This is a genomic window from Bradyrhizobium amphicarpaeae, assembly GCF_002266435.3.
Lineage (GTDB): Bacteria > Pseudomonadota > Alphaproteobacteria > Rhizobiales > Xanthobacteraceae > Bradyrhizobium > Bradyrhizobium amphicarpaeae.
On record NZ_CP029426.2, the window covers coordinates 2,088,498 to 2,318,571 of the forward strand.

The 230,074-nt window shown below is 64.5% G+C and carries 202 protein-coding genes and 1 pseudogene (2 of these 203 only partly in view); 127 read left to right on the forward strand and 76 right to left on the reverse strand.

The genetic code is table 11. The features are described from left to right. From CIT40_RS09730 to CIT40_RS09745, 4 genes are all read left to right on the forward strand, one after another. Positions 1-28, forward strand: the end of a protein-coding gene (locus CIT40_RS09730; RefSeq protein WP_094892234.1) for an FAD-dependent oxidoreductase. Its footprint begins 1,610 nt before the window's first position; only the last 28 of its 1,638 coding nucleotides appear in the window; its start codon lies off the left edge, out of view; the stop codon is at positions 26-28. Further along, positions 25-219: a DUF2783 domain-containing protein gene (locus CIT40_RS09735; protein WP_094892235.1), complete on the forward strand. Its 195-nt coding sequence runs from the start codon at positions 25-27 to the stop codon at positions 217-219. Before CIT40_RS09730 ends, CIT40_RS09735 begins: the two co-directional genes overlap by 4 nt. Positions 220-361: 142 nt before the next feature. Further along, complete coding sequence (locus CIT40_RS09740; RefSeq protein ID WP_094892236.1) at positions 362-2,647, forward strand: heavy metal translocating P-type ATPase; 2,286 nt, start codon at positions 362-364, stop codon at positions 2,645-2,647. 78 nt (positions 2,648-2,725) lie between these two features. Continuing rightward, positions 2,726-3,913: a CaiB/BaiF CoA transferase family protein gene (locus tag CIT40_RS09745; protein WP_094892237.1), complete on the forward strand. Its 1,188-nt coding sequence runs from the start codon at positions 2,726-2,728 to the stop codon at positions 3,911-3,913. Here CIT40_RS09745 and CIT40_RS09750 read toward each other — a convergent pair. The 4 genes from CIT40_RS09750 to CIT40_RS09765 form a co-directional block, all read right to left on the reverse strand. Beyond that, positions 3,910-5,058 (reverse strand): amidohydrolase, encoded by a 1,149-nt coding sequence (locus tag CIT40_RS09750; protein WP_094892396.1) that lies wholly within the window; start codon positions 5,056-5,058, stop codon positions 3,910-3,912. The two genes, CIT40_RS09745 and CIT40_RS09750, sit on opposite strands and share 4 nt — an antisense overlap. A gap of 194 nt (positions 5,059-5,252) precedes the next feature. Continuing rightward, a complete protein-coding gene (locus CIT40_RS09755) occupies positions 5,253-6,341 on the reverse strand; it encodes a mandelate racemase/muconate lactonizing enzyme family protein (RefSeq protein WP_094892238.1) in 1,089 nt (362 codons plus the stop codon). Between the two features lie 173 nt (positions 6,342-6,514). Continuing rightward, entirely contained in the window at positions 6,515-7,720 is a 1,206-nt protein-coding gene (locus CIT40_RS09760; RefSeq protein WP_094892239.1) for a M20/M25/M40 family metallo-hydrolase, read from the reverse strand. A gap of 141 nt (positions 7,721-7,861) precedes the next feature. After that, complete coding sequence (locus CIT40_RS09765) at positions 7,862-8,575, reverse strand: Crp/Fnr family transcriptional regulator (protein ID WP_094892397.1); 714 nt, start codon at positions 8,573-8,575, stop codon at positions 7,862-7,864. Positions 8,576-8,902: 327 nt separating this feature from the next. Between CIT40_RS09765 and CIT40_RS09770 the strand changes: the two genes are divergently transcribed. Next, complete coding sequence (locus CIT40_RS09770; protein ID WP_094892240.1) at positions 8,903-9,316, forward strand: response regulator; 414 nt, start codon at positions 8,903-8,905, stop codon at positions 9,314-9,316. A 127-nt stretch (positions 9,317-9,443) separates the two neighbouring features. Continuing rightward, positions 9,444-11,756 (forward strand): PAS domain S-box protein, encoded by a 2,313-nt coding sequence (locus tag CIT40_RS09775; protein WP_094892241.1) that lies wholly within the window; start codon positions 9,444-9,446, stop codon positions 11,754-11,756. Between the two features lie 64 nt (positions 11,757-11,820). Here the strand turns inward: CIT40_RS09775 and CIT40_RS09780 are convergent, their stop codons facing one another. The 3 genes from CIT40_RS09780 to CIT40_RS09790 all read right to left on the reverse strand — a co-directional run bounded on the left by CIT40_RS09780 (position 11,821) and on the right by CIT40_RS09790 (position 14,223). After that, complete coding sequence (locus tag CIT40_RS09780; protein WP_094892242.1) at positions 11,821-13,068, reverse strand: MFS transporter; 1,248 nt, start codon at positions 13,066-13,068, stop codon at positions 11,821-11,823. 265 nt (positions 13,069-13,333) lie between these two features. After that, positions 13,334-13,612 carry an HGGxSTG domain-containing protein gene (locus CIT40_RS09785; protein ID WP_094892243.1) on the reverse strand — a complete coding sequence of 93 codons (279 nt, stop codon included), beginning with the start codon at positions 13,610-13,612 and terminating at the stop codon, positions 13,334-13,336. Further along, complete coding sequence (locus CIT40_RS09790; RefSeq protein WP_094892244.1) at positions 13,609-14,223, reverse strand: hypothetical protein; 615 nt, start codon at positions 14,221-14,223, stop codon at positions 13,609-13,611. The genes CIT40_RS09785 and CIT40_RS09790 overlap by 4 nt, the downstream gene beginning before the upstream one ends. Before the next feature lie 454 nt (positions 14,224-14,677). On the opposite strand from CIT40_RS09790, the gene CIT40_RS09795 reads away from it, so the two are divergent. Next, positions 14,678-15,661, forward strand: a complete 984-nt coding sequence (locus CIT40_RS09795; protein WP_094892245.1) for a Bug family tripartite tricarboxylate transporter substrate binding protein — start codon at positions 14,678-14,680, stop codon at positions 15,659-15,661. 39 nt (positions 15,662-15,700) lie between these two features. Here the strand turns inward: CIT40_RS09795 and CIT40_RS09800 are convergent, their stop codons facing one another. The 4 genes from CIT40_RS09800 to CIT40_RS09815 form a co-directional block, all read right to left on the reverse strand. Next, on the reverse strand, positions 15,701-16,660 hold the full coding sequence (locus CIT40_RS09800; RefSeq protein WP_094892246.1) for a lytic transglycosylase domain-containing protein: 960 nt from the start codon (positions 16,658-16,660) through the stop codon (positions 15,701-15,703). A gap of 187 nt (positions 16,661-16,847) precedes the next feature. Further along, positions 16,848-17,123, reverse strand: a complete 276-nt coding sequence (locus CIT40_RS09805) for a hypothetical protein (RefSeq protein ID WP_094892247.1) — start codon at positions 17,121-17,123, stop codon at positions 16,848-16,850. Positions 17,124-17,200: 77 nt separating this feature from the next. Further along, on the reverse strand, positions 17,201-18,058 hold the full coding sequence (locus tag CIT40_RS09810; protein ID WP_094892248.1) for a VOC family protein: 858 nt from the start codon (positions 18,056-18,058) through the stop codon (positions 17,201-17,203). A 144-nt stretch (positions 18,059-18,202) separates the two neighbouring features. Continuing rightward, positions 18,203-19,393: a urate hydroxylase PuuD gene (locus CIT40_RS09815; protein WP_094892398.1), complete on the reverse strand. Its 1,191-nt coding sequence runs from the start codon at positions 19,391-19,393 to the stop codon at positions 18,203-18,205. A 177-nt stretch (positions 19,394-19,570) separates the two neighbouring features. On the opposite strand from CIT40_RS09815, the gene CIT40_RS09820 reads away from it, so the two are divergent. Next, positions 19,571-20,905 carry a PQQ-dependent sugar dehydrogenase gene (locus tag CIT40_RS09820; RefSeq protein WP_094892399.1) on the forward strand — a complete coding sequence of 445 codons (1,335 nt, stop codon included), beginning with the start codon at positions 19,571-19,573 and terminating at the stop codon, positions 20,903-20,905. Positions 20,906-20,976: 71 nt separating this feature from the next. Here the strand turns inward: CIT40_RS09820 and CIT40_RS09825 are convergent, their stop codons facing one another. The 3 genes from CIT40_RS09825 to CIT40_RS09835 are packed head-to-tail and all read right to left on the reverse strand — an operon-like array spanning position 20,977 to position 23,158. Then, positions 20,977-21,777, reverse strand: coding sequence for an SDR family NAD(P)-dependent oxidoreductase (locus tag CIT40_RS09825; protein ID WP_094892249.1), 801 nt, complete (start codon positions 21,775-21,777; stop codon positions 20,977-20,979). Between the two features lies 1 nt (position 21,778). Then, entirely contained in the window at positions 21,779-22,333 is a 555-nt protein-coding gene (locus CIT40_RS09830; protein ID WP_094892250.1) for a carboxymuconolactone decarboxylase family protein, read from the reverse strand. A 12-nt stretch (positions 22,334-22,345) separates the two neighbouring features. Then, positions 22,346-23,158, reverse strand: a complete 813-nt coding sequence (locus tag CIT40_RS09835) for an SDR family NAD(P)-dependent oxidoreductase (RefSeq protein ID WP_094892251.1) — start codon at positions 23,156-23,158, stop codon at positions 22,346-22,348. A 234-nt stretch (positions 23,159-23,392) separates the two neighbouring features. Here CIT40_RS09835 and CIT40_RS09840 point away from each other — a divergent pair, with 234 nt between their 5' ends. Genes CIT40_RS09840 through cyoD form a run of 4 tightly spaced genes read left to right on the forward strand, consistent with a single transcriptional unit; the run spans position 23,393 to position 27,240 of the window. Continuing rightward, entirely contained in the window at positions 23,393-24,226 is an 834-nt protein-coding gene (locus tag CIT40_RS09840) for a cytochrome ubiquinol oxidase subunit II family protein (RefSeq protein WP_094892252.1), read from the forward strand. Next, complete coding sequence (gene cyoB / locus CIT40_RS09845; protein ID WP_094892400.1) at positions 24,216-26,219, forward strand: cytochrome o ubiquinol oxidase subunit I; 2,004 nt, start codon at positions 24,216-24,218, stop codon at positions 26,217-26,219. Before CIT40_RS09840 ends, cyoB begins: the two co-directional genes overlap by 11 nt. Beyond that, positions 26,216-26,857, forward strand: a complete 642-nt coding sequence (locus CIT40_RS09850; protein WP_094892253.1) for a cytochrome (ubi)quinol oxidase subunit III — start codon at positions 26,216-26,218, stop codon at positions 26,855-26,857. The genes cyoB and CIT40_RS09850 overlap by 4 nt, the downstream gene beginning before the upstream one ends. Beyond that, positions 26,854-27,240 (forward strand): cytochrome o ubiquinol oxidase subunit IV, encoded by a 387-nt coding sequence (cyoD, locus tag CIT40_RS09855; RefSeq protein ID WP_094892254.1) that lies wholly within the window; start codon positions 26,854-26,856, stop codon positions 27,238-27,240. Before CIT40_RS09850 ends, cyoD begins: the two co-directional genes overlap by 4 nt. A 219-nt stretch (positions 27,241-27,459) precedes the next feature. Here cyoD and CIT40_RS09860 read toward each other — a convergent pair whose 3' ends face one another. After that, the gene (locus CIT40_RS09860) at positions 27,460-28,248 is read right to left on the reverse strand and encodes a thermonuclease family protein (RefSeq protein ID WP_094892255.1); all 789 of its coding nucleotides are present in this window, start codon (positions 28,246-28,248) and stop codon (positions 27,460-27,462) included. Between the two features lie 201 nt (positions 28,249-28,449). On the opposite strand from CIT40_RS09860, the gene CIT40_RS09865 reads away from it, so the two are divergent. The 4 genes from CIT40_RS09865 (at position 28,450) to CIT40_RS09880 (ending at position 33,584) form a co-directional block, all read left to right on the forward strand. Then, on the forward strand, positions 28,450-30,048 hold the full coding sequence (locus tag CIT40_RS09865; RefSeq protein WP_094892256.1) for a GMC family oxidoreductase: 1,599 nt from the start codon (positions 28,450-28,452) through the stop codon (positions 30,046-30,048). Positions 30,049-30,240: 192 nt separating this feature from the next. Beyond that, on the forward strand, positions 30,241-30,690 hold the full coding sequence (locus CIT40_RS09870) for a gluconate 2-dehydrogenase subunit 3 family protein (RefSeq protein ID WP_094892257.1): 450 nt from the start codon (positions 30,241-30,243) through the stop codon (positions 30,688-30,690). A gap of 93 nt (positions 30,691-30,783) precedes the next feature. Beyond that, a complete protein-coding gene (locus tag CIT40_RS09875) occupies positions 30,784-31,803 on the forward strand; it encodes a S1C family serine protease (RefSeq protein ID WP_094892258.1) in 1,020 nt (339 codons plus the stop codon). A gap of 59 nt (positions 31,804-31,862) precedes the next feature. Beyond that, positions 31,863-33,584 (forward strand): FAD-dependent oxidoreductase, encoded by a 1,722-nt coding sequence (locus CIT40_RS09880; RefSeq protein WP_094892259.1) that lies wholly within the window; start codon positions 31,863-31,865, stop codon positions 33,582-33,584. 81 nt (positions 33,585-33,665) lie between these two features. Here CIT40_RS09880 and CIT40_RS09885 read toward each other — a convergent pair whose 3' ends face one another. Beyond that, a complete protein-coding gene (locus CIT40_RS09885; protein ID WP_094892260.1) occupies positions 33,666-37,142 on the reverse strand; it encodes an indolepyruvate ferredoxin oxidoreductase family protein in 3,477 nt (1,158 codons plus the stop codon). Positions 37,143-37,308: 166 nt separating this feature from the next. On the opposite strand from CIT40_RS09885, the gene CIT40_RS09890 reads away from it, so the two are divergent. The 5 genes from CIT40_RS09890 (at position 37,309) to CIT40_RS09910 (ending at position 44,506) form a co-directional block, all read left to right on the forward strand. Beyond that, on the forward strand, positions 37,309-38,253 hold the full coding sequence (locus CIT40_RS09890; protein ID WP_094892261.1) for a hypothetical protein: 945 nt from the start codon (positions 37,309-37,311) through the stop codon (positions 38,251-38,253). Between the two features lie 104 nt (positions 38,254-38,357). Next, complete coding sequence (locus CIT40_RS09895) at positions 38,358-40,538, forward strand: CHAT domain-containing protein (RefSeq protein WP_094892262.1); 2,181 nt, start codon at positions 38,358-38,360, stop codon at positions 40,536-40,538. A 177-nt stretch (positions 40,539-40,715) separates the two neighbouring features. After that, positions 40,716-41,864, forward strand: coding sequence for a metallophosphoesterase family protein (locus tag CIT40_RS09900; RefSeq protein ID WP_148667189.1), 1,149 nt, complete (start codon positions 40,716-40,718; stop codon positions 41,862-41,864). Between the two features lie 265 nt (positions 41,865-42,129). Further along, positions 42,130-42,828 carry a cysteine hydrolase family protein gene (locus CIT40_RS09905; RefSeq protein WP_094892264.1) on the forward strand — a complete coding sequence of 233 codons (699 nt, stop codon included), beginning with the start codon at positions 42,130-42,132 and terminating at the stop codon, positions 42,826-42,828. Between the two features lie 10 nt (positions 42,829-42,838). Beyond that, the gene (locus CIT40_RS09910) at positions 42,839-44,506 is read left to right on the forward strand and encodes a regulator (protein WP_094892265.1); all 1,668 of its coding nucleotides are present in this window, start codon (positions 42,839-42,841) and stop codon (positions 44,504-44,506) included. A 52-nt stretch (positions 44,507-44,558) separates the two neighbouring features. Here CIT40_RS09910 and soxA read toward each other — a convergent pair whose 3' ends face one another. The 7 genes from soxA to CIT40_RS09945 all read right to left on the reverse strand — a co-directional run bounded on the left by soxA (position 44,559) and on the right by CIT40_RS09945 (position 50,739). Beyond that, positions 44,559-45,338, reverse strand: a complete 780-nt coding sequence (gene soxA / locus CIT40_RS09915; protein ID WP_094892266.1) for a sulfur oxidation c-type cytochrome SoxA — start codon at positions 45,336-45,338, stop codon at positions 44,559-44,561. After that, on the reverse strand, positions 45,335-45,652 hold the full coding sequence (gene soxZ, locus CIT40_RS09920) for a thiosulfate oxidation carrier complex protein SoxZ (RefSeq protein WP_094892267.1): 318 nt from the start codon (positions 45,650-45,652) through the stop codon (positions 45,335-45,337). Before soxZ ends, soxA begins: the two co-directional genes overlap by 4 nt. Further along, positions 45,652-46,119 (reverse strand): SoxY-related AACIE arm protein, encoded by a 468-nt coding sequence (locus tag CIT40_RS09925; RefSeq protein ID WP_094892268.1) that lies wholly within the window; start codon positions 46,117-46,119, stop codon positions 45,652-45,654. The genes soxZ and CIT40_RS09925 overlap by 1 nt, the downstream gene beginning before the upstream one ends. Before the next feature lie 8 nt (positions 46,120-46,127). Continuing rightward, the gene (gene soxX / locus CIT40_RS09930; RefSeq protein ID WP_094892401.1) at positions 46,128-46,568 is read right to left on the reverse strand and encodes a sulfur oxidation c-type cytochrome SoxX; all 441 of its coding nucleotides are present in this window, start codon (positions 46,566-46,568) and stop codon (positions 46,128-46,130) included. Between the two features lie 195 nt (positions 46,569-46,763). Then, on the reverse strand, positions 46,764-48,047 hold the full coding sequence (locus CIT40_RS09935) for an NAD(P)/FAD-dependent oxidoreductase (RefSeq protein ID WP_162307428.1): 1,284 nt from the start codon (positions 48,045-48,047) through the stop codon (positions 46,764-46,766). A gap of 44 nt (positions 48,048-48,091) precedes the next feature. Next, positions 48,092-50,278 carry a xanthine dehydrogenase family protein molybdopterin-binding subunit gene (locus CIT40_RS09940; RefSeq protein WP_094892269.1) on the reverse strand — a complete coding sequence of 729 codons (2,187 nt, stop codon included), beginning with the start codon at positions 50,276-50,278 and terminating at the stop codon, positions 48,092-48,094. 11 nt (positions 50,279-50,289) lie between these two features. Continuing rightward, positions 50,290-50,739 carry a (2Fe-2S)-binding protein gene (locus CIT40_RS09945; RefSeq protein ID WP_162307429.1) on the reverse strand — a complete coding sequence of 150 codons (450 nt, stop codon included), beginning with the start codon at positions 50,737-50,739 and terminating at the stop codon, positions 50,290-50,292. A gap of 330 nt (positions 50,740-51,069) precedes the next feature. Here CIT40_RS09945 and CIT40_RS09950 point away from each other — a divergent pair, with 330 nt between their 5' ends. Next, positions 51,070-52,686, forward strand: a complete 1,617-nt coding sequence (locus CIT40_RS09950; protein ID WP_094892271.1) for a B12-binding domain-containing radical SAM protein — start codon at positions 51,070-51,072, stop codon at positions 52,684-52,686. 261 nt (positions 52,687-52,947) lie between these two features. Beyond that, entirely contained in the window at positions 52,948-55,143 is a 2,196-nt protein-coding gene (locus CIT40_RS09955) for a hypothetical protein (protein ID WP_094892272.1), read from the forward strand. Between the two features lie 38 nt (positions 55,144-55,181). Here CIT40_RS09955 and CIT40_RS09960 read toward each other — a convergent pair whose 3' ends face one another. After that, entirely contained in the window at positions 55,182-56,570 is a 1,389-nt protein-coding gene (locus CIT40_RS09960; RefSeq protein WP_094892273.1) for an MFS transporter, read from the reverse strand. A 185-nt stretch (positions 56,571-56,755) separates the two neighbouring features. Between CIT40_RS09960 and CIT40_RS09965 the strand changes: the two genes are divergently transcribed. Continuing rightward, entirely contained in the window at positions 56,756-57,817 is a 1,062-nt protein-coding gene (locus CIT40_RS09965) for an isocitrate/isopropylmalate dehydrogenase family protein (protein WP_094892274.1), read from the forward strand. Positions 57,818-58,040: 223 nt separating this feature from the next. Here the strand turns inward: CIT40_RS09965 and CIT40_RS09970 are convergent, their stop codons facing one another. The 5 genes from CIT40_RS09970 to CIT40_RS09990 form a co-directional block, all read right to left on the reverse strand. Beyond that, positions 58,041-58,787, reverse strand: a complete 747-nt coding sequence (locus tag CIT40_RS09970) for an SDR family NAD(P)-dependent oxidoreductase (RefSeq protein ID WP_094892275.1) — start codon at positions 58,785-58,787, stop codon at positions 58,041-58,043. 157 nt (positions 58,788-58,944) lie between these two features. Beyond that, a complete protein-coding gene (locus tag CIT40_RS09975; RefSeq protein WP_094892276.1) occupies positions 58,945-59,856 on the reverse strand; it encodes an MBL fold metallo-hydrolase in 912 nt (303 codons plus the stop codon). Between the two features lie 33 nt (positions 59,857-59,889). Next, on the reverse strand, positions 59,890-61,095 hold the full coding sequence (locus CIT40_RS09980) for an NAD(P)/FAD-dependent oxidoreductase (protein ID WP_094892277.1): 1,206 nt from the start codon (positions 61,093-61,095) through the stop codon (positions 59,890-59,892). Between the two features lie 42 nt (positions 61,096-61,137). After that, entirely contained in the window at positions 61,138-62,127 is a 990-nt protein-coding gene (locus CIT40_RS09985; protein WP_094892403.1) for an alpha/beta fold hydrolase, read from the reverse strand. 98 nt (positions 62,128-62,225) lie between these two features. After that, the gene (locus tag CIT40_RS09990; protein ID WP_094892278.1) at positions 62,226-63,170 is read right to left on the reverse strand and encodes a helix-turn-helix transcriptional regulator; all 945 of its coding nucleotides are present in this window, start codon (positions 63,168-63,170) and stop codon (positions 62,226-62,228) included. Positions 63,171-63,665: 495 nt separating this feature from the next. On the opposite strand from CIT40_RS09990, the gene CIT40_RS09995 reads away from it, so the two are divergent. Continuing rightward, positions 63,666-64,595, forward strand: a complete 930-nt coding sequence (locus CIT40_RS09995) for a helix-turn-helix domain-containing protein (RefSeq protein WP_094892279.1) — start codon at positions 63,666-63,668, stop codon at positions 64,593-64,595. 18 nt (positions 64,596-64,613) lie between these two features. Here CIT40_RS09995 and CIT40_RS10000 read toward each other — a convergent pair whose 3' ends face one another. From CIT40_RS10000 to CIT40_RS10010, 3 genes are all read right to left on the reverse strand, one after another. Further along, positions 64,614-64,895, reverse strand: coding sequence for a hypothetical protein (locus CIT40_RS10000; protein WP_334265246.1), 282 nt, complete (start codon positions 64,893-64,895; stop codon positions 64,614-64,616). 7 nt (positions 64,896-64,902) lie between these two features. After that, positions 64,903-65,334 carry a pyridoxamine 5'-phosphate oxidase family protein gene (locus CIT40_RS10005; protein WP_094892280.1) on the reverse strand — a complete coding sequence of 144 codons (432 nt, stop codon included), beginning with the start codon at positions 65,332-65,334 and terminating at the stop codon, positions 64,903-64,905. Positions 65,335-65,460: 126 nt separating this feature from the next. Further along, positions 65,461-65,637, reverse strand: coding sequence for a hypothetical protein (locus CIT40_RS10010; protein WP_167443336.1), 177 nt, complete (start codon positions 65,635-65,637; stop codon positions 65,461-65,463). Positions 65,638-66,029: 392 nt separating this feature from the next. On the opposite strand from CIT40_RS10010, the gene CIT40_RS10015 reads away from it, so the two are divergent. Next, the gene (locus tag CIT40_RS10015) at positions 66,030-67,886 is read left to right on the forward strand and encodes a caspase family protein (RefSeq protein WP_094892281.1); all 1,857 of its coding nucleotides are present in this window, start codon (positions 66,030-66,032) and stop codon (positions 67,884-67,886) included. A gap of 22 nt (positions 67,887-67,908) precedes the next feature. On the opposite strand, the gene CIT40_RS10020 is transcribed toward CIT40_RS10015, so the two are convergent. Further along, positions 67,909-68,652 carry an SDR family NAD(P)-dependent oxidoreductase gene (locus CIT40_RS10020; protein WP_094892282.1) on the reverse strand — a complete coding sequence of 248 codons (744 nt, stop codon included), beginning with the start codon at positions 68,650-68,652 and terminating at the stop codon, positions 67,909-67,911. 145 nt (positions 68,653-68,797) lie between these two features. Here CIT40_RS10020 and CIT40_RS10025 point away from each other — a divergent pair, with 145 nt between their 5' ends. The 6 genes and pseudogenes from CIT40_RS10025 to CIT40_RS10050 all read left to right on the forward strand — a co-directional run bounded on the left by CIT40_RS10025 (position 68,798) and on the right by CIT40_RS10050 (position 76,236). Continuing rightward, positions 68,798-69,568 carry a methyltransferase domain-containing protein gene (locus tag CIT40_RS10025; protein ID WP_094892283.1) on the forward strand — a complete coding sequence of 257 codons (771 nt, stop codon included), beginning with the start codon at positions 68,798-68,800 and terminating at the stop codon, positions 69,566-69,568. Positions 69,569-69,764: 196 nt separating this feature from the next. After that, complete coding sequence (locus CIT40_RS10030; protein WP_094892284.1) at positions 69,765-70,766, forward strand: DctP family TRAP transporter solute-binding subunit; 1,002 nt, start codon at positions 69,765-69,767, stop codon at positions 70,764-70,766. A 274-nt stretch (positions 70,767-71,040) separates the two neighbouring features. Next, positions 71,041-71,352 (forward strand): annotated as a pseudogene (locus CIT40_RS10035) (TRAP transporter small permease); the annotation flags it as partial. 303 nt (positions 71,353-71,655) lie between these two features. Next, positions 71,656-72,897 (forward strand): TRAP transporter large permease, encoded by a 1,242-nt coding sequence (locus CIT40_RS10040; RefSeq protein WP_414645423.1) that lies wholly within the window; start codon positions 71,656-71,658, stop codon positions 72,895-72,897. Positions 72,898-73,019: 122 nt separating this feature from the next. After that, entirely contained in the window at positions 73,020-74,183 is a 1,164-nt protein-coding gene (locus CIT40_RS10045) for a GGDEF domain-containing protein (RefSeq protein WP_094892286.1), read from the forward strand. A 124-nt stretch (positions 74,184-74,307) separates the two neighbouring features. Continuing rightward, positions 74,308-76,236, forward strand: a complete 1,929-nt coding sequence (locus tag CIT40_RS10050; protein WP_094892287.1) for an alkyl/aryl-sulfatase — start codon at positions 74,308-74,310, stop codon at positions 76,234-76,236. 187 nt (positions 76,237-76,423) lie between these two features. Here CIT40_RS10050 and CIT40_RS10055 read toward each other — a convergent pair whose 3' ends face one another. Then, positions 76,424-77,494, reverse strand: coding sequence for a glycosyltransferase family 4 protein (locus tag CIT40_RS10055; protein ID WP_094892288.1), 1,071 nt, complete (start codon positions 77,492-77,494; stop codon positions 76,424-76,426). A gap of 268 nt (positions 77,495-77,762) precedes the next feature. Between CIT40_RS10055 and CIT40_RS10060 the strand changes: the two genes are divergently transcribed. Genes CIT40_RS10060 through CIT40_RS10075 form a run of 4 tightly spaced genes read left to right on the forward strand, consistent with a single transcriptional unit; the run spans position 77,763 to position 83,638 of the window. Then, a complete protein-coding gene (locus CIT40_RS10060) occupies positions 77,763-79,526 on the forward strand; it encodes an ABC transporter ATP-binding protein (protein WP_094892289.1) in 1,764 nt (587 codons plus the stop codon). Positions 79,527-79,584: 58 nt separating this feature from the next. Beyond that, positions 79,585-81,789, forward strand: a complete 2,205-nt coding sequence (locus CIT40_RS10065; RefSeq protein ID WP_094892290.1) for an amylo-alpha-1,6-glucosidase — start codon at positions 79,585-79,587, stop codon at positions 81,787-81,789. Positions 81,790-81,809: 20 nt separating this feature from the next. Continuing rightward, entirely contained in the window at positions 81,810-82,328 is a 519-nt protein-coding gene (locus CIT40_RS10070; protein ID WP_162307430.1) for a PRC-barrel domain-containing protein, read from the forward strand. 23 nt (positions 82,329-82,351) lie between these two features. Further along, positions 82,352-83,638, forward strand: a complete 1,287-nt coding sequence (locus CIT40_RS10075; RefSeq protein ID WP_094892291.1) for an MFS transporter — start codon at positions 82,352-82,354, stop codon at positions 83,636-83,638. A 77-nt stretch (positions 83,639-83,715) separates the two neighbouring features. Here the strand turns inward: CIT40_RS10075 and CIT40_RS10080 are convergent, their stop codons facing one another. The 4 genes from CIT40_RS10080 to fixL form a co-directional block, all read right to left on the reverse strand. Continuing rightward, positions 83,716-84,414, reverse strand: a complete 699-nt coding sequence (locus tag CIT40_RS10080; RefSeq protein ID WP_162307431.1) for a helix-turn-helix domain-containing protein — start codon at positions 84,412-84,414, stop codon at positions 83,716-83,718. Between the two features lie 103 nt (positions 84,415-84,517). After that, positions 84,518-84,934 (reverse strand): response regulator transcription factor, encoded by a 417-nt coding sequence (locus CIT40_RS10085; RefSeq protein ID WP_094892293.1) that lies wholly within the window; start codon positions 84,932-84,934, stop codon positions 84,518-84,520. Positions 84,935-84,977: 43 nt separating this feature from the next. Continuing rightward, positions 84,978-85,595 (reverse strand): response regulator FixJ, encoded by a 618-nt coding sequence (gene fixJ / locus CIT40_RS10090; protein WP_094892294.1) that lies wholly within the window; start codon positions 85,593-85,595, stop codon positions 84,978-84,980. Then, positions 85,592-87,115 (reverse strand): sensor protein FixL, encoded by a 1,524-nt coding sequence (fixL, locus tag CIT40_RS10095; RefSeq protein WP_094892295.1) that lies wholly within the window; start codon positions 87,113-87,115, stop codon positions 85,592-85,594. Before fixL ends, fixJ begins: the two co-directional genes overlap by 4 nt. 199 nt (positions 87,116-87,314) lie before the next feature. On the opposite strand from fixL, the gene CIT40_RS10100 reads away from it, so the two are divergent. The 10 genes from CIT40_RS10100 (at position 87,315) to ccoS (ending at position 96,723) form a co-directional block, all read left to right on the forward strand. Then, the gene (locus CIT40_RS10100) at positions 87,315-88,148 is read left to right on the forward strand and encodes a universal stress protein (RefSeq protein ID WP_094892296.1); all 834 of its coding nucleotides are present in this window, start codon (positions 87,315-87,317) and stop codon (positions 88,146-88,148) included. 34 nt (positions 88,149-88,182) lie between these two features. After that, positions 88,183-88,608, forward strand: a complete 426-nt coding sequence (locus CIT40_RS10105; RefSeq protein WP_094892297.1) for a CBS domain-containing protein — start codon at positions 88,183-88,185, stop codon at positions 88,606-88,608. Between the two features lie 208 nt (positions 88,609-88,816). Next, positions 88,817-90,466 (forward strand): cytochrome-c oxidase, cbb3-type subunit I, encoded by a 1,650-nt coding sequence (ccoN, locus tag CIT40_RS10110; RefSeq protein ID WP_094892298.1) that lies wholly within the window; start codon positions 88,817-88,819, stop codon positions 90,464-90,466. 10 nt (positions 90,467-90,476) lie between these two features. Beyond that, positions 90,477-91,211 (forward strand): cytochrome-c oxidase, cbb3-type subunit II, encoded by a 735-nt coding sequence (ccoO, locus tag CIT40_RS10115; protein ID WP_094892299.1) that lies wholly within the window; start codon positions 90,477-90,479, stop codon positions 91,209-91,211. A gap of 13 nt (positions 91,212-91,224) precedes the next feature. Then, entirely contained in the window at positions 91,225-91,389 is a 165-nt protein-coding gene (locus CIT40_RS10120; RefSeq protein WP_063196356.1) for a CcoQ/FixQ family Cbb3-type cytochrome c oxidase assembly chaperone, read from the forward strand. Positions 91,390-91,395: 6 nt separating this feature from the next. After that, positions 91,396-92,271 (forward strand): cytochrome-c oxidase, cbb3-type subunit III, encoded by an 876-nt coding sequence (gene ccoP, locus CIT40_RS10125; protein ID WP_094892300.1) that lies wholly within the window; start codon positions 91,396-91,398, stop codon positions 92,269-92,271. Positions 92,272-92,393: 122 nt separating this feature from the next. Then, on the forward strand, positions 92,394-93,857 hold the full coding sequence (gene ccoG / locus CIT40_RS10130) for a cytochrome c oxidase accessory protein CcoG (RefSeq protein WP_094892301.1): 1,464 nt from the start codon (positions 92,394-92,396) through the stop codon (positions 93,855-93,857). 15 nt (positions 93,858-93,872) lie between these two features. Beyond that, positions 93,873-94,358 (forward strand): FixH family protein, encoded by a 486-nt coding sequence (locus CIT40_RS10135; RefSeq protein ID WP_094892302.1) that lies wholly within the window; start codon positions 93,873-93,875, stop codon positions 94,356-94,358. 11 nt (positions 94,359-94,369) lie between these two features. Further along, entirely contained in the window at positions 94,370-96,556 is a 2,187-nt protein-coding gene (locus tag CIT40_RS10140) for a cation-translocating P-type ATPase (protein ID WP_094892303.1), read from the forward strand. Then, a complete protein-coding gene (gene ccoS, locus CIT40_RS10145; protein WP_008138466.1) occupies positions 96,556-96,723 on the forward strand; it encodes a cbb3-type cytochrome oxidase assembly protein CcoS in 168 nt (55 codons plus the stop codon). The genes CIT40_RS10140 and ccoS overlap by 1 nt, the downstream gene beginning before the upstream one ends. Here the strand turns inward: ccoS and CIT40_RS10150 are convergent. Next, a complete protein-coding gene (locus CIT40_RS10150) occupies positions 96,720-97,922 on the reverse strand; it encodes an MFS transporter (RefSeq protein ID WP_094892304.1) in 1,203 nt (400 codons plus the stop codon). The two genes, ccoS and CIT40_RS10150, sit on opposite strands and share 4 nt — an antisense overlap. Positions 97,923-98,009: 87 nt before the next feature. Next, entirely contained in the window at positions 98,010-98,516 is a 507-nt protein-coding gene (locus tag CIT40_RS10155; protein ID WP_094892406.1) for a cupin domain-containing protein, read from the reverse strand. A gap of 236 nt (positions 98,517-98,752) precedes the next feature. On the opposite strand from CIT40_RS10155, the gene CIT40_RS10160 reads away from it, so the two are divergent. Both CIT40_RS10160 and CIT40_RS10165 read left to right on the forward strand, forming a co-directional pair. Further along, positions 98,753-99,037 (forward strand): hypothetical protein, encoded by a 285-nt coding sequence (locus CIT40_RS10160; RefSeq protein WP_094892407.1) that lies wholly within the window; start codon positions 98,753-98,755, stop codon positions 99,035-99,037. A gap of 82 nt (positions 99,038-99,119) precedes the next feature. Next, positions 99,120-99,836 carry a peroxiredoxin-like family protein gene (locus CIT40_RS10165; protein WP_094892305.1) on the forward strand — a complete coding sequence of 239 codons (717 nt, stop codon included), beginning with the start codon at positions 99,120-99,122 and terminating at the stop codon, positions 99,834-99,836. Positions 99,837-100,061: 225 nt separating this feature from the next. Here the strand turns inward: CIT40_RS10165 and CIT40_RS10170 are convergent, their stop codons facing one another. Then, entirely contained in the window at positions 100,062-100,943 is an 882-nt protein-coding gene (locus CIT40_RS10170) for a LysR family transcriptional regulator (RefSeq protein WP_094892306.1), read from the reverse strand. Between the two features lie 176 nt (positions 100,944-101,119). Between CIT40_RS10170 and CIT40_RS10175 the strand changes: the two genes are divergently transcribed. The 3 genes from CIT40_RS10175 (at position 101,120) to CIT40_RS10185 (ending at position 105,657) form a co-directional block, all read left to right on the forward strand. Beyond that, the gene (locus CIT40_RS10175; protein ID WP_094892307.1) at positions 101,120-101,944 is read left to right on the forward strand and encodes a 3-hydroxybutyrate dehydrogenase; all 825 of its coding nucleotides are present in this window, start codon (positions 101,120-101,122) and stop codon (positions 101,942-101,944) included. Positions 101,945-102,014: 70 nt separating this feature from the next. Then, the gene (locus tag CIT40_RS10180; RefSeq protein WP_094892308.1) at positions 102,015-103,163 is read left to right on the forward strand and encodes a patatin-like phospholipase family protein; all 1,149 of its coding nucleotides are present in this window, start codon (positions 102,015-102,017) and stop codon (positions 103,161-103,163) included. 328 nt (positions 103,164-103,491) lie between these two features. Then, the gene (locus tag CIT40_RS10185; RefSeq protein ID WP_094892309.1) at positions 103,492-105,657 is read left to right on the forward strand and encodes a KAP family P-loop NTPase fold protein; all 2,166 of its coding nucleotides are present in this window, start codon (positions 103,492-103,494) and stop codon (positions 105,655-105,657) included. A 136-nt stretch (positions 105,658-105,793) separates the two neighbouring features. Here CIT40_RS10185 and glgA read toward each other — a convergent pair whose 3' ends face one another. Then, positions 105,794-107,209 carry a glycogen synthase GlgA gene (glgA, locus tag CIT40_RS10190; protein WP_094892310.1) on the reverse strand — a complete coding sequence of 472 codons (1,416 nt, stop codon included), beginning with the start codon at positions 107,207-107,209 and terminating at the stop codon, positions 105,794-105,796. Between the two features lie 195 nt (positions 107,210-107,404). On the opposite strand from glgA, the gene CIT40_RS10195 reads away from it, so the two are divergent. From CIT40_RS10195 to CIT40_RS10230, 8 genes are all read left to right on the forward strand, one after another. Beyond that, on the forward strand, positions 107,405-108,601 hold the full coding sequence (locus CIT40_RS10195) for a CaiB/BaiF CoA transferase family protein (protein WP_094892311.1): 1,197 nt from the start codon (positions 107,405-107,407) through the stop codon (positions 108,599-108,601). Between the two features lie 131 nt (positions 108,602-108,732). After that, positions 108,733-110,277: an ABC transporter substrate-binding protein gene (locus CIT40_RS10200; protein ID WP_094892312.1), complete on the forward strand. Its 1,545-nt coding sequence runs from the start codon at positions 108,733-108,735 to the stop codon at positions 110,275-110,277. A gap of 7 nt (positions 110,278-110,284) precedes the next feature. Then, positions 110,285-111,235: an ABC transporter permease gene (locus CIT40_RS10205; protein WP_094892313.1), complete on the forward strand. Its 951-nt coding sequence runs from the start codon at positions 110,285-110,287 to the stop codon at positions 111,233-111,235. Beyond that, positions 111,222-112,094 carry an ABC transporter permease gene (locus tag CIT40_RS10210; RefSeq protein ID WP_094892314.1) on the forward strand — a complete coding sequence of 291 codons (873 nt, stop codon included), beginning with the start codon at positions 111,222-111,224 and terminating at the stop codon, positions 112,092-112,094. The genes CIT40_RS10205 and CIT40_RS10210 overlap by 14 nt, the downstream gene beginning before the upstream one ends. Next, positions 112,091-113,083 carry an ABC transporter ATP-binding protein gene (locus CIT40_RS10215; protein WP_094892315.1) on the forward strand — a complete coding sequence of 331 codons (993 nt, stop codon included), beginning with the start codon at positions 112,091-112,093 and terminating at the stop codon, positions 113,081-113,083. Before CIT40_RS10210 ends, CIT40_RS10215 begins: the two co-directional genes overlap by 4 nt. Further along, positions 113,080-114,051, forward strand: coding sequence for an ABC transporter ATP-binding protein (locus CIT40_RS10220; protein WP_094892316.1), 972 nt, complete (start codon positions 113,080-113,082; stop codon positions 114,049-114,051). The genes CIT40_RS10215 and CIT40_RS10220 overlap by 4 nt, the downstream gene beginning before the upstream one ends. A gap of 76 nt (positions 114,052-114,127) precedes the next feature. Beyond that, complete coding sequence (locus CIT40_RS10225; protein ID WP_094892408.1) at positions 114,128-115,195, forward strand: alcohol dehydrogenase; 1,068 nt, start codon at positions 114,128-114,130, stop codon at positions 115,193-115,195. A 134-nt stretch (positions 115,196-115,329) separates the two neighbouring features. Continuing rightward, positions 115,330-116,409 carry an isocitrate/isopropylmalate dehydrogenase family protein gene (locus CIT40_RS10230; protein WP_094892317.1) on the forward strand — a complete coding sequence of 360 codons (1,080 nt, stop codon included), beginning with the start codon at positions 115,330-115,332 and terminating at the stop codon, positions 116,407-116,409. 66 nt (positions 116,410-116,475) lie between these two features. Here the strand turns inward: CIT40_RS10230 and CIT40_RS10235 are convergent, their stop codons facing one another. The 4 genes from CIT40_RS10235 to CIT40_RS10250 form a co-directional block, all read right to left on the reverse strand. Continuing rightward, positions 116,476-116,763, reverse strand: a complete 288-nt coding sequence (locus CIT40_RS10235; protein WP_094892318.1) for a hypothetical protein — start codon at positions 116,761-116,763, stop codon at positions 116,476-116,478. Positions 116,764-116,866: 103 nt separating this feature from the next. Further along, entirely contained in the window at positions 116,867-117,688 is an 822-nt protein-coding gene (locus CIT40_RS10240) for an enoyl-CoA hydratase (RefSeq protein ID WP_094892409.1), read from the reverse strand. Between the two features lie 267 nt (positions 117,689-117,955). Next, complete coding sequence (locus CIT40_RS10245) at positions 117,956-118,327, reverse strand: helix-turn-helix domain-containing protein (protein WP_014497036.1); 372 nt, start codon at positions 118,325-118,327, stop codon at positions 117,956-117,958. A 29-nt stretch (positions 118,328-118,356) separates the two neighbouring features. Beyond that, complete coding sequence (locus tag CIT40_RS10250; protein WP_094892320.1) at positions 118,357-119,406, reverse strand: LysR family transcriptional regulator; 1,050 nt, start codon at positions 119,404-119,406, stop codon at positions 118,357-118,359. A 485-nt stretch (positions 119,407-119,891) separates the two neighbouring features. Here CIT40_RS10250 and CIT40_RS10255 point away from each other — a divergent pair, with 485 nt between their 5' ends. Together CIT40_RS10255 and CIT40_RS10260 are read left to right on the forward strand one after the other, a co-directional pair. Next, positions 119,892-120,158 (forward strand): hypothetical protein, encoded by a 267-nt coding sequence (locus CIT40_RS10255; protein ID WP_094892321.1) that lies wholly within the window; start codon positions 119,892-119,894, stop codon positions 120,156-120,158. Between the two features lie 206 nt (positions 120,159-120,364). Continuing rightward, positions 120,365-121,096 carry a cytochrome c biogenesis CcdA family protein gene (locus tag CIT40_RS10260; RefSeq protein WP_094892322.1) on the forward strand — a complete coding sequence of 244 codons (732 nt, stop codon included), beginning with the start codon at positions 120,365-120,367 and terminating at the stop codon, positions 121,094-121,096. A 12-nt stretch (positions 121,097-121,108) separates the two neighbouring features. Here the strand turns inward: CIT40_RS10260 and CIT40_RS10265 are convergent, their stop codons facing one another. Next, entirely contained in the window at positions 121,109-122,566 is a 1,458-nt protein-coding gene (locus CIT40_RS10265) for a sensor histidine kinase (RefSeq protein WP_094892410.1), read from the reverse strand. Positions 122,567-122,901: 335 nt separating this feature from the next. Here CIT40_RS10265 and CIT40_RS10270 point away from each other — a divergent pair, with 335 nt between their 5' ends. From CIT40_RS10270 to CIT40_RS10280, 3 genes are all read left to right on the forward strand, one after another. Continuing rightward, on the forward strand, positions 122,902-123,900 hold the full coding sequence (locus CIT40_RS10270; RefSeq protein WP_094892323.1) for a TRAP transporter substrate-binding protein: 999 nt from the start codon (positions 122,902-122,904) through the stop codon (positions 123,898-123,900). A gap of 85 nt (positions 123,901-123,985) precedes the next feature. Then, the gene (locus tag CIT40_RS10275) at positions 123,986-124,501 is read left to right on the forward strand and encodes a TRAP transporter small permease (RefSeq protein WP_094892324.1); all 516 of its coding nucleotides are present in this window, start codon (positions 123,986-123,988) and stop codon (positions 124,499-124,501) included. Continuing rightward, on the forward strand, positions 124,498-125,817 hold the full coding sequence (locus CIT40_RS10280; protein WP_094892325.1) for a TRAP transporter large permease: 1,320 nt from the start codon (positions 124,498-124,500) through the stop codon (positions 125,815-125,817). The genes CIT40_RS10275 and CIT40_RS10280 overlap by 4 nt, the downstream gene beginning before the upstream one ends. Before the next feature lie 51 nt (positions 125,818-125,868). Here the strand turns inward: CIT40_RS10280 and CIT40_RS10285 are convergent, their stop codons facing one another. Further along, complete coding sequence (locus CIT40_RS10285; protein WP_094892326.1) at positions 125,869-127,143, reverse strand: serine hydrolase domain-containing protein; 1,275 nt, start codon at positions 127,141-127,143, stop codon at positions 125,869-125,871. Between the two features lie 172 nt (positions 127,144-127,315). Here CIT40_RS10285 and CIT40_RS10290 point away from each other — a divergent pair, with 172 nt between their 5' ends. Continuing rightward, positions 127,316-128,233, forward strand: coding sequence for an intradiol ring-cleavage dioxygenase (locus CIT40_RS10290; RefSeq protein ID WP_094892327.1), 918 nt, complete (start codon positions 127,316-127,318; stop codon positions 128,231-128,233). A gap of 10 nt (positions 128,234-128,243) precedes the next feature. Here the strand turns inward: CIT40_RS10290 and CIT40_RS10295 are convergent, their stop codons facing one another. After that, on the reverse strand, positions 128,244-129,137 hold the full coding sequence (locus CIT40_RS10295; protein WP_094892328.1) for a LysR family transcriptional regulator: 894 nt from the start codon (positions 129,135-129,137) through the stop codon (positions 128,244-128,246). Positions 129,138-129,239: 102 nt separating this feature from the next. Here CIT40_RS10295 and CIT40_RS10300 point away from each other — a divergent pair, with 102 nt between their 5' ends. Next, entirely contained in the window at positions 129,240-130,109 is an 870-nt protein-coding gene (locus CIT40_RS10300; protein WP_094892329.1) for an SDR family oxidoreductase, read from the forward strand. Between the two features lie 62 nt (positions 130,110-130,171). Here the strand turns inward: CIT40_RS10300 and CIT40_RS10305 are convergent, their stop codons facing one another. Further along, positions 130,172-131,908 (reverse strand): bifunctional protein-serine/threonine kinase/phosphatase, encoded by a 1,737-nt coding sequence (locus CIT40_RS10305; RefSeq protein ID WP_162307432.1) that lies wholly within the window; start codon positions 131,906-131,908, stop codon positions 130,172-130,174. Between the two features lie 61 nt (positions 131,909-131,969). After that, positions 131,970-132,809: a formate/nitrite transporter family protein gene (locus tag CIT40_RS10310; protein WP_094892331.1), complete on the reverse strand. Its 840-nt coding sequence runs from the start codon at positions 132,807-132,809 to the stop codon at positions 131,970-131,972. Positions 132,810-133,487: 678 nt separating this feature from the next. Here CIT40_RS10310 and CIT40_RS10315 point away from each other — a divergent pair. From CIT40_RS10315 to CIT40_RS10365, 11 genes are all read left to right on the forward strand, one after another. Further along, positions 133,488-134,804, forward strand: a complete 1,317-nt coding sequence (locus CIT40_RS10315) for a CmpA/NrtA family ABC transporter substrate-binding protein (protein ID WP_094892332.1) — start codon at positions 133,488-133,490, stop codon at positions 134,802-134,804. Between the two features lie 60 nt (positions 134,805-134,864). After that, positions 134,865-135,761: a nitrate ABC transporter permease gene (gene ntrB / locus CIT40_RS10320; RefSeq protein ID WP_094892333.1), complete on the forward strand. Its 897-nt coding sequence runs from the start codon at positions 134,865-134,867 to the stop codon at positions 135,759-135,761. A 12-nt stretch (positions 135,762-135,773) separates the two neighbouring features. Next, entirely contained in the window at positions 135,774-136,568 is a 795-nt protein-coding gene (locus CIT40_RS10325; RefSeq protein ID WP_094892411.1) for an ABC transporter ATP-binding protein, read from the forward strand. A 330-nt stretch (positions 136,569-136,898) separates the two neighbouring features. Next, on the forward strand, positions 136,899-138,278 hold the full coding sequence (locus tag CIT40_RS10330) for an MFS transporter (RefSeq protein WP_094892334.1): 1,380 nt from the start codon (positions 136,899-136,901) through the stop codon (positions 138,276-138,278). 122 nt (positions 138,279-138,400) lie between these two features. After that, complete coding sequence (locus CIT40_RS10335) at positions 138,401-138,829, forward strand: globin family protein (protein WP_094892412.1); 429 nt, start codon at positions 138,401-138,403, stop codon at positions 138,827-138,829. Between the two features lie 9 nt (positions 138,830-138,838). Then, positions 138,839-140,056 (forward strand): NAD(P)/FAD-dependent oxidoreductase, encoded by a 1,218-nt coding sequence (locus tag CIT40_RS10340; protein ID WP_094892335.1) that lies wholly within the window; start codon positions 138,839-138,841, stop codon positions 140,054-140,056. A 1-nt stretch (position 140,057) separates the two neighbouring features. Then, complete coding sequence (locus CIT40_RS10345; protein WP_094892336.1) at positions 140,058-142,754, forward strand: nitrate reductase; 2,697 nt, start codon at positions 140,058-140,060, stop codon at positions 142,752-142,754. A gap of 189 nt (positions 142,755-142,943) precedes the next feature. Next, positions 142,944-143,840 (forward strand): SMP-30/gluconolactonase/LRE family protein, encoded by an 897-nt coding sequence (locus CIT40_RS10350; RefSeq protein WP_094892337.1) that lies wholly within the window; start codon positions 142,944-142,946, stop codon positions 143,838-143,840. A gap of 8 nt (positions 143,841-143,848) precedes the next feature. Continuing rightward, on the forward strand, positions 143,849-144,688 hold the full coding sequence (locus tag CIT40_RS10355; protein ID WP_094892338.1) for an aldo/keto reductase: 840 nt from the start codon (positions 143,849-143,851) through the stop codon (positions 144,686-144,688). 188 nt (positions 144,689-144,876) lie between these two features. Beyond that, positions 144,877-145,818, forward strand: a complete 942-nt coding sequence (locus tag CIT40_RS10360) for a DMT family transporter (RefSeq protein ID WP_162307839.1) — start codon at positions 144,877-144,879, stop codon at positions 145,816-145,818. Between the two features lie 60 nt (positions 145,819-145,878). Then, entirely contained in the window at positions 145,879-146,958 is a 1,080-nt protein-coding gene (locus CIT40_RS10365; RefSeq protein ID WP_094892339.1) for a zinc-binding dehydrogenase, read from the forward strand. A gap of 128 nt (positions 146,959-147,086) precedes the next feature. Here the strand turns inward: CIT40_RS10365 and ppk2 are convergent, their stop codons facing one another. Next, a complete protein-coding gene (ppk2, locus tag CIT40_RS10370; protein ID WP_162307433.1) occupies positions 147,087-148,007 on the reverse strand; it encodes a polyphosphate kinase 2 in 921 nt (306 codons plus the stop codon). A gap of 107 nt (positions 148,008-148,114) precedes the next feature. Then, positions 148,115-148,576 (reverse strand): Lrp/AsnC family transcriptional regulator, encoded by a 462-nt coding sequence (locus CIT40_RS10375; RefSeq protein WP_028177825.1) that lies wholly within the window; start codon positions 148,574-148,576, stop codon positions 148,115-148,117. Between the two features lie 135 nt (positions 148,577-148,711). On the opposite strand from CIT40_RS10375, the gene CIT40_RS10380 reads away from it, so the two are divergent. Together CIT40_RS10380 and CIT40_RS10385 are read left to right on the forward strand one after the other, a co-directional pair. Next, complete coding sequence (locus CIT40_RS10380; protein WP_094892340.1) at positions 148,712-151,075, forward strand: transketolase; 2,364 nt, start codon at positions 148,712-148,714, stop codon at positions 151,073-151,075. Between the two features lie 303 nt (positions 151,076-151,378). Continuing rightward, a complete protein-coding gene (locus tag CIT40_RS10385; RefSeq protein ID WP_094892341.1) occupies positions 151,379-152,809 on the forward strand; it encodes an aldehyde dehydrogenase family protein in 1,431 nt (476 codons plus the stop codon). 187 nt (positions 152,810-152,996) lie between these two features. Here the strand turns inward: CIT40_RS10385 and CIT40_RS10390 are convergent, their stop codons facing one another. Then, the gene (locus CIT40_RS10390; RefSeq protein ID WP_094892342.1) at positions 152,997-153,974 is read right to left on the reverse strand and encodes an SMP-30/gluconolactonase/LRE family protein; all 978 of its coding nucleotides are present in this window, start codon (positions 153,972-153,974) and stop codon (positions 152,997-152,999) included. 89 nt (positions 153,975-154,063) lie between these two features. Between CIT40_RS10390 and CIT40_RS10395 the strand changes: the two genes are divergently transcribed. Then, the gene (locus CIT40_RS10395; protein ID WP_094892343.1) at positions 154,064-154,888 is read left to right on the forward strand and encodes an NAD-dependent epimerase/dehydratase family protein; all 825 of its coding nucleotides are present in this window, start codon (positions 154,064-154,066) and stop codon (positions 154,886-154,888) included. Positions 154,889-155,027: 139 nt separating this feature from the next. Here CIT40_RS10395 and CIT40_RS10400 read toward each other — a convergent pair whose 3' ends face one another. From CIT40_RS10400 to CIT40_RS10410, 3 genes are all read right to left on the reverse strand, one after another. Beyond that, positions 155,028-155,726, reverse strand: a complete 699-nt coding sequence (locus tag CIT40_RS10400; protein WP_094892344.1) for a nitroreductase — start codon at positions 155,724-155,726, stop codon at positions 155,028-155,030. Positions 155,727-155,842: 116 nt separating this feature from the next. Continuing rightward, the gene (locus CIT40_RS10405; RefSeq protein WP_094892345.1) at positions 155,843-156,769 is read right to left on the reverse strand and encodes a transporter; all 927 of its coding nucleotides are present in this window, start codon (positions 156,767-156,769) and stop codon (positions 155,843-155,845) included. 490 nt (positions 156,770-157,259) lie between these two features. Beyond that, positions 157,260-158,177, reverse strand: a complete 918-nt coding sequence (locus CIT40_RS10410) for a LysR family transcriptional regulator (protein ID WP_094892346.1) — start codon at positions 158,175-158,177, stop codon at positions 157,260-157,262. Positions 158,178-158,310: 133 nt separating this feature from the next. Here CIT40_RS10410 and CIT40_RS10415 point away from each other — a divergent pair, with 133 nt between their 5' ends. Genes CIT40_RS10415 through CIT40_RS10430 form a run of 4 tightly spaced genes read left to right on the forward strand, consistent with a single transcriptional unit; the run spans position 158,311 to position 161,948 of the window. After that, positions 158,311-159,294, forward strand: coding sequence for an aldo/keto reductase (locus CIT40_RS10415; protein WP_094892415.1), 984 nt, complete (start codon positions 158,311-158,313; stop codon positions 159,292-159,294). A 23-nt stretch (positions 159,295-159,317) separates the two neighbouring features. Then, positions 159,318-160,175 (forward strand): aldo/keto reductase, encoded by an 858-nt coding sequence (locus tag CIT40_RS10420; RefSeq protein WP_094892347.1) that lies wholly within the window; start codon positions 159,318-159,320, stop codon positions 160,173-160,175. Positions 160,176-160,221: 46 nt separating this feature from the next. Then, positions 160,222-161,367 (forward strand): aldo/keto reductase, encoded by a 1,146-nt coding sequence (locus CIT40_RS10425; protein WP_094892416.1) that lies wholly within the window; start codon positions 160,222-160,224, stop codon positions 161,365-161,367. After that, positions 161,364-161,948, forward strand: a complete 585-nt coding sequence (locus tag CIT40_RS10430; protein WP_244611949.1) for a flavodoxin — start codon at positions 161,364-161,366, stop codon at positions 161,946-161,948. Before CIT40_RS10425 ends, CIT40_RS10430 begins: the two co-directional genes overlap by 4 nt. A 172-nt stretch (positions 161,949-162,120) precedes the next feature. Here CIT40_RS10430 and CIT40_RS10435 read toward each other — a convergent pair whose 3' ends face one another. After that, on the reverse strand, positions 162,121-162,813 hold the full coding sequence (locus tag CIT40_RS10435) for a GntR family transcriptional regulator (protein WP_094892349.1): 693 nt from the start codon (positions 162,811-162,813) through the stop codon (positions 162,121-162,123). 172 nt (positions 162,814-162,985) lie between these two features. Here CIT40_RS10435 and CIT40_RS10440 point away from each other — a divergent pair, with 172 nt between their 5' ends. From CIT40_RS10440 to CIT40_RS10455, 4 genes are all read left to right on the forward strand, one after another. Then, positions 162,986-164,701: an IlvD/Edd family dehydratase gene (locus tag CIT40_RS10440; RefSeq protein WP_162307840.1), complete on the forward strand. Its 1,716-nt coding sequence runs from the start codon at positions 162,986-162,988 to the stop codon at positions 164,699-164,701. A gap of 56 nt (positions 164,702-164,757) precedes the next feature. Further along, entirely contained in the window at positions 164,758-165,753 is a 996-nt protein-coding gene (locus CIT40_RS10445; protein ID WP_094892351.1) for a TRAP transporter substrate-binding protein, read from the forward strand. 198 nt (positions 165,754-165,951) lie between these two features. Beyond that, positions 165,952-166,530 (forward strand): TRAP transporter small permease, encoded by a 579-nt coding sequence (locus CIT40_RS10450; protein WP_094892352.1) that lies wholly within the window; start codon positions 165,952-165,954, stop codon positions 166,528-166,530. Further along, positions 166,527-167,867, forward strand: coding sequence for a TRAP transporter large permease (locus CIT40_RS10455; RefSeq protein ID WP_094892353.1), 1,341 nt, complete (start codon positions 166,527-166,529; stop codon positions 167,865-167,867). Before CIT40_RS10450 ends, CIT40_RS10455 begins: the two co-directional genes overlap by 4 nt. Here the strand turns inward: CIT40_RS10455 and CIT40_RS10460 are convergent. After that, positions 167,860-168,432 (reverse strand): histidine phosphatase family protein, encoded by a 573-nt coding sequence (locus CIT40_RS10460; protein ID WP_094892354.1) that lies wholly within the window; start codon positions 168,430-168,432, stop codon positions 167,860-167,862. The genes CIT40_RS10455 and CIT40_RS10460 overlap by 8 nt on opposite strands. Continuing rightward, positions 168,429-169,223: an enoyl-CoA hydratase/isomerase family protein gene (locus CIT40_RS10465; protein WP_094892355.1), complete on the reverse strand. Its 795-nt coding sequence runs from the start codon at positions 169,221-169,223 to the stop codon at positions 168,429-168,431. The genes CIT40_RS10460 and CIT40_RS10465 overlap by 4 nt, the downstream gene beginning before the upstream one ends. 226 nt (positions 169,224-169,449) lie before the next feature. Between CIT40_RS10465 and CIT40_RS10470 the strand changes: the two genes are divergently transcribed. Then, positions 169,450-170,670: an NAD(P)/FAD-dependent oxidoreductase gene (locus CIT40_RS10470; RefSeq protein WP_094892356.1), complete on the forward strand. Its 1,221-nt coding sequence runs from the start codon at positions 169,450-169,452 to the stop codon at positions 170,668-170,670. 5 nt (positions 170,671-170,675) lie between these two features. On the opposite strand, the gene rbsK is transcribed toward CIT40_RS10470, so the two are convergent. Together rbsK and CIT40_RS10480 are read right to left on the reverse strand one after the other, a co-directional pair. Then, positions 170,676-171,581: a ribokinase gene (rbsK, locus tag CIT40_RS10475; RefSeq protein WP_094892357.1), complete on the reverse strand. Its 906-nt coding sequence runs from the start codon at positions 171,579-171,581 to the stop codon at positions 170,676-170,678. Positions 171,582-171,599: 18 nt separating this feature from the next. Then, positions 171,600-172,493 carry a sugar kinase gene (locus tag CIT40_RS10480; protein WP_094892358.1) on the reverse strand — a complete coding sequence of 298 codons (894 nt, stop codon included), beginning with the start codon at positions 172,491-172,493 and terminating at the stop codon, positions 171,600-171,602. A 237-nt stretch (positions 172,494-172,730) separates the two neighbouring features. Between CIT40_RS10480 and CIT40_RS10485 the strand changes: the two genes are divergently transcribed. The 9 genes from CIT40_RS10485 to CIT40_RS10525 all read left to right on the forward strand — a co-directional run bounded on the left by CIT40_RS10485 (position 172,731) and on the right by CIT40_RS10525 (position 182,431). After that, on the forward strand, positions 172,731-173,579 hold the full coding sequence (locus CIT40_RS10485; RefSeq protein ID WP_094892359.1) for a VOC family protein: 849 nt from the start codon (positions 172,731-172,733) through the stop codon (positions 173,577-173,579). Positions 173,580-173,850: 271 nt separating this feature from the next. Further along, positions 173,851-174,510: a TetR/AcrR family transcriptional regulator gene (locus tag CIT40_RS10490; protein ID WP_094892360.1), complete on the forward strand. Its 660-nt coding sequence runs from the start codon at positions 173,851-173,853 to the stop codon at positions 174,508-174,510. Between the two features lie 276 nt (positions 174,511-174,786). Continuing rightward, positions 174,787-175,596, forward strand: a complete 810-nt coding sequence (locus CIT40_RS10495) for an ABC transporter permease (RefSeq protein WP_094892361.1) — start codon at positions 174,787-174,789, stop codon at positions 175,594-175,596. Positions 175,597-175,654: 58 nt separating this feature from the next. Further along, complete coding sequence (locus tag CIT40_RS10500) at positions 175,655-176,647, forward strand: ABC transporter substrate-binding protein (protein ID WP_162307841.1); 993 nt, start codon at positions 175,655-175,657, stop codon at positions 176,645-176,647. Between the two features lie 14 nt (positions 176,648-176,661). Beyond that, positions 176,662-177,492 carry an ABC transporter ATP-binding protein gene (locus CIT40_RS10505; protein ID WP_162307842.1) on the forward strand — a complete coding sequence of 277 codons (831 nt, stop codon included), beginning with the start codon at positions 176,662-176,664 and terminating at the stop codon, positions 177,490-177,492. A gap of 203 nt (positions 177,493-177,695) precedes the next feature. Beyond that, entirely contained in the window at positions 177,696-179,093 is a 1,398-nt protein-coding gene (locus CIT40_RS10510; protein WP_094892364.1) for an enolase-like domain-containing protein, read from the forward strand. Beyond that, positions 179,090-180,241: a Gfo/Idh/MocA family protein gene (locus CIT40_RS10515; protein ID WP_094892365.1), complete on the forward strand. Its 1,152-nt coding sequence runs from the start codon at positions 179,090-179,092 to the stop codon at positions 180,239-180,241. The genes CIT40_RS10510 and CIT40_RS10515 overlap by 4 nt, the downstream gene beginning before the upstream one ends. 136 nt (positions 180,242-180,377) lie before the next feature. After that, complete coding sequence (locus CIT40_RS10520; RefSeq protein ID WP_094892366.1) at positions 180,378-181,568, forward strand: dihydrodipicolinate synthase family protein; 1,191 nt, start codon at positions 180,378-180,380, stop codon at positions 181,566-181,568. Next, a complete protein-coding gene (locus tag CIT40_RS10525; RefSeq protein WP_094892367.1) occupies positions 181,568-182,431 on the forward strand; it encodes a sugar phosphate isomerase/epimerase family protein in 864 nt (287 codons plus the stop codon). Before CIT40_RS10520 ends, CIT40_RS10525 begins: the two co-directional genes overlap by 1 nt. Positions 182,432-182,539: 108 nt before the next feature. Here CIT40_RS10525 and CIT40_RS10530 read toward each other — a convergent pair whose 3' ends face one another. Next, entirely contained in the window at positions 182,540-183,760 is a 1,221-nt protein-coding gene (locus tag CIT40_RS10530; RefSeq protein ID WP_094892368.1) for a cytochrome P450, read from the reverse strand. A gap of 120 nt (positions 183,761-183,880) precedes the next feature. On the opposite strand from CIT40_RS10530, the gene CIT40_RS10535 reads away from it, so the two are divergent. The 9 genes from CIT40_RS10535 (at position 183,881) to cnbZ (ending at position 195,349) form a co-directional block, all read left to right on the forward strand. Further along, positions 183,881-184,423, forward strand: a complete 543-nt coding sequence (locus CIT40_RS10535; protein ID WP_094892369.1) for a phosphonopyruvate decarboxylase — start codon at positions 183,881-183,883, stop codon at positions 184,421-184,423. Next, the gene (locus CIT40_RS10540; protein WP_094892370.1) at positions 184,420-185,010 is read left to right on the forward strand and encodes a thiamine pyrophosphate-dependent enzyme; all 591 of its coding nucleotides are present in this window, start codon (positions 184,420-184,422) and stop codon (positions 185,008-185,010) included. The genes CIT40_RS10535 and CIT40_RS10540 overlap by 4 nt, the downstream gene beginning before the upstream one ends. A 146-nt stretch (positions 185,011-185,156) precedes the next feature. Next, positions 185,157-185,858 carry a TetR/AcrR family transcriptional regulator gene (locus CIT40_RS10545; RefSeq protein ID WP_094892371.1) on the forward strand — a complete coding sequence of 234 codons (702 nt, stop codon included), beginning with the start codon at positions 185,157-185,159 and terminating at the stop codon, positions 185,856-185,858. A gap of 1 nt (position 185,859) precedes the next feature. Continuing rightward, positions 185,860-187,053, forward strand: coding sequence for an efflux RND transporter periplasmic adaptor subunit (locus CIT40_RS10550; protein ID WP_162307434.1), 1,194 nt, complete (start codon positions 185,860-185,862; stop codon positions 187,051-187,053). Between the two features lie 75 nt (positions 187,054-187,128). Continuing rightward, positions 187,129-190,224 (forward strand): MexW/MexI family multidrug efflux RND transporter permease subunit, encoded by a 3,096-nt coding sequence (locus tag CIT40_RS10555; RefSeq protein WP_094892417.1) that lies wholly within the window; start codon positions 187,129-187,131, stop codon positions 190,222-190,224. Between the two features lie 153 nt (positions 190,225-190,377). Continuing rightward, the gene (locus tag CIT40_RS10560; protein ID WP_094892373.1) at positions 190,378-192,960 is read left to right on the forward strand and encodes a sensor histidine kinase; all 2,583 of its coding nucleotides are present in this window, start codon (positions 190,378-190,380) and stop codon (positions 192,958-192,960) included. Beyond that, positions 192,957-193,346 carry a response regulator gene (locus tag CIT40_RS10565; protein WP_018315558.1) on the forward strand — a complete coding sequence of 130 codons (390 nt, stop codon included), beginning with the start codon at positions 192,957-192,959 and terminating at the stop codon, positions 193,344-193,346. The genes CIT40_RS10560 and CIT40_RS10565 overlap by 4 nt, the downstream gene beginning before the upstream one ends. After that, positions 193,343-194,593 carry an adenylate/guanylate cyclase domain-containing protein gene (locus CIT40_RS10570; RefSeq protein WP_094892374.1) on the forward strand — a complete coding sequence of 417 codons (1,251 nt, stop codon included), beginning with the start codon at positions 193,343-193,345 and terminating at the stop codon, positions 194,591-194,593. The genes CIT40_RS10565 and CIT40_RS10570 overlap by 4 nt, the downstream gene beginning before the upstream one ends. A gap of 9 nt (positions 194,594-194,602) precedes the next feature. Then, entirely contained in the window at positions 194,603-195,349 is a 747-nt protein-coding gene (cnbZ, locus tag CIT40_RS10575) for a 2-amino-5-chloromuconate deaminase CnbZ (protein WP_094892375.1), read from the forward strand. Here cnbZ and CIT40_RS10580 read toward each other — a convergent pair. From CIT40_RS10580 to CIT40_RS10635, 12 genes are all read right to left on the reverse strand, one after another. Further along, the gene (locus CIT40_RS10580) at positions 195,346-196,233 is read right to left on the reverse strand and encodes an ABC transporter permease (protein ID WP_094892376.1); all 888 of its coding nucleotides are present in this window, start codon (positions 196,231-196,233) and stop codon (positions 195,346-195,348) included. The genes cnbZ and CIT40_RS10580 overlap by 4 nt on opposite strands. A 3-nt stretch (positions 196,234-196,236) precedes the next feature. Further along, entirely contained in the window at positions 196,237-197,178 is a 942-nt protein-coding gene (locus tag CIT40_RS10585) for an ABC transporter permease (RefSeq protein WP_094892418.1), read from the reverse strand. Between the two features lie 157 nt (positions 197,179-197,335). Then, the gene (locus CIT40_RS10590) at positions 197,336-198,853 is read right to left on the reverse strand and encodes an ABC transporter substrate-binding protein (RefSeq protein ID WP_094892377.1); all 1,518 of its coding nucleotides are present in this window, start codon (positions 198,851-198,853) and stop codon (positions 197,336-197,338) included. Between the two features lie 48 nt (positions 198,854-198,901). Further along, the gene (locus tag CIT40_RS10595) at positions 198,902-199,978 is read right to left on the reverse strand and encodes an ABC transporter ATP-binding protein (RefSeq protein WP_162307435.1); all 1,077 of its coding nucleotides are present in this window, start codon (positions 199,976-199,978) and stop codon (positions 198,902-198,904) included. Next, a complete protein-coding gene (locus CIT40_RS10600; RefSeq protein ID WP_109862218.1) occupies positions 199,978-200,967 on the reverse strand; it encodes an ABC transporter ATP-binding protein in 990 nt (329 codons plus the stop codon). The genes CIT40_RS10595 and CIT40_RS10600 overlap by 1 nt, the downstream gene beginning before the upstream one ends. Then, positions 200,964-201,674 carry a DUF1028 domain-containing protein gene (locus CIT40_RS10605; RefSeq protein WP_094892419.1) on the reverse strand — a complete coding sequence of 237 codons (711 nt, stop codon included), beginning with the start codon at positions 201,672-201,674 and terminating at the stop codon, positions 200,964-200,966. The genes CIT40_RS10600 and CIT40_RS10605 overlap by 4 nt, the downstream gene beginning before the upstream one ends. A gap of 9 nt (positions 201,675-201,683) precedes the next feature. After that, on the reverse strand, positions 201,684-203,486 hold the full coding sequence (locus CIT40_RS10610) for a gamma-glutamyltransferase family protein (RefSeq protein ID WP_094892420.1): 1,803 nt from the start codon (positions 203,484-203,486) through the stop codon (positions 201,684-201,686). An 84-nt stretch (positions 203,487-203,570) separates the two neighbouring features. After that, positions 203,571-204,560 carry an ABC transporter ATP-binding protein gene (locus CIT40_RS10615; protein ID WP_094892421.1) on the reverse strand — a complete coding sequence of 330 codons (990 nt, stop codon included), beginning with the start codon at positions 204,558-204,560 and terminating at the stop codon, positions 203,571-203,573. Further along, the gene (locus CIT40_RS10620) at positions 204,557-205,543 is read right to left on the reverse strand and encodes an ABC transporter ATP-binding protein (RefSeq protein ID WP_094892422.1); all 987 of its coding nucleotides are present in this window, start codon (positions 205,541-205,543) and stop codon (positions 204,557-204,559) included. Before CIT40_RS10620 ends, CIT40_RS10615 begins: the two co-directional genes overlap by 4 nt. 13 nt (positions 205,544-205,556) lie before the next feature. Further along, positions 205,557-206,516, reverse strand: a complete 960-nt coding sequence (locus CIT40_RS10625; protein ID WP_094892423.1) for an ABC transporter permease — start codon at positions 206,514-206,516, stop codon at positions 205,557-205,559. Between the two features lies 1 nt (position 206,517). Beyond that, a complete protein-coding gene (locus tag CIT40_RS10630) occupies positions 206,518-207,498 on the reverse strand; it encodes an ABC transporter permease (protein WP_094892424.1) in 981 nt (326 codons plus the stop codon). A 130-nt stretch (positions 207,499-207,628) separates the two neighbouring features. Continuing rightward, on the reverse strand, positions 207,629-209,227 hold the full coding sequence (locus CIT40_RS10635) for an ABC transporter substrate-binding protein (protein ID WP_094892425.1): 1,599 nt from the start codon (positions 209,225-209,227) through the stop codon (positions 207,629-207,631). A 378-nt stretch (positions 209,228-209,605) separates the two neighbouring features. Here CIT40_RS10635 and CIT40_RS10640 point away from each other — a divergent pair, with 378 nt between their 5' ends. From CIT40_RS10640 to CIT40_RS10665, 6 genes are all read left to right on the forward strand, one after another. After that, on the forward strand, positions 209,606-209,863 hold the full coding sequence (locus CIT40_RS10640; RefSeq protein ID WP_094892426.1) for a DUF6489 family protein: 258 nt from the start codon (positions 209,606-209,608) through the stop codon (positions 209,861-209,863). After that, positions 209,863-210,663 (forward strand): esterase/lipase family protein, encoded by an 801-nt coding sequence (locus tag CIT40_RS10645; protein ID WP_094892427.1) that lies wholly within the window; start codon positions 209,863-209,865, stop codon positions 210,661-210,663. Before CIT40_RS10640 ends, CIT40_RS10645 begins: the two co-directional genes overlap by 1 nt. Positions 210,664-210,710: 47 nt before the next feature. Continuing rightward, positions 210,711-212,261 carry a wax ester/triacylglycerol synthase family O-acyltransferase gene (locus tag CIT40_RS10650; protein WP_094892428.1) on the forward strand — a complete coding sequence of 517 codons (1,551 nt, stop codon included), beginning with the start codon at positions 210,711-210,713 and terminating at the stop codon, positions 212,259-212,261. 10 nt (positions 212,262-212,271) lie between these two features. Then, the gene (locus CIT40_RS10655) at positions 212,272-213,267 is read left to right on the forward strand and encodes an alpha/beta fold hydrolase (protein WP_094892429.1); all 996 of its coding nucleotides are present in this window, start codon (positions 212,272-212,274) and stop codon (positions 213,265-213,267) included. A gap of 132 nt (positions 213,268-213,399) precedes the next feature. Continuing rightward, entirely contained in the window at positions 213,400-216,636 is a 3,237-nt protein-coding gene (locus tag CIT40_RS10660) for a bifunctional cytochrome P450/NADPH--P450 reductase (RefSeq protein ID WP_094892430.1), read from the forward strand. Between the two features lie 121 nt (positions 216,637-216,757). Then, the gene (locus CIT40_RS10665) at positions 216,758-217,432 is read left to right on the forward strand and encodes a spermidine synthase (protein ID WP_094892431.1); all 675 of its coding nucleotides are present in this window, start codon (positions 216,758-216,760) and stop codon (positions 217,430-217,432) included. A gap of 9 nt (positions 217,433-217,441) precedes the next feature. On the opposite strand, the gene CIT40_RS10670 is transcribed toward CIT40_RS10665, so the two are convergent. After that, positions 217,442-218,356, reverse strand: a complete 915-nt coding sequence (locus CIT40_RS10670; RefSeq protein WP_094892432.1) for an alpha/beta fold hydrolase — start codon at positions 218,354-218,356, stop codon at positions 217,442-217,444. Positions 218,357-218,516: 160 nt separating this feature from the next. On the opposite strand from CIT40_RS10670, the gene CIT40_RS10675 reads away from it, so the two are divergent. The 14 genes from CIT40_RS10675 to paaK all read left to right on the forward strand — a co-directional run. Continuing rightward, positions 218,517-218,900 (forward strand): hypothetical protein, encoded by a 384-nt coding sequence (locus CIT40_RS10675; RefSeq protein WP_094892433.1) that lies wholly within the window; start codon positions 218,517-218,519, stop codon positions 218,898-218,900. Further along, positions 218,897-219,979, forward strand: a complete 1,083-nt coding sequence (locus CIT40_RS10680) for a PHA/PHB synthase family protein (protein ID WP_094892434.1) — start codon at positions 218,897-218,899, stop codon at positions 219,977-219,979. Before CIT40_RS10675 ends, CIT40_RS10680 begins: the two co-directional genes overlap by 4 nt. Continuing rightward, positions 219,976-220,569 (forward strand): GNAT family N-acetyltransferase, encoded by a 594-nt coding sequence (locus CIT40_RS10685; RefSeq protein WP_162307436.1) that lies wholly within the window; start codon positions 219,976-219,978, stop codon positions 220,567-220,569. The genes CIT40_RS10680 and CIT40_RS10685 overlap by 4 nt, the downstream gene beginning before the upstream one ends. 225 nt (positions 220,570-220,794) lie before the next feature. Continuing rightward, positions 220,795-221,250: a phasin gene (locus CIT40_RS10690; RefSeq protein WP_094892436.1), complete on the forward strand. Its 456-nt coding sequence runs from the start codon at positions 220,795-220,797 to the stop codon at positions 221,248-221,250. 232 nt (positions 221,251-221,482) lie between these two features. Further along, positions 221,483-222,769, forward strand: coding sequence for a DUF445 domain-containing protein (locus tag CIT40_RS10695; protein ID WP_094892437.1), 1,287 nt, complete (start codon positions 221,483-221,485; stop codon positions 222,767-222,769). Positions 222,770-222,957: 188 nt separating this feature from the next. Then, positions 222,958-223,728, forward strand: coding sequence for an esterase/lipase family protein (locus CIT40_RS10700; protein ID WP_162307437.1), 771 nt, complete (start codon positions 222,958-222,960; stop codon positions 223,726-223,728). Positions 223,729-223,927: 199 nt separating this feature from the next. Then, positions 223,928-224,794: a phenylacetic acid degradation operon negative regulatory protein PaaX gene (gene paaX / locus CIT40_RS10705; protein WP_094892439.1), complete on the forward strand. Its 867-nt coding sequence runs from the start codon at positions 223,928-223,930 to the stop codon at positions 224,792-224,794. A gap of 75 nt (positions 224,795-224,869) precedes the next feature. Continuing rightward, a complete protein-coding gene (gene paaA, locus CIT40_RS10710) occupies positions 224,870-225,862 on the forward strand; it encodes a 1,2-phenylacetyl-CoA epoxidase subunit PaaA (RefSeq protein ID WP_094892440.1) in 993 nt (330 codons plus the stop codon). A 9-nt stretch (positions 225,863-225,871) separates the two neighbouring features. Then, positions 225,872-226,159, forward strand: a complete 288-nt coding sequence (paaB, locus tag CIT40_RS10715; protein ID WP_015687593.1) for a 1,2-phenylacetyl-CoA epoxidase subunit PaaB — start codon at positions 225,872-225,874, stop codon at positions 226,157-226,159. After that, entirely contained in the window at positions 226,159-226,935 is a 777-nt protein-coding gene (gene paaC, locus CIT40_RS10720) for a 1,2-phenylacetyl-CoA epoxidase subunit PaaC (protein WP_162307438.1), read from the forward strand. The genes paaB and paaC overlap by 1 nt, the downstream gene beginning before the upstream one ends. Continuing rightward, positions 226,929-227,432, forward strand: coding sequence for a 1,2-phenylacetyl-CoA epoxidase subunit PaaD (gene paaD, locus CIT40_RS10725; RefSeq protein ID WP_094892442.1), 504 nt, complete (start codon positions 226,929-226,931; stop codon positions 227,430-227,432). Before paaC ends, paaD begins: the two co-directional genes overlap by 7 nt. 138 nt (positions 227,433-227,570) lie before the next feature. After that, complete coding sequence (paaE, locus tag CIT40_RS10730; protein ID WP_094892443.1) at positions 227,571-228,653, forward strand: 1,2-phenylacetyl-CoA epoxidase subunit PaaE; 1,083 nt, start codon at positions 227,571-227,573, stop codon at positions 228,651-228,653. Between the two features lie 101 nt (positions 228,654-228,754). Further along, entirely contained in the window at positions 228,755-229,204 is a 450-nt protein-coding gene (gene paaI / locus CIT40_RS10735) for a hydroxyphenylacetyl-CoA thioesterase PaaI (protein ID WP_094892444.1), read from the forward strand. Positions 229,205-229,243: 39 nt separating this feature from the next. Further along, positions 229,244-230,074, forward strand: the 5' portion of a protein-coding gene (gene paaK / locus CIT40_RS10740) for a phenylacetate--CoA ligase PaaK (RefSeq protein WP_094892445.1). The gene runs 501 nt beyond the window's last position; 831 of the gene's 1,332 nt are visible here — the first part of the coding sequence; it begins with the start codon at positions 229,244-229,246; its stop codon lies beyond the right edge, outside the window.

The window sequence follows — 230,074 nt, forward strand, 5'->3', positions numbered from 1 at the left end:
CGCCGGACAAAAGGAGCTGGCGGCATGACGCTCAATTTGTCCCCCAACATCGCCGATCCCGACGATTTCTATGCCGAGCTGATCAACAGCCAGCGTGACCTCGACGAGGAGCAGGCGCTGCGCATGAACGCGCGGCTGATCCTGCTGCTCGCCAATCACATCGGCGACCGCAAGGTGCTCACGGAAGCGATCGGCTGCGCCCGTACCGGCGGCGGCTAGGTCGCGGCCGAGCGCGCCGGGTTGTTTCCCCCGGGCCGGCGTGCCGCGCGACGGCCATGTTGATACAGCTCAACTGGCAAAGCAGGTTTCGGCGCAGGATCATTCGCATCCAGCCGTGGAAACCGAACTATGTTTGCAAGCCATGTCGTTTGATCGGGTCCTGCGATGGGCTCTGGTTGCGATCGCAATCGCAGGATTGACTGCGGGTGCTCTCGCGCGAGCCGCGGGCCGGCCTGATCTCGCCGACCTCGCGTGGGCGCTCGGCACGGCGCCCGTGATTGCGGGATTGGCGGTCTCGATCGTCAGGGATCTCTTGAGCGGCCGCGTCGGCGTGGACGCGATCGCGCTGCTGTCGATGAGTGCGGCCCTGGCGCTCGGACAGCCGCTCGCCGGCGCCGTGGTCGCGCTGATGTACTCCGGCGGCAACGTGCTGGAGGAGATCGCGGTCGCACGGGCGGAGCATGATCTGCGCTCGCTGGTTGATCGGGCGCCGCGGCAAGTGCATCGCAAATCCGGCGAGCGGATCGAGGATGCTCCGGTCGAGGACGTCGCGGTCGGTGAAGAGCTTTTGGTCAAGGCCGGCGAAATCGTACCGGTCGACGGTGTCGTTGCGTCGGCCTCTGCCACCATCGACGAATCTACGGTGACCGGCGAACCGATTCCGGTGGAGAAGACGCGCGGAACCGCCGTTCTTTCCGGTTCTCTGAACGCGGGCGAGACCTTCCAATTGACCGTGACGGCGGTGGCCAGCGAGAGTACTTACGCCGGCATCGTGCGCATGGTGACTGCGGCGCAGACTGCGAAAGCCCCCTTCGTGCGGATGGCCGACCGCTATGCGCTGATATTTCTGCCGCTGACACTCGTCATCGCCTTCGTGGCATGGCGCATCTCCGGCGACTTGACCCGCAGCCTTGCCGTGCTGGTGGCGGCGACGCCTTGCCCCCTGATTCTGGCCGCACCCGTCGCCTTCATCGCCGGGGTGGCGCAGGCGGCCCGCCGCGGCATCCTGGCCAAGGGCGGGAGCGCGCTGGAGTCGCTGGCCCGTGCGCACACCGTGCTGTTCGACAAGACCGGGACCCTGACGGTGGGCGGAGCACGGTTGCTGTCCGTCGAAGTCGCGCCGGGCGAGGATCCGGATGAGGTCCTCAGGCTCGGAGCGTCGCTCGAGCAAGCGTCGCATCACGTGCTTGCGAAGGCCGTCGTTGCCGCGGCCCTCGATCGCGGGCTCAAGCTGGAGCCCCCCGAACAAGTCAAGGAGATCATGGGGTCCGGCCTCGGCGGCCAGATCGGCGGACGCCACGTCGTGGCGGGCTCGCGAGAGATGCTTCTCTCGCATGCCGAGCTGTCGCCATGGGAGTTGCGGGCGATAAGACGTGCCTCGTGGCGCTCGGCGCTGATCGTCTTCGTCGCGGTGGACGGCCGCCTGATCGGTGCACTGCTGCTGGCCGACGAGTTGCGGGCCGACACGCCACGCGCGATCCGGCTGCTGCGCGACGCCGGCATCGCGCGGATGGTGATGGTCACCGGTGATCGCGCCGCAGCGGCGCAGGCCATCGGAGCGGCGCTCGATCTCGATGCCGTGCTGGCTGACCGCGTCCCTGCGGACAAGGTCGAAGCGGTGCGGAGCGAGCAGCGGCTGCATCCGACCATCATGGTCGGCGACGGCATCAATGACGCCCCGGCGCTGGCCATGGCTGATACCGGAATCGCGCTCGGCGCGCGTGGTGCAAGCGCCTCCTCCGAGGCGGCAGATGTGGTGATTCTCACGGACCGGCTGGATCGGGTCGGCGAAGCGATCATCATCGCGCAGCGGACGCGGCGCATTGCCCTGCAGAGCATCTTCGCCGGGATGGGATTGTCGTTGGTCGCCATGGTCGCGGCGGCCTTTGGCTGGCTCGATCCCGTGCCCGCCGCGATTGTCCAGGAGGTGATCGATGTCGCCGTCATCCTGAACGCGCTGCGGGCGCTCAAGCCGCCCCTCGTCTGGAGTGGTCCGCGCCTCACCGCAGAGCAGGGACTTACGTTGCATCATGATCATCAGGCCTTGCTCAGGGATCTCGACCGCTTGCGCCAGATCGTCGATGCGCTCGACGACGCGGTGCCCGAATCCGTCGCTGCCTTGATCGGCGAGGCCGACCGGCTGGTCCAGAGCAGCGTCGTGATGCACGAACGCGAGGATGAAGACAGCGTCTATCCGAAGCTCACGGAGGTGCTGCGCGACCGCCACGGGCTCTCCGCCATGAGCCGCGCGCATCGCGAGATCCTGCATCTCGCGCGGTTGCTCGCCCGGATCGCGGAGGACCTGCCGTCCGAGAAGATCGATCGCTACCTCGTTCGCGACGCCCAGCGGGTGATCGAGGCGATCGAAACGCTGGTGCGCATGCACACGGCCCAGGAGGAAGATATCTACGAGGCCGTCGCCGCATAGGCGACAACCGCTGGCGCTTCCCAACTTGCCCCGGCGGCCAGTCCCTGTAATCTGCACCAAACGACAGGGAAGGATTCTATGGGAGGAGTCTTGGAGGGGGTGCGGGTGCTCGATTTCGGGCGCTATATCGCAGGGCCCTATTGCGCGACCTTGCTGGCCGAATTCGGCGCCGAGGTCATTCGCGTCGAGAAGCGCGAGGGCAGCGAGGATCGCTTCGTCGCGCCGGTCGGCGAAGGCGGCGAGGGCGCGCTGTTCCTCCAAATCAACCGCAACAAGAAGTGCGTCACGCTCGATCCGATGAAGCCGGAGGGCCAGGAGGTGATGCGCCGCCTGGTCGCGACCGCGGATGTCGTCGTCGCCAATTTGCCGCCGCAGACCTTGCGTGCGATGAAGCTCGACTACGAGTCCTTGAAGGCGATCAAGCCCGACATCATCCTGACGACGGCGACTGCGTTCGGCGGTCCGGGGCCGTGGTCCGACCGGGTCGGTTTCGACGGCGTCGGGCAGGTCATGTCGGGATCGGTGTACATGACCGGCGCCGGCGACCCGCCGTATCGCGCCGCGGTGAACTGGGTCGATTTCGGCACCGCGCTGCACTGCGCATTCGGCACGCTCGCAGCGCTGATCGAGCGCGGCAAATCCGGGCGTGGGCAGGTCGTCGAGGGCGCGCTGCTCGCAACCGCGCTGTCCTTCACCAATGCGACGCTGATCGAGCAGGCGGTGATCAACGTCAATCGCGTGCCGACGGGGAATCTCGGCCAGACCGCGGCGCCCGCCGACATCTACCGCACGCGGGACGGCTGGGTGCTGTGCCAGGTCACGGGACATCCGCTGTTCAAGCGCTGGGCGAGGTTGATGGGCGAGGAGGAATTTTGGCTGAACGATCCGCGCTTCGCCGACGACATCAGCCGCGGCAACAACGGCCCTGTCATCAGCGAGCGGATGGCGCGCTGGTGTGCCGAGCGCACCACGCAGGAAGCCGTCGACGCGCTGGGACGTGCGATGATCCCGACCGGGCCCGTGCTCTCACCGCAACAGGCGCTGGATCATCCGCACATCCGCGCCGCCGGCTTCATGCAGGACGTCGATTATCCCGGTCTGCCGAAGCCCGCCCCGGTGACGCGTGCTGCGGTCCGGCTGTCGGAAACGCCGGGTGAGATTGCGAGCCGACCGCCGACGCTCGGGGAACATACCGATCTGGTTCTCGCCGAGCTCGGTTACGGCAAGGCGGAGATCGCGGCGCTGCGGCAAGGCGGTGCCATCTAGTTCGACGCCAGCGCAGTCTTGGCCACTTCCGCCATCCAGCCGGAGGCGACCGGCAGGATCGCGTCGTTGAAATCGTAGCGCGGGCCGTGCAGTTCGGCGCCGTCACGCAATTCACCATTGCCGATCCAGACGAAGGCGCCCGGCCGCTGCTGGAGATAGTGGGCAAAATCCTCGCCGGCCATGCTGGGCGCGAGGTCGCGCCGCAGCTCGGCCTGCACCTTCTCGGCGGCGATCCGCGCAAGGTCCGCCTCATCAGGCGTGTTGACCACGACGCCGACGCCCATCACGATCTCGGGCGTCACCTTGACGCCCAAGCTCGTCGCAATCCCGGCGCAGGTCCGCTCGATGCCGTCGAGGATGACGTCCTTGACCGCCTCGCGATGGAACCGCAGCGTGCCGCGGATGGTGACGCGTCCCGCGATCTGGTTCGGCGCGGTGCCGCCTTCGATGGTGCAGAGCGAGAGCACGGCGGTATCGAGCGGATCGACGCTGCGCGAGGTGATCGACTGCAGCGCCACGATCAGATGGCCGGCCGCCACCACCGGATCGCGCGTCAGATGCGGCATGCCGGCATGGCCGGCATGACCCTCGATGACGATGGTGATGCGCCCGCCGGAAGCCATGACGACGCCGTCGTGCACGGCGATGGTGCCGGCGGCAAGGCCCGGCCAGTTGTGGAAGCCGAACACGCGCTCCATCGGAAAGCGGTCGAACAGCCCGGCCGCGACCATCGCGCGCGAGCCGCCAAAGCCTTCCTCGGCCGGCTGGAAGATGAAATCGACCGTGCCGCTCCAGCTGCTGTCGGCAGCGAGCAGCGCGGCGGCACCGAGCAGCGAGGCGGTGTGCCCGTCATGGCCGCAGGCATGCATCACGCCTGATGTCCTGGAAGCGTAGGCAAGCCCGGTGTCCTCGGTGATCGGCAGCGCATCCATGTCGGCGCGCAGGCCGACCCGCCTTTGCGCATGTCCGCGCGTCAGGGTCGCGACGACGCCATGGCCGCCGATGCCGGCCTCGAAGGGAATGCCGAGCTCGGTGAGCTTCTCCTGTACGAAGGCAGCGGTCTCCTTCTCCTGGAGCGACAGCTCCGGGTGCGCATGAAGGTGCCGGCGCCATTCAGTCAGTTTCTGGTGCAGTTCGGGTGTCAAGGGAGGCGTCTCTCGCAGGGTCTCGGTTGCCGTCACCATAGCGGATTATCCGCGGCATGCATCACGCGTTAGGGAATGGCTCGCGTGCGGCAAGAGTCCGCTGGTGGTCGGTTCCAATGAACGGAGCCGCGAGGTCCCCTTCACCTCTCCCGCAAGCGGGAGAGGGGGCGCATCTCGCTCGTCGTCGCTCGATCCTAAGCCCTCAGCTTCGCCAGCCCTTCCCAATCGAAGCTGATGCCGTGCCCGGGGCGGTCCGGCGCCAGCGCCTTGCCGTCCTGAAGCACCAGCGGGTGCTCGATGTAGGTGTCCAGCCCGAAGCCGTGCGCCTCCAGATAGGAGCGGTTCGGGCAGGCCGCGAGCAGATGCACGGTGATGTCGTGCGCGCCGTGGCTGGTGACGGGCAGGTTGAACGCTTCCGCCAGCCGCGCGATCTTCATGAAGGCGCTGACGCCGCCGCAATTGGTGACGTCAGGCTCCGGATACGACACCGCGCCCGCCGCGATGTAGTTCTTGAACTCCCACAGCGAGCGCAAATTCTCGCCGGCCGCGATCGGAACGCCACCTTCCTGCATGATGCGCGCGTGGCCGGCGACGTCGTCGGGAATGATCGGTTCCTCGAGCCAGGTGAGGTCGTAGGGAACGAAGGCGCGCGCGGCGCGGATGGCCTCTTCGACCGTCCATTTCATGTTGGCGTCCACCATCAGCGGAAAGCCGTCGCCGAGATGCTGCCGCATCGCGGCGACCTTGGCGAGGTCGGATTTCAGGTCGGGCCGGCCGACCTTCATCTTGATGGCGCGGAAGCCTTTGGCGAGATTGCCGTCGGTCTGCTTGATCAGTTCGTCCGCGGAGAGATCGAGGTCGATGCCGCCGGCATAGCACGGCACGCGCGCATCGAACCCGCCGAGCAATTGGTACAGCGGCAGCTTGGCGCGCCGCGCCTTCAGATCCCACAGCGCGATGTCGAGCGCGGACAGCGCCAGCACCACCGGCCCGCCGCGTCCGCCATAGTGTTGCGCCCACCAGACGTGATGCCAGATCGCTTCGGTATAGTCAGCCTCGCGTCCCTCGACCAGCGGGCTGATTTCGCGCCTGAGGATGTCCGCGACCGCGCCGCCGTTGCGGCCCACGGTGTAGGTGTAGCCCACGCCCTCGGCGCCATCGGCATCGCGGATGCGGCAGGTGATCAGCTCGAACGCGGTGATCTCGCCATGCGTGGAGTCGGAGAGTGTGACGGGGAGGGGGATCCGATAGAGGGCGGATTCGATGTTTGCGATAAGCGGCATGGTGCCTCCCTGCTTCTTCTTTTCTGGTAGGGTGGGTTAGCTGAGCAGATGCGCGTAGCGTATCTGCTCGGCGTAACCCACCACTTCTGTTTCCACGGTGAAAAAGTTGGTGGGTTACGCCGTCGACTGCGCTTCGCGCATCCGCCGTCTAACCCACCCTACGCACCGCAAATTCATCGCATCGTTGCAATCTGCACCGCCAGCGCGCAGGCGCGGTCATATTCGTCGAGATTGATCCACTCGTCGATCGTGTGGGCCTCGTTCTGGCCGGCACCGAAGGTCACGGTCGGAATGCCGTGACGTACCATCCAGTTGGCATCGAGGCCGCCATTGGCAGTGCGCACGTTCGGAGTGCCGCCGACCGCGGACACCGCCTCGACCGCGCGCTTGATCACAGGCTGGCTGTCCTTCATGCGGAACGGAAAATAGTCGGTCTCGGCCTTGAACTTGACCTTGCCGGACTTGCCTTGCGCATTGGTCACCTTCTTGGCCGCCTTCTCGAACGCGGCCTTGTAGGCCTTGGTGATCTCCTTGAAGAACTTGCCGTCGTGGCTGCGGCTTTCGCCGCGCACATGCACGTAATCGGTGACGACATTGGTGGCATCGCCCGCCGGGCGGCCTTCGCCGCCGGTGACGGGGCCGACATTGCTGGTGCCCATCCGCGCGCTCGCGCCCTTGCCTTTGACGACCTTGCCGAACCAGCCGCCAGCCTTCACCTCGGCAAGCGCCAGCGCCATGATCATGGTCGAGGAGATGCCGCGCTCCGGCGCGACGCCGGCATGCGAGGCGCGGCCAAAAATCTCGACGCTCCAGCGGTCGGCGCCGACCGCGCCGATGACGACATTGGAAGCCGAGCCGCCGTCATAGTTGAACGCCATCACCGGCGAGCCCAGTTCGTCCAGCTTGACGTGGCGCGCGCCGTAGAGCCCGCTCTCCTCGCGGACGCAGAACAACAGCGTGATCGGCGGATGGTCGAGCTTGTGCTTCTCGAGTTCGGCCGCCAGCGTCACCAGCACGCCGCAGCCGCAGCGGTTGTCGCCGCCGAGCGCGGTCCTGGCTTCGTTGACGATCTTGCGGCCGGACTTCTTCGGTTTGGCGCCGGCGCAGAGCGGCACGGTGTCCATATGGGTCATGAACATGATACGCGGCTGGTTATGCAGCGCGCCGCGGCCGGGCAGGTCGACGATGAGGTTACCGGTCTCGGTCGGAACCGGAATGCGCGTGTTGGCATCGTCGAGCCGGATCGCCTTCGCCGGCACGCCGCTTTCCTTCAGCGCGGCGCTGAGCTCACGCCCGATCGCCGCCTCCTGCCCGGTCACGCCCTCGACGGCGAGGAAGCGCATGAGGCGGTCGGTGGCGGCTTTGGTGTCGACAGGCATGAGGGTCTTTCCTTTGGATGCGGTTCCCCAGCATCCTTTGGAGCGGCCTGTTTCGCAAGCCGACCTCAACGCATGAACGAGGGCGCTGCGTTGCTGTCCGTGCATGGTGCCAGAGCCGGCCTCGCCGCCGCGGCACGCACCTCAAGTGAGCGGGTTGCGCTTCAGTTGGCTCAGCTCATTCTTCACCGTGCCGTAGCACTCGCAAGCTATGGCTTCCAGTTTTATGGCATCCGTGATCAGGATCCGACCTCGGTTGAAGCGTATCGCGCCCTTTTTCTGGAGTTCGGCGGCCACGTAAGACACGGCATTCCGTCTCACGCCCAGCATTTGTCCGAGAAATTCCTGGGTGAAGTCCAGTTCGTCGCAACCGCCGGCGTCCTTGGCGCGCAGCAGCCACCGTGCAAGCCGGGCCATGGCGGGATGAGATGCGATGCATCCGGCCGACTGCTGCGCCTGCACGAATATCGCCTGCTCATGTCTTATGAGGATCGCACGCAGCGTTGGACTTTGGTCCGCCGCCTCCTTGAGACGCCTTATTGGCATCGCAGAACAGGTGCCCGGCGATTGTATGACGGCGGTGGTCAGAGCCGTGGGGCCTGCAAGCGCGGCTGACGCTCCGAACACGCTGTCCCTGCCGATCATTGCGATCTCGGTGGCCTCGCCTCCGGTCAGGCGCACGACCAGCGAAATGACCCCGCTATGGGGAAAATAGGCATCGACCAGATCGTCTCCCGCAGCCACAAGCTCCGCTGCGTGAACAAGCTGGGTGGTTCTGAGATGGCCGCCGACCAGGTCAAAATCGTCGCGGCTCAAATGCGCCAGCAATCGATTGGGTGAACGCTGGACAAACTCCATGGCGGCCTCCGGCCTAAAGGCGGGAGCGCTATTGGTCTCTCTGTCGTCGACGCCCAATATTCGCAGTCAACAATACAACGAATATGGGTGCTGTTGCTGAAAGAAGCAAGCTCCCGGGAGCGCGGGCCTTATATCGGCACGGTTCCATACGCACCCATGCGTGCAGAAACGACAGCCCGTAGCGGGGCACCACCCCGCCGGTTGCGGAGTTTATTCCGTGCACGGTCTGGTGCAGACGCAAAATAGCCTTTGTCTCAGAATCGCAATGATTCGTTTTGCAAGAGGCTGAATTGCCCGCAGGTCATTTGAAATGCAGGGGGAACATGGATGTCGCGCATTCTCGTGGTCGACGACGACTGGCTGGTATGTTCGGCGATCAAGGCGGTGCTCAAAACGGCAGGCCATAAAGTCGTCATCGCTGATGGCGCCACGTCCGGACTGAAGGCGCTGAAGGAAACTCCCTTCGATCTGATGGTTGTCGATATTTTCATGCCGCACATGCACGGCCTTGAATCCATAAGCCTGTTTCACAAGAGCGCGCCGAGCGTCCCGCTTGTCGCGATATCCGACTACGTGTTTGCCGAGCCGCGAACACAGGCGCCGGAATTTCTGCTGATGGCTCTCAAGCTCGGCGCGTCCCATTGTTTGAAGAAGCCCTTCACGACCAGCGCGCTGCTGTACATCGTCGGGGAGTGCCTGGAGACAGCCGTCGCCTCTGAACTTGTGGCACAGGGCACCTGAATGCCCGCAGCCTGCTGTTCGCGAAAACGAAAGTTCGAGAGCAGCACGACTTCGGCAACCAGAACAAGCCGTCGTTGCTTCGGCATCGTCAGGACCGAGAAGACGCGAACGCAGTCCGAAGGAATTCATGCGCATTCTTGTTATTGACGACGAACTGGCCGTTCGTGCCACCATTTCGATGGCTCTGCGCTTCAAGGGATTTGAGGCGGTGGCAGTTGAAAGTCTGGCTGCCGGTCTGCGCGAGTTGAACGGTTCGAACTTCGACCTGGCGATCGTCGACATGTTCGTGCGGGGCGTCATGACTGGCGTCGCTGCAATACGCGCGTTGCGCGAACGCGCGCCGGGCGTGTCGATCATAGCGATATCGGGAGTGACGGCGATGGAGCTCGACGCGCAGGATCCGGACATGAACGATGTGAAATTCCTGTCCAAGCCGTTCCGCCCCAACGAATTGGTGCGCGCGATTGACGAAGCAGTTCGCGCCCGTCCGAGTGTTGCCACGGAGCGTGGTCCATCGGAAGAAAACCGCGAACAGCTTTTTGTCGCAGCGGTCGAATCTTCGGACGACGCGATCATTACGAAGAGTCTCGATGGAATCATCACCGGATGGAATCACGCTGCACAGATCTTGTTCGGGTTCGCCCCATCGGAAGCCATTGGCCAGAGCATCGACATCATCGTGCCGGAGGAATTGCGCTCCGAGGTTCGAACAATCCTGGCAAAAATCAGGAACGGCGAGAAAATCAGTCATCACGATACGGTCCGGATGACAAAGGACGGGCGGCGAATCGGCGTCTCTCTCAGTGTTTCGGCCGTGAAATCCCGTTCGGGCGCCATCATCGGAGCCGCCAAGGTCGCCCGCGACAACACCGCGAAATTGCGCGAACACAAGGCCCTGCTCGAGAGCGAGCAGTTGGCGCAAGCCATCATCGAATCATCACTCGATGCCTTCGTCCAGCTCGACCATGCCGGTACGATTCTGCGCTGGTCTCCGAACGCCGAGTCCATGTTGGGCTGGTCTCGAGGTGAAGCTGTCGGACGCCATCTGCGCGATCTGATCATGCCGGAGGACCGGCGCGCGGCGGATATGCAAAGATTGAACGAGTTTCTGCAGGAGTTCGAAAAGGGCCTGCCTGGGTGGCGCTACGAGTCTCCATCGTTGCGGCGCGACGGCACCGAAATCTTGACGGAGGTCTCGTTGACTGCGCTCCGTCGCGATCAGGGCTACATCATCAATGGTTTCGTGAGAGACATAACCGAAAGGCGCGCTGCGGAGGAGCAACTCACACAGGCCCAGAAGATGGAGTCGGTCGGCCAGTTGACTGGCGGCATCGCCCACGATTTCAACAATATGCTCGCGGTTATCACGGGGACGGTCGACATATTGGCAACGGGAGTCGCCGATCGAACCGATCTTGCGGGAATCGTGAAATTGATCAGCGATGCTGCGGACCGTGGCGCGGAGCTGACCTCGCGGCTGCTGGCCTTTTCCCGTCAGCAGCCCTTGCAGCCGCGTGCGGTGGACGTCAACCATCTGGTGGCGGACGTCGCTAGGTTTTTGCGTCCCACTTTGGGCGAAGAGATCGAAATCAGCATGACCTCGACGGCGGAAGCCTGCGCGGCGCTGGTCGATCCGAACCAGCTCAGTGCAGCCATTGTAAATCTGGCCATCAATGCGCGCGACGCCATGCCGCAAGGCGGCAAACTCGAAATCCAGACGAGCAACATCGTGTTTGACCCGGGTGAGGTCAAGTCGGACGACGACGTTCCGTCGGGCGACTACGTGCTCATCGCAATTAGCGATACCGGTATCGGTATTCCGCCGGCACTGCTGACTAAGGTGTTCGAGCCGTTCTTCACGACGAAGGAGGCCGGCGCGGGAACGGGTTTGGGATTGAGCATGGTCTACGGCTTCGTCAAACAATCCGGGGGGCAAATCCGGATTTACAGCGAGGAAGGATGCGGCACGACATTCAAGATCTTTCTGCCAAGGGCAGGCCGGACGGCGGATCTGGCTTCCGACCAGTTGCAGGAGATATTCGAGGGCGGATCGGAAACAATTCTTGCGGTGGAGGACAATGACGCCGTCCGTAGGTCGGTGATCGCTCAACTTCGATTGCTCGGTTACAGGACTCTGCTCGCCGCCAACGCAACAGAGGCCCTCGCAATCGTGGATGAGGGCGCGGCCTTCGATCTCTTGTTCACGGACGTGATCATGCCCGGACCAATGAACGGCACCCAATTGGCTCTGGAGGTTGCCCGGCGTCGGCCCTCGGTCAAGGTGCTGTTCACATCGGGCTATCCGCAAGACGCGCTGAGCCATCAGGGGCGAATTGACCCGGGCGTGTTGCTGCTCTCCAAGCCCTATCGGCGGGCAGACCTCGCACGAATGCTCCGTTTGGCGATAGAGAACAAGGCCGAATTGGTTGCCGTCGGATGATGGTGCAGAGATTGCTTCAGGCGCGACGAAATCGCTGAAGACATTCGCAGGTAGCTCGTCTATCTCAAGAACGCGGCGACGTCGTGTAAGTCAGAAACAACAGCACGCCGACAGCGAGCATCGCCGCCATGAATAGGAGCACCGCCGGCAGCCCGGCGAGCGCCGCCACCGCTCCCGTCAGCGACTGCATCAAGGCCGCACCGAGAAAGAAGGCGAGGTTCACGGCCGCCAGCGCCTTGCCCGCCATCTGCGCGTCGACCAGCTGCCGCGACATGCCGAACAGCAGCGGCTGGGCGGATGTCGCAAGGCCGATCAGCACGAACAGCACGAGGTCGTATTGCGACGGCATCACGGTCATGCCTGACAGCACGGACACCGCGTAATGCGGCGCCCCGAGCGCCATCAGCGCCAGCAGCAACGCCCCGACCATGTGCGAGCCTGCCACCAGCGCGCGGCGGCGGCCGAGCCTGCGGTCGATCATGCCGATGCACAATGGCCCCGCGATCATCGCCAGCGTGAATGCGCCGAGCTGATTGCCGGCTTCGACCCGCGACAAGCCCTTCACGTCCATCAGCCACGGGCCGCCCCACAGGCCGCGCAGCACCAATGATGTCGCCAGCGACACCAGCGCGAGCGCGATCAACCCGCGCAGGGGGCGCGAAAGGCCGAGCCTGAGCACCTCGATCATCTGCGACAAGGGCGAGGACTCGTCCTTGTGCTCGGCCGGCTGCTGCGGCACCAGCGCGAACACCGCGAGCGCCACTGCAACGCCGCCGAGAGCGGATATCCAGTATCCCGCGCGCCAGCCGCAAGCGTCGATCACGAAGGCTAGCGGGCTCGACGACAACAGCATGCCGATATTGCCGATCGAGAGGATCGCGCCGGACCACAGCCCGAACCGGGCCGCCGACAATTGCTTGGCCGCCAGCGTCATCGGGCACATCAGCATGCCCGAGGTGGCGACCCCCAGCATGAACTGCCCGACAGCAAAGCTCGCGGCCCCCGTGGCAAATCCCGACGCCACCGCGCCGAGCACGGTTCCCGCGAGCAGGCTTAGCGACACCGGCCGCACGCCGAACCGATCCATCGCAGCCCCGACCGGGATCTGCGCTGCGGCGAACGCGAACGGATAGATCGAGGTGAGGCTCGCCAGCGCCTGCGGCTCGATGTGGAAATCCGCCGCCATCAGGTCGAGGCTCACCGCGGGAATGGTGCGCAGCAAGGTGGAGAGCATGTGACCGCAGGCGAGCGCGAGCAGCGCGAAGATCAGCGCGCGGGTGGCCGTGCCCGCGTCGTCGGCAGCAGTCTCCATGAGTGTCTCGTCCCGGCTGGTTTTAGGTGGGATTACAGGATTGGGGCGGAGGGCTCAACCCATCCTACGAGCTACTCCTGCATGAAGCGTCGAGCAGGAAGCGGACATGTTGCGACAGAATGTTTGTTGCATTGGCAAACCGTCCCTGATCGCCGACAACCAGGTCGTAGGCCGGAAGGAACTGCGTAATGAATTGCTCTTAAGAGCACTTATTGCTGGTTTATGTTCTCTCAAGAGCGTTTTTGCGCAGTTTTCTCCTCGCGGCCTACCGGAATTTCGCCGTCTCCGTCAGCAGCTTCCCTGCCTCGTCGAGCAGCTCCCGGATCGCCCGTCGCTCCGCGATCTGCTCGCGCGTGAAGGCGCCATGCTTTTGCGCATTGCGGTTTGCCCTCGGCGCGCCCGATCCGGGCGCGCCGCCGTGCATGCGGCAGCGGAGCCTGCCGCGCATCGCGGGCGCGCGGCAGGCGTGGCCTTCGCGGGTGCCGGCGCCGCAGCGCGGGCTCGCCGCCATCGCGCGCGTGTTGCGGGTGTGACCGGCGATCACGCGGTGGCGCCTTGTATGGCTGCGGTCGGTCCCGCGTCCGTCGCGGTGCCCGGCTCGGCAGCGATCAGATTCGCCTGTTGCGTGACATTCCCCACGATCGCGCTGCCGCCATCCTGCACCGACAGGTTCTGCACCGTGATCTGACGATCGCCGTTGCCGCGGTGACGATTGAGGGCTTCCATCTGGGCGGTGAAGGAGCGGGCCAGCCGGGTCAAGATGCGGGAGATGCCCTCTTGCTCCGGAAGCGCTTCGGCGAAGGCGAGGCGGCAGGTAAAGCGCATGGTCGCGACGTGGACGGACACCATCTGCGCCGTCAGCATGGCCTCGAGCGAATCCCGAGGCGCGATGCTCTTCATCATCGAGATCATGAAGGCCAGATTGTCCTCATCCGGCTTCCGCAGGATCACGCTGGCCTTCATCAATTGCTTGAGGATGCCGTGCAGGGCGTCCTGGTCGACCGCACCGAGCGCCTCGGCCAACAGGCGCTCTCCGGTCTCTACGTCCGGATGCTGAATTGCGATCCGCTGTTCACTGAGCTTGACCCGCGGAGTAGGCCTGCTGGCGTATCTGGCGATTGGTGTCGTGCTGTTGCGTGTCATGGCTGTCGTCATGTCGATGTCTCCCTTGGGCCCACGGCACACGCGAGAGGGCTCCGCCAATGCGAAACCGGCACGCGTATTCACCGTGCGGCGGTGGCGTTTCAGATGTCGATGCTGGGCTTGTGCGCGACCGAAATGAGTCCCACATGGCCGTGGAGGCCGGGTGCTGACGCGTATCGCGATGATGGCATTATGCCCCTGTTTTGCCCGACGAGTCAAAATTGATTTCGTAACATCCGAAGCTTGTGGCCTGGCGTAAGTCGTTGTTTCGACAAGGGCCGTCTACTGTGCATGGGGTTGTTTTCGCATTTTTTGCTTGCAGGCGGCCCGCACCTGCCGTGCGGCGGAATGCCGGCGCCCCAGCGCGATTGCGAAATCCGGCGTGACCGCTATTCATGATCTTCGAACGCGTCGCGCCAACAAGCCTGCACAAGCGGCGCTGCCGAAGTCCGGGGAGAGAGAACCAATGCAACGAACCATCCGCCTGCTGGTCGTCATCGCCGGACTATGCGCCGCTGCGCTGACGACGGAGGCATCGGCGCAGAAATATCCGGTGCGGCCGGTCAAGGTCATGGTCGGCTTCAGCGCCGGCGGGCCGGTCGATGTCGTCGCGCGCATCGTCGGCGATCGCCTGGGCAACAAGCTCGGGCAGCCCTTCGTGGTCGAGAACCGCGCCGGCGCCAACGGCATGATCGCCGCAGAGGGCGTCGCACGTGCGGACGGCGACGGCTACACCATGCTCGCCTGCAACTCGTCCACCATCACGCTCAACAAGACGCTGTTCAGGGATATCCGCTACGATCCGCAAAAGGACTTCGCGCCGCTCACCACCGTCGTCTCGGCGCCGCTCGTGCTCGTGGTCAATCCGGAGAATCCCAAGACGGCCGACATCAAGACAGTGGCCGATCTCGTCGCGGCGGCGAAGGCTGCACCCGGTGCGTTGGCTTACGGCTCGGGCGGCAACGGCAACCTTGCCCATCTCGCCATGGAGCTGCTGAGCCAGAAGGCCGGCATCAAGCTGATCCACGTGCCCTATCGCGGCGGCGCGGCTTCCGAGGTCGGCATCCTCGCCCAGGAGGTGCTGGCCGTGTTCGATCCGCTCTCCGCGGTGCCGCTGGTCAAGGCCGGCAAGCTGCGTGCGCTGGCGGTGTCGTCCGCCGAACGGCTGCCGGCGCTGCCTGATGTCCCGACTGTGGCGGAAGCCGGTTATCCCGGCTTCGACATCTCGTTCTGGGTCGGCTTCTTCATGCCGAAGTCAACGCCGGCGCCGATCCTTGAGACGCTGCACCGGGAGATCGTTGCGGCGGCGAGAGATCCGGCGGTCGCTGACAAGCTGGGCTCGCAGGGCGTCGTCAGCGTGCTGACACCGGCCGAGTATGCCGCGAAGATCACCAAGGAGACCAAGGAGCTTGCCGAGGTCGTCGTGGCCGCGGATATCAAGGCGGAGTAGGGACGCGGTCGCGTCGAAGGCGCGGGTGAGGTCGGCGCCTCAGCTCGCCGGGCGCTCGCGCTCCGCGACGCGGATGGCGCGGGCCTTGGTGCCCTTCGCCGCACGGACGGCGATCATGCTCCTGGCCTTGCCGCGAGCCGGGGCGTTCTTGTGGAGCAGGGAGACGAACCGTTTGCGCGCCCGGTTCGTTCTCAGGCGCGCGGCGAGCTGTTCGGCCTTGCGAATGAAAGCAGTCGCGGACGGCGTCAAGTTGACTGGAACCCAGGCGACGTGCCGGGCCTTGGAGAGACTGCCGATGCCCTCGCATGGCGCTTCGCGTGGCAGGTCGATACGGATCGCGAGCGCCTCGGACCGCTCGGTCCAGTCTTCGGCGTTGGTGCCGGTGACGATGCGGACATAGTCGCGGGTCTCTCGCGGCAGCTCGCTCTCCTTGGCGAGCCACTTCTGAACCCGGCCGGGACCGGCATTATAGGCTGCCGCCGCGAGGCCGAGATTGCCGAAATCATCGCGCAGCTTGCGCAGGAACCTGGCCGATGCGGGCAGCGCCTTGATGGGATCGAAGGGGTCGTCGAGCCCGACTTCGGCGGCCGTCTCCGGCATGAATTGAGCGACGCCCTGTGCGCCGGCCTGGCTGACTTCGTCGGACTTGAAGCGGCTCTCCTGCCAGAGCAGGCGGGCAAAGAACGGCACGGGAATGCCGCTGGCCTCGGCGGCCTGTCGAAGCGCATGGCAGAATCGTTCGGTCGATGAAACCGGCGCCTGTGCGGCAGCTTCGACGGCTGGCGGCGGCTCGATCGCTTGCTCAAAGGCAGCGCGCGCATTGGCAAGTTCGATGGCCTGCACGCTCGCGAGGAACAGCTCGACGACCGGAACGAGCGGGGATGCCTGAGTGTCTTGAAGGCGGGCGCTGTCGAAAGTCGATACCTGCCGCGACGCCGCGAGGTCGAAGTCGCACATCAGGATGAAAAGCGCGGCACAAGCCGCGACGACAAATCGCATCTCTGTGGAAGTCCTCGAACCGTGGGGAACGCGCGGCGACGCGCCGGTGACAAGGACTTGTTAACCGCAATTGCGGCGAAGCTGCGATTCCGCAAAGCGACCGGTGTTAGTACGGTGTTCCACTACGGGAAGCCATCGTCGTGTTCCCCGGAGCGTCCGGAGCTGCGACGAATGCCGGATGTATCGGTTATTCCTTCGGGAAATCCTTTCGCATCGCGATCTCGGCGGCATCGCCGGGCGACAGCACGGTCTGGTCGAAGGCCGCTTGCGGCGTCGTCATGATGTCGTAGAGCGAGATGCCTTTGATCGGCTTGCCCATCAGCTCGCGGACGCAGTCGGCCAGCGTGCCGTTGTAGACGAGATAGGGCGGACCCCGGTCCTTCTGCCGCTCACCCCTCAGCGACGGCCACTTCTTCAGTTCGGCCGGCGCCTCATAGGCGATCGGCGATCCCTCTTTGAACATGCGCTTCGCCCCGGTGGCTTGGATCGCGAGAGATCCTAGAGCCGCCGGGTAAACGCGCGTTAAAGAATTGGTTCAAATCAACCGGCAACGAAGGCGAGCAGGGTGCCGTTGGCCTTGGCCGGCGGCACACAGATCGCGGGCCCGCTGCGCACGGCTGCCGAACCCAGCGCCTTCTCGGTCGCCGCCAGATCGCCGCTGACGAGCACCAGCGCCGCGCCGCCGCGCTCGGACAGACCTGTGAGCGGCACGCCGGGATAGCGCTTTCCGAGCTGCTCCAGCGACAGATAGACGAAGTCGGCACGATCGCCGCCGGAGCGCACCGTGACCGCGCCATCGGCCTCGGCGAACGGCTCGCGGTCGATCAGCCGGCCAAGATGCGCGGCCTCCTTCGCGGGCTCGGGTGTTGCGATCAGCGCCTGCCTGATCCGCTTCGCCGCATTGGCGTGCTTCATCAGTTGGGGAATCCAGACCGTCTCGCGGGTCTTGTGCTGGCAGGCGAAGATGCGCACGCCCCCGGGCGCTTCCGCGGTCGGCCACATGAAGGTGCGGAATTTTGCCGCCGAGACCGTGCCGTCAGGCAAGGTCACCGGACGCTCGAAATCGGTCGGGCCGACAGGCGTGAAGCCGCGTGCGCGAATCTCTTCGGCGCCGGCAGTGGAATCGACCGCCGTGAAGGCGATGCGCTCGATGCCTTCGCCGCGCTTGTCGAGGAAGGCGCGCGCCGGCGCGTTGTGCTCGGTCGCGGCGAGCACGCCGAGCAGCTCCATATAATCGGGGTCGAACATGATGGTGTAATTGCCGGTGCCCATATGCGCGCTGTGGGTGCCGCGCGGCGACACGGTGAAGCCGAGCTGCCGATAATTCTCGGCGGCCTTGTCGAGGTCCTTCACCATGACCACGGCGTGGTCGATACCGATGACGTTCTTGAGGGCCACTTTTCTTATCCCCGAATGCAAGCTGACTTTGCGCCGCGGCGGCGGCTGGTCCTGTCTACGCCGGATAGGCGGCCAAGTCATTTTCAATTCGATGCGGATTACGGAATTTCGTTCCGCGAAATGCTTCGCCGACGCGCGGCAGCATCAGCGGGCTTGCTCGAGATAGGCAGCAAGGATCGCGCGCTCCTCGCTGGTCATTTCGGTGATGTTGCCCGGCGGCATCGCATTGGACCAGGCCGCGACGCGGCCGATCAGGCGGATGTTGCGGTGGATGTGCTCGGGCGCATCGAGCAGGATGCCCTTCGGCGCGGTGACGATGCCGACCCAGACCGGCTCGGCGGCGTGGCACATGCTGCAACGGGACGTCACGATCTCCTCGACGGCGGCGAGGGTCGGCTGCGCTGCCAGCGCGCCTGTCTTCACCTCGCGCGGGCCGGCTGCGGAAAGCAAGAGGATCGCAATCACGCCGATTGCAGCGACGCCCCACACCCACCATGGCGATTTGCGCCCGGCGTGGCGCTCGTTGAAGAAATGGCGGATCACGGGTCCCAGCGCCAGGATGATGGCGACGATGATCCAGTTGAAACGCGTGGCGTAGAGCAGGGGATAGTGGTTGCTGATCATCAGCACGACCACGGGCAGGGTCAGGTAGTTGTTGTGGACCGAGCGCTCCTTGCTGGCCTTGCCGAGCTTCGGATCTGGCGCCTGTCCCGCGATCAGGCTGGCCACGATCTTCTTCTGGTTCGGGATGATCAGCGCAAAGACATTGGCCACCATGATGGTGCCGATGATCGCGCCGATCTGGTTGAAGGCGCCACGGCCGCTCAGCACATGGGTGAAGGCGTAGGTCAGCGCGACCAGGAACAGGTAGCCGCCGATTGCAAAGGGCAATTCGCGCTGCGCAAGACCGGAACGGCAGGCGGCTTCATAGAGCAGCCACGCCAACGCGAGGCTGCAGAAGCTGAACAGCCCGGCCTGGAATGGCGTGAGGTCGAGGATCGACTTGTCGACCAGGAACAAATCGGCCTCGAGATAATAGACCACCACCATCAGCGCGAAGCCGGACAGCCAGGTGGTGTAAGCTTCCCATTTGAACCAGGTCAGCTCGTCCGGCATCTGAGAGGGTGCGACCAGATATTTCATGATCCGGTAGAAGCCGCCGCCATGGACCTGCCAGGCCTCGCCCTGCACGCCGTCGGGCAGGTCACTTCTGGATTTGAGGCTGAGGTCGAGGGCGATGAAATAGAAGGAACTGCCGATCCATGCGATCGCCGCCACCACGTGGAGCCAGCGCAGCAGCAGGCTCGCCCATTCCGATATGATGGATCCCCACATGATCATCCCGTCAAAAGCGACAGCGATGCCGCAGCTATGATGACCGCAACCTCCGCCCTACCAATGTGTCGCACCTATCCGCGACGTTTTCCAGTACGATGGGTTGGAGCCGATGCACATCGTGCGGGCATCGATTGACGTGGGATGCGGCAGGGCATTGTTGACCGGGAGGACGACTTGAAGAGCAGGATTTTGTCTGTCGCGATATTCGCGGGGCTGCTGGTTGCGACCGGTGCGCAGGCCGAGCCGGTGTTGCAGGGCAAGGACGCCTATGGCGACTGGCAGGCCGACAAGCCGGGCACAATCCGGCTGATCCGCCCGCAGGATCTGGTCAAGCCCGGTGCGACGCGGTCGGTGGCGAGCTCGTCGCGCGTGGTGCCGCGTCCGCCGGAGGCTGGGCTCCAGGTGCCGGCGGGATTCAAGGTCGAGCTGTTTGCCGAAGGTCTGCGCGCGCCGCGCATCATCAGGGTGGCGCCGAACGGCGATGTCTTCGTCGCGGAGACGCGGGCCGGCACCATCCGCGTGCTGGGCGCCGGGGAGGGCAACAAGCTCGCGACCAATGAAGTGTTCGCCAGCGGTCTGAAGCAGCCATTCGGCATCGCCTTCTTCCCGAGCGGTGACAATCCGCAATGGGTCTATGTCGCCAACACCGACAGCGTCGTTCGCTTTCCCTATCAGGCCGGCGATCTCAAGGCGCGCGGCAAGGCCGAGACGATCGTGGCAAGCCTGCCGCATGACGGCGGCCATTCCACCCGCGACATCGTCTTCACGCCCGACAACAAGCGCATGCTCGTCTCCGTCGGCTCGCTCAGCAATGTCGCGGAAGGTTTGGGCACGCCGCCGGGCGGAATGGAGGCGTGGTCGAAAGCGCAGCCACTCGGCGCGGCATGGGCCAGCGAGACCGAACGCGCCGCGGTGCTGGCTTTCAATCCTGATGGCAAGGAGCGGAAGATCTACGCCACCGGCATCCGCAATTGCGTCGGCCTCGCGATCCAGCCGCAGACGGGGCTGCCCTGGTGCTCGACCAACGAGCGCGACGGTCTCGGCGACGATCTCGTGCCCGATTACGTCACCAGCGTGAAGGAAGGCGCGTTCTACGGCTGGCCGTGGTTCTATATCGGCGGCAACGAAGACCCGCGCCATGCCGGCGCGCGACCCGATATCAAGGACAGAGTGACGGTGCCCGATGTGCTGGTGCAGCCGCATTCGGCCTCGCTCGGCATGGCCTTCTACCAGGGCACGCAGTTTCCGTCCGAGTACCAGGGCGACGCCTTCGCCGCCGAGCACGGCTCGTGGAACCGGTCGAAGCGCACCGGCTACAAGGTCATCCGCATCCGCATGAAGGACGGCAAGCCGACGGGCGAGTACGAGGATTTCGTCACGGGCTTTGTCGTCAGCGACACGGACGTTTGGGGGCGGCCGGTCGGCGTTGCCGTCGCAAAGGATGGATCGCTGCTGGTGTCGGAGGATGGCAACGGCACGATCTGGCGGGTGAGCCGACAGCCACAGTGACGGTGTACCCTCTTCCCTTGAGGGAGAGGGTGGCTTCGCGATAGCGAAGCCGGCACTGAGTTCGCTTCGACCTACCCCCGCCTCACGCTGGCCCCGCCATCTACCGGCAGCGTCACGCCGGTGATGAAGTTCGCCTCGTCCGACGCCAGGAACAGCGCGGCGTTGGCGACGTCCCAGCCGGTGCCCATTTTCTTGCGTAGCGGTACCTTGCTGTCGCGTTCGGCTTCGACCTCGGCGCGGGTCTTGTGCCATTCGCGGGCGCGGGTGTCGACGGCCATCGGGGTGTTCATCAGGCCGGGCAGGATGACGTTGGCGCGGATGCCGTATTCGGCATTCTGGTAGGCGAGCTGTTCGGTGAAGGCGATCATCGCCGACTTCGTCGCCTTGTAGGCGACGTAGGGATAATTCGTGATCGCCGCCATCGAAGAGATGTTGATGATGGCGCCGCTGCCTTGCGTACGCATGATCGGGATCACTTCTTTCGCCGCGAGAATGCAGCTCTTCAGGTTGATGGCGACGACACGGTCGAACGCTTCCTCGGTCAGTTGCAGCAGCTCGGCATCGCCGCCGGACAGGCTGACGCCGACATTGTTATGCAGCACGTCGATCCGGCCCCAGCGCGACTGTGCGTCCTTCACCATCGCCTTGATGTCGGCGGACTTCGTGACGTCGGCCCTGAAGGCCGCGGCGGAGCCATGTTTCGCGGTGATCATCGCCACCGTCTCCTGCGCAGATTCCAGATGATGATCGACGCACAGGACCATTGCGCCCTCGCGCGCGAAGGTCAGGGCGGTGGCGCGGCCATTGCCCATGCCTTCGCCGGGGCTCTGGCCGGCGCCGACGACGATTGCAACCTTGTCTTTCAGGCGCATCTCAGTTCACTCCCGGGATCGGGTACTGCTGGAGTACCTCTTTGTAATAGGGCTCGTTGTCGATCTTCATGGTGGCGAGCACGCGCACCACGCCGCAATAAAAGCCGATGGTCAGGACGAGATCGACCATGTGCTCGTCGGAGAGGTGCCGCTTGATCTCGGCGAAGGTGACGTCCGTCATTGCAAGCTGCCGAACCATCTCGCGGGCGCCTTTCAGGATCGCCCTGGCCAGCGGCTCGAGCTTCGAGGGCTTACCCTCGGTCTCCGCCATCAGGCCGGCGATGTCCTCGTCGGTGACGCCGAACTCCTTACCAATCTTCACATGATGGGTGAACTCGTATTCCGATTTTTCCATCCAGCCGACCTGGAGGATCGCGAGCTCGCGCAGACGCGGGTCGAGCTGGCTCTTGAAGCGGATATAGCCGCCGATGCCGTTGAAGGCGCGCGCCATCTCCGGCGAGTTGACCAGCAGCTTGTGCAGATTCGTGTTGCGCTTGAGCATGTCGCGATATTCGGGCGCGACCTGGTCGGCCTCGAGATAGGGCAGGCGGGCCATCGTGTGTTTCCTCTAATGTTCTTGTGACTCGCGTTCGGGGGCTTGCAGCGTGACGCCGCCGTCCACCACCAGCACCTGGCCGGTGATGTAGCGGGAAAAGTTGCTGAGCAGGAACTTGACGGCGTGGCCGACGTCCCAGCCGGTGCCTTCGGTCTTGAGCACGGAGGCTTCGGCGCGCTGGGCGCGGGCCTGCTCGCTCATGCCGCGGGCATAGACCATCGGTGTGTACATCGGGCCCGGGCAGATGCAGTTGACGCGGATCTTGTCGCGGCCGTGATCGACCGCCATCGCGCGCGTCAGGCCGATGATGGCGGCCTTCGACGTCGTGTAGGTCGTGAGCCCGCGCGGCCGCAGCGCCGAGATCGAGGAGATGTTGACGATCGCGCCGCCCTTGGCGGTCTTGATCATGGCGGGGATCGCGTGCTTGGAGAGCAGGAACATGGTCTCGACATTGACCTGCATGACGCGGCGATATTGTTCGGGCGCCTCGTCGACCACGCTGCCGCGGCTGCCGATGCCGACATTGTTGTCGAGGAAATCGAGCCGGCTCCAGCGATCGAGCGCAGCTTCGACCAGCAGCCGGCAATCGGTCTCGCTGGTGACATCGCCGCCATGGACCGCGGCCGTGCCGCCCTCGGCCGCGATCATCTCCACAGTGCGTTCGGCGAGCTTGAGGTCGCGATCGGCGACAAGCACCTTGGCGCCGGCACGGGCCAGCAAGATTGCTGCAGCGCGGCCGTTGCCGACGCCGTCGCCCGCGGCGCCGCCGCCGCTGATCAGCGCAACCTTGCCGGCGAGACCGGCATCGTCCTCAGGGCCCTGCATGTCGTTTCATCCCAATTATTTTCGTGCAGATTAGCAATCGCCCTGACAGGAGAGAAGGCCGGCAGTCCCGCGCAGATGCCATTGACATCGCATGGAATTGCATGCCGCCGGGCGGCACGGCAGGTGATTGAGCCGGGCATATGGCGGAACCGTTGTCACGCGCTTGCGTTTGTTGCGGAGCCTTTCCCGCGCTAGGCTGTGTCCAGGGGCTTCCCAACCGCCAGTGGCTTGCCGATGAATCTGCTTGACCCACAAGGGCCTGTGGCCGCGGCCAACAGCACCATTCTGGTCGATTCCGTCTTCATCATGCTCGTGATCGTGGTGCCGACCATTTTCGCGATTCTCGGCTTTGCATTCTGGTTTCGCGCCTCGAATTCAAAAGCGCGCTACCGGCCTGACTTCGTCTACTCCGGCCGCGTCGAGATGGTGGTGTGGGCAATCCCCGCGCTCACCGTCATTCTGCTCGGCGGCGTCGCCTGGATCGGCTCGCACCAGCTCGATCCCGCAGCACCAGTGCCGGGGACCGGAAGCCCCGTGCGGATCCAGGCGGTCTCGCTCGACTGGAAATGGCTGTTCATCTATCCGGACCAGCGCATCGCCACCGTCAACACGTTGACCGTGCCGGCCGGGGCCGAGCTGAACTTTCAGCTGACCTCGTCGAGCGTGATGAACACGTTCTTCATTCCGCAGCTCGGCAGCATGATCTACACCATGAACGGCATGGTGACGAAGCTGAACCTGCGCGCCGACAATGAAGGCAAGCTCAAGGGATTGTCGGCGCATTTTTCCGGCGACGGTTTTCCGGACATGATGTTCGACGTCAACGTGGTCTCGCCGCTCGCCTTTCCGGATTGGGTGGCGGCGACGGCGAAGTCCGACGCCGTGCTGAACGAGGACAGCTACAGGAAGCTGATGCAACAGGGCATCGAGAAGGGCAGGCCGACCTACCGTCTCGAAGACCCCAGGCTGTTCGACCTGATCGCAAACCAGCACATTCCGCCGGGGCCGGGGCCGGAGCTGATCTCCGATGCGGGACGTCCGCACAGTGGAGGGCACGATGCTCGGTAAGCTCGATTGGTCGGCCATTCCGTTCGATCAGCCAATACCGCTCATCGCCGGCGCGATTGTGCTGGTCGCGATCCTGGGCGTGCTGACCTGGGTCGTGGTGAAGGGGCACCTGCCTTATCTCTGGAGCGAATGGATCACCAGCGTCGATCACAAGCGCATCGGGGTCATGTACATCCTGCTGGCCTCCGTGATGCTGCTGCGCGGCGGCAGCGATGCCATCATGATGCGGATCCAGCAGGCGGTCGCCTACCAGTCGCAGGGCTATCTGCCGCCGGAGCACTACAACCAGATCTTCTCGGCGCACGGCACCATCATGATCTTCTTCGTGGCGATGCCGTTCGTGATCGGGCTGATGAACCTCGTCGTGCCGCTCCAGCTCGGCGTGCGCGACGTCGCGTTCCCGACGCTCAATTCGGTCGGGTTCTGGCTGACCGCGACCGGCGCGCTGCTGGTCAATCTCTCGCTCGTGGTCGGGGAGTTCGCGCGTACCGGCTGGCTCGCCTTTCCGCCGCTGTCGGAGCTGTCCTATTCGCCGGGCGTCGGCGTCGATTATTACGCTTGGTCGCTCCAGATCTCCGGCGTCGGTACGCTGGTGGCCGGCATCAATCTCGTCACCACGGTGCTGAAGCTGCGCACCAAGGGCATGAATTACCTGCGCATGCCGATGTTCTGCTGGACCACGCTGGCTTCCAACCTCCTCATCGTCGCGGCGTTCCCGATCCTCACCGCCACGCTCGCGATGCTGCTGCTCGACCGTTACCTCGGCTTCCATTTCTTCACCAACGAGGCCGGCGGCAACATCATGATGTTCATGAACCTGATCTGGGCCTGGGGACATCCGGAGGTCTATATCCTGGTGCTGCCGGCGTTCGGCATCTTCTCCGAGGTGGTGTCGACCTTCTCCGGCAAGGCGCTGTTCGGCTATCGCTCCATGGTGCTGGCGACCATGGCGATCTGCGTCATCTCCTTCATGGTCTGGCTGCATCATTTCTTCACGATGGGGGCGGGCCCCGACGTCAACGCCATCTTCGGCATCGCCAGCATGATCATCGCGGTGCCGACGGGCGTGAAGATCTACAATTGGCTGTTCACGATGTATGGCGGGCGCATCCGCTTCGCGACGCCGATGCTGTGGGCGGTCGGTTTCATGGTCACCTTCATCGTCGGCGGATTGACCGGTGTCTTGCTCGCGGTGCCGCCGGCCGACTTCATGCTCCATAACAGCATGTTCCTGGTGGCGCATTTCCACAACGTCATCATCGGCGGCGTGCTGTTCGGTGCCTTCGCCGGCTTCGAATACTGGTTTCCCAAGGCGTTTGGCTTCCGCCTCGACGAACGCTGGGGCAAGCTGGCGTTCTGGTTCACCTTCCTCGGCTTCTTCATCACCTTCGTCCCGCTCTACATTGCCGGCATGCTCGGCATGACCCGCCGCATGCAGCACTACGACGTCGCGGCGTGGCGGCCCTGGATGATCGTTGCAGCCATTGGCATGGCCGTGCTGACGATCGGCGTGATCTGCCAGATCGTGCAGATCGTGGTCAGCATCCGCAATCGCGAGGCGCTGCGCGACCGCACCGGCGATCCCTGGGACGGCCGATCGCTGGAATGGGCAACCTCGTCGCCGCCGCCGGTGTTCAACTTCGCCTTCAATCCCGACGTACGCGGCGAGGACGCCTATTGGGACATGAAGGCCCGCGCCCAGCAGCAATCGCTCGAACGCGACAGGCCGGACTATCAGGACATCGAGATGCCCCGGAATTCCCCGACCGGCTTCGTCTGCGCGTTCTTCGCCACCATCATGGGCTTTGCGCTGATCTGGCACATCTGGTGGATGGTGATTTTGGGTGGTCTCGGCGCGTGGGCGACGTTCGTGGTGTTCGCCTGGCGTGACCATGACGAATACGTCATTCCGGCCGAGGAAGTCGCATCGATCGACCGCGTCAATATCGAGGAGCGGCGCAACCTCGTCAGCATGGCGGGGGCAGCCCGATGACGATGACCGCGACCGCCGGCCACGCGCAGGCCGATCCCCATCACGTCGGGCTCGTCATCGAGCATCCCGGACCCGCGCCAAAACGGATCGTGACCGCCTACGGCTTCTGGATATTCCTGCTTTCCGACATCGTGATGTTCTCCTGCTTCTTCGCGGCCTATGCGGTGCTGTCTGGCCAGACCGCCGGCGGCCCGAGGGGCTCGGAGATCTTCGAGCAGAGAAACGTCGCGATCGAGACGGTCTGCCTGCTGTTGTCGAGCTTCACCTGTGGCATGGCCAGCATTGCTGCCGATGTGCGCAACCGGTTCTGGTTCTATCTCGGCATGACCGTGACTTGTCTGTTGGGACTCATATTCCTCGTGATCGAGTTCCGCGAATTCGCCGACCTCGTCGCGCGCGGCTATGGCCCTTCCCGCAGTGCCTTCCTGACCGCGTTCTTCTCGCTGGTCGGCTGCCACGGCCTGCATGTTTCGGCCGGCGTGCTCTGGCTGCTCACCATGATGGCGCAAGTGTTCGCGAAGGGCTTTCGCGCCGACGTCCTGCGCCGGATGATGTGCTTCGCGCTGTTCTGGCACGCGCTCGACATCGTCTGGGTCGGGGTGTTCTCCGTCGTCTATTTGCTTGGGAGCGCCGCATGAGCGATCAGAGCCACGTGCGAATCGACCATGACCTCGCACCGGGCGAGGAAGAACAACACAGTGTCGGCGCCCGGATCCTTGGCTACGTCGTCGGGCTCGCGCTCGCGCTGGTGCTGACGGCGACGTCGTTCTTCATCGCGGGCACCGATCTGGTCTGGCAGCCTTCCATTCCGGTGGCGCTGATCGTGCTGGCGATCGCGCAGATGGGGGTGCACCTGGTGTTCTTCCTGCACATCACGACCGGCCCCGACAACACCAACAACGTGCTGGCGCTGGCCTTCGGACTGCTGGTGGTCTTCCTGGTCGTGGGTGGCACCGTCTGGATCATGGCGCATCTCAACGCGAACATGCCGCCGATGGACCACATCATGCGGATGCAGTGACGGAGCCGCCCAAAAAGAAGAGCCGCTTGTTTTGACAAGCGGCCCAAGTCTAGGGAGGAAACGCCCAAGCAAGACAATCGGGCCGGAGCCGGATTGCTGCCAAGGAAACGCCCGCGCAAGCGCTTGCGTACACATACAAATGCAGCAACTCCCGATGAAGTTCAATTCCGGATCAATACGGTCCCGGACCACCACTCCTGGCTGCGTGAGCGACTTTGCTCACTTTGGCCGGCGGCAATTGTAGGCCTTGCGGAATCCGGCCGCCTGGGCGTCGTCCTCCGAGCAGAACCAGCGGTCCGGCTTGGTGGTCGCCGGGTAGCTCGGGCAGCCCCTCAGATGATAGATGCCGATATTGCCGGTGACGCGGGCGCGCACCGCGAGCTTGCCCTTGATGCTGCAACTCGGCGGCATCGTCAGGTCCTCCGGGAACAGCACAGCGCGGATTTCCTTGTCGCGGTCGGCGCGGCAGGCGGCGCCGAGCAGCGCGCCGTCCTTCTTGCCGGCGCGGAAGTCTTGCGGTGCAACGAAGCAACCCTTCCAGATTCCGGCCGAGGCCGTCTTGGCTTCGCCCGCCGCGGGCTTGACGTTCGCCTTGATCGGTTCGCGGGCGATGGCAAAGCCGAGCTTGACCAGCTGCTCGTTCAAGGTCGCCTTGTCGCCCTCGGCCGTGCAGATCGCCCGGTGCCGCTTGCCAAAACTCTTCTCCGGCCCGACATCGTCGCACCGCACGGAGCGCTTGTTGATCAGCTTCGCAAGCTGGTCGCGGGCCTCGATACCGCAGGTCCAGGGATCGGCGTGATCGTCGATGCAGACCTGGTCCAGCTCGGGCGCGTCGACGCCGTCGAGCCGGTAGGTGACGTCGCCAAGCTGGACGGAGTTGCCGTCACGGACTGTCGCGGCGGCGGTCAGCGCGGACGCCGGCTCGGCAGACGCCAGAAATCCGGACAAGGCGAAAAACAAAATCAGCGCAAAAGCGCGGGCGGCGGCAAAGACATTTCGGAAGGACATACGATCTCGCTATCGATGGCTCGTGCACCTCGTTCCTAGCATCCGGATGTGGCGATACCAATGGTCTGCGCCCTGCGAAGTGCGACATTCCGGCCCCGCGGCTTTACTCCCCGCCCGCTCTGACCCTATCGTTCGCAGGCCTTGCCGACCGTGCAGGCCGAATCGCCCGGGAAGCGGCGAGGGCGGGAGGACAAGATTGCGATGAAAGACCCCGTGGACGTCCTGATCATCGGCGCCGGCGCTTCGGGCGCGGCGGTGGCGTGGTCGCTGGCCGAGACCAAGATGCACATTCTCTGCCTGGAGCAGGGCGGCTGGATGAACCCGGCGGAATATCCCAGCACGGGCCGCGACTGGGAGGCCAAGTTCTACGGCGAGTGGTCGTCGAGCCCGAACGTGCGCGGCCGTCCCGAGGACTATCCAATCAACGACGACGGCTCGCCGATCAAGGTCGTGAACTATAATGCGGTCGGCGGCTCGACCGTGATGTACACCGCGCATTGGCCGCGGCTGCATCCCTCCGATTTCAAGGTGAGGACGCTCGACGGCGTCGCCGACGACTGGCCGATCGACTACGACGCGCTGACCCCGTTCTTCGAAGAGAACGACCGGATCATGGGCACGTCCGGTCTGTCAGGCGATCCGCTCTCGCCGTTGACGCATCCGCCGATGCCGCAACAGCCGATGGGATTGTCCGGTGCCATCATCGGCAAGGCCATGAACAAGCTCGGCTGGCACTGGTGGCCGTCGGATACGACGGTCGCGACGATGGACTATGAGGGCCGCGCGCGCTGCATCAATCTCGGCCATTGCACGCCGGCCTGCGCGCAAGGCGCAAAGTCCTCGACCGACATTACCTATTGGCCGCAGGCGATCCGCGCCGGTGTCGAGCTTCGCACCCATTGCCGGGTGCGCGAGATCACCACCGACGAGAACGGCATGGCCTCGGGCGTGGTCTATTACGACAAGGACGGCGTCGAGCAGTTTCAGCCGGCGCATGTCGTGATCATCGCCTGCAACGGCGTCGGCACGCCGCGGCTGTTGCTCAACTCGAAATCCGACCGCTTCCCGAACGGCCTTGCCAATTCGTCCGGCCTCGTCGGCAAGAATTTGATGTTCCATCCCTATGCGCAGATCTACGGGCATGTGAAGGAACCGACCGACTCCAACCGTGCGCCGCCGACCTGCCTGTGGAGCAAGCAGTGGTACGACACCGACCTGTCGCGTGGCTTCGTGCGCGGCTACGGCGTGCAGTTCGTGCGCGGCGCCGGGCCGGTGTTCGAGGCGGTCGTCAGCGAGCAGAGGGGAATTCTGCCCTGGGGCGAGGATCATCACCGTGTCTTCCGCAAGCTGAACGGCCACCGGCTCGGATTTTCCGCGATCTGCGAGGATCTGCCGGAGGAGCACAACCGGGTTACGCTGGACCCCGTGCTGAAGGACAGCCACGGCATACCCGCGCCAAAGATCAGCTACACCATCAGCGAGAATAGTCAGAAGATGATGGACTATGCGCTGGCGCGCGGCCGCGAAATTCTGGAGACCGCTGGGGCGACCGACATCTGCGTCAACTCTCCGATCCCCTGGGGCGGCTGGCACTTGCTCGGCACCGCGCGGATGGGCACCGATCCGAAGAAATCCGTCGTCAACGAATGGGGCCGCACCCACGACGTGAAGAACCTCTTCATCGTCGACGGGAGCATCTTCGTCACCTCGGGCGGCGTGAACCCGACCTCCACCATCCAGGCCCTCGCGCTCTACATCGCCGACCAGATGAAGCAGCGTTTGGCCAATTTGTTCGATTGAGGCGCGCGATGTGGATCCAGGCGAGCGGCGACCTCGGTGCACCTCTCCCGCTTGCGGGAGAGGTCGGCGCGAAGCGCCGGGTGAGGGTTCTTTCCTCTGGGGGAGTCCCTCCGTGGAGACACCCTCTCCCCAACCCTCCCCCGCGAGCGGGGGAGGGAGCAGACCTTCATCGTGGCGCCATAAGAGGACACAATGTCTGAGCAACTTTCCCTGACGCCGCGGCAGCGCGATGATCTCCGCGTCATTGCGGCGATGATCATTCCCGCCAGCGACGAATACCGGGTGCCTGGTGCCGACGATCCCGTGATCCAGGCCGACATGCTGGCAACGCTCGGGCGCGACACCAAATTGGTCACGGCGGCGCTGGATAATCTGGCGCGGTTGGCAGGAGCGCCGCTCGCCGAGCTCGATGCCGCGAGACGGGATGCGGTGGCGCAGGAGTTTCGCACCTCTGGCGGCGTCGCCGCCGCGACGCTCGTCCGTGTCGTGCTGCAATGCTACTACCGCGACGACCGCGTGCTGCGCTCGCTCGGGATCGAACTGCGCGCGCCGTTCCCCAAGGGTCATGTGCTGCCGGACGGCGACTGGTCGCTGCTCGATCCGGTCAGGGCGAGGGGCGGCTCGCTGAGGCAAGTCCCCTAGCCATCCGGGCAGTCCAGCCCTGCACTCCGGGGCGGGCACCTTGCGCGGCAAGGAGCAGGGCACCATCTGTGTGAGCCTCAAGGGACTCCTGCCATGTTGGACTTCACCTCGGATATCGTCGATGACGCCTCGTCATCGCGAACGACAGCATCTGCGCCGGCCGATGACCGGGCGTTGCTGGACGCCTATTCCAATGCCGTGATCGATGTGACCGACCGCGTCGGTCCCGCCGTCGTGCGGGTCGAGACTGGGCCGAAAGTGCCTGACAGACGCGAGCGCGGCGGGCTCGGCTCGGGCATCGTGATCTCGCCCGATGGCCTCGTCCTCACCAACAGCCACGTGGTCGGCACCTCGAAGGAGATCCGGCTGCGCGACGTGGAGGGCCATGTCGGCGATGCCCAGGTGCTCGGCGTCGACCCTGATACGGATCTGGCGCTGCTGCGGGCCAACGGCGCGCGCCATCTGCCTTATGCCGCGCTCGGCAATTCCAAGACCTTGCGCCGCGGCCAGCTCGTGATCGCGATCGGCAATCCGCTCGGCTTCGAATCGACCGTGACCGCCGGCGTGGTCTCGGCGCTCGGCCGCTCGATCCGCTCGGTCAGCGGACGCACCATCGAGGATGTGATCCAGACCGATGCCGCGCTCAACCCCGGAAATTCCGGCGGCCCTCTGCTGTCGTCGAATGCCGAGGTGATCGGCATCAACACCGCCATCATCAATGGCGCGCAGGGCATCTGCTTCGCGGTTGCCAGCAACACCGCGCAATTCGTGCTGTCGGAGATCATCCGTCACGGCTATGTCCGCCGCGCCTATATCGGCGTTGCCGGACAGACCGCGCCGGTGCCGCGGCGGCACGCGGTGCTGGCCGGCATTGAAAACAAGATGGGCGCGCTGCTCGCCCAGATCGAGCCTGACGGGCCCGCGGCAAAGGCGGGCTTGTTGCCCGGCGACGTCGTGATCAGGCTCGACGGTGTCGAGATCAACGGCGTCGACGATCTGATCCGCGTGCTTGACCGCGACCGCATCGGCCGGCGGCTTGCCATGGACGTGCTGCGGCTCGGCCGCCTGCGGGCGATCGACATCGATCCGATCGAGCGCAAGCCGGCGCGCTAGCGCCGGGCCGGCAAGGCGAGGTATGACGGTGTCATGCCTCGCCCCCGGAAACCCGCCGCATGATGCCGGCGCACGAGACCTACGACGTCATTGTCATCGGCGCCGGTGCCGGTGGCATGACGGCCGCGGCCGTTGCCGCTGCGCAAGGCCTGCGCGTGCTGGTGATCGAGAAGACCGCGTTCGTCGGCGGCACCACGGCGTGGTCCGCCGGCATGGTCTGGATTCCCGCCAATGCCAAGCTGAAGGAGGTCGGGCTCTCCGACAGCGTCGCGGATGCCGTCCAATATCTGTCGGGCACGGTGCCCGGGCCCGTCAATGCCGGCTTGCGCGCCGCCTTCCTCGCGCGCGGGCCCGAGGCGATCGCCTGGCTCGAAGCCAATACGGAAGTTCGCCTCCAACCGGTCATGGCCTGTCCGGATTGCTATCCGGAGCGGCTGGGCGCAACGGCTGGCGGCCGCGTGCTGGAGCCGGTCGGTTTCGATGGCAGGCAGCTGGGTGAAGCTTTTGCACGATTGCGGCCGCTACCGCCGGAGTTCACGCCGTTCGGTGGGATGATGGTCGATCCTCTCGACGTCGCGCATTTGCGCAGCGTTGGAAAATCGCTGCGTTCGACCCTGGGCGCGGCACGGCTGGTCGCTCGCTATGCGCTGCAGCGGCTGCGCAGCCCGCGGGGAACGTCGCTGTATCTCGGCAACGCGCTTGCCGCGCGGCTCTACGCTTCGCTGCTGGCGCGGCGGGTCGAGGTTCTCTTCAACGCCGATGTCGAAGACCTCTCGATGCAGGGCGATCGCGTCGGCGGCGTGGTCATCCGCCATGGCTCGCGCGACCGGCCGATCGCAGCGCGCCGCGGCGTGGTGCTGGCGACCGGCGGCTTCTCGCACGATTCGAGCTTGCGGAAGCGCTGCTTCCCGGCGGCGGCTGGATTCGTTTCGGCGGCCAACCCTTCCAGCACCGGCGATGGGATTCGGCTCGCGGCGACCGCAGGTGCCGCGCTCAACACGGACGCGACCAGCCCGGCCTGTTGGGTGCCGGCTTCGCTGTTCCGCCGCGCCGACGGCAGCCGCGGCGTGTTTCCGCACATGGCCGATTGCGCCAAGCCGGGCGTGATAGCGATTAACGCAGCGGGCCGGCGTTTCGTCAACGAGGCGGCGTCCCACCACGAATTCGTGCTGGCGATGCTGCGCGAGAGCAATGGTAAGCCGGACCGGCCGTTCTATTTGCTCTGCGACCGCCGGTTCCTGTGGGCCTACGGTCTCGGCCGCATCAAGCCGTTCACGCGGCGTTATCGGCGCTACGTGGCGAGCGGCGAGTTGATCGAGGCGCCCGATCTCGCAGAGCTCGCGGTGAGGATCGGCGTCGAACCGCCGGTGCTTGCGGCGACGATCGCGAGCTACAACGAAGGCGCAGGAGAAGGGCGCGATCCTGAATTCGGCCGCGGCAGCACGGTCTATCAGCGCCATCTGGGCGATATCGGGCACAAGCCCAACCCTTGCGTTGCGCCGATCCTCCGCGCGCCCTTCTTTGCCATGCGCATCTACCCGGCCGATCTCGGCACAGCGATCGGCGTGCAGGTGGACGCGCAGGCCCGCGTGCTGCGCGCGGACGGTACGCCGATCGCGGGTCTCTACGCCTGCGGCAGCGACATGGGCTCGATCATGAATGGGAATTATCCGGCGCCGGGGATCATGCTCGGGCCGGCGCTGACGTTCGGGTACATCGCCGGGCGGCATCTGTCGGAGGGAGCGGTGGCGGCGACGGCCGCCGCGAGCGCATCTGCCTGATCGTTGCCATCGCCATATCCACGTCGTTGCGAGCGCAGCGACTCCTCGCAATGACGGGGATAGAGTAGTGCCGCGCCGCAGCTACTCCGCCGCCGTCGCAAAGCGGCTGTTCTCCAGCTCCGCTTCCAGCCGCGCCGTCTCGGCCGCTGCCAGCTTGACGTTGGCTTCCTTGACGTGACCGAAGCCCCGGATCGTCTCCGGCACGCGGGCGAGCCTTGCCAGTAGCGGGATCTGCTCCGCCTTCAGCGCAGCGACGCGCTGGTCGATCATGCCGAGATAATCCGCCACCAGTTTGCGCTCTGTCCGGCGCTCCTCGGTGCGGCCGAACGGATCGAACGCGCCGCCGCGCAGGAATTTGAGCCTGGCGAGCACGCGGAAGGCATGGATCATCCAGCCGCCGAATTCTTGCTTCTGGAGATGCCCGGTGGTCTTGTCGCGCTTGGCGAAGATCGGCGGTGCGAGGTGGTATTTCAGCTTGAAATCGCCGTCGAACTTCTCCGACACCTTTCTGGCGAAGCTGCCATCGGTGTAGAGCCGCGCGACCTCGTATTCGTCCTTGTACGACATCAGCTTGAATAGGTTCTTCGCGACCGCCTCGGTCAGTTCCGTGGAGGAGGGCGAGGCCGCGCTCTCCGCCTTCCGCACCTTGATCACAGCCGCGAGATAGCGGTCGGCATAGGCCTTGTCCTGATAGCTCGTCAAAAACTCGGCGCGGGTCGCGATGATGTCGTCGAGGGACTTGGTCGGAGCGGACGCGCGGCTCTTGAACTGCAGCACGCTGCGCACCCGCGACATGTCGTGGGCGGCCAGCCGCCCCCAGGTGAAGGCGAGCTTGTTCATTTCGATGGCGGCGCCGTTGATCTCGATGGCGCGGAGCAGCGCCTCCAGCGTCAGCGGAATCGCGCCCTTCTGGAAGGCGAAGCCGAGCATGAAGGGGTTGGTGGCAATGCTGTCGCCCATCAGCGCTGCGGCGATGGCTGTGGCATCGATGATATCGAGGTTCTTGTCGCCGACGGCGTCGCGCAGCACGGTCTGCATCGTACCCATCTCGAAATCGAGATCGGGGTTTTGCACGAAGCTCGCGGTCGGCTGCAGATCGGCGTTGATGTAGGCTTTGGTCACGCCGCGCTCAGCGCGGCTCAGCGCGGAGGGGCCGGCCGAGACGATCATGTCGCAGCCGAGGATGACGTCAGCGCCGCCGGTGGTGATGCGGACCGCGGAGATATCTTCAGGCCTCCGTGCGATGCGCACATGGCTCATCACCGCGCCGTTCTTCTGCGACAGGCCGGTGAAGTCGAGCGCCGAGCAGCCGCGGCCGTCGACATGGGCGGCCATGCCGAGCAGCGCGCCGATGGTGATGACGCCGGTGCCGCCGATGCCGGTGACGAGGATGTTGTAGGGTGCGTCCAGTTCGCGCGCGGGTGGTAGCGGCAAATCTGCGAACAGCTGGCCGGAATCGACCGCCGAGGTCTTCATGCGCTTGAGCGAACCGCCGTGCACGGTCACGAAGCTCGGGCAGAAACCCTCGACGCAGGAGAAGTCCTTGTTGCAGTTGGACTGGTCGATCTGGCGCTTACGGCCGAACTCGGTCTCCAGCGGCTGCACGGAGACGCAGTTCGAAGCCTGCGAGCAGTCGCCGCAGCCTTCGCAGACCAGCTCGTTGATGAAGGCGCGTTTCGCGGGATCGGGATAGAGCCCGCGCTTGCGGCGGCGGCGCTTTTCAGCGGCGCAAGTCTGGTCGTAGACGATGACCGAGAGACCCTCGACGTCGCGCAGTTCGCGCTGCACGGCATCGAGCTCGCGACGGTGATGGATGGTCGCGCCTTGCGGGAAGTAGTTGCCTTGCGGGTACTTGCCCGGATCGTCCGAGACGATCGCAAGACGCTTGACGCCCTCGGCCCAGACCTGATGCGCGATCTGCGCGACGTTGAAGGCGCCTTCGGCGGGCTGCCCGCCGGTCATCGCGACGGCGTCGTTGTAGAGGATCTTGTAAGTGATGTTGATGCCGGCCGCCGAGGCGGCGCGAAGGGCGAGAAGCCCGGAATGGGTGTAGGTGCCGTCGCCGAGATTCTGGAAGATGTGCTTCTCGTTGGTAAATGGCGACTGGCCGATCCAGTTCACGCCCTCCGCGCCCATGTGCGAGATCAGATCGGTGCGGCGGGTCGGCATGCTCAGCGCCATGCCGTGGCAGCCGATGCCGGCCATGGCGCGGCTGCCCTCGGGGACGCGCGTCGAGGTATTGTGCGGGCAGCCCGAGCAGAAGAACGGCGTGCGTGCGAGCTTGATCTGGGTGCTGGTGGTGACCGGATTGTCGAAGGCCTCCAGCCGCGCGAGGCGCTGCTCCAGCACAGGGCTGTGATGGCCGAGCTTGCGCAAGCGCGCCACCAGCGCGCCGGCGACGATGGTCGGCGTCAGCTCGCCCTCGCTCGGCAGCAGCGGTGCGCCGCGCTCGTCGCGCTTGCCGGTGACGGTCGGGCGCTTCGACGCATCGATGTTGTAGAGGATGCGCATCAGCTGGTCTTCGATGAAGCCGCGCTTCTCCTCGACCACGAGCACGTCCTGTAGCCCTTCGGCGAAGCGCTTGGCGCCGCTTTCCTCCAGCGGCCAGGTCAGCGCGACCTTGTAGATGCGCAGGCCCAGATCCTGCGCGTCCTTGTCGGTGATTCCCAAGTCGGCGAGCGCCTGGCGGAGGTCGAGATAGGCCTTGCCGGTCGCGACGATGCCGAGCCGCGCCGGCTTTGAATCGAGCACGATGCGGTCGAGCTGGTTGGCGCGGGCGAAGGCCTGTACCGCGGCCATCTTCGGCCCGAACAGGCGCCTCTCCGCTTCCAGCGGCGGATCAGGCCAGCGGATGTTGAGGCCGCCGGGCGGCATCTCGAAATCGTCGGGCAGCACGATCTTGATGCGCTCAGGGTCGCTGTCGATCGAGGCCGAGCTTTCCACGGTCTCGCTGATCGCCTTGAAGCCGACCCAGCAGCCGGAGAAGCGCGATAGCGCGAAGCCCAAGAGGCCGAGATCGAGATAATCCTGCAGCGTCGCCGGATTGATCACGGGGATCAGCGCCGCCGCGAACACCTGCTCGCTCTGATGCGCCAGCGTCGAGGACTGGCAGCCGTGGTCGTCACCGGCGAGCGCGAGCACACCGCCGTTGAGCGAGGTGCCGGCCGCGTTGGCATGCTTGAGCGCATCGACCGAGCGGTCGACCCCGGGGCCCTTGCCGTACCAGACGCCGAACACGCCATCGACCTTGGCGCCGGGAAACAGCCCGACCTGCTGGCTGCCCCAGACCGCGGTGGCCGCCAGATCCTCGTTCAAGCCGGGGACGAAGGCGATGTCGTGCTGGGCGAGGTGCGACTTCGCGCGCCACAACGCGTGGTCGTACATGCCGAGCGGGGAACCGCGATAGCCCGAGATAAATCCGCCGGTGTTGAGGCCCTGGAGCCGGTCGCGTTCGCGCTGCAACATCGGCAAGCGGACCAGGGCCTGTGTGCCGGACAGGAAGATCCGCTTCGATTCGAGCCGGTATTTATCGTCCAGCTCGACCTGCAACAGCGTCATTTCGGGGATCCTTGTTGTCCTGGTCCGGCGAGGGATTTTGCGCCGCGGGAGGCTTGCGGCTTTGCGAAGCGGAAGAGCGCAGTCAAGAGCATGGGCCGGCGAAGTCAATACGGCTAGCCGCATCCGTGGCGCTCCTGCTAGTCATGGCTTGCTAGCGGAGAACATCATGGCTGCAGATGCATTCGAGACCGAGATCGCCGAGACGGCCGAGGCCCTGATCGGGCCCTGGCGCCAACCGCGTCAGATGCTGCAGGCGCAAACCTACGACGCGCACGCGTCCATTCACGACGACACCACCGCGCAGAAGCTCGGCTTCAAGGGCGGCACCATCGAAGGCCCGACGCATTTCAGCCAGTTCGCCCCGCTCGGCGCGCGTCTGTGGGGACAGGCCTGGTTCGAGACTGGCTGCCTGTCCGCGCATTATCGCAGCGTTTGCTATGAGGGTGAGGAGGTGCAGGCGATCCTGTCGAAGCCGCTGCCCGGGACAAGCCAGTGCCAGATCCAGATGGTCAAGCGCGACGCCACCGAGGTACTGCGCGGCACGGCCTCCGTTGGCGAACCGCATGCAGCGACTGCGCTGGAGGCCCGCCTCGCCGAGCTCAAGCCGCTCGCCGACCCCGTGATCCTGCGCGACGTCAAGGTGGCGCATACCGGCAAGCGGCAGACCGTCCGCATGGCGTTCGATCAGACCATGGGCGACCTCTATCCCTTCTCGCTGCGGCAGAAGCTCGCCGTCATCACCGAAAACTCGCCTTATTACTCAGGCGCCGACAATCCGTGGGGCAGGGCCATCATCCCGATGGAGATGCTGAGCGTGCTTTTCCAGTACCGCTCCAAGGACGATCCGCTGCCGGCCAAGGGGCCGGCCGTCGGCTTGTTCGCCGATCAGGAGATCCGGCTGATCAAGGGCCCGCTCTTCGTCGATGAGGACTACGAGGTCGAGCGCGAGGTGGTCGCGCTCTCCGGCAGCCGCCGCACCGAAAGTGCCTGGGCCAGGACGCGCGTTTTCGACAAGGCGGGTGCGGTGGTGGCGACCATGCTGCTCAACATGGCGACGCTGAAGGATTCCTACGCGCCGTATGAAGAGGAGTATCGGCGGCTGTATGGATGAGTGGGCGCGGGCTAGCGCTGACACCGAGGCGCTGACCAATTGCGCAGTGGAATTCAACTTCAGAGGGCGTTAGGATCGACCGGTACCTGTTACGGGAGTTGGCCATGACGGAAGCCATGAAACCTTCTGCGGACACAGGCAGGCCGCCGACGGTCAAAGACATCGTGACGTTCCTCTTGGCGTTCTTTGGTCAGGAGTTGAAGCCCGGGGCCGCCGTCCAGCCCACGACGGATATCAGGACAAAGCTAGGCTTGTCCGACGCCGATTGGACGGCGTTTGCAGACAGGATCAATGCGCATCCGCCGATCCAGGCGGCCCGCTTGAGCATTTCCCGCGGGCAAATGATCAATGCACGTTCCGTCGTCGACATCGCCAATATCATGCTTGCCGGTTTCGGCGAGAAGCCAAGGACCCTTGCAGTTCCGGCCCAGCCCGGTCGCCGGAAGGCTGCCAGCAAAGGACGGCCCGCTCTGGAACGGAACATGGAATTCCGGGGGCCGGGCGGCGATATGTCTTTCCTTGAAGAGTTGTTGAGGGCGGATAGCGCGAAAACCATTGTCGAGAACGCGCCCATCGAGGTGGAGAAGGCGCCTCCAGCCCCTCGCGATCTGCCGCAGGCCAAGGCCGGCGACGAGAAGGCGGCGCCGGGGCACGAGGAAACGGGTGCAGGCGATTCTGCGTCGTTCTTTTTCGCGCTGGAGAGCAAGCCCACGTCGGGTCGCAAGACCGTGCAAGGCAACGAGGTCTTGTGGGGTGAAGAATTCGATCTCCTCTTTCTCTACGGTCGCTTGACCGACAATGCGTTCGCCGTTGTCGACGGCGCCCGCGGATTGGAGGCAGTGAAGCAGGGGAAGGTCGCACTCGGCGTCGAAGTCATCCCGAAAGGTCTGACGCTCGCAAAGGGAGGCGCATTCAGGCTGGTCGAGATCAAGGACGGCAAGCTCGTCGGAGAGCCGCCTCGTTTCGAGTTGACGGCGCCGAAGCGGAGCGACGCGGAGCCTGGTCCGGCCGGCGCCTACGTTACGTTCACGGTCAATGGGGCTGCGATCTATACTTTCTTTCTCGAGCTTCGCTTGACTGACAAGCTATCGGACAGCCCGGCTCCTCCTCGAACGATAAATCTCGATCTTGAGCACGTGACAGCGAGCGCCAATGTCGAGCCGCGATATGCTCGGTTCACTATCCGTAAGAGAGGCGGACCTTGGCAGGTCTACGGATCAATACGGAACGGGGACGACGAACTCCTGCCCGACGATACGACGATCATCAACGAAAGCAGTCTCGATACCGTCTATAGGGAAAGCATTGTCCCGGTCCTGAGGAAGGTTGCCGACGAAACGGCATGGAAGTTCGTGGGCGACGATCTGAAATTGCCGGCGGAACACGATGCGGCGGCCCGAGCTTGCATGCAGAAGACCATGACCATTGGATATCGGCTCTACCGGCGGTTTTCGGAGGATCCGGTCTTCAAGAAGATGGTCGACATGATCGAAGCGCTTCCTGACGGATCGAAGATCACCATCACGACGGATCGCGAGGTTTTTCCTTGGGAAATGTTTTATCCCCTGCACTACGTCGATGACGACGTTCCGGCGAATTTTCAGCCCAGCAGGTTCTGGGGCAACCGCTTCCTGATCGAATCGCTTCTGTTGCCAACGTCGCATGATGAAAAGATCCCCGCGCGCCGGCAGCAAGTCGGGCCATTATATGTGAGCATGGGACTGAACCGCGGGATCGACGCCGAGGCACCGTGGGCGGGTCGAGAGCCTTTGCCGGTCGACGTTCAGCACACATTCTTCAACAAAGATCTGAAGGGCCGCGGACGCTATTGCGAACAGTACGACGACATCGTCAAGAATATCCGCGATGCCGATCCGGCGAGCGTGATCTACTTCTTCTGTCACGGCACGGCGAAGGAGCTCAAATTCGACAACACGGAGCGCCGGCTGGTCGCAGACCATCTGGACGGAGGGGAGAACTATCCGGGGTGGCCGCTGGTATTCATCAATGCCTGCGACGCCGGCGATCTCTCGCCTCTCTCGTTCTATTCATTCCGCACGGAATTCCGCAAGCGCAAGGCGGCCGGGCTGATTGCGCCATGCTTTCCGGTGCCGACGATGTTCGCCGCGATGTTCGCCAAAAGATTCCTGGCTGCTTATTGCGAGCGGCAATCGGTCGGGGCGACACTGTTCAACATCCGTCGCGAACTGATTGCGAGGAACAACCCATTAGGGCTGTGGTATTCGCTACAGTGCCCGCTGGATCTCAAGGGGCCGGAGGCATAGATGTCCCAGAAGCGCGTGACTCTCATCGTCAGCGACCTGCACATGGGAGACGGCGGGGCGGGCGACGATTTCGTCGACGACCGGCATCAATTCGCGACGTTCCTTCGCGCCCAGGCGGCCAGGCCGGAAGGGCGTGCCGGCGAGGTCGAACTGATCATCAACGGCGATTTCCTCGAAATGGTGCAGGTGCTGCCTGACGCCTACAAGGGGAACCCCTCGGACGCCTGGTGCTCGGAAACGGAATCGGTCGAGAAGCTCGAATGCATTCTGAAGGGGCATCCTCTTGTCTTCGACGCGCTCGCGGAACTCCAAGCGGCCGGCAATCAGGTCACGCTGTTTCCGGGCAACCACGACGTCGACCTCTATTGGCCGGAGGTCAGGGCAAGGCTTCAGACGAAGGTCCCCGGCATTCGGATCGAGAACGAAATCGTCTACACGCGGTACGATGACAGACTCCGCATCAGCCATGGTCACCTGCTCAAGAGCATCGATCCGGCCAACGGGTTCGAGCATCCCGATCATCCGATCGTCAACACGAACACCCCGCCACGTCTCGAGATCTGTCCTGGGACGCTCTTCATGGTCAAGTTCGTGAATCTGATGGAGGCGAAGTATCCCTTCGCGGACAATCTCAGCCCGGTGACGGCCCTGATCAGAATTCTCGCGCGAGAAGACCGCTGGGGACTGACCTCGCTCGCGTGGATGTTCACACGGTTTGCCGCGCGATATCCCTCGGCCCTGCTCGGCGAAGGGACGTCGCAGGGGCAGGTTGGAGCGCAGTTGCTGAACGCAATTCAGGGCGACCGATACCTGCGGCAGGACATCGCCGCTTTCTGCAAGGAACTGCTCGGCCGCGAGGTGACCGAAGCCGACATTCGGCGACAATTGTCGACGGAGGACGCCGTTGCGGACCTTATTGGAGAGTTCTTTCGTGCCGATCCCACCTTGGGCAAATGGGTGTCGATCTTCGACGGCGCGAAGCCCGGAACGTTGGGCGAGGCGGGTGGCGGGACATTGTCGATCGTGGAATCCGGCAACACGGATGCGCGCGGGGCCTGCACGGAGATCGCCCGGAATTATTGCAATGCCGGAGCCCAGGTCTTCGTCCTCGGTCATACGCATCTGCCTCAACAGATGTCGTTTGGCGCGAGCCGGTACTACAACCCCGGCTCATGGACCCGTTACGTCGAGGATACGTCGAAGCTGACGCTGAAGATGCTCGAGGATGAAACTGCGTTTCCGTATGAGCTGAATTGCGTCCGGGTTGAGGACGGCGGCGCTCCGCTTCTGAAGAGCGAGATGATCACGGTCGAGAAGCGTCGCTGAGCGCGTGGTGAGGCACATGCGATCTGCTGGCCGCCGGGCCGGCTCGCTGATGCAGGCCGAACGCGAGCGGCGGAATTCCGCACAAGCTTTGAGCAATTGCACCTCGTCAAGCCGTCGCACAGCCAATGAGCAGGCGCGGGCGTGCGGGATAACCTTTTGAGCGGGTTGCGAATTCTTCTGCGACCGCGAAGCTGCTGCAATTGTACACAATGGCACGGCGCTTGCAGAACTCTTGCAAAGAGAGTTCTCGCGAGGGGCTAGCGTCATGCTGAACTCGGGCAAGCCGACACTGGGCGTCATCAGCGCCGAGCCGGAGCCGATCAAGCTCGACTGGCTGAGTACCGCGCTTCTCATCATCGACATGCAGCGCGACTTCATGGAGCCCGGCGGCTTCGGCGAGACGCTCGGCAACGACGTCAGCCAGCTTGCGCGCGCGGTGAAGCCGATCGGCGCGGTGCTCACGGCGGCGCGCGACACCGGCATGCTGGTGATCCACACGCGCGAGGGCCATCTGCCTGATCTCTCCGATGCGCCGCCTGCCAAAGTCGAGCGCGGCGCGCCGAGCCTTCGTATCGGCGATCCCGGCCCGATGGGCCGCATCCTGATCCGCGGCGAGGCCGGCCACGACATCATTCCCGAGCTCTATCCGCTCGACAGCGAGATCGTGATCGACAAGCCCGGCAAGGGCGCGTTCTACGCCACCGAGCTTACGGACGTGCTGGAGAAATACGGCATCGAGAATCTGCTGGTGTGCGGTGTCACGACTGAGGTGTGCGTCAACACCACGGTGCGCGAGGCCAATGACCGCGGCTACCGCTGCGTTGTCATGTCGGACGGCTGCGCGTCCTACTTCCCCGAGTTTCACGAGATGGGCCTGAAGATGATCAAGGCCCAGGGCGGCATCTTCGGCTGGGTCGCGAGCTCAGCTGCGGTCCTGGAGGCAATGAAGGTTTCGACCACATAGGGGTATTGTCATGAGCACACTGACGGGGACAGCCGGCAAGTCAGAACTGAACAAGTCCGAGTTCAAGCCGGTACTATGGACATCAGGCGACTGGAACGCGTTCTTCGGCTTCGGCACCAACATCCTCGTCAACATGCTGGTGCTCACCGGCCTGTTGCGCTTCGTCTTGAAGATGCCGGACAGTCTCGTGTTCGGCCGCATCCTGCCCGCGCTCGGGCTGATGATGTGCCTCTCGACCTTCTACTACGCCTACCTCGCCTATCGCCTGGCGCAGAAGACCGGTCGCAACGATGTCTGCGCGCTGCCCTCGGGCGTCAGCGTGCCGCACATGTTCATCGTCACCTTTGTGATCATGCTGCCGATCACGATCAAGACCGGTGACCCGCTCAAGGGCTGGTCGGCCGGCCTCGTCTGGGTGTTCTTCCAGAGCTTCATTCTCATGATCGGCGGCTTCATTGCGCCACTCATCCGCAAGATCACGCCGCGCGCGGCGCTGCTCGGCACACTCGCCGGCGTTTCCGTCACCTTCATCTCAATGCGGCCGGCGTTGGAGATGTACATGACGCCGCAGATCGGTCTGGTCTGCTTCGCCATCATCCTGGTGAGCTGGTTCGGCGGCGTGAAATACTGGCGCGGCATTCCCGCGGGCCTCGTCGCGATCGCGGCCGGCATGATCATCGCCTGGGGCTCGAACCTGTTCGGGCTCGGTCTCGGCGGCCTGAGCGTGAAGGGCGTCGGCGATGCCTTCGCCAATTTCGGCTTCTCGGTGCCGATTCCCGCCGTGGGCTACGTCTTCTCCGGCTTCGAATTCCTCGGCATCATTCTCGTCACCGCCATCCCGTTCGGCATCTACGACCTCGTCGAAGCCATGGACAATGTCGAGAGCGCGGAAGCGGCCGGCGATGAATATCCGACCACGCGCGTGCTCACGGCCGACGGCATCGTCAGCCTGATCGGCTGCCTGATGGGCAATCCCTTCATCAACGCGGTCTATATCGGCCATCCCGGCTGGAAGGCGATGGGCGGCCGCATCGGCTACTCGGCCGCGACCGGCCTCATGGTGATCGTGCTGGCCTGGTTCGGCATCATCTCGGTGCTGCTGGCACTCGTGCCCGTGGTCGCGATCTCGCCGATCCTGCTCTACATCGGCATGCTGATCGGCGCGCAGGCGTTCCAGACCACGCCGGTCAAGCATGCGCCGGCGATCGTGCTGGCGCTGACGCCGCATCTGGCCGCCTGGGCCAAGCTGCAGATCGACACCATGCTCGGCTCGACCATGAATGCGGCGGCCACCGTCGGCGGCATGGCGGCCGACAAGGCCGACGCCGTGAAGGCTGCCGCGATCGCCGCGCTGCCGCAGCAGGGCGTATTCTACCACGGACTCGAAGTGATGGGCGGCGGCTCCATCCTTGGCGGCCTCATCCTGGGTGCGATCGGCGTCTTCATCATCGAGCGCGATTTCGAGAAGGCATCAGGCTTCGCCCTGGTCGGTGCGATCCTGACCTATTTCGGCTTCATGCACGGCGAGGCCGTCGGCATCGGCGGCGGATTTGGCGTCACGCCCGCCGTCGCGCTGGCCTATGCCGCGATGGCCGCCGGCCTGTTCGCGGCCAGCAAGCTCGGCGCCAGCGAACACTATGCCGCGCATCCGGAGATGTCGGCCGCGCCGGCGGAGTAGGTCACGGCGCGAAATTCTGCAAAGCGGCCGGCAATCGCCGGCTGCTTTCGTCTCACGGCCGCACCGCCGGCGCCTCCATTGGCAGGCCGCGCGCCCGTGACATCAAATAGAGCTCGAGCGCGACCAGTTCGGGCGAGCCGTAATCGTAGGCCTGGGCGCGCACGCCGCTCATGCAGCTGCGCAAGCGTCGCTCCAGCGAACCCAGCGACTGCCATTCCAGGCGGTAGAGCGGATAGCCGGTCGGCTGTCCTTGCGTGATCGGCGCGCCCGCGAGGTGCTTGTCGAAATTGTCGTCATGGCAATTGGTGCAGGCGAGGTTGAGTTGGCCTTCGCGCTGCATGAAGAGGTCGCGGCCCTGTTCCACGAAGGGTTCTGCTTGCGGATCGTCGCCGGCGGTGATCGCGACGCCGCGCGATTGATGGGCGACGAAGGCGGAGAGCGCCAGGAGGTCGCGGCTCTCGTAGGGCAGGGGCGAAGCCTGCTGATGATTGGCGCGGCAGAGATTGATGCGCTGGTCGAGCGTGACAGGGCGACCGAGCGCCTTGTCGATGGCGGGATAGCGCGCCGCGACACCCTTCATGCTGCTGCGCGCATCGCCATGGCAATCCGCGCAAGCTTTCTCCGCGCTGCCGGTCTTCTTCGTCCAGAGCTGTTCGCCGTCGAGCACGAACAGCATGCCGGGATTTGAGGTGTCGTCGTCCTGCATGGCGCGCGTGTCGGGGCCCATGAAGGAATAGCCGGAGCGGCGCGCATCGGGCGGGATTTCACCGGCAAGCAGGGCAGGGGCCGCGGCAACCAGGGCCGCCGCTGCTATCGCACGCCAAACGCTCATTCGACAATGATCGATGCCGAGGCGGTTGACGAATAGCCGTTGTCACCGATCCATTCGAACTCGAACCTGCCACTCTCCTTGGCGACCGCGAAGAAGGACAGATAGGGATTGGCCGCGATTGCCGGAAACAAATCGGCGCGGAAGATCTCGGCGCCGTTGTAGCGGCAGGTGAAGCTCGTGATGATGTCGCGCGGCACCAGCTTGCCGTCCGCGGTGTGGCGGAAGCCTGTCTCCATGATGTGCGAGGTCAGCGTGCGGATCTCGATGATGTCGCCGCGCCTGGCCTTGGCGGGAACGTTGATGAGCGCGGCCATCAATTCATCTCCTCTGTGCAGGCGGCCAGCGTCACGACGACATCGACGGCGACCTGCCAGAAACTGTCGTCGGAGAGGCGGGCGATCGCCACCACCTTCTGGGTATCGGCGAGCCGGATTCGTGTCGCCACCTGGGCCCGGCCGGAGGAGGGGCCGAGATAGAAATTGCCAATGTTGGGCTGCGGGTTCTTCTCGTTGAAGACGTGGATACTCTTGACGTGGTCGTCAGCCGTCATCGGGCTTGCGACGGTGACCGTCATCGGCACGGTATTGCCGTTCTCGACCAGCGGCGGAATGTCGAGCTTGACCTTGCCGGTGCGAATCGGCGCTTCGCCGACGACATTGCGGATCGCGGTGTTGAGCATCGCTGGCGTCGCCTGTAGCGGACGCAGGGTGACGATCGGGATCGTCCCGGCGGCAGCGACGCCTCCGGCAAGGCTCAAAAATTGTCGTCGCGTGGTTGGCATGAACAGTCCTAGTCGCGAAGCGTTGCAAGAAAAGCCACGATGTCCTCGATCTCCGCGGCCGACAAGATCGGCTTGCCGGTAAAATTGCGCCCCACCCGCACAAGGTCGGCGTTGCGATAGTAGGACGGCATGATGGTCTCTGCGTTGAAGCGCGATGCATCGACCAGTCGAAGTCGCAACTGGCTTGCCGTCCACCGGTTCCCGGCGCCGGCGAGGTCGGGTGCGAGATCGCCCTGGAATCGCGTCTCGGGGAAGGGGCCGGAATGGCAGAGGATGCAGGTCGTGGTGCGCGCCAGCACCAGCGCGCGGCCGCGCACGGCATCGCCGGTCGTGCCGGTGAGCGATTGCGGGATGCCGTCGCCGACAATGCTGTAGGCGGCGAGTTCGTCCGCCTTGGCAGGCGAAGAGAGGGCCAGGCTCGCCGCGATGAATGCAGCGATCGCAAATATCGGAGGGCGTGCACGGTGCTGCCGCGAGCTCCAGTTGCCTCTCCCGCTTGCGGAAGGGGTCGAGCCGAAGGCGAGGGTGAGGGTTCTCTCTTCTTGGGGAGTATCGCAAGCGGAGGCACCCTCTCCCCAGCCCTCCCCCGCAGGCGGGGGAGGGGGCGCAGCTTGCTCGCGGCGACAGCTTGATCTCATCTCGTGCTAGCCAAAGGTGTCCGCCGTGATGGTTTGAAACCAGCGTTCGGCCTCCGCCGCCTCGCGCGCCCGGAGCTCGCGCGGCGCATCGACCGGGCTCGTCGCGCCGCCCTCAACTTCGGCGAAGATGTCGCCCTTGGGCTGGTAATTGCCCGCGAGCGAGAAGCCGTAGTCGGGCGCGACGGTGTTGTAGCAGACGCCGGTCAGCTGCGGCGGCTCCGGCGTGCGGCCGGCGAGCAAAGCGACGATCGCGGCAGCGCAGGCCTTGCCTTGCGCGCCGGCAGCGGAAGCCGATTTGGGAATGCCGCCCCCAAGGCAGGCATCGCCGATGACATGGATGTTCTTGACGAGTTTCGACTCGAACGTGACAGGATCGATCGGACACCAACCGGTCGCATCCGCCGCACCCGCAATCTCGGCGATATGTCCGGCGCGCTGTGGCGGAATGACGTTGGCGACGTCAGGGGTGTAGTTGCCGAACTCGGTGACGATCGTCATGGTCGCCGGATCGACCGAGGTGACGCGGCCGCCTTGCGACAGGCCGATCCGCTCGATCATGTCGCCGTACAGCTCCTTCCATGCCTTCTCGAACAGCCGCTGCTGGGAGAAACTGTCCTTGGCGTCGAGCACCAGAACCTTTGACCGCGGCTTCTTCGCCTTCAGATAATGCGCGATCAGGCTGGCGCGCTCGTAAGGCGCGGGCGGGCAGCGCGAGGGATTGGCCGGGATTGCGATGGCGACTGTGCCGCCGTCGGCCATTGCCTCCAACTGCCTGCGCAGCAACAGCGTTTGCGCGCCCGCCTTCCAGGCGTGCGGCATTTTCTCCGATGCGGCATTGTCATAGCCGGGCAGCGCTTCGAAATGGAAGTCGATGCCGGGCGAGAGCACGAGACGGTCATAGGGCAGCGCGACGCCGTCATTCGTCACGACGCTGCGCCGCTCCGGGTCGATCGTGGTCACGGCCTGACCGATGACCGTGACGCCATCGGCGGCAATCCTGTCGTAGCCGAACTGCTGCGCCTCGATGTCGCGAAGGCCCGCAATCACCGCGTTGCTGAAGGGGCAGGACGTGAAGACCGCGTTGGGCTCGATCAGGATCACTTGCATATTTTTCTGCGCGCGCTTCAGCGCGCGGGCGCAAGCCGCGCCGCCGAATCCGCCGCCGACCACGACGACACGTCCTGCAGATTGCGCACGCAGCATCGATGGCCGCGCCAGCGTTGCGGTTGCCGCGGCGATGCCGAGCACGGCATCGCGCCGTGTCAGCGGGCGCCTTTTCATCGGGATCATCCAGCAAAATGCCGCGGCGGCCGCAATGGCCGCCGCAGCTGCTCTCAGGCGAAGGTGATGTTCTGGTCCCGCAGCGGCATCGAGCGGATCCGTTTGCCCGTCGCTGCGAAATACGCATTGAGCACCGCCGGCGCTGCGACGCCGATGGTTGGCTCGCCGACGCCGCCCCAGAACCCGCCGCTCGGCACCATCACCGATTCCACCTTCGGCATCTCGTTGATGCGCATCGAATTGTAGGTGTCGAAGTTGGTTTGCTCGATCTTGCCGTCCTTGACGGTGCAGCCACCATAGAACAGCGCCGAGAGGCCGTAGACGAAGGAGCCCGCGATCTGCCGCTCCACCTGGGCCGGGTTGACGACGTAGCCGGGATCGGTGGAGGCGACGATGCGAAGCACCTTGATCTTGTTGCCGTCGGTCACCGAGATTTCGGCGGCGCCGGCGACATAGCTGCCATAGCCCATGACTTGGGCGATGCCGCGATAGACGCCCTGCGGCGCCGGCGTGCTCCAGCCGATCTTCTCGGCGACCGCATTGAGCACCGCGAGGTGCTTGGGGTGCTTGCCCATCAGCTTGCGGCGGAACTCGAGCGGGTCCTGGCCTGCGGCCTGGGCCAGCTCGTCCATGAAGCACTCCATGTAGATCGCGTTGTGATTGACGTTGACGCCGCGCCAGAAGCCGGGCGGGACGTGCGGGTTGCGCATCGCGTGCTCGACCAGCAGGTTCGGCACCGAATAGCCGAACGCAGCTTCGCCGGATTGGGCGACGCCCTGGAAGGCAGCGGGGTCCATGCCGTTCTGCAGCGCTTCGGGGCGCAGCGAGAACAGGATCGACTGCCCGGACAAGCGGTAGTGCAGCGCGACCAGATTGTTGTCGGCATCGAACGCGCCGGTCATCTTGCATTGGGTGATCGGGTGATACCGGCCGTGCGCCATGTCCTCTTCGCGCGACCACAACAGCTTGACCGGCGTGCCCGGCATCTCTTTGGCGATCATGACGGCCTGGCGGACATAGTCGGTCTGGCCGCGCCGGCCGAACCCGCCGCCGGGCATGACCTTGTGCACGTCGCATTTGTCCGCCGGCAGGCCGGAGGCCTCGAGCACCGCTGCGAACGCGGCCTCGCCATTCTGCGTGCCGCACCAGACCTCGCATTTGTCCGCGGTGTAGAGCGCGGTGGCGTTCATCGGCTCCATCGTGGCGTGGTTCTGGTAGGGATAGGCGTAGACGGCCTCGACCTTCTTGGCCGCACTCGCAATCGCCGCCTTGGCGTCGCCGTTCTTGTTGCCGACATAGGCCGGCTGGTCGTTGTTGAGGCCTTCGGCCAGCCACTTCGCAATGGACTCGCTGGAGACTTTTGCGTTGTCGCCCTCGTCCCAGACGATCGGCAGCGCATCCAGCGCGGTCTTGGCGTGCCACCAGGTGTCGGCAACGACCGCGACCGCGGTATCGCCGACCTTGACGACCTTCTTGACGCCTTTCATGCCGGCGATCTTGGCTTCGTCAAAACTCTTCAGCTTGCCGCCGAACACCGGGCAGTCCTTGATCGCGGCGTTCAGCATGCCCGGCAGCTTGACGTCGACGCCGTAGATCATGGCGCCAGTGGTCTTGTCGGCGGTGTCGAGCCGCTTCACGCCCTTGCCGATCAGCTTCCAGTCCTTCGGATCCTTCAGCTTGACCTCGGCCGGCGGCGTCAGCTTCGCGGCGGCCTCGGCGACTTTGCCATAAGTCGTGGTCCGGCCCGACGGCGTATGGGTGATGACGCTGTTCGCGGCCGCGCATTCGGAGACGGGAACCTTCCATGCGTCGGCCGCGGCCTGGATCAGCATCACGCGCGCGGTGGCGCCGCCCTTGCGGACATAGTCCTGCGAGGAGCGGATGCCGCGGCTGCCGCCGGTCGAGAAATCGCCCCAGACGCGCTTGCGGGCGACGCTCTGGCCGGGCGTCGGATATTCGGTCGTGACCTTGGTCCAGTCGCATTCGAGTTCCTCGGCGACGAGCTGGGCGAGGCCGGTCAGCGAGCCCTGACCCATCTCGGAGCGGGCGATGCGAATCACGACGGTGTCGTCAGGCCTGATTACGACCCAGGCGCCGATCTCGGGCGAGCCGTCGGCGGCGCGGACCGCGGCGGGCCCACCGAAGGGGATGTCGAGGCCGATGGCAAGGCCTGCGCCAAGCGTGGCGCTGCCGATGACGAAGGCACGGCGGTTCATTCTGGGAGAAACATGCTTGTTCATGGGGCGGCTCCTTACGCGCTTGCGATCGTGTGGATCGCTTCGCGCACCTGCTGGAAGGTGCCGCAGCGGCAGATATTGGTGATGGCCTCGTCGATATCGGCGTCGGTCGGCTTCGGCTTCTCGCTCAGCAGCGCCGCCACCGCCATGATCATGCCGCTCTGGCAATAGCCGCATTGCGGAACGTCCTGGGCGATCCAGGCTTCCTGCACCTTGTGCAAGGCATCGCGTGAGCCGAGCCCCTCGATGGTCGTGATTTTCTTGCCCTCGGCTTCGCTGACGGAGACGCCGCAGGAGCGGGACGCGACGCCATCGATGTGCACGGTGCAGGCGCCGCATTGTGCAATGCCGCAACCGTATTTGGTGCCGGTGAGACCGGCATTCTCGCGGATCGCCCAAAGCAGCGGCGTATCCGGCTCGACGTCGAGTGTGAAGGTTTTTCCGTTGATTGTTAGGTTTGCCATCGCAGTCCCCTGATTGGCCCAATCCACCGACTGAACTCAGAGGCGCAATGTGTCCGGCAAATTGGAACTGTTCAAATCAATAGTGCGAGGGGTGAAATGCAAAGAATTGCGATACCGAAGGAAGATTGTGGGGTGAGCGGTGTTTTGTCTCACCCCCATCATGGTCGATCCGATCGACTTTCCGCGGGCGCCAGTCCTCAGGCCTGAGGCGACACGCAGCTGTGAACGCGGGTTCCATGCGCTGTCTGGCCACGGCGACAGTTTGTCCCTTTTGCCGAGATGCAAGGCGCTCGTTGTTTGGTACACTGCGCCGACGCCAGAAGGAGTTCCATGAAATTGCCGAGTCCTAACGTGCTGATGCTGTACCCGCTGTTTTCCGCGGAATCCTTTTGGACCTTTGGCGAATCCTGCAAGGTGTTGGGCGTAAAGCGCCCGGCCGCCCCCTTGGGCCTGATCACGGTTGCCGCGATGCTGCCCGAAAGCTGGACGGTCCGGCTGATCGATTGCAACACGGCGGCCTTCAGCGACGAGGATCTGGCCTGGGCCGACGCCGTCTTCACCGGCGGGATGTTGCCCCAGCAGGCCGACACGCTGCGCCTCATCGAGATTTGCCGTGCCGCAGGCAAGCCGGTTGTCGTGGGCGGACCGGATCCGACCTCGAGCCCGCACATCTATGAACGGGCCGACTTCAGGGTGCTCGGCGAAGCCGAGAGCGTCATCGACGATTTCATCGCAGCCTGGGAAGGCGGCGCGCGGTCAGGCACCTTCACCGCACCGAAATTCCAGGCGGACGTGACCAAGACGCCGGTGCCGCGTTTCGACTTGCTCAAGTTCGAGGACTATCTCTATCTCGGCGTGCAATATTCGCGCGGTTGTCCCTTCACCTGCGAGTTCTGCGACATCATCGAGCTCTATGGCCGCGTGCCGCGGACCAAGACGATCGAGCAGATGTTCGTCGAGCTCGAGAAGCTCTATCAGATGGGCTATCGCGGCCATCTCGACTTCGTCGACGACAATTTCATCGGCAACAAGAAGTCGCTGCGGCAGTTCCTGCCGAAACTCGCGGAATGGCAGCGGAGCCACGGCTATCCGTTCGAATTGTCGACCGAGGCGTCGGTCAACCTCGCCGACGATCCGGAGCTTCTGGATCTGATGGGTGCGGCGAATTTCTTCGCCATCTTCGTCGGCATCGAAAGTCCGGATCCGGCGACGCTGGTCGCGATGCGGAAGAAGCAGAACACCCGGCGCAACATCGCCGAGAGCATCCACAAGATCTACGCCGCCGGCATGCTCGTCACCGCGGGCTTCATCGTCGGCTTCGACAACGAGAAGGTCTCCATGGCGGACGCCATGATAGACTTCATCGAGGAAGCCGCGATTCCCGTCAGCATGGTCGGACTGCTCTATGCCTTGCCGAACACGCAGCTGACGCGCCGCCTGGAGCGCGAAGGCCGGCTCCACACCGGCCACGATGTGGCGCCGACCATCGGCGCCGATCAGTGCACGGCCGGAATCAATTTCGATCCTTTGCGCCCGCTGCGCGACATCCTGATGGACTACAAGCGTGTGCTGGAACACGTCTACAGCCCGGCCGCCTATGCGGGACGCGTCGACCGCTTGATGACGCTGCTCGACCGTTCGCGGCAGCGCGACGAACTCGCGGAAGGGGATATCCGCGCCAAGCTTGGTGCGATGGAGACCGTGCATCGTGTCGTCTCCGCGCTTCCCGAAGCGCGCGGGCCGCTGTGGCAGACGTTCATGAACTGCGCCAAGCGCGACACGTCATCGGCGCGCATTGCGGTCCAGATGATCGCCGCCTATGCCCATCTCGGACCGTTCTCCCGCAAGGTCATTGCCGCCATCGACGAGCGACTGGCGGCGCTGGACGAGCAGGTGCCGAGTCCGGCTCTGGCTGCGGACGCGACCGAGGCTCGACATCTGGCCTGAGATCCGCAGCGCGATTGGAACCGGCCACAATGCAGTGATGCGCTGTCCGGCGTGCCGCCGGCTATCAAAGTGGCTGTCATGTGTGAGATCCCGGCTTGACAGCCGGACAACCTCAAGCTGATCCTTCATCGAAACGACACCGGGCCTGCTGCGATCTTCGGCGGCTGGACGTTCCGCGCGGGCATTTGGTCCGCGAGGCTCAGTGACCGTCTGCAATTGCGACCGACGTCATTGCCAGAAAAGCTTTAGCGGGGTTGAGCCATGTTCAAGAAGGTCATCCTCGGGTCGGTTGCGCTGATCGTCGTGGCGGTGCTGGTCTTCGCATATCTGCCTTCCTTCATCGCCGATTCCATCTACAAGAACGTCGACGACATCACCGATGGCGAAATGCCCGCCACCATCACGGCCTTTCAGTCGGGGCCGGACGTCGTCAGCACCATCGGTGGCAGCGGCGAGGGCTTGAACTGCAGCCTGCCGCGCTGGGCCAACATATTCTTCGACGGCGGCAGGGATTCCAACCAGAAGCGCCATCTCGTCCTGCAGCGCTTCAGGCAGGCCTGCGTCTTTCACGACCTGTGCTATCGCCATGGCCTTGCGACCTATGGCTATAACCAGAACGACTGCGACCGCATTCTGCAGAACGCGGCTTTTCGACTCTGTCTCTACATACGAAACGGCAATCAGGAGAGCAGTGCGGCGCGCTGTCAGACCGACTCCAAGATGGTTCTGGCCGGCGTGAGTCTCGGAGGATACGACGCCTTTCGCGGTTGGGACCGATCGACCTATTTCGAATTCGATTCCGACCCGTCGCGGTCGAACGGATTTCTGGTCAGTCGCGTGGTGGATCATCCCTTCAAGGCGATCGCGCCGGCCCAATACGGCAGCGATCCTGATCAGGTCATTCTCATGTTCGAGAACCTGCGCTCCAATCTAGCGGTGACCTGCATCACCTGCGCGAGCGTGCCCGTTCTCGACTGGACGACCGATCCCAATGCCGTCAGCGCCGAATTGCGCTCGGTCGGCGTGACGCGGCTGCCGGAAGCGCTGCTCAAGCGCGAGCCCATGCTGTCCGAGACCATGCCGGTCTGGTTGCCGCCGCGCCGCCGGCACGCGGCGCCGCATCTCCTGGTCGATGCAGCGGGCAAGGATCATCTGGTCTGGATGAGCCGGAATAATCCGCAGGACAGCATGTCCTGTATCGTCGGCGCCGATGCGGCGCACCTCCTCACCAATACGCTTCCGGCCCGGGATCTCTGCTCAGCCGACGCGGGCCCGTCGCTCAGCAGGGTGGAGGTCGACATGTTCGCGACCTCTCCGCTGCCGATGGAAGTGCCGGGAAGTCCGGATCTCATCTACGCGACGTCGATCAGCGCACAGAAGACAAAGGAGCAGCATCTGAGCTTCTGCTCCCGCTCTGCCTCCAGGAAGGTCGAGGAGTCCGACGGCGACGACCAGTCCAAATGCGTCACCTTCCCCGAACCGGAGGTTCGCAACGGCGCGGCGCTCGGTGCATTTCAGAACTTTCCGCTGGTTCGCGCCGGACGGCAGATCTATTTCGCGCGGGACATCGATCAGCGGACGGACTCGCCGCTGACAGCCGCCTGGCAGCGCGCCTTCGGCAACAGCTTTTCGCCCGACGGCGCCCTGCTCGTGATCGACGTTGCGCCGCCGCTCGCCGCCAAAGGGCCTCTTTCGGCCAAGCTGAAGAAGATCGTCCGCTTCAACATCGACGATCGCTTCGATCCGATGATGCCGATCACGCGCAAGGTGGACGATTTGCGTTTCCTGAGCCTCGAGGCGTCGAAGTCGAGTGTCCATCTTCGCACGATCGACTTCGCCAGGGACAACCCCTCGGTCGGCAATGCACGGCTGACGATGGGGAATGGTGACGTGGAACTGGACCGCTCGTGGGCGGAGAGGCCCGTGCTGGTGCTTGAGACCAGGGAGGCGCGACCGAGGACCAAGCTGGTGTTCTCGCGTGGGGAAATCGCGATCGAACCGGGCAAGCCGGAGGTGTCCCGCGCGACGACCGAAGTGTTGACGCTGCAAGCCCTGGTTTTCGAACGCGATGCCGCCGCGCCGTCGGATGCGCCGTTCGAGAAATCGGCCGGCGCGGCATGCCGGATCGCCTATGAGTTCGAGGCAAACCACACCGACTGGCCGTGCTATCGCGCCTTCGACCCCGACCGCACGATGCGGGCCTCGCCGGCGACGCGGATGCAGGCCTCCCAGACGCTGGTTGGGCGATTCGGCCAAGGCGGCGGTCATGGCCTCGCATTTCCCGATCTCTGCCTGAAGTCGGAGCCGATCATCCTGACGCCGCAAGGAGGCACGTTTGTGCCCCTGAGCGAGACTGCGGGCTGGAACGGCCCGCCAAGGCTGAAACGGACGATCAAATGCGAGCCGCTCGATGCCGCGGCCCTCGTGAGCCGTCCGATCGCGCAGAAGGTCCCATGAAGGGCGGTGCGCCGATCGAGGGCGCGAGCCTGTTCGGTCTACTTCACCGCCAGCCGCAGGAAGCTCATCACGCTGCCGAGTGCTGCGAAGCCGGCACCGAGCGCCAGCGCGACGGTTGCGCCGTCGTGGCCGGCGAGCCCGAAGCAGAGCGCCGCGAGGGCCGCCCCTGTCGTCTGTCCCGTCAGGCGCGCGGTCGCGACGATGCCCGAGGCGCTGCCGCTCCTGTGCGGCGGCGCGCTTGACATCACCGCCTTCATGTTCGGCGCCTGGAAGAAGCCGAAACCCATGCCGCAGATCACCATCCGCCAGATGATGTCGGCAATGGCGGGGTTGGCCGGAAGCGACGCGAGCAGCGCCATGCCGATGCCGAGCAGCACCAGGCCGATGCCGCCGAGCACGCCGACCGAATGGCGGTCGGACAGGCGCCCCGCGATCGGCGCCATGATGCCGACCACCAGCGGCCACGGTGTCATGAAGAAGCCGGTCTCGACCTGCGAGCGCCCGAGCACGTCTTCGAAATAGAACGGCAGCGAGACGAAGGCGAGGCCCTGTACGGCGAAGGAGCACACCGCGGTCGCGGCCGACAGTGCGAACATCGGCCGGCTGAACAGGTCGATCGGCAACATCGGCGCCGGGTGATCGGCGTGACGGCGCGTCAGGATGAAGCCGAGCACGAGGGCCGTGACCAGCTCGATGCCCACGACCAGCGGCGACAGATTATGCGCGGCGCTGCCGATGCCGGTGATGAACAGGCCGAGGCAGGCCGACGCCAGGATCGCGCCCAGAAAGTCGAACCCGTGATCGGCGCGCGGCGTTTTCGGCAGCATTGCAAAGCCAATCCCGGTCGCGACGAGGCCGAACGGGATGTTGACGGCGAACAGCCACGGCCACGGGCCGATCGCCAGGATCGCGGAAGCGATCGTGGGTCCGATGGTGAAGGCGGTCGCGACCACCAGCGCGTTGTGGCCAAAGCCGCGGCCGAGCATCCGTCCGGGATAGACGAAGCGCACCAGGGCCGTGTTGACGCTCATGATGCCGCTGGCCCCGAGCCCCTGCAGCGTGCGCGCGACCAGCAGGCTGTCCAGCGACCACGCCACCGCGCAGAGCAGCGAGGCGATGGTGAACAGGATCAGGCCGCCGAGATAGATGCGCTGGTGCCCGACGATCTCGCCGAGCGCGCCGAGCGGCAGCAGCGTCGCCACCAGCGCGATCTGGTAGACGTTGACCACCCAGACCGACTGCTCCGGCGAGACATGCAGATCGGCGGCAATGGCGGGCAGGGCGATGTTGGCGATCGCGGTGTCGAGCGAGGCCATCGCCAGCGCGGTGAAGATCGCGGCGATCGCCCAGCGCCGCTGCGCGCGCGGCAGGCCGTCAGCGGTGGTATGGTCGGGCTCGCGCGCGGCGGCAGGTAACGTGATTGTCATTGCCCTGGTGTCATTGCGTTCGCGCGTTGCCCCGGCGGCGATGCGATAGCGGAATTTGGCATGTACTACGGCTGGCTTCGCTTCCACAGGCATATGCCTGCATGCGGTGTATGCGTGAAGCTGAGGCGATGCCGGCTCACGCTGGCGTATGATCGCGCCGCTGCTGCAATTGTCAGGGGATCGCCATGCAAATCGTCGTTCTGCCCGGTGACGGCATCGGGCCCGAGATCACGACTGCGACATCGGGTGTGCTGCGCGCGGCGTCCGAGCGCTTCCAGCTCAATTTGCGCCTGGAGGAGCATGCGGTCGGGCATGCGAGCCTGAAGCTGTCAGGCACGACCGTGCGCCCCGAACTGCTCGACATCGTCCGCGCCGCCGACGGCCTGATCCTGGGCCCGACCGCGACCTTCGACTTCAAGGACGAGGCGCATGGCGAGATCAACCCGTCCCGGCACTTCCGAAAGAACCTCGACCTCTACGCCAATGTCAGGCCCGCGCGGACCTATCCGGGCAGGCCGGGCCGCATCGGTGATTTCGACCTCGTCGTCGTCCGCGAGAACACCGAAGGCTTCTACGCCGACCGTAACATGGAGCAGGGCAACGGCGAGATGCTGGTGACGCCCGATGTCGTGATCTCGCTGCGACGGATCACGCGCCTCTGCTGCGAGCGCATCGCGCACGCTGCCTGCCGTCTGGCGATGAAACGGCGCAAGCATCTCACAATCGTGCACAAGGCCAATGTGCTCAAGATCGGGGACGGCATGTTCCTCGACATTTGCCGCGAGGCCGCGAAGGCCTATCCCGGGCTCGCGGTCGACGACATCCTGGTCGACGCCATGATGGCGCATGTGGTCCGCAACCCGGATCGCTTCGACGTCATCGTCGCCACCAACATGTTCGGCGACATCCTGTCCGATCTCACGGCGGAGCTGTCCGGCAGCCTCGGCCTCGGCGGCTCGCTCAATGTCGGCGACCGCTACGCCATGGCGCAAGCCGCGCACGGCTCGGCGCCCGACATCGCCGGTCAGGACGTCGCCAATCCGGTCTCGCTGATCCTGTCGACGGCCTTGCTGCTCGCCTGGCACGGCGAGAGAAGCGGCGCCGTCCGCTACGAGGAGGCCGCACGCGCGATCGAGGCGGCGGTGGCGAAGGCGCTTGGCGAGGGCAGGGCGACGCGCGATGTCGGCGGCAGGCTCGGCACGATCGCGGCGGGGGCGGCGATTGCGGAGGCTCTCAGCGCGGGGTGAGCGAAATATTCTTTGGCCGCTCCATGCGAAATTCGAAAAACAACCCCATGCACAGTAGAACGCCCTTGATCAACAAGGGCTTTTCGAGCCGCCGCGCGAGCGCATTCGCAGTGGTGATCGGTTTGACACGTCGGGCAAAACAGCCGCGCAATGCTGATATGGTCGTGACGTCAAGCTGCGCTGCCTGCGATCCGAAGTCGGCAGCGCCGTTGACCGCCCGAGATCACGCCGATCCCAGGCCGCCATCGACGGCGACCACCTGACCGGTGACCCACGCCGAAGCGGGTCCGGCGAGCTGGACGATCCATTCAGCGACATCATCGGGCACGCCGCGGCGGCCGAGCGGGATGCTGGCGCGCTCCTGTTCCTCGACCGCTGAAGCCTGCTCCGCCGACAATCCCATCATGCCCGTCAGTGCACCCGTCTCCGTTGGACCTGGTGCAACGGCGTTGACCCTGATCCCGAACGGGGCCAGCTCCAGGGCCCAGCATCGCGTCAGGTGCTCCACGGCGGCTTTGCTGGCCGCGTAGTGAGATAGTCCCGCCGCGGCCTTGTGCCCGAAGGTGCTGGAGACGTTGACGATCGCACCGCGCCTTGACTTGAGGTGAGGAAGCGCTGCCGACGCAAGCAGACTTGGGCCGAGCACGTTGACGGCGAAGATGTCTGTGATGCGATCGGCGGTCGCATCGGCGAGCGGCAGGATCGCGCCGGCGCCGGCATTGTTGACCAGCGCGTCGAGGCGGCCCCATTTGTCGAGTGCCTTCGCGATGGTTCGCTTGGCGTCTTCGGCGGACGCCGCATCCGCCGTCATTCCCACAACATTCTCGTGTTGCAGCATGGTCTCCTGGATCAGGCTCGCCCGGCGGCCGGTGATGAGCACCTGGTAGCCCTGTTTCGCGAAGCGCAGCGCCGCCGCCCGGCCGATACCTGAAGTGCCGCCAGTGACGACGACGACCTTTTGATCTTGCATGTTCTTGTCTCTCGTGCGGCCGACCGCACCAATTGGTCAGAGTTTGCAGGTCGCGGCGGCCGAATCTCGATGTTGCGGCCGCCGTGATGGGCGTGACCCGGAAGGGGCGCGCTCGATTATCCCGGGCGCGCGCTCCGGTTCAGTCTGTCCTTGGTGGTCAGTAGTCCCAGAACACCGGCACCCAGCGGAAGGCATCGCCGGCGGCCGCGACGTGACCGACCGATGGGAACGGCATATGCGTGGCCACCAGCAGCTCGCCGCTCTCCGCGAGCTCCCGCAAAAGCCGGATGCGAACGCGCGCCGCTTCCTCAGGGTCGTGCTCGAAGCCATTGTGCCACTCGGGTTGATCGAACCCGACCGCAAACACGGCATCGCCGGCGAATGTCAGCGCTTCACCGCCGGACGCCACGCGAACCACGCTATGTCCGGGCGTGTGACCGCCGGTGCGACGAACGACGACACCAGGTGCAACCTCGTGATGCTCGTCAAACTTCCGGATCTGGCTGCCGTACATCTTCACGAATTGCTTGGCGGCGGCCCGGAGCGCATCGGGGAAACCTTGCGGCATGTTGGTATGGGTGAAATCGGGGGACTCCCAGAACCTGACCTCGGCGGCGGCGACGTGGATCTGCAGGTCCTTGCGCAGGCGCTCCTTCACGCCGTCGACCAGCAAGCCACCGACGTGATCCATGTGCATGTGAGTCAGCACGAGATCGGTCACGGACGAAAGGTCGATGCCGGCGGCCTCCAGCCGCTTGATCAATTGTCCGGCGCGCGGCAAATGCAAGTCGGGATCGGACCCCAGTCCGGCGTCGATGAGGATCGTCTTGTCGCCACTTCGCACGATCACCGCATTCAGTGCCCAGTCGAAGGCATCCTGAGGCAGGAACATCTCGTTCAGCCAGGCGGCCCGGACTCCCGGGTCTGCGTTGTGCGCCAGCATGGTGGTCGGGAGCGGCAGCACGCCGTCACTGACCACCAGCACGTCGATGTCGCCGATGCGCACCGCGTAGCGCGACGGGACGAGCTCTTCGGGTTTCGCGGCAATGGAAGCGTTGTGAAGGTTCATGTTGGTCTCCTTTTCGAGGTTGGGGGTAGTTTGCTAGAGCGCAGTGACGCGCTCGGGGTCGGCGGAGGCGAGCGCTGCGGCACGCTCGGCCTTGGGCGGATAGATCCAGACCGTGTTGATTTCCTGCTTGGTCTTCTTGGCGACGTCGCCGACCATCTCGACTGTGCGCTCCCAGCCGCGGGTGAACAGCGCGCCGGCTTCGCCAAGGTCGAGGCAGGTGACGTAGGCTTTCTGGTGATAGGGTCTGGTCGGAACGCCCAGCAGCTCGGCGGCGGCGTTGTTGCCGGCGAAGGCGCCCATCCGGGTCGCGTGCTGACACGACATCAGCGCGTAATTGCCGACATCGTCACACGCGGCCCGTGCGGCGTCGCCGGTGGCGAAGACGCCGCTCACCGATGGCACGCGAAGATCACGGTCGACGAGCAGCCGGCCGAACTGGTCGCGTTCGGCAGGGATCTGCGCCGTCAACGGAGCCGCGCGCATGCCGGCGGCCCAGATCACGGTCTCGCATTCGATATGCTCGCCGTTGGAAAGCGTGACGCCGGACTTGTCGAGCGAAGTCACGCCGACACCGAGCCTGGTCTCGATGCCGAGCTTGCGCAGTGCCTCCTCGATGACGGGGCGGGGGCCTGCGCCCATGTCCGGGGCGATCGCCTCGTTGCGGTCGACAATCACCACGCGCAGCTGGGCCTCCTTGCCGAGAATCTTGCGCAGGCGCGACGGCACTTCGGTCGCCGCCTCGATGCCGGTAAATCCGCCGCCTGCGACGACGACGGTGTTGCGTGCCTTCGAGGCTTGGCGGCTCGACAGCCCGTGGAGGTGACGATCGAGCGCGACGGCATCATCGAGCTGGTCGACGCTGAAACCATGCTCGGCAAGGCCGGGAACGTTCGGCCGAAACAGCCGGCTGCCGGTGGCGACCACCAGCCGGTCGTAGGACAGCTTCTTCCGGGTGCCTTGCGCGCCAGCGACCTCAACCACCTTGGACCTGGTATCGATCGCCTCGGCATGGCCTTTGACATAGACGACGTCGATCGACTTGAGGACGTCTTGCAGCGGTGCGGTCAGGGTCTCGGGGTTCGGTTCGTAGAGCCGCGGGCGAACCACGAGCGTCGGTTCGGGCGCGACGAGCGCGATCTCGAGCTTGTCCGGCGAAGCGCCCTGGATGTCGCGCAAGCGGGCTGCTGAAAGGGCGGCATACATGCCGGCGAAGCCGGCGCCAATGATGACGATGCGCATTATGAATGATCCTTGATTGGTGCGATTGCGATGAGGGCGGGATTAGGCCGTCACGAATCTGAGCAAGTCGGCATTGACGATGTCGGGATGGGTCGTGCACAGGCCGTGCGGCAGCAGGTCGTAGACCTTCAGCGTGCTGTGCTTCAGCAGCCGGGCCGACAGCGGTGCCGAGTCGGCCGCGGGGACGATCTGGTCGTCGCCGCCGTGCAGGACGAGCGTCGGCACCGCGATGCTCTTCAGGTCTTCGCTGAAATCGGTTTCGGAGAAGGCCTTGATACCGTCGTAATGGGCCTTGCTGCTGCCCGTCATGCCTTGACGCCACCAGTTCCAGATGGCGGCTTGTGAGGGCTCGGCGCCCGGACGATTGTAGCCGTAGAAGGGGCCGCTTGCGAATTCGAAATAGAATTGCGACCTGTTGGCGGCGAGCCGCCGGCGCAAGCCCTCGAACACGTCAAGCGGCAGCCCACCGGGATTGGACTCGGTTTTCAGCATCAAAGGCGGCACGGCGCCGATCAGCACGAGCTTGGCGACGCGATCCCGGCCATGGCGCGCCACGTATCGGGTCGCCTCGCCGCCACCGGTGGAATGGCCGACGTGGATGGCGTTGCGAAGATCGAGGTGCTCGGCGAGTGCGGCGACGTCGGCGGCGTAATGGTCCATGTCGTGACCGTCGCTGACCTGGCTCGAACGGCCATGGCCGCGGCGATCATGCGCGATCACGCGAAAACCCTTGCCGAGGAAGAACAGCATCTGGGCGTCCCAGTCGTCGGCGCTGAGCGGCCAGCCGTGGTGGAAGACGATCGGCTGCGCCGACTTCGGTCCCCAGTCCTTGTAGAAGATCCGGACGCCGTCGCTGGTGGTGACGAAGCTTGCACCGTCGCTCTTGCCGATCGAGAGGGCGGCGCTCTTGGAGTCGCGACCTACTGCCGAGGTGGAGCGGACGGTCAACGACGCCGTGTACAGAAGCGTTGTTGCCAGGATGTTTCGTCGCGAGGAGCTCGCGAGCCGGCTGACGGATGTTATCAAATGCATTTGCTGCTCCATTGCAGGTGTGGGGGCACGATGGATGTCTAGCGAACTGGATTTGCGCGTGCCCCAGCGCGATTGCCGCGATTGCAGCGCGATTGCTGCTATCGCGCGCGCCGCCGCCAATCGCTCGGCGATTCCCCGGTCAGCTTTCGAAACGCCGCGGCAAAGGCGGTCTGCGAGGAATAGCCAAGGGCGGCGGCGATCGAGACGACCGACTCGTCGGTGTCGCGCAGCATGTTCATGGCTTGCTCGAGCCGGTGCTGGCGCAGCCAGGCATGCGGGGAAAGCCCGGTGCTGTCCTTGAAGGCGCGGCAGAAGTGAAAGCGCGACAAGCCGGCCTCGGCGGCAAGCGCTGCGAGCGAGACGTCGGAATCACTGTCGGAGCGCAACCGCTCGATCGCCCGAAGCAAAGTCTTCGGCGCGAGCCCGCCCCTGGCGGGCGCGATCGTGCCGGGCGAGCCGGTGTGCGCTGCCAGGAGACGCGTCGCCAGCAAATCCATGAGTTGCTGTCTGAACAGCGTATCCAGCGCCTCGTTTCCTTCCAGCACGTCCGCCGCGCTCAGGAGCAGACGGGACGTGACTGGATCGGGATGCGCGGTTCGCTCCAGGAGTTCGGGCGATACGCCGGTTGCGGCTTCGTCGGCAACGCGCCTCAGCGTTGTCTGCGGAAGGTAGAGCTGAACGACGTCGACGGGTTTCGGAATGTCCCAACGGGAGCTCGATCCCTCGGGAATAATGATCACCGCTCCCGGACGAAACGTCCCGATTGCGATGTCCTTTCCGGACCGCCGCTCCATGCGTTGGACAACGCCGTTGTAAGCCATGATGACGTGGTGGCTCATGGGCGCGACGACGTCGTGCAATGGTTCGTGCTTCCAGTGCGCAATGCCTGCGCCGGACGAATCCAATGCCATGCGAAAGGGAAGCGTGCCGAGCACGCGCGCCATCTCCACGTCGGCAGCGGGCCGATCTCCTGTCAGGTCGCGCTGCACGCGGGACGCGGCCGGGATTTCGCCCGGAGAGTCGCGCAAGACGACTTTGCTCATGGCTTTGCTCGTGTAGCGACGCGTCGCCGATGGGCGACAAGGCGATCATCGTTTCAGCCGCCGCGGAGCGGGGCCGAACGGCAGGTCTGGCGATCTCTGCGCATAGGGCTGGATCGGGTCCGGAGGCGATGCGTCGAGGTTCCGATGCCGTTGATCTACGGGTTCTAAGCGGCGCGAAGACCTGTGTCTTTCCTGATCCTGCCGTGCGCTGCCTGATCCTGCTTCGCGCAGGCCCGGGCGCGCCGCTTGCGTGCGTTTGTGAAAAGCCGTGATGTCGACGTCTCGGTTCGGACGGCCCCTCACGGCGTCAGGGCACCAACCGATCGCTCTGAAATGTTTGACGAATTCTGCCGAGAATCGATCGTGGGGCGAAGCAAATGGCCCTCCGGAGTGCGACGTCGTCAATCGTGGACAGCGGTGGGTGAATACCCATATACGACTCTCGAAACGGCAGGTTGCTGTGGCCTGCTCCTCGGCTCACAGAAGAGACATGGGATGATCAGGACAGGTGCGTACGGTGAACGGGTCGGAGCATTCCTCCGTCTCGGTGAAGTGCCGCCCACGCTGATGACCCGGTCACTGCGCAATGCCGAGATCGCAGTGACAGAAACGCGGAACGACGATCCCATGGTGGGTCTGTCCGGTTCGTTTGCCGCGGAGGATGCCTATCTCGTCAGCCTGAAATTGCGCGACTATCCGGAGTGCGAGATCTGGGAGCAAGGTCGCCACCTCACGAAGGCCGATGTCCATGCCGGCACGACCTATCTGTACGATCTCAAGGCCGACCCCCGCTACTTGATCGACAAGCCGTTTCACTCGCTGCATTTCTACGTGCCGCGTCCGGCGCTCGATGGTCTCGCCGATCAATCGGGGGCGCGGCGCATCGATGCGCTCGACTGCAGTCCCGTCGGACACGATGATGCCGTCGTCCGTCATATCGGCGCTTGCTTGCGCGAGGGACTGCGCCGGCCGGACGAGGCCAACCAGCTCTTCATCGATCACATGATGCTGGCGCTTACGGCTCATGTCGCGGAAACCTACGGAGGGTTTCAACACAAGGTCGAGACCAGCCGCGGCGCGCTTGCACCATGGCAGCTTGCGCGCGCATGCGACAAACTTGAAGCAGATCTCGGCGGCAAGGTGCCGTTGCAGGCTATCGCTACGGAGCTCGGCCTCTCCGTCAGCCATTTCTCGCGTGCGTTTCGCGCTGCGACCGGCCTGCCGCCGTATCGCTGGCTCCTGCATCATCGCGTGAGAACCGCCAAGCGGCTGCTGAGTAAGCGCGGTCCGTCGCTTTCCGAGGTTGCTATTTCGGTCGGCTTTGCCAACCAGAGCCACTTCACGCGGGTCTTCTCCGCGATAGCAGGCGTCAGCCCGGGTGCATGGCGGCGCGATGCGCTGGGTACAGTAAGCGGCGAAGGTTAGGCACTCTTCGTCCCGCCCTTACGGCACAAGCGTGATCACCTCGTAGACCACGACGGCGGCGCCGAGACAGCGACGCCAGGGATTGACGCCGCGGATAATCTCGTCGGCGCCCCAGATGACGAGTCCGCCTTTCACGACCATCGTGAGGACGAAACTGGCACTGCCCTGGGAAGGCCAAATCCAAAGCAGAAGGCCCGCGACGATCACGATCCATAGAACGAGATTGGGCCACTGCGCGATGGTGATGGCACCGGTGTCGCGGCTCCGAAAGAACCAATCGAGCAATCGGCGCACGATCACGGGCCGATCAGAGCACGACTTCACCTTCCTCGCGTCCCTTCCAATAGGTGATGCGGCTGGCCTTGACCTTGATCAGAATGATGCCTGGCGTGTCGATACCCTTATCGAACCATTCATCGAGATCGCTGGTCCAGTGCCGCTGGAAGGCGCCCTTGTCGCGAATCAGCTCGGCCGTGCCTTCGACGGCCACGTAGATCCCCTCCGAGAAGAGCCCTGCTTCCGATGAAAATCCGAGCGCGACTTTCGGATTTCGTTGGATGTCCGATACGGTGCGCGTCTGCTCGTAGGCGAAGTAATAGGACGTGCCATCGTAGGAGACGTCACCATTGTTGCTCATCGGACGATTGGCGATCTCGCCGTTGTCGGTATGGGTCGAGAGAATGGCGATGTCGATGCCGGCCATGTCCTTTGCGATCTCGGCGAGTTCAGTCTTGTCCATGAATTGTCCTCCGGTCTGGCCTAGGCAACGGCGCGAACAAGCCCACGTTCCCTTTCGGCCCGGCTCTCCCGCCCAAAAGAAAACCGCCCCCGACATGGTCAGGGGCGGTTTTGAAATCAGTCGGGATCAGTGACCCGTGCCGGGCTTGGTGGTCTTCGGGGCCTTGCCGTCTTCCACGCGGCCCTCGTTGCGAAGATCGCGTCCCTCTTGAGCCTTGCGCTGGCTCGCGGGATCCTTGCCGTGCTCGTTCATCTCTTCCTTGATGTAGCCGGCGCCTTCCTTGATCTTGCCTTCAACGCTCATGATGTTCTCCTTCTATATGGGAGACAACGCGTTGGCGGGGTGACCGTTCCGCCGTCAGACAGCTGCACAAGCGAGGACCCAAGGGACGATGCGTGAAGGCAATGTGGGGCGGCCGCCCGCTCCCAAGCAGGGTCTCGACACCTCGCGGGGCGCCACATTGCAACGAGAGTGAAGTTTTCCTCTCGCGTCGGCTTCAGCTCTTCAGTCTCGCGTAAAGATGATGGGGGGCCTCGGTATGGATCCCCGGCTCTCCGGAGTTGCCTTGGCGTAGGATGCGCGCGCTGCGACAATTGTTCAACATAAGTATGCCTTGCCTGTGATCGATGTCACAGCCACTGCGCTTGCCTTTTGGCAGGCTGGGCTTAGGCTGCGCATTCATATTCGGGGCCGCGATGGGCGCTCTTCGCTGGTTTTCACTGTTCTTTTTCTTCATCTGTCTCAGCTGTGGTGTAGCGCAAGCCGAGCGCCGCGTCGCGCTGGTGGTTGGCAATTCGGCCTATAAGAGCGTCGCCAGGCTCACCAATCCGTCAAACGACGCAGCCCTGGTCGGTGCAATGTTCAAGAAGGCCGGATTTGACTGGGTCGACGCCAGGACCGATCTCAACGGCGCAGAAATGCGCAAGGCTCTGCGGGACTTTGGTGCACGGGCGCGGGATGCCGACGTTGCTGTCATCTATTATGCGGGGCATGGCATCGAGCTTGACGGGACGAATTACCTGATCCCCATCGACGCCACGCTGGAAACTGACAGCGACGTTCTCGACGAGACCGTAGGTCTCGACCGTGCGCTGTTCGCCGTCGAGCCTGCGAAGCAGCTCCGACTCATCATTCTGGACGCGTGTCGCGACAATCCGTTCGCGAAGACGATGAAGCGGACGGTTGCCGCCCGTGCCATTGGACGCGGCCTTGCCAAGGTGGAACTGACCAGCCCGAACACGATGATCGCCTTCGCGGCGAAGGCGGGGTCGACAGCCTCGGACGGTGATTCCAGGAATAGCCCCTTCGCCGCGGCTCTCGTTGAGCGGTTGCCGATCCCCGGACTTGATCTTCGCAAGGCCTTCGGTTTCGTCCGCGACGATGTGCTCAAGAGCACCGGCTACAAGCAGGAGCCCTATGTTTACGGTTCCCTTGGTGGGGACGACGTGCCTTTGGTTGCGGCAAAACCAGTCGTCACCGCGCCGCAGCCGAACCCTCAGGATGCGGTCCGCCGGGATTATGAGCTCGCGCTTCAAATCGGCACCCGGGAAGTCTGGGCCGCATTCCTGGCTCAATATCCGGATGGGTTTTACGCCAGCCTTGCAAAGGGGCAGCTGAATCGCATCGCGGCCGAAGAGGCGCGTGCCGCAGCCACGGAGAAGGCGCGGCTGGCTGAGGAGGAGAAGGCGCGGCTCGCAGCGGATAGAGCCCAGAAGGCGGAGCAGGACAAAGCCGCCGCGGCGGCGAAGGCCGCAGAGAATGCCCGGATCGCCGCGGAGAAAGCGAAGCAGGTCGAGGAGGCCAGGGCCGCCGCGGCAGAACAACGGCGCAAGGAGGCGGAGGCCGCGGTGGCAAAGGCCTTGGCCGACAAGGCGGTTGCGGAGAAAGCGTTGGCCGACAAGATCGCCAACGACAAGGCGGCTGCCGAACTGGCCGCGAAGGAGGCGGCCGCCAGGAAGGCGCAGGACGGTGGAGAGCTGAAGGTTGCGACTGTTGCGCCGACGTCGTCTCAGCCGAGCTTGTCGCCGCAAGAGATGGCGAAGGCGGTGCAGACGGAATTGCGGCGCGTCGGATGCCTCTCTGCGCCTGCCGACGGCGACTGGAAGGCGTCCTCGCAGCGGTCCCTCGCGATGTTCAACAAATACGCAGGCACCAAGCTCGAGGCGAACAATGCCACGATCGACGCGCTTGATGCGGTCAAGGCCAAGCCGGGGCGGGTTTGTCCGCTGATCTGCGACCGAGGTTTCAGGGCCGACGGCGACAATTGCGTCAAGATCGCCTGCCGTGCCGGCTATCGCGTCAATGACGACAACGAATGCGAGAAGGTTCAGGACAAAAAGCCCACGGCGAGCCGCGATCAGTCCAGGGCGCGCGATGCTGAACGCAAGAGCGACGAAGCGGCGCCCGCCAAGCCCCAGTCATCAGGCCAGATGATCTGCAATCAGGCCGGCTGCCGTCCCGTCGCTCGCGGCTGTAGACTCGTTGCCGACAGCACCGCCGGGATTGGCAACGCAGCCGGGATCAGCGGGCGCTCGCGCGAGGTGTGCAATTGATGCGGTGACGGGCGCTGCACTGCTAAAACTGATACCGCCGCAAGCCCCCATCCACCGGGATCACCGTTCCCGTGATGTAGCGCGCCACCGGTGAGGCCAGGAACACCGCGAGTGCCGCCAGATCTTCCGGCTCGCCCCAATAGCCGACGGGAATCTCTTCCTCGGCAAAGCGCTCGCGATAATCAGGCGCGTAGTTGCGGCGGATCTGCTCGCTCATGATGCGGCCGGGCGGGATGCAGTTGATGGTGATGCCGTGCTCGCCGATCTCGCGCGACAGGCCCTTGGCCCAGGCGTGGACCGCTGCCTTGGCGGCGAAGGCGGCGTTGAGGCCCTCGGGTTCGGACTTGCCGGTGATGTTGACGATGCGGCCCCATTTGCGCGCGATCATCTGCGGCAGCAGCGCATGCGCGATGCGGCGGTAGCTGGTGAAGTTCAGCGCGAACGCCTCGTCCCATTTGCTGTCAGGCGCATCGACCGGCAGCGGACGGCTGCCGCCGGCATTGTTGATGAGAATGTCGACATGACCGAGCTCCTTCTGCGCGAAGGCTGCGATCCGCTCGGCCGCATCCTTCGCCATCACGTCCTGCTCGAACGGCGTGATCAGCCCGGAGCCTTCCTCCTTCACCAGCTCGGCGAGAAGATCGGTGCGCCGCGCCACGCCGACGACGCGCACGCCCTCGGCGGCGAGGCCCTTGGCGATGGCGCGGCCGATGCCGATGCTCGCGCCGGTGACGACAGCGGTTTTCGATTTGAGCCCGAGGTCCATGGTCACACGCTCTCTTGTCTGGTTCTTGCTTGTTGCTGGTCGTTTCCTGCCCGTCCCGCGGGCCTTGCGAATTGCCTGAGCGGGACGAGCAGTGGTAACCAAGAGCGGCGTTGAAGGAAACACGAAAAAAAGAAGGCGTTGAGCGATGGTCTGGGATCCGCAGCAATATCTGAAATTCTCCGGCCACCGGCTGCGGCCCGCCGTAGACCTCCTGATGCGGATTCCGGATTTTGGCCCGCGCGAAATCGCCGATCTCGGCGCGGGCGCCGGCAACGTGACGAAACTGATCAAGGAGCGTTGGCCTGAAGCGAGCGTGACCGGCGTCGAGGGCTCAGCCGAAATGGTCGCGGCGGGGCGCAAGGCGGCGCCGAATGTGGAATGGTCTCATGAAGACCTCGGCCATTGGCGCCCGGCCGGGCGATTTGACCTGATCTATTCCAATGCCGCACTGCACTGGTTGCCCAATCATGCGGCATTGTTTCCGTCGGTCATGGAGAAGGTGAAGCCTGGCGGCATGCTTGCGGTGCAGATGCCGCGCAACTTTCTGGCGCCCTCCCATGTGCTGATCGGCGAGACCGCGCTCGATGGTCCGTGGCGGTCCAAGGTCGAGCATCTGGTCACGCCGCCGCCGGTCGAGGGGCCGGCCTTCTATCATGATCTGCTTGCGCCGATGTCTGATAATATCGACATCTGGGAGACCGAATATCTGCAGGTGCTCGAAGGCGAGAACCCCGTCAAGGAATGGACCAAGGGGACCTGGCTGACGCGCTATCTCGACGTGCTCGCAGGCGAGGAGAAGACCGCATTCGAAGCCGCCTACGGCGCGCGGGTTGCGAAGGCCTATCCGAAGAATGCGGCGGGGCAGACCCTGTTCCCGTTCCGTCGCCTGTTCATGGTCGCCCAGCGCAAGAACTGAGGCCTTGCCGCAATGCGACATAAGCGCTCGTTCGGTTGAACGGGCGCGGATGGCGGGTTGCGTAGGCAGCTTTCGTCAAGATAGCTTGGCTGCGGCAAATTGGGCTTAGGTCTAGTTGTTCGGCTTGCGGATTACTGCCACTACTAACCTGTAAAACAAAAAGAACTCGATTTTCGAGGTTGTTGGGGAGGTCTTCATGCGCAAACTGCTTCTCGCGGTCGCGGCGGCCGCGCTGGTTCTGGCCCCTGCCGTTGGGCAGGCGCAAACTCCGATCGTCATCAAATTCAGCCACGTCGTCGCCAACGACACCCCGAAAGGGAAGGGTGCGCTGAAGTTCAAGGAACTCGCCGAGAAATACACCGACGGCAAGGTCAAGGTCGAGATCTACCCGAACTCCACGCTCTACAAGGACAAGGAAGAGATCGAGGCGCTGCAGCTCGGCTCGGTGCAGATACTTGCGCCCTCGACCGCGAAATTCGCGCCGCTCGGCATCAAGGAGTTCGAGGCGCTCGACCTGCCCTGGCTGTTCAAGGACGACCAGACCTATTCCAACGCGATGAAGGGCACGGTTGGAAAGTGGCTGTTCCAGAAGCTCGAGGCCAAGGGGATAACGGGGCTCGCTTATTGGGACAATGGCTTCCACATGGTCTCTTCGAATCGCCCGCTGGTGAAGCCGACCGATTTCCAGGGCTTGAAGGTCCGCATCTCCGGATCGAAGGTCGCGGACCAGTATTTCCGCCTGCTCGGGACGATCCCGCAGATCATGGCGTTCTCCGAAGTCTACCAGGCGCTGCAGACCGGCGTGGTGGACGGCTGCGAGAACACTGCGTCCAACTACCTGACGCAGAAATTCTACGAGGTGCAGAAGGACATCACCGTGTCCTATCACGCGCATCTGCAATATGCCGTCATCGTCAATTCGAAATTCTGGTCGGGGCTGCCGCCCGACATCCGTACCCAGCTCGACAAGGCGATGGCGGATGCGACCGACTACACCAATTCGATCGCGCGCAAGGAGAACGAGGACGCGCTGGCCGAAATCAAGAAGACCGGCAAGACAACGCTGCATTATCTGACCGACGCCGATCGCAAGGCCTGGCAGGAGGCGATGCAGCCGACCTATAAATGGGCAAAGGGCAGGGTCGGGCAAGAGGTGCTCGATCTCGTCGCCAAGGAACTCGACGTCAAGATGAACTGACGGCCGCGTCCCAACAAGAACATAGCAACGGTCGGGGGTGATCGCACTCCCGGCCGTTTCGCTCTTGAATGGACGAGCCAATGCTGGGGGGACGAAGTTGCTGCGTGTGCTGAATCGTGTGCTCGATCATCTCGAGGAATGGCTGATCGCGACGATGATCGCGGCTGCGACGTCGCTCATCTTCGTCGCCGTGCTGCACCGCTACGGCGCCGGGCTTTCGATCGACATCGCCAAATGGGCGGAAGCCCGCAACCTGACCTTCCTCGCCGTCCCGATGCGGGCTGCGTTCGTCTGGCTCGCCGCGCTCGATCTGTCCTGGGCGCAGGAACTCTGCATCTACATGTTCATCTGGATGGCGAAGTTCGGCGCCGCCTATGGCGTGCGGACCGGCATCCATGTCGGCGTCGACGTGCTGGTCAACATCCTGCCCGGCGGGTCGCGCCGGCGCGTCATCACCTTTGGCTTGTTGTGCGGCGCGCTCTTCACCGCCATCGTCGCCTATTTCGGCGCCGCTTTCGTCGGCCAGATGTGGCAGACCGGCCAGCAGTCCAACGATCTCGAGGCGCCGATGTGGATGGTGTATCTCACCATCCCGCTCGGCTCCGGCCTGATGTGCTTCCGCTTCCTGCAGGTCGCCTGGTCGTTCTACCGGACCGGCGAGCTGCCGCATCACGACATGGCCGGCGTCGAAGGCGTCGAGGTGGATCCGGTGCATCCTGCCCCGGTGACGCCCACCCAGGTCGTCCGGGACGAGCGCAGCCCGCTCGGCTGGATCCTGATGCTGCTGCCGGTCCTGATCGTCGCCTTGTGCTTCGCTCATTCGGCTCACGTCATCACGCTGCCGCAGGGTCTGCGCGTCGTCATCGTGTTCGCGCTGCTGCTGTCCTTGATGCTGACGGGCATGCCGATCTCGATCGCGCTCGGTCTCACCGTGCTCAGCTTCATGTTCACGCTGACCGATGTGCGAACGGAATCGGTGGCGCTGAAGCTGTTCACCGGCATCGAGAATTTCGAGATCATGGCGATCCCGTTCTTCATCCTCGCCGGAAACTTCCTGACCCATGGCGGCGTGGCGCGGCGGATGATCAATTTCGCAACCTCGCTGGTCGGCCATTGGTACGGCGGTCTGGCGCTGTCGGGGGTGGTCGCCTGCGCGCTGTTCGCCGCGATCTCCGGCTCTTCGCCGGCAACCGTGGTGGCGATCGGCTCGGTGATCCTGCCTGCGATGGTCGCGCAAGGCTTCCCGAAGCGGTTCGGCGCCGGCGTGATCACGACGTCGGGCTCGCTCGGAATTCTCATTCCGCCGTCGATCCCGATGGTTCTCTACGCCGTCTCCACCAACAGTTCGGTGGGCAAGCTGTTCATCGCGGGCATCATACCAGGACTCGTGCTCGCGCTCCTGCTTGGGGCTACGACCTTCTACCGGGCCTGGCGCAACGACTATCCGCGGATGCCGAAGGCGACGTTCATGCAGCGCGTCGATGCGTTCCGCAAGTCGATCTGGGGCATCCTGCTGATCGTGATCGTGATCGGGGGCATCTATAGCGGCCTGTTCACGCCGACCGAGGCCGCCGCCGTCAGCGCGGTCTACGCCTTCATCGTCGCGGTGTTCATCTACAAGGATTTGAAGCTGCGGGACGTGCCGCGGGTGCTGCTATCCTCGGCAAACCTTTCGGCGATGCTGCTCTATATCATCACCAACGCCGTGCTGTTCTCGTTCCTGATGACCTACGAGAACGTGCCGCAAGCTCTGGCGCAGTGGATGATCGACCAGGGCCTGGGGTGGATCGGCTTCCTGCTGATCGTCAACCTCCTGCTGCTAGTTGCGGGCAACGTGATGGAGCCGTCCTCGATCATCCTGATCATGGCCCCGATCCTGTTTCCGGTCGCGGTCAAGCTCGGCATCGATCCCATTCATTTCGGCATCCTGATGACGGTCAACATGGAGGTCGGCCTCTGCCATCCGCCTGTCGGCCTCAATCTCTACGTCGCATCGGGCATAGCCAAGATGGGCATCACCGAGCTCACGGTCGCGGTGTGGCCGTGGCTGCTGACGATGCTGGGATTCCTGGTGGTGGTGACCTACTGGCCAGGCCTGTCGTTGTGGTTGCCGAGACTGCTCGGGATGTAATGTGGGCGAAGGACCACGCATGGCTAACGCGCGGTTAACCCGCGCGCTAAAATGCCGGCGCGGTGCGACGCTCCCCTTTTTACGGATGTGAGGTAGGACCATGCCAGGAGATGGGAGCTGGCATGTTCTTCGACAGAATGGAATCCGGACGGGCGTCGATTTCCGACGCCGTCTATATGGAAGTCATCGGTGGCCTTCACGGCACCACGATGCCGAACATTCTCGCGGCCGCCTGCCTCGCAATGGTCGGCGCCATCACGACCTACGAGACCGGAGACATCTTGACGGCGATCCTGACGGTCGCCGGTGTCGTGGTGGCGATCGTCCGTCTGTTCGAAATTCTTGCTTTCCGCCGTCGTCTCACGCGTTCACCGCAGCTCGATCGGGCCGAGGCCGCGACCTGGGAGCGGCGCTACATCGCCGGCACCGTTGCGACGGCGTTGGTGCTTGGCGTGTTCGCCGCGCGTAGCGTCGTGCTGGGTGATGCGCTCTGCTCCGTGATGGCGATCGGGATCGGATTCGGCTTCGGCGCCGGCGTGGTGGCGCGGCTGGCGCTGCGTCCCGTCGCGGCGCTGCTCGATCTGGTTGCGATCGCCGGGCCTACCGCGATCGTCACGTTCATGCAGCCGGATCTGCGCCACGTCGGCCTCGGGCTCCTCATTCTGATGTACGTGGTCGCGAGTTTCGAGATGGTGCGGTTGAGCTTCAACGCCTCGATCAGCCAGATCACGCTGAAGCGGAAATTCGAGCAGCTCGCGCGCTTGGATTCGATGACCGGCGTCTCCAACCGCTCGGTACTGGCGGCGGACCTGCCCCTGATGCTGTCAGCCGGGATGGTTGCGGTCCATACGCTCGATCTCGATCGCTTCAAGGAGGCCAACGACCGGTTCGGCCATCCCGCGGGGGACGCGCTGCTGAAGCAGGTCGCCGGGCGGCTCAAGGCGCTCGTCACGCCAGACGACCTGTTGATCCGCATGGGCGGCGACGAATTCGTCCTGGTTCAGCACGCGGCGGCTGATGCGGAGGCGATGGCGCAGCGCATCGTGCAGTCGATCAGCGCACCCTACGACGTCGACGGACAGGTGATCGAGCTCGGCGCCAGCGTCGGCGTTGCCGTCGCGCCGGACGACGGGCGCACCGCGGAAGCGCTGCTGTCGCGCTCCGACAAGGCACTGTACCGGGCCAAGCAAAGTCGCGGCGGCTATGTGCTGGCGCGCGAGTTGCGGGTGGCGGAAGCGGCTGTTGCAGCGGCGGTGACCGAAGGATTGGCCGCGCAAGCGGCATAGACGGCGCAGCTTCTTCCAAAGGGGAGGAGCGAAGAAGAATCCACTGTCCTTTCGCCTCTGCCGCAATGGCAATCGCCTGCGAGATGCGGTTAGATGCCCTGCGACGAGCCGGGAGGACGCAAACGTGACAGAAGCCAGCAACGAGCCGAAGGACGCGAGCGCGTCCGTCATCGCGCAGCAAGCGGCGATGCTGAACGCTCTGCCGTTTTCCGACACGCGGGATTTCGACGACGCCGCGCGCGGCTTCCTCGGCACGATCGACAATGCGGCCATCACGAACCCGCAGGGCCGGATGGTCTGGAGCCTCGAGCCTTACGGATTCCTGTCCACGGAAGAGGCGCCGGCCACGGTCAATCCGAGCCTGTGGCGGCAGTCGCGGCTGAACATGCAGCACGGCCTGTTCGAGGTCGTGCCCGGCGTCTACCAGGTGCGCGGGCTCGACATCGCCAACATGACGCTGATCGAGGGCGACAGCGGCGTCATCGTCGTCGACACTCTGACCTCGATCGAAGGCGCCCGGGCCGCGCTCGATCTCTATTTCAGGCATCGCGGCCTGAAGCCGGTCGCGGCCGTCATCTTCACGCACACCCACACCGACCATTGGGGCGGGGCGCGCGGCGTGCTGGAGGAGGATGCGCTGGCCACGGCCAGCGTGCCGATCATCGCGCCGAACCTGTTCATGGAGCACGCGGTGTCCGAGAACATCATCGCAGGCCCCGCGATGCTGCGCCGTGCCCAGTATCAGTTCGGGCCGTTGCTCGCCAAGGGCGCGCGGGGGCAGGTCGATTGCGGGCTCGGCAAGTCGATGGCGGCAGGATCGGTTGCGCTGCTGCGCCCGACCGACCTGATCATGGCGACCGGCGACAGGCGCGTCATCGACGGCGTCGAGTTCGAATTCCAGATGGCGCCGAACAGCGAAGCGCCGGCGGAGATGCATTTCTTCATCCCGCGCTACAGGGTGCTGAACCTCTCCGAGAACTGCACCCACAATTTCCACAATCTGCTGCCGTTCCGCGGCGCCGACGTGCGCGACGCGCTGGCCTGGTCGAAATATCTGGGCGAGGCTTTGCAGCTCTGGGACGGCAAGGCGGAGGCGATGTGCGGCCAGCATCACTGGCCGGTGTGGGGACGTGAGCGCATCGGCACGATGATCCGGCAGCAGCGCGACCTCTACAAATTCGCGCACGACCAGACCATCCGCCTGATGAACCACGGCCTCACCGCCGCCGAGATCGCCGAGACGATCCAGTTGCCGAAGAGCCTGGAAGGCGCCTGGCACGGCCGCGGCTATTACGGCCACATCCGGCACAATGTGAAGGCGATCTACCAGAAATATCTCGGCTGGTACGACGCCAACCCGGTCAATCTCGATCCGCTGCCGCCGGTGCAGTCCGGAAGGAAATATGTCGAATACATGGGCGGCGCCGACGCCATCCTGGCGCGCGCGCGTGCGGATTTCGACAAGGGTGAATTCCGCTTCGTCGCCCAAGTGCTCGGCCATCTCGTCTTCGCCGAGCCTGATCATGCGGCGGCGCGCGCTCTGCTCGCCGACACGCTGGAGCAGCTCGGCTACGCCGCCGAAAGCGCGACCTGGCGCAACGCCTATCTGTTCGGCGCGCAGGAATTGCGCCTGGGCATGCCGAAGGTGCCGGCGCGCCCGCCGATGCCGCGCGAAACGCTGGCTGCGCTGCGCACCGGGCAGCTCTGGGACGTACTCGGCATCCGCCTCAATGGTCCGAAGGCGGAAGGAAAGCACATCGTGCTGAACTGGAATTTCTCCGATACAGGCGAGACCTTCGTGCTCAATCTGGAGAACTGCGCGCTGACCTACGCCGAGGGCGTGCAGGCGGACGGCGCCGATGCCAGCTTCACGCTGGCGCGCTCCACGCTCGACGAGGTGATCGCCAAGCTGACGAGCTTTCCGGAGGCGGTCGCGGCCGGCAAGGTCAAGCTCGCGGGCAACCCGATGAAGCTCGCCGAACTGATGGGCCTGATGGACGAGTTTCCTCGGATGTTCGAGATCGTGGAGCCGAAGCGGGCGGTGGTGAGGTAGGGGCAATATCTCTTCCCTTCTCCCCTTGTGGGAGAAGGTGGCGCGAAGCGCCGGATGAGGGGTGTCTCGCCACTGCGAGAGCTTCAATGCGGAAGCAACCCCTCACCCAAGCGCATGTGCCGCTACCTTCTCGAAGCCCTCTCCCACAAGGGGAGAGGGCAATTCGACTGGCTGTGGTGTAGAAGTGCTACTCCGCGCTGCTCACCAGCTTGATCCGCGGCGCCTTCTCCTCGGCGAGGCTGCGGTAGGCCGCGAGATAGTCGAGCGCCATGCGCCGTGCCGTGAAACGCGTTTCGAACTGTTTGCGGATGACGGCGCGGTCGAGCTGGGCGAGGCGGCCGACGACGCCGGCGGCGCTGAGAACGTCCTCGACGACGAATCCGGTCAGCCCCTCGTCGATGATCTCGGGCACCGAGCCGCGGTTGAAGGCAACGATCGGCGTGCCGCAGGCCATGGCTTCGATCATCACGAGGCCGAACGGCTCCGGCCAGTCGATCGGCAGCAAAAGGCCAAGCGCGCCGCTCAAGAATTCCGACTTCTCGTGATCGCCGATCTCGCCGATGAATTCCACCAGCGGATTGTTTTCGATCATCGGCCGGATCAGCTCGTCGTAGTAATCCTGATCGGCACGATCGACCTTGGCCGCGATCTTCAGCGGAATGCCGCAATGGGTCGCGATCTTGATGGCGCGGTCGACGCCCTTCTCGGGCGCGATGCGGCCGAGCACGGCGAGATATTCCTGCTTCGCCGGCCGCGGCGTCAGCAAATTCTCCGGCAGGCCGTGATGAATCGTCCGCACCCAGTTCGCCTGCGGCACGGGCCGCCGCTGCGCATTGGAGATCGAGATGACGGGCATCTTGGAGAAGGTGTTGAAGACCGGCTGATGCTCCGGGAGATCAAGACGGCCGTGCAGCGTGGTCAGGAACGGCGTCGGCTGCCGGTGGAACAATGACCACGGATAATAGTCGAGATGGAAGTGGAGGAAGTCGAACTCCTCGTCGTCACACTTCTGCCGCACACGCTCCAGCAGCACCATGTGCAGCGCATTAGGATCGCGCACGGAGCCGTCGAGGCGAAGCGCTCGCGGCCACAGCGCATCCAGCTTGGCTGATGTCTGCGAGTCACCGCTGGCAAACAGTGTCACGTCGTGACCCAAGGCTACCAGTTCTTCCGTCAACCAATGTACCACCCGCTCGGTGCCGCCATACAGCTTGGGGGGAACAGCTTCCGTCAACGGAGCTACCTGCGCGATGCGCATCTCACCATCTCCTCTATCATGGAGTTAAAGCCCCCGCCGTGTCTCGGCACCGGCATGCCAAGCTGGGAACGTTCTCGCACTTGCGAAGTTCCTTCCCTGAACGTTACTTCTTTGCCACGGCACAGCGTGGTCGCGATGATGCCATCACCTCTTCTCACATCGTCCGCATCTGCATGTCGTGATCGTCTGGCCCGGAACCGAGGCGAACTGGTCGATGTTCAATCGACAAGTAACAAAATGAAGATCAACAGAACGGGGCGCTAGCCACATGGATCATCTTTCTGGATATGCGCGCAGGCCATTTGCCTTTGTCTTGCGCTATCTTCGGATGCGAATGGCGTCGCATCTGGTGATCCTGGCCGCTGTCGTTGCAGCGGTTGCCTGCTCCGTAGGCACCCAATATGGTGTCAAATCGCTGGTCGACGCCCTGTCCGCGGGGCCTTCGCAAGGCGGCGGTGTATGGCTGGCATTCATTCTGCTCATGTCGCTGATCGCTGCCGACAACTTTTTATGGCGGATCGCGAGCTGGACGGCGAGCTTCACCTTCGTTCGTGTCACGGGTGATTTACGGCGTGACATATTCCGTCATCTGACCGGACACGCACCGAGCTATTTCTCGGACCGCATGCCCGGCATGCTGACGAGCCGCATCACGGCGACGTCGAATGCCGTGTTCACGGTCGAAAACATGTTCGTCTGGAACGTGTTGCCGCCCTGCATCGCCACAATTGCAGCGATCGCATTGATTGGAACCGTCAGTCCCTACATGGCGCTCGGCTTGCTCGTCATCGCCGGTGGCATGGTGCTCGCGATGTTCCGTCTCGCCGCCGCGGGCAAGCCGTTGCATGACGACTTCGCCGACAAGGCCGCCGTGGTCGATGGCGAGATGATCGACGTCGTCAGCAACATGCCCTTGGTGCGGGCCTTCTGCGGCATCGGCCACGAGCATGAGCGGTTCGACGCGACGGTGAACCGGGAGCTGACCGCGCGAAGCCGCAGCCTGCGTTATCTCGAGAAGTTGCGGTTGCTCCATGCCGCCGTGACCGTGGTCTTGACGATCGCGTTGATGGCCTGGGCCGTCACGCTCTGGCAGAAGGGCGAGGCGACGACCGGCGACGTCGTGCTGGTCTGTACACTCGGCATCTCCATTCTCAGCGCCACCCGCGATCTCGCGGTGGCGCTGGTGGACGTCACCCAGCACGTCGCGCGGCTGACAGAGGCGATTGCCACGCTGCTGGTGCCGCACGAGCTGCGCGATCATCCCGACGCCGAGCCGCTGGTGAAGAGCGGCGCGGCGATCGCGTTCAACAACGTCACCTTCGGCTATCCCGGCGGCGACAAGATCTTCGAGCGTTTCAGCCTGCGGCTTCAGCCCGGCCAGCGTGTCGGCCTGGTCGGCCAGTCCGGCGGCGGCAAGTCCACGCTGTTCACGCTGCTGCAGCGCTTCTACGATACCGACGAGGGCAACATCACCATCGACGGCCAGGACATTTCGAAGGTCACGCAGCTCAGCCTGCGCGAGGCGATCTCGGTCGTGCCGCAGGACATTTCCCTGTTTCACCGTTCCATCCGCGAGAATATCCGCTATGGCCGGCCGAACGCCACCGATGACGAGGTGCTGCGGGCCGCGATCGCGGCGCGTTGCGATTTCATCGATGGCCTGCCGGAGGGGCTCGACACCATGGTCGGCGACCGCGGGGTCAAGATGTCCGGCGGCCAGCGCCAGCGCATCGCGATCGCGCGCGCCTTCCTGAAGGATGCGCCGATCCTGCTGCTGGACGAGGCAACGGCGGCGCTCGACAGCGAATCCGAGGAGGCCATCCGCGAGGCGCTGTCGCGCCTGATGCGCGGCCGCACCGTGATCGCGATCGCGCACCGGCTGGCGACGCTGCGCAATTTCGATCGCGTGGTGGTGCTGAGAAATGGCAAGATCATCGAGGACGGCTCGCCCGAGCGTCTGATGCAAGGCCATGGGCCCTATCGTGAACTGGTCACGCAGGAAATGAGCCGGCTCGCACAGGCCGCAGCGTAAACCTACAGTCGCGTTGTCGAGTCAGTCGCGTCTTGAACCAAGCGCAGGGGAGCAGCTCATGTCGGCTGAAGCCGTAACCCATCTCGTCTCCGTCACGCGAACCTCCGAGCAGGTCGCGGAGCAGCCTTTCTATATCCCGATGACCGGGCCGTCGGCCCGGCCGCGGCGATCCCTCAAGCACGACGACATGTTCATCGTGCTCGACAGCCATGGCGACATCGGCGCATCGGCCGGCGGGCCCGACGGCCTGTTCCACCATGACACCCGCTATCTGGCGCGGCTGGAGCTCGTGCTCGACGATCTCCAGCCGCTGCTGCTCGGCTCGAATCTGCGCGACGACAATTCGGCGCTGACGGTCGATCTCACCAATCCCGACATCTACCGTCAGGGCCGCCTCGCCCTCCAGAAGGACTTGCTGCACATCGTGCGCACGATCTTCCTGTGGCGCGGCACGGCCTATCAGCGCATCGGGGTGCAGAACCATGGCGATGCGCGGGCCAGTTTCGAACTGACGCTGCTGTTCGACAACGACTTTGCCGATCTGTTCGAGGTCCGTGGCGAGCGCCGCCCGCGCCGCGGCACCGGCACGGGCAAACTGCTCGGTCCGACCGACGTACTATTCGAATATCGCGGCCTCGACGACACCGAGCGCACCACTGGACTGCATTTCGACCCGCGCCCGACGCGGCTGTCGGTGAATGCCGCGACCTGGCAGCTCGAGCTGGACCCGCATGAATCCAAATCCCTGTTCGTGGCCGTGTCCTGCAACCGTCCGCTCGCCGAGAAGCCCGCACGCTTCTTCCGCGGCCTGCTCGCCCATCGCCGCGAGATGCGCCAGTCCACAATGGGTGCCGCCAGCATCGAAACCTCGAACAACATCTTCAACGAGGTGCTGTGCCAGGCCATGGCCGATCTCAACATGCTGATGACGGAGACGCCGCAGGGGCGTTATCCCTATGCCGGCATTCCCTGGTATTCGACGACGTTCGGCCGCGACGGCCTGATCACCGCGCTGCAGATGCTGTGGGTCGATCCGCGCGTCGCCAAGGGCGTCCTGCGCCGGCTCGCGCATTTCCAGGCCAAGGCGGTCGATCCGCTCGCCGATGCCGCGCCCGGCAAGATCCTGCACGAGATGCGCGGCGGCGAGATGGCGGCGCTACGCGAGGTGCCGTTCGCACAATATTACGGCAGCGTCGATTCGACCGCGCTGTTCGTGCTGCTCGCCGGAAGCTATTTCGAACGGACCGGCGACGAGAAGACCCTGATCGAGCTGTGGCCGGCGATCGAGGCGGCATTGGCCTGGATCGACGGTCCCGGCGATCCGGACCAGGACGGCTTCGTCGAATATCAGCGCGCGACCGAGAAGGGGCTCGCCAACCAGGGCTGGAAGGATTCCTACGACGCGATCTTCCATGCCGACGGCAAGCTGGCCGAAGGATATATCGCGCTCGCGGAAGTCCAGGGTTATGTCTATGCCGCCAAGCAGCTCGCTGCGCGTTGCGCTCTGCGGCTCGGCAAGCCGGACCTCTCACGCAAGCTGGAGGCCGAAGCCAGGGCACTTGCCGAGCGGTTCGAGAAAGCGTTCTGGTGCGAGGAGCTCGGCACCTACGCGCTCGCACTCGACGGCAAAAAGCGGCCCTGCAAGGTGCGGACCTCGAACGCCGGCCAGGTGCTGTTCAGCGGCATGATCCGCGAAGACCGTGCCCGGCTCGTCGCCGCCGACCTGATGGGGCCGCATTTTTTCTCGGGCTGGGGCATCCGTACCGTCGCGCGGGGCGAAGTGCGATACAATCCGATGTCCTATCATGACGGGTCGATCTGGCCGCATGATAACGCGCTGATCGCGCTCGGCTTTGCGCGCTACGGTCTCAAGCATTCGGTCGCGCATGTCTTCAAGGGGCTGTTCGACGCCGCGACCTATATGGACCTGCGCCGGCTGCCCGAATTGTTCTGCGGCTTCCGGCGCGAGAAGCGCCGCGGCCCCACGCTCTATCCGGTCGCCTGCGCGCCGCAGGCCTGGGCCAGCGCGACGCCGTTCACGCTGCTGGAGGCGGCGCTCGGCATCGAGTTCGACGTGGCGCGCGGCGAGATTCGGCTACGCAACCCGCATCTGCCGGCGTTCCTCAACGAGGTGATCCTGCGCGATTTGCGCCTCGGCGAATCCAGCGTCGATCTTCGTGTCAGCCGCCACGGCGACGACGTGGCGCTGGAAGTCTTGCGCACGCGCGGCCGGATCCAGGTCTCGATCGTGCTGGCGCGCTAGCGGCGCGCAAGGAGAGTGTCATGCGTGCGATTGGAGCGTTGATCCTTGGCATCGCCATTGTCGCTAGTCTGGCGGTTGACACCGGACGCGCCGCGGACGAGCCGCCCGCGGGTGCGGGTGAGGCGAACGCGCAGGCGACTCTACCGCCGGCCTCGACCGTGCCCGTTACGCCGAAGGATGCCGCGCCGCCGCCATCGGTGACCATCATCGGCGCGAGTGAGGCCCACGGCGTGCTGGGCCGAGATGTGCGCAGCGCGGCCGGCGAGGACATGGGGCGGATCGTCGACGTCGTCGTCGATCGCAGTGGTCACGTCCGCGCCGCAGCCATCGATTTCGGCGGATTTCTCGGCGTCGGCAGCCGCAAGATCGTGGTGGACTGGAACGCATTGCGCTTCGGCAAGATTGCCAACAAGAAGGACAGCATCACGCTGGAATTGACCAAGGCGCAGGTCGCGGCCGCGCCGGAATACAAGGAAGACGCGCCGATCGTCGTGCTCGGCGCGTCCGGCAGCCTTCAACCGCTGCAAGCGATCCAGTGAGGTGCGGGGAGGGCTGACCGCCTGTGCTGTTGTTGAGGAAGCCGAACCATGCCGATCGCGACGGCTGTTCCGAGCCGGACAGCGTCGCCGCGCCGTCGGCCGCGCGCATTCCCGCGCCGTCGCGCCAGAGCCTGCGCGGCCTCGACTGGTTCATCTTCTTTCTCGCCGACGTCCAGACCGGATTCGGTCCCTTCATCGCGGTCTATCTGACGACCCAGAAATGGACCCAGGTCGAGATCGGCCTGGTGCTGTCGATCGGCGGTATCGTCGCGCTGATCGGGCAGATGCCGGGCGGGGCGATCATCGATGCCGCGAAATCGGAGCGGCTGGTGGCAGGCCTTGCCATTGCGGCCATCGGCTGCTGTGCACTCGCTTATGCCGCGATGCCGATCTTCCCGGTCGTGATGGCCGCGGCCACCTTGCATGCGGCGGCGAGCTGCGTGCTGGGGCCGGCGATTGCGGCGATCAGCCTTGGCCTGGTCGGGCCGTTCGCGATCGGCGAACGGCTCGGCCGCAACGCGCGATTTGCCTCGCTCGGGAGCGGCGTTGCCGCGGCGGTGATGGGCACCGTCGGCTATCTGCTGTCGAGCCGGGCGGTGTTTCTGGTCACCTTCCTGCTCGCGATTCCGACCCTGATCGCTCTCTCCCGCATCCGCGAGAACGAGGTCGACATCAGGCGCTGTCACGGCGAGATGCCGCGTGATGCCACGGAGCGCGGCGACACCAATATCTGGCACCTGATGCGGCAGCGCCCGCTGATCGTCTTCGCTCTCAGCGTGCTGCTGCTGCAGCTCGCCAACGCCTCGATGATGCCGCTGATCGCAAGCGCCGTGACGGCGCGGTCCGCCGAATGGGCGACGGTACTCGTCGCCTTTTGCATCGTCGTTCCGCAAGCGATCGTGGCGCTGCTGTCGCCGACGGTCGGGCGCAAGGCGCAGGCGTGGGGCCGGCGGCCGTTGCTGCTGATCGGATTCGGTGCGCTGATCGTTCGCGGCCTGCTGTTTGCGACCGTACGCGATCCGTACCTGCTGGTCGCGGTGCAGGTGTTCGACGGCATCACCGCGGCGGTGTTCGCGGTGATGATTCCGCTGATCGTGGCCGACGTCGCCTTCGGCAGCGGGCACTTCAACCTTGCGCAGGGCATCGTCGGCACCGCGACCGGCATCGGTGCATCGCTGAGCACCGCGCTCGGCGGCTATGTCAGCGACAAGTTCGGCAATGCCACGGCGTTCATCGGGCTTTCCGGCGTGGCCGCGACGGGACTTTTGCTGATCCTTGTCGTGATGCCGGAAACGCGGCGCACGGCATGATTCGCGGCCCCAAGAAAAATGGCCGGCCGAAACATGTTCGGCCGGCCAGGGGTAGGGAGCGGGAAGATTGACGAAGATCAGGCGTCGAGATGCTGCAGGCGCTGGCGGTTGCGCAGCACGATCTGGCGGGCGCCGGAGAAGCCCAGAATGCCCTGGGCGTGAAGCTGCGACAGCGCGCGCGACACGGTTTCGAGGGTGAGGCCGAGATAGTCGCCGATATCGCGGCGGCACATCGGCAGCGCCATCATGCCGGCAACGGCAAGACGGCGGTCCATTTCGAGCAGGAAGGTCGCAACGCGCTCCATCGCGGTCTTGCGGCCCAGGAGCAGCATGTGGTCCTCGGCATGGCGCAGCTCGCCGGCGGTCATCGCCCAGAGCTTGCGGGCGACCTGGACGTCGGTGCCTGCCGCCTTCTCAAGGCTGGCGCGCTTCACGAGGCGCACCGTAGTGTCGATGATGGCTTCGGCAGCAAGGCGGTGAGCGGGACCGGATTCGAGGCCGAACACGTCGCCGGGAAGATGGAAAGCGCCGATCTGGCGGCGGCCGTCGGACAGGAGCTTGTAGCTGCTCACTGCGCCTGACACGACCTGGTAGACATATTCGGCCGGCTCGTCCTCGCCATAGATCTCCTCGTCCTTGCGGTAAGAGAACTCGGTGGCGACGAGGCCGACATGGCCGGTGATGGCGCCGAACTGGTCGGTGACGGGATGGGCGGGGGCGATCTTGCCAACGATCTGGGTGTTGATCGCCTGGGTGTTGAGGGTCTGGGTGAGCATCTGCGCCATCTCCGTTGTGATGGCGCTTTGGTACGCGGTATCGGGGGCTTCGAAAATTTCGAGCGATATCTTAAGGGGGTCTACCTACGTAGAATCCCGTAGGTCACGCGCGGGGGCGGTCCTGGATGGCGTGGCGGATGCACTTGACCAGGTTTTCCTCGAGAAGCGGCTTCAAAACCACGTCTTTGATGCCCGCCGTCGCAGCCCGGGTCGAGATGTTCTCGTCGGGATAGCCGGTGATCAGGACCACAGGCGCGTCGCGGTCGGATTTGCGCAATTGGCCGGCCAGCTCGATGCCATTGATGTCCGGCATCTTGTAGTCGATGACGTAACAATCCGGTCCAGGCGCGCCGTCGACATTGAGCAGCGCCGTGCCGCTCCTGAAGGTCCGCACGGCAAAGCCATCGGCCTCCAGCAGGAACCGCAGGGATCCCAGGACGGCGGCGTCATCATCGACCACAAACACGGTGAGTTGTGCGGGAGACGATGGCCGAGCAGGGGGTGAGCTGACCTCAATCATCGTGCCAAATTAGCGCTGCGCCCGGCAGGCACCTTGACCTGCCTCAATCGTTAAGCATCCCGGCGCGCATCGCCAGCCGGACCAACTCCGAGAGGCTGTTGGCTTGCATCTTGGTCATGACATTGGCCCGGTAGACTTCGATGGTGCGCGGGCTGATGTCGTACTCGCGGGCGATCAGCTTGTTGGACAGGCCCGCAATCAGCCCTTCCATGACCTGGCGCTCCCTGGGACTCAAGGACGCGACGCGGGCGGCGATGTCCTGTGCGACGGCTTCGCTCCTGGCGGCGGGCTCGGCCTCGCGGATCGCCGATTCGATCATGGCGGTGAGACGGTCGTCATCAAAGGGCTTCTCCAGGAAATCGACTGCCCCGAGCTTCATCGCCTCGACGGCGAGCGGCACGTCGCCGTGACCGGTCATGATCAGGATCGGGAACGCGCTTTGCTGCGCCTTCATCCGCTTCAAGAGCTCGATCCCGTCGAGGCCGGGCATGCGCACGTCGGAAACGACGCAGCCGAACTCGAGGCCGGGCAGGGCATCGAGAAAGGCGAGCGCGTCGTCGAACAACGTGACGCCGAAACCGGCGGAATCCAGCAGGAAATTGAGCGAATCGCGCATCGCCGCGTCGTCGTCGATGACGTAGACATGTCCCTTGGTGGTCATGAATCACTCTCGTCGGTTGCCGGCAGGGTGAAGCGGAATGTCGCTCCGCCCGCAGGATTGCTCTCGGCCCACATGCGCCCGCCATGAGCCTCGATGATCGAGCGGCTAATGGAGAGTCCGACGCCCATGCCGGTGTCTTTGGTGGTGAAGAACGTCTGAAACAGGTTTGGAATGACGTCGTCCCGGAAGCCGGAGCCGGTGTCGGAGACCTCCACCTCGATCATGTCGTCGGCGACACGGCTGTTAGCGACGACGAGCTCGCGGTGCGTCGACTTGGCCATCGCCTCCAGCGCGTTGCGGAACAGATTGACCAGCACCTGCTGGATCTGCACGCGATCGGCGAGGACGAGATCGGCGCCAGGATCGAGGCTGAAGCGGAGCTGCACGTTCTGCTCGCGCGCACCGGCGAGCCCGAGCGCGCCGGCCTCCTCGATCAGCTTGGACAGGCTCTCGACGCGCTTCTCCGACTCGCCGCGGGAGACGAAGTCGCGCAGGCGTCGGATGATCTGGCCGGCGCGCAAGGCCTGCTCCGCCGCCCGGTCCAGCGCGTTTTCGACCTTCGGCGTGTTGGGATCGCTGCTCCCGGCGAGGAGGCGCCGCGAGCCCTTCATGTAATTGCTGATCGCCGCCAGCGGCTGGTTGAGCTCGTGGGCGAGCGCGGAGGCCATTTCGCCCATCGCGGTCAGCCGCGAGACGTGGACCAGCTCGGATTGCAGTTCCTGCAGCCGGGCCTGGGTCTGCTGGTGCTCGGTGAGGTCGCGGACGAAGCCGGTGAAATAGGGCTCGCCCGCGGACTCCATCTCGCCGATCGACAGATGCATCGGAAAGGTCGTGCCGTCGCGGCGCTTGCCGGTCACGATTCGGCCGATGCCGATGATGTGCGGATCGCTCGTGGTGCGGTAACGGGCAACGTAGCTGTCGTGCCGGCTGCGATCGGGCTCCGGCATCAGGATGCTGACGTTCTGGCCGATCGCCTCATGCTCGGACCAGCCGAACAGGCGCTCCGCGGCCGTGCTGAAGAGCTGCATGATGCCGTGGCCGTCGATGACGATCATGGCGTCGGGAATTGTCTGCAGGATCGAGCGGAGGTGGGTCTCGCGCGTACGCAGCGCCTCCTCGACCTGCTTTTCCTCGTCGATGTCGAGAAAGATGCCGCTGAGATGACGCGCCGCGTCGGCTTCGTCCCGAATGACCCCGGCCCGGGCGCGGATCCACTGCCCGCTGCCGGAGGCGTTCGCGACCTTGAAAGACACGTCGAAGCTGCCGCCACGCTCGGAAACGCGCTTGATCGCGCTCTCGACCCGCTCCCGGTCCGCGGGTTGAAGCCGCGACAGGAAGAGGTCGTAGGTCGCCGGCTGATCCCGCTCGACGCCGAGCAGAGCCCTGGCGGTGTCGGACCAGTCCAATTCCCGTGTCGCGAGGTCGAGATCCCAGGTACCGACGCCAAACCCTTCGATCCGAACGCGAAAACGTTCGCCCCGACCGTCGTCCTGCGAGTACGTTACGCGGGTGGGCGACAAATGATGCTCCTCATGCTGATGCGGCGACCCCGGACGCGGTTACCGTTCATCTAATGTCGCCCAAGGCCGCGCCGGAGGCAAGTTCTGTCGGCTTACCCATTGACCACCAATCGGGCGCCGACGGCCTCCTTGATCTATCTCATCTCCAAGTGCGGAGGCAGGCGTAAATTCACCAAAGTCTTTGCACTGGAGAATTCCGATGACATACGCGACGGTGATGGTCAGCCTGGCGCTCGACCAGTCCAACGAAGCGCGTCTTCAGGTCGCGGGCGAGCTCGCCGAACGATTCGAGGCGGCGATCGTCGGCGTCGCGGCGGCCCAGTTCGCGCCGCCGCTCTATTTCGCCGACGGCGCCGAGGCGCAAGCACTGATCGACGAGGGCGAAGCTTCGGTCGGGCGGCGGCTGGCTGGCCTCGAGGCGCAATTCCGCGCCGCCACGAAGAATCGCGGCGGGCATGCGGAGTGGCGCAGCGCCATGGACTTTCCGGCGCGATTCGTTCTGGCGCAGGCGCGATGCGCCGACATCGTCGTCAGCGGCGGGCAGAGCCCGGCCTTCTCCGACGCGTTCGCGCTCGCCAGCCCCAAGGATCTGGTGATGCAGGCCGGCCGCCCGCTTCTCGTCGTCCCCGACCGGGTCAACTGGCTCGACCTGCGCAGCGTGCTGGTGGCGTGGAAGGACACGCCGGAGGCGCGGCGGGCGGTGGCCGATGCGCTGCCGATGCTGCGCAAGGCGAGGGACGTCACCATCGCCACAATTCCGGAGCGCGACGACGATCGTTCGGTCGTGATGGCCGGCGTCACCGACGTTGCCGCCTGGCTCGCCCGCCACGGCGTCACCGCGACCGCGCGCATCTGCGAAGGCGCCCGGAACGAAGCCGCCGCCGAGCAATTGGAGAAAGTCGCCGGCGACGTCGATGCCGGCCTGATCGTTGCGGGCGCCTATGGTCATTCGAGGTTTCGTGAACTGATCCTGGGAGGCGTCACCCAATATCTGGTCACGCAGACCGCCCGCAGCGTGCTGCTGTCGCACTGACGGCCGGCCGGAATCGAATCGAGGAGGACGCGCCGTGTACAGATTTCTTGAACAGACCGTCGACGGCTATATGACGCGCAACGTCAAGGTGGTGCGACGCGACCGTGACCTGCTCGAGCTGAGCGAGATGTTCGAGGCCGACGATTTCAACTCCTATCCGGTCATGGACGACGGGCAGGTGGTCGGCATCGTCACCAAATTCGACATCCTGAAGTGCTTCGCCTTCACGCCGAACCAGATGCTGCCCCGCTATCACGACCTGATGAGCCGCAAGATCGGCGACGTCATGACGCCCGAGTTCATCTATGTCAGCCCCGACACGCGGCTGACGCGCGTGCTCCAGATCATGGTGGAGCACCGCATCAGGAGCATCATCGTGCTCGACGGCGCGCAGAAGCTGGTCGGAATCATCGCCCGCGAGGATGTCATCGCGGCGCTCAAGGCGACGGCGCGCGACTGAAGCATCGCTCCGGTTCCTGCATTGACCCGCCTCCGTGATTTCCCGGAGGCGAAGCCTTGCCGCACGCGATGCGCGGCGCAAGGGATTGACGCCGCGGCCTGATCTGAACCGGCCAACATTAACAGAAATCCACTCGTCTTGATTTCAATCAATTCCCGGTGAGGGTGGATGTGGTTTCTGGCGCTGTGTTCTTTCAGAGAGAATCCGCATGAGCCAGCCCTCCATCTCCAAATCCATGACCATCGGTGAAAGCGGCTTGGCTGTCGTGTTCGCAGTCACCGCCTTCCTCTGCGTGATCGCCTCGGCCAAGGCGCTCGATGCGCCGTTTGCCTTCCACGCCGCGCTCAGCGCGGCGGCGAGCCTGGCAGCGGTGTTCGTCATCATCAATCGCTATCTCGACCGCCCGGCGGCGCTGCCGCCGCAGGAGATCAACGGGCGCCCGAACTACAATATGGGCCCGATCAAGTTTTCCTCCTTCATGGCGGTGTTCTGGGGCATTGCCGGCTTTCTCGTCGGCCTCCTGATCGCCTCGCAGCTGGCTTGGCCGGCGCTGAACTTCGATCTGCCCTGGACCAGCTTCGGCCGCCTGCGGCCTTTGCACACCTCCGCCGTGATCTTCGCTTTCGGCGGCAATGTGCTGATCGCGACCTCGTTCTACGTGGTGCAGAAGTCCTGCCACGTACGCCTCGCCGGTTATCTCGCGCCCTGGTTCGTCGTGGTGGGCTACAACTTCTTCATTCTGATCGCCGGCACCGGCTATCTGCTCGGCGTCACCCAGTCGAAGGAATATGCCGAGCCGGAATGGTATGCCGACCTCTGGCTGACCATCGTCTGGGTCGTCTACCTGCTCGTCTTCCTTGCCACCGTCATCAAGCGCAAGGAGCCGCACATCTTCGTCGCGAACTGGTTCTATCTCGCCTTCATCGTGACGATCGCGGTCCTGCATCTCGGCAACAACCCGGCGCTTCCCGTCTCGGTGTTCGGCTCGAAGTCCTACGTCGCCTGGGGTGGCATCCAGGACGCCATGTTCCAGTGGTGGTACGGCCACAACGCCGTCGGCTTCTTCCTGACGGCCGGCTTCCTCGCCATCATGTACTACTTCATCCCGAAGCGGGCCGGGCGGCCGATCTACTCCTACCGGCTGTCGATCATCCACTTCTGGGCGCTGATCTTCCTCTACATCTGGGCGGGTCCCCACCATCTGCACTACACGGCGCTGCCGGACTGGACGCAGACGCTGGGCATGACCTTCTCCATCATGCTGTGGATGCCCTCCTGGGGCGGCATGATCAACGGCCTGATGACGCTGTCAGGTGCCTGGGACAAGCTGCGTACCGATCCCGTGCTCCGCATGCTCGTGGTCTCCGTCGCCTTCTATGGCATGTCGACCTTCGAAGGCCCGATGATGTCGATCAAGGTGGTCAATTCGCTCAGCCACTACACCGACTGGACCATCGGCCACGTGCATTCCGGCGCGCTCGGCTGGGTCGGCTTCGTCTCCTTCGGCGCGCTTTACTGCCTGGTGCCCTGGGCCTGGAATCGCAAGGAGCTCTACAGCCTGAAGCTGGTCAACTGGCACTTCTGGATCGCGACGCTCGGCATCGTCCTCTACATCTCGGCGATGTGGGTGTCCGGCATCCTGCAGGGCCTGATGTGGCGCGCCTACACTTCGCTCGGCTTCCTCGAATACTCCTTCATCGAGACCGTCGAGGCGATGCATCCCTTCTACATCATCCGCGCGGCCGGCGGCGGCCTGTTCCTGATCGGCGCGCTGATCATGGCCTATAATCTCTGGATGACGGTTCGCGTCGGCGAGGCGGAAGTCCAGATGCCCGTCGCTCTTCAGCCGGCGGAATGAGGAGCAAGCAATGTCATTCTGGACACGTCATCAAGTCTTCGAAAAGAACTCGATCATCCTGGTCGTCGGCATCCTGCTGGTGATCGCGGTCGGCGGTCTCGTCGAGATCACCCCGCTGTTCTACCTCAAAAGCACGATCGAGAAGGTCGACGGGGTCAGGCCCTACACGCCGCTGGAACTCGCCGGGCGCAACGTCTACGTCCGCGAGGGCTGCTATCTCTGCCACTCGCAGATGATCCGGCCGCTGCGCGACGAGGTCGAGCGCTACGGCCATTTCTCGCTCGCCGCCGAGAGCATGTTCGACCACCCGTTCCAGTGGGGCTCCAAGCGTACCGGTCCCGACCTCGCCCGCGTCGGCGCCAAATATTCCGACGACTGGCATGTGACCCATCTGACCAATCCGCGCGCGATCGTGCCGCAGTCGGTGATGCCGGGCTATCCGTTCCTGGCGCAGACGGAAGTCGATCCGGACGCGATCGGCGACCACATGCGCACGCTGCGGACCGTCGGTGTGCCCTACACGGACGACCAGATCGCCAGCGCCGGCGCCGATATGAAGGCTCAGGCCGATCCGGAGAATGCCGGCACCGACGCCTTCAACAAGCGCTATGCCAAGGCCGTCGTGCGCAATTTCGACGGCAAGGCCGGTACGCCGACCGAGATGGACGCGCTGATCGCGTACCTGCAGATGCTCGGCACGCTGGTCGACTTCAAGATCTACAACGAGAAAGCCAATCTTCGCTGAGAAGGCATCAACGATGAAAGCCATCCTGACACTCGACAATCTTGCGTCCGGTCTCGTGACCACGATCTGGACGCCGGTGTTCGTCGCGATCTTTCTCGCGATCGTCGCCTACGCATTTTGGCCCCGTAACAAGGCTGCGTTCGACGAAGCAGCGCACCTGCCGTTGCGGGAGGAGTAAGAGACCATGACCGACCATCATAGCGACATCGATTCCGTCTCCGGCAAGTCCACGACCGGGCACGAGTGGGACGGCATCAAGGAGCTCAACACACCGCTGCCACGCTGGTGGGTGATCACCTTCTACCTCACCATCGTCTGGGCGATCGCCTACTGGGTCGTCTATCCGGCCTGGCCGCTGATCGCCAGCAACACCACGGGCATGTTCGGCTACTCCTCCCGTGCCGACGTTGCGGTCGAGCTCGCCAATCTCGAGAAGATCCGCGGCGCCAAGATGGCGGCGCTGGGCACGGCCTCGCTCGCCGACATCGAGAAGGACCCGGCCTTGCTGGCGCTCGCCCGCGCCAAGGGCAAGACCGTGTTCGGCGACAATTGCGCGCCGTGCCACGGCTCCGGCGGTGCCGGCGCCAAGGGTTATCCGAACCTGAACGACGACGACTGGCTGTGGGGCGGCTCGCTCGACCAGATCATGCAGACCATCCAGTTCGGCGCACGCTCCGGGCACGCCAAGACGCATGAAGGCCAGATGCTCGCCTTCGGCAAGGACGGCGTGTTGAAGCCCGACGAGATCGTCACTGCGGCCAACTACGTACGGTCGTTGTCGGGGCTGCCGACCCGCCCCAGCTTCGACAAGGCCAAAGGCGAGAAGATCTTCGCCGAGAACTGCGCCGCCTGCCATGGCGACGCCGGCAAGGGCAACCAGGAAATGGGCGCCCCGAACCTGACCGACAAGATCTGGCTCTACGGCTCCGACGAGGCGACCCTGATCGAGACCATCAGCCAGGGCCGCGCCGGCGTGATGCCGGCCTGGGAAGGGCGGCTCGATCCCGCCACCATCAAGGCGATGGCCGTCTACGTCCACTCGCTGGGCGGCGGAAAATAGTCGAAGACGTGCCGATCGGCGGCGGAACGGGGGCGAACAAATTCGCCCCCGTTTGCGCTGGATCAACTGGCCCAGCGGCATCGGGTCTAGGTTTAATCGCACCTTCCAAGGCGACTTAAGCGATGAACAAGACCGTGAACCCCAAAGATCTCGCGTCGGATGGCGATGGGCCGCTCTACGCAGCCCAGAAGAAGGTCTATCCCCAGAGCGTCTCCGGCACGTTCCGACGGATCAAATGGGGCCTGATGGCGGTCTGCCTCGGCGTCTATTATTTTCTCCCCTTTGTGCGCTGGAACCGAGGCCTCGGGGCCCCAAGCCAGGCGGTGCTGATCGATCTGCCCAACAGCCGCTTCTATTTCTTCTTCATCGAGCTCTGGCCACAGGAGGTCTACTACTTCACCGGCCTTTTGATCGCGGCGGCCGTGGCGCTGTTCCTGATGAACTCGGTCGGCGGCCGCATCTGGTGCGGCTATCTCTGTCCGCAGACGGTGTGGACCGACCTGTTCTACGCCGTCGAACGTCTGATCGAGGGCGACCGGCGCGAGCGGATGAAGAAGGACAAATCGTCCGACCCGCTGAAGCTCGAGCGCATATCCGAGATCGTGCTCAAGCATTCGATCTGGCTCATGATCGCCTGGTGGACCGGCGGCGCCTGGGTGCTCTACTTCAATGACGCGCCGACCCTGGTGAAGGAGCTCGTCACCTTCCAGGGGCCGATGATCGCCTATATCTGGATCGGCATCCTCACCGCCACGACCTATCTGCTCGCCGGCTATATGCGCGAGCAGGTCTGCACCTATATGTGCCCCTGGCCGCGGATCCAGGCGGCGCTGACCGACGAATGGGCGCTCAACGTCACCTACCGCTACGACCGAGGCGAGAAGCGCACCTCGGTCAAGAAAGCGGCCGAGCTGCGCGCGCTCGGCGAGCAGGTCGGCGATTGCGTCGATTGCTATCAATGCGTCGCGGTCTGCCCGACCGGCATCGACATCCGCAACGGACCGCAGATGGAATGCATCCAGTGCGGGCTCTGCATCGACGCCTGCGACAACGTGATGACCAAGATCGGCCGGCCGAAGCGGCTGATCGGCTACGACAACGACATCAACATCCACCGCCGCCAGGAAGGCAAGGCGCCGATCTACCGCATCGTCCGGGCCCGCACCGTGGTCTACAGCGTGATCATCGCGGCCGTCGGCGGCTTCATGGTCTACACTCTGGCGACGCGCAGCCTGCTCGACGTCAACGTGCTGCACGACCGCAATCCGGTCGCGGTCAAGCTCAGCGACGGCTCGATCCGCAACGCCTACACGGTGCGGCTGCTGAACAAGAGCGGCTACGACCGCGTCATCGCCATCGACGCGGAGGGGCCGGTCAATCTCACGATGCACGTCGTCGGCGCCGATTCGGTGACGCCAGACCGGCCGATGATCGTGATCCCGCGCGACGCCACCAGCGAGCTGCGGCTGCTCGTGACCGCGCCGGCCGAGAACAATTCGGAGAAATCAATTCCGGTCCGCTTCCACGTCATGGACATCGGGCTCGGCGTCGCCGCGAGCGCCACCGACAATTTCGTCGCGCCGTAAATCCAGGAGACCGTCATGTCATCCAAGCCGCTGACCGGAACCAAGGTCTTCCTGATGCTGGCCGCATTTTTCGGAATCGTGATCGGCGTCAACGTCACCATGATGAAGCTCGCGATCGCGACGCTGCCGGGGACTGACGTCGACAGTCCTTATGCTGCGGGCCTGACCTATGAGCACGAGATATCGGCGGCACAGGACCAGGCCGCGCGCAAATGGAAGGTCAACGCCCACATCGAACGCCGCAACGACGGCGGCGCTGTGGTCCAGGTCGAAGCGCGCGACGCCAACGGGCAACCGATCTCGGGGCTGAAGTTCGACGGACGCCTGGAGCGGCCGACCGACAAGCGGGCCGATCTTGCGGTCGCGTTCACTGAAACCGGAATTGGGATCTACCGTGGCGACGCCGCAGCTGTCGCGCCCGGCCAATGGAATCTGGTGATCGAGGGCGAGGCGCGCGGCGAGCGCGTGTTCCTGTCGCGTAACCGCGTGATCCTGAACTGAAGGACTTCGTCATGCAGGTCACGCGCGATTTCTCGCATTACGTCCGGGCCGCGGGCGAGGGCGTCCAGCACATCGATCTCGCGGTCGAAGGCGTTCATTGCGCCGGCTGCATGGCCAAGATCGAGCGCGGCCTGTCCGCCATCCCCGACGTCACGCTGGCGCGCGTCAACCTCACCGACCGCCGGGTCGCGCTGGAATGGAAGGCCGGCACGCTCGATCCCGGCCGATTCATCGATCGGCTCGAGGAGCTCGGCTACAAGGCCTATCCGTTCGAGACCGAGAGCGCGGAAGTGGCGGAAGTCGCCGAATCGCGTTTCCTGCTGCGCTGCCTCGGTGTGGCCGCGTTCGCGACCATGAACGTGATGATGCTGTCGATCCCGGTGTGGTCGGGCAACGTCTCGGACATGCTGCCGGAGCAGCGCGACTTCTTCCACTGGTTGTCGGCGTTGATCGCGTTGCCGGCGGCAGCCTATGCCGGCCAGCCGTTCTTTCGTTCGGCGTGGCGCGCGTTGTCGGCAAAGACCACCAACATGGACGTTCCGATCTCGATCGGCGTGATCCTGGCGCTCGGCATGTCCGTGGTCGAGACCATCCACCACGCCGAGCACGCCTATTTCGACGCGGCGATCATGCTGCTGACCTTCCTGCTGGTCGGTCGCTTCCTCGACCAGAACATGCGACGGCGGACCCGCGCGGTTGCCGGCAATCTCGCGGCGCTGAAGGCCGAGACGGCCGCGAAGTTCGTCGGCCCTGATGAAATCTCGCAGGTGCCGGTAGCCGCGATCAATCCCGGCGACATCGTGCTGTTGCGGCCCGGCGAGCGCTGCGCGGTCGACGGCACCGTGATCGAGGGCCGTTCGGAGATCGACCAGAGCCTGATCACCGGCGAGACGCTCTATGTCACGGCCGAGCAGGGCACGCCGGTCTATGCGGGCTCCATGAACATCTCCGGCACGCTGCGGGTGCGGGTCTCGGCCGCGTCCGAGGCGACGTTGCTCGCCGAGATCACGCGGCTGCTCGACAACGCGCTGCAGGCGCGCTCGCGCTACATGCGCCTCGCCGACCGCGCCTCGCGGCTGTATGCGCCGGTGGTGCATGCGACCGCGTTCATCACCATCCTCGGCTGGGTCATCGCCGGCGCATCCTGGCATGATGCGATCGTGACCGGCGTCGCCGTGCTGATCATCACCTGTCCCTGCGCGCTGGGCCTTGCCATCCCCACCGTGCAGACCATCGCCTCCGGCGCGATGTTCAAGTCCGGGGTGCTGCTGAATTCCGGCGACGCGATCGAGCGGCTGGCCGAGGCCGACCATGTCATTTTCGACAAGACCGGCACGCTGACGCTGCCCGATCTCGAAGTGATGAATGCCGCCGACATCCCCGCCGACATCTTCGAACTCGCCGGCCGGCTCGCGCTGTCGAGCCATCATCCGGTCGCTTCCGCCGTCGCGCAGGCGGCCGGCGCCAGATCGCCTGTCGTCGGCGCGACCGAAGAAGCCGGGCAGGGCGTCCGTGCGACCGTGGACGGCGTCGAGCTTCGCCTTGGCCGCCCCTCCTTCTGCGGCGCGGAGGCGCTGATCAGCGCAGTTGTCGATCCCGAAGCTTCCATCGTCGCTTTCAGCAAGGGCAGCGAGAAGTTCGTGCTCTCGGTGCGCCAGGGCCTGCGTCCGGACGCTCACGCCGTGATCGCGGCGCTGAAGGCCCGCAACATCGGCGTCGAGATTCTCTCCGGCGACCGCGAGCCGGCCGTGAAGGCGGCCGCCCGGGCGCTTGATATCCCCGAATGGCGCGCCGGCGTCACGCCGGCCGACAAGATCGCACGGATCGAGGAACTGAAGCAGCGCGGCGCCAAGGTGCTGATGGTCGGCGACGGCATGAACGATGCGCCGTCGCTCGCGGCGGCCCATGTCTCGATGTCGCCGATCTCGGCGGCGCATCTCAGCCAGGCCACCGCCGATTTGGTCTTCCTCGGCCGCCCGCTGGCTCCGGTGGTCGCGGCCGTCGACGCCTCGCGCAAGGCGCTGCATTTGATGCGGCAGAACCTCTGGCTTGCGATCGGCTACAACGCGCTGGCGGTGCCGGTTGCGATCAGCGGCGTCGTGACGCCCCTGATCGCGGCTGCGGCCATGAGCGGATCGTCGATCCTGGTCATGCTGAATTCGCTGCGGGCGCGCAGCACCTCGCGGGAGATCGCGTGATGGAGATCCTGGTCATCCTGGTCCCGCTGGCGCTGATGCTCGGAGGCGCCGGTCTCGTCGCCTTTCTCTGGTCGCTCAGAAGCGGCCAGTACGACGATCTCGACGGTGCCGCCTGGCGCGCGATCGCCGACGACGAGCCGCCGCAGGAAGCCCCGGTCAAGCGCTAGCGCCTCAGGGCGAAGGTGAGCATGGCTGCGGCCGCAAGGGCCACGCCCACGCCGAACACGCACGCGTGCCATCCGAAAGCGTCGAACAGGCGCCCGAGCACGGCGGTGCCGACCAGCCCTCCGCTGAAATAGCACGCAAGATAGGTCCCGCTGGCGATGCCGCGGTTGTCGGCCGCCGCCTGTCCGACGAAGCCCGTCGCCGCGGCCTGCGCGAAGAATGTGCCGACACCGACGAGAACCATGCCGATGAGCACTTCGCTCAGATGCGGCATCAGCATCAAGGGCAGGCCAAGCCCCGCAATCGCGAGCGCGCCCCAAATCGTCGGACGCGTTCCAAGCCATGATGCCACCCGTCCGGCCAGAAGCGTCGTGACGACCGACGGCAGAAAGACGAAATAGACGAGACCCACATCCATCATGCCGAGCGACAACGGTGTCCGGACCAAGACGAAATTGACGAAAGTGAAGGTGCCGATGAAGGCGAACAGGATGCAGAAGCCGATGCCGAACGCTGCACGCAGCCGCGGATTGCGCCAATGCGCGATCGCGGCGGCAAACGGCGAAACGGCCGGCATCATCGCGTGCATCGGCTGCACGCGCCGGATGCTGAAATAGACCAGCACCGCACCAGTCAGATTGAGCGCTGCGAACAGATAGAAATTCCAGGCGAGGCCGAGTCCGTCGGCGACGGCAGCGGAGATCAGCCGTCCCACGAGATTGCTCGCGACATTGCCGGTGATGTAGGCGGCAAAGGCGCCGCCTGCATCCATGGCGCTGCACTGCTCGCCGAGATAGGCGAGGGTGAGCGCGAAGGCGGACGCCATGCACAGGCCCTGCGCAACCCGCAATGCCATGAAGACGGTGAGATTTGGCGCCGAGGCGAGCAGGCTGGTCGGAATCGCCAGCAGCGCCAGGCTGACCAGGATGCCGAAGCGCCGGTTGATGTGCGGGCTGAAAAAGCCGACGACGAGGCTGGCTGTGGCCATCCCGAAGGTGCTGGCGTTGACGGCAAAGCCCATCGCCGCCGGCGTCACGCCGTAGTGCCGCGTCAGCGCGGGCAGGATCGCCTGCGTCGCGAAGAGATCGACGACGGTCAGGAATGCGGTGAGCCCGATCACGAGCGAGCGCAGCGCCAGGCCCGGCGAGTGCGCCCCCATCGTCGTCGCGGCCCCTGTTGTCGGCACAGAAAGATCGGTCATGGCGGAACTGTCCTGTGAGGATGTGGCGCCCGGCATGGGGCCCCGGGCGCCACATCCGGTAACGTGCGCCTGGGCTGGTTGCGCTCGTTACATGTGGTGGTCGTTGGGATCCCTGCGGACGTCGCCGACATAGAGAATGACGGTGTCCTTGCCGAGGTTCTTCCACCAATGCGCGGTGCCGTGGACTTCGGCACGGATGTCGCCGGCCTTGTGCACGATCGGATCGACGCAATTGGAAGCGTATTCGACGATCTCGCCCTGCTGCACGAAGATCAAAGCGGGACGGTCATCGTGGCTGTGCCAGGGCACGATACCGCCGGGCTCGATGGTCAGCTTGCGGAAGCGCAGCTCGCGTCCCTCGATATGGGCGGGCTGCTTGCTGAGGTCGATCGCCCCGAGCGTGACGTCGGTAACGCCGACGGGCTTGTAATCGACCATCTGCTGGGCGTTGGGCTTGATCTTGCCGGCCGGGCATTCGCCGGCAGCGGCCGGCTGCGCTGACAGCGCGAGTGCGCCGGCAAGGGCAAGGCTTGGCCAGATCAGACGCGACGAGGCATGGCTCTTAAAATGGCTCCTGGAATTGCCTTTGGACATGGGGAAGTCTCCTGTGTTGGCCGCAACCCCGCTGGTCGCCGGCGACGACGGGAGGTTCATCGAGATCGCGTCCATCCTGAAATGCCGGCTTGCTCTCGATGCGATAGCGCGGCGCTATGTTGATGCGCGGCGGCTATCGATCCGATTGGGCAACGGCATTTCCGCTTTCGCGGCATTCGGCGTCCGATGGCGAGGCGCCCGATCGACGGGCGTTCACGTCAATCGGAGGAGCCCCCATGCCGAAATTGTCCAAGACCCTGATCGTCACCGCCGCATTTGCGGTCATCGCCACATCCGCCTTCTCGGAGGCCGCCTGGGACTTCAAGGCCGGCATGGCCTATGTCTATGGCGGACCCGGCAAGATGTCGGCGATGGCCATGGCCCCGGCCGAGAAGAATCACGAGGCCATGATGAAGAGCGCCAAGAAGGTGCCCGACAACACCGTCTTCTTCATGGACAACGGATCGCTGTACTACACCTCGGGACGGCTCGATCCGACCGGCAATTTCTACGTGAACTGAACCGGTCCTGGCATCGCGGCCGCCCCCTTGCGGGCGGCCGAACCCAGAAACTAATATTGCCCAGGAAACGCCGGAGCAGAAGATGACAGCTCTCTCGCCTGCCGACGCCGAACAGCTCAGGCTTGCCTTCCAGCGTTGCCGCGACATGGACGGCACGCTGAACGAGCAGCTCCGCGCCTATGCGGATGCCAGCCGTGCCGTTTTTCCGGCCTATGGTGAGGCCGTCGATCGCCTGGTGGCGAGATTGGGCGGGAACGGCGGTGGCGAGTCCGCGCCGCGCCCGGGCGATGCGATGCCGCCGTTCATGCTGCCGGACGAGGCCGGGCGCCTCGTCACGCTGCCGTCGTTGTTGGAGCGCGGTCCGCTCGCCGTGATGTTCTTCCGTGGCCATTGGTGTCCCTATTGCCGGCTCAACGTCCGCGCCGTGGTCCAGGCGCTCGATCGCATCAAGGCCATGGGGGCGCAGGTCGTGGCAGTGATGCCGGAGACGCAGGAATATACCGGTCAACTCAAAGCCGAGTCCGGTGCGCCGTTTCCGATTCTGACCGATCTCGACAACGGCTATGCGCTGTCGCTCAATCTCGCGATCTGGCTCGGCGAAGAGATCCAGAGCCTGCTGTCCTATCAGGACATGGCGAAATTCCACGGCAATGACGGCTGGGTGCTGCCGATCCCGGCCGTATTCGTGGTTGGTCGCGACGGCATCGTGACAGCTCGCTTCGTCGATCCCGATTTCCGCAAGCGCATGGATATCGATGACCTGCTCGCGGCGCTGGAGAGTTCGTGCAGAGAGAACTGAGGTTCGACTTTCTTTCCCTCTCCCCTTGTGGGCGAGGGTGGCTCGCCGCGGAGCGGCGAGACGGGTGAGGGGTTGTCTCCGCGCGTGAGTCTTTTGCATCGAGTACGCGGATAGAACCCCTCATCCGGCGCCATAGCCGAAGCTACGCTTCGGCGTTTCTAAGAACGGCGGCTTGAAGCCGCCTATGCCACCTTCTCCCACAAGGGGAGAAGGGAGAGGCCCCCGCTATCCCGCGATCCCGCGCCAGTCCGCGCCGCGCAGCATGCGCATCACGGCGTTGGCGACCGCCGTGCGTTGGCGGCCGGCCACCCCGTAAAGGCTGACGGTGCGGCGGGCATCGAGGCCGGCGACGGCGGCACGCTTCAACTTGTCCGGCAGGGGCGATGTGTGCGGCATCATGGCGACGCCGATGTCGGCCTCGATCAATTCGATCAGGTCGCGCTCGCTCGAGATCTCGTGGCCATGCTCGATGCCGTGCTCGCGCAGGCTTGATGAGATGCGGCGCGCGTGCTCGCAATAAGTCCGGTTCAGCAATTGCTCCGAGCGCAAATCCTCCAGTTCAATCGGGCTGCGGCCGGCCAGCCGATGTGCCTCGCCAACGACGAGGTCGAAGCTCTCGGTGAACAGCGGCCAGGCGTCGAGCCGGTCCCATGCCTCGTCGATCTCGGCGGCGATGCCGAGCTCGGCTTCGCCCTTCTTGAGGAAATCGCCGACCTCTCGGCTGGTCCCGCGTAGGAAGTGCAATTCGAGCCGATTGAACTGCCGCCTGATCTCGTTGAGATGGGGAATGAGCAATGCCAGATCGATCGAATGCGTCAGCGCGATACGGAGTGCGCCGACCTCACCGCTTTTGAACGAGGAGGCGAGCGAGCGCGCGCCGGCGGCAGCGTCGAAACACTGCTTCAGGAGCGGATGCATGCGCTGGCCGAGCTCGGTCAGTTGCGCCGCCGGCCGCTCGCGGCGAAACAGGTCGCCGCCGAGTTCGGCCTCGAGCTGCTTGATCGCGCGCGTCAGCGACGGCTGTGTGACGTTGCACTCCTCGGCCGCGCGCGTGAAATTGAGCAACTGCGCCACCGCGAGGAAATAGCGGACCTGGTGCATTTCCATGGATCGGCTCCCAGCAAGATAGGGCGATCCTATCGGATCGAGCCGGCCAATGACATCCCACCTGCAATAGCGCGCGCCTATGGATTCGGAAGCCAGCCGGTATTTCCGTTTGGGCCGCCGATCCTCCAGGGTCTGCGAAAGCTGGAAGTCCAGCCATTGCCAACGGAGACCAGGTCATGAACATACCGCTGAAGCCGCAGACATCTCAGCCCGCACGCGCGCTGGCCGGCAAGGTGGCCCTGGTCACGGGCTCGACCAGCGGTATCGGCCTCGGCATTGCGCGCGCGCTGGCGGCGGCCGGCGCCGACATTGTGTTGAACGGCCTTGGCGTTGCCGCCGAAATTGGCCGGACGCGGGAGCAGATCGGCGCCGAGTTCAGCGTCAAGGCGAGCTACTCTCCGGCCGACATGACGAGGCCAAAGTCGATTGCCGAAATGATCGCGGCGACCATCGCCCAGGCCGGCCGGCTCGACATCCTCGTCAACAATGCCGGCATCCAGCATGTCGCGCCGCTCGAGCAGTTTCCGGTCGAGAAATGGGACCAGATCCTCGCCATCAATTTGACCTCGGCCTTCCACACGACGCGGCTGGCGCTGCCGGCGATGCGCCAGAACCGTTTCGGCCGGATCATCAACATCGCCTCCGCGCACGGCCTGGTCGGCTCGCCGTTCAAGGCGGCCTATGTCGCCGCCAAGCACGGCATCGTTGGCCTCACCAAAGTCACGGCGCTGGAGACCGCGGAGGACGGCATCACCTGCAATGCGGTCTGTCCCGGCTACGTCTATACGCCGCTGGTCGAGGCGCAGATCGACGGGCAGGCCAAGGCGCACGGCATTTCGCGCGATCAGGTGATCCGCGACGTGCTGCTCGCGCAGCAGCCGAACAAGCGCTTTGCCACGGTCGAGGAGCTCGGCGCGCTGACGGTGTTCCTGTCGACGGACGCTGCCGCTTCGATCACAGGGGTCGCGCTTCCGGTCGACGGCGGCTGGACCGCACATTGACATGGGGCGACGTAACAAGCCGTCGCGCCCTGCGAAGATTCGATCGGTGCAGCCTCACTGGGAGCAAGACATGAACGGCATGCAGGACAATACGCAGAGCAAGGGTTCGGATCTGCCGGGGCAGGTCGTGCTCGTGCTTCAAGGCGGCGGCGCGCTGGGGTCCTACCAGGCTGGCGTGTATCAGGCGCTGCACGAGGCCGGCATCGAGCCGGACTGGATCATCGGCACCTCGATCGGCGCCATCAATGCGAGCCTGATTGCCGGCAATGAGCCCGGCCGGCGGCTGGCGCATCTGAGGGAGTTCTGGAAACGGATGGAGCAGACCCCAGTCTGGAATCTGCGCACCGCGTTTCCCGGCTTCAACGAGAAGCTGGCCTATTGGTCCACCGTCACCAACGGCATTGCCGGCTTCTTCCGGCCCAACCCTCTCGCGCATGCGGGGGATTCCTATCCGCTCGGTGCGGACCATGCCGGTTTCTATTCGATCGCGCCGCTGGAGAAGACGTTGCTCGAGCTGGTCGATTTCGGCCTGGTCAACCGCTGCTCGCCGCGGTTGACGGTCGGCGCGGCCCATGTTCGCAGCAGCCAGATGCGCTATTTCGACAGCCGCGATGGCGAGCTGACCGTGAAGCACGTGCTGGCCTCAGGCGCGTTACCGCCAGCGTTTCCGGCCGTGCGCATCGACGGCGAGCTCTATTGGGACGGCGGCATCCTGTCCAACACGCCGACCGAAGCCGTGTTCGACGACAATCCGCGCAAGAATTCGCTGATCTTCGCCGTGCATCTGTGGAATCCCGTCGGCGCGGAGCCGACGACGATGGCGGAGGTGCTGAACCGGCACAAGGACGTGCAATACTCGAGCCGCATCGCGAGCCAGATTGCCCGCCAGCAGCAGGCCCATCGCCTGCGCCACGTCATCAACCAGCTCGCCGCGCGCCTTTCCGAGGGCGAGCGCCGCGACCCAGCGGTGCGGGAACTGACCAGCTACGGCTGTCCGACCCGGATGCATGTCGTGCGGCTGCTGGCGCCTCAGCTCGACCGTGAGACCCATACCAAGGACATCGATTTCAGCCCCTCCGGCATCATGCGGCGCTGGGACGCCGGCTACGCGCATACGAGGTCCGTGCTCGAACGAAGACCGTGGGTCGGCGAATTCGATCCACTCGCCGGCGTGGTGCTGCACGAGCACATGGACGTGCTGCCGATTGCGGCGGAATAGGAGCGCGCTGCGCAGCTCAGGATGTTGCAAGCATCCGGAATATTTTCGCGGAGGCAGGCTGGATTGCTGCGTCGCTTCGCTTCTTACAACGGCGGAGCGCGCGGAGTTACCCCGCGCCTTACACCGCCGGCAGCTTCCGGTACAGCGCGCTGTAGGTGCCGGCCGAGATGCACTAGGAGAACGATCGTCCCAAGGCGCTGCGGCGCATGGGTGTCGAGCTGGTCCTGCGCCTATATCATTGCAAGTTGTTCTTTCGCGGTCATCTTCCTGCCTTCCGTTGAAGACGTGGGGACTCGACAGCTAGCGCTTAGATGGTCATCTTCCAAGCATGACGGAGGCGAGTCACACCCACAATGATAGACCCATTGCCGAACCGGCACAGGACAGGTTCGGTATTGATCCATTCGCGCAGGTATTGGCCAAAAGTATCTGCAAGATCAACTCCCCGGAAGGGACAGTGATCGCGCTCAATGGTCCCTGGGGCTCTGGAAAGAGTAGCGCGGTAAATCTCATACTTCATCATCTTAAGGATGCCACCGAAAAAGGCGAGTTGGTGGTTGTCAATTTTGCATGCTGGTGGTTCCGGGGCGAAGAAGCCCTCGCTCTGGCATTCTTTCGTGAGCTCTACGCCGGGATAGGCCCGACCCTTGGAGACAAATTCAAGAAGGCGCTCCCAAAGATCGGCGCGCGCCTTTTGAAGGCCGGGTCGATCGTCAGCGCCGGATCAGACCTTGCCGGAGTTACAGCGGGTGTTGGCAGCCTAGCGTCGAGCGCAATGTCATGGGTCGCCGACTTTATCAAGACGGACGACACGGTCGAGAAGCTACAAGGGGAGCTTACCAGGGCACTTGCTGAGCAAGATAAGCGATTTCTGATCGTGATCGACGATATCGACCGACTCGCACCTGACGAAGCGTTGCTCATTTTTCGTCTCGTCAAGTCAGTTGGGCGGCTCCCAAACGTCGTTTATCTGCTGGTATTTGACCGTGAATTAGCAGAAGCGATCGTATCTGAGCGCTATCCATCCGAAGGGCCGCACTACTTGGAGAAAATCATCCAGGCCGGCTTCGACGTTCCTCGCCCTCGTCAAGTTGACCTTAACAACGAATTGCTGCGACAGATTGGGACAATCTGCGGCTCGCCTCCTGAAGACGCAATGGTGCGTTTTATGAACGTCTTCTATGAGGTGATTGCGCCTGAGATTACCACGCCCCGTGACCTCATTCGAATTACCAACGCTCTTGCCGTTACATGGCCTGCTGTAGGCAGCGAGGTTGATCGCGCTGATTTTGTTGGCATGGAGGTAATTCGTCTGTTTCGGCCGTCGCTGTATCGAAATTTGCGCTCTAACAAGGATCAGCTATGTGGCGCCGGGGATACGTATGACCGCTCTGGTCGCGACCGAGAAGGCGACATGAACGTGCGGTTTCTCGACGCCGTGCCAGAAAAGGACAAAGAGCGACTGAAGCGGTCGTTGATGCGGCTGTTTCCGAGACTTGAATCGGTCTGGAATAACATGAGCTATGGAGGAGACTCTGCTACGAGGTGGAGCCGCGACCGTTTGGTCTGCTCCGAAGATCACTTTGACTCGTATTTCCGATTCTCGATCGGCGATGAGGTTCTGTCGCGGGCGGAGCTAGACCAACTCATTTCTAAGGCCTCAGACGAGACTTTCATGAAGGCGTCAATGCGCGCCGCGCTTGGCGTGATAAGGCGTGATGGCAGCACCAAGGTCAAGTTGATCTTGGATGAATTGAACCTCCATGCCACGAGAGTTGCACAAGCAGATGTCGGCCCGCTGTTGAAGGTTCTCTTTGAGATGGCCGACGAGCTAGACGTTGAATCCGATAAGGAGCGCGGATTTTCGTTCGGCGATAATGAGTTGCGCATTCACTGGCTCCTGCGAAGCCTCACGCGCGGTCGATTCGCCCTTGCGGCACGGTCGAAGTTGTTCGTGGTGGCGTGCAGGACGGCGAACTTGACCTGGTTTATTGATTTCGCCAGGTCTGCATACAACGATTATTACCCGCGAGAGGGCAAGCAGCCGTCGGCGGAAGAGGATTGTCTGACCACAAAGTCAGATGCTGAGACTTTAAATGCTCTCGCGTTGAAACGCATCCACGCCGCAAGCAAGTCCACTGAATTGGCGTCGTCCAAGCGCCTCGCGTATCTCATGTTTCGCTGGCGCGATCTTGCCGCTGATGAGGGGCTACAGGTCAAGAAGTGGGCGAAAAAGCAAATGAAACTCGACGCAATGATTGCAGTGTTTGCTAGCGCTTTTACGTCTTATTCGTGGTCCCAAAGTCTCGGCGATATGGTGGCCAAGAGAAATATCAACGCGAATGTAGACTCGCTGGACAAGGTGCTTGATCGCGAACAGCTACGCAAGCGCGTCGAGGAGGTGGCGGCCAAAGGCGGCACGGACGAAGCCGCAAAAGCAGTGTCCGAATTTCTGATTGCGTGGAAGAAGAAGGATGCAGGTGACGTTGACTGAAGTGGCCACATCGGCTTCCCTAAGTGCGAACGGGAAGGCCGAAGATGCCCGCGTATGGCACCTATCAGATATATGAGTGTACGACCGCGCTTTAACCCCCAGCGGAGTGGTAGCTTCGGTCGGTGCCTCTGTTGCTCTAGGCCGACGCCAGCTTGCGATACAGCGCGCTGTAGCTCCCGGCCGAAATGCTCCACGAGAACGACCGCCCCATGGCGCTGCGGCGCATGGTGTCGAGCTGGTCGTGGGCCATGAAAGCCGAGAAAGCCCGGCGGACGCCGCCAAGGAAGGATTCGCGAGAGGGCCTTGAGAACAGGAAGCCGGTTTCGCCGTCGGTGATGGTTTCGGCAAGGCCGCCGGTCTGGTGGCCGATCGGCAGCGAGCCGAAGCGCTGGGCGTACATCTGGCTCAGCCCGCACGGCTCGAAGCGCGACGGCATCAGGGTGAAGTCGCTGCCGGCGAAGATGCGGCGCGCCTGGGCGTCGTTGAAGCCGATCACCACGCCGATGGCGTCCGGGCGGCGGCGATGCGCATCGATCAAGGCCTGCTCGAGCGCCGGTTCGCCGGAGCCCGTGACCACGATCTGCCCGCCGGCATCGACGATCTCGTCGGCCGCCGACAGCACGAGATCGATGCCCTTCTGGTGCACGAGGCGCGCGACGATGCCGAACATCGGGCCTCGCGACACCGCCAAGCCGAACTGCTTGCGGACGTAATCCGCATTAGCCCTCTTGCCGACCCAGTCGCCGGCGCCGAACTGCTGGGCGAGCTGGGCGCAGGAGCGCGGGTCCCAGCTCTCGTCGATGCCGTTGAGGATACCGGTGAGCTCGGACGCGTCCGAGCGCAGGCGCAGCAGGCCCTCCAGGCCGCAGCCGAACTCGGTCGTGGTGATCTCGCGCGCGTAGGTGCCGCTGACGGTGGTGAGGTGCGAGGCATAGACGAGGCCGGCCTTGAGGAAGGACAGCTGGTCGTAGAACTCGACGCCGTCGATGTGGAAGGAGCTCTCGGGTACGCCGATCCGTCGCAGCGAGTCCCTCGGGAACAGGCCCTGATAGGCGAGGTTATGGATGGTCAGGATCGACGGGACTTTGGCGCCGCGCCAGGCAAGATAGGCCGGCACGAGCGAAGCCTGCCAGTCGTTGGCATGAACCAGGTCCGCTGCCCAATTCTTGTCCAGCTTGCCCATGGCCAGCTCAGCGGCCGCCGAGGCAAAGCGCGCGAAGCGGATGTCGTTGTCGGGCCAGTCGCGCCCGGACTCGTCGCCATAGGGATTGCCGGGCCGGTCGTAGAGTTGCGAGCACAACAGCACATAGACCGGCAGGCCGTCCTTGGTCGCGGCTCGTCCGAGCGAGCAGGCCGGCATCTCCGCGAAGGCCGGGCAGCGGCCGACGATCTGAATATGCGTGAGTTGCTCGATGATGTCGCGATAGCCGGGCAGCATGATCCGGATATCGGCAAAGGGGCGAAGGGCGCGGGGCAGGGCCGCGGAAACAGCGCCGAGTCCGCCGACGCGGACGAAGTCGTCCATCTCAGTGGTAACGAACAAGACCCTCAAGAACAGCTGCCCTCTGTCGATCCCGTTTGCTTCTATGCAAGAACGGGTCCACTTGTCCTGGAATTCCTCAAAGCCCACCCACGCGGTGCGTCGGTTCGGTAAACACTTTCCTACTCGGCCGCCGCCCTCTAGGGTCGCCGCGTCAACGACAGAGAACTTCGAGAGTTCCTAAGAGCCCCAAGGACGTGAGCAGGCATGCAGCTAGCAGATAAGCATGAGGGGACGACGACAAAAGCCTTCGCGGGGCTGCGGGTGCTGGATTTTTCGACCACCATCGCCGGTCCTCACTGCGCCCGGATGCTTGCCGACATGGGCGCCGAGGTCATCAAGATCGAGACCGACGGCGGGGAGACGATGCGGACGCGGCCGCCGCTGCGCAAGGGATGCAGCACCGCGTTCGGGCAGCTCAATGTCGGCAAGAAGAGCGTGGTGCTCGACCTCAAGTCCGAAGACGGCAAGGAAGCGGTGCGCCGGCTGGCCGCAACCGCCGACATCCTGGTGGAAAATTTTCGCCCCGGCGTGATGCATCGGCTGCGGCTCGACTACGACAGCATGCGTCAGGTCAACCCGAGGCTGATCTATTGCTCGATCTCGGGTTACGGCCAGACCGGCCCCTCGGCCGAGCTGCCGGCGTATGCCCCGGTGATCCATGCCGCTTCCGGCTACGACATGGCGCATCTGGCCTACCAGCCCGGCCGTAGCCGACCCGATTATTGCGGCATCTATCACGCCGACGTTGTCACCGGCACCTATGGCTTCGGCGCGATCGCGTCCGCGCTCTATCAGCGCAGCGTGACCGGCCTTGGCCAGCACATCGACGTCTCCATGCTGGAATCGATGCTGTCACTGACACTGACTGAATTGCAGGGGGCGCAATTCGCCGTGAAGCCGCCGCCGCGCCCGATGTTCGGGCCGACCGAGACGGCAAGCGGCTACGTCATGATCACGGTCGCCAGCGAGAAGACGTTCCAGGCCCTGATGCAGGTGATCGGCCGCCCCGAATGGATCTCCGATCCGCGCTTTGCCGCCTATGCCGCGCGCCGCGACAATTGGGCGGAGGTCATGGACGGCGTCGAAACCTGGTCGCGGCAGCTCACGACCGATGCCTGCCTTGTCGCGCTAGGCGCGGCCGGCGTGCCAGCCTCGGCCTATCGCACGGTTTCGGAGGCGCTGGCCGATCCGCAACTCGCGCACCGGCAGGCGCTCTCCTCCGTGCAGGACGAGGGCGGCTCCTTCCAGGTGCTCAACCTGCCGTTCCGGATGTCGGGTGCCGATATCACGCCGGCCAAGACGATGGCCGTGCTCGGCGAACATACCGACGCGCTGCGCGACGAGATCGGCCTCGCCGAGGGTGCGTCAATTCCGACAGGCAAAACTGTCGGGACAGGCTGAGTACCATTGCGCCGCACCTGGGGCGTGTGATCTGTCGCGCGTTCCTCTTGCCGTGGCGCGCTTTTGTCGCCAATCTCGCTCCCAGTCATTCAGCGATCCGAAACATCGGACGAGGGATCCCGGGAGGAACCATGACGACGTTGGCTGCTAAGGCGCGCAAACACGCGCCGATTTTCCTTGTTGCGGCATTTGCCCTGCTTCCGCTGGCCGGGACCGCACAGGCGCAGAAGTCTGGCGGCAGCATCACCGTCGGTCAGGAGCTGGACATTCCGGGCTTCGATCCGCTCAAGGTCGGCGTCTACGACACATCGACCTTCACCGCGGCCGCCGCCATCTTCGACACGTTGACCACGCTCGATGACAAAGGCGAAGCCGCGCCCAAGCTGGCGGTGTCCTGGTCTCACTCCGACGATTACATGACCTGGACCTTCAAGCTGCGCGAGGGCGTGAAATTCCATGACGGCACGCCGTTCAATGCGCAGGCCTTCAAGGAGAATTTCGACCGGCAGAAGGACCCGGCCAACAAGTGTCGTTGCGCCTTCTACATCACCAACGTCAAGGAAGTGCTCGCGCCGGACGACACCACGATCGTCTACAAGCTCACCGATCCCTCGGTGAACCTGCCCGCGGTGATCACCATCCAGAGCCAGAACAACGCGATACACTCGCCCACAGCCTGGAAAACCAAGGGCGACGACTACAATCGCAACCCCGTCGGCACCGGGCCCTACATTCTGAAATCCTGGACCGCCGGCGACCGCATGGTGCTGGAGAAGAATCCCAATTACTGGGACAAGGGCCGGCCCTATCTCGACCGCATCATCCTGAAGCCGTTGCCCGACGCCCAGTCGCGCTTCGCCTCGCTGCAATCGGGCGAGGCCGACATCATCTGGGATGACGAGGCCGACGCCGACAACATCCTGAAGGCGCAGAAGGACCCCAAGCTCACCGTTCACACCTACAAGGGTTCGGGCGCGGCGGTGTACGCCTTCAACACCAAGGTCGCGCCGTTCGACGACGTCCGCGTACGACAGGCGCTGGTGATGGCGATCGATCGTCCGAAAATGTCACAGGCGATCAGCAACGGCCTGAGCCGGCCCGCCAGCAATCCCTATGGCGACGGCTCCTGGGTCAAATGCAAGGACGACGGCGCGCTGCCGTTCGACGTCGAGAAGGCCAAGGCGCTGATCAAGGACTACGGTAAGCCGGTCGAGTTCAAGATGCTGGTGACCGCGACGCCGCGCGGCCGCGTGGTCGGCCAGGTGCTCCAGCAATTCTGGAAGCGTGTCGGCGCCAACATGGAGATCGAGCAGGTCGACCAGGCCACCATTCCGTCGCGCGCCTTCACCCGCCAGTTCCAGATGACGCCGTGGCGCATCGTCGATCTCGCCGATCCCGATCCGCAGATGTACGCGAATTTCCGCAGCGGCAGCCCGCTGGCGCTCGCCGGCCTTTCGAATCCCGAGCTCGACAAGCTGCTGGACCACGCGCGCGTCACGCCCGATCTCGGCCAGCGCACCGAGGATTACTGCGCCATAAGCCGCCTGATCAACAAGGAAGCCATCTGGTTCTGGACCTTTCAGAACACCTATTACGCGCTGTCGAGCGCCAGGCTGAAGGGCTTTCCGAAGATCTACAACGGCGTGATCGACGTCTCGAGGACCTGGCTGGAATGACGCCGCGATGCTGAACTTCGTCGTTCGGCGGCTGCTTGCCATACTCCCGGTTCTGCTCGCCGTTTCGCTGCTGACATTCCTGATCGCCTCGCTGCTGCCGGGCGATCTCGCCCTCGTCATCCTCGGCGATCAGGCGACGCCGGAGAATGTCGCGGCACTGCGCCGCGACATGGGGCTCGACCAGCCGCTGTGGTGGCGCTATCTGAGCTGGCTCGGCCACGTCCTGCAAGGCGATCTCGGTCGCTCCTTCCGCACCGGGCAGACGGTGTTGCAGGCGGTGGCAGAGCGCATACCAGTCTCGCTGCAGCTGATGCTGATGGCCGAATTTATCGGCCTCCTGATCGGCGTTCCCGTCGCGATCGCCTGCGCTGCGCGCGCCGGCGGTGCGTTCGACCGGTTCATGACCGGCAGTGCGTTCGCGATGCTGTCGATGCCGTCCTTCCTGGTGGCGATCCTCTTGATCTACCTGTTTGCGGTCGAGCTGCACTGGCTGCCGGCGACCGGCTATGTGCCGTTCACCGAGGAGCCGCTCAACAATCTGCGCTTCTTCGTGCTGCCGGCGCTGACGCTCGCGCTGGCAGAATGGCCAGGCATCATGCGGGTGCTGCGCTCCGACATGATCGCGACCTTGCAGGAGGATTATATTGCGCTCGCGAAGGCAAAAGGTCTCAAGCCGGCGCGCATCCTGTTCGTGCATGCGCTCAAGCCCTCGTCGCTGACGCTGGTGACGGTCACAGGCATCAATATCGGCCGTCTGCTCGGCGGCACGCTGATCGTGGAATCGATCTTCGCGCTGCCCGGCATCGGTCGGCTCCTGGTCGGGGCGATCTACACCCGCGACCTCGTCATCCTCCAGGGCGTTGTGCTGCTGGTTGCCTGCGGCTTCGTCATCGTGAACTTCATCGTCGACATGCTCTACGCCGTGCTCGACCCCAGGATCCGCCATGGCCACGCTTGAGCTCTCGATGCAGGACGAGGCCGCGCCTGTGCCTGCCGGTCGCAAGCGCAGGCTCGGCCTGCTGTTCTGGCTCGCCAGCGTCTGGGTCGCGATCATCCTCGTGCTCGCGATGCTCGCGCCGGTGCTGCCGCTGCAGAACCCTGTCGACATGGACATGCTGGAGCGCCGTGCGGCGTTCTCCACCGAGCATTGGCTCGGCACCGACGGGCTCGGCCGCGACGAACTCGCCCGGCTGATCTTTGGCGCGCGGGTGTCGCTGACCGTCGGGCTGATCGCGCCGATGATCGGCCTGACGCTCGGCGGCGCGCTCGGCCTTCTCGCCGGCTATTTCCGCGGCCGGTTCGAGACATTGGTGGTCGGCAGCATGGATGTGCTGCTTGCCTTTCCGCCGCTGATCTTCGCGCTCGCCGTGACCGCTTATCTCGGCCAGTCCGTCCCCAATCTCACCTTGATCCTCGGCGTGCTCGGCATTCCCGCCTTCATGCGGGTGGCGCGCGCGGCGACGCTGACGCTGGCGCGACGCGAATTCGTGATCGCGGCCGAGGCGTTAGGCGCCAGCCATGCGCGCATCCTGTTGCGCGAGCTGTTGCCGAACGTGATCCTGCCGCTGCTGGCCTTCTTCCTGCTCGGCGTTGCCGTCACCATCGTGGTCGAGGGCGCGCTGTCCTTCCTCGGTCTCGGCGTGCCGCCGCCGATGGCGAGCTGGGGCAGCATGATCGGGGAGGGGCGCGAGAGCCTCGACGTCGCGCCGCGGTTGGCCTTCCTTCCCGCTGCGGCGTTGTTCCTGACCGTGCTGGCCTTCAATCTGGTCGGCGATACCTTGCGAGCGCTGACCGACCCGCGTCAGGGTGCGCTGTGAGCAACCCGCTGCTGACCGTCGAGGACGTCGCGGTCGATCTGCCGACGCCGCGCGGCAATTTGCGTGCCGTCGACCATGTCGATCTGTCGCTCGATGCGGGGCGCACGCTCGGCATCGTCGGCGAATCCGGCTGCGGCAAGACCATGCTGTCGCGCGCGGTGCTTCAGCTCTTGCCGAAGAAAGCAAAGCTCACCGGACGCGTGATGTTCGAGGGACAGGACCTGGTGCGGCTTCCCCCGGAAAGCCTGCGTCGCTTGCGGGGGCGCGAACTTGCAGTCGTATTCCAGGACCCCATGACCTCGCTCAACCCCGTGCTGACCATCGGCACGCAACTGATGGAAACGATCCAGGAGCATCTCGAGCTCGATGCCCCCACAGCACGGAAGCGCAGCATCGAGCTGCTCGCCGCCGTCGGCATCCCCGCACCTGAGCAACGGCTCGCGCAATATCCGCATCAATGTTCCGGCGGCATGCGCCAGCGCATCGCAATCGCGATCGCGCTGTCCTGCGAACCGAAGCTCTTGATCGCGGACGAGCCGACCACCGCGCTCGACGTCACCATCCAGGCCCAGATCCTCGATCTGCTCGCGCGCGAGCAGCGTCGTCGCCACATGGCCATGATCATCATCACCCACGATCTCGGCGTCGTCGCCGGCCGCGCCGACGAGGTCGCGGTGATGTATGCGGGCAGGGTGGTGGAGCGCGCGCCGACGCGGGCGTTGTTCAAGCGGATGCACATGCCGTACACGGAGGCGCTGCTGGCGGCGATCCCGAAGCTGGAGACTGCGCCGCACACGCCGCTGCCCGCGATCTCCGGCCGTCCGCCCGATCCGACACGGCCGCTGAAGGGCTGCTCCTTCGCGCCGCGTTGTCGCTACGCCGACAGCCGCTGTCATGAGGCCAAGCCCGGCCTGACGAGCGCCGAGATGCCCGGTCATCTCTATGCCTGCTTCCACCCGATCCAGATGGCGGAAGGAATCGGCGCATGATGCAGCTTGCCGTGCGTGCCGAGCCGCTCCTGAGCGTCGATAATCTCGTCGTCGAATATGGTCTCGGCAACAAGACGGTGCACGCGGTTTCCGGTGTCAGCCTTGCGGTCGCGCGCGGCGAGACGCTGGGCCTCGTCGGCGAATCCGGCTGCGGCAAGTCGACGCTGGGGCGCGCGGTGCTGCAACTGCGCCGCGCCAAATCCGGCCGCGTGCTGTTCGACGGCGAGGATCTCACCGCGATGGAGGGCGAGGCGCTGCGCAAGATGCGCCGCCGCGTGCAGCTCATTTTCCAGGATCCGATTGCCTCGCTCAATCCGCGACGTCGCATCGGCGACATCGTGGCCGAGCCGTTGATTATCGCCGGCGTCAAGGATGCCGCCGAGCGCCAGCGCAGGGTTCACGAGGTTCTCTCTGCGGTCGGGCTCGATCCTGATCTCGTGGCGGGCCGCCTGCCGCACGAATTCTCCGGCGGGCAGTGCCAGCGCATCTGCATCGCGCGGTCGCTGGTGCTCAACCCCGAGTTCATCGTCTGCGACGAACCGGTCTCGGCGCTGGACGTCTCCATCCGCGCGCAGATCCTCAATTTGCTAGAGGAGATGAAAGCGCGCTTCGGCCTGACGCTGCTGTTCATCGCGCATGATCTCGCGGTGGTCAAAGCGGTCAGCGACCGCGTCGCGGTGATGTATCTCGGCCGGCTCTGCGAGGTCGGTCCTTCGGAGCAATTGTTCGCAAATCCCGCACATCCATATACCGGGCTCTTGTTGCAGGCGATCCCGGTGCCCGATCCGGATGTGCGTCCCGCCGAGAGTGTGGCGGCCGGTGAGCCGCCATCCCCGATTGCGCCGCCGTCCGGCTGCCGCTTCCGTACCCGCTGCCCGCGCGCCGACCAGCGATGCAGCGCCGAGATACCGGAGTTGCGCGAAGTCGCACCCGGCCAGTTCGCGGCTTGCCATCATCCGCTGGCCTGAACTAAGACCGGTTTGTCTCGCCTTGCCCGCCATGGCATGGTGGCGCGGCGACAAGAAGCATGCCGGGAGGACGCCGATGAAGAGTTTCAAGGTTGCCGATTTCAAGGCGCCGTTGCAGGAGTTCGACGAGGCGACGCCGCAGCCGTCGGGCACGCAGGTGCTGATCAAGGTCAAGGCCGCCGGCGTCTGCCACAGCGATCTCCACATCTGGGAAGGCGGCTATGATCTCGGCCACGGCCGCAAGCCGTTGTCGCTGAAGGACCGTGGCATCAATCTGCCGCTGACCATGGGGCACGAGACGGTCGGAGAAGTCCTGGCCTTTGGCCCCGACGTGAAATCGACGGACCAGGGTGATCTCAAGCTCGGCGATGTCGGCCTCGTCTATCCCTGGATCGGCTGCGGCAAATGTGCGACGTGCCTGGCCGGCGACGAGAACATGTGCCTGACACCGCGCTCGCTTGGCGTCTATTGCGACGGCGGCTATTCCGACCACATGCTGGTGCCGCATCCCCGCTATCTGCTCAACCTGAAGGGACTCGATCCCGCGACGACCGCACCTTACGCCTGCTCCGGCGTCACCACCTACAGCGCGCTGAAGAAGGTCGAGCAGCATTTCGACACGCCGATCGTGATGTTCGGCGCCGGCGGCCTTGGCCTGATGGCGCTGTCGCTTCTCAAGGCGATGGGCGGCAAAGGCGCGATCATGCTCGACATCGACGCCAGGAAGCGTGAAGCGGCGGAGAAGGCCGGCGCGCTCGCCACCGTCGATCCCAAGGCGCCGGATGCGCTGGAGCAATTGGCCAGGAAAGCGGGCGGCCCGATCCGCGCCGTGATCGACCTCGTCGGCAATGCCGCCACGACCCAGCTTGGATTCGACTGCCTGACCAAAGGCGGCAAGCTCGTCATCGTCGGCCTGTTCGGCGGCGGCGCGACCTGGGCGCTGCCGCTGATTCCGATCAAGGCGGTGACGATCCAGGGCAGCTATGTCGGCAACCTGCGCGAGACGCAGGAGCTGCTCGATCTCGTCCGCACCAAGAAGGTGCCGCCGATCCCGGTAACGACGGCTCCGCTCGCCAAGGCCAACGAGGCGCTGGTGCAATTGCAGCAGGGCGCGGTGGTCGGGCGTACGGTGCTGACGCCGTAGAATAGTTCTCTCCTCCGTCATTGCGAGGAGCTCTTGCGACGAAGCAATCCAAGATGTCTTTGCAGATGCAGTTCTGGATTGCTTCGCTTCGCTCGCAATGACGACTTGGTCAATTCGTTTCCGAGGCCCCTCCCATGTCCGCAAACAACGCCTTCCACATTGCCGTGCTCGCCGGTGACGGCATCGGTCCCGAAGTTATGGCGCCGGCCGTCGAGGTGCTGCGCAAGATCGAGCAGAAATCGGATCTGCGCTTCCGCTTCACCGAGGCGCCGGCCGGTGCCAACAATTATCTTGCCACCGGCAAATCGATGCCTGACTCGACCATCAAGCTGTGCGAGGAGGCCGACGCCATCCTGCTCGGGGCCTGCGGCCTGCCGTCGGTGCGCTACCCCGACAACACCGAGATCGCGCCGCAGATCGAGCTGCGCTTCATCTTCGATCTCTATGCCGGCGTGCGACCCGCGCGGCTGATCCCCGGCGTGCCGAGCCCGATCGTCGGCGCCGACCAGCGCGGCATCGATCTCGTCGTGATCCGGGAATCGACCGAAGGCCTGTTCGCCTCGATGGGCAAGGGCATCGTCACCCACGAGGATGCGCGCGAGACCATGGTGATCACGCGGAAAACCTCCGAGCGTCTGTTCGAGTTCTCGTTTCGCCTCGCCGAACGGCGCAAGGCCCGCGGCAAGCCGGGGATGCTGACCTGCGTCGACAAGGCCAACGTGTTCAAGGCTTTTGCGTTCTTCCGCGGCATCTTCGACGAGATCGAAAAGAAGCATCCTGAGGTGAAGACTGACCGGCTCTATGTCGATGCCTGCTCGGCGATGCTGGTGAAGCGTCCCTGGGATTTCGACGTGATGGTGATGGAGAACATGTTCGGCGACATCGTCTCCGACATCACCGCGAGCCTGATCGGCGGCCTCGGCATGGCGCCGTCGGCCGACATCGGCGACAAATACGCCGTGTTCCAGCCCTGCCACGGCACCGCCCCTGACATCATGGGGCAGGGCAAGGCCAATCCCACCGGCATGGTTCTGTCTGCCGCGATGATGCTGGACTGGCTCGCCGACAAGCACGGCGTCGAGAGCGCGGCGGAAGCCGGCGAGGCGATCGAACGCGCGGTGGATCAGGTCTATGCCGGCGGCATCAAGCCGATGGAGTTCGGCGGCAGCAATGGGACTGCCGACATCACGAAGGCAGTGCTGGCGGGTCTCTGAGAAGCAGTCGATCGGCGGCGCCAGTTCATCTCAAAAGAAAAAGGGGCCTCGCGGCCCCTTTGTCGTTCACCAGCGGCGCCAATGGTGATGGCGGTGACCCCAGCCCCACGGACGCGGACCGTAGAAACGTCGCGGGCCGCCATAATAGCCGTAGGCGCCGTAATAGTTCGGCCGCCAGAAGCAGCGGCCCCAGGGGTTGCACACCCAGCGCACCTGATCGACGTTTGCGGCCGGACCGCTTGCGATCTTGTCCGCCTGCGGGATGCCGTTGGGCATTGCAGCGACCGCCTCGCCGGACGCTATCGCCATGCCGCCGATGGTCGCCAGAGCAAGAACGGAAAATTTCAGTGTCATCGTGATCTCCCTCGTTGTGGCGGGAGAACTTTCGCCGGATCAACTGGTTGCTGCTGTGCTGAGCTGCCCGAGGAATTTAATCTTCCTGAACGTCGGTTCAGCTTCAACGTCCCTGGAACTGCGGCTTGCGCTTTTCCATGAAGGCCTGCCGGCCCTCGCGGAAATCCCGGGAATCCATGCAGGCAGTGCCGATCGCCTTGATCGCGTCCATGTCGCGCTGGCTCTCATCCTTCAGCACCTGCGCGATGGTGATCTTGGCGGCCTTGATTGCGAGCGGGGCGTTCTGCGAGATCGTCTCGGCAATCGTCATGGTCTCGCCCCAGAGCTCGTCGACCGGGAACACGCGCTCGACAAGGCCAATGCGCAGCGCTTCGGCGGAATCGATGCGCATGCCCGTGTACATCAGAAGCCGCGCCCAGGACGGGCCGACCAGCGACACCAGATGCCGCAGGCCGTCAAAGCCATAGGCGATGCCCAGCTTGGCCGCGGGAATGCCGAACTGGCTGCCGTGCGCGGCCATGCGCATGTCGGCGAGCATCGCGACCTGCATGCCGCCGCCGAGGCAAAAGCCCTCGATGCAGGCGATCGTCGGCTTGGGATAGTCGGCGAGCAGTGCGCGCTGGGCGGCGCTGCGCCTGGCATATTCCTCGGAGGCCGCCGCGTTATGCCTGACCTTCTCGAACTGGCTGATGTCGGCGCCGGAGACGAAGGCCTTGCCGCCGGCCCCGCGCAGGATCACGACGCGCACCGTCTGGTCGTCGCGCAGGCTCGTCAGGGCCTCGCCGAATCCCTGCCACATCTCCAGCGACATGGCGTTGCGCTTGTCGGGATTATTGAAGGTGATCACGCCGACGCCACCGGCCGTATGCTGGAGGATCTTGCCGTTGGCGTAGGGGATTTCGGTCGTGCTGAAAATGTCGGGCATCGCGCGCTCGCTGGTCATGTGCGAGGGGCAATGTGCTGCGGCAGCGCTTGCGGGGTCAACCGGGGCAGGGTGGGCGGGTCTGCATCCGCCTGTACCGGGATTGCATGGCGCGCCGTCCATGTCGTGCGCGCGCAGAAAAGGGCCGGTCCAGCCGCCCGGAAAGGCCGCGCGCAAGCGCGCGAGCCGGAATATGCTCGTTCAATCCGGCCGCGCCTCCGTGACGCGGCGGATTGAAGATCGGCCGTAAAGACCGGCCGTCGATCGACCTCAGGCTTCGTTCGCCGCGATCGATTCCATCAGCGAGACGAGCTGACGCTGCACAGTCTGGTCCTTGATCTTGCTGTAGGCGCGCAGCAGGCGGAGGCTGAACGCGCTATCAAGGAACAGCAGGCTCTCGACTTCGCGGGCCTTGTTGTCGCCGTCGTAGAAGAAGGTCACGGGCACGTCGAGGGCGGTGGCGATCTGCTGAAGCCGAGCCGCGCCGACGCGATTGACGCCCTTCTCGTATTTCTGGACCTGCTGGAAGCTGACGCCGAGCTTCTCGCCGAGTTCGGCCTGCGAGATCTTCATCTCGACGCGCCGCAGACGGATCCGTTTGCCCAGCTCGATGTCCGGCTTGCCGGCACTGCGCTGCTTCATTCTTTTCGCCGCTGCTTTCATCTTCGTTTTCACCTTTGTTCTTCGGTTGAAAATCCCCCGAAGAGCTGGGTCAGGGGTTCGCCCATATACGAGTCCTTGAATTCATGCGGGTGCACGAACTCTTCCTTAAACCACGGGAAGCGAGCCGGACTGAAAGCTTCGATCAGCCAATCAATCATGTGCCGCACACGCGGAATACGGCCGCTACCGGGATGGTAGGACAACCAGATATCCAGCGGTCGGTTCAACTCGACCTCCAGTGGAATCAACTTCCCGCCAAGCGCAATGGCGTAGCTTGGGAAGACGCCGATGCCGGCGCCATTCGCGACCGCCCAGTAGTTGGCGCTCGAGACGTTGGTCTTCATGACCAGAAGGTCACGTTCCGGTACGCCGGGAAAGAAGCTCTCGAAGGTTTCCTTGGCGGCGAGCTGGTCGGCGAATTGCAGCACCAGGCGATGCTTGATCAATTCCGCCGCCGTGCGCGGCGCGCCATGCTTCTCGATGTATTTCTCCGAGGCCCAGAACATCAGATGCATGCGGCCGAGCCGCACCAGCTTGATGTCGAGCGCCGAGGGACGCAACAGATGGATGGCGACGTCGGCCTCGTGGCGCGAGACGTCGGCCGAGCGCATCGCGCAATGCAGGTCGACCAGGATCTTCGGATAGGCCTGCTGGAATTCAACCAGGCGCGGGGCGAGCCAGAACGTGCCGAGCCCTTCGGTGACGGCGACCCGCACCTCGCCCGACAGGGCGTTGGCCATCGAATCGCTGGCGCGCAGCACGTCGAAGGTAGCGGCCTCCATGCGCTCGACGGCGGAGACCACCAGCGCGCCTTCATCGGTCAAATGGGTGCCGTGGACGTCGCGGGTGAACAGTGTGGTGCCGGTCTGGCGCTCGAAATCGTCGATTCGCCGGCGCACGGCGTTGATCGACAGCGACAAGCGCTCGGCCGCCGACCGGAAACTTCCGCACCGGACGACTTCGAGGAATATACGGGCCGCATCCCAATCCGAGAGGCCGCTGAGATTTGTCTTTGGGCGTTCCGCCAGAGGAACGCCCCTTTCCGCCAAGGAGTGCATACAAGTCCCTTCGGGTCGCTAAACTGGCAGAATCTGGCGCAAACCACAACCACTGCGGGTTGGGGGATGATGAGTTTTGAACCATCATCCTTACTACCCGGTGGGTGGTATTTAGATGCTGCCACGGGCTGGGAATCGGGTGGATTATTCGCCCGCAAGAGGGGTTGTGGCGTGAGTTCCGTTGCGAGCCGTGAAATGGCTGCGGGATTGCAGGCACTGTCCGCAATGAATGTCGTTGCGCGCAAGCCGGCATCGGGTCTCGCGATGGATCCATCACAATGCGCCGCGCGTTCGCTTGATTACGGCTTTGAAAACAGTCGACGGCGTGGCGCGGCCATGTGGGCCGAAACCGCGGTTCCACAGCAGAAACACGCTGTAATCAGGTTCGGAGGCGCAGTGGCCTCATGGTATCCTCTGGGCTCCATGGGGGCCGAAGAGATCGTCCCAATCACGTCTCGCAGGCCGAATTAACGGAAAGAACGCCGGTGTCGCATTCAGACGAACAGTTGCAGTCGGTGCTGGAGACGCTTGAGGGGTGCCGCAGGGTTCTCAACGCGTGCAACAGCCGTGAGTCGGCCGAGCTGCTGTCCATTGTCATCCTCGACGTCAGGATGAAGCTCAAAGGAATTGACAGCGCCGATCTCAAGGCACTGTGCGACGAAATGCTGCGGAGCGCCGCGAGCGAGCCGCCGTCCCCTTCCAAGCAGACGCAGGACCAGCCCCGGCGTCCGCTGCTCCGCGTGGTGAAGTAGCCGCGCCGCCGAATCTCGCTTTTTGGCGAGGTTTGTGCGCGTCCCGATGCCGCACCTGTGATCGCAGGCGGCATCGGGAGGAGCCCTGGTTTCGTGCGCCTCTGTTGCGCATTCTTCGGCATCGGTTACACCAGAGCCGGTTCGGCTCCGGGCCGCGCGCATTCCCGGTGCGCCGCTCCGGCGCCTGAGATGGCTCAGACGGCATCATGCAAAATGTTTCGATCCCGGCGGCGCTGATTGCCGGCCTCGTCAGCTTCCTCTCTCCCTGCGTCCTGCCCCTGGTCCCGCCCTATCTGATCTATCTGACGGGCGCCACGATCGAGCACGTCGAAAGCGACGAGCCGGCCTCGGCCTCCAAGCGCGCGATCATGATGTCGGCGCTGCTGTTCGTGCTCGGCTTCTCCACGGTGTTCGTCGCGCTCGGCGCCAGCGCCTCGCTGGTCGGCGGGCTGATTCGTGCATGGTCGGCGGAGCTGTCGATCCTCGCCGGCATCGTCATCATCATCATGGGCCTGCACTTCCTGGGCCTGACGCGCATCGGCCTGTTGATGCGCGAGGGACGGCTGCCGATCCCGAAGCCGGTCGGTCTCTGGGGCGCGTATATCATGGGGCTCGCCTTCGCGTTCGGCTGGACGCCCTGCATCGGCCCGATCCTCGCCGCGATCCTGTCGATCGCCGCCGCCGAGACCACGGTGACGAAAGGCGCAGGTCTGCTCGCGGTCTATTCCGCCGGTCTCGGCATTCCCTTCCTGATCGCCGCTTTGATGATCGAGCAGTTCTCCGCGCTGTTCGCGCGCATGAAGGGCCATCTCGTCAATGTCGAGCGCGCCATGGGCGTCCTGATGGTGATCACCGGCATCGGCTTTCTCACCGGCGCGGTCTCGAATGTGAGCATCTGGTTGCTGGAGACGTTCCCGGCGCTGCAGACCATCGGGTAGGGCATCTTCCGTTCAACGCGCCTCGTCCAGCGCGCAGACCACGGTGCAGACCACGCCGCGCGGCAAAAAGTCGACGGTGGCCTCGCCACCGAGCTGGTCGCGCGCGCTGCGCTCGATCAGGCGTGAGCCGAAGCCCCGCTGCACCGGTGCCGTGACCGGCGGTCCGCCGGTCTCGGTCCAGATCAGGCGCAGCCGCGGTTTCGGCGCATCGGCGATGATCTCCCAGTCCAGCGTCACCCGCCCGGTCTCGTTGGACAGCGCGCCATATTTCGCTGCGTTGGTGGCGATCTCGTGCACGATCATCGACAGCACCACGGCGAGCCGCGGCGACAGCGGCACGGCGGGACCGGCCATGCGGATGCGGTCGGGACCGTTCATCAGGAACGGCCGCAGCGCGCGGGCGATCACCTCCCGCAGCTCGGAGCCCGCCCATTTCTCCTGGCTCAGCAGATTATGCGCTTCGGCCAGTGCGCCGAGACGCCCCTCGAACTTCATCCGTTCGTCCCGGCTGGCGCTGCGGAAGGTCTGCACAGCGATCGCCTGCATCAAGGCCAGCGTATTCTTGACCCGGTGGTTGAGCTCGTCGATCAAGAGATTGTGCAGCATCTCGCCGCGCGCGATCGTGGTTGCCATCCTGACCGCGAAGGTGAGGCCGGTCAGCAGCAGGATGCCGCCGATCAGGCTCGTGACCGCGATGTTGCGCCAGAGCGGCGCGATCAGCGAGTTTTCGGCGACGCCGGCCACGACCCTCCATCCGGTCAGGCGCGAGGTAGTAAAGGCGGAGGACAGCGGCACCCCGTCGAGCGAGACGCTCGACAGGGTCGCCTCCGACGTGCGCGACATCGCTTCGGCGAGTGCACCGGACGCCTGCCTCCCGATCGTCGCACCTGGGTTCGGTACGCGCGCAAAGACGATGCCCTTGGTGTCGAGCAGGGATACGGTCCAGAGCTGGTCCGGCCTTTGCTTCTCGACAAGCTCCTGAAAGATTCTGATCGGCGGGCTGAAACAGAGGTCGTAGACCACCTCGTTGTCGCGAAACACGGGAACTTCGACGGTGAGCACCTGCTTCCCGTTGATCGCACCGGTGAACAGGTCGGAATATTGCGGCGACCTGGTTGCGAATACCCTTTCGACCGTCTCGAGTTGGCCGCGCGCCGGCAGGCTTGCGGTGTCCTCCGTGGCGGAGGAAAACAGCAGCCGGCCCTTGCGGTCGGAGATCAGCACCAGGCCGTCCTTGCCGTATTGCTCGAGAAAACCAAGCGCGATGCGGCGGAAGTTCTGGAAGTCGCCGTTGCGCAGCGAATTGGTCAAGGCGAGCACCTGCAGGCCGCCGGTCATGCGCTGAACCTCGGAGTCCATGACGAGGCGCATGCTGCGCACGTTCTCCAGTACGCGACGCGTCGCATCGCTGCGGTCCTGCCTGTAATTGTAGACGGCAATGCCGACCGCGAAGACGATCAGCGGCAACATCGTTCCCGCGACCAGAAGAGCGAGGCGGACCGGCAGGGTGAGCTTTGACAAACGCGAACTTCCAGATCCCGGCGCCACGGCGCCAGACTATGATTTTGGCAAGACCATAAGGGCGCGACTCGCCCGGCGCCACGATTTTCGCATGCGCCGCGGGCCGCGGGTTGCAGCGCAACAGGTCGCGCAGGGGAGGGCCCTGCGACGAAGGAGTGTCTCCGGCGCCGTCGAAATGACTTCCGTCCCGCCGAGGATTTTCATACGCTTGCCTCTCGCAAGCCGCACACCGGCTGCGCTCACGGCCCGGCGACAGGGCCGGAGCATCAAAGGGAGGGGAGACGATGAAGCGAAGGTCATTTCTCGCTGGTTTCGGCGCGACCACCGCGGCGGCCGTGATCGGCATGCCGTCGATCCTCAGGGCACAGGCGCCGATCACGCTCAACGGTGCCGTGCAGTTCAACGACGACCACGCCTTCAATCGGGCCCTGCTCCGGTTCGAGGAACTGGTGAAGAAGTATTACGGCAAGCCCGTCAACTTCACCCTGCACAGGAATTCGTCGCTCGGCCTCGAGAAGCAGTATTTCGAATACATGTCGCAGGGCAAGGCGGTCGATTACGGCATCGTCTCGCCGGCCCATATGTCGACCTTCGCAAAGGCGGCCCCATTCATCGATGCACCCTTCGTGTTCAAGGGCATCGAGCACATGAACAAGGTCGTCGAAGCCAATATCCTGGCGCCGATCGCCGATGAAGTTGCGGCGAAGGCCGAGGTCGTCCTGATCGGCTATTCCGGCGGCGGCATCCGCAACATCTTCGCCAACAAGCCGCTCAAGAATCTTGCCGATCTCAAGGGTCTCAAGGTTCGCGTCCAAGGCGCGCCGATCTGGTCGAAGACATTTGCCGCGGTCGGCATGAGCCCGACGGTGATCGCCTATAACGAAATCTACAACGCGATCCAGAACGGCGTGATATCGGCCGGCGAGAACGAGGCGGCCGGCGTCGAGGCGATGAAGTTCTACGAAGTCGCTCCGCATCTCAACCTGACCCAGCACGCCGTGTCGATCCGGCCGATCTGCTTCTCGGTGAAGACGCTGAAGACCCTGCCGAAGGAGCTGCAGGACGCGATCATGAAGGCCGGCAAGGAGGCCGGCGACTACGGCCGTCAGCTCGAATCCAGCGAAGAGGTCGTCAAGCTCGACACGCTCGAAAAGGCCGGCAAGCTCAAGCGCGTCCCCTTCGAGGAGCGCGACGCCATGAAGAAGCTCGCCGACCCCGTGATGGCCACCTATGCCAAGGAAATCGGCGCGGAGGGCATTTTCGAGAAGATCAACGTCGTCTGAGGCCTTTGCGTCCGCCGATGGCAACTCCGGGCAAGCCCCGCTTCTTGCCCGGACGTGGCGGATGTTCTGCCCGCACGGAGCTCCAATGTCTGACATGCCCGTCCCGTCCACACCGTCGCTGTGGCGTCGCATATCGGCGGCCTATGCGAAGCTGCTGGAATTCCTGCTGGCCGCCTGCGTCGGCATCCTGGTCGTTCCGGTCACGCTGCAAATCGTCTCACGCTACACGCCTCTTATTCCGTCCTACATCTGGACGGAGGAGATGGCACGGTTCCTGTTTATCTGGACGATCATGATCGGCGCCATGGTCGGCGTGCGGGAGGCGCAGCATTTCGAGGTCGACGTGTGGCCCGACCTGTCGCGGCGGTCGGAGGCGGCAGTGCGGATCCTAGCGCGGCTCGGCGTGCTGGCACTGGCGCTGGTGTTCGTGTCGGCCGGTATCGAGTTCACACGCTTTGCCTGGAACAGAACTTCGGAACTGGCCGATCTGCCTCTCTGGCTGATTCACGTCGCCTGGCCCGTCGCCGGCGTGACATGGATCGTCTTCGCGGGCGAACAGATCGTCGATGAAATCCGCATTCTGGCTGGGGCAGAGCGATGAGCGGCAACGTACTCTCTGCCGGACAGGCCGCGATGGTGCTGTTCGGGGTCTTCGTCGGCCTGCTGATCGTGCGCGTGCCGGTCGCCTTCGCGCTCGGCCTTGCCTGTGTGCCCATCCTGCTGATCGAACCGCATCTGTCGTTGATGACGCTCGCCCAGGAGACCTTCAACGCGTACAATTCGTTCATCCTGCTGGCAGTGCCGTTCTTCCTGCTGACGGCGAACCTGATGAGCATCGGCGGTATCACCGATCGCCTGGTGGCGCTGTCGCGCTCGATGGTCGGGCACTGGCCCGGATCGCTGGCGCAAATCAACGTCGTGCTGTCGGTGTTCTTTGCAGGCATCTCCGGGTCCTCGACCGCCGATGCGGCGAGCCAGTCCAAGATCTTCATCGATGCGCAGACCAAGGAGGGCTACGACCTGTCGTTCTCGATTGCGATCACCGCGGTGTCCGCGGTGCTTGCAGTCGTCATTCCCCCCTCGATTCTGATGATCGTGTGGGGCGGACTGATCTCGACCTCGATTGCGGCGATGTACCTGGCCGGCATCGTGCCGGGCCTGCTGATCGCGGGCGCGCAGATGGCGACGGTGCACATCTACGCGGTGCGCCGCGGCTACCCGACCTATCCGAAGGCAAGCTGGGTCGATATGCGATGCGCCATCTGGCGGTCGATCCCGGCGCTGATGACACCCTTCATCATCGTCGGCGGCATTCTGCTTGGCTGGTTTACCGCGACCGAGTCCGCCTGCGTCGCCGTGCTCTATTCCGTAGTGCTCTCGGCGTTCTTCTACCGCGAGACGGGGATACGCGAATTGTACAAGGCCCTGCTCGACACCGGGCGTCTCGCCGGCGTCGCGCTGTTCTGCGTCGGCACCGCCAGTGCGTTCGGCTGGCTGCTCGCCTACTACAAAATTCCGCAGGAGCTGCTGGCCAACGTGTCGACCTGGGGCATGGGCCCCATCGCTGCCGGCTTCTTCATCTCCTTGTGCTTTCTGGTGGTGGGCTGCTTCCTCGATGCCATCCCGGCCATCATCATCGTCGGCACCGTGCTGGAGCCGCTGGCCAAGTCGGTCGACCTTCATCCGGTCCAGTTCGCGATCATTTCCATCGTATCGCTGGCCTTTGGACTGGTGACGCCGCCCTACGGTCTATGTCTGATGATCGCCTGTTCGATCGCGGGCGTGCGGCTGCGCTATGCGCTGAAGGACACGGTCATCATGCTGATTCCGATGTTGCTCGTGCTGGCGGCGGTCATCGTCTGGCCAAGCGTGTCGCTGTTCTTGCCGCGTTTGATCGTGCCGGAAATGCTCAAATGAGCATCCGGCAATGCGATCCCGCGGCGTTGGCCGCGAGATCTGGTCAATTGGTTACAGATTGCTCTCGGTAATCGCCGCGTAGACCATGCTGCGCAGCTCGCGCCGGATCGGGTAGGCGCTCGAGGGCAGTACCTGCGTCATGAAGATCGCGATCAGCTCTTCGGCCGGATCGATCCAGAACGAGGTCGTGGCCGCGCCGCCCCAATTATATTCGCCGGGGCTGCCGGCGATCAGCGTCTCCGCGGGGCGCATGGTGACGGCGAAGCCGAGACCGAAGCCGATGCCGTTATAGGCGGCTTCAGAGAACAGCGAGCGCGAGACTTCCGGCAGCGCGCGGCCGCCCGGAATGTGGTTGCTCGTCATCAGCGCCAGCGTCTTCGGCCCGATCAGCCTGACGCCGCCGAGCTCGCCGCCGTTGAGCAGCGCGCGGCAGAAGGTGAGATAGTCGGCGACCGTCGAGCACAGGCCGCCGCCGCCGGAGATGAACGAGGGCGGGGTGAGGAACGAGCTCGTCGCCGGATCGTCCTGGAGTGTCAGGCCTTCGCGGCGCTGTCCGGCATGGAAGGTCATGCCGCCGCCGGGATCGGCGGAATAGCAGGCGGCGAAGCGGTGCGCCTTGGAGGCCGGCACGTGGAAATCGGTGTCCGTCATGCCGAGCGGGTCGAGGATGCGTGATTTAAGGAACTGCTCGAACGGCATGCCTGAGATCTTGCCGACGAGATAGCCGAGCACGTCGGTCGCGACCGAGTAGTTCCAGGCGTCGCCCGGCGAGAATTCCAGCGGGATCTTGGCCAGCGCCTCGATCATGGTCTGGAGCGTGCCGGCCTTCTCCACCTCGCCGATCTTTTCGGTGCGGTAGGCGGCATCGACATTGGAGCGCTGCTGGAAGCCGTATGTCAGGCCGGCGGTGTGGCGCAGGAGGTCGACGATCAGCATCGGCCGGGACGGCGGCCGGGTCAGGAAGGCTGGCGAGTTGCCGGCGACGAAGACGCCGAGATCCTTCCATTCTGGAATATACTTCGCGACAGGCTCGTCGATCGCGACCAGGCCTTGTTCGACCAGCATCATGAAGGCGACGCTGGTGAGCGGCTTGGTCATCGAATAGATGCGGTAGATGGTGTCGTCCTTGACCGGCAGTTTGCGCTCGACGTCGGCAAAGCCCTGAACCGAGCTGTGGGCGACCTTGCCGCGGCGATAGACCAGAAGATGCGTGCCCGGGAAGCGGCCGGCATCGATGTACCGGCTCTTCAGATGCGCATCGACGCGGTCGAGCGCGGCCTTGGACATGCCGACGGATTCCGGCGAGGCGGGGGTGGGCGCGAGCATCAGTTCCTCCGGGCAGTTTTGTCGGTCCGTTGATAACCAAATGACGGCCCCATTCCAAGCCACTCGCGCTTAACGCGGGCGGGGCGACGGGTGTAGACTGCCCCCTGGAACGCCTCCAAATAGCCCCCAAGGGCCCCAGGGCCAACGAAAAAAACCGTAAGGCAAACCCATCATGACCCAGTTCAACGAGACTGATCTCACTGAAGCCGTCGTCAAGAGCTTCGACGGCACGCCCAATCCGCGCGCGAAATTCCTGCTCCAGGAATTGGTGAAGTCGCTGCACGATTACGTGAGCAAGACCGGCCTGACCTTCGAGGAGTGGGACTACGCGATCGATTTCCTGACCCGCACCGGACAGAAGTGCACCGATACCCGCCAGGAGTTCATCCTGCTGTCCGACGTGCTCGGCGTCTCGATGCTGGTCGACGCGGTCAACCATCGCGACCGCGAAGGCGCCACCCAGACCACCGTGCTCGGCCCGTTCTATGTCGGCGAGCACAAGGTGACCGCGCACGGCACCGACATCTCGCCAAACAATCAAACCGGCGAGCGGATGTTCGTGCAGAGCCGTGTCACCGACCTCAAGGGCAAGCCGCTGGCCAATGTTCCCGTAGACGTCTGGCATGCCGACGACGATGGCTTCTACGACTCCCAGAAGCCGAACTATGACGAGGTCGGCGCCTCGGCGCGTGCGCGCTTCATCACCGACAGCGAGGGCCGCTTCTTCTTCCGCACCATTTTGCCGTGCAGTTATCCGATTCCGACCGATGGCCCGGTCGGCGAGATGATCGTGCAGACCAAGCGCCATCCGATGCGCCCGGCGCATGTGCACTTCCTGGTCAACGCGAAGGGATACGAGCCGCTGATCACCCACGTCTTCATGGACGGCGACAAATATCTGGATTCCGACGTCGTGTTCGGCGTGAAGGACGATCTCGTCGCCAAAGTCGAGCCGCGCACCGATCCCGCGATGCCCGACGGCACCAAGGCGAACGGTCAGTGGCATTTGATGACCTACGAATTCCACCTCAAGCCCGGCGGCGGCATGGCGCCGAAGCCGCTGGGGACGAAGACGGCAGAGCCGGCGTGAGGGCTCCGATTCATCCCCCGATATAGGCTGCCAATTCGTCGGGCGTTCCCTTCGGAAAGGCTTCCTTCAGATAATCAAGGAAGGCGGAGACTCGCGCACTGAGCAATCGCCGCGAGGGATAGAGCGTCCATAGGGCGATGTCGGGTCCCTCGACGTCGCCCCAGCGTACCAGTGTGCCAGCAGTCAGATCACGACTGACGAGCGACAGAGGCAGCCGCCCAGCGCCGACGCCGGCTCGAATTGCGTCACGCACCATCATCAGCGATGACAGGCGAAGCACGGGATCGACGGCGATACGCGATATGCCGCTCGGTCGCCTGATGTCCCAGGCCGCAGCCGCATCGTCCGTTCCGCGCATGACGACCGGAACGGCGAGATCGCCCTTCGGTCGTTTCAGTGCGGGGCTGGCCACGACCACCAGTCGGTCACGCAGGAAGATGCGGCCGACAAGGCTTTCGTCCGGATCGGGATTGACCCGGATCACGAGGTCAAAGCCCTCCTCGATCATATCAACGTTGCGATCATCCGTCGTCACCTCGAGCCGAACCTGCGGATGCAGCAGCGCGAAGCCGGCCGCGAGCCGGCCCATGGCAGTTTGCGAAAAGAGCAGGGGCGCACTGACGCGCAACCTGCCCCTTGGCTTGTCCCCGCCCGAGGCGATCGCCGCCGCCGTCTCGTCGAGCTCGGTAAGTAGTGCTCCCGTCCGCTCATAGAGCGCTCGTCCTTCCTGAGTGAGCTTGAGAGTGCGTCCTCCGCGCTCGAAGAGACGCAGATCGAGGCTGCTTTCGAGTTCGGACACGCGGCGAGACAAGGTCGCTTTCGGGCGTCCCGCTGCACGCGCGGCCTTTCCGAACCCTCCGTGGCGGGCGACGAGATTGAAATCGGCAAGGGCAAGCAAATCCATCCGTTCCACCAATGAGACGATCCGTCTAAATATAGCGGCTATCGGACCGCATGTGGATCATTAATTTCCGAGGTGTCTTCTGAGCCAAACCGGAGTGATCCCATGACCATCCTCGTTACCGGCGCAACCGGCACCATCGGCCGCCAAGTCGTCGAGCAACTCGTCAAGCGTGGCGCCGATGTCCGCGTGCTCGTCCGAGATCCCGCCAAGGCCAACGTCCCCGCAGGTGTCGCCGTCGCCCAGGGCGACCTGCTGGACATCGATTCCCTGCGCGGTGCGTTCTCGGGCGTCTCAACCCTGTTTCTGCTCAACGCCGTGGTGCCGGACGAATTCACCCAGGCGCTGACTGCGCTCAACCTGGCACGGGAGGCCGGCATCGAGCGGTTCGTCTATCTGTCGGTGATCCACAGCGACCGCTACGTCAACGTGCCGCATTTCGCCGGCAAGTTCGGCGTCGAGCGCATGATCGAGCAGATGGGCTTCAAGGCCACCATCCTGCGCCCCGCGTACTTCATGAACAACGAGGTTATGATCAAGGATGCCGTGACCGGATACGGAGTCTATCCGATGCCGATCGGCAGCAAGGGATTGGCGATGATCGACGCGCGCGATATCGGCGAGATCGCGGCGATCGAATTGATCCGCCGCGAGACATCCGCCACGCCGCTTCCGCTCGATCGCATCAATCTCGTTGGTCCCGATACACTGACTGGCGCGGGGGTTGCGGCAATCTGGTCGGACGTGCTCGGGCGCGCGATCGCCTATGGCGGCGACGACACCGCGGGATTCGAGGAGAACCTCAGGCAGTTCATGCCCGGCTGGATGGCTTTCGACATGCGCGTGATGAGCGAGCGCTTCCTCACGGAAGGAATGATCCCGGAGGCCGGCGACGTCAAGCGTCTGACCGATATCCTCGGCCGTCCCTTGCGCTCTTATCGCGACTTCGTCGCGGAGATCACGGCCTCTGCCTGAGGCCCTGCCAGCGCCTGCCTGCAACGCTCGCCACAACTCATGTGGCGAGCGGGCAGTCTTGATCAGCGCGCGTTCAGCAGCGCCAGCAACACGACCACTGCGCAGGCGAGCGCCGCTGTCGTCAACTTCCAGAACATCAGCGGGCTGCGTTCGAGCAGTGGCGTGATCCGGGTGTCGAGATAGGCTGGGTTGGGGTTGCGTAGCTCGAAGATGAACTCCGAGAGATCCTCGTGCCGCTTGGTGGGATCGGGATGGAGCGCGCGGCGGAGTGCGCCGTCGATCCAGGCCGGCACATTGCGGTCATCATCGGCTGGACGGTATTTGAGCTTGCGCACATCCGCCTTGCGCCGGATCCTGGCGATCTGGGCCCCGTAGGGAAGCTTTCCTGTCAGCATCTGGTAGCAGATCACCGCCAGCGAATACATGTCGGAGCGCGGCGAGCCGCCTAGCCCGAGAAAATACTCCGGCGCCGTGTACTGCACCGTTCCCAGGATTTCGTCAGCCTCGTTCGGGGGCGCCGCTTCCGCGACGCCGGCCACCCTGACCGATCCGAAGTCGATGATCTTCGCGGTGCCGGTCTTGTCGATCAGGATGTTGTCGGGCCTGAGGTCCTGATGCAGCATCTCCATGCGGTGGAAGGCGCGCAGGCCCGCGGCGATCTGCTCAATGATGCCGCGCACGGTTTCGAGATCGGGTCGCGGATTGTCGGTCATCCACTGCCTCAGGGTCTGCCCCTCGACGAATTCGGTCGCGACATAGAGATAGCTGCGTCGCCTGGACTGTGACAGCGGTTTCAGCACGTGCGGGCTGTCGATCCGGCGTGCGATCCACTCCTCCATCAGGAAACGCTTGAGATAGGCGGCATTGTCGCGCAAATCGACCGACGGCAGCTTGAGCGCGACCGGCCGCTCGGTCTCGACGTCGACGGCGAGATAGATGTGGCTGCGGCTGCTGCCGTGGATCTCGCGGACGATGCGGTAGCCGTCGAAGATCGCGCGCGGCTCCGGCAGCGGAGGCAGTGGCAGTTGCGAGGTCTGATTGAAGATGCCGGCCGGCTCGCGCCGCGGCAGCGCGTCGATGCGGATGATCTGGACGGTGATGTTGTCGTCGCTGCCGCGCCGATAGGCTTCCTCGACGATCGCCTTTGCCGCTCCGTCGAGCTCGCCGGCGTGCTCGTTCAGCGCGCTCGTGATGAAGCGCGCGTCGACGAATTCGTAGGCGCCGTCGGTCGCCAGCAGAAAGATGTCGCCGGCCTCGACCTCGAACGCCTGGTAGTCGATCTCGAGCTGCGGATTGATGCCGAGCGCGCGGCCGAGATAGGTCTGTTCGGACGAGACGATGATGCGGTGATCGTCGGTCAGCTGCTCCAGCGCCTTGCCGGCGACGCGGTAGATGCGGCAGTCGCCGACATGGAAGATGTGCGCGGTGGTCGCCTTGATGACCATGGCGCTGAGCGTGCAGACGTAGCCCTTGTCGCGGTCATAGGCGTATTGGCTCTTGCGCGTCTGCGCGTGCAGCCAGGAATTGGTCGCGTCCAGCACGCGGCGGGCGGACGTCTTCACCGTCCAGGATTCCGACGTGCAGTAATAGTCCATCAGGAAGCTCTTGACCGCCGACTCGCTGGCGATCTGGCTCACCGTGCTGCTGGAAATGCCGTCGGCGAGGACCGCTGCGATGCCCTTCAGGCCGAGCAGCGGCTCCTCCGGAATCAGAACGCCGTGAAAATCCTGGTTGACGGGCTTGCGACCCCTATCGGAATGCTGGCCGACCGAAATCAGGAGTCCGCGGGTCATCGTCATCACCGGAAGGGGGGAAGCCTCACCCTGCTCGGGCGGGGCTTCCCTGTCGAGACGTATTCGATCAGGCCACGACGCGAGGCTTGGCCGCCTTGTCGAACTGGCGCTTCGGCTTGGTGAGGACATGCGTGGTGTAGAGGGTCATGCCGGTGAAGGCGAGGCCTCCCACGAGGTTGCCGAGCACGGTCGGGATCTCATTCCAGATCAGATAGTCCATGATCGAGAATTTCGCATGAAGCATCAGGCCCGACGGGAACAGGAACATGTTCACGACGGAATGTTCGAACACCATGTAGAAGAACACCAGGATCGGCATCCACATCGCGATGACCTTGCCGGGGACCGAGGTCGAGATCATGGCGCCGACGACGCCGGTCGAGACCATCCAGTTGCAGAGCATGCCGCGCATGAACAGGGTCGCCATGCCGGCTGCGCCGTGTGCGGCATAGCCGAGCGTCCGGCCTTCGCCGATGTTGCCGATCGCCGCGCCGACCTTGTCGGGCTCCTGCGTGAAGCCGAACGTCGTGACGAAGGCCATCATGAAAGCCACGGTGAAGGCGCCGGCGAAATTGCCGACGAACACCAGACCCCAATTGCGCAGTACGCCGCCGATCGTGACGCCCGGGCGCTTGTCGATCAGGGCGAGCGGCGACAGCACGAACACGCCGGTGAGGAGATCGAAGCCCAGCAGATAGAGCATGACGAAGCCGACCGGAAACAGTAGCGCGCCGACCAGCGGCTGCCCCGTGTTCACGTTGATCGTGACGGCGAACCAGGCCGCCAGAGCCAGGATGGCGCCGGCCATGTAGGCGCGGATGATGGTGTCCCGGGTGGACATGAAGATCTTGGACTCGCCCGCATCCACCATCTTGGTGACGAATTCCGAAGGCGCGAGATACGACATCAATGGTTCCTTTTGCTTCGTAAGTGAGATCGGCACGCTCGCTGGAGCAAGCGCGGCTGAACATCATCGGGGCCATGCGGACGGCTCTGCCGCGCACGAGGGCTATGGAAGTTTGGAAGCCTTGGGATCGCGTCGCGACGACTGCCGGGGAGGGCCGCGAAGCCGTTGAGCTTCCGGGGTGCGGCCGTCAGAGGCTGCACCATTGCGGACAAGCCGCCGTCTTCGTTGACGCACCATGAAATGCAAGTCGCGTGCCGAGCTGGCGTCATAAAAAAGATAAGTAAAGTCAATTGGATGGCGCGCGTCTTGATCTGATTTTTGCGAGGTCGGCGGCTTCTCGCTTAGGCGACTGCATAAGATTTGTGCGCTGCACGCGTAGTGAGCAGATAGCAAATTTCGCAAGCGGAACTGGTCTGCGTCAGTCTGGCGCGGTGTGCCTAACGCGTTGAATATTAGATGCTTTTCGATCGGTGATGCTTGGCATGAAGCTTGAATGGTTCCAAGTCGACGCCATTGAAGCCGTCCCGCGAGACTTCTCATCCGAATTTGCTGACGCCACCAGACGGGGGTCTCCCGCGTCACGCGTTCGCATGCGCCTTTTCTGGCGTCACGGACGGACCGGGCTGCTCGTGCGTACTGACACCATCATTCGCAACGACGCAAAGGACGACACCGCCTATGACAAAGCGCATTCGCCGGCCTTCGAATACTGGCCTCAGCCGCCGTCAAGTGTTGAAGGCCGCCGGCAGTACCGCGGCTCTTCTCGCCGCCGCCAAACTCAATTTCCCCGCCGGAGCGTTCGCGCAGGATTCAGGCCCCGAGGTCAAGGGCGCCAAGCTCGGCTTCATCGCGCTCACCGACGCGACCCCACTGTTCGTTGCCAAGGAGAAGGGCATCTTCACCAAATACGGCATGCCCGACGTCGAGGTGCAGAAGCAGGCCTCCTGGGGCACCACGCGCGACAATCTCGTGCTCGGCTCGGAAGGCAACGGCATCGACGGCGCGCACATCCTGACCCCGATGCCGTATCTGATCTCGGCCGGTAAGGTGACGCAGAACAACCAGCCGACGCCGATGTATATCCTGGCGCGCCTGAACCTGAACGGACAGTGCATCTCGGTCGCCAAGGAATATGCCGACCTCAAGATCGGCGTCGATACCGCACCTTTCAAACCGGCGTTGGAGAAGAAGAAGGCTGGTGGCAAGGGCGTGAAGGCGGCGATGACCTTCCCGGGCGGAACGCACGATCTCTGGATCCGCTACTGGCTCGCTGCCGGTGGCATCGATCCGGACAAGGATATCGAGACCATCGTGGTCCCGCCGGCGCAAATGGTGGCCAACATGAAGGTTGGCACCATGGACTGCTTCTGCGTCTGCGAGCCCTGGAATCTCCAGCTGATCCACCAGAACATCGGTTACACCGCGATCACCACCGGCGAACTCTGGGACAAGCACCCCGAAAAATCGTTCGGCATGCGCGCGGCCTGGGTCGACAAATATCCGAAGGCCGCGAAAGCGCTGCTGATGGCCGTGATGGAAGCCCAGCAATGGTCCGAGAAGATGGAGAACCGCGAAGAGGCGGCGGCGATCTGCGCCAAGCGGCAGTGGATCAATTGCCCGGTTGAGGACGTCACCGACCGCATGAAGGGCAAGTTCGACTACGGGACTGGCCGCGTGGTCGAGAACTCGCCGCAGCAGATGCGCTTCTGGAAAGATCAGGCTTCCTATCCGTTCCAGAGCCACGATCTCTGGTTCCTCACGGAGGATATTCGCTGGGGCAAGTACGAGGCGAATTTCGATACCAAGGCGCTAATTGCCAAGGTCAACCGCGAAGACCTCTGGAAGGACGCGGCCAAGGCGCTGGGCGTCGCTGCCGCCGAAATTCCAACCTCCACCTCGCGCGGCAAGGAGACCTTCTTCGACGGCAAGGTGTTCGATCCCGAAAATCCGGCGGCCTATCTGAAGTCGCTCGCGATCAAGCGCGTCGAAGTCTGATGGAGCCAGCGGCCGCCCCAGGGCGGCCGCATCGTCTTTTGAAGCCGGAGAGATATTGCGATGAACATGCCTGCCACGAAGTTGGATGTTGAGACCGCGAGGCCCGTTGGCGCGGCCGCAGCGGTCGTTGCGATGACACCGAAGCGCGCCGCGCGTAGCGAAGCTTATGCGCGGATGGCGCGGGAGACCGCGGTTCGCGTGATCCCGCCGATCGTCGTGATCGCGCTGTTGATGCTGGTGTGGGAGCTCGTCTGCCGCCGCGCCGGGTCGGCGCTGCCGCCGCCATCGAAAGTGTTCCAGGACACCAAGGAGTTGATCTTCGATCCGTTCTTCGACCGTGGCGGCATCGATAAAGGCCTGTTCTGGCATCTCTCAGCCAGTCTCCAGCGCGTCGCGCTAGGTTACTCGCTTTCCGCCATCGCGGGTATCGCGCTCGGCGTGCTCGTCGGGCAATCCGTCTGGGCCATGCGCGGGCTCGATCCGCTGTTCCAGGTGCTGCGCACGATTCCGCCGCTGGCTTGGCTGCCGCTCTCGCTTGCGGCCTTCCGCGACGGCCAGCCCTCGGCGATCTTCGTCATCTTCATCACATCGATCTGGCCGATCATCATCAACACCGCGGTCGGCATCCGCAACATCCCGCAGGACTATCGCAACGTCGCAGCTGTGGTGCAGCTCAATCCGCTGGAGTTCTTTGGCAAGATCATGATCCCTGCCGCGGCGCCCTATATCTTCACGGGCCTGCGCATCGGCATCGGCCTGTCGTGGCTTGCCATCATCGCTGCGGAAATGCTGATCGGTGGCGTCGGCATCGGCTTCTTCATCTGGGACGCCTGGAATTCCTCGCATATCAGCGAAATCATTCTGGCGTTGTTCTATGTCGGCATCATCGGGTTCGTGCTCGATCGCATGATCGCGGGCCTCGGCAAGATCGTCACTCGTGGCACGGCTCAGGGCTGAGGGAGAATGCATATGACCGCCTATCTGAAGCTCGACCACATCGACAAGGTCTTTACCCGCGGCGCCGCCACCACCGAGGTGCTGAAGGAGATCAATCTCACGATCGAGAAGGGCGAATACGTCTCGATCATCGGCCACTCAGGCTGCGGCAAGTCGACCCTGCTCAACATCATTGCTGGGTTGACCAACGCCACCACCGGCGGCGTGCTGCTGGAGAATCGGGAGGTCAATTCGCCCGGGCCCGACCGCGCCGTGGTGTTCCAGAACCACAGCCTGCTGCCGTGGCTCACCGTCTACGAGAACGTCCGGCTCGGCGTCGACAAGGTGTTCGCCAGGACCAAGACCCGCGCCGAGCGCGACGCCTGGGTGATGCACAATCTCAATCTGGTGCAAATGGCCCATGCCAGGGACAAGCGTCCCTCAGAAATCTCCGGCGGCATGAAGCAGCGCGTCGGCATCGCGCGGGCGCTGGCGATGGAACCGAAGGTGCTGCTGCTGGACGAGCCCTTCGGCGCGCTCGACGCGCTGACCCGCGCTCACCTGCAGGACTCGGTGATGGCGCTGCATCAGAAGCTCGGCAACACAATCTTGATGATCACTCACGACGTCGACGAGGCCGTGCTGCTGTCCGACCGCATCGTGATGATGACCAATGGGCCGAGTGCGCGCATCGGCGAGGTGCTGGAGGTGCCGCTGGTACGCCCGCGCAAACGGCTCGAACTCGCCACCAACACCACTTACTTGAAGTGCCGTCAGCGTGTGCTCGAATTCCTCTACGAGCGTCACCGCTTCGTCGAGGCCGCGTAACGAAAAGTTAGCGCGAAGGCTGCGCTCAAATAATCGATACTTCGCTCAATCCTTATGCGCCGCACAAGGATTGAGCGAATCGCAAATTCAGCGTGCGGAACGGCCTTGCGAAAATTTCTGGCAATTCGAACAACCCGCTGAAATCCCTGCATTTCCGGCATGTGCGCAATTGGCACGGAAATTGAAACGTCCTTGCGCGACGCCAACGACGACGTCCCTCAACATCATCAATCAGCATCGTGAACTCGCCACCGGGTGAAGCCTCGGAGCGCGCCTCCATGTGAGGCAGAGCCTGCAACGACGCAGCGGTGAGCCTGGAAGGGATACTCAATGACGAAGAGTCCAACTTGGATTTCCGACTGGCGCCCGGAAGATGAGGCGTTCTGGAATGCCACCGGCAAGACGATCGCCCGGCGCAACCTGATCTGGTCGATCGTCGCCGAGCATATCGGCTTCTCGGTCTGGCTGATCTGGAGCATCGTCGCCACCAAGCTGCCGCAGGCTGGCTTCCACTACAGCACCGATCAGCTGTTCCAGCTCGTTGCGGTGCCGGGCCTGATCGGCGCCTTGATGCGCTTTCCCTATACTTTCGCGGTGACCACGTTCGGCGGCCGCAACTGGACCATCTTCTCCGCGGCGATCCTGTTCATCCCGACCTTGTCGCTCGCCTATTTCGTCAGCCAGCCCGACACCCCGTTCTGGCTGATGCTGCTGATCGCCTCGACCGCCGGTCTCGGCGGCGGCAATTTCGCCTCCAGCATGACCAACATCTCCTTCTTCTTCCCCGACCGGATGAAGGGATGGGCGCTCGGCCTGAACGCGGCCGGCGGCAATATCGGCGTCTCCAGCGTGCAGCTTTTGACCCCGATCCTGATGACGCTCGCCGTCTTCAACCTGTACCAGGCGACCCCGGTCGACGGCGTCTTCCTGCAGAATGCCGGCCTGATGTGGGTGCTGCCGATCGCGATCGCGGTGTTCGGGGCCGTGTTCTTCATGAACAACCTGACCACGGCGAAGTCATCGGTGAAGAACCAGCTTGCGATCATCAAGCGCAAGCACACCTGGATCATGGCGTATCTCTATATCGGCACGTTCGGGTCCTTCATCGGCTATTCGGCCGCGTTTCCGCTGCTGATCAAGACCCAGTTCCCGCAAACCACGATCGCGATCGCGTTCCTGGGGCCGCTGGTCGGCTCGCTGTCGCGGCCGCTCGGCGGCTGGCTCGCCGACAGGGTCGGCGGCTCGATCATCACGTTCTGGAATTTCATCGTGATGGCGGGCGCCACGGTCGGCGTGCTCTATTTCGTCGGGCACAAGGACTTCACCGGCTTCCTGTCGATGTTCCTGATCCTGTTCGTGACGACGGGCATCGGCAACGGCTCGACCTACCGCATGATCCCCTCAATCTTCCGCGAGCAGAACCTGTTCAAGGTGCGTGGCAAGGGCGAGGCGGCGCGCGCGCTCGCGCTGAAGACAGCGAGCATCGAGAGCGGTGCAGCGGTCGGTTTCATCGGCGCGGTCGGCGCCGTCGGCGGCTACCTGATCCCGACCGGTTTTGGCAAGTCGATCGCCCTGACCGGCGGCCCGCAGCTCGCGCTCGCGATCTATCTCGCCTTCTACGCCTCCTGTCTCGGCCTGACCTGGTGGTTCTACCTGCGTCGCAGCCCGCAGCGTGAAGGCGCGCCGAGCCTTGCCGAAGCGCGAGTCTGAAACTTGGTACGAATCTCGCTTCTCCCCGCACGCGGGGAGAAGTCTCTCTGATGACGTTTGACCCATGAACCTTGTTCGCAATGGCGCGCACCAAGGCAAACCGAAACAGACAGGAGAACATCATGACGCCCGAACAGATCACCCTCGTCCAGCAGAGCTTTTCCAAGGTCGCTCCGATCTCGGAGCAGGCCGCGGTGCTGTTCTACGATCGCCTGTTCGAGGTGGCGCCGTCCGTGCGCGCGATGTTTCCGCAAGACATGACCGAGCAGCGCAAGAAGCTGATGGGCATGCTCGCTGCCGTCGTCGGCGGCCTGTCGAACCTCGAGACGATCCTTCCCGCGGCCTCCGCGCTCGCCAAGCGTCATGTCGCCTACGGCGCCAAGGCCGAGCACTATCCCGTGGTCGGTGCGACGCTGCTGTGGACCCTGGAGAAGGGTCTTGGCGAGGCCTGGACGCCCGAATTGGCAAAGGCCTGGACCGACGCTTACGGCGTGCTGTCCGGCTACATGATTTCCGAGGCCTACGGCGCGCAGCCGCAGGCCGCTGAATAGGAGACGCTCGTGAGTGAACCGCTGGTCATTGTCGGCAATGGTATGGCGGCCGCGCGTCTGGTCGACGAGCTCGCCAAGACCTCGCTCGGCCGCTATGCGGTCGCGGTGATCGGCGAAGAGCCGCGGCTCGCTTATAATCGCGTGCTGCTCTCCTCCGTGCTGGCCGGCGAGACCGGCTCGCACGAGATCGAGCTCCGGCCGGCCGATTGGTGGCGCCATCGCGGCGTCACCGTCCGCTATGGCTACCGCGTCACCGAGATCGACACCGGCCGCCGCGAGCTCAAGATCGAGGGCGAAGAGAGCATGCAATATTCCAAGCTCGTGCTCGCCACCGGATCGACGCCGCTGCGGCTCAATCTGCCGGGTGCCGATCTCGCCGGCGTGCACACCTTTCGCGATACGCGCGATGTCGACCTTTTGCTGACGCTGGCGGCCGCGAAGAAGCGCGTCGTGGTGGTTGGCGGCGGCCTGCTCGGACTTGAGGCAGCCTACGGCCTCGCCAAGGCCGGCGCGCCGGTGACGCTGCTACATCTGTTGGACCGGCTGATGGAGCGTCAGCTCGATGGGCCGTCCGCCGGCCTGCTCAAGACGCTGGTCGAGCGTAAGGGCATCCGCATCCTGCTCAACGCCTCGACCGCCCGCATCCATGGCGATGGCCACGTCGAAGCCGTCGAGCTTGCGGATGGCAGCCGTATCGAGGCCGACGCCGTGATCTTCGCGGCCGGCATCAAGCCGAACGTGGCGCTTGCTAAAGATGCCGGCATCGCGGTCAACCGCGGCGTCGTCGTCAACGATTTGATGCAGACTTCCTCGCCCGACATCTTCGCGCTCGGCGAATGCGCCGAGCATCGCGGCACCTCCTATGGGCTGGTCGAGCCCGCCTATGAGCAGGCGCGCGTGCTGGCGCGGCATCTGGCCGGGAAGCCCGCTGCCTATCGGGGCAGCGTGGTCTCGACCAATCTCAAGGTCTCCGGCGTCAGCGTGTTCTCCGCTGGCGACTTCATGGGCGGCGAGGGTAGCGAGAGCCTGGTGCTGACTGACCGCAGGCGCGGTACCTACAAGAAGCTCGTGATGGCCGATGGCCGGCTCACCGGCGCGGTGCTGATCGGCGATACCGTCGATGCGCTCTGGTATCTCGAGCTGATCCGCAATCGCGACAAGGTGGCGGCGATCCGCTCCGACATGGTTTTCGGTCGCGCACTCGCGCTTCCGTCGAAGGCAGCTTGATATGACGGCGATCGATCCCACGCTCCGCGCCACCAGGACGACCTGTCCGTATTGCGGCGTCGGCTGCGGCGTGCTGGCAACGCCCGACGGCAAGGGCGGCGCGGCGATCGCCGGCGATCCCGATCATCCCGCCAATTTCGGCCGGCTGTGCTCGAAGGGCTCGGCCCTTGGCGAGACCGTCGGCCTCGAAAGCCGGCTGCTCTATCCCATGATCCGCTGCAAGGGCGTGCTGGAGCGCGTCGCCTGGAGCGACGCGCTCGATCACGTCGCCCATCGCATGCAGCACATCATGGCTCGTGACGGCGCCGATGCGGTCGCGTTCTATCTCTCCGGCCAGCTCCTCACCGAGGATTACTACGTCGCCAACAAGCTGATGAAGGGCTTTGTCGGCACCGCCAATGTCGACACCAACTCGCGGCTCTGCATGTCGTCCTCGGTCGCCGGCCACCGCCGCGCCTTCGGCGCCGACACCGTCCCCGGCTGCTATGAGGACCTCGACCAGGCCGATCTGCTCGTCTTCGTCGGCTCGAACGCGGCCTGGTGCCATCCCGTGCTGTTCCAGCGCATGCTGAAGAACCGTGGGGAGCGCGGCGCGCGCATGATCGTGATCGACCCGCGCCGCACCGACACTGCCGGCGACGTCGACCTGTTCCTCGGCCTCAAGCCCGGCACCGACACCGCGCTGTTCTCCGGCCTGTTCGTCCATCTCGCCGACAACGGCGCGCTGGACCAGGACTACATCGCGCAGAACACGAGCGGCTTCGACGTTGCGCTGGCCCGTGCGCGCAATATCGCCGGCAGCATCACCGCGACCGCGCTTGCGACCGGTCTGTCCGAACAGGACGTCGCGACTTTCTTCAAGATGTTCCGCGCCACCGAGAAGGTCGTCACGCTGTATTCGCAAGGCGTCAACCAGTCGGCGCAGGGCACCGACAAGGTCAACGCGATCCTGAACTGCCATCTCGCCACCGGGCGCATCGGCAAGCCCGGCGCCTCGCCGTTCTCGCTCACCGGCCAGCCGAATGCGATGGGCGGCCGCGAGGTCGGCGGCCTCGCCAACCAGCTCGCCGCGCACATGAACTTCACGCCGCCCGACATCGATCGTGTCAGGCGGTTCTGGAAGGCGCCGCGCATCGCGACCCACGAGGGCCTGAAAGCGGTACAGCTGTTCGAGGCGATCAACCGCGGCGAGGTCAAGGCGCTGTGGGTGATGGGCACCAATCCCGCGGTGTCGCTGCCGGATGCCGACTTCGTGCGCGAGGCGCTGAAGAAGCTCGAGCTGTTCGTGGTGTCCGAGAACGTGCTCTCCAACGACACGGTCGAGGCCGGCCCGCACGTGCTGCTGCCGGCGCTGGCCTGGGGCGAGAAGTCGGGCACGGTGACCAACTCGGAACGCCGCATCTCGCGCCAGCGCTCGTTCCTGCCGGCGCCGGGCGAGGCGCGCCCCGATTGGTGGATCCTCAGCGAAACCGCAAAGCGCCTCGGCTTCGGCGACAGCTTCAACTACAAATCCGCTGCGGATATTTTCCGCGAGCATGCCGCGCTCTCCGCGTTCGAGAACGACGGCAGTCGCGATTTCGACATCGGCGCGCTGACCTCGCTGTCCGACGAAGCCTTTGACGCCATGAAGCCGGTGCAATGGCCCGTGCGTGAAGGCGGGGCGCCCGGCGAACGTTTCTTTGCGAGCGGCGGCTTCTTCACCAATGACGGCAAGGGCCGCTTCGTCGCTCCAGAGGTGCCGTTGCTGCGTGGCGAGACCGGGCCGTCACGTCCGCTGCGGCTCAACACCGGACGAATCCGCGACCAGTGGCACACCATGACGCGCACGGGCCTCAGCCAGCGCCTGGGCGCGCATCTGCCGGAGCCCTTCGTCGAGATCCATCCCGATGATGCCGGCAAATATGGCATTGTTCACGACGGCTATGCCCGCATCACCACCGATTACGGTCAGTGCATCCTGAAGGTCGTCGTCAGTGACCGCGCTCAGCGTGGCACGCTGTTCGCGCCGATCCATTGGAGCGCGATGAATGCCTCGCATGGCCGCGTCGGCGCGCTGGTGCAGTCCTTCACCGATCCGTTCTCGGGACAGCCGGAATCCAAGGCGACGCCGGCCGCGATCACGCCTTACGAGTTCGTCTTCCGCGGCTTTGCGCTGTCGCGGAGACAGCTCGATCTGCCGCCGAACCTGTTGTGGACCCGCGTCACGGTCACCGGCGGCTTCGGCTATCTCTTTGCCGACAACGGGGACTTGTCGCGTTGGCCGGCCTGGCTCGAGAGCGTCGCCGGCGAGGATGTCGCCGACTATCGCGACTTCGGCGGCGGTGTCTATCGCGCCGCCTCGTTCGCAGGCGACCGCATCGAGACCTGCCTGTTCGTCGGTCCCGCGCATGACGCCGGCGACTGGGAGGTGGTGAAGGGCCTGTTCGTCGCCGATCGCGTCACCGACGACCAGCGCCGCATGCTGCTGTCGGGCAAATCCTGCGAAGGCGCGGCCTCGACTGGCCCGGTCGTCTGCGCCTGCTTCGGCGTCGGCCGCGGCACCATCTGCGACACCATCGCGGCGGGTGCGCGCACGGCTGCGGAAATCGGTGCCAAGCTCAAGGCCGGCACCAATTGCGGCTCCTGCATCCCCGAGCTGAAGCGCCTGATCGCGACGACGGAGGTTGTGCCGGTGGAGCAGGCGAAGGTCGCGGGGTAGGCCTCTTAGGGTGGGTTAGCGCAGCGTAACGTAACCCACAGCTCTGCCGTCGCCGAGATGAAAGAGGTGGGTTACGCTTTCGGCTAACCCACCCTACCAGCATTCGCGCCGCTTTCCGCCAATCGACGCGCCGTCGATTGTGCCCTATGCTGCCGCGCATTCCGCCAGCCAACAACCACAACAACAATGATGTACCTGGAAACGCCACCGCGTCTGATCGAATCCAAGCTCTTCTCCGCCATGCCCGACAAATTTCGCCGCAAGGGCGTGCGGACCGATTGGGCTGACGCTAACCGGCCGAATGTGCCGACTGACAGTTTCATCGAGGGGCCATCTTTCGATAAGGACGGCAATCTCTACATCGTCGACATTCCCTTCGGCCGCATCTTCCGCATTGCGCCTGATGGCGAATGGTCGCTGGTCGTCGAATACGAGGGCTGGCCGAACGGGTTGAAGATCGCATCCGACGGCCGGATCCTGGTGGCCGACTACAGGCACGGCATCATGGAGCTCGACGCCAAGGCCGGCCGCATCAAGCCGATCCTGACCGCGCGCAATTCGGAATCCTTCCGCGGCTGCAACGATCTGCATCTCGCTTCCAACGGCGACATCTATTTCACCGATCAGGGCCAGACCGGCCTGCACGACCCCAGCGGTCGCGTCTATCGTCTCGCGGCGAATGGCCGGCTCGATTGCCTGATCGACACCGGCATCAGCCCGAACGGCCTGGTGCTCGATCCCAGCGAAACCGTGTTGTTCGTTGCGATGACGCGCGACAATTCGGTGTGGCGGTTGCCGTTCATGAAGGACGGCAGCGTGTCCAAGGTCGGGCGCTTCTGCTCGCTGTTCGGCACCAGCGGCCCCGATGGGCTCACCATGGATGCCAGGGGCCGCCTGTTCGTCGGCCATGCCTCGCTCGGCCACGTCTTCGTGTTCGCGCCGAACGGCGAACTGATCGCGCGGATCAAGTCGTGCGCGGGGCCGAATTGCACCAATGTCGCGATCGGTGGCGAACGCGGGGATCGTCTCTATATCACGGAGTCCTCGACCGGCAGCGTGCTGATGGCGGATATCAGCGAAGTGTGAGCTCCAACATGAACACAAAACTCTTCGGCAAGACCGACGCCAGCGTTTCTGTCATCGGGCAGGGCACCTGGTATCTCGACCACGGCGACCGCAAGCGCGCGATTGCCGCGCTTCAGCGCGGGCTCGATCTCGGCATGACTCACATCGACACCGCCGAGATGTATGGCGACGCGGAGCTCGTCATTGCCGACGCGATTGCGGGGCGGCGCGACGAGGTGTTCCTCGTCTCGAAAGTGCTGCCGAGCAACGCCTCGCGCCGCGGTACCATCACCGCCTGCGAGCGCTCCCTGAAGCGGCTGAAGACCGATCGGCTCGATTGCTATCTGCTGCACTGGCGCGGTTCGTATCCGCTGGAAGACACCGTCGCTGCGTTCGAGGAACTCGTCGAGGCAGGCAAGATCAAATCCTGGGGCGTCTCCAATTTCGATGCCGATGATCTCGACGAAATTCTCGAGGTCTCCGGCGAAGGCCGCATCTCTTGCAATCAGGTGCTCTATCATCTGAAGGAACGCGCGATCGAGCATGCGGTGATCCCTTGGTGCGAGCGGCATGAAGTCGCTGTCGTGGCTTATTCACCGTTCGGCCATGACGATTTTCCCGCAAGCAGCAGCAAGGGCGGAGCCGCGCTGGCGCGCATTGCCGAGGCGCGGCGCGCGACACCGCGTCAGGTCGCGCTGAGCTTCCTCACCCGTGCGACTACGGTGTTCGCGATTCCGAAAGCCTCGTCTGCCGAACATGCCGGGGAGAATGCGGCGGCCGGTGATCTCGTGTTGACGAAAGACGAGATTTCGGCGCTCGATGCGGCGTTTCCGCGCGGCCCGAAGCCGCGCAGCCTGCCCATGCTGTAGTGCACAAACGCTCAATATTAACGGAGCATTGACGCGCGCGGACGTCAGTGCATATCGGCATCCTGTTTTCGGAAGTTGTGAACGCGACGCATTTGTCGTTTTTTACAACCGTTCTCGATTCGCATTTTCCCCGGGTTCCAGCCGTGACACCGCCGCCCGCCGCAGCCGCCAGGCTCGACAGTATTCCCATGCCCGTGCCGGAGAAGAAGCAGAAGGCTCGCCGCGCGCCCGCGCGCGTCGATCATCCCTTCAAGGGCATCGCGCTGGTGCTGCTGTCGACGATCTTCCTCGGCTGCTCCGACACCACCGCGAAATATCTCTCGACGAGCCTGCCGTCGATCGAGATCACCTGGATCCGCTTCGTCACCTTCGCGCTGATGTTCACGCCGGTGATGCTGCCGGGCTCGCCGCTCCATGCGATGCGCACCGAACGGCTCGGCCTGCAGCTGATGCGTGGCGCTGCGCTGCTCGGCTCCTCGCTGTTCTTCATCACCGGCCTGAGTTTCCTGCCCATTGCGGAAGCTTCCGCCACCGGCTTTGTCTCGCCGCTGTTCGTCACTGCGCTGTCGATCGTCTTCCTGAGCGAGAAGGTCGGCATGCGGCGCTGGATCGCGACCGGCATCGGCCTGACGGGCGTGCTGATCATCCTGCGGCCGGGCACCAGCGCGTTCCACGCCGCCGCGTTCTTCCCGATCGTCTCGGCGTTCTGCTGGGCTGCCGCGCTGATCCTGACGCGCATGATGAGCGGCCGCGAGGCCGTGCTCACCACCATGGCGTATTCCGCGCTGACGGGCGTTGCGATCCTGTCCGTGATGGTGCCGTTCGTCTGGGTCACGCCGACCTGGACTGCGATCGGGCTCGGCATCGTCATCGGCGTCGCCTCGACCGTGGGCCAGTGGATCATCGTGTTGGCCTATCGCTACGGCGATGCCTCGGTGCTGGCGCCGTTCTCCTACACCCAGCTGCTGTGGGTCAGCATTCTCGGCTTCTTCATCTTCGGCGAGGTCCCTGATATCTGGACGGTCGTCGGCGCGGCCTTCATCGTCGCCAGCGGTCTCTACATCGCCCATCGCGAGCGTATCCGCCGCGCCCAGCTGCTGGTGCTGGAAGAGCGTTCCCCGAACCCCTGACGCAAGTTCGCGCGCCCTGTCACGTGCTATCAACGGCTCCAACGATACGGGAGGAGCCGGATGCGCGCTGCGATTTTCAGGAACGGTGAGATTGTCGTCGACCGGATGGCCGAGCCGAAGCCGGGCCCCGGCCAGGTTCTGGTGAGGACGCTCGCCTGCGGCATCTGCGGCTCCGACCTGCATGCGCGCCAGCATGCGCCGCGGATGGTGGAGATGGCCAGGAAGACCGGCCGCACGCCGATGGATCTGTCGCGTGACGTCGTGTTCGGTCACGAATTCTGCTGCGAGATCGTCGATTACGGCCCCGGCACGGAACGCAAGTTCAGCCCGGGGACGCGTGTCTGCTCGCTGCCCGCGCTGGTGACGCCGGAGGGCATCAAGGGGATCGGCTATTCCAACGACTTCGTCGGCGGCTATGCCGAGCAGATGGTCTTGAGCGAGCCGCTCCTGCTCGAAGTGCCCAACGGTCTTGCGCCGGAACACGCGGCGTTGACCGAGCCACTCGCCGTCGGCGTTCACGCGGTCGCCAAGGCCAACATCCGCGGCGGCGAGGTGCCGCTCGTGATCGGCTGCGGCCCGGTCGGGCTCGCAGTGATCGCGGCATTGAAGCTCAGGGGACTCCATCCGATCGTCGCTGCCGATTATTCGCCGGCCCGGCGCGCGCTTGCCGCAAAGCTCGGCGCCGATATCGTCGTCGATCCCAGGGTGTCGCAGCCCTATGCGACCTGGGCCGAGCACGCGCAGATGTCGGATGTGGAGAAGGCGGCGCGGCCGCCGTTCCAGGCCATGCTGCCGGCGCTGAAGCCTGCGATCATCTTCGAATGCGTCGGCGTGCCCGGACTGCTGCAGCAGGTGTTCGAAGGCGCGCCGCGCGATGCGAGGATCGTCGTGGTCGGCGTCTGCATGGAGAGCGACCGAAGCGAGCCGATGCTCGGCATCATGAAGGAGCTCAACGTCCAATATGTGCTCGGCTACACGCCGGAGGAATTCGCCGCGTCGCTCCGCCTGATCGCGGAAGGCCAGGTGGATGCGGCCGCGATGGTCACGGCCGAGGTCGGCATCGACGGCGTCGCCAAGGCCTTCGCCGATCTCGCCAATCCCGAGGCGCACACCAAGATCATCGTGCAGCCCTGGCGATGATGGTCTCGTAGGGTGGGCAAAGGCGCGCAGCGCCGTGCCCATCATCCAACGCAGCGCTTGTGATGGTGGGCACGCTACGCTTTGCCCACCCTACGAGACTACGAGACTACGAGACTACGAGATCGCCCTCAGTACTTCGCGGGCACGTACATCTCCGGCGGGATCGGTCCGCGGTGATAGTCGGGATTGCGAACGCGCGGCGGTAGCACAACGGGCGCCCGTGCGACCTCCTGGTACGGCAGTTGGCTCAAGAGATGTGAAATGCAGTTGAGCCGCGCCCGCTTCTTGTCGACGGCATCGACGATCCACCATGGCGAATCCGGCAGATGGGTGTGCTCCATCATTGTTTCCTTGGCCTTGGTGTATTGTTCCCAGCGGCTTCGCGCCTCGACATCCATCGGGCTCAACTTCCACTGCTTCAGCGGATCCTTGATGCGCATGGTGAAACGAAACTGCTGCTCGTCGTCCGTAATGGAAAACCAGTATTTGATCAGGCTGGTGCCGGAGCGGATCAGCATCCGCTCGAATTCCGGCACCGACTGGAAGAATTCCTGGTACTCGGCATCGGTGCAGAAGCCCATCACGCGCTCGACGCCGGCGCGGTTGTACCAGCTGCGGTCGAACAGCACGATCTCGCCGCCGGCCGGCAGGTGCGACACGTAGCGCTGGAAGTACCATTGCGTTCGCTCGCGCTCGCTCGGTGCCGGCAGCGCGGCGACGCGGCAGATGCGCGGATTGAGGCGCTGGGTGATGCGCTTGATCACGCCGCCCTTGCCGGCGGAGTCGCGGCCCTCGAACAGCACCACGACCTTCTTCTTCTCGCTCTGCACCCAGTCCTGGAGTTTGACCAGCTCGCCCTGGAGCCGGAGCAACTCGCGGAAATAGAGTTTTCGGTCGACCGTCGGGTTGAGCGTATCGGTTTCGTCGAGCAACTCGTCGAGACGGGCGTCGTCCAGCTCCATCTCCAGCTCTTCGTCGAGATCGTCGGTCATCTCGCGGATGATGCGCTCGCGCTTGGCCATTTCAAAGGTGCGATCGGATGTGGTCATGGGTCTCTCTCGGCTCGGTGCCTTCTCGTCCCATGACCATTGACGGGGTTTATTGCGCCCTTGTGACACCGGCGGCCGGCGCGGTTCCGCAATGACCCGGCGGACCGTCACACCGGTAGCGCGATCGAGTATTTCACCTGGCTCAGCGCGAAGCTCGATTCGATCGAGGCGATGCCGTCGAGCCGGGTCAGCTTGGTCTTCAGGAACGTCTCGTAGGAAGCGAGGTCGGCGGCGACCACGCGCAGCAGATAGTCGCGGTTGCCTGTCATCAGATAGCACTCCAACACCTCGTCCCATTTCGAGATCGCGCGGGCGAAGCGATTGAGATCCTCCTCCTTCTGCCGCGCCAGCTTGATCGAGATGAACACGCTGACATGCAGGCCGAGCGCCTTCTGGTCCACGGTCGCGATATAGCGCGAGATCACGCCGCGTTCCTCCAGCAGCTTGACCCGGCGGTGGCAGGGCGAGACCGAAAGCCCGACCTTGTCGGCGAGTTCCTGCATGGTCATCCGGCTGTCGTTCTGGAGGTGGCTGAGGATCTTGCGGTCAATGGCGTCGAGCTCGGGCATTGGGATGAAACCTGCTATTTTGGCGATCTGTTGGTAAAGTATCCCAATATCTAAGCGTATGGCGCGAAAAATTGAGAAGATTGGGCCCCCTCGCGGGCGTATCATCGGTGGCACCTGTTTGCCGGGAGCATTGCCATGCCCGTTGATCCTGCTCATCTCGATACGCTGACCGCGCTCAGCCGCAAGGCGCTGTGGCTGTCGTCCTGGACCATCCACCACGCCAACCACATCCGTCCCAATGCCGACGGCCTGAAGGTCGGCGGACACCAGGCCTCGTCCGCCTCGCTGGCCACCATCATGTCGGCGCTGTACTTCCACGTGCTGCGCCCCGAGGACCGCGTCGCGGTGAAGCCGCATGCGAGCCCGGTGTTCCACGCCATCCAATATCTGTTCGGAAGGCAGAGCCGCGAGAAGCTGGAGAATTTCCGCGGCTTCAAGGGCGCGCAATCCTATCCTTCGCGCACCAAGGACGTCGACGACGTCGATTTTTCCACCGGTTCCGTCGGCCTCGGCGTCGCGCAGACGCTGTTCGCCTCGCTGGTGCAGGATTACGTCAAGGCGCATGGCTGGATGAAGGACCGCCGCGAAGGGCGGATGATCGCGCTGGTCGGCGATGCCGAGATGGACGAGGGCAACATCTGGGAGGCGCTGGCCGAAGGCTGGAAGCACGGCCTGCGCAATACCTGGTGGGTGGTCGACTATAACCGCCAGTCGCTCGACGCCGTCGTGCGCGAAGGGCTCTGGGAAAAGTTCGAGACCATGTTCCGCAATTTCGGCTGGGACGTCGTCATCGTGAAATACGGCCGCCTGATGCGGGAAGCGTTCGCCGAGCCCGGCGGCGAGGCGCTGAAGCGCTGGATCGACAATTGCCCGAACGCGCTCTACGCCGCGCTGTGCTTCCAGGGCGGCGCAGCCTTCCGCAAGCATCTGCACGACGAGATCGGCGACCAGGGACCGATCACAAAGCTGATCGATCGCCGCAGCGACGAGGAATTGCTGGCGCTGATGTCGAATCTCGGCGGCCACGACATGGCGAGCATGGTCGACGCGTTCGAATCCATCGACCACGACCGTCCGGTCTGCTTCATCGCCTACACCATCAAGGGCGTCGGCCTGCCGTTCCAGGGCCACAAGGACAATCACGCCGGCCTCATGACGGTCGCGCAGATGGAGAAATATCGCGACAGCCAGAACATCCGGCCCGGCCACGAATGGGACAAGTACGAAGGTCTCGCGCAGTCGGCCGCCGAGCTCGATGCCTTCCTCGCGCGCGTGCCGTTCAACCGGGACGGCCGCCGCCTGACCGCGCCCGTCGTCGAGGTGCCCCAGCAGCTCGCCTTCAAGCCGGCGCCGCAGATGTCGACCCAGCAGGGCTTTGGCCTGGTGCTGAACGAGATCGCGCGCGGCGACAGCGAACTCGCCCAGCGCATCGTCACCACTTCGCCCGACGTCACCGTCTCGACCAATCTCGGACCCTGGGTGAACCGGCGCGGCCTGTTCGCGCGCGCCGAGAAGGCGGACTTATTCCGCAGCGAGAAAATTCCCTCCACCTTCAACTGGGACTTCTCGCCCAAGGGCCAGCATCTCGAGCTCGGGATCGCCGAGATGAACCTGTTCATCATGCTCTCGGCGCTCGGCCTGTCGCACCAGATCAACGGCGAGCGGCTGCTGCCGGTCGGCACGCTCTACGATCCCTTCATCGAGCGCGGGCTCGATGCGCTGAATTACGCCTGCTACCAGGATGCGCGCTTCATGGTGGCGGCGACGCCATCAGGCATCACGCTTGCGCCCGAGGGTGGCGCGCATCAGTCGATCGCGACGCCGCTGATCGGCATGGCGCAGGACGGGCTCGCCTCGTTCGAGCCGGCCTTCGTCGACGAGCTCGCCGTGATCATGGCTTTCGGATTCGACCACATGCAGCGCGATCCGGGCGAGGGCGGTTCGGTCTATTTGCGGCTCTCGACGCGCAGCATCGATCAAGCGCAGCGGATCATGACGCCGGAGCTGGCGCAGGGCATCACCGACGGCGCCTACTGGCTGCGCAAGCCGGGCCCGAATGCCGAACTCGTGATTGCCTATACCGGCGCGGTCGCGCCGGAAGCAATCGAGGCGACCGGCTTCATCGGCGAGAGCCGACGCGACATCGGCCTGCTCGCGATCACCTCGGCCGACCGCCTCCATGCAGGCTGGACCGCTGCACGGAAATTGCGGCGCGACCGCCGCGGCGTGCAGCATCTCAGCCATATCGAAAAACTGCTGACGCCGCTGCCGCGCGACTGTGGCATCGTGACCGTGATCGACGGCCATCCCTCCGCGCTCGGCTGGCTAGGCAGCGTCCGCGGCCATCGCGTCGAGGCGCTCGGCGTCGAGCAGTTCGGCCAGACCGGCACCATCGCCGACCTTTATCGCCACTACGGCATCGACGCCAACGCCATCATCGATGCGGCGGAAAGCCTCACCACCGGCGCGCCGGTGCTGCATCGGAAGATGGCGGTGTAGTCGGGGTAACCGGGCGCATGGGCCCCGGCTCGGCAGCGCATCACTGAAGAAGTGCTGCGCTGCGTCCGGGGCACGAGAGTTCTTGGACTCGTTTTAAATCCCGTGTCCCGGACGCGGCGCGGCATGAAATGTCGCGACGCAGAGCCGGGACCCATCGTGCGCTTGCCACGTTCCCGCCATCGGCTCATATAACCCCCGTCCGCCGCAACGCTGGCCCCGCATATGGCGGGTTCAATTGCCGGCGCTTTCGTGCAAGGATGCCTGCCGAAACGCCCCCACCATGCCCCCAAAAAGAGGTTAACGATGGTCAATCGCATGCAATTCTACATCGACGGCGCCTGGGTCGATCCCGCCGTCAAGAAGTCAACTCCGGTCGTCAACCCCGCGACGGAAGAGGCGATGTACGAGGTTGCGCTGGGCTCCAAGGCCGACGTCGACAAGGCGGTCGCCGCCGCCAAGCGCGCCTTCGCGACCTTCTCCCAGACCAGCCGTGACGAGCGCGTCGCGCTGCTCACCAAAGTGATCGAGGTCTACAAGGGCCGCCTCAAGGAGATCGGCGCCGCCGTCTCCGACGAGATGGGCGCACCGCTGCCGATGGCGGAGAAGCTGCAGGCCGGCGCCGGCCTCGGCCATCTCATGACCACGCTCGACGTGCTCAAGAACTATCATTTCGAGGAGCCGGTCGGCACCGCCATGGTGCTGCGCGAGCCGATCGGCGTGGTCGGCATGATCACGCCCTGGAACTGGCCGCTCAACCAGATCGCCTGCAAGGTCGCCCCCGCGCTCGCTGCCGGCTGCACCATGATCCTGAAGCCCAGCGAGTTCACCCCGACCTCGGCGTTGATCTTCGCGGAAATCCTCCATGAAGCCGGCGTGCCGAAGGGCGTGTTCAACCTCGTCAACGGCCTCGGCCCCGAGGTCGGCGCGGCCATGAGCGAGCACCCCGACATCGACATGATCTCCTTCACCGGCTCGACCCGTGCCGGCATCGATGTTGCGAAGCGCGCGGCGCCGACCGTGAAGCGCGTCAGCCAGGAGCTGGGCGGAAAGTCGCCGAACGTCATCCTCGAAGGCGCCGACCTGCAGAAGGCGGTGACCGGCGGCGTGATGCACATGTTCAACAACTCCGGCCAATCCTGCAACGCGCCCTCGCGCATGATCGTGCCGCTGTCCAAGATGAAGGACGTCGCCGCGATCGCGAAGGCGGTCGCCGACAAGACCAAGGCCGGTGATCCCCGCGCCGAAGGCACCACCATCGGCCCCGTCGTCAACCGCGGCCAGTGGGACAAGATCCAGGGCCTGATCAAGAAGGGCATCGACGAGGGCGCAACGCTCGTCGCCGGCGGCCCGGGCCTGCCCGAAGGCGTCAACAAGGGCTTCTATGTCCGTCCGACCATCTTCGCCGACGTCACGCCCGACATGACGATCGCCCGCGAAGAGATCTTCGGGCCGGTGCTGACCATCATCGGCGCCAAGGACGAAGCGGAAGCCGTGCACATCGCCAACGACACGCCGTACGGCCTCGCCGGCTACGTCACGGGCGCTTCGGTCGAGGACGCCAAGCGCGTCGGCCGCCAGATCCGCGCCGGCAACGTCAACCTGCAGGGCGTGCCCAACGACCGCACCGCGCCGTTCGGCGGCTACAAGCAGTCGGGCAACGGCCGCGAGTGGGGCAAGTACGGCCTCGAGGACTTCCTCGAAGTGAAGGCGGTTGCGGGCTTCAACGCGGCGTAAGCTTTCGCGCCTCAACAATCATGACGCCGGAGCGGGAAATTGCTCCGGCGTTTTTTCTTTCCGTCATTCCGGGGCGTCGCGAGAGCGATGAGCCCGGAATCCATTTGTCACCGAGCTCTGTTGCACGATGGATTCCGGGCTCGCGCCAAGTGGCGCGCCCCGGAATGACGAGGAGGGTGCGGCGAGTCTATCCCCCCACCGCGCCCTGCGTGTTCACATACAGCGCGTAGATCGACTGGCTCGCCGCCATGAACAGGCGATTGCGTTTGACGCCGCCGAAGCAGAGATTGGCGCAGCGTTCCGGCAGCGCGATGCGGCCGATCATGACGCCGTCGGGCGCGAACACCACGACGCCGTCGAGCTCGGGATCGCCCATGCCCCAGCCGCACCAGAGATTGCCGTCGATATCGCAGCGCATGCCGTCGGGCGTGCCCGGGCCGGCATCGATGTGCACGCGCTTGTTGGAAATCGTGGTGCCGTCGGCCGAGACGTCATAGGCGAGGATCTTGCGGTTCGGCACCCCGCGCGATTCCACGACGTAGAGAATCTTCTCGTCCGGCGAGAAGCACAGCCCGTTCGGACCGAGCACGCCCTCGGCGACGATGGTCGCCTTGCCGGTCGCGGGATCGAGGCGATAGACATTCGGCTCGATCTCGGGCTCGGCCAGGTAGCCCTCGTAATTGCCGAGCAGGCCGAAGGTCGGATCGCTGAACCAGATCGAGCCGTCCGATTTGACGACGATATCGTTCGGCGAGTTCAACCGCTTGCCGTTGAACTGATCCATCAGAACGGTGATGCTGCCGTCATATTCGGTCCGCGTCACGCGCCGCCCGCCGTGCTCGCAGCTGACGAGCCGGCCCTGGCGGTCGCGCGTGTTGCCATTGGCGAAATTGGAGGGTTTGCGGAACACGGAGACTGCGCCGGTCTCTTCCTCCCATTTGAGGATGCGCTGGTTCGGGATGTCGCTGCACAGCAGATAGCGCCCGTCGCCGAACCACACCGGTCCCTCGGCCCAGCGCAGGCCGGTGGCCAGCCGCTCCACCGCCGACAATTTCAGCCAGTATTTTTCGAAGCGGGGATCGAGCGCACGAATGGCCGGGTCGGGATAATACGTCGCCGGCCGCCAGCCTGGCCGCTCCTGGGTGTGGGACGATGCCTCATTCATGTCGGTTCTCTCGTTTCGTTCCCTCTGGACAATCCAGCTATCATTAGAGACACGTGACCGCAAATCGATCACCAACGGCGAGGGACGACATGGCGCGCATCTTGATGACGGGAGCTTCGGGCGGGATCGGAACGCGCCTGCGCGAATTGTTGCCGCCGATCTATCCGGACCTGCTGCTCTCCGACATCCGTCCGCCCGCCGATCTCGGCGCGAACGAGCAATTCAAGGCAGCGGATCTCGCCGATCTTGCGCAGTGCGAAGCGATCTGCGAGGGCGTCGACGGCATCATCCATTTCGGCGGCTATTCGGTCGAAGGCAGCTGGGATCAGATCCTGCAGGCCAACATCATCGGCGGCTACAATCTGTTCGAGGCGGCCTACCGCAAGGGCGTCAAGCGCGTGGTGTTCGCCTCGTCGAACCACGCCGTCGGCTTCTATCCGCGCCACCACAGGATCGGCACCGACGTGACCCCGCGCCCCGACAGCCGCTACGGCGTCAGCAAAGTGTTCGGCGAGGCGGTCGGCGCGCTCTATGCCGACAAGCATGGGATGAAGGTCACATGCCTGCGCATCGGTAATTTCGGCGACATGCCGCTCGACCAGCGCCGGCTCTCGATCTGGCTCAAGCCCGAAGACCTGGTGCAGCTCTGCCGCATCGGGCTCGAGCATCCCGACATCCATTTCGAAGTCTTCTACGGCGCCTCCTTCAACGAGCGCGCCTGGTGGGACAACCACCGCGCCTACGAATTCGGCTATCGCCCCACCGGCCGCGCCGAAGATTTCCGCGAGCACGCCATGGCCGAGCAGGCCAAGCTGAAGCCGGATCCGGTCGGCGACCACTTCCAGGGCGGCACGTTCTGCAGCATGGAGTTCGATGCCGATCCGAACCGGGTGATCGACTGGACGAAGCGGTAGCCCAACTGCTCCCGCCGTCATTGCGAGCGCAGCGAAGCAATCCAGAATCCCACCGCAGAAAGACGTTGGATTGCTTCGCTGCGTTCGCAATGACGAGTTGATAACGCGGATCGCTACCCGCTCACCGTTGTCGCAACCGCTACTTCCGCTGCCTCCAGCCGTCGCTCTCAAATCCCACGAACGTCGTCGCTTCATCCACCGATTTGCGCTCTGACACGACGGCGTTGGCGGGAAAGCTGTGATCCGGCCAGCCCAGCGCGATGCTCTTCATGATCACCTGATCATCGGCGATCCCGGCGTGTTCGCGCACGACAGGGGATTGCATGATGCCCTGGCTGTTGATCACGGCACCGAGCCCCCGCGACCAGGCTGCGTTGACGAGCGCGGTCGCGACGGCACCACAGTCGAAGGCCGTATCGTCACTCGATGCCAACTGGCGATCGTAAGTGATGATCACGCACACAGGTGCGTCGAACTGGCGAAAGCCGCGCAGGACCCAGTCTTGCCGCTGCTGCTTGTCGTCTCGCGCTATCCCCATCGCGCTGAACAACTGCTTGGCAACACCGATCTGACGCTCGCGATGCACGCCTTCGAACGGCTGGCCGATTCTGAATTCGCGCGAGTGCGGGACGCCCGCAAGATTGCGCTCGGTATTGCCCTGGCGGATGCGGTCCAGCGGCTCTCCGGTGATGACGTAGAAATTCCATGGCTGGGTATTCATCGACGATGGCGCGCGTATGGCCAGCGCCAGGATTTCCTTGATCAATTCCTGCGGGACGGGATCGGGCTTGTAGCCGCGAATGCTTCGCCGGCCGAGAATGACGTCATCAAATTCCATTGTGCACCGTCCTGAAATTGGCAGGGTGCGGCGTTCTCTCGCACAGTTTCGCGCATGTCCATCCCTTTCGCGCGCGGCCTTTCCGGATGCCGGTAGCGAGATTGCGCGCCCGATGATCAGAAATGCAGGTTGAGCCGCAACAGCGCCTGGTGGCGCTCGAACTGATCGAGGTTGAGGCTGCGGTGGTCGCCGATCGCGCGGCCTGCGACCTGCATCTGCCAGGTCCCGGAGATGCCGATCTCCTTTGAGATGGCGTAGGAGAAGGTGGGGCCCGCGAACACCGCATCACCCGCGAAGCGGTCGAGGCCCCCGCCGTCATAGGCCCGCGCGTAGCGAGCGCCGAGGCCGAGCACGAGCTCGGGCCGGACCGCGTAGGACATCGCCGCCTGGAGCTGCATCTCGGAATCGTGGCGCCACAGATTAGTCGCGATCTCGCGCGTTGCGCCGGTCGCGTACCAGACGTTGAAAGCTGCAAACACCCTGTCCTTGACCAGTTCGCGATCGAACAGCGCGGCAAACTCTCCGCCATATTGCTCGATAGGCATGCCGCTGCCGTCGTCGATCCGGCCCCAGCCCGGCTGCGCATGGAGCGTCAGCCCAAAGGGCGCGACGGCGCGATCGACCAGCTTGTAACGCAGTTCGAGCGCAGCACCGCTGAAGGCGACGTCCCGATGATCGGCCATACCCGGAATGCCATTGATGTGCTGTCCGCTCAGCGCGAAGCCTGGTGCGATCCGGAAATTGTCCGACAGCGTGAACTTGGCCTGGTTGAGACCGGCCCAGGCTGCGTATGTGCCGGAGCGCTTGCCGAACGCGCCGACGTTCTCGAACTCCACCTCGATTTCGCCCGGCTTGCCGATATCGGAGCCCATGCTGAAGCCGAAGATATGCTCGGTGTCGATCTCCGTGTGAGCTGAGGGCAGACCATGCGCCGGCTTGGAGATGCCGTCGCTCGGCGAGCCGCGGGGCTGAGTATATGGCCGGCTCGACGTGTCGCCGGCGAAGGCCGAGATGCAGCTCGCCGATAGACCGGCCAAGATCATTGCCGCCGCTGCGGGGCGGGCGCAGGTCCATTTTCCAAGCACGAACGAACATCGCCTCCATGCAAATGCAAGTCACTCGCAGGAAGATTTCATAGAATGCATGGGAGCACAATTGTTGCGAATAGTTCTTAGTTGCGTTCAAGTGACGCAGCGGCTCAGCGGGGGGCGTGCAGTTGGGTGTGGCAGAGAGGGCATGTCGCTCATAGGCGCTAACTTTAGCGCTCGCCTGCCGGCCGGGCTGGCACCCGTCACCCCTGATGTTTAGTAGATCGGCAACGCTTCCCGAAACCGGCCATTCGGGGACTGCGCAGCAGTCTCGTTTCTTGATCTCCAACAGGCCGTTTCGGGAAAATTCAATCGGGAACAGGTTTCGGGAAGGCGGGCATCCTACTACGTCGATGCGGCGGCCTCGCATCTGCTGTCCAATGCAAGGTTCGTTTGCGGGTTGGCAAGCACAGCTTGAGCCTCAACGGTCAAGCTGCCGCGCTAATCAGCTTCTGGCCGATGCCTTCCGTGCGTCGGACGTTCGGAGCGCGTCCAGCACGACCGCAAACGCGGGAGAAGCGTGCCGCCGGCTAGGGTAGTAGAGGTGATAGCCCGGGAACGGCGCGCACCAGTCCTCCAGCACCCTAATGAGGCGCCCGGAAGCGACATGATCGACGATCTGGTCTTCGGGCACATAAGCCATGCCGAGGCCGTCTAGGACGGAGGCGAGCCGTACCGCTCCGTGGTTGACCACCACTTGCCCTTCGACCCGCACGCGAAGTTCGCGACCGTCACGTTCGAACTCCCATGCGAACAATCCCCCATAGGTGGGCAGACGGATGTTGATGCAATTGTGGGTGGTGAGGTCCTGCGGCGTCTCGGGGCGCGGGCGCGTCGCAAAATAGGCAGGCGAGCCAACGACGGCCATCCGCATTTCGGGGCCGATCCGAACCGCGATCATGTCCTTGGCGACCTGCTCGCCCAGTCGCACGCCGGCGTCGAACCCTTGCGCCACGATGTCGGTCAGCCCGTAGTCGACGACGATCTCGACATGGATGTCCGGGTGGTCGGGCAGGATGCGCTGGAGCGCAGGCTGCAGGATCGACACCGCCGGGTGCTCGCCAGCCGTGATCCTGACTGTGCCTGCCGGCTTGTCGCGCAGTGCGCTCAGCGCACCCAGCTCCTGCTCAATCTCCTCGAAGCGCGGTGCCAAGGTGCGCAGCAGCCGCTCGCCCGCCTCGGTTGCCGACACGCTCCGAGTGCTACGTGTCAGCAGCCGCACGCCAAGTCGCGCTTCCAGGGCCTTGATCGTCTGGCTGAGCGCCGATTGCGAAACACCCTGCTTCGCGGCAGCGCGCGTAAAGCTGCGCTCCTTTGCGACCGCCACGAAGGCAGCGAGATCGTTGAAGTTCTCCGCGCTCATTGATTAGGTAACCTTATCACGGCTTCCCGATTGCACTCTCTAATCCATAAACGTCGAGATCGCTATCTCTCGCAAGGGCAAGGCGGTTCCCTGTCCGGCACACGCGCCACTTCGGCAATCAAGGAGTCAGATGATGCAGAACCGACAACTCGGCCAGTCCGGACTTGAGGTCTCGGCGATCGGCCTCGGCTGCATGGGCCTGAGCTTCGGCTATGGCCCGGCGACCGACCGCAGCGAGGCGGTCGCGCTGATCCGTGCCGCGCACGAGCGCGGCGTGACCTTCTTCGACACCGCCGAGGCCTATGGCCCCGGCGACAACGAGGAGGTGGTCGGCGAGGCGCTGGCGCCGATGCGCGACCAGGTGGTGATCGCCACCAAGTTTGGTTTCGTGAACGGCGTGCCGGCGCAGGGCCTCGACAGCCGGCCCGAGCGCATCCGACAGGTGGCGGACGACGCGCTGAGGCGGCTCCGGACCGACCACATCGACCTGTTCTACCAGCACCGGGTCGACCCGAACGTGCCGGTCGAGGATGTCGCCGGAACGGTCAAGGAGCTGATCCAGGCAGGCAAGGTCAAGCATTTCGGCATGTCGGAGGCCGGCCCTGATGCGATCCGCCGCGCTCATGCGGTGCAGCCGGTCGCCGCCCTGCAGAGCGAATATTCGATGTTCTGGCGCGAGCCGGAGGCGCAGATCCTGCCGCTGCTGGAGGAACTCGGCATCGGCTTCGTGCCGTTTGCGCCGCTCGGCAAAGGGTTTCTGACCGGCAAGCTCGATCCCAAGACGGTGTTCGGCAAGGATGACTTCCGCAGCACCGTGCCCCGCTTCCAGGCCGACGCGATGGCGGCGAACCAGGCGTTGGTCGATCTCGTCGGCACGATCGCGGCTGAGAAGGGCGCTACGCCCGCGCAGGTCGCGCTCGCCTGGCTGCTCGCGCAGCGGCCGTGGATCGTGCCGATACCCGGCACCACCAAGCTGCATCGGCTAGAAGAGAATCTCGGCGGCGCCGACGTCGTGCTGACGACTGACGACCTTGCCCGCACCGAACAGGCGCTCTCCGGCATTCAGGTCGTGGGCGAACGCTACCCCGCCTCGCACCAGACCCTTATCAACCGCTGAGCTGCTCCCGAAGGAGACCGCCCATGACCAGCAATGTCCCCACCGTCACGCTCAACAACGGCGTCGAGATGCCGAGCCTCGGCTTCGGCGTTTTCCAGGTGCCCGACCCTGCCGAGTGCGAGCGCAGCGTCCGCGACGCGATCGACGTGGGCTACCGCCTGCTCGACACCGCCGCCTCCTACGGGAACGAGGAGGCGGTCGGCGCCGCCATCCGCAATCACGGCATCGATCGGGGCGAGCTATTCGTCACCACCAAGCTGTGGATCGAAGACGCCAGCTACGAGGGCGCCAAGGCGGCGTTCGAGCGTTCCATGAATAAGCTCGGGCTCAATTACCTAGACCTGTGGCTGATCCACCAGCCCTTTGGCGATGTGTACGGCGCGTGGCGGGCGATGGAGGAGCTGCACAAGGCCGGGCGCATCCGCGCGATCGGCGTCAGCAACTTCTACCCCGATCGCCTTGTCGACTTCGTTCTCCACAACGAGGTGACGCCGGCGGTCAACCAGATCGAGACGCATCCCTTCCACCAGCAGCACGAGGCCGAGGCGATCCTGGCTGAGTACAAGGTTCAGCAGGAAGCCTGGGGACCGTTCGCCGAGGGCAAGAACGGGCTGTTCTCCAACGACGTGTTGCAATCGGTCGCGGAAAAGCACGGCAAAAGCATCGCGCAGGTCGTCCTGCGCTGGCTCAACCAGCGCGGCATCGTCGCCATCCCGAAGTCGGTGCGTAAGGAGCGCATGGCGGAGAACTTCGCGATCTTCGACTTCGATTTGGATGGCGACGACATCGCGCAGATCGCCACGCTCGACCAGAAGACCAGCAGCTTCTTCGATCACCGCGATCCCGAAAAGGTGAAGTGGCTCGGCACGCGCAAACTCTAGGTTGCCGATCGCCGTTCACACCAACCAGACTGAGGATACGAGCGTGATGAATGAAGCAGCATCAGGACAGGTGAGCCGGCGCAGCCTGCTCGGCGTTGCGGGTGCGGGGCTTGCCGCCGCGTCGCTCAGGCCGGCGAGCGCCGCAACCGCCGCACCGCCCGCGGCGCGGCCCGACGGCGCTCGCCGCAAACTCGGGTCGTTGGAGGTCTCCAGCGTCGGGCTCGGCGTGCAGAACATGCACCGCACCTACCAGACGACGATTCCCGACCGCGCAGAGATGATCCGCATCATCCGTACGGCCTACGAGCGGGGCGTCACCCTGTTCGACACGGCCGAAGCCTACGGTCCGTTTGAGGACGAGCGCATCCTGGGCGAGGCCGCGCAGCCGTTCCGGAACGAGGTCGTGATCAGCTCCAAGTTCGGGTGGAACATCGGCCCGGACGGCAAGCGGGATGCTGGTGACCCGCTCAACAGCCGTCCGGAGCACATCAAGGCGGCCGTGGAAGCATCGCTGAAACGGTTGCGGACCGATCACCTCGACATGGTGTACCAACACCGTGTCGACCCCGCCGTGCCGATCGAGGACGTCGCCGGCGCTATCAAGGACCTGAAGGCGCAGGGCAAGGTTTTGCACTGGGGCCTGTCCGAGATGGGGCTGGGCACGCTACGCCGCGCCCATGCCGAGTTGCCGCTGACCGCCGTTCAAAACGAATATTCCATGCTTTGGCGTGGCCCCGAGGCCGAGGTGCTGCCGCTGTGCGGGCAGCTCGGCATCGGCTTCGTCTGCTGGAGCCCCTTAGGTGTCGGCTTCCTCACCGGTGCGATCGACGCGCAGACCGCCTACGCGCCCGGCGACATCCGCGCTGGCGAGACCCGCTTCGCTCGGGAGAACGTCACGGCCAATCTTGCGCTGGTGGCGCTGCTGAAGCGCTGGGCGAATGCCAAGCAGGCGACCCCGGCGCAGATCGCGCTCGCCTGGTTGATCGCGCAGCGGCCCTGGATCGTGCCGATCCCCGGCACGACGCAGATGGCGCACATGGTTGAGAACGCCGGCGCGATCGCGGTCCGCTTCACGCCCGCCGAGCTGCGGGAGCTGAACGCGGCCGTCGCGGCAATCACGGTCAAGGGCGATCGGCTGCCGCCGCCCGTTCAGGCTTTTTCCGGGGTCGAGGCACCGCCGAGGCGATCGTGAGCGAGCCGGACGGTCTGTCACGCCGCACCCTGCTCGCCGCCCCGGCGATCCTTGCCTTCGCGAGCGCATCGGCCTGTGCCCAGGATAGAGGATCGACACCAATGACTGGTGCCAAAACGCTCGTCGCGTACCTGACGCGATCGGGCAACACGCGGGTGATCGCCGAGACGCTGCACCGCCAGCTCGGCGCCGACCTGTTCGAGATCAGGCCGGCGCGCCCGTATCCGGCGGACTACGAGCAGCATGTCGCGCAGGCGACACGCGAGCGCGACAGCGGTTATGCGCCGCCGCTCGCCGCCCAGGCCGACATCGCCAGGTACGACGAGATCTTCCTCGGCTTTCCTATCTGGGGCGAGACCACCCCGCCGCCGATCCGCTCGTTCCTCAAAGCGCACGAGCTGGGCGACAAGACGCTCCGACCGTTCATCACCCACGGCGGCTACGGCGTGGGTGAGGCCCCGTCCGTTCTTGCCAGCCATGCGCCGGCTGCGCGCATTGAAAAGGCTTTCGTACTGGAGGCCGATCAGGAGCGTCGGACCTTAAACCAGGTGCGTGACTGGCTTGCGCATCTTCAGACATAGAGTAGGCCGTGGCGTTTACCACGCGCCATCAACCGTAGCCGACGCCTTGGCTTTCCCGTTTTTCGATCGTTTTCCCAACCGGATCGTCGACCGGCGATATAGCTCAGCCAGTCGGTTGCCCCTTTGAGGCGCTTCAACAGCGCCTATGGGGCATGTCGCTGCTTCGGGCGGACTAGCGAGGGGCCTCGGCCTCATCCCCCGCAATTCGCGCCAAATAGTCCGACTTGCTGAACTGCATGTGATCGACGCAAAGTTGCGCCAGCGCCCAGCTGTCGCGACCTCTCAGCAGCTCGATCATCAACTCGTGCTGGCGCCGCGACTGCGCCAATCCTTCGCGGTCGGCGAGGTTTTTTGCGCGCATCGGCAGCGTCAGGTTCATGTAGTCCTGGAGCGAGCCGACCAGGTAGGGATTGCCGCACGCCGAGAATAGCGCGAGGTGGAAGGCGTCGTTGGCCTCGTGGATGCCGCGCAGATCCTGCGCATCGGCTCTCGCGCAATATTGTCGCTGCAGGACGCTCAGCGCGTCGATCAGGCTTTGCGGTGCGGGCAGGGGGATCATCAGCGCGGCCTGCCGGGTCAGCATCTCCCTGACCTCGTAGATCTGCCCGACCTCCTCGGCCGAGTAGAACCGCACGGTGGCGCCGACGTTTTTCTCGCGGCGGACGATGCCGCGCCGCTCTGCGTCCACCAGCGCCTGACGCACGAAGTGGCGGGAGGTGCCGTAGCGCGACATCAGCGCGTCCTCGGTGAGGCGAGCGCCGGGCGGCAGGCGGCCAAAGATGATGTCCTCCTCGAGCCGCGCAACGACGTCGTCCGGGTCGTCGCGCCTGATAGCCATGCTGTCTGCGGTGCGAGTGTCGGACATGCCTCAGCCTCCGGCTTCGGCCGGTCCGCCCTGTGGAGCAGGGAAGGCGAGGATTGTCAATAATATCCGTCGCGGCCGGCACCATAGGCTGGCAACCGCGACAAAATGGACCATTTTTATTGACAATCGAGAGGCAGGCTGTACCACATTAGCGAGGTTATGGAGTGGCATGATGACGAGTGGGTTGCGCAAGGGTCTGACGAGCTACGGTGATGCCGGCTTCTCGCTGTTCCTGCGCAAGGCGTTCATCAAGGCCATGGGCTATTCCGACGACGCGCTGGAGCGCCCGATCGTCGGCATCACCAACACCTACAGCGACTACAATCCCTGCCACGGCAACGTTCCGCAGATCATCGAAGCCGCCAAGCGCGGCGTGATGCTCTCCGGCGCCATGCCGTTCGTGTTTCCGACCATCTCGATCGCCGAGAGCTTCGCGCATCCGACCTCGATGTATCTGCGCAATTTGATGGCGATGGACACCGAGGAGATGATCCGGGCACAGCCGATGGATTCGGTGATCGTGATCGGCGGCTGCGACAAGACCTTGCCGGCGCAGGTGATGGCGGCGATCAGCGCCGATTTGCCGACCGTCGTCATTCCCGTCGGTCCCATGGTGGTCGGCCATCACAAGGGCGAAGTGCTGGGCGCCTGCACCGATTGCCGCCGTCTCTGGGGCAAGTATCGCGCCGGCGAAATCGACGATGTCGAGATCGAAGCAGTGAACGGCCGCCTCGCGCCGTCGGTCGGCACCTGCATGGTGATGGGCACCGCCTCCACCATGGCCTGCATGATCGAGGCGATGGGCCTGTCGCTGCCGATGAGCGCGACGATCCCGGCGCCGCATGCCGAGCGCTTCCGTCTGGCCGAGGCGAGCGGCAGGGTTGCCGCCGAAATGGCAAAGGCCAAGGGGCCGAAGCCGAGCGAGATTTTGACGCCTGCGTCGTTCAAGAACGCTCAGGTCGTGCTCCAGGCGATCGGCGGCTCCACCAACGGCCTGATCCATCTGACTGCGATGGCGCATCGCTCGCCGCACCGGCTCGATCTCGAAGTGTTCGACCAGATCGGCCGCGAGGTGCCGGTACTGGTCGATCTCAAGCCGTCGGGCGAACATTACATGGAGCACTTCCATCACGCCGGCGGCGTGCCGAAGCTGCTGGCGCAACTCGGCGACCTCGTCGATCTCGACGCCAGGACCATCTCGGGCCAGACGCTGCGCGACGTCGTTGCCAATGCGGAAGATGTGCCGGGCCAGGACGCGATCCGTCCGCGCGACAATCCGATCAAGACGGAAGGCGGCCTCGCCGTCCTGCACGGCAATCTCGCGCCGCGCGGCGCGGTCATCAAGCAATCGGCCGCGAGCCCCAAGCTGCTGAAGCATACCGGGAGGGCCGTCGTGTTCGAATCCGTCGAGGACATGACCTTGCGGGTCGACGATCCCGAACTCGACGTGAACTCCGACGACGTGCTGGTACTGCGCAATGCCGGCCCCAAGGGCGCGCCGGGCATGCCGGAGGCGGGCTACCTGCCGATCCCGAAGAAGCTCGCGCGCGGCGGCACCAAGGACATGGTGCGCATTTCGGACGCACGCATGAGCGGCACCGCGTTCGGCACCATCGTGTTGCACATCACGCCGGAATCCGCGGTTGGCGGGCCGCTGGCGCTGGTGCAGAACGGCGACATGATCAGCCTGGATGTGGCCAGGCGCAGCATCGAGCTGCTGGTCGATCCGGCCGAGCTGGAGCGCCGGCGTGCCGCCTTGAAGCCGGCGGCTAAGCCCGATGAAGCGCGGCGCGGCTATGCCTGGCTGTTCAACGAAACCATCATGCAGGCCGACGAGGGCTGCGACTTCGACTTCATGCAGAGGACTGGGAAGACCGAGACAAGCTGACCGAACGACGAACGCCCAGACCGCACAAGCGGCAGGCGACAAAACAGGGGGAAACGATGATTGCACGATCCATACGTGGGTTGACGGCTGCGGCCGCCATGCTTTTCGTCACCGGAGCCGGGGCACAGGAGGTGAAGCATTATCGCTTCGCCTACGACCAGCCGCGCAACACCGGCTATTCCATCGCGGGTGACATCTTTGCCGAGAAGCTCAAGGAATTGAGCAAGGGCACCATGATCATCGATCAATATCCCGGCGCGCAACTCGGGCAGGAGCCGCAGGTGCTCCAGCTCGTGAAGGCCGGCGACGTCGAATTCTCGATCATCTCCTCCGCCAACACCGCGACGATCTCGCCGCAGGCCGGAGTGATGTCGTTGCATTATCTGTTCCGCGACGAGAACCATGTGGTCAAGGGATTGGCCGACCCCCGCGTGTTCGAGGCACTCAAGGCCATGATCGACGAGACCACGCAGGGCTTGCACGTGATCGCGACGGGATCGCAAGGCGTGCGCCACATGTACTCCAAGAAGGAAATCCACAATGTGGCCGATATCAAGGGCCTGAAGGTCCGTGTGCAGGCGACCGCAACCGAGGACACCATGTTCCCGGCCTATGGCGCCCAGACCGTGCACATGCCGTTCGGCAGCGTCTACACCAGCTTGCAAACCGGCGTCGTCGACGTCGCCGAGAACAGCATCAATGTCTATCTCGTCAACAAGCATTACGAGGTCGCGCCGGTCCTCAACATCACCGAGCACGAGGCCAACAACGCGCTGGTGTTCATCTCCGACAAGCTCTGGCAGAGCCTCTCGGCCGAGCAGAAGGGTTGGGTGCAGACGGCGGCCAACGAGATCAGCACCAAGGAGCCCGCGAAGGCGTTCGAGCTCGAGCGCACCGCGGCCGACAAGTTGAAGAAGATGGGTGTGAAGATCGTCGACAACGTCGACAAGAAGAGCTTTGCGGCGGTCGCCGATCCCTATCTCGACAAGCTCGCCAAGGAACTCGGCCCGCACGCCGAGAAGGTCAAGGATCTGATCCGGTCGATCAACTAGGTCGGTGCGCTCCCTCTCCCGCTTGCGGGAGAGGGTTGGGGAGAGGGTGTCTCCACGCAGGGACAATCCCCAGAGGACAAAGCCCTCACCCGGCGCTCCGCGCCGACCTCTCCCGCAAGCGGGAGAGGTTCAACCCATCAGCCGCCACGCTTTACTTGAGATCATCCCGCCTTAGGCGGTGACGACGAGGACATCTGAATGCCCATCGCCGACAAACTGCTCGTGCAGCGCCAGCGCCACCTGAAATGGCGCCGGCTCGATTGGCTCGAGCTCGCGCTGATGATCCTTTGCGGCGTGCTGTGCTTCGGCTTCTCGCTGTCGGTCACCGCCGACATCGTCACTCGCACCATCGGTCATCCCTGGCTGTGGCTCCAGGAGGTGACATCGACGCTGTTCATCTACGCGATCTTCATCGGCACGGCCGCTGCGACGCGCCGCAACGATCACCTCTATCTCACCGCGATCTCCGAGGCCTTGCACGGCACCCCGCGCCTGATCGTCGAGCTGATCATCCGCCTCGTCGTGCTCGGCGTTGCCTTCTGTCTGATCTGGTACGGCTACCAGAACTATCTGCGCGGCTTCGGCAGCTTTCGGCTGCCGTCGGGTACGCCGATCGCCTCGCTCTATGCGATCATCCCGCTGTCGGGCGTGCTGATCGGCCTGTTCACCATCGAGCAACTGGTCAACGGCCTGCGCAACGGCTTCGATCATGTCGAGCCGCCCGAGGAGGATGGAACGCCCGTCGTCACCGACGCGCAGGCGAGGGCGCAGCTATGAGCGCACCCGTCGTCCTGGCGTTGATGACGGTTTGTTTCCTGTCGTTCGGCTATCTCGGCGTGCCCGTGCCGTTCTCGCTGATGGCCGGCGTGTTCATCGGTGCGCTGCTGTCCGACGTTTCGCTCGCCGCCATCATCCAGAAGATCTTCGACGGCGTCGATTCCGAGGCGCTGCTGGCTATTCCGTTCTTCCTGCTGGTCGGCGAGCTCATGAGCTCGGCCAACGTGGTGGTGCGAATAGCCAACCTCTCGGTGTCGTTGGTCGGGCATATCAGGGGCGGGCTGTCTCAGGTCGTCGTCGTCTTCAGCATGTTCTTCTCGGAAATGTCGGGCTCAACCACGGCCGACGTCGCGGTGATGAGCCGCGCGCTCGGCGGGCCGATGAAGCGCGAGGGCTACGAGCCCGCCTTCATCGCCGCGATCATCGCGTCGGCCTCGACCATCGCGGCGCTTGTGCCGCCGAGCATCACCGCGGTGGTCTACGGCGCGGTCGGCAACGTTTCGATCGCCGGCCTGTTCATGGCAGGCGTGGTGCCGGGCCTGATGATCGGCTTCGGCCTGATGATCTATTGCTACTTCTTCGGCCCGTCCGGCCTGCGCAAGCCGCGCGCACCGCTGCGGCAGGTGGTGTTCGCGGCCGGTGATGCGGCTCTGCCGCTGATGATCCCGGTCATTTTGCTCGGCGGTATCCTGACCGGCTGGTTCACGCCAACCGAAGCCGGCGTGGTTGCCGTGGTCTGGATCGTCCTCGTCGTGATCCCCGCGCTCAACCGCGGCCACATCAAGAATATTCCTTACGACTTCTGTCTCGCCGGACTGATCTTCTCGCTGCCGCTGATCACCATCGGCGCGGCCAACGCCTTCGGCTGGATGCTCGCTTACTTGCGGGGCGCGAGCTACATCGCCGATGTCATCACCTCGATGGCGGGCAACGATCCGCATCTGATCATGTTGCTGATGGTGCTGCTGTTCACCGTGGTCGGCGACTTCATCGAGCCGGTACCGACCATCATCATCTTCATGCCGCTGGTCAACACGCTGACGGAGGCGGGTGACATCAATAGCGTCCATATGGGCGTGGTGCTGATCGCCACGCTCGCCTTCGGCCTGATCACGCCGCCTTACGGGCTGGTGCTGCTGATGGCCTCGAAATTCGTCGGAGTCAGTTTCGCGAAAGCGCTACGCGCTGCGTTGCCGATCTATCTGGTGTTCCTTGGGACGATCGCATTCGCGATCTACTTCCCGAGCGTGGTGCTGTGGCTGCCGCAGAAGGTGCTGCCGGAATCGGTCGGCTGTTTCAAGTCGCCGGCGGGGACGGGCTATATCTGTCCTAAGTAGCGACCCGCTCGATGCGCCATTGCGCCTGCTCGCGCACGTAACGGAACGGCGTGCCGTGGCTATTCCTGAAGTAGCTGCCGGACAGCGCATTGGCCATCCCCTGCATCACCGCGTCATGGCAGACGAACAGGAGATCGTCGCCGGGATGACGGTCGAGCCACGCCGAGACGCAAGCCAGCGACCGTTGCGTCATGGCGTCCCAGCTCTCGCCGTCCGACGGCAGGATCGAGACGAGGCCCGTCGCCGAATTGACGCCGTGCCTGATCATGAGGTCGCGAACGGGCAGGCCCTCGAAGCTGCCGAAGTCGAACTCGATGATGCCGTCGTCGATCGCCAGCGGCACCGAGATCGCGGCCGCGATGATCTCGGCCGTTCGCGCCGCGCGGGCCAACGGGCTTGCGACGATGCGGCTGATGCCGGCGCCGCGCAGCACGTCCACGGCCTCGTGCGCCTGCCGGAGGCCGTCCTCGTTCAGCGGATTGTCGGTCCGCCCCTGGAAGCGTCCCTCGCGATTCCAGTCGGTCGCGCCGTGACGAAGGCCGTAGAAGGTGCGCGTGGGCGTCACTTCGATTTGCTCGTGAACTTCTTCACGGCGGAACGGAATTCCTCCGTGTTCATCGCCATGATGATCTTGTGCTCCTCGGCATCGAGCTGCTGCTTCACCGGCGTGGTGGCGGCCTGATAGACCAGCGATTTGGTGCCGGCGATGGCAGCCGGCGGGTTCTGCGCCAGCCGCTCGGCGAGTTGTCGCGTCGCCGCCTTCAGCTCAGTGGCCGGAACGGTCTTGGCGACGAGGCCCCACTCATGGGCCTGCTGCGCGGTAAAGCTGTCCTCGGCGAGGAAGATCTGCAGCGCCCGGCGGGAGCCGACCGTGCCGACCATGCCGACCGTCGAGCCGCCATCCGGCGACACCCCGATCTTGGCATAGGCAGGCGTGAACTTGGCGTCGTCGGCGGCGATGCAGAGATCGGTCACGAAGGCGAGGCCCATGCCGGCGCCGGCAGCCGAGCCGTGCACGCTGGACAACGAGATTTTCGGCATGCGCCGGATGATCTCGATGAAGGCGTGGTAGTGCTTCAGGAGCTCGCCCACCACCGGTGTCACCGTGCCCGCTTCGGCGGCCGCTCCGATCGTCTGCAGATCGCCGCCGGCCGAGAAGGCGCGGCCTTCGCCTTCGAGCACGACGACCCTGATGGCGTCATTGCCCTCGATCCACGCCGCGAGCTGTTCGAGTTTCTGCGCGATGGCGAGGTTGATGGAATTGTAGGCCGTGGGGCGGTTGAGCGTGATGGTCGCAATCGGGCCGTCGATCCGCAGCAAGGCGGGATCATCGGGCTGGGAGACGGGAGCGGTCATTTGGAATTCCCCGGCAGGAGGTCATTGCTGCAACTAAATCGCAGAAGGGCAGGAGTGACAATCCCCGACCGCCGCTCTTGCGCGGGGCGAAGCGATAGGCTCAAATGGGCGTGCCTTTTCCAAGGGACGGACACGAGCGCCGGCTCCTCGTAAGGTCAGCAATCAAAATCAGCGAGAGGGGAGACGGCATGGGTTACGCTCGTGTCTTCCGGAAATGGGCTGTTCGATGAGCAATGGACCGGTCGTCATCGTCGGTGCCGGCCATGGCGGCTATCAGGTCGCGGCATCGCTGCGCCAGGCGGGCTTTTCCGAGCGCATCTGCCTGATCAACGACGAGGCGCATCTGCCCTATCAGCGGCCGCCGTTGTCCAAGGCCTATATCAAGGGCTCGGCCGGCCCTGAGAGCCTGATGTTCCGCCCAGAGAAATTCTACCAGGACCAGAACATCGAGCTGATCGCGGGGCGCGCAGTGTCGATCGACCGCGCCGGCCACAAGGTGCTGCTCGCTTCGGGCGAGACGCTGGGCTACGGCCATCTCGTGCTGGCCACCGGCGCGCGCAACCGGCTGCTTGATCTGCCCAATGCCAATCTGCCCGACGTGAAATATCTGCGCATCCTCGACGAGAGCGAGGCGCTCCGCGCGATCATGCCGTCGAAGACACGGGTCGTGGTGATCGGCGCCGGTTTCATCGGCCTGGAATTCGCCGCCACCGCACGGATCAAGGGCCTCGAAGTCGACGTGCTCGAGCTCGCCCCGCGCGTGATGGCGCGCGCGGTGACGGCGGAGGTCTCGGAGTATGTTCAGGCGCGCCATCGCGAGGCCGGAATCCGCATTCACCTCGGTGTGCAGGCGACTTCGATCGAGGCCGAAGGCGGCAAGGTCACCGGCGTTTCCTTGAGCGACGGCCGGCATCTGCCCGCCGACCTCGTCGTGGTCGGCGTCGGCGTGCTGCCGAACATCGAGCTTGCAGCGGAAGCCGGGCTGACGGTCGCCGCCGGCATCATCGTCGACGAATATCTCGCGACGGCTGATCCTGACATCTCCGCGATCGGCGACTGCGCGCTGTTCGCAAGCCCGCGCTTCGGCGGATCGCTGCGGCTGGAATCGGTGCAGAACGCGACCGACCACGCCCGCTGCCTCGCAGGCCGCCTGACCGGCGACAAGAAGCCCTATGACGGCCATCCCTGGTTCTGGAGCGACCAAGGCGACGACAAGCTCCAGATCTCGGGCCTCACCACCGGCTACGACCGCGTCGTGCTGCGCGGCGATCCCGCCAAGAAGGCGTTTTCCGCGTTCTGCTACAGGGGTGAGACGCTGCTCGGCATCGAATCCATCAACCGCGCCGGTGACCACATGTTCGGCCGCCGCTTGCAGGGCATGAACCGCTCGATCACGCCGGCGCAGGCCGCGGATGAAAGCTTCGATCTGAAGAGCGCGCTGGCTTAGGCCGCCTATAACACCGCCGCCACTTCCGCGGCCGTCGGCATCGACGGCCCCGCACCCATGCGCTGCACGCTGATCGAGGCGGCGGCGTTGGCGAAGGCGAGGGCGGCGCGCAGGGGCACACCGTCTGCGAGTTGCGCGGCGAGCGCGCCGACGAAGCAATCGCCGGCGCCTGTCGTGTCGACCGCCTTCACGGCACGCCCGGGCACCGCGACCTCTTCGCGCCCCGCCAGCGCAAGCACGCCGCGTCTGCCGAGCGTCACGCAGATGCTCTGGTCCGCGTGCGCCTGAAGTTTTCGCGCGACATCGATGATCCCAGCGGCCTCGTCGCTGTCCGTGAGCTCGACGCCTGCGAGGAATCCCAGCTCGGTCTCGTTCAGCACGAGAATGTCGACCAGCGCGAGCAGCTCGCGCGACATCTTTTGCGCCGGCGCCGGGTTGAGCACGGTGACGACGCCGGCCTCGCGCGCGCGTCGAAAGAACGCGGTGATCGTCGGCAGCGGGATCTCGAACTGGCAGACCGCGACATCGCCCTTGGCCAGCGGCACGTCCGCGACGTCATCCGCCCCCACTAGCGCATTGCTGCCGGGAATGACGACGATGGTGTTGTCGGCCGCCGCCACGGTGATGATCGCCGTGCCGGTATGCGTGTTGGCCTCGCGCACCGAGCCGAGGTCGATACCTTGCGCGCCGAGAAATGTCTTCAGCTCGGCGCCGAACGAATCCTTGCCGAGCCGGCCGATCAGCGTGGTCTTCGCGCCAAGCCGCGACGCCGCCACCGCCTGGTTCGCGCCCTTTCCGCCTGGAAAATACAGCACCTTGCGGCCGGCGACGGTCTCGCCGACGCGCGGATGGCGATCGGCGGTCGCCACCACATCCATGTTGATGCTGCCGGCGACGAAGACGCGCCCCATCACGAACCCCAGCGAACGCTAAGCCCTGACCTCGAAATCGTGCCTGACCTTGGCGATGTCGACCAGCGTCGGCAGGCCGGCCTCGTTGCCGAGCCGCTGGATCTTGAAGGTCGAGGCGGCCCGGGCAAAATCGAAATGCTCGCGCCAGCTTTTGCCGGGATGGGCCAGATAGGAATAGACATAGGCGCCGTGGAACACGTCGCCGGCGCCGTTGGTGTCGATCACGCGCTCGCGCGGGATCGGCATCGCCGGCATCACCTGCACCGTGCCGGTCTCGTCGTACCAGAGCAGGCCCTTCTCGCCCATGGTGATGCCGCCGATCTTGCAGCCGCGGCTCTTGAGATAGTCGAGCATCTTCTCCGGCGTCAGGTCCATCTGCTCGCACAGGCGCTCAGCGACGATGGCGACGTCGATATATTCCAGCAGCTCATGCGTGTTGGTGCGCAGGCCCCCGCCGTCGAGCGAGGTCAGAATACCGGCCTCGCGGCAGACCTTGGCGTAATGGAGTGCGGCATCCGGCTGGTGGCCGTCCACATGCAGCACGCGGCAGCCGCCGAGATTGAGCATCGGAAAGGGATGGATGTGCTCGTCGTCGCGGCAGCGAACGATGGCGCGCTTGCCGTCCTTGGGCATGATGAAGGAGAGCGAGGACTGGTTGACCTTCCGCCCGTGCAGCGAGATCGCGTATTTCGCGCACATGTCCTGGAACATGCGTCCCAGCCAGTCATTGGCGGCGGTGGCGATCAGATCCGGCACGATGCCGAGCTTGGCGCAGCAGAACGCCGCCGTCACGGCGTTGCCGCCGAAGGAGACGGCGTAGTCCGAAGCCACGTGCTTCTCGTCCCCGGTCGGCATGTGGTCGGTGATGAAGACGACGTCGATATAGGTCTGTCCGATGAAGAGAGCCTGCATTGCTTGTCCGTCATGCGCTTTGTGGTCCCAGGCCGGCGCGCGTACTGTAGCACCGGTTCCGCTCGGGGATCGCTGAAATTATTCGCAAATCTGCCGCCCCAAGCGCTTGAGGTCAGCATGGGGCCGGAATACGACCATCACCGGGCAATGCCAAGCCCGGACAAACGCCGTGTTTCGGCGCATCGGTTCCAGGTCAATATTCCAAGTCCATAAAAGGGTCGACCAAATGGGGGAGATATGATCACCGGCCTCGATCACGTCGTCGCTCTGGTCAGGGATATCGGTGCAGCCAAGGCGGCCTACCAGACGCTGCTCGCCCGCGCCCCGGCCTGGCAGAACTCCGGCGAGGGCGCCGACCGCGTGCTGTTCACCCTCGAGAACATGACGATCGAGTTGATGGCGCCAAGCGGTTTCAGCGTGACCGCCGATCGCATGCGCGCGCTGCTCGACGACCAGGAAGGCGTGCTCGCCAGCCTGTGCTTTCGTGTCGCGGACATGAGCAAAATGCACCGGCGGCTGGGGCGGGTGGCCTTGAGTCCGGATCCGGTCACCGAGGTCGAAAGCAGCGATTCGGAAACGGGCAATGTCCTGCACTGGAAGCGCACGCGTGCCGCCACGGAACTCACGCGCGGCGTGCGCATGTTCTTCCTCGAACTGGCCGACGAGCGCCCGCTCTCCCCGGCGACCGACATCGCGCCGATCGACGCGCTCGACCACGTCGTGATCACCACTGAGGATTCCGACCGCGCCGCCGCGCTCTACGGCGCGCGGCTCGGCCTCGATCTGGCGCTGGACCGCTCGCACCAGGATTGGGGCCAGCTGATGTTCTTCCGCTGCGGCGATCTCATCGTCGAGGTGGTGCGCAGGCCGGTTGCCGGCGGTGACCTCGCGCATGACCGTCTGTGGGGCCTGAGTTGGCGGGTCGCCGACATCGACGCCACGCGCGCCCGCCTGATCGCCGCCGGCGTCGACGTCACCGAGGTCCGCAACGGCCGCAAGCCTGGCACGCGGATCATGACGGTGCGGAATGGGACCTGCGGGATTCAGACGGTGCTGCTGGAGCGCTCGCCCAAGCCGGTGGATTGAACGGAGCGTACGGTAGCGTGTCCCGGACGCGCTGCAACGCCCTTGCGTTGCTGCGCCGAGCCGGGACCCAGAAGGCTGCGACCTCTCACTTGGAGACATGGGCCCCGGCTTTGCAGCGCACCGCTGAAGAAGCGCTGCGCTGCGTCCGGGGCACGAGATCGTTCTCAAATGCGGGCTCCCATGTTACACGCATATTCCGACACCCCAGCGGGCACCCGGTTTGGCGACTAAGGCAAAGCGAACTCTGAAATGGCAGCGCGACCCTGAAGGGATGCGGCTGCGCATTCTCGAAGCCGCCAAGCAGGAGTTTTCCGCCCATGGCCTCGCCGGCGCGCGCGTCGATCGCATTGCGGTCAAGGCCGGCGCCAACAAGCGCATGCTGTACTATCACGTCGGCAACAAGGACGAGCTCTATCTCGCCGTGCTCGAAGGCGCCTATGACAAGATCCGCAGCGAGGAGCGGGGGCTCGATCTCGAGCATCTCGATCCCCCCGAGGCGATCAGGCGCCTGATCGAGTTCACCTGGAATTACTTCCTGCGCAATCCCGAATTCCTCTCGCTGCTGCAGACCGAGAACCTCGCGCGCGCAAAACACCTGAAGAGATCGACCAAGGTCAAGTCGATGCACTCGCCCTTCGTCGAGATGATCCGCACCGTGGTGCGCCGCGGCGTCGACAGCGGCGACTTCCAGGTCGCGGTCGATCCGGTGCAGCTCTACATCTCGATCGCGGGGCTCTGCTTCTTCTATCTCTCGAATTCGGCGACGCTCAGCGTGATCTTCGGCCGCGACCTCCTGGACAAGAAGGCCAAGGACGAGCGGCTGGCGCATATGGTCGGCCTCGTGCTGGCTGCGCTGACGGGCCAGTCCGTGGCCCTGTTCGAGATTGCAAAGGCGCCAAAGGCGCGCGCCGCGGTGGCGCAGACGGTTTAGCGCGTAAGTGCAGCGCGGATCGCGCTGCACTGGCGCTCTCGTGCCCCGGACGCAGCGCAGCACGTAAGTGATGCGCTGCAGAGCCGGGGCCCATGTGACCCACAACACGAAACTTCTGGGCCCCGGCTCTGCGCCGCAGCGTTGCACGCTGCAGCGCGTCCGGGGCACGGGCAGATGGCCCGGATCCGCCACAAAACGTCACATGAAAAGCTCTGGACAGTATTTATCCAACGGGTTAATTTTTCCCCCGAAAAACAAGAATGCCGGGAGTGAGACGTGGCTGAACTGAAGCCGCAGGGTGCGGTGTCCAAGATGCTGAACGCGGCCTGGATCCGGCCGTTCTTGTTCCTGGTCTTCATCGTGGTGGCCTGGGATCTAGCGATCCGGCTGTTCAAAATCCCCGCCTATCAGATCCCGTCGCCTCTCGATGTCGTCGCCGTGCTGCGCACCGACTGGCCGGAACTGCTGCGCCAGTCCTGGCCGACCACCTATGCGACCGTCTGTGGTTTTGCTCTGTCCGCGCTGTTCGGCATTCCCGTGGCCATGCTGATCGCGGGCTCGAAGACGGTTGAGAGCTACGTCTATCCACTGCTGGTGTTCTCGCAATCCGTGCCAAAGATCGCGATCGCGCCGCTGTTCGTGGTCTGGTTCGGCTTCGGCATCATTCCGAAAGTGATCTCGGCGTTCCTGCTCGGCTTCTTTCCCGTGGTGGTCTCGGCCGTGCAGGGCTTCAAATCTGTCGATCCTGACATGGTCGATCTCGCCCGCGCCATGCAGGGCAACAGGTTCCAGGTGTTTTGCGCGGTGAATCTGCCGCATGCGCTGCCCGCGATCTTCTCGGGTCTCAAAGTGTCGGTGACGCTTGCCGTGGTCGGCGCCGTCGTCGGCGAGTTCGTCGGGTCCAATTCCGGCATCGGCTACGTGATGCAGCGCTCGATCGGGACCTTCGACCTGCCGACGATGTTCGCAGCCCTGGTGATCCTCGCGCTGCTCGGCGTGATCCTGTTCTGGATCGTCGACCGGATCGAGAAGCTGGTCATTCCATGGCATGTCAGCCAGCGCGAGGATGTGATTTTCGCATCCTGACTAAAGCAGCGAACGGCCACCAACGGCCGAAAGATAACGACGACAAGGGAGAGTGATGATGAAGCGGTTGATCGGGGCTGTCTCAGCGGTGCTGATGGCGTTTGCAGTTGCGCCCGCGCAGGCGGCCGACAAGGTCGTGCTGATGCTCAACTGGTACGTCTATGGCGAGCACGCGCCGTTCTATTACGGCAAGGCCAAGGGCATTTATGCTGCCGAGGGCATCGACCTCGAGATCCAGGAAGGCCGCGGCTCCGCTGCGACCACGCAGGCCGTTGCCGCCAAGACCGCCGATTTCGGCTATGTCGATGTCCCCACCATGATGCGCGCCGCGATCAAGGGCGCGCCCGTGGTTGCGACCGGCGTGCTGCTGCAGACCTCGCCGATGTCCGCCATGGGCTTCGCCGACAAGAACATCAGGAAGCCCGATGACATCAAGGGCAAGACGGTGGCGATCACGCCGGCGGATTCCATGACCCAGATCTGGCCGCTGTTCCTGAAGAAAACCGGCCTGAAAGAGAGTGATTTCAAAACTGTCGCCGGCGACGGCCAGACCAAGCTCAATGCCGTCATCAACGGTCAGGCTGATCTCCTGCTCGGCTACGTCATGGACCAGTCGATGAAGATCAAGGACGCCACCGGCAAGGACGTCTACCCGATCAAGTTCGCCGACTACGGCATCAACATGGTCTCCTCGGGCATCATCGCCAACACCGACTATGTGAAGGCCAACGCCGACCTGGTCCGCCGCTTCATGTCGGCGACGACCAAGGCGGTCGAAGCCGCGGAGAAGGAGCCAAAAGCTGCGGCGCAATCGATTCTCGATGCCAACCCCAAGGGCGGCAAGATCGACACGCTGACGCAGGGTTTTGAGCTGACCATTCCGCTGTACCGGACCGCCGAGACCAAGAGCAAGCGACCGTTCCAGGTCACCGACCAGAATATGACCGACAGCGTCAACCTGATGGTCGAATATGGCGGCCTCGATGCCAAGGCCAGGGAGAACCCGAAGGCGTTCTACACCAACGACTATCTGCCGAAGAGCGGCTCGTGAAACCTGCGACAGCCATGAATGAAACCGCGCAGCCGGCCGCGCATCTGAGACTGGTGAGCGACCGGGCTGCCGGCGATACGTCGGGCATCAAGCTGTCGGGGGTGTCGAAGACTTACCGGACGCGGGACGGCGACGTGCCGTCGCTGCGTCCGCTCGACTTCCACATCAATGACGGCGAGTTCTTCGTCGTGGTCGGCCCGAGCGGCTGCGGCAAGTCCACACTGCTCAAGCTGATCTCCGGTCTGCTGCCGCCGACGTCGGGAGAGATCCTGGTCGAGGGCGAGAAGGTGACGAAGCCGCATGGCAATGTCGGCATCGTGTTCCAGAATGCGCTGCTCTTGCCGTGGCGCAACATTCTCGCCAACGTGATGCTGCCGATTGACATGAAGCGGCTGCCGCGGGACGAATATCTTGTCCGTGCCAAGGCGCTGTTGAAGCTGGTCGGGCTCGAGGGCTTCGAGAAGAAGCTGCCCTGGCAGCTCTCCGGCGGCATGCAGCAACGCGCCTCGATCTGCCGCGCGCTGGTGCATGACCCAAAAATCATGCTGATGGACGAGCCGTTCGGCGCGCTCGACGCGCTGACGCGCGAGCGCATGAATGTCGAGCTGATGCGGATTCAGCGCGAGACCAGGAAGACGGTGCTGCTGATCACGCATTCGATTCCGGAAGCCGTGTTCCTCGCCGACCGCGTGCTGGTGATGACCGAGCGGCCCGGTGCGGTCGCCGCCATTTACGACGTGCCGCTGCCGCGCCCGCGCTCGCTGGATGTGATGGCCGACCCGGTATTCACCGAACTCGTGCAGCGCATCCGCAAGCATTTCTTCTCGCAGGGGACACTGGACTAAGGCGATGGGATTGGCCTTGACCGCAACCACGACGACGGTGCGCTCCCTCTCCCGCTTGCGGGGGAGGGTCGGGGAGGGGGTGTCTCGCCTCGCGAGGACCCCCAAGAGGAGAAAGCCCTCACCCGCCGTGCTTCGCGCGGCGACCTCTCCCGCAAGCGGGAGAGGTGACCGTCCCCGCTGCAAGACTTCTGGGACCCATTAGCATGTCTCCCCGCCTGAAGCTGCGAGACATCGCCTTTTTCGAACGTCCCGTGCAGTTTGCTCGGCCGTTCCGCTTTGGCGCCATCACGATCAACGCAACGCCGCAACTGTTCGTGCGGGTCGAAATCGAGGTCGAGGGCAAGGGAAGCGCCGTCGGCGCAGGCGCCGAGCTGCTGGTGCCGAAATGGTTCGACAAACGTCCGGAGCTGTCGCCGGCGCAAACCGTGGACGAGTTGCGCTGTTCGCTTCAGATCGCGCGCCAGCTCTATCTGGCGGAGGCGGGTTTTCGGCCGGCGTTCGGTCTGCATGCCTCGTGCATCAGCGCCCAAATCAGGGCATGTGCGAATGAGAACATTCCGCCACTTGCGGCGGCCTATGGTCCGGCGGAAATCGACAAGGCGATCCTCGACGCGCTGCTGCGTGCAGTCGGCACCAGCTTCTTCGACGGAATGGCCGGCAACATCGCAGGGATCGACGGGCGCATGTCGCTCGATCTGACAGGCGCCGATATCGCGGCATTTCTGAAAGAGTGCACCCCCTTGCCGCGCGTCGCCATCAGGCACACGGTTGGCCTCGACGACCAGATCGAGGGCAAAGGTGGCGTTGCCGACGCAGGCGAAAATGCCGGCGCTCGCTACTTCAAGCTCAAGCTGTCGGGCAATCCGGAAGCAGACGCGGCGCGATTGGCGCTCATCGGCAAGGAGCTCGGCACGCTCGGATTCGACTACAGCGTCTCGCTCGACGCCAATGAACAATATGCCGATCTGGTGGCGCTGCGCGCGTTGGTCGACCGGCTTGATCGCGATGCGACGCTAAGCCCGATCGCGGCTCGGCTCCTCTACATCGAGCAACCTATGCCGCGCGACATCACGTGGGAGACCGCCCTGGGACCGCTTGCGGAGCGGGCTTTCATTATCGACGAGGCCGATGAATCTTATGATGCCTTCCTAAAGATGAGGCCACTCGGCTATCGCGGCATCTCTTCGAAATCCTGCAAGGGACTCTACAAGTCCATCGTCAACGCGACCCGCGCTGCAAAATGGACGACGGGTGCCGAGACCTTCTTCGTCACCGGCGAGGATCTCACCTGCCAGGCCGGCCTCGCCGTTCAGCAGGATCTCGCGCTCGGGGCCCTCATCGGGGTTACCCATGCCGAGCGCAACGGTCATCATTACGTCGACGGCTTTGGCGACACGCCTCTCGCCGAGGCGCGGGCCTTCGCCGCCGCGCATCCCGATCTCTATGCCGATGCCGGGCAGGGCATCCGCCTCTCGATTCACAACGGCGATCTCCGGACTAGATCGCTCAACACAAATGGCTTTGCGACGTCGGTCCATCCGGACTGGTCGGCGCTTCGCCCGCTCGAACAGCCGAAATCACTTCAGGAGTATCCGGCATGACCACCCAACGTCTCGGCCTCATCATGAACGGCGTCACCGGCCGCATGGGGCTCAACCAGCATCTGATCCGCTCGATCGTCGCGATCCGGGAGCAGGGCGGCGTCCGCCTGAAGAACGGCGATCGAATCATGCCCGATCCGATCCTGGTCGGCCGCAGTGCCGAGAAGGTCGAGGCGCTTGCCAAGCGCTTCAACATCACGCGCTGGACCACCGACCTCGATGCGGCGCTGGCCGACAAGAACGACACCATGTTCTTCGACGCCGCGACCACGCAGGCACGGCCGGGTCTTCTCACCCAGGCCATCAATGCCGGCAAGCACGTCTATTGCGAGAAGCCGATCGCGACCAATTTCGAGGAGGCGCTCGAAGTCGTCAAGCTCGCCAATGCCAAAGGCGTCAAGCATGGCACGGTGCAGGACAAGCTGTTCCTGCCAGGCCTGAAGAAGATCGCTTTCCTGCGCGATTCCGGCTTCTTCGGCCGCATCCTCTCGGTGCGCGGCGAGTTCGGCTATTGGGTGTTCGAAGGCGGCTGGCAGGAGGCGCAGCGGCCGTCCTGGAACTACCGCGACGAGGACGGCGGCGGCATCATCCTCGACATGGTCTGCCACTGGCGCTACGTGCTCGACAACCTCTTCGGCAACGTCCAGAGCGTGGTCTGTATCGGCAACACCGACATCCCCGAGCGCTACGACGAGCAGGGAAAGAAATACAAGGCGACTGCCGACGATTCCGCTTACGCCACCTTCCAGCTCGAAGGCGGCGTCATCGCCCACATCAACATGTCCTGGGTCACCCGCGTCTATCGCGACGACCTCGTCACCTTCCAGGTCGACGGCACACATGGCTCGGCGGTCGCGGGTCTCACTGACTGTATGATCCAGGCGCGCCAGGCAACGCCGCGGCCGGTGTGGAATCCCGACGAGAAGCGGCTGCACGATTTCTACGGCGACTGGCAGAAGCTGCCCGACAACGTCAGCTACGACAACGGCTTCAAGGAGCAGTGGGAGATGTTCATCCGTCACGTCTACGAGGATGCGCCCTACAAGTTCACGCTGCTCGAAGGCGTCAAGGGCGTGCAACTCGCCGAATGCGCGCTGAAGAGCTGGAAGGAGCGACGCTGGATCGACGTCGCCCCGATCAAGGCGTGAGAATTCTTGGACAAATGCCGATGTATGTTCAGCTGTCATTGCGAGCGAAGCGAAGCAATCCAGAATCCCTCCGCGTCGACGGTCTGGATTGCTTCGTCGCTTCGCGCCTCGCAATGACGGGGAGAGGTTCGAAGTCATGAATAAGCCCGTCCAACCCATGTCGTCACTGTCGCTCAGGCTGCCGAAGGCCGACCGGTCGGTCGAGACCTATCGGCTCGCGGCGTCGCGAATCTTTCCGGCCAAGCTCGAAGGAGCGCTCAACCGCATCGCGTTCTCCGCCGTGCACACGGTTGTCGATCCCTTCGCCGACAATGATCCCTGGCTTTCCGCGGCCGTCGATTGGGACAAGACCATCGCGTTCCGCGAGCATGTCTGGGACCTCGGTCTCGGTGTTGCCGAAGCCATGGACACCGCGCAGCGCGGTATGGGGCTGGACTGGCCGACCTCGCTGGAGCTGATCACGCGTTCGGTCGGCGCCGCCAAGCGCCGCAACGCGCTGGTGTTCTCCGGCGCAGGGACCGACCATCTCGCGGTCGAGGATGCCAGGAGCCTCGACGACGTGATCCGCGCCTATGAGGAGCAAATCTCGGCGGTGGAGAAGGTCGGCGGTCGTATCATCCTGATGGCGTCGCGCGCCCTTGCCAAGCTCGGTCGCAATGCCGACGACTACGCCAAGGTCTACAATCGCGTGCTGTCGCAGGTCCGCGAGCCCGTGATCATCCATTGGCTCGGCGACATGTTCGATCCCGCCCTGACGGGCTATTGGGGCACCAAGGATCTTGACGAGGCGATGGACATTGCGGTGGCCATCATCAACGGCAATGCCGGCAAGGTCGACGGCGTCAAAGTCTCGCTGCTCGACAAGCAGCGCGAGATCGACATGCGCCGCCGCCTCGACAAGCGCATCAAGATGTACACCGGCGATGACTTCAATTACGCCGAGCTGATCGCCGGCGACAGCGAAGGCTTTTCACACGCGCTGCTCGGCATCTTCGACGCGATCGCGCCGGCGGCATCCTACGCGCTGTCGCGGCTGACGGCCGGCGACGAGGCCGGTTTCCATGACGTGCTGGGGCCGACCGTGCCGCTGTCGCGCCATATCTTCAAGGCGCCGACGCGGTTCTACAAGACCGGCGTGGTCTTCATGGCGTATCTCAACGGCCACCAGGACCATTTCACCATGGTCGGCGGGCAGGAGAGTACGCGCTCCACGCTGCATCTGGCCGAGCTGTTCCGTCTGGCCGACAAGGCCGGCCTGCTCGCCAACCCTGAACTCGCGACGCAGCGGATGAAGACCGTGCTCGCCACCCACGGTATCGAATCCTGATGCGCGATTTCTCCTCCGACCATCGCTGGCTGTCGCTGAACACGGCGACGGTCCGCAAGCAGGGCGATCTCGTTGCGATCATCGATGCCTGCGCGAAGCACGGCATTCGCGCCATCGATCCCTGGCGAGACCAGGTCGCTGCCGTCGGCCTCGACCGTGCCGTGCGCGCGGTGCGCGAGGCCGGCCTCGCATTGTCAGGCTATTGCCGTGGCGGCATGTTCACCTCGGACGCATCGCGCCGGAGTGAAGTGCGCGACGACAACCGTCGCTGTGTCGATGAAGCCAAGGCGCTGGGCGCGCCCTGCATCGTCCTCGTCGTCGGCGGCCTGCCGCAATATTCGCGGCCGGGCAGCGAGGCGTCAAAGGACATCGCGGCGGCGCGCGGGCAGGTCGAGGAGGCGCTCGCCGAGATGCTCGACTATGCGAGACAGGCAAACCTGCCGCTGGCGATCGAGCCGTTACACCCGGCCTATGCGGCCGACCGCGCTTGCGTGAACACGACGAAGCAGGCGCTCGATATCTGCGATCGGCTCGATCCGGCTCGCAGCGGCATGCTCGGCGTCGCGCTCGATGTTTATCACATCTGGTGGGACCCCGAGTTGATGGACCAGATCGCCCGTGCGGGCCGGGATCGTCTGCTCGCGTTCCACGTCTGCGACTGGCTTGTCCCGACCAAGGACATCCTTAACGACCGCGGCATGATGGGCGACGGCGTCATCGACATCAGATCGGTGCGTGCCGCCGTGGAAGCGCAGGGCTTTGCCGGCTATTCCGAGATCGAGATCTTCTCCAACGAATGGTGGGGCAAGCCGATGGACGAGGTGCTGCGCACCTGCATTAGCAGGCACAGGACGGCGGTTTAGGTATTATATAACCGCGCTATGTGCCCATGATGCGCTTCAATTTATTCAGCGTTATCAAGGGTATGGCTACTGTGCATGGGGTTGTTTTCGCAGATTGCAGCACGGCCTTCAGCTGATGGCACACGGCACGCTCAGAAAGCCCCGAAACCGCACCCGTCCGCCGCGCGTCGGCTGGCCGCTCACGGCATAGTTCGGGAAGCGCGCCAGGAAGCGCGAGATCGCAATCGCGCCCTCTAATCGAGCCAACGCCATGCCGGCGCATTGATGCGCGCCGGTGGCGAAGGCGAGATGCCGGTTCGGGGTGCGCGCGATGTCGAAGCGTTCAGGGTCGGCAAATTGCGCGGGATCGCGGTTGGCAGCGCCAATGCACAGTGTCACCGATGTGCCGGCCTCGAGCATGACGCCGCCGAGCTCGACCTGTTCCGTGGTCATGCGGTTGCCGAGCTGGTTCGAGCTCTCGTAGCGCAGCACCTCCTCGACGGCGGTCTTGATCATGTCGGGATTGCCGATCAGGCGCTGCTTCTGGTCGGGATTGCGGTCCAGCGCGACGAGGCCGTTGCCGATCAGGTTGGTGGTGGTCTCGTGGCCGGCATTGAGCAGGAAGATGCAATTGTGCAGCAACTCCTTCTCGGTCAGCCGCTCGCCATTCTCCTCCCCCTGGATCAGTCGCGTCAGCACGTCGCGCTCGGGATTGCCAGGATTGGCACGCCTGCGCGCGACCAGCGTATCGAGATAAGCAAGGAAGTCCTTTACGGCGTTGTTGCCGCGCGTGGCGGCATCAGGCGACACGACGGGTTCGAGCGCGCCGAGGATCGCCAGCGACCAGTCGCGCAGCGGCCCGCGTTCCTCATGAGGCACGTCGAGCAGATTGCCGATCACCTCGATCGGAATGGACGACGCAAAGTCCTCGATCAGCTCGCAACGGCCCTTGGCGGCGATGGCATCAAGCAGCCCGTCGACCAGCTTGACGATATCGCCCTCCATGCCGGCAATCGCCCGCGGCGACAGCGCGCCCATGATCAGGCGGCGGACACGGGTATGCGATGGCGGATCGTTGAAGACGAGGCTCGTGGTGTGATGCTCGTAGAGCGGAGTGTCGCCGTATTTCGGCGCGAACTCGCGCTTCTTGTCCGAGCTGAACGATTTGGTGTTCTTGTAGGTGGTGACGAGATCGTCGTAGCGGGTCAGGAACACGGTGCCGCTGCGCAGGCGCTTGACCGGCTCGTTCTCCCGCAGTGCACGATAGGTCGGGTAGGGGTCGTCGTAGAACTCGGGCGTCAGCTTCTCGAGGTCGAAGCCTGCCGCCAGTGCCTTCGCATCTGCGTTCATCCCGTTATACTCGCCGGTTAAAGCCGTTATGCCGTTTTTGTTGTTCTGGTCGGCGCATGCATGCGTCTACAGTCCTGGCATCTCAAGTCTTGGCACCTTGCTAGCCGACCGGACAGGAAAATGCACGCCCACGCTGATGCCGCCGACACGGCCCCGAACTGGCCGGACGATATCTTCGCGACCCTGCAACGCTTCGACGTCAGGCAGGTGCCTTATGTGCCGGATGCCGGCCATTCGAAACTGATCCAGCGCGTGCTGGCGTCGTCCACCATGCGTGGCATTCCGCTCACCACGGAGGAGGAGGGCGTGGCGCTGCTCGCCGGCGCCTGGGCCGGCGGCCAGCGCGGCGTCCTGCTGATGCAGTCGAGCGGTGTCGGCAATTGCATCAACATGCTGTCGCTGATCCCGATTCTGCGCTTTCCCTTCCTCACGCTGGTGACCATGCGCGGCGAATGGGGCGAGTTCAATCCTTGGCAGGTGCCGATGGGATCGACCACGCAAGGCGTGTTCGAGCTCTCCGGCGTCCAGGTGCTGCGCGCCTCGAACGCGGCCGAGGTGCCGGCCGTGCTGGAAGCGGCTGCATCGCAAGCCTACAATGCGCTCACGCCCACCGCCGTCCTCCTGTCGCAGCGCCTGATCGGCGCCAAGGTTTTCACCAAATGAGCAAGGCCAATCTCCTCGACCGCCGCCAGGTGGTGTCCACGCTGCTGGCGGACCGCAAGGACGTCGTCGCGATCGGCGGCCTCGGTGCCTCCACCAACGACATGTGCGCAGCCGGCGACCACGCCCGCAACTTCTACCTCTGGGGCGGCATGGGGGGGGCTGCGATGATCGGTCTGGGCCTTGCTCTGGCGCAGCCGAAGCTGCCGGTGCTGGTCATCACCGGCGACGGCGAAATGCTGATGGGCCTCGGCAGCCTGGCTACCATCGGCCTGCAGAAGCCGGCGAACCTGTCGATCGCAGTGCTCGACAACGAGGCCTATGGCGAGACCGGCGGCCAGACCAGCCACACCTCGGCCGCCGCCGACCTCGTCGGAGTCGCCAGGGCCTGCGGCATCAAGGACAGCCAGTCGATCTCGACCATGGCCGAGGTCGAGGCCTTCTCTACGGCCGTCCACGACGTCTCGGCCGGGCCGCGCTTTGCCAATATGAAGATCGACAGCGCCAGCCTGGAGCGAATTCTGCCGACCCGAGACGGCACCTACATCCTCAACCGGATCCGCGGCGACCTCGGCTTCCAGCCGATCTAGGACGGGCCCGTCCATTCCCACTGGCGATCAGGTCCTGCACGGACGCCGTGCAGGCAGGGCCAATTTCGACTGAATTTTCAACGCACTCAGGTTGCGATGCAACATAGTGCTTGACTCTGACGTGGGTGAGTGCTTACTCACCGCCCATGAGCTCATTGCGTATGACGAGCGATCTGAGGCGTCAATTGATCCTCGGAGCCGCGAAGCGCTGCTTTTCCCGACACGGCTATACCGGCACCACGACCAAGAGCGTGGCGGCCGCCGCTGCCATTTCCGAGGCGTTGCTGTTCAAGCATTTCCCGTCCAAGGCGGCGCTCTACGCCGAGATCCTAAGCGACGAATGCGAAGCCGACCCGGCGCTCACCGAGCTGCTCGAACGGGAGCCTTCGACCGCCACCCTGGTTGAAGTCATCCGCGGCATGGTCGGGCATTTCCTCCACATCGCCGATGGGCCCGATCAGGAAGAGGCCCAGCGCCTGCGACTGATGACCACCAGCCATTTGGATGACGGCGAGTTCGCCCGTTTGCTATATGCCAAGATCGAGACGCTGATCGGGGCGGTCTTCCTCGCCTCGCTCGAGCGAGCTGTTGCGGCGGGGGACGCGCGGCCATTCAGCGGCGACCCGCTCAACCTGTTCTGGTTTGCGCATCACACGGTGATGACTGCGGCGCTGACCAGGCTGCCGGCCGCGCCTTGCCTCGCTTACGGCAAGGCTGAAGACCTCGAGCGGCAGCTGTGTGAGTTTCTCCTGAGGGGTATCGGACTTAACGACGCCGCAATTGCTTCGCATCTAGGCCACAATCAGGCTGCGGATGCCGGCAAGACGGCGATTGCAGAGAGTGCATGACATGAACATCGTAACCGAACACAAGATTTCGGGCGAACCGATCGACACCAAGGCTCCCAAGCGTCCGGTCCGGCCGGTGCTCTGGTTCATCATCGTCGGCACGCTCCTGGCGGTGCTCGTCGGTGGCCTCGTCTGGTTCAATTATTTCCGCGGCCAGATGATCAAGCAGTTCTTCGCCAACAACAAGCCGCCGCCGACTGCCGTCAGTGCGGCCGAGGCCAAGTCCGAGGTGGTGCCGAACCTGCTCACCGCGGTCGGCGGCCTCGTTGCCGTGCATCAGGTCGACGTCAGCGCCGACGTCAACGGCCGCGTCACCGAGATCAAGTTCGAGCCGGGCACGCGTGTCGAGGCCGGCACGCCGCTGGTGCAAATGTTCGACGCTCCGGAGCAGGGCGATCTTGCCAATTACAAGGCCCAGGCGACCGTTGCGCAGCTGTCGCTCGATCGCGCCAAGCAGTTGGCCTCGCGCCAGTTCGGTCCGCAGGCAACCGTCGATACCGCGCAGGCCGCCTACGACCAGGCGCAGGCCGGCATCGCCAAGACCGAGGCGCTGATCTCGCAGAAGCTGGTGCGCGCGCCGTTCTCCGGCGATCTCGGCGTCCGCAAGGTCGAGGTCGGCCAATATCTGACGGCAGGCACAGCGATCGTGTCGTTGACCGATCTGTCGGAGCTGTGGGCCAACTTCACGGTGACGGAAAAGGATTCCGGCAACCTCAAGGTCGGCCAGACGGTCCGGCTCAAGGTCGACGCCTATCCGGGCCGCGTCTTCGAAGGCAAGATCACCACGATCGAGCCGCAGATCTCGGCCGACACCCGCAACATCCGCGTGCAGGCGACGATCGCCAATCCGGAGAAGATCCTGAAGCCGGGCATGTTCGTCACCACCACGGTGGTGCTGCCGGACAAGCCGGCCGTGATCACCGTTCCGGAGACCGCGGTCGACTACACGCTGTACGGCGACTCGGTGTTCGTGATCACCGAGAAGAAGGAAGCCGACGGCAAGACCAGCCTGTCCGCGGTGCGCACCTTCGTGCAGACCGGCAACCGGGTCGACGGTCGCGTCGAAATCATCAAGGGCATCAAGCCGGGTGACAAGGTCGTCGCCGTCGGCCAGCTCAAGCTGCAATCGGGTGCGGCGGTGTCGATTTCGACCGACCCTGCGCCGCAGATCCCGGCGCAGCCGCCGCGCTACTGACACCGCACATGACGCAGCATGGTCCGGCACGGCCGGATCATGCGCTTGCAAGTCAACGAACCCGAGAAAGCCGCGATGCGCTTTACTGATATTTTCATCAAACGCCCGGTCCTGTCGGTCGTTGTCAGCCTGCTGATCCTGCTGATCGGCCTGCGCGCGGCGATGGTGCTGCCGATCCGGCAATATCCCAAGCTGTCGAACACGGTCATCAACATCACGACCGTCTATCCCGGCGCGTCCGCGGACCTGATCCAGGGCTTCATCACCACGCCGATCGAGCAGGCGGTCGCCTCGGCCGAAGGCGTCGATTACATGACCTCGTCTTCGGTGCTCGGCACCTCGACGATCCAGGTCTACATCAAGCTGAACTTCGATCCGAACCAGGCGCTCACCGAGGTGCTGGCCAAGACGAACTCGGTCAAATACCTGATCCCGAAGGAATCCAACGACCCGATCGTCACCAAGACGACGGGCCAGACCACGGCGGTGATGTATCTCGGCTTCTCCTCCGAGGAGCTGTCGGGCTCGGCGATCTCCGATTATCTGACCCGCGTGGTGCAGCCGGTGCTGTCAACCGTCGACGGCGTCGCGTCGGCCGACATTCTGGGCGGCCAGACCTTTGCGATGCGGCTGTGGCTCGATCCCATGAAGATGGCCGGCCGCAACGTCTCATCGGCGGACGTCGCCGCGGCGATCCAGGCCAACAACTTCCAGTCGGCGGCGGGCCAGACCAAGGGCTATCTGATCGTTTCGAACATTTCGACGAACACCAGCCTGACCGACGTCAATCAGTTCAGGAAGATGATCGTCAAGGCCAAGGACGGCGGCTTCGTGCGGATGGAGGACATCGCCACCGTCGAGCTTGCCGCGCAGAGCACGGACGCGAGCGTCGCTTTCAACGGCGAGCACGCGATCTTCATCGGGGTGAACGCGACGCCGCAAGGCAACCCGCTGACGCTGGTCAAGGGCGTGCGCGGGCTGTTCCCGGAACTGGAGCGCAACCTGCCGCCGTCGATGAAGATGAAGGTCGCCTACGATTCGACCAAGTTCATCCAATCCTCGATCGACGAGGTCGAGAAGACGCTGGGCGAAGCCATCATCATCGTCATCGTCGTCATCTTCCTGTTCCTGGCCTCGTTCCGCTCCGTCATCATTCCGGTCGTCACGATTCCGCTGTCGATGATCGGCGTCTGCACCTTGATGCTGGCGCTGGGCTTCAGCTTCAACCTCCTGACGCTGCTCGCAATGGTGCTCGCGATCGGCCTCGTGGTCGACGATGCCATCGTCGTGGTGGAGAACATCCATCGCCATCTGGAAGAAGGGAAGACGCCGGTTCAAGCCTCGCTCGAGGGCGCGCGTGAGATTGTCGGGCCCGTCGTCTCGATGACGATCACGCTCGCTGCGGTGTACGCGCCGATCGGATTCCTCGGCGGCCTGACCGGCTCGTTGTTCCGCGAATTCGCCTTCACTCTGGCGGGCTCGGTCATCGTGTCGGGCGTGATCGCGCTGACATTGTCGCCGATGATGTGCTCGGTGCTGCTGAAGAACACCGAAGAGGGCCGCTTCGCCAAGGGCGTCAACAAGGTGTTCGGTGCGCTGACGCGTTGGTATGGCCGCAGGCTCGATCGCTCGCTCGACTACAAGGCGATCACAGGCCTGTTCGCGATCACCATCCTGGGCCTCGTCGGCTTCCTCTACATGCACACCTCGAAGGAGCTGGCGCCCGAAGAAGACCAGGGCATCGTGTTCGCGGTCACCAAGGCGCCGAAATACGCGAATATCGATTACGTCGACTTTTACGGCGAGAAGCTCGACAAGGAATTCGCGAAATTCCCCGAAACCGATCTTCGCTTCGTACTCAACGGCATCAACGGCCCGCAGGGCGGCATCGCCGGAATGCTGCTCAAGCCCTGGGACGAGCGTAAACGTTCGTCGATTGCGCTGAAGCCGCTGGTGCAGGCCGAACTCTCCAAGATCGAAGGCGTGCAGGCGTTCGCGTTCAACCTTCCGCCGTTGCCGGGTGGGCCGGGCGGCCTGCCGGTGCAGATGGTGATCAACTCGACCGCCGGTTTCCAGACGGTTTTCGAGCAGATGGAAAAGCTGAAGGACGCCGCGCGCAAGAGCGGCATGTTCATCGTTTCGGACAGCGACCTCGCCTACAACCAGCCGAACGTGGAAGTCACCATCGACCGCACCAAGGCGCAGGATCTCGGCGTCAACATGCAGAACCTCGGCAGCACGTTGGCGGTGCTGCTCGGCGGCAACTACATCAACCGCTTCAATCTGGAAGGCCGTTCCTACCAGGTGATCCCGCAAGTGCCTCGCAGCAGCCGGCTGTCGCCGGAATCGCTCGGTGGCTATTACGTGACGAGCAACACGGGCCAGCAGATCCCACTCTCGACCCTCGTCTCGGTCAGGACCAAGACCGCTCCGAATTCGCTCACTCACTACAACCAGCTCAATTCGGCGACGTTCTCGGCCGTGCCGATGCCCGGCGTGACCGTCGGTGCAGCGGTTGACTTCCTCGAAGGCGAGGCCAAGAAGCTGCCGGCCGGTTTCAGCCACGACTATCTCGCGGACAGCAGGCAGTACGTGCAGGAAGGCAACCAGCTCGCGATCACCTTCGGTTTCGCGCTGATCATCATCTTCCTTGTGCTCGCCGCGCAATTCGAGAGCTTGCGCGACCCACTGGTGATCATGATCTCGGTTCCGATGGCGATCGTCGGTGCGCTGATCCCGCTGTTCTTCGGCGTGGCGACCATGAACATCTACACTCAGGTCGGTCTGCTCACCCTGGTCGGCCTGATCACCAAGCACGGCATCCTGATGGTGGAATTCGCCAACGAACTCCAGATCAACGAGCGGCTCGACCGTCGTTCCGCCATCGAAATGTCGGCCCGCATCCGCCTGCGACCGATCCTGATGACGACGGCAGCGATGGTGACCGGCCTGATCCCGCTCCTGACCGCGACCGGCGCGGGCGCAGCCAGCCGCTTCTCGATCGGCCTGGTCGTCGTCGCCGGCATGTCGATCGGAACGCTGTTCACGCTGTTCGTGCTGCCTGCGGTCTACGTGGTGCTTGCGACCGACCATCGCGCGGCCGCAGATTCCGAACGGAACAAGCAGGTCAACGAGCTCGACCTCGGCTCCAAGGCCCTGCGGCCGACCTGAAGCCGCTAGCGAACAAGCGAACCAGAGGGCGGCAGCGGGCGGATCCGCTGCCGCCCTTTTTCGTTGTGCCCGGCCGCCTGCGCCGCGCCACTGGCCGGTCTTATCCCGCGCTTGCGAAAGACAAGGCCGCGTCTTCTTGCTAGATTCCCGGCAATGAGCCTTTCCCTCCATCCCGACACCCCGCAAGCCAGGACGCTGCCGAGCCCGGCCTCGGATGGCGTCGCTGTCGGCGGGGGTACGGGGCGGGGAATCAGGACCCGGCTGTTCACCAAATATGTCGCGCTGTTCGTGGCCGTCGTTGCCATCGCGCTGCTGGCCAACGGCTTGTTCGAGGTGTTCTTCTATTATCGCGAGCACAAGGCTTCGCTGATCCGGGTCCAGCATGAGCAGGCCGAGGCGGCCGCGGCCAAGATCGGCCAGTTCGTCAAGGAGATCGAGAGCCAGCTCGGCTGGACCACGCAGCTGCCGTGGTCGGCGGGCTCGATCGAGCAGCGCCGCTTCGACGCGCTGCGGCTGCTGCGCCAGGTGCCTGCCATCACCGAGCTTGCCCAGGTGGATTCGACCGGCAAGGAGCGGTTGCGGGTCTCGCGGTTGGCGATGGACTCTCTCGAGAGCGGGGTCGACCTGTCCAATGATCCCAAGTTCACCGAAGCAGTCGCGCACAAGGTCTATTACGGCCCGGTCTATTTCCGCCGGGAGTCCGAGCCCTACATGACGTTGGCGCTGGCCGGCGCGCGCAAGGACGCCGGCGTCAGCATCGCCGAGGTCAATCTCAAGCTGATCTGGGACGTGGTCTCACAGATCAAGGTCGGCCAGCACGGGCATGCCTATGTGGTCGGCCCGGAAGGACGCCTGATCGCGCATCCCGACATCAGCCTCGTGTTGCGCAACACCGACATGTCCGGGCTCGCGCAGGTGCGCGCCGCACAGGCTGCCGGCGGCACCATGCCGGACGCGCTCGAGGAAGCGCGCAACATCCAGGGTGAGAAGGTCCTGACCGCCTCGGCGCCGATCGCGCCGCTGCACTGGACGATGTTCGTCGAGCTGCCGGTCGAGGAGGCCTATGCATCGCTTTATGCCTCGCTGCAGCGGCTCGCGATCGTGCTGCTCGCAGCATCCATCTTCGCGGTGCTCGCCGGGATATTCTTGGCGCGCCGCATGGTAGGGCCGATCCAGGCGCTGCGCAGCGGCGCCGAAAGGATCGGCGGCGGCGACTTCTCCCAGCGGATCTCGATCCGGACCGGCGACGAGCTCGAAGGGCTCGCCGACCAATTCAACGACATGGGCGCGCGCTTGCAGGAGTCCTATGCGGACCTCGAGCACAAGGTGGAACGGCGGACAGCGGAATTGAGCGAGTCCCTGCAGCAGCAGACGGCGACGGCCGATGTGCTGAAGGTCATCAGCCGTTCGGCATTCGACCTGCAAACCGTGCTGAACACGCTTGTCGGATCGGCGGCCCGCTTGTGCGACGCCGACGAAGGGACGATCTTTCGGCCTCGCGATGGCGTCTTCTATCTGGCGGCAAGCTGCGGGCTCGATGCGGAGCAGGAAAACAAGCTTCGTACGTTCGCTTCCGTACCCGAACGCGGAAGTGTGGTCGGGCGCACGCTGCTTGACGCCAGGACCGTTCATGTCCCGGACGTGCAGGCCGACCCGGAATTCGCACCCTCGTCCGCGCGAAGGCGATCCAACGTGCGTACGATGCTCGGTGTGCCCCTGCTTCGAGAAGGATCGCCGATAGGCGTGTTCGTCCTGACGCGACATATGGTGCGCCCCTTCAGCGCAAAGCAAATCGAGCTGGCCACAACGTTTGCAGACCAAGCCCTTATCGCGATCGAGAATGTCCGGCTGTTCGAAGAGGTCCAGGAACGCACGACAGCGCTGTCGCGATCCCTCGACGACCTGCGTGCCGCCCAGGACCGACTGGTGCAGACCGAAAAACTCGCTTCCCTCGGCCAGCTCACCGCCGGCATCGCCCACGAGATCAAGAACCCGCTCAACTTCGTCAACAATTTCTCCGCTCTCTCGACCGAGCTGATCGACGAGCTCAACGAGATCCTCGAAGCGGCGAGCCTCGACGGTAAGACCAAGCAAGAAGTCGACGAGCTCACCCACATGCTCAAGGGCAACCTCGAGAAAGTGGTGCAGCACGGCAAGCGCGCCGATTCCATCGTCAGGAACATGCTGTTGCATTCGCGCGCGGGCTCCGGCGAGCATCGGACCGTCGACATCAATGCGATCGTGGAGGAAAGCCTCAATCTGGCCTATCACGGCGCGCGCGCTGAACGGCCGTCGTTCAACGTCACGCTCGAGCGCGCGCTCGATCCTGCCGCCGGCATGATCGATATCTATCCGCAGGAAATCACGCGCGTCTTGCTCAACCTGATCTCGAACGGTTTCTATGCTGCCGCCAAGCGCAAGGAGAGCGCCGGCGAGGCCTTCGAGCCCACCTTGAACGCGGCGACAAGGAACCTCGGCGACAGGGTCGAGATCCGGATCCGCGACAATGGCACGGGAATTCCGGCCGAGGTGAAGGAGAAGATGTTCAATCCCTTCTTCACCACCAAGCCGGCCGGCGAGGGCACCGGGCTCGGCCTGTCCATGAGCCACGATATCGTCGTGAAGCAGCACGGCGGCACCATCGACGTGGACACCACACAAGGTGTATTCACCGAATTCATCATCACCCTGCCGCGCGTGATGGCGGTGGGCGGCACTTCCGGAGGCAAGTCGTGAACGTTTACATCCTGGTCGTCGACGACGAGCCCGACGTCGAGGCGCTGTTCCGGCAGCAATTCCGGCGCGAGCTGCGCGCCGGCCGCTTCCAGATGGAGTTCGCCTCCTCCGCGCCTGATGCACTCAAGCGGGCGGCCGAGGTTCGCGATCCCTCGTTGATCCTGATCCTGTCCGACATCAACATGCCCGGCATGAGCGGGCTCGACATGCTGCCGAAAGTGCGTGCCGCACACCCGGACGTTCCCGTCATCATGATCACGGCCTATGGCGACGCCGAGACGCGGCGAAAGGCGATCGAGCGCGGCGCCGTCGGGCTCCTGACCAAGCCGATCGACTTCGCGTTGCTGCGGCAGGAGATCGACACGAGGCTCGAGCAAGCCGCATGAGCGCGACCATCCTCTTCGTCGACGACGAGCCGGATCTCGAGGCGCTGGTCCTGCAGAAGTTTCGCAGGCAGATCCGCGACGGACAAGTCACCATCATATTCGCCCGCGACGGTCTCGAGGCGCTGGCCTCGCTCGAGCAGAATCCGCAAGTCGACATGGTCGTCTCCGATATCAACATGCCCAGGATGGATGGCCTGTCGCTGCTCGCGAAACTCCAGGAGGCCGAGGAGAAGAAGTCGACCATCATCGTCTCGGCCTATGGCGACATGAGCAACATCCGCACCGCCATGAACCGCGGCGCGTTCGACTTCCTGACCAAGCCGATCGACTTCGCCGATCTGGAAGCCACGATCGAGAAGACCATCCGCCATATCGAGATGCTGCGCGAGGTGCGGCGCCGGCAGGCGGAAGCCGAGCGCGCGCACGCCGCGCTATCGCGTCATTTCTCGCCCGAGCTTGCCAGGCGTCTGGCGGCCAGCGGTGACGGCGAGGGAATCGAAGTTCAATGGCGCGATGTCGCCACCATCTTCACCGATATTACGGGCTTCACTTCCTTGGTCGAAACCGCCTCGCCCGAGACGTTGGGCAAGCTGCTCAACGAGTATGTCGGCGGCATGACCGAAATCGTGTTCGTACATGAGGGCACCGTCGCGAAGATCATCGGCGATGCGATCCAGGTGCTGTTCAACGCGCCCGGCGATCAGCCGGATTATGCCACACGCGCGGTCGCCTGCGCCCATGAGCTCGACGCCTGGGCGCAGGACTTTCGCGCGCGCCAGAGCGCCATGGGCGTGAGCTTCGGTGCCACCCGCATCGGCATTCACGCCGGTTCCGCACTGGTCGGAAATTTCGGCGGCAATCGCTTCTTCGACTACACCGCGTATGGGGATTCCATCAACATCGCGGCGCGGCTGGAGGCCGCCAACAAGCAACTGGGCACCCGCATCTGCGTCAGCGCCAGCATCGCCGAGGCGGCCGAGAATTTTCAAGGCCGCCCCGTGGGCGAGCTGATGCTGCGCGGACGCAGCGAGCCGTTGCGCGCCTTCGAGCCGCTGCCAGCGGGCAAGTTCGCAGCGCCGGAAACGGCGCTGTATTCGGAGGCTTTCGCCAAGATGGCGGCCGGCGATGCCGCGGCCATGCCGGCCTTTGCCGCACTGGTCGGCATGCATGCCGAGGATTCCCTGGCCGGCTTTCACCTGAAGCGCCTGCTCAACGGCGCCAAAGGCATTCGTATGCAACTGGAATAGGAGTTCGTCATGGTTCGCGAGTTCTCTGCCGGCAATTACCGCTTCATTCCGTCCGTGTTTCAATATTCGGCAGGTGCCGTCGCGGATGACGGCTACGAAGTCGAACGCGTCCGCTTCGACCGCCTGGTGCCGCTGGCGGAGGGGTTTGCGCTGGCCGCAAAGTTCATCCAGGAAGCAGGGCGTCCGCTGACTGCGTTCTGCGCCTGCGAGCTGCGTTCACCGGCAGCTTTCAGCGAAGAGGGCTTTCGTGCGTTCAACCTGCACTATGTGAAGACGCTGTCGGAATGGGGCATCTTCGACGGCACCACCAATCCGGTGGCGCGCAGCAATGTCTGCCCGGAGATCGATCCGCCCGCCGAGCCGTCGTTCTATGCGTTCTCGTTCACGCGGCCGACGCGGTCGAAGGCACCGAGCTTCGTGATATCAGGCGGCGCCGAGGCGCGCGAAGGCAGCGGCACCTATGTCGAGCGTACCGTACGCTACCGCGACCTCAGCCCGGAGGGGCTGCGGGAGAAGGTGCGCTTCACCACGACGTCGCAGATGGAGAGCCGGATGGCGGCGTTCGGCTTCGGCTGGAAGGACACCACGGGTGTTCAGGCCTATTCCGTGCACGATTTCCACCACGCGCTCGTCGACGAACTGGTCCGCCGCGGCGCGCTGCGCTCGGGCCTGACCTGGCATTTTGCCCGCCCGCCGGTGGTCGATCTCGAATACGAGATGGATTGCCGGCGCGTGATGCGGGAGGTGGTGATTTAACGCTGCCGTGGGTCCAGCGCATCGCGCAAGCCGTCGCCGAGCAGATTCAGCGACAGCACCACGAGGAAGATCGCAAGCCCCGGCCAGATCGCCATCCACGGCGCCTGGGTCAGGAAGCGCTGCGCCGCATTGAGCATGCTGCCCCAGGACGGCGCCGGTGGCTGCTGGCCCAGTCCGAGAAACGACAACGCGGCCTCGGCGATGATGGCGGCGGCGATCGAGAGCGTGGCCTGCACCAGAAGTGTGGGCAGGACGTTCGGCAGGATATGCGAGAACGCAATGCGCCAGGGCGGATTGCCGAGCGCGCGCGCGGCCTCGACATAATCCTCGGCCTTGACGACGAGCACCTGGCCGCGCGTCAGGCGGATGAAGATCGGCGTTGCGGAGATGCCGATCGCGATCATGGCATTGCCGAGGCTCGGCCCGAGGAATGCCGCCAGCGCGATCGCCAGGATCAGGAACGGGCAGGCCAGCATCGCATCCGTGATCCGGCTGATCAGCGCGTCGACGAAGCCGCCGCGATAGCCGGCGAGAAGGCCGAGCGGCACGCCGATGCCGAGCGCGATCGCGACCGAGATCAGACCCGCGAGCAGCGATGCCCGGGCGCCGTAGACGACGCGGCTCAGGATGTCGCGGCCGAGCTCGTCGGTACCGAACCAGTGCGTCGCAGTAGGCGGCTTGCGCACCAGGCTCCAGCTCGTCGCGATGGGATCATAGGGCACGACGAGCGGTGCGAAGGCCGCAAGCAGGATGAACGCCGTGATCACGACGAGCCCGAACACGGCGGCCTTGCGCTTGAACAGCCGCCGCCGGGCCCGGCGTGCCGGGCTGTCCAGCTCGTAGGCCTGGACGGCAGGGCTGGCTGGCAGTGCAGCGTCGGTCATCGCCTAGCCCCTCAGCCTGGGATTGACGAGGATATAGGCGATATCGGCGACGAGGTTCAGCGTGATGTAGACCGTGGCCGTGACCAGCACGACGCCCTGCACCACCGCGTAGTCGCGGTTGAAGACGGCGTCCACGATCAGCTTGCCAAAACCGGGAATGGAGAAGATCTGCTCGGTCAGGACGGCGCCGGACAGCAGCGTGCCGAGCTCCAGCGCGCCGAGCGTGATGATGGGCGTCAGCGCATTGCGCATGGCATGCTTGAGGATCACCGAGCGTTCGGAAAGCCCCTTCGCGCGCGCGGTGCGGACATAATCGCTCTCCAGCACCTGAAGCATGGCGCTACGGGTATGCCGCATCAGGACCGCGGAGATCGCATTGCCGAGCACGAAGGCCGGCATGATGGTGGCGGCAAGGCTCGCGCGCCAGTTCTCGGTGAGCGGGACATAGCCCGATGCCGGCAGCCAGCCGAGCTTGATCGAGAACAGGAAGATCAGCATGATCCCGAGCCAGAAATTCGGCGTCGAGATGCCCCACAGCGCGAACAGGTTGGCGCCGTAGTCCCAGGCGGTGCCCTTCTTCACCGCGGAGATGATGCCGGCGGGAATGCCGATGAGGAAGGCGATCAGGATCGCCATCGAACCGAGTTGAAGCGTGACCGGCAATTTTTGCGCGATCAGCTCGCGCACCGGCATCTTGTTGCGCAAGGACTCGCCGAAATTGCCGGTGAGGACTCCCTTGAGCCAGTACAAATATTGCACCGGGATCGGCTGATCGAGCTTGTACTGCTGCCGGATCTGCTCGATCACGGCGGGATCGCGCTCCTCGCCGGCCATCACCAGTGCGGGGTCGCCCGGCAGCAATTGCTGGAGCGAGAAGATCAGCACCGACACGAAAAACAGCGTCGGCACGATCTGCGCGATGCGGCGTGCTAGGAAGTTCAGCATGGCCGAGCCCGTGTCCCGGGCGCGGCGCAACATGCAATGTTGCGCCGCTGAACCGGGACCCATTGGCTCGAGCACGCTGCAGTCGTGGGTCCCGGCTCTGCGGTGCAGCGCTTGCGCGCTGCGCCGCGTCCGGGACACGTGCTCATCGTCAGAACGATCACTTGAACTTCAGCCCGACCACGCGCACCAGCCCGTCGGGCATCTGCTTGTAGCCCTGCAGCTTGGTCGTGTGGGCGATCAGCAGCGTGCGGTGATAGATGTAGATAATCGGCAAGTCGTCGAGCAGGATCTTTGTCAGCTTGGCGTAGATCGCCTTGCGCTCCTCGACATTGGACGTCGCCCGCCCGTCTTCCATCAACTTGTCGGCTTCCGGATTGGCGTACCCGCCGTCGTTCTGCGGTGCCTTGCTGCGCATGAAGATGTAGGAATTGCCGTCGGGGTCGATGCGGCCGCTCCAGTTGATCTGGAAGATCTGGAATTCGCCGGCCTGGGCCTGCTTGAAGGTCGTGGCGAATTCGACCGCGCGGATCTTGATGTCGAAGCCGGCTTCGGCGGCCATGGATTGGACGACCTGGGCCACGGCTTCGTTCTCCGCCCCCTTGGGGATCATGTAATCCACCGTCACCGGCGTCGTGACGCCGGCCTCCTTCAACAGCGCCTTGGCCTTCGCGACATCGCGACCGTGGACCGGGAAGGCCTTCTGGTAATAGGGATGCGTCGGGCTGACCCATTGGTTGCCGGGGGTGAACTCGCCGTTGAAGACGACCTGGTTGAGGGCCTCGCGGTCGATCGAGAGGTCGAGTGCCTGGCGCACCTTCGCCGACTGGCTCAGCGACCCCTTGGTCTTGTCGTTGCCGATATTGACGGTCAGGCCGAGATAGCCGAGCTCCGGCGCGGTCGACAGCACCAGCTTGGGATCGGCCCGGACGTCCTTGATGTCGGTGGCGAGCACGCGCTCGATCAGATCGAGACCGCCTGACTTGAGGTTCGCGAGCCGCACCGTGGCGTCGACGATCGGTTGGAATACGACGCGATCGATATGGACATTGTCCTTGTTCCAGTAATCGGCGAATTTCTCGAACACCATGCGGTCCTGCTGGACGCGTTCGACGAATTTGTAGGGGCCGGCGCAGACCGGATGCAGGCCGAACTTGTCGCCGGCCTCCTTGGCCGCCTTCGGTGACACCATCATGCCGGAGCGGTCGGTGAGCTGGGCGATCAGCGGCGAGTAGGGAGTTTTCAGCACCAGCTTGATCGTGAGGGGATCGACCACCTCGACATGGTCGACGCTGGCAAGCTCCGACTTGCGGAACGAGGTCGGCAGCATCATGTGACGCTCGAGCGAGAATTTTGCGGCCTCCGCGTCCAGCGGCTCGCCGTCGTGGAATTTCACGCCCGGCCGGAGCTTGATCGTCATCTCCTTGCCGTCGGCCGAGGTCTCGTGGGACAGCGCGAGCTGCGGCACGATATTGAGCTTTTCGTCGATATCGAACAGCTTGTCGCAGAAGGCGGAGAACACGATGCGGCCGACATAGGTGCGGCCGATGCTGGGATCGAGGATATCAGGGTCCTCGGCGATGCCGATGCGAAGCGTGGTCTGGGCTTGAACCTGGGCTGCGCCCGCGAGCGACGTCAGCACGGCCGACGCCAGGATTGTCAAACGCATCAAACTCATCGCTCTCAACCTCTGTTTTGCGGCTATGCCGGGTCCGTTCCCAATGAACTAAACCCCGCTGCCGCGGACTGCTTCCGGGCCGCCGCTGAAGGCGGCGACCAATTTTTCGAGGACCGGCGAAAAGCCGCCGTCGGACGGGACGATCGCCGCTGAGGACGGCAGTTCCGACGTTCGGTGACAGGCCGTTGCATGTCCGATGCCATCCGCGACCAGCCGTGGCATCTCGCTGCGGCAGCGCGCGATGACGTAGGGGCAGCGGGTGTGGAAGCGGCATCCCGGCGGCGGATTCAGCGCGCTGGGGATCTCTCCCTGCAGCACAATCCGGCTGCGCTTTGCCTGCGGTTTAGGCACGGGGATCGCCGACAAGAGCGCCCGGCTATAGGGATGGCACGGCGCTGCGAACAGCGCATCGGCCTCTGCGGTCTCGACGATCTGGCCGAGATTCATCACCGCGACGTGGTCGGCGATGTGCTTGACCACGGCGAGGTCATGCGAGACGAAAATGTAGGCGAGGCCGAGACGGTCCTGCAACTCGCGCAGCAAATTGAGGATCTGCGAGCGGATCGAGACGTCGAGCGCCGAGACCGGCTCGTCGCAGATGATCAGCTTCGGTTCGACCGCGAGGGCGCGGGCGATGGCGATGCGCTGGCGCTGGCCGCCGGAGAATTCGTGCGGATATCGCCGTGCCAGCCGTGGCTCGAGCCCCACCAGGCGCAACAGCTCTGCGACGCGCTCGCGCCGCTGCGCTGATGGCACGAGGCCGTGCAGCGCCAGCGGTTCGGTCAGGATCTGGCCGACCGTCATGCGCGGGTTGAGCGAGGCGTAAGGGTCCTGAAAGATGATCTGCGCCTCGCGGCGGAATTTTCTCAAGCCGCCGGCATCGAGCGAGAGCAGGTCGCGGCCCTCGAAGCGCACCGAGCCGGCATCCGGCTCGATCAGCCGCAGCACCAGCCGGCTGACGGTGGATTTGCCGCAGCCGGATTCGCCGACCAACGCCAGGGTCTTGCCGGCCTCGAGCGAGAAGCTGACGCCATCGACCGCCTTGACATGTGCCAGCGCTCGCCCGAACAGCGAGCGTTCGGCGACGAAATGTTTGACCAGGCCGTTGACCTCGAGCAACGCCATCACGACACCAGACGTTCGAGCGGCGCGCGGATGCAGCGCGAGAGGTGGTCTTGGCTGACTTCGATCAATGGCGGCGGGGCCTTGGTGCAGGCGTCCAGCACGAACGGGCAGCGCGCGGCGAAGCGGCAGCCGGCCGGCGGCTGCGCCATGTTCGGCACCATGCCTTCGATCGTTGCGAGCTGTTCGGCGCGATGGTCGAGCCGCGGGATCGAGCCGAGCAGGCCGACCGTGTAGGGATGCTGCGGGGCGGAGAACAATTCGTCCACCGGCGCGCGCTCGACGATCTCGCCGGCATACATCACCGCGACCTCGTCGCAGACCTCGGCGACGACGCCGAGATCGTGGGTGATCAGGATGATGGCGGCGCCGCTTGCCGCCTTCAGCTCCCGCATCAGCTCCAGGATCTGGGCCTGCAGGGTGACGTCGAGCGCGGTGGTCGGCTCGTCCGCGATCAGCAGGCGCGGATCGCAGGCGAGCGCCATCGCGATCATGACGCGCTGGCGCATCCCGCCGGACAGCTTGTGCGGATATTCGTCGATGCGACGCTCGGGCGAGGGGATGTGGACCCGCCGTAACAGCTCGATCGCCCGCTCGCGCGCGCTCTTCCGCGAGCCGCCGCGGTGGCGCAGGATCGTCTCGATGATCTGGTCGCCGATGGTGAAGCTCGGGTTGAGCGAGGTCATCGGCTCCTGGAAGATCATCGCGAGCCGGTTGCCGCGCAAGTCGCGCAGCGTCTGGTCCGGTGTCTTCAGCAGGTCGAAACCGTCGAAGCGGATCGCGCCCGAAATCTCCGCGCTCTGCTTCGGCAGCAGGCCCATGATGGCCAGCGAGGTCACGCTCTTGCCGCAGCCGGATTCGCCGACGAGGCCGAGCGTCGCGCCATTGGCGACACTGAGATCGACGCCGTCGACGGCATGGGTAATGCGGCCGTCGTCGCCGTGAAAGCGGATATGCAGATCCGTGATCTCAATGAGAGGATCCGCGCTCATGCCTGCCTTGCCCGTGCCGCGGCGATGGTGGCGTCGATGACGCTGCGATCGGTATTGCCCGCCGGATTTTGCCGCGTCGGCATCGAGGGGCGGAAGTGCACCCAGAGCTCCTGGCTGACGCGTTCGAGCCGTTCGAGCTCGCCGAGCGGATCGGGATGGTCGTCGGCGCGGATATCCAGCGCCGGCCATTCCTCCTCGCCGTGGATCAGAAGCGCGGCGGACTGCTTGCCGCGCTTGTCGCCGCCGGCGGCTTCGCCCGCGCGCATCGCCGCGAGCAGGCGGCGCGGGAAGGGCAGGCTGTCATTGGCGAGATAGGTCTTCGCGGTCTCATCGAGCACGTCGGCGCCGGCCAGCATGTTGCCGGCGATCGAAAAGCCGCTGCCCGCAATGTGGCCGCACCAGTCGACACAGTCGCGCCCGGTATGGGCGGCGATCTCGCCGCTGGCATCCATGATGTGGAGCTGCCGGCTCTCGCGGCCGTCGTCGGTGGCGAGCAGCGCGGCCAGAACGTCATGCACATTGAGGCCTTCACGCAGCAGCTTGAGGCCGTCGATGCCGTAATAGGGATTGACGAAGGCCTGGGTCGCGATGGCGCCGACGCCGGCCGCGATGTAGGGCACGCGCGCGCCGACGGCGAAGAATCGGGTCGCGACCGCGATGCCGAACTGGCCGGTGGCAGGGTCTTTCGCGATGATCGACCAAGTCATGTGCTGCCTTCAGCGTCCCGCGGCGTAGCCTTGCATGCCGCGCGGATTGGCGGCGGCGCGCCGGCGGACACCGACGCGCGAGGCGGCGGTGAGGCGGCCTTCCGACCAGTCCGGTCCGACCTCGACGATGTGTCCGCGCTCGCGAAGATTATCGATGGTCGCCTTCGGCACGCGGTTCTCGACCACGAGCACGCCGGGACGCGCGGTGCGCGGCCAGAACGAGATCGGGAAATGCTCGGAGTGCCAGGCCGGCGCGTCGATGGATTCCTGGAGGTTGAGATTGCAATGGACGTGGCGCAGGAAGAATTGCGTGATCCATTGGTCCTGCTGGTCGCCGCCGGGCGAGCCCCAGGCGAGATAAGGCTCGCCGTCGCGGAGCGCCATGGTCGGCGACAGCGTGGTGCGTGGCCGCTTGCCCGGTGCGAGCGAACTCGGTTGGTTCTCTTCCAGATCGAACATCTGTGCGCGGCTGCCGAGGCAGAAGCCCAGTTCGGGAATGACGGGCGAGGATTGCAGCCAGCCTCCCGACGGCGTCGAGGACACCATGTTGCCGGCTTTGTCGATGATGTCGAAATGGACGGTGTCGCCGCGCACCTCGCCGAAGCGCCCCACGGTCGGCTCACCGGCTCCGAGCGCGCCAACGGCCTCACGCTGGCCTTCGGCGCGGCGCAGCTTGACCACGCCGCCGAAGCCCTCGACCGCGCCGGGCCGGAGATCGAGCGAAGCTTTCTCGGTCACCAGCTTGCGACGTTCGTCGTTATAGGCGTCCGACAGCAGCGTCGCGATCGGGATCTCGCTGAACTCAGGATCGCCGTAGAATTTCTCGCGGTCGGCAAAGGCGAGCTTGGCGCATTCGATCTGGAGATGGATGAACTCGGGTCCGGTCGGATCGAGCCCGTCGAGCGCAAAACCCTTCAGCAGCGCGAGCTGCTGCAGCGTCACCGGACCCTGGCTCCAGACCCCGGCCTTGCAGACCGTGTAGCGGCCGTAATCGTAGGTGAGCGGCGCCTCGACCGTCGGCAGCCAGCGCGCCATGTCGTCGGCGGAGAGCACGCCGCGATGCGGTGTGCCGCTGACGTCCATCACCTCCTGCGTCCGGCAGAACTTGTCGATGGCCTCCGCGACGAAGCCCTGCGACCAGGCTTTGCGCGCTCGCTCGATTTCGGCGTCGCGGCCACCGCCGCCGCTCTCGGCTTCACTGAGGATACGGGCGTAGGTCGCGGCCAGCGTTGTGTTGGTGAACAGCGTGCCGGGCTTCGGCACCTCCCCATTCGGCAGGTAGACGGCGGCCGAGGTCGGCCAATGCTTGCGGAACAGCTGCTCCACGGTCTGGATCGTGGCACAGGCGCGCTCCACCAGCGGATAGCCGTCGCGCGCATAGGAGATCGCGGGTTCCAGCACGTCGCGCAGGCGCATCGTGCCGTAGTCGCGCAGCAGCATCATCCAGGATTCGAACGTGCCGGGGACGCAGGCCGCGAGCAGGCCGGTGCCGGGCACCATGTCGAGGCCTTCGCTCTTGTAATGCGCGATGGTGGCGCGCGCCGGGGCCGGGCCTTGGCCGCAGATCACCTCGGTGCGGCCGCGCTTGACGTCGTGGACGATAACAGGCACGTCGCCGCCGGGGCCGTTCAGATGCGGCTCGACCACCTGGAGCGTGAAGGCCGTGGCGACGCCGGCGTCGAAGGCGTTGCCGCCCTTTTCGAGGATGGCCATGCCGACGGCGGTCGCGATCCAGTGCGTGGTGGCGACCACCCCGAACGTGCCCTCGATCTCGGGGCGCGTCGTGAACGGATCGGGATTGATGTTGGACATGGGAGTTACCTTATGTGTCGCGCGCGCAATTGATCACAGCCCGTGCTGGGATGCCAAATGCACAGGCCGCATGGCACGCGTGCGTCACGCCGGGACCGGCGCGGTGTTCACCGCATGGCAGGCGACGCCGTCGATCAGCTCGGGTGCTTGCTTGCGGCAGAGGTCGAACGCGAGCGGGCAGCGCGGATTGAAGGCGCAGCCGGGCGGCGGATTGATCGGGTTCGGGATCTCGCCCTTCACCGGAATGCGCTGTCGCCCGCTCATGGCGAGGTCAGGCACGGCGCCGAGCAGCATCTTGGTGTAGGGCATGCGCGGGTGGGCGAACAATTCCTTGCCTTCCGCGATCTCGACGATACGGCCGAGATACATCACGCCGACGCGGCTCGCCATGTGGCGGACCACGGCAAGGTTGTGGCTGATGAACATGTAGGTCAGGCCGAACTTGTCCTGGAGGTCGCGCATCAGGTTCAGGATCTGGGCCTGCACGGAGACGTCGAGCGCCGAGGTCGGCTCGTCGCAGACGATGAACTCTGCATCCGATGCGAGCGCCCGGGCAATTGCGATGCGCTGGCGCTGGCCGCCGGAGAATTCGTGCGGAAACTTGAATCGGTCGTCGGGATGCAGGCCGACGAGGCTGAGCAGCTCGCCGACGCGGGCCTGGATGTCGCGCTCGCCCTGGATCAGGTCGAAGGCGCGGATCGGCTCGGCGATGATGGCATCGACGCGGAAGCGCGGATTGAGGCTGGCATAGGGATCCTGGAAGATCATCTGGATGCGACGGCGCAGCTTGCGACGCACCGGCGCCTGCCGCGGATCGGTCATCGAGACGCCGTCGATCAGCACGTCGCCCGAAGTTGGCGGCAGCAGGCCGACGACCATCCGCGCCACGGTGGTCTTGCCTGAACCGGATTCGCCGACCAGGGCAAACGTCTCGCCCTTCCTGATGTCGAAGGTGACGTGATCGACCGCCTTGAGATATTCGAGATGCCCGCCTTCGAGCACGCGGTTGAGCCAGGGTTTTGAAACGTCGAACACCCGGCGCAGATTTGTGGCCTGGACGAAGGGAGCGCTCATGCCGCGCTCTCCGCTGGTACGTCGTCATAGAGGTGGCAGGCGACCGATTGTGCGCCGCGCGGCAGCGGTTCGGGCCGATCGACGCGACAGCGGTCGAACGCGAACGCGCAGCGCGGATTGAACGAGCAGCCGCGCGGGATCGCCGACAGCCGCGGCATCGAGCCGGGAATCTGCATGAGACGCTTGTCGTCGCCTGCCAGCGTCGGAATCGCGCCCATCAAGCCCTTGGCATAGGGATGCAGCGGATTTTGCACCACGTCCTGCACCGGACCGATCTCGGCGACGCGGCCGGCATACATCACGGCGACGCGGTCGGAAGTCTCCGCGATCACGCCCATGTCGTGCGTCACCAGCATCACGGCGGTGCCGTGGTCGCGTCCGAGCCGCTTGATCAGCGAGATGATCTGCGCCTGTACGGAGACGTCGAGCGCGGTGGTCGGCTCGTCGGCGATGATCAGCTCCGGCTCGGCGCAGATCGCAAGCGCAATCACGACGCGCTGGCGCATGCCGCCGGAGAATTCGTGCGGGTAGCCGTCGATGCGCTTGTCCGGCGCGGGAATGCCGACCTCGGCAAGCAGGTCGATGGCACGGCGGCGGGCGGCCGTCTCGGACAGGTTCAGGTGCGTCCTGATCGTCTCGACGATCTGGTCGCCGACCCGGTAGAGCGGATTGAGCGAGGTGAGGGGGTCCTGGAAGATCATGCCGATCCGTTTTCCACGGATGCGGCGCATCTCCTCGGGCGGCAGATTGTCGATACGCAGCCCGGCGAGACGGATCTCGCCGCCGGCGATGCGGCCGGGCGGGTCGATCAGGCCGATCACGGCAAGGCCGGTGACGGACTTGCCGGCGCCGGATTCGCCGACCACGCCCAGCACCTCGCCCTTGGCGATGTCGAAGGAGACGCCGTCGATGGCGCGCAGCGTGCCGCGGCGGGAGGCGAACTCCACCTGAAGGTTGCGGACGGAGAGAATTGGTTCGGTCATGAGCGCCGTATGGTCATCGAAGCTTCGGGTTGAGAGCGTCGCGCAGCCAGTCGCCGAGCAGATTGATCGACAGGATGAGCGCCGCAAGTGCAATGCCGGGGAATGCGACAATCCACCATTCGCCGGCGAACAGGTAGCCGTTCCCGATACGGATCAGCGTGCCGAGCGACGGCATGGTCTCAGGCATGCCTGAGCCGAGGAAGGACAGCGTTGCTTCGGTGATGATGGCGAGCGCGAGGTTGATGGTCGCGATCACCAGGATTGGTCCCGTGGTGTTCGGAAGCACGTGGCGCAGCATGATCACCGGAGCCGGCAGACCGATCAATTGCGCGGCTGCGACATAGTCCTTGTTCTTCTCGATCAGCACCGAGCCGCGCACCGTCCGCGCGTACTGGACCCAGAAGCTCAGGCCAATCGCGAACACCAGGACCGCCAGCATGCTCATCTCGTCGAGCTTGTTGCCAAAGACCGATTTGGCGATCCCGTTGATCAAGAGCGCGATCAGGATGGCCGGAAACGAAAGCTGCACGTCGGCAATGCGCATGATCAGCCCGTCGACGGCGCCGCCGAAATAGCCGGCCGTCAACCCGAGCAGGATGCCGATCGCACCGGAGAGGACGACGCCGAGCACGCCGACGAGCAGCGAGATGCGCAGGCCATAGAGGATCGCGGACAGCACGTCGCGGCCTTGCTCGTCGGTGCCGAGCAGGAACGGGCTCTGGCCGTCTGCAGTCCAGAGCGGCGAGATGCGCGAATTCATCAATTGCAGCTGTGCCGGATCGAATGGATTCTGCACCGACAGCAGCGGGGCGAAGATCGCGACCAGAAAGAACAGCAGCGTCACGCCGGCCGCGATCATGGTGATCTTGGAGCGGCGGAACGAGTAGAACAAATCGCCGTCGAGCGTGCGCCTGAACCAGTCAGGGGCGGCGGCACGTTTCTCGGCAGTGTGGGGAACGACGGCCTCGCTCATCTCAATGCGCCTGACTGACCGTCGAGCGCAGCCGCGGATCGACGATCGTGTAGAGGATATCAACCACGAAATTGATGGTGACAAAGATCAGGGACACCATCATCAGGTATGCCGCCATGATCGGGATGTCGACGTTCTGAACGGCTTGCACGAACAGGAGTCCCATGCCCGGCCATTGGAACACGGTTTCGGTGATGATCGCGAAAGCAATGACCGAGCCAAATTGCAGGCCGGCAACGGTGATGACGGGAACCAGGGTATTGCGCAGGGCGTGACCAAAGTGAACGGCGCGTGTGGTCAGCCCGCGAGCACGGGCGAAGCGGATGTAGTCGGTGCGCAAGACTTCCAGCATTTCTGCGCGAACCAGGCGCATGATCAGCGTCATCTGGAACAGGCCGAGCGTGATCGACGGCATGATCAGAGCTTTCAGGCCTGAAAGTGTCAGAAGGCCCGTCGTCCACCACCCGATGTGCACGACGTCGCCGCGACCGAACGAGGGCAGCCAGCCGAGCGTCACCGAGAACAGGTAGATCATGAGAATGCCGATCAGGAAGGTCGGCAGCGAAATGCCGATCAGGGACACCGCCTGAAACAGATGCGCAAGCCAGCTGTCGCGGCGCAGTGCCGAATAGACGCCCATCAGGATCCCGCTGACCATCGCGAAGATCGTGGCGCAGATCGCGAGTTCCAGCGTTGCCGGCATCCGCTCCCTTAGCAGGTTGGCGACCGGCAGGCGGAACTGGTAGGACACGCCGAACTTGAACTGCGCGGCATTGCCGATGTAGCGGCCGAACTGCACGATCACGGGATCGTCGAGACCGAGGGATTTGCGGATCGCGGCACGTTCGGCGCCCGACGTGTCCATCCCGACCATCTGGTTCACGGGATCGCCGGCGAAGCGGAACATCGAGAAGGAGATGATCCCGACAGCGATCATGACGCCAATGGCCTGGATGGCCCGGCGCAGTGTGAAAGCGAGCATCTGTTCCTTTCACATCTCTTCAGCAGTACGCATTATCGCATTAGCCCGAAACGGCAGAGCTTGAAACAGCAAGTCCCGGAAGCCAGATCTTGAAAGCGATGGCTTCCGGGACTTCACAACTTGTTGACGCTTACTCGTCCTGCTTGGTCGCCCAATAGAGCATGACCATGTTGTCCGCGCGCTGGGTCAGCTTCACCTTCTTCGAGACGCCCCACGCGAGCGCCTGCTGGTGCAGCGGGATATAGGCCCAGTCCTTCATCGAGACTTCGAAAGCCTGCTTGATCAAGAGATCGCGCTTGGTCTTGTCGGATTCGACGAGGACCTTGTCGGCGAGTTCGTCGAACTGCTTGTTGCAGTAGCCGGCGAGATTGGCTTCGCCGCGGTTGGGATCCTTGGGATCGTCGCGGCAACCCATGATGTCGTGCAGAACGTTCTGCGAATCCAGGGTGTCCGGGGTCCATCCCAGCATGAACAGCGAGGTCTTGTAGCCGCCGGGCTTCAGCACCTTGGCGAAATACAGGGCCTTCGGTTGCGCCAGCAGATCGACCTTGATGTTGATGCGGGCGAGCATGCCCACGATCGCCTGGCAGATCGCGGCGTCGTTGACGTAGCGATCGTTCGGGCAGTCCATCGTCACCTCGAAACCGCTGGCATAGCCGGCGTCGGCGAGGAGCTTCTTGGCGGCGTCGGGATCGAACTTCGGCCGGGTGAAATCCTTCGAGGGAAAGATCTCCGGTGCGACCATCAATGCGGACGGGGTGGAGAGCCCGCGCATGACGCGATTCTTGATCAGGTCGACGTCGATGGCCCGGTAGACCGCTTCGCGGACGCGAACGTCCTTGAACGGGTTCTTGCCCTTGACGTTGGAGTACAGGAGCTCGTCGCGCGCCTGATCCATGCCGACGAAAATGGTGCGGAGTTCAGGTCCCGTCAGCACGGTGGCGTTCGGGCTCGCCTTGACGCGCTCGATGTCCTGCACCGGAACCGGCTCGATCACGTCGACTTCGCCCGACAACAGAGCCGCGACACGCGTGGCGGGGTTGGCGATCGGCGTGAAGATGATCTCCTTCAGATTATGTTCCGGTTTGCGCCACCAGTTCGGGTTCGCCTTGAAGACGGTCTTCACGCCCGGCTGATGGCTCTCGATCATGAAGGGACCGGTGCCGTTTTCATGGAGCGAGGCGTAGCTCGGGGTCGTCGCGGCTGCGGGCGTCGGTGCCACCGCATCGTTCGCCTCTGCCCATTTCTTGTCCATGATGTACCAGGTCGCCCACAGCGCCGTCAGGATGGGATTGGGCGAGCTCAGGATGAAATCGACGGTGTAATCGTCGACCTTGACGGCCTTGGCGTCGGCGGGAACGCGGCTCTGGAAATTCGAGCCTTTCGCTCGCACGCGCTCGGCCGAGAACACCACGTCGTCGGCCGTGAAGGGGTCGCCATTATGGAATTTCACGCCCTTGCGCAGGTGGAAGCGCCAGCGCGTCGGCTCCGGCGTCTCCCAGCTTTCGGCGAGCGCCGGGATGATCTTCAGGTCCTTGTCGCGGGCAACCAGTCCCTCATAGACATGGCCGAGATGTGCACTGGTGGTCGACTCGTTCAGCGTGTAGGGGTCGAGCGACTTCAGTTCGCCCTGGTTGGCGTAGCGCAGCGTCTGGCTCGACGCCGGCGAGACCGTCAACGCAAGCATACCGGCGAGCGTCGCCGCAAACAGACTTCGACTGACTGACATTCTTGACCCTCTCCACACCGCCGTGCCGGTGGTTTTTGATTGTTCGGCCGGCTGATCAATCCATGTTGCCCAGAGTTCTCGGCCCGTGCAAGCGCCATTCCAGCAAGGAACGCGCCAAGTTGCACTGCTGTGCAGCAATGCTGACCCGCAATCTGGCGATCAAAACTTCGCGGGGGATATTCGACTTTCGGCCGTGGAGCCGCCGCGGGCCGGGCTGGAACACCCGTCGATGGCGCCGGGCACGTACAGCCGGTTTTGATTGACCATACCCGCCGATTGCAGACGCCGGCCTCCCGCCGCCTGCATCAGGTCGCTTGCGTCGCACCACAACTCGCGGCGATACTCCGTCGGGCCACTCGAATCTCATCTGGAGGGGACATGAAAGTTAATATTGAAATCGACTGCACCCCCCTCGAGGCCCGCCAGTTCTTTGGACTGCCCGATGTGATGCCGATGCAGACCGCCGTGATGGACAAGCTGCAGCAGCAGATGATGTCCAATATCGACAAGGTCTCGCCGGAATCGCTGATCCAGAGCTGGTTCACCTTCGATCCCAAGATCGCCGAGCGGTTTCAGGACATGTTCGTTACGATGGCGGGCCTCGGCGGCACGCGCAGCAACGACAAGAAGAAATAATGCCGTCCGGGCCGGACGGGCGGCAGGCGCCGGGCGGGCTTCGTCCGCCGGGCCTCGCTTTGCTGCTTGCAGAAGCGCGCGGCCTGTTCGAATTCAACGCGAGTCTGCTGCTGTCGCCGGTCCTGATGCGCGCGCCCAAAGGCGACGGTCATCCGGTGCTGGCGCTGCCGGGCTTTCTGGCCAGTGACCTCTCGATGGCGCCGATGCGGCGCTACCTCGGCGAGCTCGGCTATGAGGCACATGCCTGGCGGATGGGCCGTAATCTCGGCGGGCTGGGGCGGATGCGGGAGTCGCTGCGCGCCCGTCTTTCCGAAATCCATGCTGCGAGTGGACGCAAGGTCAGCCTGGTGGGATGGAGCCTCGGTGGCGTCTATGCCCGCGACCTCGCGCTCCAGGCGTCCGACATGGTCCGCTATGTCATCACGCTCGGTAGCCCGTTTGCCAACGATGTGCGGGCGACCAACGCCACGCGGCTCTACGAGGCGCTGTCCGGCGAGCGGGTCGAGGATTTCGCCGAACTGCGGGAGGCGATCGCCGGCGATCTGCCGGTGCCGGCGACATCGATCTATTCGCGGGCCGACGGTGTCGTGAATTGGCGGACCTGCCTGTTGCGCCCGTCAGACCGCGCCGAGAACATCGAAATTCACTTGGCGAGCCATCTCGGGCTCGGCGTCAACCCCGCGGCGCTGTGGGCCGTGGCCGACCGCCTGGCACAACCCGAAGGGGAATTCTCGCCATTTGATCGGACGGGGCCGTTTGCCATTGCATATGCCCCGCCGGAACAGGCAATATCGGCCTGACGAGAAGCGCCGGCCAAGGCGCCCGTCAAATTCTGCGGGAGGGAACTATGGCTGACGGTAAGAAGCTGTCGTCGCTGGACGCGTCGTTTCTTTATCTGGAAACGCCGGAGATGCCGATGCATGTCGGGAGCATGGCGATCTTTCGCCTGCCCGACGACTACAAGGGCGACTTCTTCGAAGACTTCAAGGCGATGATCGTCTCGCGCCTGCAGATCGCGCCGATCCTCAAAGCGCGCCTGGAGAAGGCGCCGCTCGACATCGATCATCCCTCCTGGGTCGAGGACGATCAGTTCGACATCGACCGTCACATCTTCCGCGCCAGCCTGCCTCAGCCGCGCGACCGCGCTACGCTGGAGCGCATCGTCGGCTGGATGCATGCGAAGCTGCTGAACCGGGCGCGCCCGCTCTGGGAATTCTACGTGTTCGAGGGCATGAAGGACAACGAGGTCGGGCTCTATTCCAAGATGCACCATGCCGCCATCGACGGCGGCGCCGGCGCGGCACTCACCAACATGATCTACGACATCTCGCCGATCCCGCGGAAGGTCGAGCCGCCGGCGGCAGGCACCAAGTCCGGACAGGAGCCGCGCGACATCGCGGCGAACCTGCTCGATTCCTATCAGCAGCTCTTCACCCAGCCGCTCGATGCTTCGGCGGCCGCGAAGAACCTGCAGTTGCCGCGCACCGGCAAGAGCGACATCGGCTCGATCCTGTTCGACAACGCGATGTACCAGATCGAGAGCGCGGTGCGCTTCGCCGGCAACATCCCGACCGTGCTCAAGAGCGTGTCCGACGTGCTCGGCAAGGTCGCCGATCCCAAATCGCGCGAGAGCCTTGCCAGCATGGTGTCGCCGCCGACCATGCTCAACAAGACCATCTCCTCGGAGCGGAGCTTTGCCGGCGTGTCGATCCCGCTGTCGCGGGCGAAGGCGCTGGCCAAGCAGGCCGGCGGCAAGCTCAACGACGTCGTGCTGGCGCTCGCCTCCGGCGTGGTCCGGCGTTACCTGAAGGAGTACAGCACGCTGCCGGCGAAATCGCTGACCGCGGCGGTGCCGATCTCGCTGCGCGAGGAGGGCAACACCGAGGCCAACAACCAGGTGTTCGGCATGATCTGCGCGATCGCGACCAACGTCGACGATCCCAAGGCGCGGCTGGAGACCATCATCGCGCAATCGACCAAGTCCAAGGAGATGTCGCACCCCCTGCGTGCGCTGATGCCCCAGGTCTCCAACATCTCGATGCTGGGCGCGCCGATCATGGTGCAGATCCTGGCGCTGCTCTACAGCCGCTCTAACCTGTCGGACGTGCTGCCGCCGGCCGCCAACATCACCGTGTCCAACGTGCCGGGGCCGCGGCAGACGCTTTATGCCGCCGGCGCGGAGCTGTTGCACATCTTCCCGGTCTCGATCTCGACCCACGGGCAGGCGCTCAACATCACCGTGCAGAGCTATCGCGACCAGCTCGATTTCGGCTTCATCGTCGGCGCCAACATCATTCCGCATGTGCAGGTGATGTGCGACATGTTGCCGGAGGAGTTCGCCGCGCTGGAGGCGGCCTACACGCCGCCGGTGGCGGATATCAAGGGCGCCGCCGAATAGGAATGTCTCAATGATTGAAATGCCGCCGCTCAAGTTCGCGACGACGAACGGAATCCGCATGGGCTATTACGAGGCGGGGCCTGTCACCGACAAGCCGCCGGTGGTGCTGTGTCACGGCTGGCCCGAGCTCGCTTTCTCCTGGCGCCACCAGATCAAGGCGCTGAGCGAGGCCGGCATTCGCGTGATCGCGCCGGACCAGCGCGGCTATGGCGCGACCGACCGGCCCGAGGCGGTCGAGGACTACGACATGGAGCATCTGACCGGCGATCTCGTCGGGCTGCTCGATCATCTCGGGATCGACAAGGCGATCTTCGTTGGTCACGACTGGGGCGGCTTCGTGGTCTGGCAGATGCCGCTGCGCCACCCCTCGCGCGTCGCCGGTGTCGTCGGCGTCAACACCCCGCATTGGGACCGCGCGCCGATCGATCCCATCGCGCTGTTCCGCCAGCGCTTCGGCGACCAGATGTACATCGTCCAGTTCCAGGATCCCGCGCGCGAGCCGGACAGGATCTTCGGCAGCCGCGTCGAGCAGACATTCGACGCCTTCATGCGCAAGCCGATGGCGCGGCCCGCGGCGAAGCCGGACGAGCCGCCGATTGCCGGCGTCGGCGCCTCGGCGAAGACCAATCTCGCCTTCCCGCAGATGATCGCGGCTTATGACGCCAAGGTCGATCCGCGCACGCCGATCCTGTCGGCCGACGAGAAGAAGGTGTTCGTCGACACTTTCACGAAGACCGGATTCACCGGCGGCATCAACTGGTATCGTAACTTTACCCGCAATTGGGAACGCGCAAAGGGACTGGATCATCACATCCATGTGCCGTCCTTGATGATCATGGCGGAGAACGATGCCGTGCTGCCGCCCTCGGCCGCCGACGGCATGGAAAAGCTGATCGGCGATCTTGAGAAGTATCTGGTGAAGGATAGCGGCCATTGGACGCAGCAGGAGAAGCCGGAAGAGGTCAGCGCCAAGCTGATCGAATGGCGTAGAAGGCGGTTTGGCTAATCGTTGTTGCGAGCTCGTCATTGGAGCGAAGCGACGATGCAATCCAAGCTGCCTCCGCGGATACTGTTCTGGATTGCTTCGCTTCGCTCGCAATGACGGCAGAGAATATCGAGGCAGGGGGAATCATTTTTAATGTCATCCAAGAACCGTCTGGACCCGATCCCGCACCCGCCGACCAAGCCCGTGGTCGGCAACATGCTGTCGCTGGATTCGGCTGCTCCCGTGCAGCATTTGACGCGGCTCGCCAAGGAACTGGGTCCGATCTTCTGGCTCGACATGATGGGTTCGCCGATCGTCGTCGTCTCCGGACACGATCTGGTCGACGAGCTCTCCGACGAGAAGCGCTTCGACAAGACGGTGCGTGGCGCGCTGCGGCGCGTGCGCGCGGTCGGCGGCGACGGCCTGTTCACGGCCGACACCCGGGAGCCGAACTGGAGCAAGGCGCACAATATCCTGCTGCAGCCCTTCGGCAACCGCGCCATGCAGTCCTATCATCCGAGCATGGTCGATATCGCCGAGCAGCTCGTACAGAAATGGGAGCGGCTCAACGCCGACGACGAGATCGACGTCGTCCACGATATGACCGCGCTGACGCTGGACACGATCGGCCTGTGCGGTTTCGACTACCGCTTCAACTCCTTCTACCGGAGCGACTACCATCCCTACGTCGAATCGCTGGTGCGCTCGCTCGAAACCATCATGATGACGCGCGGTCTTCCGTTCGAGCAGATCTGGATGCAGAAGCGGCGCAAGACTCTCGTCGAAGACGTCGCCTTCATGAACAAGATGGTCGACGAGATCATCGCCGAGCGCCGCAAGAGCGCGGAGGGGATCGACGACAAGAAGGACATGCTGGCGGCGATGATGACCGGCGTCGATCGCTCGACCGGCGAGCAGCTCGACGACGTCAACATCCGCTACCAGATCAACACCTTCCTGATCGCGGGCCACGAGACCACCAGCGGGCTGTTGTCCTACACGCTCTATGCGCTGCTCAAGCATCCGGAGATCCTCAAGAAGGCCTATGACGAGGTCGATCGCGTCTTCGGGCCCAACGTCGATGCCAAGCCGACCTACCAGCAGGTGACCCAGCTCACCTACATCACGCAGATCCTGAAAGAGGCGCTGCGGCTGTGGCCGCCGGCGCCGGCCTACGGCATCTCGCCGCTCAAGGACGAGACGCTCGGTGGCGGCAAGTACAAGCTCCGCAAGGGCACCTTCACCACCATCCTGGTGACGGCGCTGCATCGCGATCCCAGCGTCTGGGGGCCGAATCCGGATGCGTTCGATCCCGAGAATTTCAGCCGCGAGGCGGAAGCCAAGCGGCCGGTCAATGCCTGGAAGCCGTTCGGCAACGGCCAGCGCGCCTGCATCGGTCGCGGCTTTGCCATGCACGAGGCGGCGCTGGCTCTGGGCATGATCCTGCAGCGGTTCAAGCTGATCGACCATCAGCGCTATCAGATGCATTTGAAGGAAACGCTGACGATGAAGCCGGAAGGCTTCAAGATCAAGGTTCGTCCGCGCGCCGATCGCGAGCGCGGAGCTTATGGCGGGCCGATTGCGGCATCCAGTTCAGCGGCGAAGGCGCCGCGCCAGCCGACGGCGCGCCCCGGCCACAACACGCCGATGCTGGTGCTGTACGGCTCCAATCTCGGCACGGCGGAAGAACTCGCGACGCGCATGGCCGATCTCGCCGAGATCAACGGCTTTGCCGTGCATCTCGGCCCGCTCGACGAATATGTCGGCAAGCTGCCGCAGGAGGGCGGCGTGCTGATCATCTGCGCCTCCTACAACGGTGCGCCGCCCGACAACGCGACGCAGTTCGTCAAATGGCTCGGCAGCGATTTGCCGAAGGACGCCTTTGCCGGCGTGCGCTACGCCGTGTTCGGCTGCGGCAACAGCGACTGGGCTGCGACCTATCAATCGGTGCCGCGCCTGATCGACGAGCAATTGTCGGCGCATGGCGCGCGCGCGGTTTATCCGCGCGGCGAGGGCGATGCGCGCAGCGATCTCGACGGCCAGTTCCAGAAATGGTTCCCGGCGGCCGCGCAGGTCGCGACCAAGGAATTTGGTATCGACTGGAATTTCACCCGCACCGCCGAGGACGACCCGCTCTATGCGATCGAGCCGGTCGCGGCGACCGCCGTCAACACGCTCGTCGCGCAGGGCGGCGCTGTCGCGATGAAGGTGCTCGCCAACGACGAGCTCCAGAACAAGGCTGGGTCCAATCCGTCGGAGCGCTCGACGCGCCATATCGAGGTGCAGCTGCCCTCCAACGTCACCTATCGCGTCGGCGACCATCTCAGCGTCGTCCCGCGCAACGATCCGACCCTGGTGGATTCGGTCGCCCGCCGCTTCGGTTTCCTGCCGGCCGACCAGATCAGGCTGCAGGTTGCCGAGGGCCGCCGCGCACAGCTGCCGGTGGGGGATGCCGTGTCAGTCGGCCGCCTGCTCAGCGAGTTCGTCGAACTGCAGCAGGTTGCGACGCGCAAGCAGATCCAGATCATGGCGGAGCACACCCGCTGTCCCGTCACCAAGCCGAAGCTGCTGGCCTTTGTCGGCGAAGAGGCTGAGCCGCTCGAGCGTTACCGCGCCGAGATCCTGGCCAGGCGCAAATCGGTGTTCGACCTGCTGCTCGAACATCCGGCCTGCGAATTGCCGTTCCATGTCTATCTGGAAATGCTCTCGCTGCTGGCGCCGCGCTATTACTCGATCTCGTCCTCGCCGTCGGTCGACCCGGCGCGATGCAGCGTCACCGTTGGCGTGGTCGAAGGGCCGGCCGCCTCGGGGCGCGGCACCTACAAGGGCATCTGCTCGAACTATCTCGCCAATCGCCGCGTGGGCGATGCAATCTACGCCACCGTGCGCGAGACCAAGGCCGGCTTCCGGCTTCCCGACGATCCAACCGTGCCGATCATCATGATCGGCCCGGGCACCGGCCTCGCACCGTTCCGCGGCTTCCTCCAGGAGCGCGCGGCGCGCAAGGCGAAGGGCGCCACCCTCGGACCCGCGATGCTGTTCTTCGGATGCCGCCATCCCGACCAGGATTTCCTCTACGCGGATGAACTGAAGGCGCTGGCGGCGGGGGGCATCACCGAGTTGTTCACGGCGTTCTCGCGCGCGGATGGTCCGAAGACCTATGTGCAGCACGTGCTTGCCGCGCAGAAGGACAAGATCTGGCCGCTGATCGAGCAGGGCGCAATCGTCTATGTCTGCGGCGACGGCGGCAGGATGGAGCCTGACGTGAAGGCGGCACTGGTCGCGATCCATCGCGAGAAGAGCGGCAGTGATGCAGCCGCCAGCGCACGCTGGATCGAGGAGATGGGTACGACGAACCGCTATGTGCTCGACGTCTGGGCGGGCGGATAGGCGAAGATGACCCTCGTGGCGCCCGGATGAGCAAAGCGACATCCGGGATCTCGCGGCACGAGCGGTCCCGGGTATCGCGTCGCTCACCCGGGCTACGAAGTATTCATGCTAAACGTCTCCCATGATTCCCTGGGAAAAAATCGACACCGCCAAAATCCCCGGCTCCGACGAAGAACTCCGCCTGATGCGGCGGGGCAAGGAGTTCTCCATCAAGCTCGGCACCAACGAGCTGATGAACAACCGGCTGTCGGGCTCGGAGGCCGCGCTCGCAACGCTCGCGGCGAAGCAGATCGAGAAGGTTGCAAAGCCCGCCGTCCTGATCGGCGGCCTCGGCATGGGCTTTACGCTGCGTGCAGCGCTGACCGTGCTCGGGCCCAAGGCGAAGATCGTGGTTTCCGAGCTCGTGCCCGCGGTGGTCGCCTGGGCGCGAGGCCCGATGGCCGAGGTCTTCGGCGACAGCCTTGATGATGCCAGGGTGAAGATTCGGGAAATCGACGTCGGCGAAGTCATCCGTGCCAAGAGCTCGGCCTTCGACGCCATCCTCCTCGACGTTGACAACGGGCCGGAAGGGCTGACCCGCAAGGGCAATGATGCGCTCTACAGCGCGAGTGGATTGCAGGCGGCGAAGACGGCGCTGCGGCCGGGCGGGGTGCTGGCCGTCTGGTCATCGGGACCCAATGATGCCTTCACCAAGCGCCTTCGCAGGGCCGGCTTCGACGTCAATGAAGTGGCCGTCCGCGCCACCGGCAGGGGCGGCGGTGCGCGCCACGTAATCTGGCTCGCGAAGAAGGCCTAAGCAGCAGCTTTACGCCGCCTGCGCCGTCGCGCTATGCGCGTGCTTGTCGATGGCCCCGATGATCTCCGGCCAGAACCGCATCGGCAGCGCGTGGCCCATGCCGTCGATCATCAGCAGTTTTGCGTTCGGAATCGACGCCGCCGTGTCCTTGCCGCCCTCCGGCCGCACCAGCGGATCGACGGTGCCGTGAATGACGAGCGTCGGCGTCTGCACGGCGTGCAGCCGTTCCTTGCGGCTGCCGGAGGCGAGCACGGCGCGGAGCTGGCGGCCGACGCCGGCCGGATTGAGCCCGCGCGCGAACACGCGCTCGGCGCGTTCAGGGTCGAGCGCTTCCTCCTCCGGGAAATGTCCGGCGCGCAACACCTTCCAGGTCTGGCCGTAGCGAACGATGAACTCCTCCTTGCTGCGCGGTGGCGGCGCCATCAGCATTGCGGCGGCCTCGCGCGTCGGCGGCGGCACGCGCGGATTGCCTGTCGTCGACATGATCGACGTCAGTGAGCGGACACGGTGCGGAAACGACAACGTGACCTCCTGCGCGATCATGCCGCCCATGGATGCGCCGACCAGATGCGCCGATCTGATGCCGAGCGCATCCATCAGCCCGACCGTGTCTTTCGCCATGTCGATCAGCCTGTAGGTTGCGTCGACGGGAATCCTGAGGAAGCGCAGCTTCAGCAGCTCGAGCGGCGTCAACCGCTTGCCGCCGGTGAGATGACTGGACTTGCCGATGTCGCGATTGTCGAAGCGGATCACGCGAAAGCCGCGCGCGGCAAGCTGCTCGCAGAACGCATCGTCCCAATGGATCATCTGCGCCCCGAGCCCCATGATCAGCAGCAGCGGTTCGGCATTGTCGTTGCCGAAGATCTCGTAGCAGATGTCGATGCCGTTGGCGCGGACGGTCTGGGGCGGCTGATGGGCGGTCACGGGCGTTCCCTCTCTGCTTGCTGATGCTGTATCGCACGGTTTCCTGTTGCAATGAAGCTACGCGACACTCAGCCGCTGACCCCGGTTGACCACTCCCTCGCAACGGTGTCGTATGGCGGAAAGAAGGGGCATCGAAGCTCTCGATATCAGGAGGACGCCGATGACCGACAAGACCAACGACCCCGTTGCCATGTGGCAGAAGATGATGGGCGAGATGGAGAAGGGGTTCAACTCCTTCGCCAACCAGGCCATGTCCTCGCCCGAGTTTTCACAGGCGATGAACCGCGCGGGCGGTGTTGCTGCAGGTGCTCAGAAGCAGCTCGGCGAGCTCATGGAGAAATATCTGGTCTCGATGAACCTGCCGAGCCGGGAGCAGGTCACCGGTCTTGCCGAACGGCTGCAGTCGGTCGAAGCTCAGATCGGCGAGATCAAGTCGATGCTGAGCCGGATGGCTGCGAGTTCCGGGATCCCGTCGGACATGGACGGCGCGCCGCGACCACCGCGGACGAAGCGCCCGCCTTCCGAAAGCGGAGAGCCGACATGAACGCGCCGACGGGACTTGATTTCGCATCCATCCCGGAGCGCATCCAGTCCGAGGTGCAGCGCGCCATCCAGCGCAGCATCAAGGGCGTCGAGTATTTCTCGACCTCCGGCCCATCGCTCGGCTCGACTCCGAAGGACGTGCTGCATACGCGCGGCACCATGAATCTCTATCACTACCGGCCGATGTCGGACGAGATCTACCGCGTGCCGGTGCTGATCGTGATGGCCACCACCAACCGCGGCTACATTCTCGACCTCGTGCCCGGCCAGAGCTTCATCGAATTCCTGCTCAAGCGCGGTTACGATGTCTATTTGCTCGACTGGAGCGCGCCGCGGCCGGAGGAGAAGAGCCTGCGGATGGAGGACTACGTCCTCGACTTCATCCCCGATTGTGTCCGCCGGGTGCAGGTCGATTCGGGCGAGCGGGACGTCTCCGTGATCGGCTATTGCTTCGGCGGCGTGCTGTCGCTGCTCTACGGCGCGATCCACGCGGATGGGCCGATGAAGAACCTGATCTGCTTCACCACGCCGATCGATTTCCGCGAGATGAAGCTGTTCGCCAATTTCTCCGACCGCCGCTATTTCGACGTCGACCGCCTCGTCGACAGTGTCGGCAACGTGCCGCCGGAGATGATCCTGTCCTCGTTCGAGATGCTGCGCCCCGCCTCGCGCACGGTGAGCCAGATCCAGCTCTGGGAGAACATCTGGAACGACGAGTTCGTCAAATCCTACCGCATGTTCGACCGCTGGGCGACCGATACGCTGCCGCTGGCGGGCGAATATTTCCGCGGTATCACCAAGGACCTGATGTGGGACAACAAGCTGTTCAACGACGCCATGTCGGTCGGCGGCCGCGCGGCGAATCTCGAAGATATCAAGGTGCCGTTCCTGCACGCGGTCGCCGAGCACGATCACATCGTGCCGTATGAGGCCGCCAAGCACCTGATCGCGAAGATCGGGTCCGAAGACAAGGAAGAGGTGATGCTGAAGGGCGGTCACGTCTCGCTCGTCGCGGGAGCCAACGCGGTTAAGCGGCTGTGGCCGAAACTGGATTCCTGGCTGGGAAAGAGGTCGACATGAGCGAGCAGCGTTCCTATCCGCGCCACGTCAAGACCGACGCCGGCGATATCGAGATCCGCCTGATGTCGCCCGCTGATGAAGCCGCGGTGCTGGCCTTCGGCAAGGGCCTGCCGACCCACGATTTATTGTTTCTTCCGCGCAACATCAGCGAGCCGAAGGTGCTGTCAGCCTGGGTCAAGGAGATCGAGCGGGGCGTGATCACGAGCCTGCTTGCGGTCAGGGACGGCAAGGTGGTCGGCTGCGGCACGCTGGTGCGCGATCCGCACTCGTGGTCGCCCCATGTGGGCGAGATCCGCATGGTGGTCTCGCTCGACGTTCGCGGGAAGGGGGTAGGGCGGGCGCTGTCGCAGGAGACCTTCGCGCTCGCGCTCGGCGCGGGCCTGGAGAAGTTGTCGGTCCAGATGACGGTCGACCAGCAGGCCGCAATTGCCGTTTTCGAGAGCCTCGGTTTCAAGGCCGAAGCATTGCTGCGGGACCACGTCCGGGACGTCGACGGCAAGACCCACGACATAGTCGTGCTTGGCCACAACATCGCGCAGGTCCAGGCCCAGATGGAAGCCTACGGGCTGCCGGGGGCGGTCCAGCACTAGGCACGCCCGGCCGCCATCGAAAAATGGAAATCAACCCCATGCACAGTAGGCCGCAACCCAAAAAGGCGGCAGCTTGCCCGAATTTAGCGCTGTTCACGGCTTCGTGATATCGCACTGCAACATTGATATTGCATCGCACCATTAACTATGCCATATAAGCCGTGCCCCGGGCCAATGCGGACGGGGTGAGCCCATAGCTCAAAGCAATGAGGATGGAGAAACCCCATGACCACTGAAACCAACACCGCTTTCGAGGGCTTCAAGGACGCTTTCAAGGACATCCAGAATCTGGAAGTTCCCGAGGCTGCCCGCGAGTTCGTCAAGAAGTCCGCCAACACCGCCAAGGACCGTACCGCCGAGGTGTTCGCTGGCTCCGAGCGCGTGACCGCCGCCGTCGAGAACGCGGTGACCGAATCCGTCGCCGAGGCCGGCAAGATCAGCCGCAACATCCAGCAGGCGATCTATGACGACGCCCAGGCGTTCTTCGCCGGCATCGACAAGCTTGCGTCCGCCAAGTCGTTCAGCGAGGCCGTCGAGATCCAGTCGAGCCTGCTGCGCTCCCGCGGCGAAGTGTTCGTCTCGCGCGCCAAGGCGACCGCAGACTATGTCGGCCAGCTCGCCGCCAACGGTGCCAAGTCCGCTCAGGACAATTTTGCCAAGGTCTACAACAAGACCGCCTGATCCGGCGCCCTGAGTTCAAACTGAATTTGAGGCCCGCTTCGGCGGGCCTTTTGTTTTGTCTGCTGCGTTCCCCGAATGCAGTGCAGCGCGCCCCTGGCGATGCGAAGCATCGTCCAGTGCGGCAAGGTGCTCTGCTGATCCGGGGTCCATGCTGGGTCCCGGCTCTGCGTCGCAACGCTGCGCGTTGCGCCTTGTCCGGGACACGAAGAGACCGACGCGCTAAGTATCGCTCATGACGCCACCCGCCACCTTCTCCTTCGACACCCCCGGCGATGCCGAACGCGCCGCCGAGCTGCGCCGCGTCAAGGCGCTGGCGACGCTGGTGCTGGCTTCGACGCTCGCGCTGTTCGTCGTCGCGAAATGGCTGCTTCCCGTGCATCCCGTGTTCGGCTTCATCGCGGCCTTCGCGGAAGCGGCGACCATCGGCGGCCTCGCCGACTGGTATGCCGTGGTCGCGCTGTTCAAGCGGCCGCTCGGCCTGCCGATTCCGCATACCGCGATCATCCAGAGCAACCAGGCTCGCATCGCCGACAAGCTCGGCGAGTTCATCCAGGTGCATTTCCTCTCGGCAGATCCCGTCGAGGCCAAGCTGAAGGAGATCGATTTCGGCTCCTTCGTCGCCGACTGGCTGCGCGATCGCAAGCGCAGCGATGATTTGGCGCGGTTCGCGCTCCGTTTGTTGCCGGAAGCCGTCTCGGCGACCGAGAGCTCGGGCCTGATGACCTTCATCATCCGTCGGATGTCTTCACAGCTCCAGGCCGTCGACCTTGCGCCGCTTGCGGCCGGCACGCTGCGCGGCTTCGTGGCGGAGGGGCGCCACCAGATCCTGTTCGACGATCTCCTGCGCGTGATGCACGAGACGTTGAACCAGACAGAGACGATGGGGATGATCCGCGAGAAGGTGCGCGCGGAATTGCCGACCCTGCTGCGACTCTATCGCGCCGACAAGTTTCTGGTGAACAAGATCGTGGCCTCCGCCACCGCCTTCTTCAACGAGGTGCGCAGCGATCCCAAGCATCCGTTCCGCGGCGAGTTCGACCGCATGGTGCTGAGCTTCGTCGACCGGCTCGGCACCGACCAGGCCTATATCGACCGCATCGACGGCTTGAAGCGTGATCTCCTGGCGCGGCCCGAGCTCGCCGATCTCGCCCGCACCGTCTGGGCCAACACGCGCTCTTTCATCGAGCGCAGCGCGAGCGGCGAGACACAGGTGCTGCAGCATCACCTCGCCGGCATGTTCGTCGCGGCGGGCGAGGCGCTTGCCGGCGATGCCGAGCTGCGCGGCGAGATCAACAAGGGGCTGGTCACGGTGCTGCGCAGCTTCGTCGCAGACCAGAAGAGCGGCGTTTCGATCTTCATCTCCGACCAGGTCAAGGCGTGGGACATGGCGCAGTTGATTTCGCTGATCGAAATCAACATCGGGCGCGACCTGCAATACATCCGCTTCAACGGTTCGCTGATCGGCGGACTGGCCGGGCTCGGGCTCTACTCCGTAGAATTCCTGCTTCGATTGCTGTGACTTTTGCGTCACTGCCGTTGGCATTAACGTGCGGGGCTATTGTCGCCCCGCGACTCTCCCGCTTGAATGCAGGGAACCGGCCGCCTAGCTGATTCATGTTGCGCTGCGGAACGATCCGGAAGCCGGCTTGTTGGAAATCCATGCCTATTTGCCGGCCTCTCGACCGGCCCTTCTCAGAGGACACAGTGATGACCGCTACTGCCCAGACGCTGCGTGCGCCGTCCAAAACTCTGATGTTCTTGGAAGGGCGCGCGATCCACGAGTTCGGCGCGTTCCTCGGCGCACTGCCTCTGCTGAGTCTTGCGTCGCGTGGCGACGGGCATCCAGTGCTCGTGCTGCCGGGTCTCGTGGCCTCGGACGCCTCCACGCGCGCGCTACGCACGTTCCTGAGCAGCAAAGGCTACGCGGTGAGCGGCTGGCGCCAGGGCCGCAATTACGGCCTGCGTGACGGCGTGCAGCACGCGATGGTCGATCTGGTCCAGGAGCTGAACGATACCCATGGCCGCAAGATCAGCCTGGTCGGCTGGAGCCTCGGTGGCCTCTATGCGCGTCAGCTTGCCAAGATGATGCCCGAGCGCGTGCGTCAGGTGATCACGCTCGGAAGTCCTTTTGCCGGCAATCCCCGTTCGACCAATGCCTGGCGCGTCTATGAATGGGCCAGCGGGCAGAAGTCCGACGAGGTCGATCCCGAGTTCGGCGGCGAGCTCGCCGCTCCGCCGCCGGTGCCGACCACGGCCATCTTCAGCCGCACCGACGGCGTCTGCGCCTGGCAGGGCTGCATGGAGAAGGCGGGCGCGCAGACCGAGAGCATCGAGGTCGAGAGCAGCCATTGCGGCATGGGGCACCATCCGGCCGTGGTCTACGCGGTCGCCGACCGCCTTGCGCAGAAGGAGGGCCAGTGGCGCCCCTTCGACCGCAGCGGCTGGCGCAGCCTGGCGTATCCCGATCCGCATCGGTGAACGGGCCTGCATGGTTTCGAGACGCGCGGCGTTGCCGCGCTCCTCACCATGAGGGTTGGGGACCGTTGACGCCACATGAAAGCCAGACCTCATCCTGAGGAGGCGGGAAGCGCCGTCTCGAAGGACCGAGCCCGGGCCTCGCTTCCGTTGTCGCACCCGTCCATTGTCGCGCCCGCACCAAACGCGCTAAGCCTGCCGCATGGCGCATCCGCTCTCCCGCATCATTGACCAGCTCAAGCGCGAGCCGTCACGCACCGGCTCTATCGTCATCACCGTGTTCGGCGACGCCATCGTGCCGCGCGGCGGTGTGGTGTGGCTTGGCACGCTGCTGGAATTCTTCGGGAGTCTGGACATCGATGCCGGCGTAGTACGCACCGCGATGTCGCGCCTTGCCGCCGACGGCTGGCTCACCCGCGAAAAGGTCGGCCGCAACAGTTTCTATCGCCTGGCCGACAAGGGTCGCCAGACGTTCGAGGCTGCGACGCGGCACATCTACGATCCGCCACCGTCCGATTGGACGGGGCGCTTCGAGCTGCTGCTGATCGGCAACGGGGAGGATCGTGACGCTTCGCGCGAAGCGCTCCGTAATGCCGGCTTCGGCAGTCCGCTGCCGGGCGTGTGGGTCGCGCCGTCGGGCGTGCCGGTGCCGGATCAAGCCTCGGGCGCGATCCGCCTCGAAGTCTCGGCCGAGGACGACAGCGGCCGTCGCCTGCTCAGTGCGAGCTGGCCGCTGGATCGCACCGCGGATGCCTATCTGAAATTCATGAAGACGTTCGAGCCGCTGCGTGCCGTACTTGCGCGTGGTTCGGAGCTGTCCGAGGCCGACGCCTTCACCGCACGCATCCTCCTGATCCACCACTACCGCCGCGTCGTGCTGCGCGATCCGCTGTTGCCCGAAAGCCTGTTGCCGGCGGACTGGCCGGGCACGGCGGCACGGGAGCTGTGCGGCGAGATCTATCGCGCGCTGCTTGCCGCCTCGGAACAATGGCTCGATGAACATGGAACCAACGAGAAGGGGCCATTGCCGCCAGCGCGAAAGCTGCTGGAAAGGAGGTTCGGCGCCTGACTATTATGTTACAGAAATATCTTGCACGACTTGATTCTTGTTATATATTGCCTCCCAACAAACGGGAGGACGCGCATGTATACCCAGGCGCTGAATACGGCCGAGACCGATGATCGCGGTCTCGAGGACGCGGCCAAGGCTGCGCAATTCCAGGCCCGGATCGATGCCGAAGAGCGGATCGAGCCGAACGACTGGATGCCGTCGGCTTATCGCAAGACGCTCACCCGCCAAATCTCGCAGCACGCCCATTCCGAAGTCGTCGGCATGCTGCCGGAGGGCAATTGGATCACCCGTGCGCCGACCCTGCGCCGGAAAGCCGCGCTGCTCGCCAAGGTGCAGGACGAGTGCGGCCACGGGCTCTATCTCTACGCCGCCGCCGAGACGCTCGGCTCCTCGCGCGAAGAGCTGGTCGATGCCATGCTCGCGGGCAAAGCCAAGTATTCCTCGATCTTCAACTATCCGACCTTGACCTGGGCCGACATCGGCACCATCGGCTGGCTGGTCGACGGCGCCGCGATCATGAACCAGATCCCGTTATGCCGCTGCTCCTACGGTCCCTATGCCCGCGCGATGATCCGTGTCTGCAAGGAGGAATCGTTCCACCAGCGCCAGGGCTACGAGATCATGCTGACGCTGTGCCGCGGCTCGGACGAGCAGAAGGCGATGGCGCAGGATGCGCTGAATAGATGGTGGTGGCCGGTGCTGATGATGTTCGGCCCGCCCGATGCCACGAGCCAGCACAGCGACGCTTCGACGAAGTGGAAGATCAAGCGCTTCTCCAACGACGAGCTGCGCCAGAAATTCGTCGACGCGACCGTGCCGCAGGCGCAATATCTCGGCCTCACCATTCCCGATCCTGGCATGACCCAGGATGCCGACGGACACTGGCGATACAGCGAGATCGACTGGACCGAGTTCAAGCAGGTGCTCGCCGGCAACGGCCCCTGCAATCGCGACCGCATGGCCGCGCGCCGCAAGGCTCATGCGGAGGGCGCCTGGGTGCGCGACGCAGCGGCAGCCTATGCGGCAAAGCGCGCGCAGCGCCAGACCGCACAAGCCGCGGAGTAGGAGATCGATATGGCCACGCCGAACACGCCGCTGTGGGAAGTCTTCATTCGCAGCCGCAACGGGCTCGCGCACAAGCATGTGGGATCGCTGCATGCCAGCGACGCCACCATGGCGCTGCAGGCCGCCCGCGACATCTACACCCGCCGCGGCGAGGGCCTGTCGATCTGGGTCGTGCCGTCGAGTGCGATCACCGCCAGCGATCCCGCCGAGAAGGGCATGATGTTCGAGCCGGCGGAATCGAAGATCTACCGGCATCCGACCTTTTACGAGGTGCCCGAGGAAGTGGGGCACATGTGATGGCGACCGCCAACATCCAGGTCTCCGAAACGCCGCTGGTGCTCTACGCGCTGCGCCGTGCCGACGATGCGCTGATCCTCGGTCACAGATTGTCGGAATGGTGCGGGCATGCGCCGATGCTGGAAGAGGACATGGCGCTCTCCAACATCGCGCTCGACCTGATCGGCCAGGCACGTGAGCTCTACACGTACGCGGCCAAAGCCGAAGACAAGGGCAACGACGAGGACAAGCTCGCTTACTTGCGGGACGTGCGACAGTATCGCAATTTGCTGCTGGTCGAGCAGCCCAACGGCGATTTCGCCCAGACCCTGGTGCGGCAGTTCTTCTATTCGGCGTTCGCGGATCTCTACTGGCGCGCGATGATGAATTCGCGCGATACGACGCTGGCGGCGATTGCCGCCAAGTCGGAGAAGGAGAGCGCCTATCATCTGCGCCACGCCTCCGAGTGGCTCATCCGGCTCGGCGACGGCACTGATGAAAGCCATGCCCGTGCGCAAGCTGCGATCGATCACCTCTGGGCCTTCACCGGCGAGATGTTTGCCGTCGATGACGGCGAGCGTGCGCTGATCCACGCGGACATCGCGATTGATCCAGGCACCTTGCGCGGTCGCTGGTTGCAGACGCTCTCCGATGTCGCCAGCGAAGCCACACTGGTTTTGCCGCGGAATGACTGGATGCAGCAAGGCGGCCGCGCGGGCCGGCACAGCGAGCATCTCGGCCATCTCCTGTCCGAGTTGCAGTCGATGCAGCGCACCTTCCCGGGGCTGGCATGGTGAGCGTGCTCGACCGCGACAGCGAGCTGCGCCAGCGCGCCTGGGACGCCGCGGCGGGCGTGGTCGATCCCGAAATCCCGGTGCTGACCATCGCCGACCTCGGCGTGTTGCGCGAGGTTGCACTCGACGGCGATCATGTCGAGGTCGCGATCACGCCGACCTATTCCGGCTGCCCGGCGATGAACATGATCGCGCTGGAAATCGAGGTTGCGCTGGAGCGCGCCGGCTTCCACCGTCCGAAAGTGCGCACCGTGCTGTCGCCGGCCTGGACCACCGACTGGATGACCGAGGAGGGCCGCCGAAAGCTGCGCGCCTACGGCATCGCGCCGCCGCAGGCCTCGAGCTCGCGCCGGGCGCTGTTCGGCGAACAGGCGGTGGCCTGCCCGCAATGCGGCTCCGAGAACACCGAGCTGCTGTCCGAATTCGGCTCCACCTCGTGCAAGGCGCTGTGGCGTTGCAGGTCCTGCCGCGAACCCTTCGATTACTTCAAGTGTCATTGAGAAACGCGTGATGCTAGGCCCACCGTCATTGCGAGGAGCTCTTGCGACGAAGCAATCCAGGCTGCCTCCGTGGAGCGACTCTGGATTGCTTCGCTTCGCTCGCAATGACGGCGGTGAGACCAAGCTGGGGTATTTCTAATGTCAGCCATCGCACCGCGCTTCCATCGTCTGGCCGTCAGCGACCTTCGCCGCGAGGCGTCCGACGCCGTCTCGATGACATTCGCCATCCCCGGCGAACTCGCGCGCGATTACGCCTTCACGCCCGGCCAATACCTCACGCTCCGCACCACGCTGGACGGCGAAGAGGTGCGCCGCTCCTATTCGATCTGCTCCGGCCCCGATGACGGTGAGATCCGCATCGCCGTGAAGAAGGTCGACGGCGGTGCGTTTTCGAGCTGGGCGGCGGACGAGCTGAAATGCGGCGACGAACTCGACGTGATGACGCCCACGGGCCGCTTTGGTGTGATCCCGCCGGCAGAGCGCGGACGCATCCATGTCGGCTTTGCCGCCGGCTCCGGCATCACGCCGATCCTGTCGATCGTCAAGGGCACGCTGGCGCGGGAGCCGGGCAGCCGTTTCTTCCTGTTCTACGGCAACCGCACCACCGACAACATCATGTTCCTCGAAGCGCTCGAGGAGCTGAAGGACCGCTTCATCGATCGCCTCTCCATCTTCCACGTCATCTCCGGCGAGGACCAGGACATCCCGATCCTGCATGGCCGGCTCGACGGCGACAAGGTGAGGGTGCTGCTGCGCTCGCTGGTGCCGGCGGGCAGCGTCGATCATGTCTATGTTTGCGGGCCCCTCGGCATGAGCGAGGACATCGAGGCGACCTGCCGCGAACTCGGCATCGCGGAAGACCGCATCCACGTCGAGCGCTTCGTCTCCGAGTTCGGCGGCAAGCCGCGGCCGAAGAAGGCGGTTGCGCCCGACGCGCCGCCGAAGGCGATCGCCTCGCTGATCATCGACGGCAAGCGGCGCGACGTCCCGGTGGCCGAGGACGAGGCGATCCTCGATGCCGCGTTGCGCGCCGGCGTCGATCTGCCCTTCGCCTGCAAGGGCGGCATGTGCTCGACCTGCCGCGCCAAGCTGGTCGAAGGCGAAGCGCCGATGGACATCAACTACTCGCTGGAGCCGTGGGAACTGAAGGCCGGGTTCGTCCTGACCTGCCAGGCGAAGCCGTCGTCGGAGCGGGTCGTGGTCGATTATGATCATGTCTGAACAGGCGCCTGCGACGCTGACGATGCAAATGCGTCGCATTATTTGACAGTCTTGGCCAACCAGCAGAACATCATGGGCAAACATCTCGCCGGGAGAAGCGCGTGAACCTCAAGACGGCCCTGGAGCCAGGGGATATTGCCCGCGCCTGCGCCGACGCGATGTGGGCGGAGGACGATGCCTCCAAGGGGCTCGGCATGGAGATCGTCGAGATTGGTCCCGGCTTCGCGACGCTCGCGATGAACGTGCGGCCGGACATGGTCAACGGCCAGCGCATTGCCCATGGCGGCTTCATCTTCACGCTCGCCGATTCCGCCTTCGCGTTTGCCTGCAATTCGCACAATGAACGCGTGGTCGCCGCGCAAGGCCAGATCACCTTCATCAAGCCGGGCAAGCTCGGCGACCGCCTTGTTGCGAAGGCGCGCGAGATCACGCGCGGCGGCCGCTCCGGCATCTATGACGTGCGCGTCACGGCAGGCGATATCGTCATCGCCGAGTTCCGCGGGCACTCACGCGTCATTCCCGGCAAATGGCTGCCGGCGCAAGACGAATAGAAGATCAAGAAAAGTACAAAGCAATGGTGGGAAACGAGGATGGCTTTGACGAAGCTCAAGGAAGGCGGCAGCACCTATAGCGCCGAGATGGATGCGCATGAGCGCGCCTCGCGCGACGAGATCATGGCGCTGCAGAAGCAGCGGCTGGCCTGGTCGCTGAAGCATGCCTATGACAACGTCGCGCATTATCGCGGGGCTTTCGACGCGGCCGGCGTGCATCCGTCCGATTTTCGCGAGTTCTCCGATCTCGCGAAATTCCCGTTCACGGTGAAAACGGATCTGCGCGACAATTATCCCTTCAACATGTTCGCCGTGCCGCGCGAAAAGCTGGTGCGCGTGCACGCCTCGTCCGGCACGACCGGCAAGCCGATCGTGGTGGGCTACACGCAACGTGATATCGACACCTGGTCGGACGTGATGGCGCGCTCGATCCGCGCCGCCGGCGGCCGCACCGGCATGATCATCCACAATGCCTATGGCTATGGCCTCTTCACCGGCGGGCTTGGCGTGCATTACGGCGCCGAAAAGCTCGGCTGCACCGTGGTGCCGATCTCCGGCGGCATGACCGAGCGGCAGGTGCAGCTCATCAACGACTTCAAGCCGGATATCATCACGGTGACGCCGAGCTACATGCTGGCGATCCTCGACGAGTTCAAGCGCCAGAAGCTCGACCCGCGCCAGTGCTCGCTCAAGGTCGGCATCTTCGGCGCCGAGCCCTGGACCAACGCGATGCGCGCCGAGATCGAGGACGCCTTCGACATGGACGCGACCGACATCTACGGCCTGTCCGAGGTGATCGGTCCCGGCGTCGCCCAGGAATGCATCGAGACCAAGGACGGCCTGCACATCTGGGAGGATCATTTCTATCCC

Excerpts from the sequence above, each read along its gene's own strand:
- CIT40_RS09735 (WP_094892235.1), top strand. The coding sequence starts at position 25 with ATGACGCTCAATTTGTCCCCCAACATCGCCGATCCCGACGATTTCTAT.
- CIT40_RS09740 (WP_094892236.1), top strand. The coding sequence starts at position 362 with ATGTCGTTTGATCGGGTCCTGCGATGGGCTCTGGTTGCGATCGCAATC.
- CIT40_RS09745 (WP_094892237.1), top strand. The coding sequence starts at position 2,726 with ATGGGAGGAGTCTTGGAGGGGGTGCGGGTGCTCGATTTCGGGCGCTAT.
- CIT40_RS09755 (WP_094892238.1), bottom strand. The coding sequence starts at position 6,341 with ATGCCGCTTATCGCAAACATCGAATCCGCCCTCTATCGGATCCCCCTC.
- CIT40_RS09760 (WP_094892239.1), bottom strand. The coding sequence starts at position 7,720 with ATGCCTGTCGACACCAAAGCCGCCACCGACCGCCTCATGCGCTTCCTC.
- CIT40_RS09765 (WP_094892397.1), bottom strand. The coding sequence starts at position 8,575 with ATGGAGTTTGTCCAGCGTTCACCCAATCGATTGCTGGCGCATTTGAGC.
- CIT40_RS09770 (WP_094892240.1), top strand. The coding sequence starts at position 8,903 with ATGTCGCGCATTCTCGTGGTCGACGACGACTGGCTGGTATGTTCGGCG.
- CIT40_RS09775 (WP_094892241.1), top strand. The coding sequence starts at position 9,444 with ATGCGCATTCTTGTTATTGACGACGAACTGGCCGTTCGTGCCACCATT.
- CIT40_RS09780 (WP_094892242.1), bottom strand. The coding sequence starts at position 13,068 with ATGGAGACTGCTGCCGACGACGCGGGCACGGCCACCCGCGCGCTGATC.
- CIT40_RS09790 (WP_094892244.1), bottom strand. The coding sequence starts at position 14,223 with ATGACGACAGCCATGACACGCAACAGCACGACACCAATCGCCAGATAC.
- CIT40_RS09795 (WP_094892245.1), top strand. The coding sequence starts at position 14,678 with ATGCAACGAACCATCCGCCTGCTGGTCGTCATCGCCGGACTATGCGCC.
- CIT40_RS09800 (WP_094892246.1), bottom strand. The coding sequence starts at position 16,660 with ATGCGATTTGTCGTCGCGGCTTGTGCCGCGCTTTTCATCCTGATGTGC.
- CIT40_RS09805 (WP_094892247.1), bottom strand. The coding sequence starts at position 17,123 with ATGTTCAAAGAGGGATCGCCGATCGCCTATGAGGCGCCGGCCGAACTG.
- CIT40_RS09815 (WP_094892398.1), bottom strand. The coding sequence starts at position 19,393 with ATGTGGGGATCCATCATATCGGAATGGGCGAGCCTGCTGCTGCGCTGG.
- CIT40_RS09825 (WP_094892249.1), bottom strand. The coding sequence starts at position 21,777 with ATGCGCCTGAAAGACAAGGTTGCAATCGTCGTCGGCGCCGGCCAGAGC.
- CIT40_RS09830 (WP_094892250.1), bottom strand. The coding sequence starts at position 22,333 with ATGGCCCGCCTGCCCTATCTCGAGGCCGACCAGGTCGCGCCCGAATAT.
- CIT40_RS09835 (WP_094892251.1), bottom strand. The coding sequence starts at position 23,158 with ATGCAGGGCCCTGAGGACGATGCCGGTCTCGCCGGCAAGGTTGCGCTG.
- CIT40_RS09840 (WP_094892252.1), top strand. The coding sequence starts at position 23,393 with ATGAATCTGCTTGACCCACAAGGGCCTGTGGCCGCGGCCAACAGCACC.
- cyoB (WP_094892400.1), top strand. The coding sequence starts at position 24,216 with ATGCTCGGTAAGCTCGATTGGTCGGCCATTCCGTTCGATCAGCCAATA.
- CIT40_RS09850 (WP_094892253.1), top strand. The coding sequence starts at position 26,216 with ATGACGATGACCGCGACCGCCGGCCACGCGCAGGCCGATCCCCATCAC.
- cyoD (WP_094892254.1), top strand. The coding sequence starts at position 26,854 with ATGAGCGATCAGAGCCACGTGCGAATCGACCATGACCTCGCACCGGGC.
- CIT40_RS09860 (WP_094892255.1), bottom strand. The coding sequence starts at position 28,248 with ATGTCCTTCCGAAATGTCTTTGCCGCCGCCCGCGCTTTTGCGCTGATT.
- CIT40_RS09865 (WP_094892256.1), top strand. The coding sequence starts at position 28,450 with ATGAAAGACCCCGTGGACGTCCTGATCATCGGCGCCGGCGCTTCGGGC.
- CIT40_RS09870 (WP_094892257.1), top strand. The coding sequence starts at position 30,241 with ATGTCTGAGCAACTTTCCCTGACGCCGCGGCAGCGCGATGATCTCCGC.
- CIT40_RS09875 (WP_094892258.1), top strand. The coding sequence starts at position 30,784 with ATGTTGGACTTCACCTCGGATATCGTCGATGACGCCTCGTCATCGCGA.
- CIT40_RS09880 (WP_094892259.1), top strand. The coding sequence starts at position 31,863 with ATGATGCCGGCGCACGAGACCTACGACGTCATTGTCATCGGCGCCGGT.
- CIT40_RS09885 (WP_094892260.1), bottom strand. The coding sequence starts at position 37,142 with ATGACGCTGTTGCAGGTCGAGCTGGACGATAAATACCGGCTCGAATCG.
- CIT40_RS09890 (WP_094892261.1), top strand. The coding sequence starts at position 37,309 with ATGGCTGCAGATGCATTCGAGACCGAGATCGCCGAGACGGCCGAGGCC.
- CIT40_RS09895 (WP_094892262.1), top strand. The coding sequence starts at position 38,358 with ATGACGGAAGCCATGAAACCTTCTGCGGACACAGGCAGGCCGCCGACG.
- CIT40_RS09900 (WP_148667189.1), top strand. The coding sequence starts at position 40,716 with ATGGTGCAGGTGCTGCCTGACGCCTACAAGGGGAACCCCTCGGACGCC.
- CIT40_RS09905 (WP_094892264.1), top strand. The coding sequence starts at position 42,130 with ATGCTGAACTCGGGCAAGCCGACACTGGGCGTCATCAGCGCCGAGCCG.
- CIT40_RS09910 (WP_094892265.1), top strand. The coding sequence starts at position 42,839 with ATGAGCACACTGACGGGGACAGCCGGCAAGTCAGAACTGAACAAGTCC.
- soxA (WP_094892266.1), bottom strand. The coding sequence starts at position 45,338 with ATGAGCGTTTGGCGTGCGATAGCAGCGGCGGCCCTGGTTGCCGCGGCC.
- soxZ (WP_094892267.1), bottom strand. The coding sequence starts at position 45,652 with ATGGCCGCGCTCATCAACGTTCCCGCCAAGGCCAGGCGCGGCGACATC.
- CIT40_RS09925 (WP_094892268.1), bottom strand. The coding sequence starts at position 46,119 with ATGCCAACCACGCGACGACAATTTTTGAGCCTTGCCGGAGGCGTCGCT.
- CIT40_RS09935 (WP_162307428.1), bottom strand. The coding sequence starts at position 48,047 with ATGATCCCGATGAAAAGGCGCCCGCTGACACGGCGCGATGCCGTGCTC.
- CIT40_RS09940 (WP_094892269.1), bottom strand. The coding sequence starts at position 50,278 with ATGAACAAGCATGTTTCTCCCAGAATGAACCGCCGTGCCTTCGTCATC.
- CIT40_RS09945 (WP_162307429.1), bottom strand. The coding sequence starts at position 50,739 with ATGGCAAACCTAACAATCAACGGAAAAACCTTCACACTCGACGTCGAG.
- CIT40_RS09950 (WP_094892271.1), top strand. The coding sequence starts at position 51,070 with ATGAAATTGCCGAGTCCTAACGTGCTGATGCTGTACCCGCTGTTTTCC.
- CIT40_RS09955 (WP_094892272.1), top strand. The coding sequence starts at position 52,948 with ATGTTCAAGAAGGTCATCCTCGGGTCGGTTGCGCTGATCGTCGTGGCG.
- CIT40_RS09960 (WP_094892273.1), bottom strand. The coding sequence starts at position 56,570 with ATGACAATCACGTTACCTGCCGCCGCGCGCGAGCCCGACCATACCACC.
- CIT40_RS09965 (WP_094892274.1), top strand. The coding sequence starts at position 56,756 with ATGCAAATCGTCGTTCTGCCCGGTGACGGCATCGGGCCCGAGATCACG.
- CIT40_RS09970 (WP_094892275.1), bottom strand. The coding sequence starts at position 58,787 with ATGCAAGATCAAAAGGTCGTCGTCGTCACTGGCGGCACTTCAGGTATC.
- CIT40_RS09975 (WP_094892276.1), bottom strand. The coding sequence starts at position 59,856 with ATGAACCTTCACAACGCTTCCATTGCCGCGAAACCCGAAGAGCTCGTC.
- CIT40_RS09980 (WP_094892277.1), bottom strand. The coding sequence starts at position 61,095 with ATGCGCATCGTCATCATTGGCGCCGGCTTCGCCGGCATGTATGCCGCC.
- CIT40_RS09985 (WP_094892403.1), bottom strand. The coding sequence starts at position 62,127 with ATGCATTTGATAACATCCGTCAGCCGGCTCGCGAGCTCCTCGCGACGA.
- CIT40_RS09990 (WP_094892278.1), bottom strand. The coding sequence starts at position 63,170 with ATGAGCAAAGTCGTCTTGCGCGACTCTCCGGGCGAAATCCCGGCCGCG.
- CIT40_RS09995 (WP_094892279.1), top strand. The coding sequence starts at position 63,666 with ATGATCAGGACAGGTGCGTACGGTGAACGGGTCGGAGCATTCCTCCGT.
- CIT40_RS10005 (WP_094892280.1), bottom strand. The coding sequence starts at position 65,334 with ATGGACAAGACTGAACTCGCCGAGATCGCAAAGGACATGGCCGGCATC.
- CIT40_RS10010 (WP_167443336.1), bottom strand. The coding sequence starts at position 65,637 with ATGAGCGTTGAAGGCAAGATCAAGGAAGGCGCCGGCTACATCAAGGAA.
- CIT40_RS10015 (WP_094892281.1), top strand. The coding sequence starts at position 66,030 with ATGGGCGCTCTTCGCTGGTTTTCACTGTTCTTTTTCTTCATCTGTCTC.
- CIT40_RS10020 (WP_094892282.1), bottom strand. The coding sequence starts at position 68,652 with ATGGACCTCGGGCTCAAATCGAAAACCGCTGTCGTCACCGGCGCGAGC.
- CIT40_RS10025 (WP_094892283.1), top strand. The coding sequence starts at position 68,798 with ATGGTCTGGGATCCGCAGCAATATCTGAAATTCTCCGGCCACCGGCTG.
- CIT40_RS10030 (WP_094892284.1), top strand. The coding sequence starts at position 69,765 with ATGCGCAAACTGCTTCTCGCGGTCGCGGCGGCCGCGCTGGTTCTGGCC.
- CIT40_RS10040 (WP_414645423.1), top strand. The coding sequence starts at position 71,656 with ATGCTGACGGGCATGCCGATCTCGATCGCGCTCGGTCTCACCGTGCTC.
- CIT40_RS10045 (WP_094892286.1), top strand. The coding sequence starts at position 73,020 with ATGTTCTTCGACAGAATGGAATCCGGACGGGCGTCGATTTCCGACGCC.
- CIT40_RS10055 (WP_094892288.1), bottom strand. The coding sequence starts at position 77,494 with ATGCGCATCGCGCAGGTAGCTCCGTTGACGGAAGCTGTTCCCCCCAAG.
- CIT40_RS10060 (WP_094892289.1), top strand. The coding sequence starts at position 77,763 with ATGGATCATCTTTCTGGATATGCGCGCAGGCCATTTGCCTTTGTCTTG.
- CIT40_RS10065 (WP_094892290.1), top strand. The coding sequence starts at position 79,585 with ATGTCGGCTGAAGCCGTAACCCATCTCGTCTCCGTCACGCGAACCTCC.
- CIT40_RS10070 (WP_162307430.1), top strand. The coding sequence starts at position 81,810 with ATGCGTGCGATTGGAGCGTTGATCCTTGGCATCGCCATTGTCGCTAGT.
- CIT40_RS10080 (WP_162307431.1), bottom strand. The coding sequence starts at position 84,414 with ATGCTCACCCAGACCCTCAACACCCAGGCGATCAACACCCAGATCGTT.
- CIT40_RS10085 (WP_094892293.1), bottom strand. The coding sequence starts at position 84,934 with ATGATTGAGGTCAGCTCACCCCCTGCTCGGCCATCGTCTCCCGCACAA.
- fixJ (WP_094892294.1), bottom strand. The coding sequence starts at position 85,595 with ATGACCACCAAGGGACATGTCTACGTCATCGACGACGACGCGGCGATG.
- CIT40_RS10100 (WP_094892296.1), top strand. The coding sequence starts at position 87,315 with ATGACATACGCGACGGTGATGGTCAGCCTGGCGCTCGACCAGTCCAAC.
- ccoN (WP_094892298.1), top strand. The coding sequence starts at position 88,817 with ATGAGCCAGCCCTCCATCTCCAAATCCATGACCATCGGTGAAAGCGGC.
- ccoO (WP_094892299.1), top strand. The coding sequence starts at position 90,477 with ATGTCATTCTGGACACGTCATCAAGTCTTCGAAAAGAACTCGATCATC.
- CIT40_RS10120 (WP_063196356.1), top strand. The coding sequence starts at position 91,225 with ATGAAAGCCATCCTGACACTCGACAATCTTGCGTCCGGTCTCGTGACC.
- ccoP (WP_094892300.1), top strand. The coding sequence starts at position 91,396 with ATGACCGACCATCATAGCGACATCGATTCCGTCTCCGGCAAGTCCACG.
- ccoG (WP_094892301.1), top strand. The coding sequence starts at position 92,394 with ATGAACAAGACCGTGAACCCCAAAGATCTCGCGTCGGATGGCGATGGG.
- CIT40_RS10135 (WP_094892302.1), top strand. The coding sequence starts at position 93,873 with ATGTCATCCAAGCCGCTGACCGGAACCAAGGTCTTCCTGATGCTGGCC.
- CIT40_RS10140 (WP_094892303.1), top strand. The coding sequence starts at position 94,370 with ATGCAGGTCACGCGCGATTTCTCGCATTACGTCCGGGCCGCGGGCGAG.
- ccoS (WP_008138466.1), top strand. The coding sequence starts at position 96,556 with ATGGAGATCCTGGTCATCCTGGTCCCGCTGGCGCTGATGCTCGGAGGC.
- CIT40_RS10150 (WP_094892304.1), bottom strand. The coding sequence starts at position 97,922 with ATGACCGATCTTTCTGTGCCGACAACAGGGGCCGCGACGACGATGGGG.
- CIT40_RS10155 (WP_094892406.1), bottom strand. The coding sequence starts at position 98,516 with ATGTCCAAAGGCAATTCCAGGAGCCATTTTAAGAGCCATGCCTCGTCG.
- CIT40_RS10160 (WP_094892407.1), top strand. The coding sequence starts at position 98,753 with ATGCCGAAATTGTCCAAGACCCTGATCGTCACCGCCGCATTTGCGGTC.
- CIT40_RS10165 (WP_094892305.1), top strand. The coding sequence starts at position 99,120 with ATGACAGCTCTCTCGCCTGCCGACGCCGAACAGCTCAGGCTTGCCTTC.
- CIT40_RS10170 (WP_094892306.1), bottom strand. The coding sequence starts at position 100,943 with ATGGAAATGCACCAGGTCCGCTATTTCCTCGCGGTGGCGCAGTTGCTC.
- CIT40_RS10175 (WP_094892307.1), top strand. The coding sequence starts at position 101,120 with ATGAACATACCGCTGAAGCCGCAGACATCTCAGCCCGCACGCGCGCTG.
- CIT40_RS10180 (WP_094892308.1), top strand. The coding sequence starts at position 102,015 with ATGAACGGCATGCAGGACAATACGCAGAGCAAGGGTTCGGATCTGCCG.
- CIT40_RS10185 (WP_094892309.1), top strand. The coding sequence starts at position 103,492 with ATGACGGAGGCGAGTCACACCCACAATGATAGACCCATTGCCGAACCG.
- CIT40_RS10195 (WP_094892311.1), top strand. The coding sequence starts at position 107,405 with ATGCAGCTAGCAGATAAGCATGAGGGGACGACGACAAAAGCCTTCGCG.
- CIT40_RS10200 (WP_094892312.1), top strand. The coding sequence starts at position 108,733 with ATGACGACGTTGGCTGCTAAGGCGCGCAAACACGCGCCGATTTTCCTT.
- CIT40_RS10205 (WP_094892313.1), top strand. The coding sequence starts at position 110,285 with ATGCTGAACTTCGTCGTTCGGCGGCTGCTTGCCATACTCCCGGTTCTG.
- CIT40_RS10210 (WP_094892314.1), top strand. The coding sequence starts at position 111,222 with ATGGCCACGCTTGAGCTCTCGATGCAGGACGAGGCCGCGCCTGTGCCT.
- CIT40_RS10220 (WP_094892316.1), top strand. The coding sequence starts at position 113,080 with ATGATGCAGCTTGCCGTGCGTGCCGAGCCGCTCCTGAGCGTCGATAAT.
- CIT40_RS10225 (WP_094892408.1), top strand. The coding sequence starts at position 114,128 with ATGAAGAGTTTCAAGGTTGCCGATTTCAAGGCGCCGTTGCAGGAGTTC.
- CIT40_RS10230 (WP_094892317.1), top strand. The coding sequence starts at position 115,330 with ATGTCCGCAAACAACGCCTTCCACATTGCCGTGCTCGCCGGTGACGGC.
- CIT40_RS10235 (WP_094892318.1), bottom strand. The coding sequence starts at position 116,763 with ATGACACTGAAATTTTCCGTTCTTGCTCTGGCGACCATCGGCGGCATG.
- CIT40_RS10240 (WP_094892409.1), bottom strand. The coding sequence starts at position 117,688 with ATGCCCGACATTTTCAGCACGACCGAAATCCCCTACGCCAACGGCAAG.
- CIT40_RS10245 (WP_014497036.1), bottom strand. The coding sequence starts at position 118,327 with ATGAAGCAGCGCAGTGCCGGCAAGCCGGACATCGAGCTGGGCAAACGG.
- CIT40_RS10250 (WP_094892320.1), bottom strand. The coding sequence starts at position 119,406 with ATGCACTCCTTGGCGGAAAGGGGCGTTCCTCTGGCGGAACGCCCAAAG.
- CIT40_RS10260 (WP_094892322.1), top strand. The coding sequence starts at position 120,365 with ATGCAAAATGTTTCGATCCCGGCGGCGCTGATTGCCGGCCTCGTCAGC.
- CIT40_RS10265 (WP_094892410.1), bottom strand. The coding sequence starts at position 122,566 with ATGTTGCCGCTGATCGTCTTCGCGGTCGGCATTGCCGTCTACAATTAC.
- CIT40_RS10270 (WP_094892323.1), top strand. The coding sequence starts at position 122,902 with ATGAAGCGAAGGTCATTTCTCGCTGGTTTCGGCGCGACCACCGCGGCG.
- CIT40_RS10275 (WP_094892324.1), top strand. The coding sequence starts at position 123,986 with ATGTCTGACATGCCCGTCCCGTCCACACCGTCGCTGTGGCGTCGCATA.
- CIT40_RS10280 (WP_094892325.1), top strand. The coding sequence starts at position 124,498 with ATGAGCGGCAACGTACTCTCTGCCGGACAGGCCGCGATGGTGCTGTTC.
- CIT40_RS10285 (WP_094892326.1), bottom strand. The coding sequence starts at position 127,143 with ATGCTCGCGCCCACCCCCGCCTCGCCGGAATCCGTCGGCATGTCCAAG.
- CIT40_RS10290 (WP_094892327.1), top strand. The coding sequence starts at position 127,316 with ATGACCCAGTTCAACGAGACTGATCTCACTGAAGCCGTCGTCAAGAGC.
- CIT40_RS10295 (WP_094892328.1), bottom strand. The coding sequence starts at position 129,137 with ATGGATTTGCTTGCCCTTGCCGATTTCAATCTCGTCGCCCGCCACGGA.
- CIT40_RS10300 (WP_094892329.1), top strand. The coding sequence starts at position 129,240 with ATGACCATCCTCGTTACCGGCGCAACCGGCACCATCGGCCGCCAAGTC.
- CIT40_RS10305 (WP_162307432.1), bottom strand. The coding sequence starts at position 131,908 with ATGACGATGACCCGCGGACTCCTGATTTCGGTCGGCCAGCATTCCGAT.
- CIT40_RS10310 (WP_094892331.1), bottom strand. The coding sequence starts at position 132,809 with ATGTCGTATCTCGCGCCTTCGGAATTCGTCACCAAGATGGTGGATGCG.
- CIT40_RS10315 (WP_094892332.1), top strand. The coding sequence starts at position 133,488 with ATGACAAAGCGCATTCGCCGGCCTTCGAATACTGGCCTCAGCCGCCGT.
- ntrB (WP_094892333.1), top strand. The coding sequence starts at position 134,865 with ATGAACATGCCTGCCACGAAGTTGGATGTTGAGACCGCGAGGCCCGTT.
- CIT40_RS10325 (WP_094892411.1), top strand. The coding sequence starts at position 135,774 with ATGACCGCCTATCTGAAGCTCGACCACATCGACAAGGTCTTTACCCGC.
- CIT40_RS10330 (WP_094892334.1), top strand. The coding sequence starts at position 136,899 with ATGACGAAGAGTCCAACTTGGATTTCCGACTGGCGCCCGGAAGATGAG.
- CIT40_RS10335 (WP_094892412.1), top strand. The coding sequence starts at position 138,401 with ATGACGCCCGAACAGATCACCCTCGTCCAGCAGAGCTTTTCCAAGGTC.
- CIT40_RS10345 (WP_094892336.1), top strand. The coding sequence starts at position 140,058 with ATGACGGCGATCGATCCCACGCTCCGCGCCACCAGGACGACCTGTCCG.
- CIT40_RS10350 (WP_094892337.1), top strand. The coding sequence starts at position 142,944 with ATGTACCTGGAAACGCCACCGCGTCTGATCGAATCCAAGCTCTTCTCC.
- CIT40_RS10355 (WP_094892338.1), top strand. The coding sequence starts at position 143,849 with ATGAACACAAAACTCTTCGGCAAGACCGACGCCAGCGTTTCTGTCATC.
- CIT40_RS10360 (WP_162307839.1), top strand. The coding sequence starts at position 144,877 with ATGCCCGTGCCGGAGAAGAAGCAGAAGGCTCGCCGCGCGCCCGCGCGC.
- CIT40_RS10365 (WP_094892339.1), top strand. The coding sequence starts at position 145,879 with ATGCGCGCTGCGATTTTCAGGAACGGTGAGATTGTCGTCGACCGGATG.
- ppk2 (WP_162307433.1), bottom strand. The coding sequence starts at position 148,007 with ATGACCACATCCGATCGCACCTTTGAAATGGCCAAGCGCGAGCGCATC.
- CIT40_RS10375 (WP_028177825.1), bottom strand. The coding sequence starts at position 148,576 with ATGCCCGAGCTCGACGCCATTGACCGCAAGATCCTCAGCCACCTCCAG.
- CIT40_RS10380 (WP_094892340.1), top strand. The coding sequence starts at position 148,712 with ATGCCCGTTGATCCTGCTCATCTCGATACGCTGACCGCGCTCAGCCGC.
- CIT40_RS10385 (WP_094892341.1), top strand. The coding sequence starts at position 151,379 with ATGGTCAATCGCATGCAATTCTACATCGACGGCGCCTGGGTCGATCCC.
- CIT40_RS10390 (WP_094892342.1), bottom strand. The coding sequence starts at position 153,974 with ATGAATGAGGCATCGTCCCACACCCAGGAGCGGCCAGGCTGGCGGCCG.
- CIT40_RS10395 (WP_094892343.1), top strand. The coding sequence starts at position 154,064 with ATGGCGCGCATCTTGATGACGGGAGCTTCGGGCGGGATCGGAACGCGC.
- CIT40_RS10400 (WP_094892344.1), bottom strand. The coding sequence starts at position 155,726 with ATGGAATTTGATGACGTCATTCTCGGCCGGCGAAGCATTCGCGGCTAC.
- CIT40_RS10405 (WP_094892345.1), bottom strand. The coding sequence starts at position 156,769 with ATGATCTTGGCCGGTCTATCGGCGAGCTGCATCTCGGCCTTCGCCGGC.
- CIT40_RS10410 (WP_094892346.1), bottom strand. The coding sequence starts at position 158,177 with ATGAGCGCGGAGAACTTCAACGATCTCGCTGCCTTCGTGGCGGTCGCA.
- CIT40_RS10415 (WP_094892415.1), top strand. The coding sequence starts at position 158,311 with ATGCAGAACCGACAACTCGGCCAGTCCGGACTTGAGGTCTCGGCGATC.
- CIT40_RS10420 (WP_094892347.1), top strand. The coding sequence starts at position 159,318 with ATGACCAGCAATGTCCCCACCGTCACGCTCAACAACGGCGTCGAGATG.
- CIT40_RS10425 (WP_094892416.1), top strand. The coding sequence starts at position 160,222 with ATGAATGAAGCAGCATCAGGACAGGTGAGCCGGCGCAGCCTGCTCGGC.
- CIT40_RS10435 (WP_094892349.1), bottom strand. The coding sequence starts at position 162,813 with ATGTCCGACACTCGCACCGCAGACAGCATGGCTATCAGGCGCGACGAC.
- CIT40_RS10440 (WP_162307840.1), top strand. The coding sequence starts at position 162,986 with ATGACGAGTGGGTTGCGCAAGGGTCTGACGAGCTACGGTGATGCCGGC.
- CIT40_RS10445 (WP_094892351.1), top strand. The coding sequence starts at position 164,758 with ATGATTGCACGATCCATACGTGGGTTGACGGCTGCGGCCGCCATGCTT.
- CIT40_RS10450 (WP_094892352.1), top strand. The coding sequence starts at position 165,952 with ATGCCCATCGCCGACAAACTGCTCGTGCAGCGCCAGCGCCACCTGAAA.
- CIT40_RS10455 (WP_094892353.1), top strand. The coding sequence starts at position 166,527 with ATGAGCGCACCCGTCGTCCTGGCGTTGATGACGGTTTGTTTCCTGTCG.
- CIT40_RS10465 (WP_094892355.1), bottom strand. The coding sequence starts at position 169,223 with ATGACCGCTCCCGTCTCCCAGCCCGATGATCCCGCCTTGCTGCGGATC.
- CIT40_RS10470 (WP_094892356.1), top strand. The coding sequence starts at position 169,450 with ATGAGCAATGGACCGGTCGTCATCGTCGGTGCCGGCCATGGCGGCTAT.
- rbsK (WP_094892357.1), bottom strand. The coding sequence starts at position 171,581 with ATGGGGCGCGTCTTCGTCGCCGGCAGCATCAACATGGATGTGGTGGCG.
- CIT40_RS10480 (WP_094892358.1), bottom strand. The coding sequence starts at position 172,493 with ATGCAGGCTCTCTTCATCGGACAGACCTATATCGACGTCGTCTTCATC.
- CIT40_RS10485 (WP_094892359.1), top strand. The coding sequence starts at position 172,731 with ATGATCACCGGCCTCGATCACGTCGTCGCTCTGGTCAGGGATATCGGT.
- CIT40_RS10490 (WP_094892360.1), top strand. The coding sequence starts at position 173,851 with ATGCGGCTGCGCATTCTCGAAGCCGCCAAGCAGGAGTTTTCCGCCCAT.
- CIT40_RS10500 (WP_162307841.1), top strand. The coding sequence starts at position 175,655 with ATGAAGCGGTTGATCGGGGCTGTCTCAGCGGTGCTGATGGCGTTTGCA.
- CIT40_RS10505 (WP_162307842.1), top strand. The coding sequence starts at position 176,662 with ATGAATGAAACCGCGCAGCCGGCCGCGCATCTGAGACTGGTGAGCGAC.
- CIT40_RS10510 (WP_094892364.1), top strand. The coding sequence starts at position 177,696 with ATGTCTCCCCGCCTGAAGCTGCGAGACATCGCCTTTTTCGAACGTCCC.
- CIT40_RS10515 (WP_094892365.1), top strand. The coding sequence starts at position 179,090 with ATGACCACCCAACGTCTCGGCCTCATCATGAACGGCGTCACCGGCCGC.
- CIT40_RS10520 (WP_094892366.1), top strand. The coding sequence starts at position 180,378 with ATGAATAAGCCCGTCCAACCCATGTCGTCACTGTCGCTCAGGCTGCCG.
- CIT40_RS10525 (WP_094892367.1), top strand. The coding sequence starts at position 181,568 with ATGCGCGATTTCTCCTCCGACCATCGCTGGCTGTCGCTGAACACGGCG.
- CIT40_RS10530 (WP_094892368.1), bottom strand. The coding sequence starts at position 183,760 with ATGAACGCAGATGCGAAGGCACTGGCGGCAGGCTTCGACCTCGAGAAG.
- CIT40_RS10535 (WP_094892369.1), top strand. The coding sequence starts at position 183,881 with ATGCACGCCCACGCTGATGCCGCCGACACGGCCCCGAACTGGCCGGAC.
- CIT40_RS10540 (WP_094892370.1), top strand. The coding sequence starts at position 184,420 with ATGAGCAAGGCCAATCTCCTCGACCGCCGCCAGGTGGTGTCCACGCTG.
- CIT40_RS10545 (WP_094892371.1), top strand. The coding sequence starts at position 185,157 with ATGAGCTCATTGCGTATGACGAGCGATCTGAGGCGTCAATTGATCCTC.
- CIT40_RS10550 (WP_162307434.1), top strand. The coding sequence starts at position 185,860 with ATGAACATCGTAACCGAACACAAGATTTCGGGCGAACCGATCGACACC.
- CIT40_RS10555 (WP_094892417.1), top strand. The coding sequence starts at position 187,129 with ATGCGCTTTACTGATATTTTCATCAAACGCCCGGTCCTGTCGGTCGTT.
- CIT40_RS10560 (WP_094892373.1), top strand. The coding sequence starts at position 190,378 with ATGAGCCTTTCCCTCCATCCCGACACCCCGCAAGCCAGGACGCTGCCG.
- CIT40_RS10570 (WP_094892374.1), top strand. The coding sequence starts at position 193,343 with ATGAGCGCGACCATCCTCTTCGTCGACGACGAGCCGGATCTCGAGGCG.
- cnbZ (WP_094892375.1), top strand. The coding sequence starts at position 194,603 with ATGGTTCGCGAGTTCTCTGCCGGCAATTACCGCTTCATTCCGTCCGTG.
- CIT40_RS10580 (WP_094892376.1), bottom strand. The coding sequence starts at position 196,233 with ATGACCGACGCTGCACTGCCAGCCAGCCCTGCCGTCCAGGCCTACGAG.
- CIT40_RS10585 (WP_094892418.1), bottom strand. The coding sequence starts at position 197,178 with ATGCTGAACTTCCTAGCACGCCGCATCGCGCAGATCGTGCCGACGCTG.
- CIT40_RS10590 (WP_094892377.1), bottom strand. The coding sequence starts at position 198,853 with ATGAGTTTGATGCGTTTGACAATCCTGGCGTCGGCCGTGCTGACGTCG.
- CIT40_RS10595 (WP_162307435.1), bottom strand. The coding sequence starts at position 199,978 with ATGGCGTTGCTCGAGGTCAACGGCCTGGTCAAACATTTCGTCGCCGAA.
- CIT40_RS10600 (WP_109862218.1), bottom strand. The coding sequence starts at position 200,967 with ATGAGCGCGGATCCTCTCATTGAGATCACGGATCTGCATATCCGCTTT.
- CIT40_RS10605 (WP_094892419.1), bottom strand. The coding sequence starts at position 201,674 with ATGACTTGGTCGATCATCGCGAAAGACCCTGCCACCGGCCAGTTCGGC.
- CIT40_RS10610 (WP_094892420.1), bottom strand. The coding sequence starts at position 203,486 with ATGTCCAACATCAATCCCGATCCGTTCACGACGCGCCCCGAGATCGAG.
- CIT40_RS10615 (WP_094892421.1), bottom strand. The coding sequence starts at position 204,560 with ATGAGCGCTCCCTTCGTCCAGGCCACAAATCTGCGCCGGGTGTTCGAC.
- CIT40_RS10620 (WP_094892422.1), bottom strand. The coding sequence starts at position 205,543 with ATGACCGAACCAATTCTCTCCGTCCGCAACCTTCAGGTGGAGTTCGCC.
- CIT40_RS10625 (WP_094892423.1), bottom strand. The coding sequence starts at position 206,516 with ATGAGCGAGGCCGTCGTTCCCCACACTGCCGAGAAACGTGCCGCCGCC.
- CIT40_RS10630 (WP_094892424.1), bottom strand. The coding sequence starts at position 207,498 with ATGCTCGCTTTCACACTGCGCCGGGCCATCCAGGCCATTGGCGTCATG.
- CIT40_RS10635 (WP_094892425.1), bottom strand. The coding sequence starts at position 209,227 with ATGTCAGTCAGTCGAAGTCTGTTTGCGGCGACGCTCGCCGGTATGCTT.
- CIT40_RS10640 (WP_094892426.1), top strand. The coding sequence starts at position 209,606 with ATGAAAGTTAATATTGAAATCGACTGCACCCCCCTCGAGGCCCGCCAG.
- CIT40_RS10645 (WP_094892427.1), top strand. The coding sequence starts at position 209,863 with ATGCCGTCCGGGCCGGACGGGCGGCAGGCGCCGGGCGGGCTTCGTCCG.
- CIT40_RS10650 (WP_094892428.1), top strand. The coding sequence starts at position 210,711 with ATGGCTGACGGTAAGAAGCTGTCGTCGCTGGACGCGTCGTTTCTTTAT.
- CIT40_RS10655 (WP_094892429.1), top strand. The coding sequence starts at position 212,272 with ATGATTGAAATGCCGCCGCTCAAGTTCGCGACGACGAACGGAATCCGC.
- CIT40_RS10660 (WP_094892430.1), top strand. The coding sequence starts at position 213,400 with ATGTCATCCAAGAACCGTCTGGACCCGATCCCGCACCCGCCGACCAAG.
- CIT40_RS10665 (WP_094892431.1), top strand. The coding sequence starts at position 216,758 with ATGATTCCCTGGGAAAAAATCGACACCGCCAAAATCCCCGGCTCCGAC.
- CIT40_RS10675 (WP_094892433.1), top strand. The coding sequence starts at position 218,517 with ATGACCGACAAGACCAACGACCCCGTTGCCATGTGGCAGAAGATGATG.
- CIT40_RS10680 (WP_094892434.1), top strand. The coding sequence starts at position 218,897 with ATGAACGCGCCGACGGGACTTGATTTCGCATCCATCCCGGAGCGCATC.
- CIT40_RS10685 (WP_162307436.1), top strand. The coding sequence starts at position 219,976 with ATGAGCGAGCAGCGTTCCTATCCGCGCCACGTCAAGACCGACGCCGGC.
- CIT40_RS10690 (WP_094892436.1), top strand. The coding sequence starts at position 220,795 with ATGACCACTGAAACCAACACCGCTTTCGAGGGCTTCAAGGACGCTTTC.
- CIT40_RS10695 (WP_094892437.1), top strand. The coding sequence starts at position 221,483 with ATGACGCCACCCGCCACCTTCTCCTTCGACACCCCCGGCGATGCCGAA.
- CIT40_RS10700 (WP_162307437.1), top strand. The coding sequence starts at position 222,958 with ATGACCGCTACTGCCCAGACGCTGCGTGCGCCGTCCAAAACTCTGATG.
- paaX (WP_094892439.1), top strand. The coding sequence starts at position 223,928 with ATGGCGCATCCGCTCTCCCGCATCATTGACCAGCTCAAGCGCGAGCCG.
- paaA (WP_094892440.1), top strand. The coding sequence starts at position 224,870 with ATGTATACCCAGGCGCTGAATACGGCCGAGACCGATGATCGCGGTCTC.
- paaB (WP_015687593.1), top strand. The coding sequence starts at position 225,872 with ATGGCCACGCCGAACACGCCGCTGTGGGAAGTCTTCATTCGCAGCCGC.
- paaC (WP_162307438.1), top strand. The coding sequence starts at position 226,159 with ATGGCGACCGCCAACATCCAGGTCTCCGAAACGCCGCTGGTGCTCTAC.
- paaD (WP_094892442.1), top strand. The coding sequence starts at position 226,929 with ATGGTGAGCGTGCTCGACCGCGACAGCGAGCTGCGCCAGCGCGCCTGG.
- paaE (WP_094892443.1), top strand. The coding sequence starts at position 227,571 with ATGTCAGCCATCGCACCGCGCTTCCATCGTCTGGCCGTCAGCGACCTT.